Here is a 227,096-nt window from a genome sequence, read left to right on the forward strand (position 1 = left end):
GCCGTCATCAACATCATCGGCCTGTACCTCCTCGCCCCCGTCGTCAAGCGCGAGCTGAACTCCTTCCTGGAGTTCGTCCGCCGCCGCGACGCCGGTGAGACCACGGAGGAGCACCAGGACCAGGAGCGGGTGAAGACCACCGTCTGACCGTCACCCCCGCGGCCCGGTTCCCGAGCGGGCCCGTCCACACCTCGCGTCTTGGTGCGGACGGGCCCGCTCGTCCGCCTCATCGTGGTGTTCCCCGGGTGAAGCGCGGCCCGGCGATACACCGCAGCGCCGACTGGGGCCGGCGGGTCCCGGCGGGCACCGGCCCCTCCTCTGAGCCGGCGGGTACCGGCTCGGCCGCCTCCCCTGCCCGCCGGCCGTCCGCACGGTGCCGCCCACCGAACCGACGGGGCGGCGCGGCCCGGCCGGACGTCACGACGGAACGGCCTCAGCGGGGTGCGACTCCTCGCCCTCCGGTTCCTGCCGCGGCTCGCTGAGCTGCTCGCGCAGGTAGTTCCAGACCACCGCGATCAACGCGGCCGCCGGGACCGCGAGCAGGCTGCCCACGATGCCGGCCAGGCTGCCGCCCAGCGTGACCGCCAGGAGGACCACCGCGGCGTGGAGGCCGAGCCCGCGGCTCTGGATCATGGGCTGGAAGACGTTGCCTTCGAGCTGCTGCACCACGACGATGATCGCCAGCACGATCAGCGCGTCCGTCGGGCCGTTCGAGACGAGGGCGATGAGCACCGCGACCAGACCGGCGAAGAGCGCGCCCACGATCGGTACGAACGCGGACACGAAGGTCAGTACCGCGAGCGGGAGCACCAGCGGGACCTTGAGGACCCACAGGCCGATGCCGATGAGGACGGCGTCGAGCAGCCCGACGAACGCCTGGGAACGTACGAACGCCCCGAGGGTCTCCCAACCGCGCGCGGCCACGACCGGAACGTCCGTGGCCAGCCGCCCGGGGAGCTGACGGGTCAGCCAGGGCAGGAACCTCGGGCCGTCCTTGAGGAAGAAGAACATCAGGAAGACCGCCAGGACGGCGGTCACCACGCCGTTGACCACGGTGCTCACCCCAGTGACCACCGCGGTGACCATGCTGCCGAGGCTGTCCTGGACCCGGGCGACGGCCGCGTCGAAAGCACCGGTGATCTGGTCGTCGCCGATGTTCAGCGGCGGCCCGGCGGCCCACTCGCGCACCCTCTGGATGCCTTCCACCACACCGTCGGCCAACTCGCCGGACTGCGACGCCACCGGCACCGCGATCAGCGCCACGATGCCCGCGGCCACGAGCAGGAACACCACGGTGACCACCGACGCGGCCAAGGCGGGGGGCCACCCGTGCCGGCGCAGGAAGCGGGCCAGGGGCCAGGTCAGCGTCGTGAGGAACAAGCCCACTATGAGAGGCCAGACCACCGACCACATCCGCCCCAGAAGCCACAGGGCCGCCGAGACCGTCACGAGGACCAGCAGCAACTCGACGGAAACCCGCGCCGATGTACGCAGCGCGGCGGCGGTTTTCGTGGAACTCAACGAAGCAGGCATGGAAGCACCCTACGGGTCCTCCCCGCACGGCCTGCCACCACCACCGACCAGGAGAATTCCGGCTGTTGGGGGCTGCCCGCGGTAGTGGGGCGCCGTACGGACGTACGGTCCCGTGCAGCCGTACGGTCCCGTGCCGCCCCCGGCCGTGGGAGGACACGGAACCGGCAGGGTCCTTCGGCCGCGCGTCGAGCGAGGGCACCACGCCCCCGACGAGGGGGCACCGCCACGGCACGGCCTGCGCGGGCCGGCCCGCGCGCCGGCCCGCACCGGCCGGTCCGCTCCCCTCCGCCGCCCAGGACGGGAGGGGCCCGTGAGAGCGGCACCCGCTGCACGGCTCCCGGGCCGATGCCGGCTTCGGCACGGGACGGCGCGGCAGGCCGCCCGGCACGCGCCGCCGAGCGGCGGCACCGGTGGGCGGGGTCAGCGGGCCGGGCGGGGACGGCCCTGCGGTCGGCCCGGCCGTCTTTGTGTACGTTCACAGAACAAGGCGCCCCATGGGTGCACAACCACGGGCCGAACCACCTCGGCCGACCTTCCGGGCCCCGAACGGTCGGGGCCGTACCCGCGTGGGCGCCGGGGCGCTTTCCGCAGTTTCCCGGCCGACCTTCCGGCTGTCAATCACCACGCGGCGACAAGACCACGGACCCGAACATGGCCGAACACCAAACTCCGACAGAATCCTTGACGCCCTATCGGCGCCTCCCTACGCTCACGGCCCGTGGGAACGTTCCCACCCCCGTCTGAGTGAGCCCTCACCCCCCACTCCCGCCCCCAGGAACACCGCGTTCACTCACACCCCCACACATCGGAGGTCATCGTGACCGACGCACACCGGCTCACCCGCACCCCGCCACGCTCCCGAAAAGCAGGGAACCGGCTGGTCAGTTGCATCACGGCCGCGGCCGCACTGGCCGTCACCGCGCTCGCCGGGCTGCCGCAGACCGCGCACGCCGCGACCGCGCGGCAGGTGGAGCGCCTCGATCGGGGGCTGACCAGCGTCCACACCAGCAGCGGCAATCTGGTGTCGTGGCGGTGGCTGGCCACCGACCCGGACAACGTGGCGTTCAACGTCTACCGCGGCAGTACCAAGCTCAACTCCTCGCCTCTCACCGCCTCGACCAACTACTTCGACGCCGGTGCCCCGGACTCGGCCGACTACACGGTGCGCGCGGTGGTGAACGGCAGCGAGCAGCCCTCCTCCGAGCACGCGCTCCAGTTCCGCCCCGGATACCTGGACGTGCCGATCTCACCACCGGCCGGCGGCACGACCCCGGACGGGGTGGCGTACACGTACGAGGCCAACGACGCCAGTGCCGGCGACCTCGACGGCGACGGCAGGCTCGACCTGGTCCTGAAGTGGCAGCCGACCAACGCCAAGGACAACTCCCAGTCCGGCTACACCGGCAACACGATCGTCGACGGCATACGGCTGGACGGCACCCGGCTGTGGCGCGTCGACCTCGGGCGCAACATCCGCTCCGGCGCCCACTACACGCAGTTCCAGGTGTACGACTACGACGGTGACGGCAGGGCCGAGGTCGCCATGAAGACCGCCGACGGCACCCGGGACGGCACCGGCGCCGTCATTGGCAGCTCCACGGCCGACCACCGCAACTCCTCCGGCTACGTCCTGTCCGGCCCCGAGTACCTGACCATGTTCAACGGGCAGACGGGCAAGGCGATGCAGAGTGTCGACTACGTCCCCGCGCGCGGCACGGTCTCCTCCTGGGGCGACTCCTACGGCAACCGCGTCGACCGCTTCCTGGCGGGCACGGCCTACCTGGACGGTTCCCGCCCGTCCCTGATCATGGCCCGCGGCTACTACACCCGCACGGTCGTCGCCGCCTGGGACTGGCGGAACGGCCAGTTCACCCGCCGCTGGACCTTCGACACCAACTCCTCCACCAACAGCGGCAAGGGCTACGACGGCCAGGGCAACCACAGCCTGTCGATCGCCGACGTCGACAACGACGGCAAGGACGAGATCGTCTACGGCGCGATGACCGTCGACGACAACGGCGCGGGGCTCTGGACGACCAGGCTGGGCCACGGCGACGCCGGCCACGTCGGCGACCTCAACCCGTCGCGGGCGGGCCTGGAGTACTTCAAGGTGTCCGAGGACTCCTCGAAGCCCGGTTCCTGGATGGCCGACGCGCGCACCGGCCAGATCCTGTGGCAGACGGCGTCGGGCGCCGACAACGGCCGCGGCGTCGCCGCCGACGTCTACGCCGGCAGCCCGGGTGCCGAGGCGTGGTCGGCCTCCGACACCACCCTGCGTTCCGCGACCGGCGCTTCCCTGGGCCGGGAACCGTCCAGCGTCAACTTCCTGTCGTGGTGGGACGGCGACACGGTCCGTGAGCTCCTCGACGGCACCCGCATCGACAAGTACGGCACGTCCGGTGACACCCGCCTGCTGACCGGCTCCGGCGTCCGCTCCAACAACGGCACCAAGTCGACGCCCGCACTGTCCGGGGACATCCTGGGCGACTGGCGCGAGGAAGTCATCTGGCCCACCACCGACAACCGTGCCCTGCGCATCTACAGCACGCCCCACCAGACGAGCACGCGCATCACCACACTGCTCCACGACACCCAGTACCGCACCGCCCTCGCCTGGCAGAACACCGCCTACAACCAGCCGCCGCACCCCGGCTTCTTCATCGGCGGCAACATGCCCACCCCGCCCCGTCCCGCCGTCTACACACCCTGACCCCCGGCGTACGCCCCGGCGCCGGCGGCATCGGGGACGGTGAATCGTTCGGCGCGGCTCCCGTTGGCGGGAGCCGCGCCGACGAGCGGTGAGAGCGCGGCCGGGCACGGGGCCGGCGGGCCGACGGCGGCCGTGCCGGTGGAGCCCGCCCCTCTCCCTCGCCTGGTCCAGCGGAACCGGCCGAGGGGTCAGCCGGACGGGGAGCGGCTCATCGATCCGCCAGCCACGCCAACAGGCGGCCCCGCGACCAGCAGCGGCCCACGGCTTCGGCGGACCGGGCCGACCGGGCCGACCGGTCGAACACCGCACCCGCCGGAGGCGGCGCCGTCCGTGGTGGGCTCATCGGGTCGGCGGACGGCCCGGCGTCACACCGGGCCGGTCCCGGGCGGGTCGGGCGGGCCGGCCCGGGGCGTGGGGGTCTTCGGGGCGTGCGGGCCTCCGGGGCTCGACCGGTCCACCCGCTGCGGCGGGGTGACACGTTTCGGCCATCAGTGGGCCGCGGCCGGAGGCGGGCGTCCAGGGCCGGGACGCGGCCGGTGCCCCCGTAGGCGCCGTCCGCCCAGGGGAACGGCGCTCTGCGACTGGCCGAATCTCGCCCCTGACCCCCCACGGCGGGCGCGCCGGTCTCGACACGAGGGGTTGACATGTCTCGTACAGAATTCCACAGTTCGAACGTTCAGTGGGCGTGGGAGCGCTCCCGTGCCTTTCCGTAATCGAGTGAGGACCGAGGCGTGAGCCGTTTCCCCCACCCATCGCTTTCCACTCCCCATCGCGGGCACCGTCGCAGAAGTCGCCTCCTGGGCAGTGCGGTCATGGGCGCCCTGATCGCCGGACTCGTCGCGGCCCCCACCGCCGGAGCGGCCGAGGGCCCGGAGCAGATCACCAACGGCGACTTCTCCGCCGGCACCGCCCCCTGGTGGTGGACGGCGAACAGCTCGGCCGCCGTGGTCGACGGCGAGCTGTGCGCCGACGTTCCCGCCGGCACCACCAACCCGTGGGACGCCATCATCGGGCAGGACGGCATCGACCTGCTGGCCGGCGAGGGGTACGAGCTGAGCTTCACCGCGCACGCCACCGCTCCCGTCACGATCCGCACCACCGTGCAGATGGCCGTGGAGCCCTGGACGGCCGAGCACCTCTCGACCGACCGGATCACCACCGAGCCGCAGACCTTCAGCCACACCTTCACCGCGAAGGCCGACAACGACGCCGCCCAACTCGGCTTCCAGACGGGCGGCCACGCCGAGGCGTACACCCTCTGCCTGGACGACGTCTCGCTCACCGGCGGCGCCGAGCCCCCGGTCTACCAGCCGGACACCGGCTCACCGGTCCGGATCAACCAGGTCGGCTACCTGACCGAAGGTCCCAAGAGCGGCACCTTCGTCACCGAGGCGACACAGCCGCTGGCCTGGACCCTGAAAGCCCCCGACGGCAGCACGGCGGCCACCGGCACCACCAAGGTGTTCGGCGAGGACCCGACCTCGCGCCAGCACGTGCACACCTTCGACTTCAGCAGGATCACCAAGGCCGGCGAGGGCTACACCGTGACCATCGCCGGTGAGACCAGCGAGCCGTTCTCCATCGGCGACGACCTGTACGCCCGGCTGCGCAGCGACGCGCTGGCGTACTTCTACCACAACCGCAGCGGCATCGAGATCGACGCCGACCTGGTCGGCGAGGAGTACGCCCGTCCCGCCGGTCACCTCAACGCGGCACCCAACCAGGGCGACGGCGACGTGCCCTGCCAGCCCGGCGTCTGCGACTACACCCTGGACGTGCGCGGGGGTTGGTACGACGCCGGCGACCACGGCAAGTACGTGGTCAACGGCGGCATCTCGGTCGCCCAGGTGATGGCCACCTACGAGCGCACCCTGACCGCCGAGAACGCCGACGGCGAGCCGTTGGGCGACGGCCGGCTGCGGGTGCCCGAGCGGGGCAACGGCACCCCGGACATCCTGGACGAGGCCGCCTGGCAGCTCGACTTCCTGATGAAGATGCAGGTCCCCGCCGGTGAGGAACTGGCCGGCATGGCACACCACAAGGTCCACGACGAGAAGTGGACCGGACTGCCGATGCTGCCGCACCAGGATCCGCAGAAGCGGCTGCTCCACCCGCCGTCCACCGCGGCCACCCTCAACCTGGCCGCGGCCGGCGCCCAGTGCGCCCGCCTGTTCAGGCAGTACGACGCGGCCTTCGCCGACCGCTGCCTGACCGCGGCCACCACGGCCTGGCAGGCCGCCCTGGCCCACCCGGAGGTCTACGCCAACCCCAACGACAACGTCGGCGGCGGCGCGTACGAGGACAACGACGTGACCGACGAGTTCTACTGGGCCGCGGCCGAGCTCTTCGTCACCACCGGCCAGGACGACTACCGCCGGCACGTGCTGGACTCCCCGCTGCACGGGGACGCGGACAAGGTCTTCCCGCGCGGCGGCATGTGGTGGGGCGGCACCGCGGGGCTGGGCGCGCTGTCCCTGGCGACCGTGGAGAACGACCTGACGGCGGCCGAACTGGCCACCGTGCGGTCCATGGTGACCAGCGCCGCCGACCGCTACGCCGCGGACGCGCAGGCCGCCGCCTACGGCGTGCCCTACGCCCCGGAGGACAACCGCTACGTGTGGGGGTCCAACAGCGGGGTGCTCAACAACATGGTGGTGCTCGGCGTCGCCCACGACCTGACCGGGGAGGCGAAGTACCGGGACGCGCTGCTGGGCGGCCTGGACTACCTGCTGGGCCGCAACCCGCTCAACCAGTCGTACGTCACCGGCTACGGTGAGCGGGACTCGCACAACCAGCACCACCGGCACTGGGCCCACCAGCTCAACCCGAGCCTGCCCAACCCGGCGCCCGGCTCGGTCGCGGGCGGCCCCAACGTCGACATCCAGGACCCGGTCGCCCAGATCAAGCTCCGCGGCTGCGCCCCGGCGATGTGCTACATCGACGACATCGAGTCCTGGGCCACCAACGAGATCACCATCAACTGGAACGCCCCGCTCGCCTGGGTCGCCTCCTACGTGGACGACCTCGGCGCCTCCGGTGCCCCGGACCCCGACCCGGCCGCGTGCAAGGTCAGCTACACCTCCGACCGCTGGAACGGGGGCTTCACCAGCCGCGTCACGGTCGTCAACACCGGCACCGAGGCGATCAGCCCGTGGGAGCTGACCTGGTCGTTCGCCGACGACCAGCGGATCACCCACCACTGGAGCAGCCGGATCACCCAGACCGGGCAGGAGGTCACCGCACGCCCGGCCTCCTGGAACGGCACCATCCCGCCGGGCGGCTCGGTGGCCTTCGGCTTCAACGGCACCTCCGGTGGCCGGGCCGCCGACCCCACCGCCTTCAAGCTCAACGGCGGTACCTGCGCCCTCGGCTGACGCCGGGCGGCGCGACGCCCCCGCGCCCCGGACCGCCACCGCGCGGCCTTCACCACCCCGGGGCGCCGGGTGCGTCACCCTCCGGCGCCGCGGCCGTTCACGACGGCTCCCGGCACGGCACTGCCGTGCCGGGGCCGTGCCGTGCCGGGGCCGTGCCCGGCGCCCGGCCCGGTGGTGCCGACCAGATCCGGCACCGCCGTCCGCTCGACCCGGGTCACCGGCGCGTCACCGTGGTCAACGGGACGACGCGCCTCCTGCCGTGCCCGGCGCTCCCGATACGTCCCCGCCCCGGTCGAGGCCGGCCTGCCGATGGAGCCCGGCCCGTGGTGAAGACCCGGCTCGGCCGCGAGCACGGGCACGCCACGGCGCGCGAGCCGCTCTGCCGCCCCCACCGCCCGACCGCCGTGTTCACCGCGCACGACGTGCGGGCGCCCGGGCTCACCCGGCCGCGCGTGAGCCGGGCCCACGCGTCCCGGACGACCCCGGCGTCGTCGGTCTCGCCGACGTACCGGCCGTGGCCCGGGGGTCCGCCCTCGACCACGGTCCGTCAACCGCCGGCCGAGAGGGCGACCGCCGCCACCGAACCGGCCCTCGCGCGGCCGGGGCGGGACGCGCCCCGGCGCGGCCCCGGGACCGCGACCACCCGCGCGGTCCGGGAGGCACGGCTGCGCCCGAGGCCGGGTGACGGGGGCGTCCGGCCACGGGCGGGAGGCTTCCCGTGGCCGGGCGCGGGTGGTGGCGGAGCTCAGCGGTTGAAGGTCAGCCGCGGTGCCGCGTTGCGGGCCAGGGTGTGGGCCTGGTCGGGCCACCAGGTGCCGGCGGGCGGGTCGACGATGCCGTACTCGGGGTCGATCGTGCCGCCGGTGTTGCGGGTGCAGCTGCCGTCGGACTCGCCGGGGATCTTGATCCACAGGTAGGCGTCGACGAGGGGGACGCCGGTGTCGGCGGTCGGGCGCGGGCCGAGGCCGCGGCCGGGCGCGTTGCACCATGCCTCCGGGTCACCGGTGTACTTGCCGGGCTCCGGGGTCCAGGCGCCCAGGCCGTTGCGGCTGGTGTCGATGACGAAGTGGTGCAGCGCGTCGTTCGGCGGGGTGCCCACGCTCTGGTCGAACCAGGCGTCGGTCCAACGCCAGGTGGCGGGGTCGGCGGAGTCGACCGCGTTGCCGGGGGCGCCGTCGTTGGGCGCGGCGGGCGAGTAGTACTGGGTGGCGCACCAGTCGGTGTGGCCGCGTGCCTCCTCGGGCCCTTCGGTGGCGAACCACATGCACTTGGCTATCCAGGTGCCGTAGCGCGCGTTGTGGTCGGTGGGGTGGGTGTTGGACACGTTGAGGGCGAAGCCGTCGCTGTGCTGGACACCGGCGTCGAGCAGGCGCCGCGCCATGTCGCCGACGGAACGCCACAGGACGTTGCCCGCGTCCAGGTAGACCGCGGTGCGGGCCTTGGACTTGATGGTCTTGACCGCGTACGCGAGATCGGCGATGCGGGTCGCCGTGAGTTCGCCGGTCGGGTCCACGCCCGGCCCGCAGTCGCTGGGGAGGAGGGCCAGGCCGTCGGGCTCGACCACGACGACGGCCTTGCTGTCGCCGATGCCGGCGGCGAAGGCGTCGATCCACTGCCGGTAGGCGGCGGAGGACGCGGCACCGCCGCTGGAGTACTGGGTGCAGTCCCGGCCCGGCACGTTGTAGGCGACCAGGACGGGGGTCCGGTTCACCACCCGGGCTTCGCGGACGAGGCTTCTCACCTTGGCCCGGACTTCCTGGGGCGTGCCCTCGGTGAACCACTCGGCCTGCGGCCAGCTCGCGAGCTTGGCCATGTTCAGGGCGTTCGCGAAGTCACCGTTCCCGAGGTCGGTGAGCGCCTGCTTGGCGGCCTTGCTGTGCGGGTCCACGTAGAACTTCGTGGCCGGGGTGAGCGTGTCCCCGGCGGGTGCGGCCTGCGCCTGCCCCTGCGTCGCGGTGAGGGCGGCGCAGGCCGCGAGCGCCGCGAGGGCGGCGGTCGCACGGCGCCGTAGGCTGCGTGGCTTCATGGAGGCTCCTGGTCGAAGGGGTGGGGGTGGGGCGGTTCGGTGGTGCCTGTGGCCCGGTCGCGGGGCGGCGGGCACCGGGCCACAGGAGTCCGAGGTCAGTAGCCGTAGATCATCTTGTAGGCGACCTCGGGCAGGAACTGGCCGGCCGTGGAGCCGGTTCCGACGCCGCAGTTGCCGTCGGACTCGCCCGGGGCCTTGATCCACAGGAGCATCTCGGCGCCGCCGCCCATCCGGGTGGGGGTGCCGATGCGCCGGCCGGCCGCGTTGCACCACTCTCCGTTGGAGCCGTTGCCGTTGCGGCTGGTGTCGACGACGAACGGCTTGGTGTAGCCGTAGCGGGCGGCCAGTTCGCTGTTGACGGCGTTGCCGTAGGCGGTGTTCTGGGCGGTGGTGTAGTAGTTCGAGATGTTGAGGGAGAAGCCGTGGGCCTGGCGGAGGCCGGCTTCGTGGAGGCGCTGGGCCATCGTCGCCGCGCTCGCCCAGCCCGGGTTGCCGGCGTCCATGTAGACCCAGGTGTTGGGGGCCTGGCGGTTGAACTCGGCGAGGGCGCCGCTGAGCATGCCCTGGCGTTCGCGGATCTGGGTCTGGTTCATGCAGCCGTAGTCCGCGAGGGAGTCCGGTTCGAGGATGACGACGGCCGGGCGGTTGGCGATCCCGCCGGCGAACTGGGCGATCCAGCTCGCGTACGCGGACGGGGAGGTGGCTCCGCCGGCGGAGTGCCCGCCGCAGTAGTCGCGGTGGTAGATGTTGTAGGCGACCAGGACGGGCAGCTTGTCCTGGTGGTCCGCCGCTCCGACGTACGCGCCCGTGGCGGTGCCGATGGTGCCGCTCCAGGAGCCGAACCAGCGGGCCGTCGGGGTGTTGGCGATCGAGGCGTTGATGGCGGCGGCCCGGCCGTCGCCGGGGTTGGCGGCGACCCACTTCTTGGCGCTGGTGTTCGGGTCCACGTAGAACCCGCTGGTCATGGTGGTGGGGTCGGCCGCGTGGGCGGACGGCGCGACGGCGAGCGCCAGCGGCAGCGCGGAGAGGGCTGCGACGAGGGCGCGGATTCTGCGGCGCATGACTGTACCTCGGTTTCCTGACGGCGGATGCGTCGCGCGGTCTCGTCCCGAGCGGGCGGCGCATTGAGGAAGTGCGGTGGTACGAGGTCCCCCGTGCTGCGGTGGCGCACCGGTGGGACACCAGCACACCTCGGACGTACAAGAACCCTTGGAAGCGCTCCCATTGGAAGCGGTTCCAGTACGCAGTCTGCAGGTCCGGAGTGTGGCCGTATCGTGTGATGCGCTGATCGGCACTGTCAAGTGTCCTCACGCAACCAGAACTTCACATGACGGCAAGAAGGCTTTACAGTCCTGGAACTGGAAGCGCTCCCAGCCTTCCGGGCGTTCAGGCGTTCAGACCGCGACAGGAGGGCAGATCATGGCCGTAGGTGTGCCGCGCCGGCAGTCGACACTCGACGAGGTGGCCGAACTGGCGGGAGTCTCGCGGTCGGTGGCCTCGCGTGTGCTCAACAACGCCCCGCACGTCAGCCGCGCCAAACGCGAGGCGGTCGAACGGGCCGTCCACCAACTCGGTTACGTACCGAATCCGACCGCCCGGGCGTTGGCGACCCGCCAGACCGGCGCGGCCGCCCTGGTCGTCTCGGGGGAGGATCCGTCGATCTTCGCGGATCCGTTCTTCGCCCAGGTGATCGTGGGTGCCTCGGCCGCGCTGGAGGACGCCGACCTGCACCTGATGCTGTGCCTGGCCGCCTCCGACCGGGGGCGCAGTCGCGTGGAGCAGCTCCTCCGGTCCAAGGCGGCCGACGGCGTGATGCTGATGGCGTTGCGCGAGGACGATCCGCTGGCCCGCATGGCGGAGGAGGCGGAGATGCCCGTCGTGTTCGGCGGGCGCCCCGTCGGTTTAGACCCCCGGTGGTACGTGGACGTCGACAACGTGGGCGGAGCGCGCGCGGCGACCGAGCACCTGATCTCGCGCGGCCGGGGCCGGGTGGCCACGATCTGCGGGCGCCTGGACACCGAGGTGGGGCGCGCGCGTTACCGCGGTTACCTGGACGCCGTGCTGGCGGCGGGCCTGGAACCGTATTCGCCGGAAGCCGGTGACTTCACCGAGTCGAGCGGGGCGGCCGCCATGGCCGCGCTGTTGGCGCGGCACCCGGACCTGGACGGGGTGTTCGCCGCCAGCGACAACATGGGGGTGGGAGCGTTGCGCACGCTGCGCGAGGCCGGCCGCCGCGTCCCCACCGACGTCGCCGTGGTCGGCTTCGACGACCTGGCCGTGGCCCGGATCTCCGATCCGCCGCTGACCACGGTGCACCAACCCATAGAGGGTCTCGGTCGTGAGATGGCGCGCATGCTCGTCGCGCTCATCAACGGGCAGGCCCCCACCCCGCTGATCCTTCCCACACGTCTGGTCACCCGCGCCAGCGCCTGACGGGCCGTCCTGCGGCCGACTTCCCGGCCGCCCCGGGCTCCGGCCCGCGTTCCGCCCTGCGCTCGCCCGCGCGCAGTGCCCGTCCCCACCCTGCTCAGCCGCCTTGACAGACCGTCGAGGGGGCGGCAGGGTTTCCACGCCGCCTTTTGGGAGCGCTCCCAACCCGGGAAGAAGCCCCGAGGGCGTGGTCTCGTTCCGGCCTCCGAAGGCCACCTTCCCGCGCCGACCGCCGACGAGGCGAGAGATCCGCCGGCGTACCCCTCACCCCTCTCTTGACGCATCGAGGAGATGCCATGCCCCGCTCGTACGTGCCGCGCGCCCGTATCCGCTCCGTCGTACTCGCCTCCGCGGCGGCGACGCTCGCCCTCGCCCTGGCCGGCTGCTCGTCCTCCGACACCGGATCCGCCTCCGCCGACGGGAAGATCACCCTCACCGTCGGCACCTTCGGGACCTTCGGGTACAAGGAGGCCGGTCTGTACGACGCGTACATGAAGCAGCACCCGGGGATCACCATCAAGGAGAACCCGACGACCGTCGAGGGCAACTACTGGACCGCCCTGCAGACCCGGCTCTCCGGTGGTGGCCTCGACGACGTCCAGGCCCTCGAAGTCGGGCGCATATCCCTGGCCACCTCCGGGGACCTCTCCGACGCCTTCGCCGACCTGTCCGACGCCCCCGGCGTCGACAAGAAGGCCTACCTGCCCTGGAAGTGGGACCAGGCCACCACCGCCGACGGCAGGACGATCGGGCTGGGCACCGACGTCGGCCCGATGGCCATCTGCTACCGCCAGGACCTGTTCAAGGCCGCGGGCCTGCCCTCCGACCCCGAGTCGGTCGGCAAGCTGTGGGCGGGCGACTGGGCGAAGTTCGTCGAGGTGGGCAAGGAGTACCAGGCCAAGGCACCCAAGGGCACCTACTTCATGGACAGCGCCAGCGGACTGTTCAACGCCGTCGTCGCCAGCAGCCCCGTCCAGTACTACAAGGACGGCAAGCTCGCCTACAAGGAATCGCCCGGCGTCAGGACCGCCTGGGACCTGGCCGTCAGGGCCGTCCAGGGCAAGACCAGCCAGGGGCTGAAGATGTTCGACACCCCCTGGCAGACCGCGTTCTCCAAGTCCACCTTCGCCACCACTGTCTGCCCCTCCTGGCAGCAGGCCAACATCCAGCAGTTCTCCGGCCCCTCCAACAAGGGCAAGTGGAACATCGCCCAGCCCCCGGCCGCCGGCAACTGGGGCGGCTCCTTCCTGGCCGTGCCGGCCTCCGGCAAGCACGTCGACGAGGCCAAGAAGCTCGTCGCCTGGCTCACCGCGCCCGAGCAGCAGGCGAAGGTCTTCCAGAAGGTCGGCAACATCCCCGCCAATCAGGCCGCCTACGACCTGCCCGGCGTCGTCGACTACAAGAACCCCTACATCGGGCCCGACGCCGCCACCGGCCGGATCTTCTCCACCGCCGCCAAGGCCATCCGGCCCGCCGAGACGGGTCCGCGCGCGGGTGACCTGACCGGGGCGTTCGGCACCGGCGTCCTGCTCATGGAGCAGAACGGCAAGAGCGCGGAAGAGGCATGGAATGCCACCGTGCGCCAGATCGACAGCACCATCCAGTAACGCTCCCCTCCCCGCCTCCCCCCGCTCCTCCCCGGCCGCCGTCGCGGGGAGGGGGCGGCCGGCCACCGGGGAGCCGGCCGCCCCCTCCCGTGCCGACGCGACCGGCCGTGACCACCGAAGGAACCGCCCGTGGCCTCCACGACCGCACCCAGCCGCAACGGCCCCGCAGGCCGGCAGGCTCCCCAGCCGCCCCCGGCCCGCCCCGCCGGACCCTCGGCCTGGCGCAGCCGCCTGCACCGCTGGGACACCAAGGGCACGCCGTACGCCCTCGTCGCGCCCTTCTTCCTCGTCTTCGCCGCCTTCGGGCTCTTCCCGCTGCTCTACACGGGGTGGCTCTCCTTCCACCGGGTGAGCCTGTACAACGTCGACCGCGCCGAATGGGTCGGCCTGCGCAACTACACGGACCTGTTCACCGGCCAGGTCAGCCACTACTTCTGGAACGCGCTCCTCAACACCTTCACCCTCGGCGTCCTGTCCACCGTCCCGCAACTGCTGATGGCGCTGGGCCTCGCCCACCTGCTCAACTACCGGCTCCGCGCCCGCGGATTCCTGCGCACGGCGCTCCTCGCCCCGTACGCGACCTCCGTCGCCGCCGCCACCCTCGTCTTCGCCCTGATCTTCAGTCCCGAGGGCGGCATGGCCAACTGGCTCCTCGGCCTCTTCGGCGCCGGGCCCGTGCACTGGGAGGCCGGCCGCTGGAGCTCGCAGTTCGCGATCTCCGTGATCGTCACCTGGCGCTGGACCGGCTACAACGCCCTGATCTACCTCGCGGCCATGCAGGCCGTGCCGCGCGAGCTGTACGAGGCCGCCGCGCTGGACGGCGCCAACCGCTGGCAGCAGTTCCTGCACGTCACGATCCCCGCCCTGCGCCCCACGATCCTCTTCACGGTGATCGTCTCGACCATCGGCGCCACCCAGCTCTTCGGCGAGCCCTACCTGTTCGGCGGCCAGAGCGGTCACCAGGGCGGCACCGACCACCAGTACGAGACCCTCGGAATCCTCATGTACGACCAGGGCTTCCACTCCAGCATGCTCGGGCGCGCCAGCGCGGTCGCCTGGATCATGTTCGGCCTGCTGCTGCTCATCGGGCTCGTCAACGCGCTGATCACCCGCCGCCTGCGCGCCTCCCAGTGACGTGGAGTACCACATGACCACCACCCCCGTAGCCGACCGCCCCCACCAGGCGGCGAAGCGACCGTCCCCCCGCGCCGGCAGGGCCGGAGGGCAGCACCGGGCCGGACCGCTCGCCCACATCGTCCTCGGACTCGCGGCCCTGGCCTCGCTGTTCCCGCTGTACTGGACACTGGTCGCGGCGTCCACCGACAGCCACGCGGTCGTCTCCAGCCCACCGCCGATGCTGCCCGGCGGCAACCTCTTCGAGAACCTCACCTACGTCTGGCACAACGCCGGCGGGCGCGGCATGGGCGTCGCCCTGCTCAACTCCACGCTCGTCGCGGGGACCGTCACCGTCAGCACGGTGACCTTCTCCGTCCTCGCGGGCTTCGCCTTCGCCAAACTCCGCTTCCGGGGCAAGAAGGTCATGCTCGGCCTGGTCCTGTCCACCCTCGCCGTGCCCGCGCAGCTCAGCGTCGTACCCCTGTTCATCCTCACCAAGAACCTGGGACTGGGCAATCACCTCGGGGCGCTGATCCTGCCCGTCCTGGTCACCGCCTTCGGCGTCTTCTTCATGCGCCAGTTCCTCTCGCAGGCCCTGCCCACCGAACTCCTGGAGGCCGCCCGCGTCGACGGCGCCAACTCGCTGCGCGTCATCTGGCACGTCGTCTTCCCCGTCGCCCGTCCGGCGATGGCGGTCCTGGGCATGCTCACCTTCGTCCAGTCCTGGAACGACTTCCTGTGGCCGATCATCGTCATGAACGGCTCCACCAACCCCACCGTCCAGGTCGCCCTCGCCGGTCTGGGCACCGGCTGGTCGACCGACTGGTCCGTCATCACGGCCGGAGCTCTCCTGGGCACCCTGCCCCTCCTCCTGGTCTTCGCCCTCTTCGGCCGCCACATCGTCGGCGGCATCACCCAGGGCGCCGTCAAGGGCTGACCTCCGCCCTCGCCTTCCCCCTCGTCCCACACCCTCCGCCAAAAGGGAGACCCCACCATGCCCGCGACCCCCGTCACCTCCCCCGCCTCCACGGCCGTCGACCGGCTGCACTTCCCGCCCGGTTTCCTGTGGGGCGCGGCCACCGCCGCCTACCAGATCGAGGGCGCCGTCGCCGAGGACGGCCGCACCCCCTCGATCTGGGACACCTTCTCCCACACCCCCGGCAAGGTCGCAGGCGGCGACACCGGCGACACCGCCTGCGACCACTACCACCGCTACCGCACCGACGTCACCCTGATGTCGCACCTCGGCCTCCAGGCCTACCGCTTCTCCCTGTCCTGGCCCCGCATCCAGCCCGGAGGCCGGGGCCCCGCCAACCCCGCGGGCCTCGACTTCTACAGCCGGCTCGTCGACGAACTCCTCGACGCCGGCATCCGGCCCGTCGTCACCCTCTACCACTGGGACCTCCCCCAGGCGCTGGAGGAGACGGGCGGCTGGACGGTGCGCGAGACCGCCGAACGGTTCGGCGAGTACGCCGCCCTGGCCGCCGACGCCCTCGGCGACCGGGTCGCGCTGTGGACCACCCTCAACGAACCCTGGTGCTCGGCCTTCCTCGGCTACGGCTCCGGCGTCCACGCCCCCGGCCGCACCGACCCCGCCCTCGCCCTCCGCGCCGCCCACCACCTGAACCTCGCCCACGGCCGTGCCACCGCCGCGCTGCGTGCGACGCTGCCCGCCCACGCCCAGGTCGCCGTCACCCTCAACCTCCACCAGGTCCGGGCGCTCACCTCCGACCCCGCCGACCTCGACGCGGCCCGCCGCATCGACGCCGTCGGCAACAGGATCTTCACGGGGCCGATGCTCTCCGGCGGCTACCCGGCCGACCTCCTGGCCGACACCGCCCACCTCGTCGACTGGGACACCCTCGTCCGGCCGGGAGACGAAGCCGTCATCGCCGCCCCCATCGACCTCCTGGGCATCAACTACTACACCCCCACCGTCGTCTCCGCCCCCGCCCACGGAGCCGCCGACGCCCACCACGCCCACGGCGAGAGCAGCCACTCCCCGTGGCCCGGCTCCGAGGACGTCACCTTCCACCTCCCGCCCGGCGACACCACCGAGATGGGCTGGGCCATCGACCCCACGGGCCTCTACGACCTCCTCATGGCCACCTCCCGCGCCCATCCCGGGCTCCCCCTGGCGATCACCGAGAACGGCGGTGCCTTCCCCGACGTCCCCACGGCGGACGGCCAGATCCACGACCACGACCGGATCGACTACCTCCACCGGCACCTCGCCGCAGTCCACCGGGCCATCGCCGACGGTGCCGACGTGCGCGGCTACTTCCTCTGGTCCCTGCTCGACAACTTCGAGTGGGCGTACGGATACGAGAAGCGCTTCGGCGCCGTCCACGTCGACTACGCCACCCAGCTGCGCACCCCGAAGCGCAGCGCCCGCTGGTACGCCAGGGCCATCGCCGCGAACGCGATCCCGGGGCTCTGAGGCACCCCCGGGCACCGGCCCGGCCGTACGGGCGTGACGCCGGCCGGGGGGGCCGGCCCCGGCCCCTGCCGGTGGAGGACGCCAGGCCCGGCGGCCCGGCCGTCTCGTGGGCGCGGTCGGCACGGACCTGCGGGCCGGCGCCGGGCGGTGAACGGGTGACGGGCCCGTCCGGCCCTGCCCGGTACGCGGCCGGACGGCGCCTCAGCGGGCCAGCGCCGGGGACATCAGGTGCAACCGCAGGGCCAGCCGGACCTCCAGCGACCGGTCCGGGGACTGCCAGTCGCCGCCCAGCAGCCGGGCTATGCGCTCCAGGCGCTGGGCGACGGTGTTGACGTGGACGTGCAGGATGTCCTTGGTGCGGGCCGGGCTCATCCCGGCGGCGAAGTACGCGTCGAGGGTGCGCACCAGGTCCGTGCCGCGGCGCCGGTCGTAGGCGATGACCGGACCGATCGTGCGTTCCACGAAACCGTCGATGTCGCGGGTGTCCGCGAGGAGGAGCCCCAGGAAGCCGAGGTCGTCGGCGGCCGCCCCCTCGCCCGTGCGGCCCAGCAGCGCCAGGGCGTCCAGGCAGCGGCGGGCCTCCGCGTACGCGCGGCCGATGGCGCCGGGGTCGGCGGCGGGCGCCTCCACGGGGGAGGACGCGCCGACGGTGACCGGCTCGCGCAGCGTGCGGCCGAGGTCCAGCGCGGTGCGGCGGGCCACGTCGGCGGCCGTCTCGTCCGGGCCCAGCGGCAGCAGCAGGACCGTGCCCCCGTCGCGCGTCGACGCCAGGCCGCGGCGGGTGGCCGCCAGGTGCGAGGCCGCGGACCAGAGCCGCTGCCGGTCCGCGTGCGCCCGCGCCGCGCCGGGGGCCGGCCCGGTGCGGGGGGCCGCGGCGCCGGCACGGGCCGGTTCCCGGTCGGCCGCCGCCGCGCGGCCCCGCCTCCCGGGGCCCCGGCCGGTGCCCGCCTCGCGGCCGGGGGGAGCCGGGGCGGGACGGCCGGGCTCGCCCCCGGAGCCGTCCTGGGCGGCCGGCGCGCCGCCGCCGGGCGGTGCCGTGCCGTCCGGGCGGTCCAGCCGCGCGGCCAGCACCACGTGCCGTGCGTCGAAGTCCGCGTGGAGGCGGGCCGCGCGGTCCTTCAGGAGGCGGGGGTCGCGGTCCGGGGTGTCGATCAGGTCGTCCAGCAGCTCGCCCCGGACGCGCTGTTCGGCCTCGCCCGCCGAGCGGTGGGCGAGGAGCAGCAGGGAGGTGACCATCGCGGCCCGCTCCAGGGTCCGCCGGTCGACGGGGTCGAGGTGGCCGCTGCCGCGCAGGACCAGCGCGCCGAGCACCTCGCCGCCCGCCGACACGGCCGCCACCCACGCGTCGCCGTGCCGGACCGCACGCCCGTCGGCGGACGCCCTCGGCTGCCGGGCCTCGGTGAACTCGACCGCGCCGCCCAGGACTTCCGACACCGCGTCCGCCACGTCCTGGACGCCGCCTCCGCGCAGGACCAGTTCCGTGAGCCGGTCGTGGACCTCCGAGGCCCGTTCGATGACGCCGCTGCGGTCGCGGATGATGCCGTTGGCCCGCTCCAGCTCGGCCAGTGCCGTACGGGTCTCCGACAGGAGGTTCGCCGTGTCGATGGCGACCGCCGCGTGCGCCGCGAACGAGCCGAGGAGGGCGATCTGTTCGCGTTCGAAGACCCGGGCGCGGCGGTCCGCGGCGAACAGGACGCCGATGACCTGGCTGCCCAGGGTGAGCGGCACGCCGAGGATCGCCACCAGGCCCTCGTCGCGCACGCCCGCGTCGATGGCGTGCGTGTGCTGGAACCGGTCGTCGTGGAAGTAGTCGTCCGTGACGTACGGGCGGGCCGTCTGGGCGACGAGACCGCCGAGGCCCTCGCCCATGCCGAGGCGGAGCTGCTGGAAGCGGGCCGAGACGGAGCCGTCCGTGACCCGCATGTACGTGTCGCCCGCGACCGGGTCGTTCAGGCTCAGGTACGCGACCTCGGTGCCGAGCAGCGAGCGGGCGCGCTGCACGATGGCGCGGAGCACCGCGTCGAGGTCGCGCAGGCCCGCCAGGTCGTGGGCCGTCTCGAAGAGGGCGGACAGCTCGGCCTCGCGGCGGCGGCGCCCCTCCAGCTCGGCGCGCACGCGCAGCGCGAGCCGCTTGGCGCGCTCCAGCTCGGCGAGCGTCGCGGCGTCCGCGCCGTCCGCCCGGGCCAGGAACACGGGTCTGTCGTACGCCTCGGCGGCCGCGCCCCGGGCGAGGAGCTCCAGGTAGGAGCCCTGCCCGTGGTGGTGCCGCGCCTGCTGTTCTCGGGACATGGTCACAGGGATACCGGCCCTCCGCCGGGCGCACCAGCCCTGTGGACAACCGTCCGGCCGCTTCGGGCGGCACTCGGCGGGCGGTCCGGCCGCCGTCCACGACCGGTGACGTGCCGGTGCTGAAGGCGGCCTGCGGCCTGCGGGGTGCGGAGACGGGCGACGGCCTCGGCGACCTGCGCGGCGACCGGGTCGGTGGGCATGCGAGGACGGGCGGCAGGACCGCGCCCGGCGGGCCGTGCGCCCGTCCGGCCGGGGCGTCGAGGCCGTCCGCGTCCCGGTCGACCGCCCTCTCCCGGCGCCGGCCGCGGCGAGCCGCGGGGCGCGGGCGCGGCCCGGGCCGCCGGCGGCCCCGGCGACGAACGCGGTGCGGCCCGCGAGGTCCGGTGCCGCGGGGCGCGGTACGGGCGCGGGGCCGGGTCCCGGTCCGGTGGCGGGGCCGGGGCGGGCGTGGTCATGCCCGTACCCCAAGCAGCCCCGTACCCCCCAGCCATGTGGCCGGGGCCCGTGCTTCAGCGGCTGGGTGTGGTGGAGAACCACGTGGGTTCGTCGGTACGGGCCTGCTTGATGCGGAACAGCTGGCTCTCGTGCAGCCCGGGCAGGGAGTCGACCGGGAACCATCCCACTTCCAGCGCCTCGTCGTCGTTGACGCGGGCCTCCCCGCCGGTGGCACGGCAGCGGAAGACGATCTCCACGTACTGGCACTGGTCGCCGTTCGGGTACGTGACGGGCTCCGGCTGCGCCTCGACCATGACGACGCGTTCCGCGACGCACTCGACGCCGGTCTCCTCGTACACCTCGCGCACGGCGGTGACGGCCGGCTGCTCCCCCGGTTCGGCGATGCCCCCGACGAGCGCCCACGCGCCGTCGTCGGCGCGCCGCATCAGCAGCACGCGGTCCTCGGCGTCCAGGACCACGGCGGTGACACCGGGCAGCAGCAGGAGGCGGTGGCCCGCGGCGGCGCGGATGGCCTTGATGAAGTCCGGTGTCGCCATGCGTCGACCCTACTGGCCTACTGGTGCGCCACCGCCCCGGGGCCCCCGGCCCCGCCCCGGGCCCGGTTCGCGCCGCGGCGTGCGCGCACGCCGCGCGCCGCCGCCCAGCCGAGGCCGCCGAGCGCGGCGGCGGCGAGCGCGGCCTCGGGCAGGGCGCCCATGCGGGTCGCCGGGGTCAGCGAGGAGCGCAGCGGCACCTCCGCGACCAGGGCGTCCGGCGTGAACATCTCCGACCGCTGGATGATCTTCCCGTCCGGGAGGATGATCGCGCTGACGCCGCTGGTGACGGGGACGACGACGGTGCGGCTGTGCTCGACGGCGCGGACGCGGTCCATGGCGAGCTGCTGGTAGGTCATCTCGCTGCGCCCGAAGGTGGCGTTGTTGCTGGGGACGGAGATGAGCCGGGCGCCGTGCGTGACGGTGTCGCGGACCACCCGGTCGAAGGCCGCCTCGTAGCAGGTGGCGAGGCCGACGCGGGTGCCGGCCAGGTCGAAGACGCCGACCTCCTCGCCGGGGCCGAAGTCGCGGCTGACCCGGTCGACGTCCTTGTTGAAGACCCGTACGACGGACCGCATCGGGATGTACTCGCCGAACGGCTGGACGTGGCGCTTGTCGTACGTGGCCACGGGGCCCCGTGCCGGGTCCCACTGCACGAGCGTGTTGCGCAGGTGCCCCGTCTCCGGGGTGAGGACGGCGCCCACGACCGTCGGGACGCCGATGGCGCGGACGGCGCGGTCGATGACGGCGCGGGCGTCGGGGTTGCGGTACGGGTCGAGGTCGGAGGAGTTCTCCGGCCACAGGACGAAGTCCGGCCTGGCGACCCTGCCCGCCGCGACGTCGGCGGCGAGCTGCTCGGTGCGGCGCACGTGGTTGTCGAGGACGGCGCGGCGCTGGGCGTTGAAGTCCAGGCCGAGGCGCGGCACGTTGCCCTGGACGGCGGCGACCGTGGCCGTGCCGTCCTCGGCGCCGGTGGAGACCAGCGGCAGGGCGGCGGCCGCGCCGGTGACGGGTACCAGGACGGAGAGCGCGGCGGCGGCGAGCGGCCCGTGGGGCCGGGCACCGGGCGTCCGGCGCGGCAGGGCGAGGCGCACCGCCTCGTACAGGCCGAAGCCGCACAGGACGACGGCGAAGCCGAGGACGGGCGTGCCGCCCACGGCGGCGAGGGGCAGGAACAGCCCGTCCGCCTGCCCGAACGCGATCTTGCCCCAGGGGAAGCCGCCGAACGGTACGCGCGCGCGTACCGCCTCGCCGAGGACCCACACGGCGGCGGCGAACAGCGGCCAGGCGGGCAGCCGCGACACGGCGGCGACACCGAGGCAGGTGGCGGCGACGAAGAGCGACTCGACGGCGGCGAGCGCCAGCCACGGCACCGGCCCCACCTCCTCGCCGGTCCACACCAGCAGCGGCAGCAGGAACCCGAGGCCGGTGAGGACGCCGAGGCCGAAGCCGGCCCGCGGGCGGCGCCCGCGCAGCGTCCAGCCGAGGAGGGCGAACGCCGGGAGCGCGAGCCACCACAGGGGGCGGGGCGGGAAGCTCAGGTAGAGGGAGGCCCCGGACACCACGGCCGCGGCGGGCCGCGCCAGCCGGTGGAACGGCCGCCGTCCGCGCGCCCTCTCCGGTTCGGCGGGTCCGGGTGGGGCGACGGGAGTCATGGTGGCGCTCACCTGGCGGAGTCTACGGCGTGTCGCTGTGGGGAGGGAGTCCGGCCGGTTCCGCCCACGGCGCCCGCGCGGAGGACCCGACGTCCCGACCACGTGGAAGCGGCCCGCGGCACCCACGCGGAGGATTCGGCGTCCCGGCCACGTGGAAGCGGCGCACGGCGTCCGCTCATGGCACCCGCGGAGGACTCAAGGGCCGGTGGGGGGCGTTCCGCGGCGGAGGCGGAGGTGGTGGCGGATCACGCGGACCGCCGTCTCCGCGTCGTCGACGGTGACGGTGAAGGCACGGCCGTCGCCGAGGGTGAGGACGAGGCCCTCGCCGCGCCGGACGACGACGGCGGTGCCCTTCTCGGGCCGCCACCGGTAGCCCCAGCCGCCCCAGGCGCGGGGCGTGACACCCGGGTCGAACTCGGCGCCGGCGACGTGGTCGAGCGGGATGCGGCGGCGGGGCACGCCCAGGTGCCCGCACCTCACCTCCAGGGCGTGCCGGTCCACGGTCAACTCGACGTGGACGAAGGCGAGGGTCCCGAACAGGACGAGGAGCCCGACGGTGACGCAGCCCACCACGGCCATCAGGGCGGCGGTCACGCCCGCCGTCCACGCCGCGCCGGCGGCCAGTGCGACGCCCAGGGCGACGCAGCCGGCTCCGGCCGCGGCGAACAGCCACTGGACGCGGTTGACGGCACGCCCCGTCCAGGTCTCGGGAACCGCCGGAACGGACTCCGGGGCGGGCTGCTCGCCTCCCGGAGGGGCGTCGGGGTCCCTGGGCTCCCTCATGTTCCGGAGCGTACCCACGCCTCCTCCGCCCGGCGCCCGGGCCACCGCGACCGGGTGAGGGGCGGAGCCTCCCCGGCCGGGCCGCGGCCCTCGGTTCTCACTGCCCGGCTCCGCCCCCGCGTCCGGTTCCGCCTGCCCGCCCGCAGCCCGGCCGGACGGCGGGCGCCCGGCCCGCGCGCCGGGTCAGCCGGCCGCGACGCGACCGCGCAGCAGCCTGCCCTCCGGGTAGGCGAGGGCGGTGGCGGGAAGGGCCGACGGGCGACCGCTGAGGAGCACCGTCAGGCCGGCGTCCGTCGCCGGGTGGGCGTCCGGCAGCGGGGCCGCACCGATGCGGCGCAGCACCTGGGCGGCGACGGCGTCCGCGGAGCCGTACAGCGAAACGTCCCGGCCGGTGACGGGCCTCAGGGCCTTCCGGATGCGCTCCTCGACCAGCTCGTAGTGGGTGCAGCCGAGGACGACGGTGGTCACGGCGGGCGGGGTGAGCGCGGCGGCCTCGGCGATCGCGGCGTCGATCCGTTCCTCGTCGGCTTCCTGGACGGCGTCCGCGAGCCCCGGGCAGGGCACCTCCGTGACGTCCACCCCGGACGCGAACTCGGCGATCAGCCGTCGCTGGTAGGCGCTGCCGGTGGTGGCGGGCGTCGCCCAGATGGCGAGGGGGCCGCCCCCGGTGGCGGCCGGCTTGATCGCCGGTACGGTGCCGACGACGGGGATGTCCGGCTCCAGCTCGGCGCGCAGCGCGGGCAGGGCGTGGACCGAGGCGGTGTTGCAGGCGACGACGAGCGCGTCGGGCGCGTGCGCGGCGGCGGCGCGGGCCACGGCCAGCGCGCGCGTGGTCAGGTCGTCCGGCGTACGGGGTCCCCAGGGCACGCCGTCGGGGTCGGAGGAGAGCACGAGCTGGGCGTCCGGCCGCAGCCGGCGCACCGCGGCGGCCGCCGCCAGCAGGCCGATCCCGGAGTCCATGAGCGCGATCTTCACCCGGTCACCCTAGCCGACCGCCCTCGTCCGGGCCCCGTTGTGGGGCAGACTGCGGCGAATGAGCGTGCTTGCGTGGATCGCCCTGTTCTCCTGTGCCGCGTGGGCGTGGCTGCTGTTCGGGCAGGGCATGTTCTGGCGCACCGGCCAGCGGCTGCCGCGCGGCTGCGCGGAACCGGAGCGGTGGCCGTCCGTCGCGGTCGTCGTCCCGGCGCGGGACGAGGCGGAGGTCCTCCCGGTGAGCCTGCCGTCGCTGCTGGACCAGGACTATCCGGGCCGGGCGGAGGTCGTCCTCGTCGACGACGGCAGTACGGACGGCACCGGGGACCTGGCACGCGCGCTGGCCGAGGCGCGGGCCGGGAGGGGGGCGGGCGGCGGAGGCCGGGGCGGGCTGCCCCTGACGGTCGTGTCGCCGGGGCCGCCGGAGCCCGGCTGGACGGGCAAGCTGTGGGCGGTGCGGCACGGGATCGAGGTGGCACGCGCGCGTGGGGAGGCCGCCGGATCTCGTCAGGAGCCCTCGTGTCCGACATCGGTGGCACGCGCGCGCGGGGAGGGCGCCCCGGACTTCCTGCTCCTCACGGACGCCGACATCGCGCACGCCCCGGACAGCCTGCGCCGGCTGGTGGCCGCGGCCGTCTCGCACCGCCTGGACCTCGTGTCCCAGATGGCGCGGCTGCGGGTGTCCGGCGTGTGGGAACGGCTCGTCGTGCCGGCCTTCGTCTACTTCTTCTGCCAGCTGTACCCGTTCCGCCGGATCAACCGGGACGGCGCGCGGACGGCGGCCGCGGCGGGCGGGTGCGTGCTGTTGCGGACGGAGGCGGCCGAGCGGGCCGGGGTGCCGGACGCGATCCGGGACGCGGTGATCGACGACGTGGCCCTGGCGCGGGCGGTGCGCCGTGCGGGCGGGCGGCTGTGGCTGGGGCTCGCGGAGCACGTCGACAGCGTGCGGCCGTATCCGCGCCTCGCGGACCTGTGGCGGATGGTGGCGCGCAGCGCGTACGCCCAGTTGCGGCACAGCGGTGCGCTGCTGGCCGTGACGGTGGCCGGACTGGCGCTGGTGTACCTGGCGCCGCCGCTGTGCCTGGCGGCCGGGGCGGGCGGCGGCGACGCGGTGGCGGCCTGGGCGGGCGGCGCGGCGTGGGCGGTGATGGCGGGCACGTACGCGCCGATGCTCCGCTACTACCGACAGCCGCTGTGGCTCGCCGCGCTCCTGCCGCTGACGGCCGCCCTCTACCTGCTGATGACGGTCGACTCGGCGGTGCGGCACCACCGGGGGCGGGGCGCGGCCTGGAAGGGCCGCACGTACCCCGCCCCGAGTGCGGCGGCGGACCGGTGACGGGCGCGGGGCGCGGTCACTTGCGGCCGGGGGTCCAGTTCATGCCCCAGCCGTACGCGCGGTCCACGGTCCGCTGGGGGCTGACTCCGCGCGCGGGGACCAGGTAGCGGGCCTCGCGCTGGACGACGAGGTCGTCGCCCTGGCGGGTGATCAGGGCGAGGGCGCAGACCGTGGACGGAACGGTGCACTCGTCGAGGGAGAACTCGATGGGCGCGCCGTGCCGCGGGGTGAGCGTGACGGTGGCGTGCAGGTCGGCGAAGCTGCGGGCGCCCTCATAGATGGTGACGAAGACGAGGATGCGGCGGAAGGCGTCCTTGTGGTCGAGGTTGACGGTGAGGTTCTCGCCGGTGTCCACGGCGCCCGTGCGGTCGTCGCCGTCGAGGTGGATGTACGGGGGGTGGTGCAGCGCGCCGAAGGTGTCGCCGAGCGCCTGGACGACGCCCTTGCTGCCGTCCGTCAACTCGAAGAGGGCGCACAGGTCGAGGTCGAGGGCCGCGTGGGGGGCGACGGTGCCGCCGCGCCTGGCGGCCCGGCCCCGGAACCGCTCGCTCACGCCCCAGTTGAGGTTCACGCGCAGGGCGCCGGAGGTGCCGCCCTGCTTGGTGAGCGACACGGACGGGGCGTCCTTCGTCAGGGTCACCTTCGACAGCCGCACCGGAGCGGGGGCCGGTACGGGGACGGGGACAGGGACGGGCGGCGCTTGTACGGGGGCCGGTACGGGCACGGGGACGGGTGCAGGCGGCACCTGCGCGGAAGGCGGCACGGGCATGGGGGCGGGCTCAGGCGGCACCTGCGCGGGAGGCGACACGCGGACGGGGGCGGGCTCAGACGGCACCTGCGCGGGAGGCGGCACCGGTGGCCGTGCGGGCGTCCCGGGCGCCGCGGCACCGGCGGCGGGCGCCGTACGCGCCGGGGACTCGGGCTGTTGCGGCTCATCGACCGCGATGCCGAAGTCCGTCGCCAGCCCCTCCAGCCCCGTGTCGTAGCCCTGCCCCACCGCGCGGAACTTCCAGGCGCCCTGCCGTCGGTACAGCTCGCCCATGATGAGGGCGCTCTCCACCGTCGCGTCCCGGCTGTCGAACCGGGCGACCTCCGCGCCGTCCGCCGCGTCCAGCACCCTGACGCACAGGTCCGGCACCTGGCGGAACGTGCCGCCGTCCGTCGACGCGGCCAGGACGACGCGCTCCACCGCGGCCTCCACATGCGGGAGGTCGACGGTGAGCGCGTCCGTCACGAACGCGCCGGAGGCCCGCTTCCCGTCGTGGCGCACCGCGCCCGAGGGGTGCGTCGTCTGGTTGTAGAAGACGAAGTCCGCGTCGGAACGCACTTTCCCCGAGACGAGGAGGAGGGCCGACACGTCGACGTCGGGCACCCCCGGAGCCGAACGCCAACCCAATTCGACGCGAAGGCTCCGCGTCGGTACCGGAACATTGGCTCCTTTAAGCATGGACATGCCGCCCCCATCGCGTTCCGCGCCCCAGGTGACTTATGTGGCGGCCACGCTAATCCCACCGGTTCCACCATGCTCGGCAGACCCGTCGGTAACCCCCCGCCATCTCGGCTTTTACACGATCATCACCTACTGCGGCGACCGATTTTCCCGTGTTCGGTCACATTGGGGTTCCGTGACCGCACAAGATACGTCAAACAACCCGCTTATCAGCCTTCCACCCGGCACAGCGTGGGCTTAACTTAGGCCCATGACCTCCCCCCGTGCCTCGTACGGCGGTGCGTACTACCACGCGCCGTCGTTCCCGGACACCCCGATCTACGACTCCTTGGTCGCAGAGCGGGGCACGCCTCAGATCGCCCCGATCCGAGTGCCCGCCGCGTACGACACCGGCAGCTCGTACCTGCCGGCGCTGCCCGCGGCTCTCCCCGCCCTCCCGGCGGCCCCCTCCCCGCAGCCCGCCGCCCCCTCCTACGGCGGCGGCTACGGCTACCCGCAGCAGGCCCCCGCGCCGCAGCACGCCCCGGTGCAGCACGCCCCCGTGCAGCCCGCGCCGATGCAGCACGCGCCGGCCCCGTACGCCCCGTACGTCCCGCAGCAGGCCGTGGCCCCGCGCGGCTACCCGGGTCCGCAGGGCCCGCAGCCGACGCGCCCCGTCGCCCCGGTCGCGGCCGGGTACGAGGCGATGCGCCCCGCCGCCCCGCGCCCCGCGCCGGCGCCCGCGCCCGCGGCGCCGTACGACGATCCGTACCGGCGGCCGTACCAGGGCGGCGGCTACTGACGGAGGCCGCGGGCACCGGGACGACGGGGACCCGGCATCGGCCGGACACCGGCCGGGAGCCGCTGGCAGGATGGGGCCATGCCGAGTGATGAGGTCACGCCCCAGCCCGCCCTGAGCTCCCTGCACGTCCACCCCGTGAAGGCCCTGGGGGGCTCCGCGCCCGCGCACGCGGTCGTGGAGCCGTGGGGCCTGGCCGGGGACCGCCGCTGGATGATCGCCGACCGGGACGGCAAGGCGGTGACGCAACGTCAGTACGCCGTGCTGGCGCCCGCCTCCGCCGAACTGCTGCCCGGCGGAGGGGTGCGGGTGTCCGCGCCCGGCCGCGCACCGCTGGCCGTCCCCGTGCCCGACCCCGCGGACGGCACGGTCGTCGTGGACGTGTTCGGCACGAAGGTCGACGCCGTGCCCGCCGGGCCGGAACCCGACGCGTGGTTCAGCGACTACCTGGGCGCCGACGTGCGGCTGGTCCACATGGACGACCCGGCGCGCCGCCGCCCCGTCGACCCCGACTACGCGCGCGCGGGCGAGACGGTCAACTTCGCCGACGGCTTCCCGCTGCTGCTCACCACGACCGCCTCCCTCGACGCCCTCAACGCGCTCGTCGCGGCGGGCGACCACGCCGACGAGGGACCGGTGCCCATGGAGCGGTTCCGGCCGACCGCCGTCGTCGACGGCACCGCCGCCTGGGAGGAGGACCGGTGGGCGCGGATCGCCATCGGCGAGGTCACCTTCCGCGTCGTCAAGCCGTGCAGCCGCTGCGTCGTGACCACCACCGACCAGCGCACCGGCGTCCGGGGGAAGGAGCCGCTGCGCACGTTGACGCGGCACCGCAGGTTCGGCGGCAAGGCGCTCTTCGGGCAGAACCTCGTCCCCGAGTCGACGGGCACCCTGCGCGTGGGCGACCCGGTGCGCGTCCTCGCCACCCGCGACGACGCGTGACACCCGCCGCCGGACGGGGTCACCCTCACGGAACGGACGTCACCGGCACGGGGGTCGGGCGGACGGTCGCGGCGCCCCGTGCGCGCTACGGTGGGGCGACGGGTCGATGAGCGGGCGGCCGCGAGCGCACGAGGCGGGGGCAGAGCAGCACCATGGCACAGGGCACGGTCCAGGTCACGCACAGCGGTACGTCGCGGTGGCGGCGCCGCACGGGTGAGTACGCCTCCCTCGCGGCGGCCCTGGAGGCCGCGGCGGACGGTGACGTCCTCACCGTCGCTCCCGGCACGTACCGGGAGAACCTGGTGCTGCGGCGCGCCGTGACGCTGCGCGGCGCGGACGGCGCCGCGGGCTCCGTGCGAATCGCCCCGGCCGACGGGGTGCCGCTGACCGTGCGCGCCTCCGCGACCGTGCGGGACCTGCACGTGGAGGGACAGGACACGGCGGCGCCCGCGCTGCTCGTCGAGGACGGCACGCCGGAACTGCTGGACCTGCGGATCGTGACCCGCTCGGCGGTCGGCATCGAGGTGCGGGGGGCGGCCCGGCCCACGGTGCGGCGGTGCACGGTCGACAACCCGGCGGGCGTCGGCATCGGCGTCCTGGACGGCGCGGGCGGCGTGTTCGAGGAGTGCGAGGTCGTCGCGGCGGGCCAGGCCGGGGTGTCGGTGACCGGCGGGGCGCACCCGCGGATCGAGCGGTGCCGGATCCACCACGCGTCGGGAGCGGGCCTCTCCGTCACCGGGGAGGACAGCGGCCTGGAGGCGATCGGCTGCGAGGTGTACGAGATCCGCGGCAGCGGCGTGCGCATCGGCGGACGGGCCGTGGCGCACCTGACCGACTCGGTGGTGCACCGCACGTCGGCGGACGGGGTGACGCTGGACACGGACGCCGTCCTGACGCTGTCCGACTGCGACATCCACGACGTGCTGGAGAACGCGGTCGACCTGCGGTCCCGGTCGGTGCTGACGCTGACGCGGTCGAAGGTGCGGCGGTTCGGGCGCAACGGGCTGTCCGTGTGGGACCCGGGGACCCGCGTCGATGCCAACCAGTGCGAGATCCACGACAGTACGGGCGACTACCCGGCGGTGTGGGTGAGCGACGGGGCGACGGCGGTGCTGGAGGCGTGCCGCGTCCACGGCGTGCCGGACGCGCTGTTCGTCCTCGACCGGGGGTCGCGGGTCGACGTGGTCGACAGCGACCTGTCCCAGGTGCGGAACACGGCCGTCTCCGTGAGCGACGGGGCGACCGCCCAGTTGGACGACTGCCGGATCCGGGACGCGGCCACGGGCGCCTGGTTCCGCGACCACGGCAGCGGCGGCACGCTCGCCGACTGTGCGTTCGACGGGGTGCAGACCGGGGTCATCGTCAGCAAGGGCGCCGATCCGGCCGTGGAGCGGTGCACGGTCACCTCGCCCGCGGAGGCCGGTTTCTACGTGTCGGCGGAGGGCCGCGGCACGTTCACCGGCTGCCGGGTCACGGGCAGCGGCGGTTACGGCTTCCACGTGATGGACGGGTGCCGGACGACGCTGCGGCGGTGCCGGACGGAGCGCTGCGCGCGCGGGGGCTACGAGTTCGGCGAGGACGGACCGGTCACCGAGGGGTGCACCAGCGACGAGAGCGGCATCGCCGGCCGTGCCGGTTCCGGTGCCCCGGCCGTGCCGGCCGCGTCGCCGCCCGGGGCCGCCGCGTCCGCCGTGGCCACGGCGACGGCGTCCGCTCCCGGCGGGCTGCTCGGCGCGGTCCCGGCGCAGGCGTCGATCGCGGCGCCCGCCCCGGAGCCGGTGCGCGACCCGCAGGACGTGCTGGGCGAACTGGACGCGCTGGTCGGGCTGGAGAGCGTCAAGCGGGAGGTCCGCACGCTCACCAACATGATCGAGGTGGGGCGCAGGCGGCAGGAGGCCGGGTTGAAGGCGGCGTCGGTCCGCCGCCACCTGGCGTTCACCGGCAACCCCGGCACGGGCAAGACGACGGTGGCGCGGCTGTACGGCGAGATCCTCGCGTCCCTCGGCGTCCTGGAGCGCGGCCACCTCGTCGAGGTGTCGCGGGTGGACCTGGTCGGGGAGCACATCGGGTCCACGGCGATCCGCACGCAGGAGGCGTTCGACCGGGCGCGCGGCGGGGTGCTGTTCATCGACGAGGCGTACGCGCTGTCCCCGGAGGACTCGGGCCGGGACTTCGGGCGTGAGGCGATCGACACGCTGGTGAAGCTGATGGAGGACCACCGGGACGCGGTGGTGGTGATCGTCGCCGGGTACACGGCGGAGATGGAGCGGTTCCTCTCCGCCAACCCCGGTGTGGCGTCGCGGTTCTCACGCACCATCAGCTTCCCCGACTACACGCCCGGAGAGCTGCTGCGGATCGTGGGGCGGCAGGCCGACGACCACGAGTACCGGCTCGCCGACGGCACGGCGGAGGCGCTGCTGAAGTACTTCGAGGCGCTGCCCAAGGGACCCGCCTTCGGCAACGGCCGCACCGCGCGGCAGACGTTCGAGTCGATGGTGGAGCGGCACGCGGGCCGGGTCGCCGCGCTCGCCCGCGCGAGTACGGACGACCTGACCCTGCTCTACCCGGAGGACCTGCCGGAACTGCCGTGAGGGGCGCTGCCGCCGGCCTCCTCCGGGCTGGTGCCGCGCTGTTGGGGCACCGGCAGGGGCAGGGCGGGGGGTAGCCGGTCGAGGAGCGCGGCCCGTTCGCGGGCGAACGCCGGGTCGGCCTGGTAGTCGGCGTGGCCGAGGATCGGCTCGGGCAGCGGGTGGTCGTGCGTGCGGCCGTAGACGACGGGGTCGCGCAGGGGCGGGTGGTCGACCTCCGGCTTGCCGCCCTCGGCGGGCAGCCGGACGGGGCCGCCGATCGGGTCGGTGCGCCGCCACAGGTTGCGCCAGCAGTGCACCTCGCGGTGGAGGCCGGCGAGCGGCTCGCGGCCGAAGTAGGCGGGGAACCACCGCCCGTACAGCCGCTCCAGCGGTGAGCCGTACGTGAGGAGCGCGATGCGGCGGCGGGTGGTGTGCGGCAGTTGCCAGAGCGCGGCGGCGGCGAGGACGCTGCCCTGCGAGTGGCCGGAGATGACGAGGCGCCCGCCCGTGCGGCCCGTCCAGGACGCCATGCGCCAGGCGAGGTCCGGTACGGCGCGTTCGGCGTAGCAGGGCGGGGCGAACGGGTGCGCGGCGCGCGGCCAGAACGTGCCGACGTCCCACAGGATGCCGATGGTGCGGCGGGCGGAGGCGTCCCGGTAGGCGCGGCGGCCCCAGGTGACGAACAGGAGGAAGCCCAGGCCCACCAGCCAGGAGCCGAGCGCCTGGCAGCCCTCGGCGGCGGCGTCGAGGAACGCGGGCGCCCCGTCGAACGCCTCCCCCGGCACCGTGCCGGTCCCCCAGGTGCCGGCGACGCCGCCCGCGCCGAGCAGCAGGGTCGCGGCGGCGAGCAGCCCGACGAGGACGGGCGCGGCGTCGGTGAGGCCGGCGGCGGCGCGGATGCCGGCGATCCGGCGGGTGCGGATCCGGTCGGGCGCCTCCCCCGCGTACTCGGCCTCGACGACGGGGGCGAGGCGCCGCGCGGTGAGCGCGGTCCGGACGGCGAGCAGCGCCGTCGGGACGAGCAGCAGGAGCAGCAGGACGGGGATGGCGGCGGCCTGCCAGCTGAGCAGCAGGGGCGGCCCGGCGATCGGGCCGTTTCCCGTGCCGGGTGTGCCGGGGCCGTCGAGCAGGTCGGCGACGCGCTGGGCGACCCCGCCCGCCATGACCCCGCCGAGGGCGCAGGCCAGCACGGCGACGGCGGGCCCGGCGAGGCCGTGCAGCGCGGTGCCCGGGTCGGGCGCGCGGCGGTGCAGACGCACCGCCACGGCGGCGAGGAGCACGATGAGGACGCCCTGGCCGAGGGTGAGGACGCCGAACGCGGCGTCGCCGGGCAGGGCGCCCGAGGACCGCCAGCCGGGCCGGGACCAGGAGGCGTACAGGGCGGCGAGGAGGAGCAGGGCGGCGGAGGAGGCGGGCAGCCAGGAGGTCAGGGTCCGGTCGAGGCGGCCGTCGAGGCGGCGCTCGCTGCGGCCCCGCCGGCAGACGACGACCACCACGACGACGGCCCCGGCGGCGAGGGCGCCCTCGATGCACCGGCCGAGGGCCGCGGGGAGCGTGCCGTCGGCGCCCCGGTCGTGGCGGGCGGCGGCGCCGGCGACGGCGGCGGCGACGGTGAGGAGCCCGGCGGCGGTGTGCGCGGCGCGGAGCCGCGCGACGAGGCGGCGGCCGTACCAGAAGCCGGGGCGGCCGAGGGCGGGGCGGCCGTCGTGCTCGTCCTCGCCGCGCGGCGGGCGCTGGGCCTCGTACGCGGTCCAGGTGCGGCGGGACAGGTACCACAGGAGGGCGACGAGCGCGGTGGGTATCGCGGCGGCGACGGTGAGGCGGCGGCCGGGCTGGGACCACCAGCCGCCCTCCGAGGCGGCGAGGAAGCCCAGCCAGGAGCGGTCTTCGGTGCAGGCGGCGGCGCCCGCGCACTGCCACGCCGCCAGGTCGAGGGCGACCTCGCAGGCGGCGGCGGTGAGGAGCACGGTGAGGCTGAGCGCGACCAGCCGGACGAGGACGCCGTACAGGCGGGCGGAGCGGCCGTGTCCGGCGGCGGGCGGGCGCATCCAGTGGGCCAGGTTGACCACCATGAACGGCAGGAGGAGCAGCCACAGGGCCCGGGTGCCGTTGCCGGAGGTGAGGTTGGACCAGCAGTACGCCTCCGGGACGGGCCCGTCCCGGAACCGTTCGGGTTCGCCCTCGGCGCGCAGGTCGGTGGCCCGCCGGTACACGGCGGCGGTGCCGTCACCGGTGACGCGGACGGCGCGGGGGTCGTCGAGCATCTCGGCGGGGGTGGTGCCGCCGACGCCGTGCACGAGGAGTTCGAGCGCGGCGCCGGTGTTGCGCGGTTCCGGTACGGCGACCGGAGCGGGTTCCGGGGTGGCTGGGGACACGTCGGTGCTCGCTCTCTGCGGCAGGGGTGTGCGGCGGGGCGACGCGACCAGCCTGGCCGGTCGGGACGGTGCGCCGCACGGCTCTCACGTAATCTCCCCGCCGTCCCCCGATATGAAGCGCGTGGCAGGATGTGCCTGCCCGGCCGGCAGCGCGAACGGCGGACCCATGACGTACGACCCACGACCACGGAAGGACCGGCCCCTGCGGTGAGCGACAACCAGAACCTCCTCGCGGAGCAGCGGCGTGCCTTGATCCTCGACGAGGTGAGGCGGCGCGGCGGGGTGCGGGTCAACGAACTCACCCGCCGGCTCAACGTCTCGGACATGACGGTCCGCCGCGACCTGGACGCGCTGGCGCGGCAGGGGATGGTCGAGAAGGTCCACGGCGGGGCGGTGCCGGTCGCCGAGGTGCGGACGCACGAGCCGGGCTTCGAGGCGAAGTCGGCGCTGGAGCCGGGCGCGAAGGAGGACATCGCGCGGGCGGCGGTGGCGATGGTGGCGCCGGGCAGCGCGATCGCCCTGTCGGGCGGCACGACGACGTACGCGGTGGCTCGGCGGCTGCTGGACGTGCCGGACCTGACGGTGGTGACGAACTCGATGCGGGTCGCGGACGTGTTCCACTCCGCGCCGGCCCCGGAGCCGGGCGGCGGGGCGCGGCCGGGGGCGGCGACGGTGGTGCTGACGGGCGGGGTGCGGACGCCGTCGGACGCGCTGGTCGGCCCGGTGGCGGACCAGGCGATCGGGTCGCTCCACTTCGACGTGCTGTTCCTCGGGGTGCACGGGGTGTCGGTGGAGGCGGGGCTGTCCACGCCGAACCTGGCGGAGGCGGAGACGAACCGGCGGCTGATCCGGTCGGCGCGGCGGGTGGTGGTCGTCGCGGACCACACGAAGTGGGGGAAGGTGGCGCTGAGTTCGTTCGCCCGGCTGGAGGACGTCGACACGCTGGTGACGGACGCCGGGGTGTCCGACGAGGTGCGGGCCGCGATGGCGGAGCACCTGCCGGGGCTGGTCGTCGCGGACCGGGAGAGCGGCGCGGCGGCCGCGTCCGGGCCGGCGGGCGAGGGGTGGGACGGGGCGTGAGCGTCTTCCGGCTGGAACGGCGTACGGGGCTGCCGGTGACGGAGGCGTGGCGGCGGGTCACCGATTGGCCGGCGCACGCCGCGGGGGTTCCGCTGACCCGGGTGAGGGTGCTGACGCCGGGCCCGCCGGGTGCGGGGACGCGGTTCACGGCGCGTACGGGGATCGGGCCGCTGGGCTTCGACGACCCGATGGCGGTGGTCCGCTGGGAGCCGCCGGGTGCCGGGGCGGGAGGACCGGAGCCGGGGGTGTGCCGGCTGGAGAAGTACGGGCGGGTGGTGCGCGGCTGGGCCGAGATCGCGGTGCGCGCGGAGGGTGCGGGGGCGCGGGTGACGTGGGTGGAGGAACTGCGGGTGCGCGGGCTGCCCCGGTGGTGCGACCCGCTGCTGGCCCGGGCGGGGCGGTGGGTCTTCGGCCGGGAGCTGGAGCGGCTGCTGCGCGGGCCCGGGCCAGGGGGCGGTGCCCCCGGGGCCGTAGGAGGGTGACGGCCCGTCAGGCGGGCTGACGGGCCGCCGGGCGGTCAGCCGGGCCAGGCGCCGGTGGCGAGGAACTCGTCGAGGGTCGCCGCGTACGGGCCGATGTCGAGCCCCTGCTCCGCCAGCCACGCGTCGGAGTAGTACTTGTCCAGATACCGCTCCCCCGGGTCGCAGATCAGCGTGACGACGCTGCCGGTGCGGCCCTGCGCCACCATCTCCGCGACGATCTTCAGGGCGCTCCACAGGCCGGTGCCGGTGGAGCCGCCCGCCTTGCGGCCGATGGCCTTCTCCAGGGCGCGGACGGCGGCGACGCTCGCGGCGTCGGGGACCTTCATCATGCGGTCGATGGCGCCCGGGAGGAAGCTGGGCTCCATGCGGGGCCGGCCGATGCCCTCGATGCGGGAGCCGCAGTCGCTGGCGGCGCGCGGGTCGTCGCGCGTCCAGCCCTCGAAGAAGCAGGAGTTCTCGGGGTCGGGGACGCAGACGCGGGTGTCGTACTGCATGTAGCGGACGTAGCGGGCGATGGTGGCGGACGTGCCGCCGGTGCCGGCCGTGGCGACGATCCACGCGGGCTCCGGGTACCGCTCCAGGCGCAGTTGCTGGTAGACGGACTCGGCGATGTTGTTGTTGCCGCGCCAGTCGGTGGCGCGCTCGGCGTACGTGAACTGGTCCATGTAGTGCCCGCCGGTGTCGACGGCGAGGGCGGCGGCCTCCTCGTACATGCGGCGCGGGTCGTCGACGAAGTGGCAGCGGCCGCCGTGGAATTCGATGAGGCGGATCTTCTCGGCGCTGGTGGTGCGCGGCATGACGGCGATGAAGGGGACGCCGATCAGGCTCGCGAAGTACGCCTCGGAGACCGCGGTCGAACCGCTGGACGCCTCGATGACGGGCTTGTCGGGGCGGATCCAGCCGTTGCACAGGCCGTACAGGAAGAGGGAGCGGGCGAGGCGGTGCTTGAGGCTGCCGGTGGGGTGGGTCGACTCGTCCTTGAGGTAGAGGTCGATGCCCCAGTGCTCGGGCAGCGGGAAGCGCAGGAGGTGCGTGTCCGCCGACCTGTTCGCGTCCGCCTGCACCTTTCGTACGGCATCTTTCAGCCAGGTCCGGTAGGCCGGATCGCTGCGGTCGACGTCGATGGTCGCGGTGGGCGCGGGGCCCTTCGCGGTCCTGCCGGCGACCGGTCCGGTCGGCTCGGGCTGCTCAACGGTCGTCATGCGCCACTCCTCGTCGTCGGCGTCCTGCGCACCACGGTCTCCCCATGGGTCCCGCGACCGAACATACCTCCCTCACCTGGGCAAACGATGACTTTGGCCCTCCATAGGAACGGCTTGCAGGGCGGCCGGGGAGGTGCACTGGCGCGGACGCGGGCGGTCCGTGCAGACTGGGCCCCCGGAACGGGTGCGAAGGGGGCGGCGGAACCGTGTCTGAACCCGAATTCAGCGCCACAGGGGTACGCATCGAGCGGTGGCCGCGCTCTTTGACGACGGCCGGCGAGGTCCGCATCGAGGGCGGCCGGCTGGCCCTGCTGACCAGCTACGGCCGGGAGATCGACAGTGCCCCGGTGCGCACCGTGCGGGCGGGCCGGCCGTGGTTCGCGGCGCGCGACGCGGCCGTCGCGACGCTCAACGGCGCCCGCTACCGGTTGACCATGGAACAGCGCAACCACCGGCCGGGGGTCGGCGCGACCCTGTCCGGTCGCTTCCTGGAGGCCGTGCGCAGGGCGGGCGGCCGACGGGACTGACGGGGCGTCCGCTGCCGCGAGTTGCGAAGCGGCCACGCCTGGTCCACGCTGGATTGACATCACTCAGGGTGAACCGGCGGTGACGCTGCGATCCAGCCCGTCGGACCACGAGCCAGCCATCCACTGGATCCGATCCTCGTCTTCTTCCGGACCTACTTCGGGGAGTCGCAGCCGTGATCAGCCAGGCAAGCAGCAGGCAGTGCGCGGTAGAGCTCCAGGCCCTGCCGTCGCGGATCGGTCAGATCCGCAGAATCGTCTCGGCGCAACTGCGCTACTGGAATCTCGATCCCCTCATCGAGAAGGCGGCGCTCGGCGTCACCGAGCTCCTCACCAACGTGCACCAGCACGCCAAGCCGGACAAGATCTGCACGGTCGAGATCGAGTTCCTCCTCGACCGGCTCACGGTCTCCGTCCACGACCACGACCCGCGCCTCCCCACCGTCGTGCACCTGCAGGACGGGCCGGACCCGCTCGCCACGTCGGGGCGCGGTCTCGCGCTGATAGAGGCGGTGAGCGAGAGCTGGGGCGCCCGCCCGCAGGGCGACTCGGGGAAGGTCGTGTGGTTCACGCTCCCCGCGCCCGCGCCCGCGTCCGCACCCGTCGGCATCCCTGTGGTCCCGGCGTACGGGGCCGTGGGCGGCGTCGTGTTCAAGGAGCCCGTGCCGTTCGGGGACGCCGCGGAGGCGGCGAAGGCGGTGCGCGGGCACGCCGCCGTCCGGTCGGCCGTGGCGGGCTGACCGGACGGCGGGAACGGCGGGGCCCGCGGGCGCCCCGCCGCCGCGCGGACAGCGGCGGCGGCCGTGCGGGAGCGGCGGGACGGCCGTGCGGGAGCGGCGGGAGGGCCGTGCGGGAGCGGCGGGACGGCCGTGCGGGAGCGGATCTGGATTCTGTACCTACTGGTATGTACAGTCCCTCCATGACCACTTCCGAACGACTCGTCGACGCCACGCGCGACCTGCTGTGGGAACGCGGCTACGTCGGGACCAGCCCGAAGGCGATCCAGCAGCGGGCGGGCGCCGGCCAGGGCAGCATGTACCACCACTTCGCCGGCAAGTCCGACCTGGCGCTGGCCGCCATCCGCCGCACCGCCGAGGAGATGCGCGCCGCGGCCGAGCGGGTCCTGGGCGGCGGAGGCACGGCCTACGCGCGCGTGGAGGCGTACCTGCGGCGCGAGCGCGACGTGTTGCGGGGCTGCCCGGTGGGGCGGCTGACGATGGACCCCGAGATCGTCGCGGACGACACGCTGCGCGCACCGGTCGACGAGACCCTGGACTGGCTGCGCGGGCGCCTCGCGGGCGTCCTCCGGGAGGGCGTGGCGGGCGGCGAGTTCGACCGGGCGCTGGACCCGGAGCGCACGGCCTCGGCGGTCGTGGCGACGGTGCAGGGCGGCTACGTCCTCGCCCGCGCCTCCGGGTCGGCGGCGGCGTTCGGCACGGCGGTCGACGGGCTGCTGGCCCTGCTCGCGGGGCGGAGGACGGCCTGATGCACGCGATGCAGTACGAGATCACCCTCCCCGCCGACTACGACATGGGCCTCATCCGCCACCGGGTGGCCACCCGCGGCCACCTGCTGGACGACTTCGCGGGGCTCGGCCTCAAGGCGTACCTGGTGCGGGAGCGGTCGGCGGGCGCACCGGTGAACCAGTACGCGCCCTTCTACCTGTGGGCGGCGCCCGAGGGCATGAACGCGTTCCTGTGGGGGCCGGGGTTCCAGGGGATCGTCGACGACTTCGGGCGCCCCGAGGTGCGCCACTGGGCGGGCGCGGCGTACGGCGAGGGGCCGTCGGCCGACGCGGCGCCCCGGTATGCGGTGCGGCGGCGGGAGCGGATCGGCGAGGGCGGGCGGCCCGCCGACGCGGTGGCGCGGGCGGTGGAGGCGCACGGGCGGCTCGTGCGGGAGGAGGGGCTCGTGGCGGCCGCGGTGGCGGTCGACCCGCGCCACTGGGAGCTGCTGGCGTTCAGCCTGTGGGCCGGGCCGGCCCCGGAGGGGGCGGGGGACGTGTTCCGGGTGCTGCACCTGTCCCAGCCCGGCCGCGCGGCGCTGCGGCACGGCCGGCACTGGGACTGAGCGCGCGTCAGCCGACCGGGACGAGGGTCAGGTACGCGATGCCGAGGACGTCGCGGTAGCCGTTGAGCCAGGAGGCGCGCTGCCGGTCGACGCGGACGCGGGTCTCGGCGGCGGCCGGGTGGTCGGGGTGGTTCGCGAGCCACAGCTCCACGTCGTGGCGGTAGCCCGACTCGAACCGCTCCCACTCGTCCCGGTCCGCCGTCTCGATCCAGGCGGGGCGGAAGCCCGCCTCGACGGCCTCGTCGACGAGCGCGCCGAGCAGCGGGTGGTCGCCCTCGTGGGCGCCCGGCCACATCCGGGCCAGCTCCTCCGGGGTGGGAACGCGTTCCCAGAAGCCCTCGCCGAGGAGGACCCGGCCGCCCGGCGCCACCAGGCGCCGCAGTTCGCGCAGGACGGCCGCCACCTCGTACGGGCCCTCCGGGTCGCAGAGCGCCTGTCCGGCGCCCAGGCACAGGACGAGGTCGGCGGGGCCGCGCGCCGTCCCCAGGGCGGACTCCTCCACGAACTCGACGCGCCCGGCGAGGCCGCGCTGCGCGGCGAGGTCCCGTCCGCGGGCCAGGTCCTCGGCGTTGATGTCGAGGCCGACGCCGGTCGCGCCGGGCACGGCGTCGAGGACGCGCAGCAGGAACTCGCCCCAGCCGCAGCCGATGTCCAGGACCGTGGCGGGCCGGGCGGCGGCCAGGGAGGCGACGAGCCGCCGGGCGCGGTCCTCGGACAGCGGCCCGTGGAAGGCGAGGCGGGTGAGGCGGGGCGGGAGATCGGTTCCGGTCATGATCCGGGACCCTACGTTCGGAGGCGATCCGACGGGCGGGATTTTTCTCCGGCCGTCGGGCCGGCGCACCGCGCCCCGGCGGGGCATTGGCCCGGCGGGCGCCGCCTCAACCGTGGGCGACCGGTCTGCCGAGCGCGGCGAGCGGGTCGTCGAGGACGGGCTGCCACGCCAGTTCGGCGGCGCCCGCGAGGCTGTTGTGGTCCAGGGCGCAGCCGAGGAGGGGGACGCCCCCGCTGCGGCCCCACAGGCTGCGGTCGGCGACGACGGCCCGGAGCCGTTCGGGATCGGCGGCGAGCAGTTCGCGGTGGAGGCCGCCCAGGATGATCCGGTCCGGGTTGAGGATGTTGACCAGGCCGGCGAGGCCCAGCCCGAGCCGGTCGACGAGTTCCTCGACGGCGACCCGCACCCCGGGGTCGCCGGGCTCGTCGCGGAGCAGGTCCCGGCACTGCTGGAGCAGGGACACCTCGGGGCCCGGCACGCGGCCGGCGGCGGTGAGGAAGGCCAGCGGGTCGGTCTCGACGTCCAGGCAGCCGCGGCTCCCGCAGTGGCAGGGGCGGCCCGCCGGGTTGACGGTGAGGTGGCCGACCTCCAGGGCGAGGCCGGAGCTGCCGGTGTGCAGCCGCCCGTCGAGGACGAGGGCGCCGCCGACCCCGCGGTGGCCGGTGGCGACGCACAGCAGGTGCTGGGCGCCGCGGCCGGCGCCGTGCCGGTGCTCGGCGAGCGCGGCGAGGTTGACGTCGTTGCCGGTGAAGGCGGGGCCGTCGATGCCGGCGGCGCGGACGAGGTCGGCGAAGACGTCCCGTACGGGCGCCCCCGCGGGCCAGGCGAGGTGCAGCGGGTTGAGGGCGGTGCCCTCCGGCTCGGCGACCGCGGAGGGCACGGCGAGACCGGCGCCCACGCAGCGGCGGCCGCTCTCGCGCAGCAGCCCGGCGCCCACGTCGACGACGGCCGCCAGGACCTGCGCGGGGTCGGCGGTGACCTCCAAGCAGCCGGGCGCGGTCGCCACGATCCGGCCGCCGAGGCCGACGAGGGCGGCGCGGAACCCGTCGGCGTGGACCTGCGCGGCGAGGGCGACGGGCCCGTTCTCGTCGATGGTCAGCCGGTGCGACGGCCGGCCCTGGGAGCCGGCGGCGGCGGGGCGCGAGTCGACGCGGATCAGCCCGAGGGCCTCCAGTTCGGCGGCGACGGCGCCCGCGGTGGCGCGGGTGACGCCCAGTTCGGCGGTGAGGACGGCGCGGGTCGGCGCCCGGCCCGTGTGCACCAGTTCCAGCGCCGGGCCGAGCGCGCTGCGGCCCCTGTCGAGCCGTGTCCGGGTCGTCGTCGCCTTGCCGTTCATGGGGGCGAGTCTCCCATGGTCGGCTGCGCCGACCGCGCCGGTGGGCCGTTTCGGCCATCCCCCGGCGGGTACCGCCGGCAGCGGTGACGGGCCCCCGCGCTCCGCGCGCGCGGGGCGGGCGGGACGGGGTGAGGAGGCGCCCGGCGGTGCCCTCCGGCACCGCGCGGACGACCGCGGGACCCGCTCGCCGAACCGGTCGGACGTACGCCGAGACGGTCGGACGTGCGCCGGGGATGCGGGCGTCCGGCCGGGGAGCGCGCCGCAGCGACCGTACGGGCCGCCGGTGCCCACCCGCCTGCCGAACGCCCGCATCCGCGCGGCGACCGCGGGGGCGGCCCGCGCGCCGTCCGACGCCGGGAGGCGCGGCGCGCGGCGCACGCGGGACGCCACCCGGGGAGGGTCCGGGCGACCGGCGAGCCGGACCGCCCGCCCCGGTACGGGCGCGGACGCGCCGACCGCGCGCCAGCCGCCGGACTGCTCGCGCCCCACGGGCGCGGGCGGGCGCGGCGGGCGCTTGACCGGGGTCGCTGAAGGACCGTCGAGGGCGCACGGGCGCGGGCGGGCACGGGGCGGGGCCGGCCGGAGGCGGCCCGACCGTCTTCCCCCGGAGCGGACGGCAGGCGGCAGGCGGCAGGCGGCAGGCGGCAGGCGGCAGGCGGCGGACCGTAGGCGGCAGGCAGCGCGCGACGGGCGCGGTGCGCGGGGTCGTCGGCCGGTCGCCCGAGCCCTCGGGGAGCGCGCGGCACACGGTTTGTGATGAGCCGCCGCGGGGCCCTATCCTGAGTTTGTGCCGCTACTAAACAAACTCGCGCCCGCCCTTCGGGAAGCCACTGGCGGAGACCCCGCCGTCCGCTCCCTGTCGCGCCTCCGCACCGCCGTCACCCTCTTCTTCGCCCTCGACGGCTTCCTCTTCGCCGGCTGGGTCGTCCGCATCCCCGCGATCAAGCAGCAGACCGGCTCCTCGGCTAGCGACCTCGGACTCGCCCTGCTCGGCGTCTCCGCCGGGGCCGTCGTCACCATGACCCTCACCGGGCGGCTGTGCCACCGGTTCGGCAGCCACGCCGTCACCGTCGGCGCCGCCGTCCTGCTGTCGCTGAGCATCGCGCTGCCGGCGCTCACCCACTCGGCGCTCGCGCTCGGTCTCGTCCTGCTGGTCTTCGGCACCGCCTACGGCGCGATCAACGTCGCCATGAACAGCGCCGCCGTCAACCTGGTCGCCGCGCTGCGACGGCCCGTGATGCCCGGCTTCCACGCCGCGTTCAGCCTGGGCGGCATGGTCGGCGCCGGGCTCGGCGGCCTCGTCGCGAGCGGCCTCCCGCCCGCCGCGCACCTGCTCGGGCTCACCGTCGTCGGCCTGCTCCTGACGGCCGTCGCCGGTCCCGTACTGCTGCGCCACCCCTCCCCCGCGCCGCCCGAGTCCCTGCCCGCCGCGCCCGCCTCCGGGCGGCGGATGGACCGCCGGACGCGCCGCCTGGTCACCCTGTTCGGCGTGATCGCCCTGTGCACCGCGTACGGCGAGGGCGCCCTGGCCGACTGGGGTGCCCTGCACCTGACGCAGGACCTGCACGCCCACCCCGGTGCCGCGGCCGCCGGGTACTCCCTGTTCGCGCTGACCATGACCGCCGGGCGGCTCTCCGGTACGGCGATGCTGGAGCGCCTCGGCCAGACCAGGACGCTCGTCGCGGGCGGCGCGACGGCCGCCGCGGGCATGCTGCTGGGCGCGTTGGCGCCCAGCGTGTGGGCGGCGCTCCTCGGGTTCGCCGTCACCGGGTTGGGCCTGGCGAACATCTTCCCGGTGGCGGTGGACAGGGCGGGCGCCCTGGCCGGACCCGCCGGCGTGGCGGCCGCGTCGACGCTGGGCTACGGCGGCATGCTGCTGGGCCCGCCCGTGATCGGCTTCCTCGCGGACTGGTTCTCGCTGCCCGCCGCGCTGACGACGGTCGCGCTGCTCTCCGCCGCCGCGGCGGCCGTCGGCTACCGCGCCCGCAACGCCACGGCGGCCGGGGGCCTCTGAGTAGCCGTACTCAGGCGCCCGTCGCCGCCCGCGGCACAGGATGGGGCTCCCTGCGACCACGGGAGCACCACATGAAGATCATCGACCTGGGCGACGCCCCTCTGCGCGGCCTCGCCCGGCTGGCGTTCGGCAACGTCGCCTCCGGCGTGTACCTGGCGTTCGTCGCCGCGGTGACCGCCCTGGTCGTCCGCGACCTGTGGTTCACCGACCACGAGGACGCGTCGTTCGCCGCCCTCGGGCTCATCGCGGTCGCCGCGCCGACCATCCTGGTGGTCATGGCCGGCGGGGCGCTCGGCGGTGACGCCCTGCTCGGGTCGATGTGGTTCTTCTGGGCGGCGTTCGTCGTGTCGGTGCTCGCACAGTCGCTCGGGATCGGCGCGCTCGCCCGGCTGGTGACCGGCGCGCGGCGCCGTGAGCCGCGCCCGCACGGCGGTTGAGGCGCGGAGGGCGATGGCAGAATTCCGCCATGGAGACTGCCGAGCACATCAAGCACCTCGCCTGCGAGGGCCAGTTGCTGGCCGACGCCGCCGAACGGGCCGGTCTCGACGCGGAGGTCCGCACCTGCCCCGGCTGGGAGGTGCGGCACCTGCTGCGGCACACCGGCATGGTGCACCGCTGGGCGACCGCGTTCGTCGCCGAGGGACACACGTCGTACCGCCCCGCGGACGGTGAGTCCGACCTCGACGGCACCCCGTTGCTGGACTGGTACCGGGAGGGCCACGACCGGCTCGTCACGGCGCTGACCGGGGCGCCGGACACCCTGGAGTGCTGGGCGTTCATGCCCGCGCCGTCCCCGCTGGCGTTCTGGGCCCGCCGCCAGGCGCACGAGACGACCGTGCACCGCGTGGACGCCGAGTCGGCGCTCGGCCTGGTGGCCGGCCGGTCGCCGGTCGGGCCGGACCTGGCCGCCGACGGGATCGACGAACTGCTGTGCGGCTTCCACGCCCGGGACAAGAGCCGCGTCCGCACGGACCGGCCCGGCACGCTGCGGGTCCGCACGGCGGACACCGGCGACGTGTGGACGGTCCTGCTCTCCGCCGACGCGCCCCGCACCGCCCGCACGGCCGACGGTCCGGTCGACTGCGAACTGACGGGCCCCGCCGAGGCCCTGTACCTCTCCCTGTGGAACCGGCTGCCCGCCGGCTCCCCCGCCGTCGCGGTCACGGGCGACGACCGCCTGACCCGCCTGTGGCGGGAGACCTCGGCCGTGACGTGGTGACCCGGCGCCGCGCCGGGTGCGGGAACGCACCGGGGCGGCAGGGCCGGGGGCGGACCGGGCCCGGCCCGTAGGCGGGGCGACGATCCGGACGCGGTCCCGGGCGCGCCGCCGCCCGGCCCGGTTTCCTCCACGAGGGGCCGGAGGCGCCGGACCGGGCCGCCCCGACGACGTACGCGTCGTGTGCGGGCGCCACCGGGTCACCCGCCGGGCCCCACCGGGCGCCCCGCCGCGCGGGCCGCGGCGGGCTCCTCGCGGCCACCGGATCCCGCGCCGGAAACCGGTGGCGCGCCCGGCGGCACGACCGCGCCCCGCGCGGCGGGGCGCCGTCCGAGGAGCGCCGTGGCCACCAGCCGGAGCCCTGCCGACCGGGGCGCCCCGACGATTCCGCCGCCCCGCCCCGGGGCGCCGCGGGGCGGGGGGGGCGGATGGGGAGGCCCGGCTGCGGATCGCGGAGACGATGGGCGCCGACCCGGGTCCGGCACTGCGCGAGCTGCACCGGCGGATGCCGTGCCAGGACCCGGAGCTGCTGCGGCTACCGGAGGCGGCCGGTGTCCGACGGACCGCCCCGGCTGCCGGTCCCGGCTGCCGGAACCGGGGCGGAGGCCGGCCCGGTCCCGGTCGACCGCACCCGGCGGGGACGGACCGGGGCGGAGGTCGGCCCGGTCGGCCGGTCCCGGGGCAGAGGTCGGTCCCGGGGCAGAAGCCGGTCCCAGGGCAGAGGTCGGTCCCGGGACAGGAGCCGGTCCCAGGGCAGAGGCCGGACCCGGGACAGGGGCCGGGCCCGGGACAGAGGCCGGACCCGGCGGATGGAACCGGGGCGGAGGCCGGTGTCGCGGGCGGGGCCGGGCGGTGACGGCGTCCGCCTCCGCTACCGCTGCTCCCGCGCGGCCGGTTCCGGCTCCGACTCCTGCGGGTCGTCCTGCCGGCGGCGGTCCAACGCCTCCAGGGCGCGGCGCGCGACGGTGTTCCCCCTGACGATGCCGGCCAGCGTCGTCGCGCCCCGCGTGATGTCCGCGAACGCCCGCCACGCCGGGCGCAGTCCGGTGATCGCGGCGTGCAGCAGCGCCGGGCGGCGCGCGAACACGGCGAGCAGCCGCCGCCCCACCGCCATCTCCACGCCCAGCCCGGCCTTGATCGCGAAGGCGTAGTTCAGCGCCTGGCGGCGCGCCTCGACCGCGTCGTGCGCCTCGGCGATCCGCACCGCCCACTCCCCCGCGAGCCGGCCGGACCGCAGCGCGAAGGAGATCCCCTCACGCGTCCACGGCTCCAGCAGCCCGGCCGCGTCCCCGCAGACGACGACCCGGCCGCGGGAGAGCGGCGAGTCCTCGCTGCGGCAGCGCGTCAGGTGCCCGGAGGAGATGGCCGGTTCGAACCCTGCGAGGCCCAGCCGGGCCACGAAGTCGTCCAGGTACCGCTTGGTCGCGGCGCCCTCCCCGCGCGCGGAGATGACACCGACCGTCAGCGTGTCCCCCTTGGGGAACACCCAGCCGTAACTGCCCGGCATCGGCCCCCAGTCGATGAGGACCCGCCCCGCCCAGTCCTCCGCCACGGCCTGCGGCACCGGGATCTCCACCTCCAGGCCGAGGTCCACCTGGTCGGTCTTGACCCCGACGTGCGCCCCTATCCGGCTGGCGCTGCCGTCCGCGCCGACCACCGCCCGCGCCAGCACCGTCTCGCCGTCGGCGAGGACGACCGCGACGGTACGCCGGTCCGGCACCGCGGCGCCGTGCTGCTCGACCCGCGCGACGGCCGCGCCCGTCCGCACCTCGGCGCCCGCCCTCCGGGCGTGCTCCACCAGCCCCGCGTCGAACTCGGGCCGGTTGACCAGCCCGAACAGCATCCGCTTCGAGCGGCGCGTACGGGCGAAGCGGCCGTTCAACGAGAACGTCACGGCGTGCACCCGGTCGCGCAGCGGCAGGTCGAAGCCGGGCGGCAGCGCGTCCCGCGACGGGCCGATGATGCCGCCGCCGCACGTCTTGTAGCGGGGCAGCTCCGCCTTCTCCAGGAGCAGCACGCGGCGGCCCGCGACTGCCGCGGCGTAGGCCGCGGACGCTCCGGCCGGCCCCGCGCCGACCACGACGACATCCCACACGTTCTCGCTGCTCACGATGTGCTTACGCTCCCGGTCCCGACCCGTGGTCCACGCTCTCGTCCGCATCCTACGGGGCTTCGCCCCGAGCGCCCTGTGCGAGGATCGGACGCGCGTTCGCCGCACATCCCGCGGCGGCGTCCCGACGTACCGCTTGCCGCACCCACCAGGAGCGTGACCATGACCGCCCAGCCGATCGCCGAGCCGATCGCCGCCACCGTCGCCTCGCTGATGCCCCGCGCCAAGGCGGAGCTCACGGAGCTCGTGGCGTTCCGGTCCGTGGCGGACCCGGCCCAGTTCCCCAGGAGCGAGTGCGAGGCCGCCGCCGCGTGGGTGGCGGACGCCCTGCGCTCCGAGGGCTTCACCGACGTGTCGGTCTTCGACACCCCCGACGGGAGCCAGTCCGTCTACGGTCACCTGCCCGGCCCCGCCGGCGCCCCGACCGTGCTGCTGTACGCCCACTACGACGTGCAGCCGCCGCTCGACCCGGCCGGCTGGGACACCCCGCCGTTCGAGCTGACCGAGCGGGACGGCCGCTGGTACGGGCGCGGCGCCGCCGACTGCAAGGGCGGGTTCATCATGCACCTGCTGGCGCTGCGCGCCCTGAAGGCGAACGGCGGCGTCCCGGTCGGCGTCAAGGTCATCGTGGAGGGCTCCGAGGAGCAGGGCACCGGCGGCCTGGAGCGGTACGCCGAGGCCCACCCCGACCTGCTGGCCGCCGACGCGATCGTCATCGGCGACACCGGGAACTTCCGCGTCGGGCTGCCGACCGTCACCGCGTCGCTGCGCGGGATGACGATGCTGCGCGTCCAGGTCGACACGCTCGCCGGGAACCTGCACTCGGGGCAGTTCGGCGGTGCCGCGCCGGACGCGCTGGCCGCACTCATCCGCGTACTGGACTCGCTGCGCGCCGAGGACGGTTCGACGACGGTCGACGGGCTGGCGTCGGACGCCGAGTGGCAGGGCCTGCAGTACGCGGAGGAGGACTTCCGGCGGGACGCCAAGGTGCTGGACGGCGTGGACCTGATCGGCTCCGGCACCGTCGCCGACCGGCTGTGGGCGCGTCCGGCCGTCACGGTGATCGGCATCGACTGCCCGCCGGTCGTCGGGGCCACGCCGTCCGTGCAGGCCACCGCCCGCGCCCAGATCAGCCTGCGCGTGCCGCCCGGCCAGGACGCCACCGAGGCGACCAAGCTCCTCACCGCGCACCTCCAGGCGCACACCCCCTGGGGCGCGCGCGTGACGGTGGAACAGATCGGGCAGGGCCAGCCGTTCCGGGCGGACGTGGCCAGCCCGGCGTACACGTCGATGGCCCAGGCGCTGGCCGCGGCGTATCCGGGCGAGGAGATGCAGGCCGCCGGCATGGGCGGGTCGATCCCGCTGTGCAACACGCTGGGCGCGCTGTACCCGCGGGCGGAGATCCTGCTGATCGGGCTGAGCGAGCCGGAGGCGCAGATCCACGCGGTGAACGAGAGCGTGTCGCCCGAGGAGTTGGAGCGGATGTCGGTCGCGGAGGCGCTGTTCCTGCGGAACTACGCGCTGTCGAAGCGGGGTTGAGCTCTCGGCGGAATCGCGCAGAGCGCAAGGGGGGCGGTCCGGCCGGGCCGCTCCCGTAGCGTCGGGGCATGACTCCGGAACCCCACCCGCACCCGCACGCCCCCGACGAGCCCGCCGTCGACCTGGTCCCGGTCGTGCCCGGGCTGCACATGCTGCGCTTCCCGATCGGCCAGGGCTACGTCTGGCGTGACGACGACGGCGCGCTGACGCTGGTCGACGCCGGCTGGGCGGGCGCCGAGGACGCCGTCGGCCGGGCACTGCGCGAGGTCGGCGGCCCGGGGGCGCGGCTGCGGCGGATCGTCCTCACCCACGGCCACCGCGACCACGTGGGCGCGGCGGAGGCGCTGGCGCGCCGGTACGGCGCTGAGGTCCTCGCGCACCGGCTGGACGCGCCGGTCGTCCGCGGGGAGGCGCCGGTGCCCGAACCGGACCTGCTGGACTGGGAGGTCCCGCTGTACGAGCACGGGCTCACCACGCCCGAGGCGCCGCCCACGCGCGTGGACCGGGAGTTGGAGGACGGCGACGTGCTGGACTTCGGCGGCGGCGCCCGCGTGGTGCACACCCCGGGCCACACGCCCGGGTCGATCGCGCTCCACCTGCCGCGCCCCGGCGTGCTGCTGACGGGCGACACCCTGGCGTCGGTGGGCGGGGTGGGCCTGGGCGTCTTCCACGCTGACCGCGCCGCCGCGGTGGCGTCGGTGCGCCGCCTGGCCTCCCTCCACCCGCTCCGGGCGGTGTGCTTCGGGCACGGCGACCCGTTGACGCGGGAGGTGCCCTCCACCCTGCGGGCGGCGGCGGAGGCGGCCCGGCCGTAGCCCGCGCGGGCGTCCGGAGCCGCCCCGTCCCCCGCGCCGCCGCGCGGTCAGCCCACCGGGACGCCGGCCTCCAGGTTCAGGACCGTGCCGCGCTCGCGGGCGCGCAGGGCCCAGCGGAGGCGTTCGTACCGGACCGGGGGCAGCATGTCCGCCGCCTCCGCCTCCGTCGCGAAGCGCCAGCCGCGCAGCTCGGAGCCCGGCAGCAGGACCCGGTCCGCCTGCGCGCCCGTGAGCCGCCCGCCGTCGAAGAGGAGGCGCAGCCCGCCGTACCCGGGCGGCTTCGGCGGCTCCCAGTCGACGACCAGCAGCCGCGGTACGGACGCCAGCTCCAGCCCCGTCTCCTCGGCGACCTCCCGCATCGCGGCCCGCGCCGGCGCCTCGCCCCGCTCGACGACCCCACCGGGGAACTCCCACCCCGGCTTGTACGTCGGGTCGACCAGCAGCACCCGGTCCTGGTCGTCGAAGAGCAGCACCCCCGCCGCGAGCGTCTCGCCGGTCGGCTCCGGGGTCTGCACGATCCCGCAGGCGCCCGCCGCGCCGGTCCGCACCGCGTCCGCGATCACCTTCGCCGTCGCCTCCGGCGTGAGGGGGCCGTTGTCGACGGCGTACGCGTCGGCGGCGAGCCACCCGTCGAGCGCGGCCCGGTACGACGCGATGTGGTCCAGGGCCCACGCCCTGGCCCGCTCGTTTCCGGCCGGGTCGCCGTCGTGCGCGCCGCGCCGCGCGATCCGTGCGCGCAGGATCGTTTCATCAGGGGTCAGGACGACATGCCGCACGGTGATCCGGCGGGACGCCAGCCCGCCGAAGATCTCGTCGCGGTACTCCTGACGCAGGAGGGTCATCGGCACCACCAGCACCCCGCCCACCTCGGCGAGGAGCGCCGCCGCCGCGTCGACGACCAGGCGCCGCCAGATCCGCAGGTCCTGGAAGTCGGTGGTGCCGGAGAGCCGGTCGGGCGGCAGGAGGAGCGGCAGCGCGCCGCCGATCGACTCCGGGTCGTACAAGGTGCTGTTCGGGATCAGATCGACCAGTTCGCGCGCGGCGCTCGTCTTGCCGGCGCCGAACGCACCGTTGATCCAGACGATCACGGTTCCCCCTCTTCCGTTGGCCCCCAGTGGCTTGCCCGCAACACCCTGCCACGGAAACCCGCGTTCCGGACGGGTGGCCGTAACGGTCCGGGGCCCCTGGGGTTTCCCGCCGGAGGCGGACGCCGGCACGGCCGGTGAACCGGGGGCGGGTTGGCCGGATCCGGTGGTACGGTGCGCGGCCCCGCGCGGTTCAGCGGGCGTGGCCGCCCCGGGCGCACCCTCGAACGCCCTGCGGCGGCGACCCGCCCGGCACCCGCTAGGGTCGGGCCCGTGACTCCCTCCCCCTCCGGCACGACGGCCGCCCCGTGGCCGTCCGATGGCCCCGGTGTGGTCCGGTTCCCGTCCGGGCGCATGGTGCGGGGCCGCGGCCTGCGCCGCCCGCTGCCCGACGGGCCGACCCCGGCGTACGCGGTCCATCTGCTGGGCGGGCGGCCGCCGGACGTCCCGTGGGAGGCGCGCCTGCTGCGCTGGCCGGACTTCCGGCTGCCCGCGGACGAGGCGGAGGCCCGCGCCGTCCTGGCCGGGGCGTGGGAGCGCGCCGCGGTGGAGCGCGTCGAAGTCGCCTGCGGGGGCGGCCGGGGCAGGACGGGCACGGCACTGGCCTGCCTGGCGGTCCTCGACGGCGTCCCGCCGGACCGCGCGGTGGAGTGGGTGCGCCGGCACTACCACCCCCGTGCGGTGGAGACGCCCTGGCAGAAGCGGTACGTACGGCGCTTCGCCGGGTAGCCGGCCGGCCGGAAGCCGCCGGAGCCGGCCGCGGGGCCGGGCCGTCAGGCGCGCGGCGCCCGGTCCGCGCGCGGGTCCAGCGCCGCCGCGGCCGCGCCCAGGAGGCCCGCGTCCGTGCCGGTCGTCGCCGGGACGACCTCCAGCGGGCGGGTGAAGGGGAGGGTCGCGTACCGCCGCAGCTCCCGGCGCAGCGGGGCGAAGAGGACCTCCCCCGCGCTCGCCACTCCCCCGCCGACCACCGCGATCCGCACCTCCAGCAGCGTCGCCGTCGCCGCGATGCCCGCCGCCAGGGCCCGGGCGGCGCGGTCGTACGCGTCCCGGGCCGCCGGGTCGCCCGCGCGGGCCGCCGCCGCCACGCCCGCCGCCGTCGCGTCGCCGTCGGGTCCCGGGCGCCAGCCGGCGGCCAGGGCGCGGCGCGCGATGTTCGGCCCGCTGGCGATGCGCTCGACGCAGCCGCGCCCGCCGCAGGGGCAGGGGTCGCCGTCCAGGTCGACGCTGATGTGGCCGATGTGGCCCGCGTTGCCGGTCGGCCCCGGGTGCGGGCGTCCGCCCAGCACGAGCCCGCCGCCCACCCCGGTCGACACGACCAGGCAGAGCGCGTCGTCGTACCCGCGGGCGGCGCCCCGCCAGTGCTCGGCGGCGGTCATGGCGACGCCGTCGCCGACGAGGCAGACCGGCCGGCCGGCGACCCGCGCGCGGACCCGGTCGACGAGCGGGAAGCCGCGCCACGCGGGCACGTTGACGGGGCTGACCGTGCCGGCCGCCGCGTCCACCGGGCCCGCGCTGCCGATGCCGACCGCCTCGACCCGCCCCCACAGCGGCGATCCGGCCAGTTCGTCGAGGACCGAGGCGACGGCGCCCATCACCGTCTCGGCGTCCTCCCGCGCGGGGGTGGGCCGCCGGGCCCGGACGAGGATCCGGCCGGCGCCGTCGACGAGGGCGCCCGCGATCTTCGTACCGCCGATGTCGAGGGCGGCGGCGAGTCCGGCCGCCGCCGGGTCGCGCTCCGGCTCCGTGTGCATCCCGTCGACTCCCCATGGACGTCCGCGGACCGGTGGGACCCTGCGGTTTCGGTTGGTGCCCGGACAGTCTCCCGGCTGTTGACAACGTTGTCCAGGCTCTATGCTCGACGCCACGCCCCCGTACGTACCTCCGGACGACGACAGGACAGGAACCGCGCACCGTGGCCGAGACCGCCCGCCGACCCGACCACCGCTACGGCAACCGGCCCACCATGAAGGACGTCGCCGCCCGCGCGGGCGTCGGCCTCAAGACCGTCTCGCGGGTGGTGAACGGCGAGCCGGGCGTCACGCCCGACACCGAGCGCCGCGTCCAGGAGGCGATCCAGGCGCTCGGCTTCCGCCGCAACGACAGCGCGCGCGTGCTGCGCAAGGGCCGCACCGCCTCCGTGGGGCTGGTCCTGGAGGACCTGGCCGACCCCTTCTACGGGCCGCTGAGCCGCGCCGTGGAGGAGGTGGCCCGCGCCCACGGGGCCCTGCTGATCAACGGGTCCAGCGCCGAGGACCCGGAACGGGAGCAGGAGCTCGCCCTGGCGCTGTGCGCGCGCCGCGTCGACGGGTTGATCGTGATCCCCTCGGGCGACGACCACCGCTACCTGGAACCGGAGATGAGGGCGGGCGTCGCGACCGTCTTCGTGGACCGCCCGGCCGGCCGGATCGAGGCCGACACGGTCCTGTCCGACAGCTTCGGCGGCGCCCGCACGGGTGTGGCGCACCTCGTCGCGCACGGCCACCGCCGGATCGGCTTCATCGGTGACCGGCCGCGCATCCACACCGCCGCGGAGCGGCTGCGCGGCTACCGGGCCGCGATGGAGGACGCGGGGCTGCCCGTCGACGACGCGTGGGTGTCGCTGGGCCCCACCGAGCCGGCGCGGGTGCGGGCCGCGGTCGCCGCGATGCTGGCCGGCCCGGAACCGGTGACCGCGCTGTTCGCGGGCAACAACCGGGTGACGGTGACCGCCGTGCGGGAGCTGGCCGGGCGCACGCGCCCGGTCGCCCTGGTCGGCTTCGACGACATCGAACTGGCCGACCTGCTCGGCATCACGGTCATCGCGCAGGACGCCGCCGCGCTGGGCCGCACGGCGGCGGAACGGCTGTTCCGCCGCCTCGACGGCCTCCACGAGGCGCCCTGGCGCGTCGAGTTGCCGACGGTGCTGGTCCCGCGCGGCTCGGGCGAGGTCCCGCCCGCGTAGCCGCGCGGCCCGGTGCGGGGCGGGGCCGGCACCGGGGCCCCGCCCCCGCCCCGGGCGCGCACGCCGCCGGCCCGCACGCCGGCGTCGCCGCTGTCGTCATCGGCCTTCGTCCACCGGACGTCGGGCCGCCCACCGGACGTCGGCCCGCCCGCCGTGCGTCTCGCGGCGGCCGGGGCCAAACCGGCGGGAGCAGTGGCCGGTGCCCGCGCCGAGGACGCCGGCCCGGCCTCCGTCCCCCGGGTACGGGGCGGTGGTCCGTCCCCCGGGCACGGGGCGGTGGTCCGCCGGACCGCGCGGTGGCACGTGCCGCCGCCGGCGGAGGGGCGGACCGGCCCCGGGGCCACCGCCGCCGGTGGCGGGCGGGCCCCCGTCGGACCGGCCGGCGGTCGGTTCGCGTTCCCCCGCGGGCACCGCCGCCCCGCTCCCCGCGCGTCGTGGACGCGTACGGGTTACGGGGCGGCGGTGGCGGTGGCGGGTCCGGCGGGGGTCCGCCACCGGCCGGTCACTGGTGGGTGCCGGTCAGGTCGCCGCGCCGCGGGGCGGCGAAACGGTCGAGGTCGGCGCGGGTGAGGCCGGTGAGGCGGGCCACCTCGGCGGTGTCGAGGGCGCCGCAGTCGATGCCGCGGAGCAGGTACCCGCTGAGCGCCTTGGCGGTGGCCGGCTCGTCCATCACGTCGCCGCCGGCGCGGTTGGCGTACGCGGCGAGGCGGGCGGCGGCCGGCTCCAGGCCCTCGCGGTAGAACGCGAACACGGCGGCGTACCGGGTGGGCAGGTGGGCCGGGTGCATGTCCCAGCCCTGGTAGTAGGCGCGGGCCAGGGCGCGGCGGGTGAGGCCGTAGTGCAGGCGCCAGGCGTCGTGGACCTTCTCGGTGGGGCCCACGGGCAGCACGTTGGTGGAGCCGTCCGAGACGCGGACGCCGGTGCCGGCGGCGGCGACCTGCATGACGGCCTTGGCGTGGTCGGCGGCCGGGTGGTCGCTGGCCTGGTACGCGGCGGAGACGCCGAGGCAGGCGCTGTAGTCGAAGGTGCCGTAGTGGAGACCGGTGGCGCGGCCCCCGGCGGCGTCGATCATGCGGGCGACGGTGGCGGTGCCGTCGGGGCCGAGGATGGCCTGGCTGGTCTCGATCTGGATCTCGAAGCCGATCCGGCCGGGTTCCAGGCCGCGGACCTTCTCGAACTCCTCCAGGAGCCGCGCCATCGCGGTGACCTGCTCCGGGTAGGTGACCTTCGGGAGGGTGAGGACGAGACCGTCGGGCAGGCCGCCCGCCTCCATGAGGCCGGTGAGGAAGATGTCGAGGGTGCGGATGCCCCGGTCGCGCACGGCGACCTCCATGCACTTCATGCGGATGCCCGTGTACGGGGCTGCGGTCCCCTCCCGGTGGGCCCGGGCCACCAGACGGGCGGCGCGGGCGGCGTCGCGGTCCTCGTCGGCGTCGGTGCGGCCGCCGTAGCCGTCCTCGAAGTCGATGCGCAGGTCCTCGATCGGCTCCCGCTCCAACTTGGCCCGTACGCGCGCGTGGACGGGCTCGGCGAGGTCGTCGGGGAGACCGAGGACGGCGGCGAGGGAGGCGGCGTCCGGGGCGTGCTCGTCGAGCGCGGCGAGGGCGCGGTCGCCCCAGGAGCGGATCGTGTCGGCGGTGAGGGCGTCGCCGGGCACGTAGACGGTGTGGACGGGCTGGCGGGTGCCGGGGTCACCGGGGTAGCGGCGGGCGAGCTCCGCGTCCACCGTGGCGAGGGAGGCGCTGATGCCCTCGCTGACCGCACCGGCGAGGCTTGTCGCCACCTGCTCCTGCTGACCCATTCCCGCACCCTCCACCGCTCGACTTTTCCGCTTCACGGAATCAACAATCCGTATGGCGAAGTTATCCGGGGCGGCTGGCGCTCGTCAATGGTGGCCGAGACGGCGCAGGTAGCCGTGGAGGGCGGCGGAGGCGCCGAGCCGGAGCAGACTGCGCCGGTGGAGGTCGCCGGCGCGGGCGTCCAGCGCGGCGAGGACGCGGTCGGGGCTGCCGTTCGCCCGCAGCTCGCGCAGGACGGCCTCGACGGCGGCGAGCGGGTGGTGCCCCTTCCGAAGGAGCGCCACGACCTGCGCGACGCGCAGCTCGGTGCGGTCGTAGAGCCGGTACCCGGTGGACGGCTCGCGACCGGGCCGCAGCAGGCCGCGGGCCTCCCAGAGCCGGAGGACGGGCGGCTTCACGCCCACGGCGCGGGCGGCCTCGCCGATGCGCAGGGCCCGCCGGGCGGCGGGCGGCGGGACGCGGCCGGCCAGGACGGTGCCCATGGCCTCCCGGACGGCGGCGAGTTCGCCGCGCTCCCGGTCCAACCGGGCGTGTCCGGCGTCCAGGGCGGCCAGCGCGGCCTCCAGGTCGCCCGCGTGGACGGCGGCCATCACGGTACGGGCGGTGGCCCAGCCGTGCCCGGCGGCGAGCTCGCGGGCCACGGCGAGCGCGTCGGCGTGGGCGGCGGTGAAGAGGCGGTGGCCGCCGGGGGTGCGGTCGACGGGCGGGAGCAGCCCCGTGTCGACGTAGGTGCGGAGCTGCTGTACGGAGATCCCGGCCGACCTCGCGAGGTCGGCCGCCTTCAGCCGGTCACCCACGACCCCTCCTCCACGGCTTCACGCCGAGTTGAGACTTTTCCGGCATTCCACCGCCCCCACCTGCGGTAGGGCCGTGAAAATGCCTGGTAGCAGTTGAATGAAAGACTTGATACCAGGTCCGGCGCCGGGGCCGAGCAGAGCCGTTTTCCCGAAGGGAGAAGCAGTGAAGTTCACGCTTGAGGTGACCGTCGACGACGGGCAGCCGGCGGAGGCCGCGGCGCGCGAGCTGGGCCGCGTCCTGCGCTACTGGGGCGGCAACCTCCACCACTACGCCCTGCGGCCCGGCGACGGGTCGGCCGTGTACGACTCGGCCCACCGCGAGGTGGGCCGGTGGCGGATCACCGCCGACGGCGAGGGCTGAGGCCGGCGGGTCCGGGAGGCGCGGAAAAACGGTCGGGGGCCGCGCGGTGGTGTTCCACCGCGCGGCCCCCGGCCGTGTGCGGGTCGCGGATCAGCCCTTGCGGGACTTGATCTCCTCGGTGAGCTGCGGGACGACCTCGAAGAGGTCGCCGACCACGCCGTAGTCGACCAGGTCGAAGATCGGGGCCTCGGGGTCCTTGTTGATGGCCACGATGGTCTTCGAGGTCTGCATGCCGGCGCGGTGCTGGATCGCGCCGGAGATGCCGGTGGCGATGTACAGCTGCGGCGAGACCGACTTGCCGGTCTGGCCGACCTGGCTGGTGTGCGGGTACCAGCCGGCGTCGACGGCGGCGCGGGAGGCGCCGACGGCGGCGCCGAGCGAGTCGGCCAGGCCCTCGATGAGCGCGAAGTTCTCGGCGCCGTTGACGCCGCGACCGCCGGAGACCACGATCGCGGCCTCGGTCAGCTCGGGGCGGCCGGTCGACTCGCGCGGCGTGCGGGAGACGACCTTGGTGCCGGTGGCCTTCTCGGAGAAGGAGACCGCGAGGGCCTCGACGGCGCCCGCGGCGGGAGCGGCCTCGACGGGGGCCGAGTTCGGCTTGACCGTGATGACCGGGGTGCCCTTGGAGACGCGGGACTTGGTGGTGAACGCGGCGGCGAACACGGACTGCGTCGCGACCGGGCCCTCGTCGCCGGCCTCCAGGTCGATGGCGTCCGTGATGATGCCGGAGCCGATGCGGACCGCCAGGCGGGCCGCGATCTCCTTGCCCTCGGCGGAGGACGGGACGAGCACGGCGGCCGGGGAGACGGCCTCGTACGCGGCCTGGAGGGCGTCGACCTTCGGGACGACGAGGTAGTCGGCGAACTCGGCGGCGTCGGCCGTGAGGACGCGGGTCGCGCCGTGCTCGGCGAGCGTGGCGGCGGTGGCCTCGGCGCCGGGGCCGAGGGCGACGGCGACGGGCTCGCCGACGCGGCGGGCCAGCGTCAGCAGCTCCAGGGTGGGCTTGCGGACGGCGCCGTCCACGTGGTCGACGTAGACGAGAACTTCAGCCATGGGAATGCTCTCCTGCGAATGCGAAGTCTGAGGGGGCTGTCGGTGGCTCTGCGCTGCGCGAGCCCTAGATGAACTTCTGGCTCGCGAGGAACTCGGCCAGCTGCCTGCCGCCCTCGCCCTCGTCCTTGACGATCGTGCCGGCCGTGCGGGCCGGGCGCTCCGTGGCGGAGTCGACCTTCGTCCAGGCGCCTTCGAGGCCGACCTCGTCGGCGTCGATGTCCAGGTCGTCGAGGTCCAGGGACTGCACCGGCTTCTTCTTGGCGGCCATGATGCCCTTGAAGGACGGGTAGCGGGCCTCGCCGGACTGGTCCGTCACGGACACGACGGCCGGGAGGGACGCCTCCAGCTGCTCGGTGGCGGCGTCGCCGTCGCGGCGGCCCTTGACCACGCCGTCCTCGACGGAGACCTCGGAGAGCAGGGTGACCTGCGGGACGCCGAGGCGCTCGGCGAGGATCGCCGGCAGGACGCCCATGGTGCCGTCGGTGGACGCCATGCCGCAGATGACCAGGTCGTAGCCGGTCTTCTCGATCGCCTTGGCGAGCACCAGGGAGGTGCCCATGACGTCGGTGCCGTGGAGGTCGTCGTCCTCGACGTGGACGGCCTTGTCGGCGCCCATCGACAGCGCCTTGCGCAGGGCGTCCTTGGCGTCCTCGGGACCGACGGTGAGCACGGTGATCTCCGCGTCGTCCGCGTCCTCGGCGATCTGCAGCGCCTGCTCGACCGCGTACTCGTCCAGCTCCGACAGCAGGCCGTCGACGTCGTCGCGGTCGACGGTCAGGTCATCGGCGAAGTGCCGGTCGCCGGTGGCGTCGGGCACGTACTTCACACAGACAACGATCCTCAAGCTCACGCCGGCTCTCCTACTGCATCGTCATTACTGGCTGCCTTGTTGCACGCAGCATAGGCGCCTGATGGGGCGGTTTCCGCGCGGGGCGACGGCCGCCCCACGACGAAATATTACTCGTCAGTACACCGGGAGCATTCCCACTAAGCAAGCGCTTTGCACTGTGACCTTGCCAACGCTGAGTAACCGGAGCCTCTCAGTCCCTCAGCGCGTTGAAACGGCCGTGGTGGTACAGCAGCGGCCGGCCCTCCCGGGCCGCGGCGTCCCCGGCGACGACCTCGGCGACGACGATGCGGTGGTCCCCGGCCGGGACGCGGCCGACGACGCGGCACACCAGCCAGGCGAGGACGCCGTCGAGCAGCGGGACGCCCTCGGGGCCCGCGGTCCAGCGGGTCGGCGGGGCGAAGCGGTCGGCGCCGCTGCGGGCGAAGGTGGCGGCCAGCTCCTGTTGGTGCTCCCCGAGGAGGTGGACGCCGACGTGGGTGGCGGCGGACACGACGGGCCAGCTCGACGAGCCCGTGCCTATGCCGAAGGAGATCAGCGGCGGCTCGGCGGAGACCGAGGCGAGGGAGCTGGCGGTGAACCCGGCGGGCCGGCCGCCGTGCGCGGGGCCGCCGGGAGCGGTGATCACGGCGACGCCGGCGGCGTGCCGCCGGAAGGCGGAGCGCAGCAGCTCGGGTCCGGCTTCGGCCGTGCGCGCGTCGGTGCCGGGATCGTGGGTGACCGTCATGGAGTTGTCCTTCTGCGGGAGGTGCGTGCGCGGGGCCGTGGTCCTGGGGTGGTCAGACACCGGGACAGAGCGCGCTCGCGTGGCGGGCGAGGTCGATGTGGACCCGTCCGTGGAGAAGGAGTTCGTACGGCACGGGCGTCAGCCTGACGACGCGCGGTCGGCCGCGTCAAGGCCGCACGGACAGATGCGATCAGCGTCACGGCCGGTCAGCGGGGGTTTCGAGGGCCTGGCCGAGTGCGGCGATCACATCGGCCCTGCGGGGCTGCCCGGCGGCGCGGCGAACGACGCGGCCGGCCGCGTCGAGGACGAGCACCGTGGGCGTCGCGGTGACGCCGAGGGCCCGGACGAGGGACAGCTCGCGCTCGGCGTCGATCTCGACGTGGGCGACGCCGCCGACCATGCCCGCCACGTCGGCGAGGACCCGCCGAGTGGCGCGGCAGGGCTGGCAGAAGGCGGTGGAGAACTGCACGAGCGTGGCCCGCTCCCCCAGTTCGGCGCCCAGGTCACCCGGGCCGAGCACCCGCCCGTACCGCTCCTCCGCGCCGTCGCGCACCACCGCAGCCCCGCTTCCCGTCGTCCGGTCTTCCCGCCCGTACAGCGCCGCGCGGGGCCGCGGCGATTCCCCCGGTGAGGCGACGTGACGAGTATCTCGCCGCATTCCGCCCTCCGAAGCGGGGTTCGGGCTGGCCTGGGCGAGGTACATGGTGCAGCATCGGGCGCAAGCCGGTTACCTACGGCTGCGTAACTTCCGCCGGGAGGACCCTCCCCAGGCAGACAGAAGAAGGGTGTTCTCTCAGATGGCAGAACTCGTCTATCGGCCGGTCGTCGGCGCCGCGCTCACGATGTTCAAGGCGCTCGACCTCAAGATCGACATTCAGGGTTCGGAGAACATCCCGCGCACCGGCGGCGCGGTGCTCGTCAGCAACCACATCAGCTACCTCGACTTCATCTTCACGGGGCTCGCAGCCCGGCCGCAGAAGCGCCTGGTGCGGTTCATGGCGAAGGACTCGGTCTTCCGCCACCGGATCTCCGGGCCGCTGATGCGGGGGATGAAGCACATCCCGGTGGACCGCGGGCAGGGCGAGGCGGCGTACCGGCACGCGCTGGAGTCGCTGCGCTCCGGCGAGGTCATCGGCGTCTTCCCGGAGGCGACGATCTCCCAGTCGTTCACCCTCAAGAGCTTCAAGTCGGGCGCGGCGCGGCTGGCCCAGGAGGCCGGCGTGCCGCTGGTCCCGATGGCTCTGTGGGGGACGCAGCGGCTGTGGACGAAGGGCCGCCCCCGGAACTTCAGGCGCAGCCACATCCCCGTGACCATCCGGGTGGGCGAGCCCGTGGAGGCGCCGACGGACCAGTACGCCGGCGCGATCACGCGGCGGCTGCGCGAGCGGGTCCAGGACCTGCTGGAGGCCGCGCAGCGGGCGTACCCGGTACGGCCCAGGGACGCGGAGGACACCTGGTGGATCCCGGCACACCTGGGCGGCACCGCGCCGACCCCGGCGGAGCTGCGCTGAAGCCGGCGCGGCCGCGCTGAGGGCCCGGTGGGACCGGACGAGCCCGGCGCAGCCGCGCCGAGCGCGTGTCGCGGGTGGGCCGCCCTTCGGGGCGCGCCCGCCCGACCGGGGGTCGGGCGGGGCCCGGACCGTGACCCGCGCGCCGGGGCCGGGCCCCTCCAGCACCTCGGCGGCCCCGGGGCCGAAGGCGCGCCTGGCCGTGGCCGGTGGGGCGGACGGTGGGCGCGGGGCCACGGCCCGCCGCCGGGTCCCCGGGGACGGGCCCTCCCCGGACCTTCCCCGGGTACGGCCGGTGCCCGGGGCCGCGCGGGACACCGCGCGGGGAAGGGCGAAGCGGCCGGCCCTTCGCGGGCATCCGGCCGGCCGCCCCCCGTGCGCGCGCCCCGCGCCTAGCGGGCCATCTCCTCCTTGAGCGCCAGGAGGAACGCGTCCACGTCGTCCTCCGTCGTGTCGAAGGAGCACATCCAGCGCACGTCGCCGGCCGCCTCGTCCCAGAAGTAGAACCGGAACCGCTTCTGCAGCCGCAGGCTCACCTCGTGCGGGAGCCGCGCGAAGACCGCGTTGGCCTGCACGGGGTAGAGGACCTCCACCCCGTCGACGGACCGGACGCCCTCGGCGAGGCGCTGTGCCATCGCGTTGGCGTGCCGGGCGTTGCGCAGCCACAGGTCCTTCGCGAGCAGCGCCTCGAACTGCACGGAGACGAACCGCATCTTGGAGGCGAGCTGCATGGACATCTTGCGCAGGTGCTTCATGTGGCGGCCGGCCTCCGGGTCGAGGACGACGACCGCCTCGCCGAAGAGCAGGCCGTTCTTGGTGCCGCCCAGCGACAGGACGTCCACGCCCGCAGCGTTGGTGAACGCGCGCATCGGGACGTCCAGCGAGGCGGCCGCGTTGGCCAGCCGGGCGCCGTCGAGGTGGACCTTCATGCCCAGGCCGTGGGCGTGGTCGGTGATCGCCCGGATCTCGTCCGGCGTGTAGACCGTGCCGAGCTCGGTGTTCTGGGCGAGGGAGACGACCTGCGGCATGGCGCGGTGCTCGTCGTCCCAGCCGAACGCCTGCCGGTCGATCAGCTCGGGGGTGAGCTTGCCGTCCGGGGTGGGCACGGTGAGCAGTTTGAGCCCGGCCATGCGCTCGGGCGCGCCGCCCTCGTCGACGTTGATGTGCGCGGACTCGGCGCAGATCACCGCACCCCACCGGTCGGCGAGCGCCTGCAGGGCGGTGACGTTGGCGCCGGTGCCGTTGAACACCGGGAACGCCTCGGCGGTCGGACCGAAGTGGCTGCGCAGCACCCGCTGGAGGTGGTCGGTGTAGTCGTCCTCGCCGTAGGAGACCTGGTGGCCGCCGTTGGCGACGGCCAGCGCGGCGAGGACCTCCGGATGGGCTCCCGCGTAGTTGTCGCTGGCGAAGCCCCGTACCGACGGGTCGTGGTGACGGCGCGCGTCGGTACGGGTGGGGAACGCCGGGGTCACGGCTTCGGGGTCAGCCACAGGCGCTGTCCATTCACTTCCTGGGCGGGCCGGTCCCAGACGCCGGCGATGGCGTCGGCCAGGTCCTTGACGTCGGTGAAGCCCGCGAACTTCGCATTCGGGCGCTCGGCGCGCATGGCGTCGTGCACCAGTGCCTTGATCACCAGGATCGCAGCAGCGGCCTTCGGCCCGTCCTCGCCCCCCGCCCTGCGGAAGGAGTCGCCGAGCGCGAGGGTCCACGCCTCGGCGGCGGACTTGGCGGCGGCGTAGGCGGCGTTGCCCTCGGTGGGGTTGCTCGCGCCGGACTGGCTGACGAGGACGTACCGGCCCCGGTCGCTGCGCTTGAGCGCCTCGTGGAAGGCGAGGGAGGTGTGCTGGACGGTGCGGACGAGCAGCTTCTCCAGCAGCTCCCAGTCGGCCGGGTCGGTCTCGCCGAACGTGGCGCTGCCGCGCCAGCCGCCGACGAGGTGGACGAGGCCGTCGACCCGCCCGAACTCCTTCTCGGTCCTGTCGGCCCACGCGCGGGTCGCGACCGGGTCGAGCAGGTCGACCGTGTCGCCGGTGACGGTGGCGCCGCCGTGGGCGTAGCGGGCGGCGTCGACGGCCTCGGCGAGGCGCCCGGGGTCGGCGTCCGCGCCGACGACGGTCGCGCCCGCCTCGGCGAGCCGCAGCAGGGCGGCGCGGCCCGCGGGGCCCGCCGCTCCGGCGACCGCGATGACGGCGCCGTCCAGCGGCCCGCCGTTCCCGTTGCTGGTCATCGTGCTCGTCTCCTCCGTCTGCGTACCGGACGTCCCGGCCGTACCCGGCGCGTGCCCGCTCACGCGGCGGCCTTCTCGACGCCGGCGGTCTTCTCGACGTCCGCGGCGGTGATGCCCCGGGTGGAGGCGATCACGGACTTCAGCTTCTTGGAGAGGGCCTCGTAGAACATGCTCAGCGGGAACTCGTCGGGCAGCACGTCGTCGACGAGCTTGCGCGGCGGCTGGGAGACGTCCAGGGCGTCGGGGCCCTTGGCCCAGCGGGAGCCGGGGTGCGGGGCGAGGTAGGTGGAGACGAAGTCGTACGCGGCGAACCAGTGGACCAGCTTCGGGCGGTCGATGCCGTCGCGGTACAGCTTCTCGATCTCGGCGCACAGCCGGTTGGTGACCTCGGGGGCACGCTGCCAGTCGATGCGCAGGGTGTTGTCGGTCCAGCGCACCACGTCGTGCCGGTGGAGGTACGCGAAGAGGAGCTGGCCGCCGAGGCCGTCGTAGTTGCGGACGCGGTCGCCGGTGACCGGGAAGCGGAACATCCGGTCGAACAGCACGGCGTACTGGACGTCGCGGCCGTGCGGGTTGCCCTCGGCCTCGAGGCGGACGGCCTCCTTGAAGGCGGTGAGGTCGCACCGCAGCTCCTCCAGGCCGTACATCCAGAACGGCTGGCGCTGCTTGATCATGAACGGGTCGAAGGGCAGGTCGCCGTGGCTGTGGGCGCGGTCGTGGACCATGTCCCACAGGACGAACGCCTCCTGGCAGCGCTGCTGGTCGTCGAGCATCCGCTGGATGTCGGCGGGCAGCTCCACGCCGAGGACCTCCACGGCGGCCTCGGTGACGCGGCGGAAGCGGGCGGCCTCGCGGTCGCAGAAGATGCCGCCCCAGGTGAACCGCTCGGGGGCCTCGCGGACGGCGACGGTCTCGGGGAAGAGGACGGCCGAGTTGGTGTCGTAGCCCGAGGTGAAGCCCTCGAAGGTGATGCCGCAGAAGAGCGGGTTGTCGTAGCGGGTGGCCTCCAGCTCCGCGAGCCACTCGGGCCACACCATGCGCAGGACGACGGCCTCCAGGTTGCGGTCCGGGTTGCCGTTCTGCGTGTACATCGGGAACACGACGAGGTGCTGCCGGCCGTCGACGCGCTCGGCGGCGGGCTGGAACGCCAGCAGGGAGTCGAGGAAGTCCGGCACGCCGTAACCACCGGCCGCCCACCGGCGCAGGTCGGCGACGAGGGCGCGGTGGTACGCGGCGCCGTGCGGAAGCAGCGGGGAGAGCCGCTCGACGGCGGCGACGATCCGGTCCAGCACGGCGTCGACGTCCGCGCGGGCCGGGGCGCCCTCGGCGTCGAAGTCGATGGAGCCGTCGGCGGACTGCCAGACGCGGATCTCCTCCACGGCATTCTTGAGCTGCGGCCACGCGGGGTGGTCGACCACCCGGACGTCGGTGGACAGCTCGTCACCGACAACAGCATCCTGCACAAGAATTTCCGTCATCTCACTTCCTCCACAGGAGAACCTCGCGTGAAGGCACCGTATCCATCTGCGGTTCTTCGCCACAAGAGGCTTCAGCGGAAATTATCCTGCACACCCCCCGTGGTCACCGACGTTTTTCCCGTCTCGTGGGGTTGGGACGGTCACATCGGCCATATCGTCCGGGTTGCCACATGACCCACGGGTGTAACGGATCCCCCCGGGGGAACCCGCGTGGCTGGATTTCGCCACGTCTGACATGAAAACCGAACGGACAGTGACGTACTGGGACAACTGGGACGGTCATTTATGAGCAATGGATTCCTCGGCCCCGAGGGCTTCGGCCCCGACCCGTTCAGTGAGTTCCTGGGCCGGCTGTTCGGGGGCACCCCGGCCTCCCCGGCCGCCCGGCGCGGACCCCGGTACATCGACATCGCGCGGATGATGAGCGAGCCCGCCCGCCGCATGGTGGACGACGCCGCCACGTACGCCGCCGAGCACGGCAGCGCGGACCTGGAGACCGAGCACCTGCTGCGCGCCGCGCTCGACACCGAGCCGACGCGCGACCTGGTCGTCCGGGCCGGAGCCGACCCCGACGAGCTGGCCGCGGAGATCGACCGCACGGCCGGCGAGGGCCCGCCGCAGGCCCGGATCGCCGTCACGCCCGCCGTCAAGCGCGCCCTCCTCGACGCCCACGACCTGGCGAGGAACATCGGCGCCTCCTACATCGGGCCCGAGCACGTCCTCGCCGCGCTGGCCGCCAACCCGGACTCGGCGGCCGGCCGCATCCTGCGCGCCGCCCGGTTCGACCCCGGCTCCGTCCCCGGCCCGCCGTCCCGCACGCCCACCCCGCGCGGCGGGCCGTCCGGCGGGTGGGAGAACAACGCGGCCGACCAGCGCCCGGCGCCCCAGCACGGCACGCCGACCCTGGACAAGTACGGGCGCGACCTCACCGACATAGCCCGCGCCGGCCGCATCGACCCGGTCATCGGCCGGGAGTCGGAGATCGAGCAGACCGTCGAGGTCCTGTCGCGGCGCGGGAAGAACAACCCCGTCCTCATCGGCGACGCCGGCGTCGGCAAGACCGCCGTCGTCGAGGGCCTCGCCCAGCGCATCGCCGACGGCGACGTGCCCGACACGCTCCTCGGCCGGCGCGTCGTCGCCCTCGACATGACGGGCATCGTCGCCGGCACCCGCTACCGCGGCGACTTCGAGGAGCGGATGAACGCCGTCATCGAGGAGGTCCGGGCCCACTCCGGCGAACTCGTCCTCTTCATCGACGAGCTCCACACGGTCGTCGGTGCGGGCGGCGGAGGCGGCTCGGAGGGCGGCTCCATGGACGCCGGCAACATCCTGAAGCCCGCGCTCGCCCGCGGCGAGCTGCACGTCATCGGCGCGACCACGCTGGAGGAGTACCGCCGCCACGTAGAGAAGGACGCCGCCCTCGCCCGCCGCTTCCAGCCGATCCTCGTCCCCGAGCCGAGCCCCGAGGACGCCCTGGAGATCCTGCGCGGGCTGCGCGACCGGTACGAGGCGCACCACCAGGTCCGCTACACCGACGACGCGCTGCGCGCCGCCGTCGAGCTGTCGGACCGCTACCTCACCGAGCGGTTCCTGCCCGACAAGGCCATCGACCTGATCGACCAGGCGGGAGCGCGCGTCCGGCTGCGCTCCCGATCGCAGGACACCGACGTGCGGGCCCTGGAACGGGAGGCCGAGCAACTGGTCCGCGACAAGGACCAGGCCGTCGCCGCCGAGCAGTACGAGCGGGCGACCGAACTGCGCGACCGCATCCAGGAGCTGCAGGACCGCATCAAGGCGGGCCGGGGCGAGCCGCTGATGCGGGACGACCGCGTGCTGGAGGTGACCGCCGAGGACATCGCGGAGGTCATCAGCCGGCAGACCGGCATCCCCGTCAGCCGGCTCACCCAGGAGGAGAAGGAGCGGCTGCTCGGCCTGGAGCAGCACCTGCGGGAGCGGGTCGTCGGCCAGGACGAGGCGGTCTCCGTCGTCTCCGAGGCGGTGCTGCGCTCCCGGGCGGGTCTCGCCGACCCGCGCCGCCCGATCGGCAGCTTCCTCTTCCTCGGCCCGACCGGCGTCGGCAAGACCGAGCTGGCCCGCGCCCTCGCCGACGCGCTGTTCGGCAGCGAGGAGCGCATGGTGCGGCTCGACATGAGCGAGTTCCAGGAGCGGCACACCGTCAGTCGGCTGGTGGGCGCCCCGCCCGGGTACGTCGGCCACGAGGAGGCCGGGCAGCTGACGGAGGCGGTGCGCCGGCACCCGTACTCGCTGCTCCTCCTCGACGAGGTGGAGAAGGCGCACCCGGACGTCTTCAACATCCTCCTCCAGGTGCTCGACGACGGGCGGCTGACCGACGCGCAGGGCCGCACCGTCGACTTCAAGAACACGGTCGTCGTGATGACCAGCAACCTCGGCTCCGAGGCCATCGGCACCGGACGCGGCGTGCTCGGCTTCGGCGCGGACGCGGTGGACGACGAAGAGGCGGCCCGCGACCGGGTGCTGCGGCCGCTGCGCGAGCACTTCCGACCCGAGTTCCTCAACCGCATCGACGAGATCGTCATCTTCCGCCGGCTCACGGAGCCGCAGCTCCGGCAGATCACCGACCTGCTGCTGGAGGACACCCGCCGCCGGATGCGGGCGCAGCACGTGTCCGTGGACTTCGCCCCGCAGGCCGTCGACTGGCTGGCCCGGCGGGGCTACGAGCCCGAGTACGGCGCCCGGCCGCTGCGCCGCACGATCCAGCGCGAGGTGGACAACCAACTGTCGCGGCTGCTGCTCGACGGCCGGCTCTCCGGGGGCGGCCGGGTCCACGTGGGCGTGGCGGACGGGCGGCTGGACTTCCGCGCGGAGCAGGGGCCCGGCAGGGCTCCCGAACCGGCCGGCGGGGTCAGCCCAGCTCCTTGACGAGCAGCTCGAACTCCAGGTCGTCGCGGCGCGGCACGCCGAAGCGCTCGTCGCCGTACGGAAACGGCGTCATCCGTCCCGTACGGCGGTAGCCGCGCCGCTCGTACCAGGCGATCAACTCGTCGCGCACGGAGATCACCGTCATGTGCATCTCCCGCACGCCCCACTCCTCGCGGGCCAGGCGCTCCGCCTCCGCGAGGACGCGCCGGCCGAGCCCGCCGCCCTGCAGCCCGGGGCGGACGGCGAACATCCCGAAGTACGCGGCGTCGCCGCGGTGCTCCAGTTGGCAGCAGGCGACGGGGTCGCCGTCCCGCTCGACGACGACGAGCCGGGAGCCGGGCGTGGTGATGACCGCGCGGACGCCGTCGTGATCGGTGCGCCGGCCGTCGAGGATGTCGGCCTCCGTGGTCCAGCCCGCGCGGCTGGCGTCACCGCGGTAGGCGGACTCGACGAGGGCGACGAGCGCGGGAACGTCCGCCTCCACGGCGTCGCGGTAGGTCTCCCGGGCCTCCCGGGGCGGTGCGGTGTCCATCGTGGGCGTTCTCCCTCGGCGTGTCGTTCGGCCACGAGCCTAACGCGCCCCTCTTCCCGGGCCCGTTGCTCCCCCGGGGCGGACACGGGGCGCCACGGAGGGCGGAAGGGCCGTGGCGTGCGTCACTTCCGTGTCCGCGCGGGCCGATGGGCGGCGCCACGCTCATAGGCTGACGCCATGTGGGTCTCCCTCGCGCTGCTCGCGCTCGGCGTGCTGGTCGCCGTCGTGGCCCCGCGCCTGCTCGCGCGGGCCGACTGGCCGGAACGCGAGCCGATCGTCGCGCTGTGGGTCTGGCAGTGCGTGGTGGCGGCGGTGCTGCTGAGCTTCGCGCTGTCCATGACGTTCAGCGCGGCGGCCTCCTGGCAGGTGGTGCGCGGCCAGGTGTTCGCCACGGCGCCGGCCGCGGTCGTGGAGGCGTACGCCCTGGGGGCGCTGGGCCCCTGGTCGGCGGCGCTCGCGGTGCTGCTGGCGTGCGGCGGGCTGTGGACCGGGGCCATGCTCACCCGCGAGGTCCGCGACGCCCGGGCGTGGCGCAGGCGACGGCGCGCCGAACTGCTGGTGCGGGCGCCGCTGCTGCCGGGTGAGGAGCCGGGTTCGGAGCCCCTGGTGCTGCTGGAGGGCGACCGGCCCGACGCCTGGTGGCTGCCGGGTGCGCGGCCCCGGCTGATCATCACCACGGCGGCGTTGCGGCGGCTGAAGGGGCGCCAACTGGACGCGGTGCTCGCCCACGAGGAGGGGCACGCGCGGGCGCGGCACGACTGGCTGCTGCACTGCGCGGCGGCGCTGGCGTCGGGGTTCCCGCGCGTCCCGGTGTTCGCGGCGTTCCGCGCGGAGATGCACCGGCTGGTGGAACTGGCCGCGGACGACTCGGCGTCGAAGCGGTTCGGGCGGCTGACGATCGCGCTGGCGCTGGTCGGGCTGAACGAGGACCGGGGCGCGTTCGGGCCGTGCCCGGCGCCCCACGCCGAGGTGCCGCAGCGGGTGACGCGGCTGCTGGCGGCGGAGCCGCGGCTCACGCCGGGGCGGCGGCTGCGGCTGACGGCGGCGGCCGCGCTCGTACCGGCGGTGCCGCTGCTCGTGGCGCTGGCGCCCGGGTTGAGCGCGCTGTCCTGACCGGGGCCGAACGGGCGGCACCGAAGCCACCGACGCCGACGCGACCGGCGCCGGTACGGCCGGCGTCGATACGAGTGGCACCGGCGCGGACGGCGTCGACGCGGCCGGCCCTGTCGGCGGTCTGCCCGCGCGATCCCCGGGCAGGATCCCGATATGACTCCCCCCGTACACGCCCCGTCCCCCGCCCGTTTCCCGCTCCTCCGTGCCGTGGCCGTGGGCTGCGGCGCGGCGACCGTGGCGCTGCTGCTGCTCGTGGCCGTCGCCTGGGCGCCGCTGATCGCCTTCGACCGGGCGGTGGTGGAGGAACTGCACCTGACGGCGGTGCGCCGTCCGGTGCTGACGGAGGGCATGCGGGTGCTGTCCGACTGGGTGTGGGACCCGTTGACGCTGCGCGTCCTGCTGGTGGTGGTGGCGGTGGCCCTGTGGCGGGCCGGTGAGCCGGGGCCCGCGGGGCTGCTGGTGGTCGTGTGCGGGGTGGCGGCCGCGGTGCAGCATGGTGTCAAGGCGCTGGTGGGCCGGGAGCGGCCGCGGTGGTCGGACCCGGTGGACTCGGCGGAGTTCGCGGCGTTCCCGTCCGGGCACGCCATGACCGCGGCCGTCGTGTGCGGGCTGCTGTGGTGGGCGGCGGCGCGGACGGCGCGGCGCGCCCTGGTGCGGCCGGTGGTGGTGGCGGGGGTCGTGTCGACGGCCGGAGTGGGCCTGACCCGGGTGTACCTGGGGGTCCACTGGCCCTCGGACGTGCTGGCCGGCTGGCTGCTGGGCGCCTGCCTGGTGGCGGCGGCGGCCGGGGCGTACGAGCGGTGGACGGCGGCGCGGGGGCGTACGGCGGCGCTGGGGGCCCCGGCGGGGCGCGGGGCGCACTGAAGGCGCGCCACGGCTGCGCGGCGCACCGGTCCCGCGGGCGAGGACGGGGGTCCCGGCCCCGCCGGTGCGAGGCGCCGCACGAGCGGCACATGCGGCCGGGGCGTGCGCCGGGCCGATCCGTCCGTCCGGTGCCATCACGGACCGGACGATCCCCCGCGTCGCCCGGTCCGCGTGACACACCCTCCCGGCCGACGAGGCGCTGTGTGTCGGCAAGGACGCTCTGAGTATATTGGCTGAGAGCCAATCAACGCAGGAGTCAAGCATGTCCCCGCGGAGCGCATCGGTCAATGCAGAACTCCGCCGGAGGTCCCGCGAGCGGCTCCTCCAGGCGACGGTCGACCTCGTGTCCGAGCGCGGGTACGAGGCGACGACGCTCGCGGACATCGCCGACCGGGCCGGTTCGGCGCGCGGTCTCGTCTCGTACTACTTCCCCGGCAAGCGCCAGTTGCTCCAGTCCGCCGTCCACCGCCTGATGCACATGACGCTGGCGTCGTCCCTGGAGCGCGAGCCGCGCACCGAGGACGGGCGCGAACGGCTGGCCCGGGCGATCGACGCGGTCCTCGGCCTGGCGGTGGAACAGCCGCTGCTGATGCGGACGCACATGGCCGGGATCCTCCAGGCGGAGGGGTTCGTGCGCTGCCCGGAGCAGCAGCGGCTCGCCGCGCTCCTGCGGGACACGCTCGCGCGGTACGGGGCGCGCGACCTGGACGCGGACTACCCGCTGCTGCGGGCGCTGCTGATGGGCGCCGTCTTCGCCGTGCTGCTGCCGGGCGCCCCGATGTCGCCCGCCCGGCTGAGGGCGGAGCTGTTCCAGCGGTACGGCCTCGACTGGGAGCTGGGCTCGCCCCCGGAGGGCGGGCGGCCGTAGGGCGCCGGCTCCCCGGCCGCACGGGCGCCGGACGTGCCTCGCGCCGGGCCGGGCGGCCGGGTGCACGGCGCCGACCTGCGGGAACGGCGCTCCGGCGGCCGTTGTCGGTGGGCGGGTGCAGACTGGCCCGTATCCGCGACGAAGGCGTCAAGGACGTCCTGGAGGTGTGGGCCATGACCGACGTACTGCTGACCGTGGGCACGCGCAAGGGCCTCTTCACCGCTCGCCGACGCGGCGGCCGGTGGGAGTTCGACGGACCCCACTTCCCCGCGCAGGCCGTGTACGCGGTCGGTGTCGACCTGCGCCGGGCCGTGCCCCGGCTGCTGGTGGGCGCGGACAGCGCGCACTGGGGGCCGTCCGTGTTCCACTCCGACGACCTGGGGGCCACGTGGTCGGAGCCGGCGGAGGCGCCCGTGAGGTTCCCCCGGGACACGGGCGCGTCGCTGGAGCGGGTCTGGCAGCTGCACCCGGCGGGCCCGGCGGCGCCCGGCGTGGTGTACGCGGGCACGGAACCGGCGGCGCTCTTCCGGTCGGACGACGAGGGCGAGACGTTCGAGCTGGTCAGACCGTTGTGGGAGCACCCGACGCGGTCGCGGTGGCAGCCGGGCGGCGGCGGTGAGGCGCTGCACACGGTGGTGACGGACCCGCGCGACCCCGACGCGGTGACGGTCGCGGTGTCGGCGGCCGGGGTGTTCCGCACGCGCGACGGCGGCGGTACCTGGTCGCCGTCGAACGACGGGGTCTCGGCGGTGTTCCTGCCCGATCCGCGGCCGAGGTTCGGCCAGTGCGTGCACAAGGTCGCGCAGGACGCCGGCGACCCCGACCGGCTCTACCTCCAGAACCACTGGGGCGTGTACCGCAGCGACGACTCCGGCGCCACGTGGACCGGCATCGGGGCCGGGCTGCCGTCCGACTTCGGCTTCGCGGTCGTCGCGCACCCGAGGCACGCGGACACGGCGTACGTCTTCCCGATCACCGCCGATTCGGACCGCGTACCGGCGGGCCGCCGCTGCAGGGTGTACCGGACGGGCGACGCGGGCGGCGGCTGGGAGGCGCTGACGCGGGGCCTTCCGGAGGACGACCACTACGGCACGGTGCTGCGCGACGCGATGTGCACGGACGGCGCCGACCCGGCGGGCCTCTACTTCGGCAACCGCAACGGCGAGGTGTTCGCGAGCGCCGACGACGGCGACAGCTGGCGGCAACTGGCCGCGCACCTCCCGGACGTGCTGTGCGTGCGGGCGGCGGTCGTCGGGTGACGGTGGGGGCGGGCTGCGCCAGTAGAGTGACGGCCGTGGCAGCAAGACCGTTGAGAGAAATCGTCGAGCCCGGCTGGGCCGAAGCCCTCGCCCCCGTGGCCGAACGCGTCGCGGCGATGGGGGACTTCCTCCGCGCGGAGATCGCCGCGGGGCGTACGTACCTACCGGCCGGGCCGAACGTCCTGCGCGCGTTCCAGCAGCCGTTCGACGAGGTGAGAGTCCTGATCGTCGGCCAGGACCCGTATCCGACCCCGGGGCACGCGGTGGGGCTGAGCTTCTCGGTCGCGCCGGACGTGCGGCCCCTGCCGGGCAGCCTGGAGAACATCTTCCGCGAACTCCACGCCGACCTGGGCCTGCCCCGGCCGTCCAACGGCGACCTGACGCCCTGGACGCGGCAGGGGGTGCTGCTGCTCAACAGGGCCCTGACGACGGCCCCGCGCAAGCCGGGCGCGCACCGCGGCAAGGGCTGGGAGGAGGTCACCGAGCAGGCCATCAAGGTGCTCGCGGCGCGCGGCAAGCCGCTCGTGTCGGTGCTGTGGGGGCGCGACGCCCGCAACCTCCGCCCGCTCCTGGGCGACCTGCCGGCCATCGAGTCGGCGCACCCCTCCCCCATGTCGGCGGACCGCGGCTTCTTCGGTTCGCGCCCGTTCAGCCGGGTGAACGACCTGCTGTTGCGTCAGGGGGCGGAGCCGGTCGACTGGCGCCTCCCGTGACCCCGGGCGGCGTGTGGGTCCTGGGCGTCGACTCGGGCGGCTCGGGCTTCCGCGTCGCCCTCGCGACGGTGGACGCCCCCGCCCGGCCGGCCGGTGGCGCCACGACGGGCCCCTCGGCCCGACCGGTGGCCGCGCGGGCCTTCGGCACCCCCGTGCCCACCGGGCCCGGCGGGATCGACGCCGGGTGGCTGGTGGAGCGGCTGGTGCCCGCCGCCCGGGAGTTGCTGGACCGGGCCGGGGCGGGCGGACGGCCCGGCGCCGTCGCCGTGGGGGCCGCCGGGATGGCGGGGCTCGGGGACCGGCTGCGGGCCGTGCTGCCCGGTGCGCTGCGCGACGCGCTGGGCGTGCGGCGGCTCGCGCTGGCCTCCGACGCCGTGACCGCCTACGCGGGCGCCCTGGGCCGCGCGCCCGGCACCGTGGTCGCCGCGGGCACCGGGCTCGTCGCGCTCGGCACCGACCTGGTGCGCTGGCGCCGCGCCGACGGGTGGGGGCACCTGCTGGGCGACTGCGGCGGCGGCGCGTGGATCGGCCGGGCCGGCCTGGAGGCGGCGCTGCGCGCCCACGACGGGCGGCGCGGCGGCTCCCCCGCCCTCCTGGCCCGCGCCGAGGCCCTGTTCGGGCCCGTGGCCGGGCTGCCCGGGCGGCTGTACCCGCGCCCGGACCGGGCCGCCGTCCTCGCGTCGTTCGCCCCGGAGGTGGCCCGCCACGCGGCGGACGACCCGGTCGCGGCGGGCGTCCTCGCGCGCGCGGCACGGCACATCGCGGAGGCCGCGGCCGCGGTGCACCCGGCGGGGGGCACCGGCGACGTGGCCCTGACGGGCGGTCTGTTCCGGCTCGGCGACCCCCTGCTCGTACCCCTGCGCGAGGAGCTGGCGCGTCAACTCCCCGGCGCGCGGACGGTGTCGGCTGCCGGCGACCCGCTGTCCGGCGCGCTGGCGATCGCCGCCGCGCTCGCCGCGGACGCGCCGGCCCTGCCCCGCGAGCCCGGCCTGCTGGACACATACGGCAACTGAGCGACTCTTCCGACAAACTGCCCATTGGGGGCGGCAATGCCCCCTCCCCGAACAGCGGGGCGGTCAAAACCAGTAGCATGCGGCGCCATGAGCTCCCCCACTGGGCCCGCTGGCCTGCCTGTACGAATGCCACGCCCCCGCCAGCCCGGGCGGCACCGTCGCCCCGAACCCCTGGCGGCCCCCGAGGGCGCGCCCGCACTCGTCCTCGCCGTCCCCGGTGAGCCTTCCGCCGCCGCGCGCGGCCTGGCGGAAGAACTCGTGAGCATCGCGCGCTCCGAGCTGCCCGGTCTGGAGGCCGCGATCGGCTTCCTCGACGGGGACGACGCCGAGTACGTGTCGCTGGCCGGGGTGCTGCGGCGGGCCGCGGCGCTCCGCGTGGAGCGGTACGAGCTGGCCAGGGCGGCCGGCCGCGAGGTCGCCGAGCCCGAGGGCCCGGCCGCGGTCGTCGTGCCGCTGCTGGTCGGCCCGGACGCCGTGCTGATGGGCCGGATACGGCAGGCCGTCGCCGACAGCGGCGCGCCGGCCGAGCTGGCCAACGTGCTGGGGCCGCATCCGCTGCTGGCCGAGGCGCTGCACGTGCGCCTCTCCGAGGCGGGCCTGGCGCGCGCCGACCGGGCGCGGCTGTTCACGGTCGCGACGGCGGCGGACGGCATCGTGCTGGCGACGACGGGCGGCGCCGAGGCCGTCCAGGCGGCCGGGATCACGGGCATGCTGCTGGCGGCGCGGCTGGCCGTGCCGGTGATGGCGGCGGCCCTGGACCAGGAGGGGTCGGTGGCGGTGGTCGCCGCGCAGCTGCGCGACTCCGGTTCGGCGCAGCTCGCGGTCGCCCCGTACCTGGTCGGCCCGGAGCTGGCCGGGGAGCTGCTGGACGCGGCGGCCGGGGCCGCGAACTGCCCGGTCGCCGAGCCGCTGGGCGCGTACCCGGCGGTCGGCAGGCTGGTGCTGTCGGGTTACATGACGGTGCTGGGCATCTCCCCGCAACAGCAGCAGGGGGTTCCGGTCCGCTGACCGGCCCGGCCGGGGAGGGACCCGTACGGGAGGGCCCGCGCCGCGCGTGACCGCGCCGCGCGGGCCCTCCCGCGTTCAGGCGAGGACCACGCAGGAGGCGGCCGGGGCGGTCACCGCGCCCGCGCGGGACGGGACGCCGGTCACCGGGTCGACGTCGAACCACGTCACGTCGCCGGACCGCTCGTTGGCCACGTACAGCCGCCGCCCCCGCGGGTCGGCGACGAGGTCGCGCGGCCAACGGCCGCCGGAGGGCACCGCGGCGACCAGGCGGGGCCGCTCGCCGCCCCCGTCGAGCTGGAGGACGGCGACGGTGTCGTCGCCCCGCACGGCAGCCCACACGAACCGCCCGTCGGGGCTCACGGCGAGCCCGGACGGGTAGCCCGGCCCCGCCGCGCCCGCCGGCCGCACGGGCACCTCCGCCACGGGTTCGAGGGCGCCCGTACGGCCGTCCCAGCGGCACACGGTGAGGGTCGGCGTCAGCTCCGCCAGGACGTACACGTGGCCGCCGGCCGGGTGGAAGGCGAGGTGGCGCGGCCCGCTGCCGGGGCGCAGGGGCGTCTCGCCGTGGACGGTGAGCGCCCCGGTGGTCCCGTCGAGGGCGCAGACGCGTACGGAGTCGGTGCCGAGGTCCACGGTGAGCAGCCAGCGGCCGTCCGGCGAGGGCCGCACCTGGTGGGCGTGCGGGGCGGCCTGCCGGTCCGGGTCGGGCCCGCTGCCCCGGTGCCGGAGGAGCCCGGTGACCGGGCCCGGCGCGCCGTCCGGGCGGACCGGCTGGGCGCTCACGCCGCCGGAGCCGTAGTGCGCGGCCACCACGTGGCCGGCGGTGTACGCGAGGTGGGTCGGCCCGGCCCCGCGCACGGGTTCGGGGGCGCCGATCAGACGGGGCGCCGGACCGGTGACGTCGAACGCGGCGACGGCGCCCTCGTCGGTCTCGGAGACCGCGTACAGCACGGCGGCGCCGGGCCCGAGGGCGAGGAAGGACGGGTCGGCGACTGCGTCCGTGGCGCCGGTGGGAGTCAGGGCGCCGGTCGCCCCGTCGACCGCGGCGGCGGTGACGCCGTGGCCCCCCGCGGAGGTGAAAGAACCGATGAAGGCCCGTCGCGGCGCGGGCGGACCCCCCGGCGCCGTACCGCCGTCCACCGCACGGCCGGGCACCGCGCCACCGGGCGCCACACCGCCGGACGCCTCACGGCCAGGCACCGCGCCACCGGACGCCGCGCTCCCCGGCGCCGTACCGCCGTCCACCGCACGGCCGGACGCCACGCCACCGGATGTCTCACGGCCGGGCACCGCGCCACCGGGCGCCGTGCCGCTGGGCGCCGCACGGCCGGACGCCACACCACCGGACGCCGTACCGCCGTCCACCACACCACCGGGCGCCACACCGCCGGACGCCTCACGGCCAGGCACCGCGCCACCGGACGCCGCGCTCCCCGGCGCCGTACCGCCGTCCACCGCACGGCCGGGCGTCGCGCCCCCCGGCGCCGTGCCGTCGTCCGTCCTGTCGGCGGTCGCCCGCCGCGTGCCCCGGTCCCCGTACCGCTCCACCGCTGCCCCTCCCCAGTGGCCGTTCCTGGCGTTGCGGGGACGACGCTAGCAGCCATGGTCCAGACCAGGCCCGTCAGGCGGGGGCGCGGCGTGTCAGGAGCGCACCAGCGACGAACGGGGCGCCGTGCGCAGCGGCCCGTCGAGTTCGGCGAGCAGCCGCTCCAGGCCGTGCAGGTGCGCCAGCGCCGGCGCGGCCGGGGGTGTCACGGGCACCGAGGGGGCGAAGGCGGCGGGGGCCGCCGCGGCGGTCTCGCGGTCGGCGGCGTCGCGTGCCCGCTCGCGCGTGAGCAGGGCCTCCACGGCGGCCTCGACCCGCCAGCACGCCGCGGCGAGCCGGGCGTCGTGGCCCGCGTCCGGGTCGGCGGCCACCGCGGCCAGCCCCCGCACCTCGCGCGCGCAGTCGTCGAGCAGGGCGAGCACCTGGCGTGCGCGGGCCTTGCGGTCGCGGAACGGGCTCAGCGGGTGCACGAGCGGTGCCAGGGCCAGCCGTACGCGCCCCAGCAGCACCTCCAGCTCGGCGGCGTGCGGGGCCGGGTCGGCGGTGGGCGAGCCGGCGAGCCGTTCGGCGGCCTCGGCGGTGCAGCGGCGCACGGCGAGCAGCGCGCGCTGGATCCAGGCGTCGTTGGTGGCGTGCGTGGTGACCGGCAGGACGAAGGTCACGGCGAGCGCCGCGAACAGCGCGCCGACCCCGGTCTCGGCGGCCCGCAGGACCAGCAGGCCCGGGGTGAGCACGCCGAGCAGCCCGTACAGGAGTCCGGCCATCACCGTCACGGCGAGCATCATCCAGCTGTACGAGACGGGGGCCGTGTAGAAGATGCCGAAGACGCACACGGCGACGAGGACCGCCGTCGGGGCGGGCGCCCCGTGCAGCGGCAGGGCGACCACCAGGCCGGCGAGGATGCCGAGGACGGTGCCCACGACGCGCCGGAAGCCCCGTACCAGGGTCTCGCCGCGCGACGCGGTGTTGACGAAGATCCACCAGGTGGTTCCGACCGCCCAGTACCAGCGCTCCTCCGAGAGGACCTGGCCCACGGCCAGGGCGAAGGCGCACGCGACGGTGGTCTGGAACGCCTGCCGGGTGGTCGGCCGGGCCAGTCCGCGTCCGGGCAGCGGCGCGGGCACGGCGGCCGGCGGGGTCCGGCGTTCGATCGGCCACAGGGCGAACCGCACGGCGCCGGCCACGACGAGGGCGATGCCCACGGCGGCGTACAGCTCGGGGAGCTGCGCCGGGGTGGCGTGGAGGAACTGCACCACGAAGAACTGCATGAACGCGAAGATGCCGAGCGCGTGGCCGCGCGGCCCCCAGCGCCGGGCGTAGACGCCACAGAAGACGACGGCGAGGAACGCGGCGTCCCGGCCGAGGGGCAGGTCGTGCAGGACGGTGGCGAGGGCGAGGGCGGGGAACCCGGCGGCGGGCAGCAGCGCGGTGGTGGCCCGCTGGGCGCGGACGGTGCCGTCGATGACGGTGAAGAGGGCGAGCAGCGCGGCGAGTCCGCCGGTGATGGACGCGGTCAGCGACAGACCGGCCAGTTCGGCGGCCGCGACGGCGAGCCCGATGCCGAGGACGGCACGGGTCGCGTTCCTCAGCCTGAGGTGCCCCGGGTCCGGGGCCACGAAGATCCTCTTCATGACGGTGGTGCCGCCCCCCTGTGTTGCTCTCGCCGGCCGCGGGGGCGCCCGGGGGTGGTGGGCGTCCGCAGGCACGACGAAGGCGCCGCGGTCCGGATCCGGCCTCGTTGCCGTCCGGCGCTGCGCGGCGCCGCTGATACGTGGATACGACAAGAGAAGCACCCGGGGCGGCACTGGCTCAACCCAGACGTCGGTCACTGGGCCATCGGACCAGCGAAACCCCGCCCTGGTCGGCCATCGGGAGGCCAACGGACCAGGCCGCGGCACGGCCGGTCCGCTGGGGCCACGGGCGGCCGGTCCGCGGCGGTCACGGGCGGCCGGGCAGCTCCGACAACCGGTGGCCGAGGCCGGGGGCGTCGGGCAGGGCGACCCGTCCGGTGTCCGCCGCTCCGGCGAAGGCCGCCGGCGCGAGCGGTTCGTCCTCGACGAGCAGGGGTCCGACGAGGTCGGCGGGGACGGTGGCGTGGGGCAGCGCGGCCGCGAGGTGGACGGCCGCGAGGGTGGCGACGCCCAGCTCCGGCATGGAGCCGATCTTCACGGCGAGGCCGGCGGCCTCCGCGAGCGCGGCGACCTGGCGGGCCCGGTGCAGCCCGCCCACCTTGAGGACCTTGATGTTGAGGACGTCGGCGGCGCCGCGCCGGACGATCTCCATGGCGTCGTGCAGCGACTGCAGCGACTCGTCCGCCATCACCCGGGGGCCGCCGCGGCCGCGCAGCGCCGCCATCCCGGCGAGGTCCCAGCGGGGCAGCGGCTGCTCGACCAGGTCGAGGCCCTCCTCGCCGAGCCGCGCCACGGTGCGGGCGGCGGTGGACGGGTCGTAGCCCTCGTTGGCGTCGAGGGACAGCTCGACGCCGTCCGGGACGGCGGCGCGGACGGCGCGGACCAGCTCCACGTCGCGGTCCGGGTCCTCGCCGCCCTTGACCTTGATGTGGGTGAAGCCTCGCGCGGCGTACTCGGCGGCCTCCTCGGTCATCTCCTCGGGCGTGCCGAGGCCGACCACCCAGGCGGTGGGCACCTCGGTGCGCAGCCGTCCGCCGAGGAGCAGGTGGACCGGCCAGCCGGCGGCGCGGCCCGCGAGGTCGTGCAGGGCGAGGTCGAGGGCGGCCTTGGCCAGGTGCTGGCCGCGGATGGCCGCGTCCATGGCGGCGTGGGCGCCGGCGAGGTCGCGCGGGTCGCGGCCGACGAGGGCGGGGGCGACGTGGCCGGTGAGCGCGGCGCGCAGCCCGTCGAGGGTCTCCCCCGTGTACGCGGTCATGGGCGACGCCTCGCCGTACCCGGTGGCGCCGTCGTCGGCGCGCACCTCGACGACGAGGCTGACGAGGTGGGGGCTGGTCCCGCTGCTGATGGCGAAGGGGCGTCGGTAGGGGGCCTCGACGACATGGCTGCGAATCGAGTCGATCTTCACGCGGCTCCTCCGGGTCACGGCCCCCGCCACCGGGGCGTCGGGCCTAGAGACGTACTCGGTAGACGATGGGCGGGCGGCCGGTGCGTCCTTCCTGCCGGCTGCCGACGGGGACGGCGACCCCGGCGCGCTCCAGGCGCTTGAGGATGCGCCGGGCGGTGCGCTGCTGGACGTCCAGGTGCTCGGCGACGCGGTGTGCGGTGATGCCGGGCCCCTCCTCGGCGGCGACCAGCTCCCGCAGCCGCTCCAGCGTCCGCGGGTCGAGGCCGGCGCGCCGGGCGAGCAGCCCGGTGCTCTCCGCCGCGGCGGGCCGGGCGCCACCCGCCGTGCCGTGGGCCGCGTCGTGGGCGATGACGATGTCGATGTCGTCCTTCATGCAGACGACGCCGGCGACCGGTCCGACGGAGCGGGCCCGGTTCACGGCCCGCCGGGCCAGCGCCTCCGCCTCGGCGGCGGTACGGCCGAGGCCGAAGCCGACGTGGGCGGTGCCGTGCCGGGCGGCGAGCCCGTCGAGGAAGGGCAGGCGGGTGAACTGGTCGGTGGCCTTCTCCAGCGCCCCGCGCGTGGTCACCACGAGACGGCCGCCGTCCGGCAGTCCGGCGAGGCTGCCGCCGAGGACGGCGAGGTCCGCGGCGAGTTCCTCGTCGGCGGCCGGCAGGTCGACGATGCCGAGGGCGACCTGGGCGTCGCCGCTGTGCGCGCCGGTGGTGGCGAGGACGAGCGCCCGCAGGGTCGCGCGTATGGAGTGGCGGGACGGGGCGAGCCGTACGGCGGGGAGGCGGTGCTCCAGCCGGTGGTAGGCGGAGCCCAGGCAGGTGAGGGCGACCGTGGTGCCGTGCCGGTCGTGCGCGGCGAGGTGGAAGTCGACGAGGTCCTGGGAGGTGAGGCCGGGCCGGTACGGCAGGACGCGGACGTGCTCGGTGGGCAGCTTGGCCTCGATGAGCGTCTCCGTCACGTCGGCGCGGCCGAGCGTGTCGATGGAGACGCGGGACACGTCGTGGCCCAGCCGGAGCAGTTCGACCAGGGCCCGCAGCAGCGTCGCGCCGCTGTACGGGACGTACATGGCGGGCCGGTCGATCAGGCCCGCGCCGGCGGCGAGGGCGTGCGGGACGACGCCGGTGAACAGCAGGGCGTCGACGCGGGGGCCCGCGGCGCGGACCACGTCGGGCGTCTCGTCCTCGTGCCGGTACGGGAGGGCGTGCAGCCGGGCGGCCCCGGTCTCGCCGCCGACCGCGACGACCTTGCCCACCAGGTCCTCGGGGCCTATCACGCCGACCGTGAGCGCCATCGGCCGGTCTCCGTTCGTCTTCCGAAGTGCCGCGGAGTGCTTCCGTGGGGCTGGTTGACGCCCGTCCACGGGGGTCTTAGTTTCGGCCCAGGCCATAACCGCGTGTCTGGCGGAAGGATAGTAACCCGATGCCCGAACGGGAAATCCCCTTGCCCACGATGCTCGACCCGCGCGGCAGGACGATCGGCGAGGAGGAGCGCGCGGCGGTGCTGCGGGTCCTCGACTCCGCGGTGCTGTGCAGCGCGTTCGGCACCGAGGCGCGGTCGCTGGAGGCGGAGATGGCCGCGCTGTACGGCCGGCCGCACGCCGTGGCGTGCAGCTCCGGCACGGCGGCCCTGCACCTGGCGGTCGCGGCGTGCGGGGTCGGGCCGGGCGACGAGGTGGTGACGACGCCGATCTCCGACTTCGGCACGGTCGCGCCGGTCCTGGCGCAGGGCGCGCGGCCGGTCTTCGCGGACGTGCGCGCCGGGGACGGCAACCTGGACCCGGACGCCGTGGAGGCCGCGGTCACGCCCCGCACGAAGGCCGTGATCGCCGTGCACCTGTTCGGCGGAGCGGCGGACGTGGCGCGGCTGCGGGAGGTGTGCGACCGGCACGGGCTGCCGCTGGTCGAGGACTGCGCGCAGGCGTGGCTGGGCGAGGACGCGTCGGGGCGGCTGCTCGGCACGGCCGGCGACGTGGCGTGCTTCAGCCTCCAGCAGTTCAAGCACATCACGACGGGCGACGGCGGCCTCACCGTGACGGGGGACCCGGAGCGGGCCCGGCGGATGCGGCTGTTCATGGACAAGGGCTGGGACCGCTCCGAGGGGCGCGTCCACCGCGAGATGGGCCTCAACTACCGGATGCCGGAGCTGGTCGCGGCCGTGGCGCGGGCCCAGCTCGGCAAGGTCGAGGGGGTCGTGCGGGCCCGGCGCGAGGCGGCCGGGCGGCTGCTCGCCGCGCTGGAGGGGCTGGAGGGGGTGGCGCTCGCCGGGGAGCCGGCGGGGCACGCGTGGTGGATGTTCCCGCTGCTGGTGGGTGACAACGCCCGCTGGGCGAAGGAGCTCGCGGCGCAGGGCGTGCCGGCGCTCCCCGGTTACCTGGAGCGTCCGCTGTACGCCAATCCGGCGGTGCCGGGCGGCCGTACGGGGCTGTGCCCGCGCGCCGAGGAGTTGATCGGCCGCACGCTGCTGGCGCTGCCCTGGAGCGAGGCGTACGGGGAGGAGCACGTGGACCGGATCGCCCGCGCCCTGCGCCGCGCCCACCAGCGGGTGGCGGCCGGGTGAGTTCCCGCGCCGGGGTCAGGCGGCGGTGTCGTCCTCCTTCGCCAGCCGTTCCAGGCAGGTGACGACGGCGCGCCGCTCGGCGTCCGACGGCGGCGGCCCGTACGGGTCGAAGGCGGCCTCCTCCGGGATGGCGCCCTCCCACACGGCGGCCCACAGCATCCGCTGCACGTAGCCCTCGATGGGCGCGTGGAACGTGGCCTCGGCGAACCGGTCCAGCCGCCCCGAGGCCCGGAGGAACCCGGCGGCGTCCCCGGTCGTCCACGCGTCCAGCACGGCGGTGGTCAGGCCCGCCCGGGCGGCGGCGATGCCGACCAGCGCCGTGTCGGCCCCCCACATCAGCGACGGGCCGAACATGCGGTCCTCGCCGGTCACGACCAGCGCGCGGCCCCGTTCCGCCGCCCGGATGGCGTCCTGGCAGTCCACCGCCCGGTCCAGCGTGGCGATCTTGATCCCGGCCGCCGACGGCAGGTCCAGCAGCCGCCGGACCAGCTCGGGGGAGTACGGGTAGCCGCCCGCCTCCGCGTGGAGGAAGAAGCCGAGCACGGGCAGCCCGCTCGCCTCCGCCACCCGCTCGTGGAGCCGTACGGCGCGCTCCACCGCGTCGGTCAGCCCGTGGTGGCGGGCCATCGGGTACACCATCACGGCGTCGGCGCCCAGTTCGGCCGCCTCCGCCGCCATCGAGACCGCGGCGTCCTCGGCGTCCTCCAGGGAGGCGCCCCGCAGCGCGCGCGGCACGCCCGCCCCGGCGACGACCGGCACGTCCACGGTCTCCCGCCACAGCGCCAGCACCCGCCGCCGGTCGGCCGCCGTCAGGTACAGCCCCCGACCCGTGTGCGCCCACACGGCGACGCCGCCGATCCGTTCGGCGGCGATCCGTTCGGCGTAACGGCGCAGGGCCGGCAGGGCGACGGCCCCGGACGCGTCCATGGGAGTGAGCACGGCGGGCAGGACGGTGCCGCGCAGCCGTCCGGCGAGTTCCTCGGGAGTGGACATGGGCGGCCCCCTGTCTGACGGTCTGTCGCCACGGTGCCCGTTCACGCTAGCCTTTGCGGCCCGGACCGTAAAGGAAGGAAGCGGTGCCATGCGCCTCGGCCTCTACGTCAACCTGTACGCCGACAAGGCCGACCGGCCGCGGCTCGCCGACGCGGTGGAACAGGCGCGGCTGGCGGAACAGGCGGGCTTCGCGTGGGTGGTGCTCGGCGAGCGGCACCTGCACCGCCCCGGCTACCACGAGGCCGTCACGTCGCTGGCGTACCTCGCGGCGCACACCGAGCGGATCGGCCTCGCCACGGCCGGGCTGATCGCCCCCGTGTACCACCCGGTGTGGCTCGCGGAGACCCTCGCCCACATCGACGTGCTGTCCGGCGGCCGGCTGACGGCCGGCTTCGTCCTCGGCTACCGGCCGGAGGAGTTCGCGCTGTACGGCGCGGAGCCGCGCGAGCGGGTGCCGCGGTTCGAGGAGTGTCTGGAGCTGGTGACGCGGCTGTGGACCGAGGACGAGGTCACCCACCGGGGCCGGTTCACCTCCCTGGACGGGGCGTTCCTGTCGCCCCGCCCGGTGCAGAGCCCGCGCCCCCGGATCTGGAACGGCGGGCGGGTGTCCGCCGCGCTGGAGCGGACGGCGCGGATGTGCGACGGTTGGACGACGTCGTTCAACGAGCTGGACGCGGACCTCCCCGGCAAGATCGCCGAGTATCTGGCGTACCCGCGGGGCGCCGCCAGCCTGGGCGCGGAGGTCATCGTCTGCCGCGAGGGCTACTGCGCGCCCACCACGCAGGCGGCGCGGGCCGCCCTGGAGGAGCCGCTGCGCGGGCTGTACGACGCGTACGGCGACTGGAAGCGCACCTCGGCGGACGCGGCGCGGTACGCGCAGGAGTGGGACGACATCGCCGCCCGGTCGGTGATCGGCTCGCCCGGGGAGTGCGCCGACCGGCTCGGCCGTTACGCGGCGATGGGCGCGGACGGGGTCGTCCTGCGCGTCCAGCCGCCCGGGATGCCGCAGGCGGACGCGCTGCGCGCCATCGAGGCGTTCGGCACGGACGTCCTGCCGGGGCTGCGGGCCGCGTGACGGTCAGGCCTTGAGGCCGGTCGTCGCGATGGAGTCCGTCAGGTAGCGCTGGAGGAGGCCGAAGACCAGCAGGCAGGGCAGGACCGTGATGGTCGCCCCGGCCATGATCTGGTTGACGGGCACGTTCTCCCCCTCCAGCGTGGCCAGGCCGACGGTGAGGGTGCGCATCTCGGAGGACTGGCCGATGACCAGCGGCCACAGGAAGTCGTTCCAGTGCCACAGGAAGACGAAGACGCCGAGGGTCGCCAGGACCGGGGTGATGAGCGGGACGACGACGGTGGTGTAGATCCGCCACTCGGACGCCCCGTCGATCTTCGCGGCCTCGAACAGCTCGTCGGGAAGCTGTGCGATGAACTGCCGCATCAGGAAGACGGCCTGCGAGTTGGCGAGCGTGGGCACGATCAGGCCCCAGTACGTGTCCACGCCGCCGAGCCGCGAGACGAGGACGAAGTACGGGATGAGCGTCGCCTGGAACGGCACCATCAGCGTCGCCAGGAACGACCAGAACAGCACCTCGCGCCCCGGGAACCGCTTCTTGGCGAAGGCGTACCCGGCCATGGACGAGAACAGCAGGATCAGCACGACCGACACGAGCGAGTACACCAGGGAGTTGGTGGCCCAGCGGGTGATGTCGGCGCCGGACAGGACGGCGGAGAAGTTCTCCCACGTGGCCCGCGTCAGGTCGAAGGCGCCCGGCAGGGTCTTCCCGCCCGGCGGCGCGAACGCGACCAGCACCATCACCACGAAGGGCGCCAGGGTCACCAGCGCCACCAGGAACAGCAGAACCGGCAGCCGCAGTCTCGCCATCACTCGTCCCGTCCGATCAGCCGGCGCTGGATCAGGGAGAACACCAGGACCACCAGGAAGAGGACCAGCCCCAGCGCGCTCGCGTAGCCGAAGTCGAAGAACTTGAAGCCGGTGTCGTACAGGAGGTACACGAGCGAGTAGCTGGCGCGCACGGGTCCGCCGGCCGTCATCACGTACATCGCGTCGAACACCTGGAACGCCCCGATCGCCTCGATGACGAGGACGAAGAACAGCACGGGGCGCAGCAGCGGCAGCGTGACCCAGCGCAGCCGCCGCCAGCCGGTGGCGCCGTCGATGACGGCGGCCTCGGTGACCTCGCGCGGGATGGACTGGAGTCCGGCGAGGAGGATCAGCATCGAGTAGCCGAAGCCCTTCCAGGCGGACGTGGCCGCGATGGAGGGCAGGACGAGGCGCTCGTCGCCGAGGAAGTCGACGGGGCCGAGGGAGAGCACGCCGAGCGCCGCGTTGAGCAGGCCGTCCTCGACGTCGTAGATCCACTTCCAGATGACGGCGGCGAGCACGATGCTGGTGACGTACGGCAGGAAGAACACGCCGCGGAAGAAGCCGCGGAGCCAGACCGCGCGGTGCAGCAGCAGGGCCGTGCCGAGGGAGAGGCCGACCGTCAGCGGCACGAAGAACAGGGTGTACAGGGCGGTGACGCCGAGGCTGGACCAGAAGAGGTCGTCCTGGAGGAGCCGCGCGTAGTTCTCGGCGCCGATGAACCGCCAGTCGCCGCTGAGCCGGTAGTCAGTGAGCGACAGGAACGCGGCGCCGATCGTGGGGCCGAACCGGAAGACCGCGAACAGCAGCAGCATCGGCGCGACGAACAGCAGCCCGGCGCGCGCTTCACGGCGGCGGGCGGGCCGGGTCGGGCGGTCCGCCGGGAGGGGTGGGCCGGGCACGGGGACGGGTTCGGGGGTCGGGGCGGTCCGCTCGCCGGCCGTGCCCGCCGTCAACGCTGCCGTGCCAGCAGGTCGTCGGCCCGGGCGGCAGCCGCGTCCAGGGCCTCCTTGGGGCTCTTGCGCCCGGTGAGCGCGGCCTGGATCTCGGGGGCGATCAGGGACATGAGCTGGCGGGCGACGGGGCTGGGTTCACCGGGGTAGGCGAACGGCAGCGCTTCCTGGAACCGCTTGGCGTACGGGGCGTCGCTGGGCACCGTCACGTCGGTGCGCGGGGAGAGGAAGCCGCTCGCCTTGCCGAGGCTCTGGATGCGGGCCGGCTCCGCCATGAAGGCGAGGAACTTCTCGGCGCCCGCGGTGTTGCGGGAGTCGGCGTTGAGGCCCAGGCCGCCGGGGACTCCGAAGGCGACCTGCTTGACGTCGCCGAGCGGCTTGCCGACGACGACGTTCTCGGCGCCCCACGCCTTGCGGGCCAGGTCGGCGTCGGCGAGCGTGCTGGAGAAGCCCATGGCGACCTGCTGCTTGCCCATGGGGTGGTCGGCGAAGATGTTGGTGTTGGTGAGGGCCGTCCGGGGGACGGCGCCCGCCTTGTAGAGGTCGGTGAGGAAGGTGAGGGCGGCGACGCCCTCGGGCCCGTTGAAGGCGGCCTTCTTGCCGTCCTCGGAGAACACCTTGCCGCCGGCCTGCCACAGGAGCGGGTAGAAGTTCAGGTTGAGGGTCGCCTCGTTGCTCGCCGAGTAGTCGAGGGTGGCGACGCCGGCCTTCTTCAGCTTGGGGGCGGCGGCCTTGACCTCGTCCCAGGTGGCGGGCGGCTCGGTGATGCCGGCCCGGTCGAGGAGCTTCTTGTTGTACAGCGTCGTGGTGACGGTGTGGTAGATCGGCACCGCGTACAGCTTGCCGTCGTGGGTGAGGGCCGTCAGGGCGTTGGGGAGGAACTTGTCCTTGACCCCCTCGACCGCCTTGTCGACGGGGCCGATGGCGCCGCTGGCGAGGTACTGCGGCACCTGGTCCGGGTTGAGCAGCACCACGTCGGGGCCCTTGCCGCTGCCGAAGGCGGTGGCGAGCTTCTCGTCGCGGTTCTCCCAGGGCTGCTGCTCGACGGTGACCGTGGTGCCGGGGTGGGCCTTCTCGAAGTCCTTCTCGATCTGCGCCCAGTAGGCGGAGTTGGCCTCGGGGTCCGCGATGACGGGGTACATCCAGACGGTGACGTCGTTCGTTCCGGCCCCGCCGTCGCCGCCGCAGCCGGCCAGCAGGGAGGCCGCGGCGAGGAGGGCGAGGGGGGTGATGGCGCGCTTGGAGCCTGTCGTCATGGAGGGCCTCCGCAAGGCCTGAGAAGGATACGCGTGCCCGGTCACTTTCGGTCGGGGCCGAAAGTAACCGGGCAGAAAACGGCTGTCAATGGGCGCGGCTTCAGCGTCGCACGTCGACCTTGTAGAGCTCCGGGCCGCGGCTGAAGTACAGCCACCCCTCGTGGGCGGCGAGCCGCCGGTGCGGGAAGTTGACCAGGAGGCGCGGGTCGCGGTCGGGGAAGAGCGGGTCGATCCGGAAGATCAGCGCGCCGTCGACGGAGACGTACAGCTTCTGGCGGCTGACCGCGATCGCGCCGTCGTTGCTCCGGGTGCCGAGCTTCAGGCGCCGGAGGACCTGTGCGCTCTCCGGGTCGATGGCGAAGAGCGTGTGCCCGGAGAGGGCCCACACCACCCCGCCGAAGACCTCGATCGCGCTGACGGCTCCTATCCCCTCGACGAGCTCCAGCTCCCACAGCTTCTCGCCGCGCTCGACGTCCCAGGCGAAGGCGGCGCCGGTCTTCCGGGTGGTCGGGGTGGTGCTGAGGCCGCCGAAGATCGACGCGCCGCCGTAGACCACGCCGTCGTCGGCGGCGAGGGCGACGACGGACATGTCCTGCACGACGTGGCGGACGAACGTCCACTCGCCGGTGTCCTTGTCGTACAGGGCCAGGCCGCCGCCCAGGCGGTTGCCCTCCGGGACCGTGCCGACCGCGATCTTCCCGTCGACCTCGGCCAGGGCGCGGGCCCGCGCCTGGAGCTGGGGCTTCAGGGTGAGGACGACCTCGGGGTTGGCCGGGGTGCCGGGCGGGCCCCCCGGGGAGTACTCGGGGCTGTTCCACTCCTGGTCCGGCCGGTAGCGGAACAGCCGGGCGTCGGGGTACTGGCCGATCCAGACCGTGCCCTCGGAGTCGCGCAGGATCGCCTCGATCTGGCCGAAGCGGTGGAAGGACACCGCGCCCGTCGAGGTGTTGAGGGACGACAGGCCGCCGTTGAGGAAGCCCCCCACGTACAGGGTGCGCCGGCCGCCGGCCGCGATGGCCTGGATGTCGATCGGCTCCCTGCGGATCTTCGTCCCCAGGACGGCGTGCGCGCCCGTGGTCGGGTTGTACCGGAACATGTCGCCGCGCCACAGGGTGCCGACGACGCTCCGGCCCGGGTAGTCGGGCAGGCCCAGTTCGGCCCAGCCGAGCGCGCGCACGTTCTGCACCTTGCCGTCGAGGATCAGGCCGGTGCCGGTGATCTGCCCCGTGGCCGGGTCGTAGCGGCGCAGCTCGCCCCGTTGCACGAAGTACACCCCGCCGTTCTCGTCCGGCGGGGAGACGCTCAGGCCGTGGGCGTCGGGGATGGGGTCCGACCACGTGCGGGTGGCGAGGTCGAAGACGAACAGCGGGCTGGGGGCGTCGGAGCCGATCCGGGCGTACAGCCGGTTGTCGTACGCGTTGAGGTCGTAGACCTGCTTGCCCGTGATGCTACCGAGCCCGGGCGGGGTGGGCAGCTCGGTGAAGACGCCGGTGGCCGGGTCGAGTTCGGCGATGTGGGCGGCCGCGTAGGAGCCGGTGTAGACCTTGCCGCCGGAGCAGGCGATGCTGCGCACGTACGTCTGGCCGGGGACGGCCTGGCCGAAGTCGGTGAAGGAGCGGGTGGCCGGGTCGAAGCGGAAGACCCTGCCGCCGGGGAACGTACCGCCCCACACCCTGCCCTCGGAGTCGGCGGCGAGGCTCCAGATGAACGTCTGGCCGGCCACCGGGAGGCCCAGGTCCTCGGCGACGTCGCCGGAACCCGGCGTCCAGCGGTACAGGTGCGCGTTTCCGTAGGTGCCCGCGTACACGCCGCTGGGGGCCGCGGTGACGGACCAGGCTCCGTCACCCCCCGTCAGCGGCGCGCTGACCAGCAGGTCACCGGTGGTGGGATCCACGGCGTTGAGACGGGCGGGCTTGCCCGTCGACGCGTTCCACAGGGCCTGCTTCCCGGACGGGCCCGGGGCGACGGTGCCCCCGAGCAGCAGGACGTCGGCGAGGGGGACTCCGATGAACTCGGGTTCACGCATGAGCTGGCTCCCGGATTCGGCGTGTGCTTCGGGAGAGGGGGGCAGGAGGGTCGCGGAGAAGACCGCGGTCGAGCCGGCGAGGAACGCGCGTCGCGTCGCCACAGACGGAACACCTCCCTGGAGGAAGAGAGTTACGGCACTAGCCGAAAGTGATACGCCGCAGCTCATGGGCCGTCAACGGTACTCGTCGCCGCCGCGGCGCTCCGGTCCGACACACGGGCCCCTCCGGCGCGTCAGCCGGAGGGGCGACACCGTGGTCACGGGGTGTGCGGCCGCTTTCGGGCCGGGGTTCCGGCGATTTTGGGCCAACTCCTCGGCCAGTCGGGCAGAAACGGCCCTCCCCCATATGGAGCCCATCGGACCGCCGGCCGGACCCGGACGGCGGACACGGTGCCATTGGTACAGTCGCGATACGGACCGCCCGGCCACGAAGGGGGCGAAGGACCATGCCGATAGACGAACTGGACACCCGGATCCTCCGGCTGCTGATCGAGCAGCCCCGCACGAGCGTGCGGGAGTACGCGCGGATCCTCAAGATCGCCCGCGGCACGCTCCAGGCGCGGCTGGACCGGCTGGAGCGGGACGGCGTGATCACCGGGACGGGCCCGTTCCTCTCCCCCGCCGCGCTGGGCCACCCGGTGCTCGCCTTCGTCCACGTCGAGGTGACCCAGGGGCACCTCGACGAGGTGGGCGACGCGCTGGCCGCCGTACCGGAGATCGTCGAGGCGTTCTCGATCACGGGCGGCGGGGACCTCCTGACCCGGGTGGTGGCCCGGGACAACGCCCACTTGGAGGACGTCATCCAACAGCTCATCCAACTGCCCGGGGTCGTGCGGACGCGGACCGAGGTGGCGCTGCGCGAACGGGTGCCGTTCCGGCTGCTGCCGCTGGTGGAGGCCGTGGGAAGGCAGTCTCGGGCCGCGTCGCGGACGCCCCGGGCGGGCGGGGGCGAGGAGCGGTGACCGCCGTCGTCTTCGACCTCGACGGCACGCTCGTCGACAGCGAGCCGAACTACTACGAGGCCGGCCGCAGGCTCCTCGCGGGCTACGGCGTCACCGGCTTCGACTGGGAGCGGCACACCGACTTCATCGGCATCGGGACGCGCGAGACGCTGGAGGCCCTCAAGGCCGAGTACGGCATCGACGCGCCGCTGGAGGAGCTGCTCGCCGGCAAGAACCGGCACTACCTGGAGCTGGCCCGGGCGGGGACCGCGGTCTTCCCCGAGATGCGGCTGTTCGTGGAGCGGCTGCACGCCGACGGGGTGCCGACGGCGGTGGCGTCGGGCTCCTCCCGGGCGGCGATCGAGGCGGTCCTCGCCGGTACGGGCCTGGCCGGGTACTTCCGGGCGGTGGTCTCGGCCGAGGAGGTCCCGCACGGCAAGCCGGAGCCGGACGTGTTCCTGGAGGCGGCCCGCCGGCTGGGCGCCGACCCGGCCGACTGCGTCGTCGTGGAGGACGCCCCGCCGGGCGCGGAGGCGGCCCACGCGGCGGGCATGCGCTGCGTCGCCGTGCCGTACGTCCCGGCGACGGCCGACGCCCCGGCGTTCCAGCGGGCGGGCCTGCTGTTCCGGGGCGGCCAGAGCGCGTTCCGCGCGTCGGAGGCGTACGACTTCGTCCGGCGGCGCCCGGGCGCGTGGGGCGCGCGGCAGGGGGGATAGGGGCCCGCACCCCTGGCCCGGGGTCCGTACCCCTGGTCCGGGGCCTGCTCCCCCCGGCCCGGGATCCGCGCCACCATCCCGGGGTCCGCTCCTCCCGGCCCCGTCCCGTCCGCGCCGCCGCCCCGGCCCCGTCCGCGCCGCCGCCCGGTCCCCCGTCACCCCGGGCCCGTCCGCGCCGTCGCTCGGGAGGCCGTGCCCCGCCCCGGGCCGCGGCGGGCCGTGTCCACGGCGCCGGGGCGCCGCGTCCGGGAGCGGCGGCGGTGGCCGTCGGGTCCTCGTACACGGCGTCCTCGTGCCGGACCGGGTCCAGGCGGAGGGGTGGCTCGGCGGTCTGCCCGGTCACGCGGGTTTCGTGCGCGCGCAGGGGGGCGATCCGCTCCGGCCCGGGGTCCGCACCCGCTCGGGTCGGAGCGGTGCGGCGGCGGGTGTCCGGCACGGGCACGCCGAAGGCGCGCCGTCACCAGCGAGACGGGGCCGCGAAGCGCGGGCTACCCCAGGAAGCTGAGGCGGACCGTGCGGTCCGGGTTGTCCTTGTTCGTGTCGACCAGGCACACCGACTGCCAGGTGCCCAGGGCCAGACGGCCGGCGACGACCGGGAGCGTCGCGTGGGGCGGGACCAGGGCCGGGAGGACGTGGTCGCGGCCGTGGCCGGGGGTGCCGTGGCGGTGCTGCCAGCGGTCGTCGGCGGGGAGGAGGGCGTGCAGGGCGGCCAGCAGGTCGTCGTCGCTGCCGGAGCCCGTCTCCATGAGGGCGACGCCGGTCGTGGCGTGGGGGGTGAAGACGTTCAGCAGGCCGTCGCGGCCGGCCGCGACCTCGTCGAGGAAGGCGGCGCACGCCTCCGTCAGGTCGTGGACGGTCTCGCGGTGTCCGGTGGTGATGCTCAGCGTGCGGGTGGTGAATGCGTCGCTCATGTCTCCATGGTGCCGGCTCGGCGGGCCGGGAAGATCCGCCGCGCCCGGGTGGTTGGTGGAATCGTGAACGATTTCGAGGTGCGGGACGTGGCCGTGGTCGTCGTGGGCGCCGGGCAGGCCGGGCTGTCCGCGGCGTACCACCTGCGGCGCGCCGGGTACGTGCCGGACCGGGACTTCGTCGTGCTGGACCACGCTCCGGGGCCGGGCGGGGCCTGGCAGTTCCGGTGGCCGTCACTGACGTACGGCAAGGTGCACGGGATGCACGCGCTGCCCGGGATGGAGCTGACCGGGGCGGACGCGAGCCGTCCGTCCGCCGAGGTGATCGGCGGGTACTTCGCCCGGTACGAGGAGGCGTTCGACCTGCGGGTGCACCGGCCCGTCGACGTGACGGCGGTGCGGGAGGGGGACGGCGGCCGGCTGCGCGTCGAGACGTCCGAGGGGGTGTACGCGGCGCGGGCGCTGATCAACGCGACGGGCACCTGGGACCGGCCGTTCTGGCCGCGCTACCCGGGACAGGAGACGTTCCGGGGGCGGCAGCTCCACACGGCCGACTACCCGGGGCCCGGGCCGTTCGCCGGGCGGCGGGTGGTCGTGGTCGGCGGCGGGGCCTCCGGTACGCAGCACCTGATGGAGATCGCCGACGTGGCGGCGGGGACGACGTGGGTGACGCGGCGCGAGCCGGTGTTCCGTGAGGGGCCTTTCGGCGAGGCCGAGGGGCGGGCGGCGGTCGCCCTCGTGGAGGAGCGGGTGCGCCGGGGCCTGCCGCCGCGCAGCGTGGTGAGCGTGACGGGGCTGCCGTTGAACGACGCGGTCCGGGAGGCGCGGGCGCGCGGCGTCCTGGACCGGCTGCCGGTGTTCGACCGGATCACCCCGACCGGCGTCGTGTGGGACCCGGGCGCGGCGGGCGACGGGGGGCGGTTCGTGGAGGCGGACGTGATCCTCTGGGCGACCGGTTTCCGGGCGGCGATCGACCACCTGGCGCCGCTGCGGCTGCGCGAGCCGGGCGGCGGCATACGGGTGGACGGCACCCGCGCCGTGCGCGACGGGCGGATCCACCTCGTCGGGTACGGGCCGTCCGCGTCGACCGTCGGCGCCAACCGGGCCGGGCGGGCCGCCGTACGCGACGTGCGGCGGCTCCTGGAGCGCGAGCCGGTGCCGGCCTGAGCCCCGTCTTCGGTCAGGGGGTGGCGTTGCGGCGGTTCTCGTTGAACTCCTCGACGTTCGCCAGCTGTTCGTCGTAGTCGGCGGTGAAGCGCGTGTCGCCGGGTTTGACGGTGACGAAGTACAGCCAGTCGCCGGGCGGCGGGTCGATCGCGGCGCGCACGGCCTGCTCACCGGGGTTGCCGATCGGCGTCGGCGGCAGCCCGGCGGTGGCGTAGGTGTTGTACGGGCTCTCGATGCGGGTGTCGGCGTGGGAGGTGTCGAGGGTGGAGCGGTCGAGGGCGTAGTTGAGCGTCGAGTCCATCTGGAGGGGCATGCCGCGGGCGAGCCGGTTGTGGATGACGCGGGCCACCTTGCCCATGTCGTCCTCCGTGTCCGCCTCGGCCTGGACGATGCTGGCGATGGTGACCGTCTCGTAGAGGCTGATGCCGTTGCGCCGGGCGCCCTGGGTGACCTTCGCCTTCCCGAACCGCTCCCCCGCCGTGGTGATCATGTACCGGAGCAGGCTCCGCGGCGTGGTCGTGCCGTCGAACGGGTACGTCGCCGGGAACAGGAAGCCCTCGGGGTTGCCGCGCGCGGCGGCCGGCAGGCCGAGCCCGGCGGTGGCGGCCTCGGCGCGGGTGGTGCCGGGCGGCACGCGCAGGGCCTCGTCCACGGCTTCGTAGACCTGGCCGGCGCGCCAGCCCTCCGGGATGAGCAGCGTCCGGGTCTTCTGCGGCGGCTTCCGCGGCGCGGGGGGTTCCCGGAAGAGGAGGAGCGGCACCAGGGTGGCCGTCGCGACGAGGGCGAGCACGCCGGTGATCAGGACCACGCGGCCGCGGCGGGTCAGTCGGGGCCTGGGGCGCCTGCGGTGGGACGTCCTCTGTGACTCGTGCCTCATACGGGCACGCTAACCCTCAGACTTTAAGAAATTCCGCATATAAGACATAACGACACGTATGACAGAACAAACGAACGCGGGATCGGGTGTTCGTCAGAACGTGTGGTCGTACCGGTTTTCGTCGCCCCGCTCCTCCGTGGCGCAGGATGCTTACGGTGCGCAAGGGACGGGCTGCAGACCGCGATTGCGTAGTCCCACATCTGTACGACGCACAAGGAGACTCACCTCATGGACCTCATCACCCACCTGCTCGCCGGTGTCATCCACTTCGTGGGCTGGCTGGTCTGACGCTCGCTCCGTCCGGCGCCGCCGCTCCCCCATCCCACGGGAGCGGCGGCGCTTCCGCGTCCATCCGCGCGTCACCCTGGACCAGGGCCGCGTACCGGCCGCCCCTGGCGAGCAGTTCGGCGTGGGTGCCGCGCTCGACGATGCGGCCGGCGTCCAGGACGACGATCTGGTCGGCGTCGCGGACGGTGGAGAGCCGGTGGGCGATGGTGATGGTCGTCCGGCCGGCGGACAGGTCGTCGATCGCCTGCTGGACGGCCTGCTCGGTCCGGGTGTCGAGGGCGCTGGTCGCCTCGTCGAGGATGAGCACGGGCGGGTCGCGCAGGATGGTCCGGGCGATGGCGAGGCGCTGCTTCTCGCCGCCGGAGAAGCGGTAGCCGCGCTCGCCGACCAGCGTGTCGTACCCGTCGGGCAGCGAGGCGATGTGGTCGTGGATCTGGGCGGCCTTGGCGGCGGCCTCGATCTCGGCGTCGGTGGCGTCGGGCCGGGCGAAACGGAGGTTGTCGGCGACCGACGCGTGGAACAGGTACGTCTCCTGGGAGACGACCCCCACCGCGCGGGCGAGGCTGTCGAAGTCGAGGTCGCGGACGTCGACGCCGTCGAGCGTGACCCGGCCTCCGGTCACGTCGTAGAGGCGGGGCACCAGGTAGCTGAGCGTGGACTTGCCGGAGCCGGTGGCGCCGACGACGGCGAGGCGGCTGCCCGCCGGTACGACGATGTCGATGCCGTCGAGCGTGGGGCCGCTCTTCTCGTCCTCCTCGTCGTAGCGGAAGTCGACGTCCTCGAACCGGACTTCGCCGCGGATCCTCTCCAGGCGCACGGGCCGCTCGGGCTCGGTGATGTCCACCGGCAGGTCGAGGTACTCGAAGATCCGCTGGAAGAGGGCGAGCGAGGTCTGGATCTGCACGCCCGTGGAGAGCAGGCTGACGGCGGGGCGGAACAGGCCCTGCTGGAGGGAGACGAAGGCGACGAGCGTGCCGATGGAGATCGCCGGTCCGCCCGCCTGGAGCGCGAGCCCGGCCGCCCAGTAGAGCAGCGCCGGCATGGCGGCCATGACGATGCTGACGGACGCCATCCGCCACCGCCCGGCCATGGAGGCGCGGACCTCCAGGTCGACCAGGCGCTCGGACTCGGCGGCGAAGGACCGGGTCAGCGAGTCGGCGCGGCCCATGGTGCGCCCCAGCAGGACGCCGCTGACGGACAGGGACTCGGTGACCGTCGCCGCCATGGCGGCCATCTGCTTCTGCCGCTGCGTGGTGATCGCCTTGCGCTCCCTGCCGACCCGGCGGCTGATCCACACGAAGACGGGCAGGAGGAGGAGCGAGACGACCGTGAGCCGCCAGTCGAGCGCGAGCATCGCCACGACCGTCGCGACGACGGCCGTCAGGTTGGAGACGAGCGAGGTGGCCGTCGACGTCACCGTGGCCTGCATGCCGCCGATGTCGTTGGCGATGCGCGACTGGACCTCGCCCGTGCGCGTCCTGGTGAAGAAGGCGAGCGGCATGCGCTGGAGCTGCGCGTAGACCGCCGTGCGCAGGTCGTGCATGACGCGCTGTCCGACCGTGGTCGAGATCAGCGTCTGCAGGACGCCGAAGACGCTGGTCACCACCGCGGTGAGGATCATGCCGAGCGCGAGCAGGCTGAGCAGCCCCGTGCGCCCCTGCGGGATGGCCGTGTCGAGGATCTCGCGCAGGAGGAACGGCGAGGCGACCCCGACCAGGGAGGAGGCGCCGACGAGCAGGCCGACGAAGGCGAGTCGTCCGCGGTAGGGGCGGAAGAGGCGCAGGATGCGCCCGATCTGCGCCGGGGGCTGGTCCGGATCGGGGGGTGGCGGAGTCCAGGTGGACTCGGCGTGGATACGCATGGGCTCCTTCCGGCCGGTCGGTCGCGCGCCCCGCGGGGGCGGGGCACGGTCCTGCGACGCAGAGCGTACCTCATTGTTACCTATCCTCACAATGAGCATGGTCCTGATACCCTTCGACCATGAACGCATCCGACGCCGACGGCCTGCTCGCCGAGCAGTTGCTGCGGCTGACCCGCCGCCTCCACCGCAGCCAGCAGCGGGAGTTGGCGGCCGCGGACCTCAGCATCACGCCCGCGCAGTCGCGCCTCCTGCGCACGGTCGCGCACTACGAGCGGCCGCCCCGCATGGCCGACCTCGCCGAGCGGCTGGAGGTCGTCCCCCGGGCGGTGACCAGCCTCGTCGACGGGCTGGAGGCGAGCGGCCGGGTGCGCCGCGTCCCCGACCCGGCCAACCGCCGCGTCATCCGGATCGAGCTCACCGACGAGGGTCGCGCCACGCTGAGGCTGCTGAGGAGCGCGCGTCGGGCCGCCGCGGAGGACGTCCTGGCCCCGTTGACCGCCGAGCAGCGCGAGGTGCTCGGGGGTCTGCTGTCCGCTCTGGTCGACGGAGTGCCGGAGCAGCGCCGCTGAGCCGCCGCGCGCCCCGCGCGCGCCGGCGAGGGGCCGTGCGCCACGGGGAGGATCGGGCCGACCGCTGATCCCAGATCAAGAGGGCGCACCCTCCGGCCGGGGGGACGGAGTGCGGCGGTCACCAGGTCGCGTATAACCGGGTCGCGGGTCACCGGGTCGCGCCGACCGCTTTCAGGCTCCGCCGGGCCCCCGGCCCGTCCGGCCGCCGCGGCGGCCGGTGACCCGCCGGACGGCACACCGGCGGCGGGCGCCGAACCGGTGATCACGCCCGTGCCCCGCGCCGCCCCACGAGCAGGGGGTGGAGCACGGGAACGGGCCCGGCGTCGAAGGCCGGGACGAGGACGGGCCATCGGCCTGTTCCGTGCGCGCCCGCGGGAAAACCGATTGCCCCGGGCGGGGCCCCGGGGTCAACCTGACACGTCTTCGCATCGCCGTCGCCGTGTTGGCCCCGGCCCCTCTCCCGCTCCGCAATCCGACCGCCGAACCGCCTGGGACGTCATGCAGCTCCGTCACCTTCCGTACAGCGACCCCGGGGAACCCGACGTCCGTTCGGGTTCCCGCTTCCTGCTCTGGCTGCTCACGCGCCGGCTCGGCGGCCAACTGGCCTCGCTCGGCTGGGGCCTCCTGATGAACCTGGGCATCGTCGGACTGCCGCTGGGCGTCGGTTTCGCCGTCCAGGCCGTCGTCGACGGCTCGGGCGGCCGGCTCGCCCTCGCCGGCGGGCTGATCGCCCTGTTCGGCGGGGCCCTCACCCTCGGCGACCTGATGCTGCACCGGACGGCCGTCGCCAACTGGATCGGCGCGGCGACGCGGGTGCAGCAACTGCTCGCCCGCAAGGCCGCCGAACTCGGTTCGGCGCTCACCCGGCGGGTCGCCGCGGGCGAGGTCGTCGCCGTCTCCACCGGGGACGTGGAGAAGATCAGCTGGTTCGTGGAGGCGCTGTCCCGGTTCGCCGCCGCGGCGGCGACGCTGGCCGCCGTCTGCGTGGGCCTCGTCCTGTACGAGCCGGAGCTGGGCGTCGTCGTCGCGTTGGCCGTGCCGGTGCTGGCGCTCGCGCCGCTGCCGCTGCTGCCCCGCGCGACCCGGCGGGCGGACGAGCAGCGGGAGAGGGCCGGCCGGGCGACGGAGCTGGCCACGGACACCGTGGCGGGGCTGCGGGTGCTGCGCGGCATCGGCGGCGAGGAGCTGTTCCTCGGCCGCTACCGCGCCGTGTCGCAGGAGGTGCGGCGGGCCGCCGTCCGCAGCGCCCGCTCGTGGGCGCTGATCGCGGCCGTCCAGGTGGTGCTGCCGGGGCTGCTGCTGACCGGGGTCGTCGTGTACGGGGCGCGACTGGCGCTGGAGGGCCGGATCGCGGTCGGCGACCTGGTCACCGTGTACGGCGCGGTACTGCTGACCCAGTACCCGCTGCGCCAGTTCGAGGAGATCGCGATGGCCTACTCGTTCTCGCGGCCCTCGGCCCGGCGCGCCGCGCGGGTGCTGGCGCTGTCCCGTACCGCGCCGGGGGCGGGCGCCGCGCGGTCCGTGCCGGAGGGCGGGGACCTGTACGACCCGGCGAGCGGGGTGCTGGCCCCGGCCGGGCGGTTCACCGCCGTCGTGTGCGGCGACCCGGACGCGGCGGGGCGGCTCGCCGAGCGGTTGGGCGGGCATCCGGCGGAGCCCGGCGGGGAGCACGTGCCGGTCCTGCTGGGCGGCGTCCCGCTGGACGGGCTGCCCCTGGAGGCGGCCCGTACGGCGGTGCTGGTCCAGGACAAGGAGCCGGTGCTGCTCTCCGGGACGCTGCGGGAGCTGCTGGACGTGCCGTCGTCCGGCGCGGTCGACGCCGGCGAGGCGCTGGAGGCGGCGCGGTGCGGGGACGTGCTGGACGCGCTGGCGCAGGCGTCGCCCGAGCCGGGCGGCGACCCCATGGACACGAGGATCACCGAGCGGGGCCGGTCCCTGTCGGGCGGCCAGCGCCAGCGGCTCGCCCTGGCCCGGTCGCTGGTGGCCGACCCGGAAGTGCTGGTCCTGGACGAGCCGACGTCGGCGGTGGACTCGCACACCGAGGCGCGGATCGCCGAGGGCGTGCGGCGGCTGCGCGAGGGGCGCACGACGGTCGTGCTGGCCTCGTCGCCGCTGCTGCTGGACCTGGCCGACCGGGTGGTGCTGGTGCACGGCGGCCGGGCGGTCGCCGCGGGCACCCACCGGGAGCTGCTGCGCGCCGAGCCGCGGTACCGGGCGGTCGTCTCCCGCGGCGCGGAACCCGCCGGGGCCGCGGACCTCCGCACCCCGGACCTCGTCGACATCGAGGAGACCGCATGATCGGCCTGGCACCGCCGCCGTACGACCCGGCGGCCCCGCAGTCCGCGACGACGCTGCCCGTGGCGGGCCCCGACACGGTCCGCGGGTACGTACGGGAGCTGCTGCGCCGGCACCGTACGGCGTTCGCGGTCCTGGTGGCCGTCAACGCCGTCGCGGTCGTCGCGTCGATGGTCGGCCCGTATCTGCTCGGGTCGCTGGTGGAGCGGATCTCGGCCGGGGCGGGCGGGATCCGCCTGGAGGGGACGCTGCTGCTGTTCGCCGCCGCGCTCGCCGCGCAGACGCTGTTCGTGTGGCTGATGCGGCTGCGCGGGGCGATGCTCGGCGAGGAGATGCTGGCCGATCTGCGCGAGGACTTCCTCGTCCGGTCGGTGCGGCTGCCGCCCGGTGTGCTGGAGCGGGCCGGGACCGGTGACCTGCTGTCCCGGATCACCACCGACGTCGACCGGCTGGCCGAGGCGATGCGGCAGGCCGTGCCGCAGTTGGCCATCGGCGTGGTCTGGGCGGCCCTGCTGCTGGGCGGGCTCGCGGTGACCGCGCCTCCCCTGGCGCTCGCGGCGCTGGTGGCGGCGCCGCTGCTGGTCGCCGGCTGCCGCTGGTACTTCCGGCGGGCGCCCGCCGCGTACCGCTCCGAGGCCGCCGGGTACGCGGCGGTGGCCGCCGCGCTGGCCGAGACGGTCGACGCGGGCCGCACGGTGGAGGCGCACCGGCTGGGGGCGCGGCGGGTCGCGCTCTCGGACCGGCGGATCGGGCAGTGGATCGGCTGGGAGCGGTACACGCTCTCCCTGCGGTCGGTGCTCTTCCCGGTGGTCAGCCTCACCCACATCACGGTTCTCGCGTCGGTGCTGCTGATCGGCGGGGTGTTCGTGCTGCGGGGCTGGCTGGACGTGGGCCAGTTGACCACGGGCGCGCTGCTCGCGCAGATGCTGGTGGACCCGGTCGGGATCATCCTGCGCTGGTACGACGAGCTGCAGGTCGCGCAGGTGTCGCTGGCCCGGCTCGTCGGCGTCCGGGAGATCGAACCGGACGCCGGGGACGGTTCGGTGCGGCCGGACGGGCGGGACCTGCGCGCGGACGAGGTGCGCTTCGGGTACCGCGAGGGCGTCGACGTGCTGCACCGGGTGTCGCTGGAGGTGCCGCCGGGGACGCGGCTGGCGCTGGTCGGCCCGTCCGGCGCGGGCAAGTCGACGCTGGGCCGGCTGCTGGCCGGGATCTACGCGCCGGGCTCCGGCCGGGTGACGCTGGGTTCGGCGGAACTGGCGCGGATGCCGGCCGAACGGGTCCGCGAGCACGTGGCGCTGGTCAACCAGGAGCACCACGTGTTCGTCGGGACGCTGCGGGACAACCTGCTGCTGGCGCGGTCCGGCGCGGACGACGGGGAGCTGTGGGAGGCGCTGCGCGCGGTGGGCGCCGACGGCTGGGCGCGGGCGCTGGCCGACGGCCTGGACACGGAGGTCGGCTCCGGCGGCCGGGGGCTCACCCCGGCGCGGGCCCAGCAGGTGGCGCTGGCCCGGCTGGTGCTCGCGGACCCGCACACGCTCGTGCTGGACGAGGCGACGTCGCTGCTCGACCCCCGGGCGGCCCGCCGTCTGGAGCGGTCCCTGGCCCGGGTGCTGGAGGGCCGTACGGTGGTGGCGATCGCGCACCGGCTGCACACGGCGCACGACGCGGACCTGATCGCGGTGGTCGAGGACGGCCGGATCGGCGAGCTGGGCAGCCACGACGCGCTGGTCGCGGCGGACGGGGCGTACGCGGCGCTGTGGAGGTCCTGGCACGGGCGGCCGTGACGGCGCGCGGGGCCCGGCCGCCCGCCGGGCCCCGGCGGCAGGCGGTTCAGATCACGCCGAGCGCGGACGCGCCGCCCAGTCCGCCGAGCACCGTGAACACCGGCATCAGCACCCTGACCTCCACCCAGCTGCCCGCCTTGAAGCGCAGCGCCTTCGGCGGCCCGACCGGGTACCAGCGCTTCCGCCGGATCGGCAGGGGCCACAGGACGGGACAGCCCGACACGGTCAGCGCGTCGCCGACGTCGTGCACCAGCGCGCCGAGCACGATGGGGAGCCCCAGCCACAGGTACTCCTGGCCGGGCGCGTCGAACAGCCAGCCCGCGCCGCCGCCGGGCTGGTCCAGGATGCCGGCGAGGATCCAGGCGCCGGCCGCGCCGAGCAGCCACACCAGCACGTCGCTGGAGACCCGGGCGGCCCGCCACAGCAGGCCCTCGACGGCGAGGACGAGGTGGACGAAGAGGAGGCCGAGGACGGCCCAGCGGTCACCGGTGACGGCGAGCGCGGAGCTGCCGGCGCCGATGGCGACCGCCCAGACCGCGGTGTGGGTCAGGGTGCGGTGGCCGCCGTTCCGGCGCGGGTCGGTGCGCGTGCGGGTCGCCTTGTACACGGCGTACGACAGCTTGTCGACCACCTCGCACAGCCAGCGGGACAGCGGCCCGAAGGCGCGGGAGATCGTCGCCGACCTGTGGTCGAGGTCGGGGGCGAGCGCCGCGCCCGCGCAGATCAGCGCTCCGGCGACGAGGACCGGCCACGGCATGGGCCGGTCGGCGGCCGTGGCCGCGGCCCCCACCCCCAGCCAGGCTGCGGCCCCGGAGAGTGAGTGCGCCGGTCCCATCATGTGCGTGCCCCGCCCCGGTGTTCGTGTGGTGTAGCCGAGTTGACGGCACAGGGTACCGCTCGTGATCTTCGAGGTGGTGGCCGGTTCCCGCTTCCCGGAGGAAGCCAGGCAAGATGGAGGCGTGACCCTTATCGATCAGCTACCGCAGACCGCCGATCCCGATGCCCTCTTCGAGGCCTTCTCGACGTGGGCGGAGGGCCGGGGCATCTCGCTCTACCCGGCCCAGGAGGAGGCGCTGATCGAGGTGGTGTCCGGCGCCAACGTGATCCTCTCCACCCCCACCGGCTCCGGGAAGAGCCTGGTCGCGGCGGGCGCGCACTTCACGGCACTCGCCCATGACCAGGTGACGTTCTACACGGCGCCGATCAAGGCGCTCGTGTCGGAGAAGTTCTTCGACCTGTGCAAGCTGTTCGGCACGGAGAACGTCGGCATGCTGACCGGCGACGCGTCCGTGAACGCCGACGCCCCGGTGATCTGCTGCACGGCCGAGGTGCTGGCGTCGATCGCGCTGCGCGACGGCAAGGACGCCGACATCGGCCAGGTCGTGATGGACGAGTTCCACTTCTACGCGGAGCCGGACCGGGGCTGGGCCTGGCAGATCCCGCTGCTGGAGCTGCCGCAGGCGCAGTTCGTCCTCATGTCGGCGACGCTCGGCGACGTGTCGATGTTCGAGAAGGACCTGACGCGCCGTACGGGTCGCCCCACGGCCGTGGTCCGCTCGGCGACGCGCCCGGTGCCGCTGTCGTACGAGTACCGGACGACGCCGATCACGGAGACGCTGACCGAGCTGCTGGAGACCAAGCAGGCGCCGGTCTACATCGTGCACTTCACGCAGGCGGCCGCCGTCGAGCGGGCGCAGTCGCTGATGAGCATCAACATGTGCACGCGCGAGGAGAAGGACCGGATCGCCGAACTGATCGGCAACTTCCGGTTCACCACCGCGTTCGGCCGGAACCTGTCGCGGTACGTCCGCCACGGCATCGGCGTGCACCACGCGGGCATGCTGCCGAAGTACCGGCGGCTGGTGGAGAAGCTCGCCCAGGCCGGCCTGCTGAAGGTGATCTGCGGTACGGACACGCTCGGTGTCGGCGTCAACGTCCCGATCCGCACGGTGCTGTTCACCGCCCTGACGAAGTACGACGGGAGCCGGGTGCGCACGCTGCGCGCCCGCGAGTTCCACCAGATCGCCGGCCGCGCCGGGCGGGCCGGGTTCGACACGGCCGGGTTCGTGGTCGCGCAGGCGCCCGAGCACGTCATCGAGAACGAGAAGGCCCTGGCGAAGGCGGGCGACGACCCGAAGAAGCGCCGCAAGGTCGTCCGCAAGAAGGCCCCCGAGGGCTTCGTCAACTGGTCGGAGAACACGTACGAGAAGCTGATCGCGTCCGAGCCGGAGCCCCTGACCTCCCGGTTCCGGGTGACCCACACGATGCTCCTGTCCGTGATCGCCCGGCCCGGCAACGCGTTCGAGGCGATGCGCCGCCTCCTGGAGGACAACCACGAGCCGCGCAGGAACCAGCTGCGCCACATCCGCCGCGCCATCGCGATCTACCGGTCGCTGCTGGACGGCGGCGTGGTCGAGCAGTTGGACCGGCCGGACGCGGAGGGCCGCACGATCCGGCTCACCGTCGACCTCCAGCAGGACTTCGCGCTGAACCAGCCGCTGTCGACGTTCGCCCTGGCCGCGTTCGAGCTGCTCGACCCGGAGTCGCCGTCGTACGCGCTCGACATGGTCTCGGTCGTCGAGTCGACGCTGGACGACCCGCGGCAGATCCTCGCCGCCCAGCAGAACAAGGCGCGCGGCGAGGCCGTCCAGGCGATGAAGGCGGACGGCGTCGAGTACGAGGAGCGGATGGAGCGGCTCCAGGAGGTGTCGTACCCGAAGCCGCTGGAGGAGCTGCTGTGGCACGCGTACAACCTGTACCGGAAGTCGCACCCGTGGGTCGGTGACCACCCGGTGTCGCCGAAGTCGGTGATCCGCGACATGTACGAGCGGGCGCTGTCCTTCACCGAGTTCACGTCGTTCTACGAGCTGGCCCGCACCGAGGGCATCGTGCTGCGGTACCTGGCGGGCGCGTACAAGGCGCTGGACCACACCATCCCGGACGACCTGAAGACCGAGGACCTGGAGGACCTGATCGCCTGGCTGGGCGAGATGGTCCGCCAGGTCGACTCCAGCCTGCTCGACGAGTGGGAGCAGCTGGCCAACCCGGAGGTGGAGACCGCCGAGGAGGCGCAGGAGAAGGCCGACCAGGTCAAGCCGGTCACGGCCAATGCCCGCGCCTTCCGGGTCCTCGTGCGCAACGCGATGTTCCGCCGGGTGGAGCTGGCCGCGCTGGACCAGGTCGAGGAGCTGGGCGAGATGGACGGGGAGTCCGGCTGGGACGCCGACGCGTGGGGCGAGGCGATGGACAAGTACTGGGACGAGTACGACGACCTGGGCACGGGCCCGGACGCGCGCGGCCCGAAGCTGCTGTCCATCGAGGAGGACCCGGAGCACGGCCTGTGGCGCGTCCGGCAGACCTTCGCCGACCCGAACGGCGACCACGACTGGGGCATCAGCGCGGAGGTCGACCTGGCCGCCTCGGACGAGGAGGGCCGCGCGGTGGTCCGGGTCACCGACGTGGGCCCGTTCTGACCCCTCCCCCGCCCCGGCCGGCCGTTTCGCGCCCCCGTTCCGACAGCCCCCCTTTCGTGAGAGGAAGAACCGGAGATCCCATGACGACGAACCCCGCCGAAAGCTTGGTCGCCCTGCTCGACCTGGAGCAGATCGAAGTCAACATCTTCCGCGGCCGCAGCCCCGAGGAGTCGTTGCAGCGGGTCTTCGGCGGGCAGGTCGCCGGGCAGGCGCTGGTCGCCGCGGGCCGCACGACGGAGGGCGAGCGCCCGGTGCACTCGCTGCACGCGTACTTCCTGCGGCCGGGCATCCCCGGCGTGCCGATCGTGTACCAGGTGGAGCGGGTGCGGGACGGCCGGTCGTTCACCACGCGGCGGGTCACGGCGGTGCAGCGCGGCAAGACGATCTTCAACCTGACGGCGTCGTTCCACCAGCCGGAGGAGGCCGGGTTCGAGCACCAGCTCCCGCCGCGCCTGGACTTCCCGGCCCCGGAGGAACTGCCGCCGGTCGTGGACGAGATCCGCGAGCACCTGGGGGCGCTGCCGGAGTCGCTGGAGCGGATGGCGCGGCGCCAGCCGTTCGACATCCGGTACGTGGACCGGCTGCGCTGGACGGCCGAGGAGATCCGGGACGCGGACCCGCGCAGCGCCGTGTGGATGCGCGCGGTGGGCCCGCTGGGCGACGACCCGCTGGTCCACACGTGCGCGCTGACGTACGCGTCGGACATGACACTGCTGGACGCGGTCCGCATCCCGGTCGAGCCGCTGTGGGGGCCGCGCGGGTTCGACATGGCGTCGCTGGACCACGCGATGTGGTTCCACCGGCCGTTCCGCGCGGACGAGTGGTTCCTGTACGACCAGGAGTCCCCGATCGCGACGGGCGGCCGCGGCCTGGCGCGGGGTCGGATCTACGACCGCGGGGGCCGGCTGCTCGTGTCGGTCGTCCAGGAGGGGCTGTTCCGGCGGCTGCGCTAGAAGAGGGGCTCCTGTTCCACGTCGTGGCGGCGGGGGCGGACGTCGGGCCGGTCCGGGTGCAGCTTCGCGTCGCACGCCGGGCCGAGGCCGGTGCGGCGCGAGGCGCGGCCGGTCAGCGGGCGTCCGCACAGCCGGCACCGCACGGGCGGCCGGACGGTCGACTCGGGGGCCGGTTCCTCGGGGGCGCGGTCCGGAAGTGGCTGGTCGTTCACGTGTACCTGTCTACCCTGTCGTCTGATCCGACGACGACGAGGAGTGGCCGATGAGCCTGTACGACATCCCGCTGCGCACCCTGTCCGGCGAGCCGCTGAGCCTGGCGGAGTACCGGGACCGGGCGGTGCTGGTGGTGAACGTGGCGTCGCGGTGCGGCCTGACGCCGCAGTACGCCGGGCTGGAGAAGCTCCAGCAGCAGTACGGCGAGCGCGGCCTGACCGTGCTGGGCGTGCCGTGCAACCAGTTCGGCGGGCAGGAGCCGGGCAGCGCGGAGGAGATCCGGACGTTCTGCTCGACGACGTACGGGGTGACGTTCCCGCTGCTGGAGAAGACGGACGTGAACGGGCCCGGCCGGCACCCGCTGTACGCGGAGCTGACGCGGGTCGCGGACGCGGACGGCGAGGCGGGCGACGTGCAGTGGAACTTCGAGAAGTTCCTGGTCGCGCCGGGGGGCGAGGTCACCCGCTTCCGGCCGCGCACGGAGCCGGACGCCCCCGAGCTGGTCGCCGCGATCGAGGCGCGGCTCCCCGCCTGACGCGGCCCGGCGCCACCGCCCGGCCCGGTTCCGCGCCACCGTCCGGCGCGGTGCTCGGGCCGGGCGTGCGCGCCCGCCCGGGCGCCGGGGCCCGGGCCGGCGGTCAGCGGTCAGCGGTCAGCGGTCAGCGGTCAGCGGTCAGCGGTCAGCGGATCGGGACGCCCGACAGGGTGCGGGCGATGACGAGGCGCTGGATCTCGCTCGTGCCCTCGAAGATGGTGTAGATCGCGGCGTCGCGGTGCATGCGCTCGACCGGGTACTCGCGGGTGTAGCCGTTGCCGCCGAGGATCTGGACGGCCTGGGCCGTGACCTCCTTGGCGACCTCGCTGGCGTACAGCTTCGACATGGAGCCCTCCGCGGAGGTGAAGGGCTTGCCCGTCGTGGCCATCCAGGAGGCGCGCCACACGAGGAGGCGGGCCGCGTCGATCCGGGTGCGCATGTCGGCGAGTTGGAAGGCGACGCCCTGGTTGTCGATGATCGGGCGGCCGAACTGGTGGCGCGTCGTGGCGTAGTCGAGGGCGACCTCGTAGGCGGCGCGGGCCGTGCCGACGGCCATCGCGCCGACCGCCGGGCGGGACGCCTCGAAGGTGGCCATCGCCGCGTTCTTGACGCGTTCACCGCCCTTGCGGGCCTTCTCGCGCGCGCGGGCCAGGCGCTCGTCCAGCTTGTCCTTGCCGCCGAGCAGGCACGAGCCGGGGACGCGGACGCCCTTCAGGACCACCTCCGCCGTGTGGGAGGCCCGGATGCCGTGCTTCTTGAACTTCTGGCCCTGCGACAGTCCGGGGGTGCCGGGCGGGACGATGAAGGAGGCGTGGCCCTTGGAGCCGAGCTCCGGGTCGACGACGGCCACGACGACGTGGACGCCCGCGATGCCGCCGTTGGTGGCCCAGGTCTTGGTGCCGTCGAGGACCCACTCGTCCTTCGCCTCGTCGTACACCGCGCGCGTCCGCATGGCGGCGACGTCCGAGCCGGCGTCGGGCTCGGAGGAGCAGAACGCGGCGACCTTCACGTCCTCGGGGGTGCCGTACATCTGGGGGATCCAGGTGCCGATCTGTTCCTCGGTGCCGTTGGCGAGGACGCCCACCGCGGCGAGGCCGGTGCCGACGATGGACAGGGCGATGCCCGCGTCGCCCCAGAACAGCTCCTCCATCGCCACGGGGATGCCGAGGCCCGTGGGGTCGAAGAACTGCTGGGCGTAGAAGTCGAGGGAGTAGATGCCGACCTTGGCGGCCTCCTGGATGACCGGCCAGGGGGTCTCCTCGCGCTCGTCCCACTCCGCGGCGGCCGGGCGGATCACGTCCTTGGCGAATCCGTGCAGCCAGTCACGGACCTGCCTCTGGTCGTCGTTCAGCTCGAGTGTGAACTCGGCCATGGTTCCCTCCCGGCGGACATGCGCATGTTACTAACGGTAACGGAAGTCTGTTACCGGTAAGTAGCGGCTGTCAACCGGCAGCCCGCGCCGGGTCGGTGTTACGTTGCGCTGGCCTCAAGGAACATCGACGGGCGGGGAGAGACGCTATGGACACCACACACCGGACCGAGCAGCAGCGCGCAGCCGAACAGCGGCGGCGCGAACTGCTCGAGGCGGCGGACCGCGTGGTCCTGCGCGACGGGCCGCGGGCGTCCATGAACACCATCGCCGCCGAGGCCGGCATCACCAAGCCGATCCTCTACCGCCACTTCGGCGACAAGGGCGGGCTGTACCGGGCCCTCGCCAAGCGGCACACCGACGCCCTGCTCGGCGCGCTGCGCGCCGCGCTCGACGCCCCGGCCGACCGCCGGCGGCGCGTCGAGGCGACCCTCGACACGTACCTCGCCGCGATCGAGGCGCGCCCGCAGGTGTACCGGTTCCTGATGCACCCCGCCGAGGACGCCGGCCAGCAGCCGGAGCACGGGTTCGACGTGGGTCGGCACTCGGCGCCGCTGCTGCGCCGCATGGGCGAGGAGCTCGCCGAGGTCATCGCCGAGCGCGTCGACCTGGGCGAGGGCGGGGAGGCCCTGGCGCGGGTGTGGGGGCACGGCATCGTCGGCATGATGCACGCGGCGGGCGACTGGTGGCTGGGCGAACGGCCCTGCGGCCGGGCCGCGCTCGTGTCGGCGCTGGCCGACCTCCTGTGGGGCCGCCTCGCCGAGGCGGACGACCGCGCGGACGGCCCCCGGTTCTGAGCGGTACGGCCGCCCCGTACGCCGACGCCCCGTCAGCTCCGGCGCCCCCACGGGGCGCGGCGCGCCCTGCGCAGGACCCTCGCGCGGCGCCAGCCGCCCAGGCGGTCCGGGTACACCAGGCCGTCCAGGTGGTCGCACTCGTGCTGGAGGCAGCGGGCGAAGAACCCGGTGCCCTCCACCCGCACCGGCTCGCCCCGCACGTCGACGCCCTCGACCACGGCCCGGTCGTACCGTTCCGTCCCGGCCTCCAGGCCGGGCAGCGACAGGCAGCCCTCCGGGCCGCGCACGGCCACCCCGTCGGCCTCCACCAGGCGCGGGTTGACGACGTGCCCGAGGTGCCGGACGTCCTCGTCGTCCGGGCAGTCGTAGACGAAGACGCGCAGGCCCACCCCGATCTGGTTCGCCGCGAGGCCGACGCCGTTCGCCGCGTACATCGTGGCGAACATGTCCTCCACCAGGCGGGCCAGGGACGGCCCGAAGTCGGTGACGGTCTCGCAGGGGGCGTGCAGCACGGGCGAGCCGAGCAGGCTCATCGCCCGCACGGCGCCGGAACTGCCGGGGATCGGCCGGTTTCGCATGGCGTTCAGCGTACGTTCAGGCCCACGACCTGCCCTCGGGCAGGTGGCGGGGTTCGGGGCGGCGACCGGATCTCGATAGGCTGAGGCGACCCACGCTAGGAGGAACAAGGACGATGGCAGGCAACTCGGAGCCGCTGTCGCCGCGCGCCAAGCTGGCCGTGACGGCGGGCAAGGCCGCGGCGGCGGTGTCTCGCGCGGCGGGACGCGGCAGCGGATCGGTGATCGGCGGCCGGGTGGCGCTCAAGCTCGACCCCGACCTTCTGGGCCGGCTCGCGCAGCACCTGGACGTCGTCCTCGTGTCGGCGACCAACGGCAAGACCACCACGACCCGTCTCATCGCCGAGGCGCTGCGCGCCAGCGGCCCGGTCGTCTCGAACGCGCTCGGCGCGAACATGCCCGCGGGCATCACCTCCGCGCTGGCCGGCGGGACGGACTCGAAGTACGGCGTCATCGAGGTGGACGAGAAGTACCTCGCGGGCGTGGCCCGGGACACCGAACCCAAGGCGATCGCGCTGCTCAACCTCTCCCGGGACCAGTTGGACCGCGCCGCGGAGACCCGGATGCTCGCCGAGAAGTGGCGCGAGGGCCTCGCCGGCACGAAGGCCGTGGTCGTCGCCAACGCCGACGACCCGCTCGTCGTGTGGGCCGCCTCCTCCTCCCCCCACGTGGTGTGGGTGGCGGCCGGCCAGGAGTGGAAGGACGACGCCTGGTCGTGCCCGGCGTGCGGCGGCGTGATGCAGCGCCCCGGCGACGACTGGTTCTGCGGCGAGTGCGGCTTCCGCCGCCCCGCCCCCACGTGGGCGCTCAGCGGCGACCACGTCCTCGACCCGAACGGTTCCGCCTGGCCGATCCACCTCCAGTTGCCGGGCCGCGCCAACAGGGCGAACGCCGCGACCTCCGCCGCCGTCGCCGCCGTGTTCGGCGTCCCGCCGCAGGTCGCGCTGGAGCGGATGTACCAGGTGCAGGCCGTCGCGGGCCGGTACGACGTGGTCTCCTTCCTGGGCCGTGACGTGCGGCTGCTGCTGGCGAAGAACCCGGCCGGCTGGCTGGAGACGTTCTCGCTCATCGACCGGCCGCCGACGCCGGTCATCCTCTCCGTCAACGCGCGCGGCGCGGACGGCACGGACACGTCGTGGCTGTGGGACGTCGACTACCCGCGCCTGGCCGGTCATCCGATCTTCGTGATCGGCGACCGCCGGCTGGACCTCGCCGTCCGGCTGGAGGTCGCCGGCCTGGACTTCAGGGTGTGCGACACGCTCGACGAGGCCGTGCGGACGGCCCCGCCCGGACGGATCGAGCTGATCGCCAACTACACCGCGTTCCAGGACGTCCGCCGCCGCGTCGGCAACTGACCCATGAGCCCCCAAGGACGGAAGAGCATGAGCGACAGCAGTCTGCGTCTGGTGTGGGTCTACCCCGACCTGCTCAGCACCTACGGAGACCAGGGCAACGTCCTCGTCGTCGAGCGCCGCGCCCGCCAGCGCGGCCTGGACGTGCAGCGCGTGGACGTGCGCAGCGACCAGCCGATCCCGACCTCCGGTGACATCTACCTCATCGGTGGCGGCGAGGACCGGCCGCAGCGGCTGGCCGCCGAGCGGCTGCGCCGGGACGGCGGCCTGAACCGGGCCGCGGAGAACGGCGCGATCATCTTCTCGGTGTGCGCCGGCTACCAGATCCTCGGCCACGAGTTCATCAACGACCTGGGCGAGCGGGAGCCCGGCCTCGGCCTGATCGACGTGATCTCCACGCGCGGCGAGGGCGAGCGGTGCGTCGGCGACGTCCTCGCCGACATCGACCCGCGCCTCGGCCTGCCGCAGCTGACGGGCTTCGAGAACCACCAGGGCATCACGCACCTGGGCCCGACGGCCCGCCCGTTCGCCCGGACGGTCTTCGGCAAGGGCAACGGCACCGGGGACGGCACGGAGGGCGCGTACAACGACACGGTCTTCGGCACGTACATGCACGGTCCGGTCATGGCGCGCAACCCGCAGATCGCGGACCTGCTGCTGAAGCTGGCCCTCGACGTGAACGCGCTGCCGCCGACGGACGACCGGTGGTACGAGGCGCTGCGCGCCGAGCGGATCGCGGCGGCCAGCCAGCCCGCCTGAGCCCGACGCCCCGCGCGCCCCCGCCGCTCCGGCCCGGCCACGGACCGGAGCGGCCCCGGGACGCCCCCGTGGCCCACTCGCAAAGCCGGAGGGATGCCCGGCGGGAGGAGGGGCACGCCCGTGGCCCCCTCGTGAAGCCGAAGGGGCACACAGCTCGTGGGGCTGGAGGCCCCTGCGGGCCGGGAGGGGAAGGGCACCCCCCTGGGCCGCTCGTGAACCCGAAGGGGCGCACCACGCATGGAACCGCAAGCCCCTGCCGGCCGGGAGGGGGAGGGTGCCCCCATGGACCGCTCGTGGAGCCGAAGGGGCGCGCGGGTGTCGAGGCGGCGATCGCGCGGAGGCGCGAAGCGCTGAGCACGTTCGCCGCCTCGACACCCGCTCACAGCGCCCCGGAGGCGGAACGAGCCTGAAAAAGGGAAGCGCCCCGGAGGCGGAACGAGCTTGAAAAAGAGGCCCCTTCGTCTGTTCCTCCGAAGTCCGTCCAAAGGTCGGACGTCCGGTTCGGCGGTTCCCCCTTGCGCCGGTAGGGTGGCGGGTGATCCAGACCGGACGACGTGGTCCGGGAGTCGGCCCACGTTGCAAAGGTATTTCGGGCTATGCGCATTGGTGTGCTCACCTCCGGTGGCGACTGCCCCGGTCTGAACGCCGTCATCCGTTCCGTCGTGCACCGCGCCGTCGTCGACCACGAGGACGAGGTCATCGGCTTCCACGACGGGTGGAGGGGCCTGCTGGAGTGCGATTACCGCAAGCTCGACCTCGACGCGGTGAGCGGCATCCTCGCCCAGGGCGGCACGATCCTCGGCTCGTCGCGGGTCCAGCCGGCGCACCTGGTGGACGGTGTGGAGCGGGCCCGCGGGCACGTCGCGGAGCTGGGTCTCGACGCGATCATCCCGATCGGCGGCGAGGGCACGCTGAAGGCGGCGAACCTCCTGTCGGAGGCGGGCCTGCCGATAGTCGGCGTGCCCAAGACGATCGACAACGACATCGCGTCGACGGACGTGACGTTCGGCTTCGACACGGCCGTCGGGGTGGCCACGGAGGCGCTGGACCGGCTGAAGACGACCGCCGAGTCGCACCAGCGCGTCCTCATCGTGGAGGTCATGGGCCGGCACACGGGTTGGATCGCCCTGCACTCCGGCATGGCGGCCGGCGCGCACGCGATCGTGGTGCCGGAGCGGCCCTTCGACATCGACGAGCTGACGGCGCGCGTCGGTGCCCGCTTCGAGGCGGGCAAGCGGTTCGCGATCGTCGTCGCCGCCGAGGGCGCCAAGCCGCGCGCGGGTTCCATGGAGTTCGACGAGGGCGGCAAGGACGTCTACGGCCACGAGCGGTTCGCGGGCATCGCCCGGCAGTTGTCGACCGAGTTGGAGAAGCGGCTCGGCAAGGAGGCCCGCCCGGTCATCCTCGGTCACGTCCAGCGCGGCGGCACCCCGACCGCGTACGACCGCGTCCTCGCCACCCGGTTCGGCTGGCACGCGGTGGAGGCCGCCCACCGCGGCGAGTTCGGCATGTTGACCGCGCTGCGCGGTACCGAGATCGTCATGGTGCCGCTCGCCGAGGCCGTGCAGACCCTCAAGACCGTCCCCGCCGACCGGTACGCCGAGGCGGAGACCGTCCTGTAGTCCCCGGTGGCGCCGCGCGGGCGCGCCGAAACCGCCCCCGGCCGCCGACGCGGCCGGGGGCGGTTCTACTCTGGTGCGGCAACCGGACAACCCAGCACGAATCAGGAGCCGCCGGATGGATCACAGCGGGCACGGCATGACGACGGACCTGCCGCCGTTCACGCTGGGGCGGGGGTTGGCGTACTCGCCGGACACGTTCTTCCTGGTGGGCTGTCTGCTCGGGCTGGCGCTGTACGGCTGGGGGGTCGTACGGCTGCGCCGGCGCGGTGACGCCTGGCCGGTCGGCCGCACGGTGTTCTTCACGATCGGTGTGCTGTCCGTGGCGCTGGTGATGTGCACGGGGCTGAACGACTACGGCATGGTCATGTTTAGCGTGCACATGGTGCAGCACATGGTGATCAGCATGCTGTCGCCGATCCTGCTGCTGCTGGGCGCGCCGGTGACGCTGGCGCTGCGGGCGCTGCCCGTCGCGGGCCGCGGCAGCAAGGGGCCGCGCGAGCTGCTGCTGATGTTGCTGCACAGCCGGTACGTGCGGGTGATCACGCATCCGGCGTTCACGATCCCCCTCTTCATCGCGAGCCTGTACGCGCTGTACTTCACCCCGCTCTTCGACTTCCTCATGGGGTCCACGGCGGGCCACATCTCGATGATGGTCCACTTCCTCGCGGTCGGCCTGGTCTTCTTCTGGCCGATCATGGGGGTCGATCCGGGCCCGCACCGGCCGGGCTACGTGATGCGGATGCTGGAGCTGTTCGCGGGCATGCCGTTCCACGCGTTCTTCGGGATCGCGCTGATGATGGCGTCGGAGCCGATGGTCGGGACGTACGCGAACCCGCCGGCGTCGCTCGGCGTCGACGCGCTGTCCGACCAGAACGCGGCCGGCGGCATCGCCTGGGCGTTCAGCGAGATCCCGTCCGTGGTGGTGCTGGTCGCGCTGCTGTACCAGTGGTACCGCTCCGAGCAGCGGGCGGCGAAGCGTTCGGACCGGGCCGCGGACCGGGACGGCGACAAGGAGCTGGAGGCGTACAACGCGTACCTCGCCTCGCTCCAGGGTGCGGGGGGCGGAGCGCGCCGCTAGCGCCGCCCCCCGGTGGGGGGCGACCATGGCAGGGCGAGGCTCGAGGCCGTGAGGAGGGCGCGATGTCCGGAGCCACGAAGACCATGGGGGCGGTCACCGTCGGTGCGCTGGTCCTGACGACGGCGTACACGGTGGCGTTGGGGAGCAGCGGCTGGCTGTGGTTCGCCTGGATCGTGCTGGGTCTGGCGACGCTGGGGCTGATGGCCGCGGGCGACGGGTGAGCCCCGGCGGGGAATCCTCCCCGGGGGGGGCAACCTTTTCCGGTGGTGGCGGCGACCACCGGACGCACGTGGTTCCCCATGCAAGGACGCACATGAGTTCAGAGACACAGCCGCGGGCGCGGCACCGCCGCCGCCCCACCCGTCGCCGCGCCGTCGTGGGCGGGTTCGCCGCCCTCGGCCTCACCGGTGCCGCGCTGGTCGGCAGCGGGATGCTCGCTCCCGCCGGCGCCGCCTCCGCGTGGCCGGAGGCGAAGGGCGGCAAGCCGGTCACCAAGACCATCGAGGTGTCGGGTACGTACGACGGCAAGCTCCAGCGCTTCTACGGCAGCGGCGCCCTGGGCGACGGCGGCCAGGGCGAGGGCCAGTCGCCGATGTTCACGCTGAAGGACGGCGCGGTCCTGAAGAACGTCGTCATCGGCTCCCCGGCCGCCGACGGCGTCCACTGTCTGGGCAGTTGCACGCTGCAGAACGTCTGGTGGGAGGATGTCGGCGAGGACGCCGCCTCCTTCAAGGGCAAGTCCGCCTCGGCGGTCTACACGGTGTACGGCGGCGGCGCGCGGAAGGCGTCCGACAAGGTCTTCCAGTTCAACGGCGCGGGCAAGCTGGTGATCACCAAGTTCCAGCTGTCGGACTTCGGCAAGCTGGTGCGCAGCTGCGGCAACTGCTCCACGCAGTACAAGCGGACGATCATCGTCAACGACGTCGACGTGACCGTCCCGGGCAAGCAGTTGGTCGGCGTCAACGCCAACTACGGCGACACGGCCTCGCTGCGCAACGTCCGGATCCACGGCGACGGCAAGCGGAAGGTCCAGCCGTGCGTCCGGTACGAGGGCAACAACAAGGGCAAGGAGCCGCGCACGCTGGGCAGCGGCCCTGACGGCACCCACTGCCGCTACGCCGCGTCGGACATCACCTACCGCTGATCCGGCGCGCGGTCCGGGCCGCCCGGCGGCCCGGACCGTACGCGCAACCGCCCCGGGGCCACGGCGATCACGCCGTGGCCCCGGTCGCGTGCCGGGGCTCCGGCGCACGGGAGTGGACGTACGCACAACGCGGGTACGCCCGCGTACATCCGCCGATCGTATGACTAATTCCCTTCATGCTTTCGAATGATTGCCTCGTGGACACAACGTTGACGGACCGCTCACACCGACGGAGCCGTTCGCCGGACCGTCCCACGAGGAGGCCGCATGCTGCAGGTCGAGCGTCTGCTCGCGGACTGCCTTCGCGACGCGCGCACCGACCCACCGGACGCCCTGCCCCTGCTGCCCGACGGCGACGCCTACGCGGCGGCCCGCCGCACCTTCCTCGCCGCCGGGCTGCGTGCCCTGTGCGACGAGCGGCGGCCGGACAGCGGCTGGACGCAGGTCAACGTCGCCGTCGAGGGGCCGCACGCCTGGCCCGCCCTGTACCGGCGGCTCGCCGACACGGCCCGTGAGCTGACCGGGTCGGGGGCGGCCGACGACTTCTTCTTCCTCCACAAGCCGCCGGGGCTGCGCGTCCGCTTCCACGCGCCCGAGCCGGCCGGCGCCGCCGCGCTGCGCGAGGAGCTCGTACAACTGCTCGGCCGGGAGCGGGACGGCTGGCCGGCACCGGTGCCGGTCGTGTACGAGCCGGAGACGTACCTGTTCGGCGGGGCCCGGTCGATGGAGTCCGTGCACCGGCTCCACACCGCGGACACCTGGGCGTGGCTCGACCACCACACCGGAACGCGCCCGCCGGCGGACTGGCGGGTGTCGCTGATCCTGCTGCGCGCGGTCCTGGACGGGCTGGGGATCGTCGGCTGGGAACACCGCGGGGTGTGGCAGGAGGTGCGGGAGGGGACCGGCCGCCGGCTGGCGGGCGGGGTGCGCGGAGCGGACCGGGAGCGCGCCGCGGCCGGTATCCGGGCATACTGGGAGGAGTCGGACAAAGTCCGCCTGGAGGCACTGCCGACGGCGTGGCGCGAGCGGGTGACCGCGCACCGGGACGCGTTGCGCGCCACGGCCGAGCAGTGGCGGACCGACTACTTCGAGTCCGGTGAGGCCCGGATCGGGCCGCGCAGGGCCGCCGCGTTCTGGGCGGTCTTCCACTGGAACCGGGGGCGTTTCTCGGTGGCCCGGCAGGGGCTCCTCACCGAGGCGCTCGCCGACGACGGGAGGGCCTGACATGACGGCCGACACGATCGGCGCCCTCGCGCTGCTGCGCGTCGCGGGCATGCCGTGCGCCGCGTGGGCGGAGGCGGGTGACCCCGCGCTGTTCGACCGGGTGGCCCGGCACGCCGGCGTCGTCGAGCGACAGGCCGCCCGGGCGCGGGCGCTGGCCGAACGGGTGGGCGCCGACGTGGTGCCGGACGCGCGGCTGTCCGCCGCCGAGCGGGGCGCCGTACTGGCGCTGCGGCGGCGCCTGCACTCCGGGGAGGCGCCCGGCCCGGACGACTGCCGGCTGCTGGAGGCCGTACCGGCCATCGCCGCGGAGGCGCGGGCGCTGCTCGCGGACGCACGGCGTGCGCGGGAGGAGGCGCGGCGGCTGGAGGAGGCGGTCGCGGCCGAGCAGGCACGGGTGGCGGCCCGCGCCTGGGAGACGGCCCGCGACAACCCCGTGCTGCGGACGTTCCTGGCCGAGACGGCGCCCGGCGTCGTCGAGGACGTGGGGCGCCGGCTGGCCGAGGGCGCGTCCTGGCAGGGCAAGCAGCTGCGCAAGCGGACCGCGTACCTGTGGCGCGTGGTGGGCCGGATGGCCGCGAAGACCACGCCCCGGGGCTGGGCGGGCCACGTCGCCGTGATCCCGGTCGGCGGGGCGAGCGGTGCCCGGACGCTGGTCGCGGGAGGCGGCGCCCTCGGCGGCGTGGCCCTCGGGGAAGGGGAGAACGTCCACGTCGTACGAGCCGGGAACGGGCCCGCCGACCTGCTGGGTGCCCCGCCGTCGACGCTGCTCGCGCCCGCGCCGCTGCACTTCACGGAGGGCGATCCGGCCGACGGTTCGGCGGTGCTGCGCTGCTGGGTGGTGGAACCGCACGCGCCGGGGCGGCTGCGCCACGTCGTCCTGCGGCGCACCGGGGCCCTGGGCCGCGTCCTGGCCCTGCTCGCGGACGGACCGGTGGCGCTCGGGGACCTGGAGGAGGCGCTGCTCGCCTCCGTGTCGGGCGCGCGGCCCGCCGACCCGGCGGTGCTGCGCGGGTTCCTCCAGCACCTGGCCGGTTCGGGGGTGCTCCAGGTGTGCGCGGCCCCCCGACAGCGGTACGGGGCGTGGTCGCCGCCGGGCGGGGCGCTGCCGCTCCCGTCCGCGGCGGACGCCGGATCGTGGTTCGTGGACGTGTACCGGCGGGCGGACGCGGTCGTGAACGCGCGGGCCGCCGACCGGGTACGGGACGGGGTGCGGGTCGCCGCGCGGGTCGCCGCGCTGCGCGAGGCCGGGATGGAGTGGTACGCGCCCGTGTCCTGGCCGATCGGGACGGAACCCCGGCCCGTCAGCGAGGTCCTCGCCGACCGGCTCGTCCCCGACGAGGGCGCCGCCCCCGTCCTGCGCCGCAGGTACACGGGCTGGCCCGCGGCCGGTGCGCCGGGCGAGGACCCCGGGTACGCCGCGCTCCTCGACCACCTGGCGGCCCGCGCCGGCGAGGAGCAGGTCGACCTGGACGACGCGCTGCTGGACGCGCTCGGCGCGCCGCCCGCCGACGAGGCCCTGCCGCCCTGGCCGTTCGACTGCCTGCTGCGGCCCCTGGCCGGCGGGCCCGGGACCCCGGTCGCCGTCCTGGAGACGGCGTCCCCGGCGGGGGTGCTGGACGCCCGGTTCGCGGACGGGATGCGGGCGCTGGACGGCGGGTACGGGGCCGCCGACACGTACCGGGCGTTCCTCGCGGACCTGGAGCGGCGCACGGGCGTGCGGTTCGTGGAGCTGCTGGTGCCGCCGCTCGCGGAGCGGGCCGCCAACGCCGTACGGCGCCCGGTCGTCACCTCGTGGTGGACGGGCGACCCGGACCCGACCCCGTACTACGGCCCGGTCGGCGGCGAGGCGCGCTACCTGCCGCTGGACCGGATCACGGTGCGGCAGCGGGACGGGCAGCTCGTCGCCGAGGCGGACGGGCGACGGATCGTGCCGGTCCACCACGCCACGCGCAGCCCCGCGCCGCCGTACGACCAGCTGCTGCGGCTGCTGCTCATGGCGGGCCTCCCGGCCACCCGGCGGATGGTGCGGCTGGACGGCCTGGAGGAGGTGCTGCCCGGGCACGCCCGGCTGCCGCGGCTGACGGTGGCGGGAGGCGCGCTCGTGGTGGCCCCGGCGACCTGGCGGCTGGACCGCGCCCGGCTGTGGGACCCGCGCGACACGGCCCTGGCGAAGGTGCGCGCGCTGGCGCTGCTGCGGGGCTCCGCGGGCCTCCCCCGCCACGTCTTCCTGCGCACCGTCCCCGGGGCGAAGCCCGTCCCCGCCGACCTGGACTCCGTGACCGCCGTCCCGCTGGTCGAGCGGCTCTGCGCCCAGCAGGCGGGCGGCGAGCTGCTCGTCGACGAAATGCTGCCCGGCCCGGACGGACTGACCTTGCGCGACCCGCTGCACGGCGGGGCGCCGGTCGCCGCCCAGGTCCTGCTGCGCCTCCCCCACCGCGCCCGTCCGGAGCAGCTCGCCGCGCAGGCCGCGGCCGCGCTGCTGCCCGACGAGGCGCCCTCAGGCGTCCCCGGCCCGACCGTCCCTCCGGGGCGGCGGACTGCTGGGGCGGTCAACACCTCATGAGGAGACAGAGAAGAAGCAACGACACGAAAGGTGGATATCGTGCCAGAAACCCTGGAACTGTCCGACCTGGACAGCCTCATCGACGACCTCGATGAGCGCATCACCGAGACAGACCTGCCCGAGGCGCAGGCCACGTCAGAGGGCTGCAGCGTCCTCTGCACGATCATCATCTGTGGATCGGCCGCCTGCCTCTAGCAGTCGTCCGTACAACAGGAGCCGCCCGGTCCGCCGGGCGGTTCCGCCGCACCCGAGGACACGCGATCCGAGGAGCAGCGTGCAGCACCGGCCCGACCCCCTCCCCCCCTCCGGCGCCCCGGCCCCCCGCGTCCGCCTCGACCCGGGCGATCCGCTCGGCCTGGTCGACCTCGCCGTCGGCTACCTGGCCTCCCGGGCCGCCGAGCCGGACGGCCCCGGCGCCGCACGGCTCCCCTCCGACCCCGGTGTCCCCGTCCTCGCCCACACCGTGGCGAGCCTCGGCGGCCCCCCGGAGGCGGGGCGCGCGGCCGCCGACGCCGTCGCCGCCTGGACGCGGAGCGCCGGCCGGGGCCCCGGCCACCCCGGGCTGTACGACGGCGGGCTGGCCGGCACGCTCGTCGGCCTGCGCCTCGGCGCCACCCTCCACCCGCGCCTCCACCCCGTCGCCGACCGGCTCCGCGACCGCCTGGTCGCCGCCGCCGTGACGGGCGGCGGCCGCCGCCAGGGGGTACGGCTGACCGACTACGACCTGGTGCTCGGCCCCGCCGGGGTCCTCCTCGCGCACTGCGCCGGCACGAGCCCGGAACCGGACCACCTCCTCCCGTACCGGGCCCGGCTCGCCGGCCTGTGCGACAGCGAGGACCTGTGGCGGCTGCGCACCGACGGGTACGAGGGGCATCCGCACCTGGCATGGCTCCAGGGCCGCGTCAACACCGGCATGGCCCACGGCGCGGCCGGGGTCGCCGCCGCGCTCACCGCCGCCGTACGGCACACGGGTCCCGCGGCCGGCGACGCGCTGCGCCGGGCCGCGGCGTGGCTGGAGGCGCAGGCGTACGAGGACGAACGGGGGCTGCCGGCCTGGCCGGGCGCCGGGCTCGACGGGGAAGCGCCGCCGCGCGGCGCGGTGGCCCGGCAGGCGTGGTGCTACGGCGCGCCCGGTGTGGCGTGGGCGCTGTGGGACGCGGCGGACGCGCTGGGCGACGCCGGTGCGGCGAGCCGGGCGGCGGACGTGTTCACACGGCTGGCCGACCGGTACGACGAGGGGTTCCACCTGGGCGGCGACGGCCCCGCCGACGTGCTGGGGCTGTGTCACGGCGCGGCGGGCGTGCTGGCGGTGGCCGACGCGTTCGCCCGGCACGCCGGGCACGCGGGCGCGGCCCGGCTGCGGGAACGGCTCGCCGCGCTGCTCCAGGAGCGGCTGCCGAAGGCACTGGCGGCGCCGTCCGGCTGGTCGGCGGAGCTGCTGACGGGCGCGCCGGGGGCGCTGGCCGCCCTGCTCACGGCCGCGCACGGCGCGTCCCGGGCGTGGCTTCCCTGCCTGGGGCTCCGCTAGCCGCCGCGCGCGTTTCGCCGGGTGGGCCGCGTGCTCACCCGTCTGCCCCGGGAGCGGCACGGGCGGGCCGCGCGGCCGGGCCCGCTGGTGCAGACTGAGGTCATGGGCGACCTCAATGCCCCGGAGCCACCGGCACAGCGGTCCTTCCCCCCGGAGCCGAGGAGCGCGGCGCGGGCCCGGCGGTTCGTGCGGGCCGTCCTGGGCGACACCGCGCCGGACCTCGTGGACACCGCCGAACTCCTGGTCAGCGAGCTGGTCACCAACGCGGTGCTGCACGCCCGCACCGAGATCGAGGTGTCGGTCGGGGCCGTCGACGGCGCCGTCCGCGTACGGGTCGGGGACCGTCTGCCGTCGCGGGTGCCGGTGCCGCGGGACTGCCCCCCGTACGCCGCCACGGGACAGGGGCTGGCACTCGTCGACCTGCTGGCCTCCCGGCGCGGGGTCGAGACGGGCGGGGACACCAAGACGGTGTGGTTCGAACTGCGGCCCGGCGGGGCGCCGCGGCCCTCCCCGTGGGAGCCGCCCGCGCCGCCCCCGGGGTCCGCGGCGACGGTGACGCTCGTCGACGTACCCGGCGCGCTGTACGCGGCGGCGCAGCAGCACCGGCACGTCCTGCTGCGGGAGCTGGCGCTCGCCGCCGCCGCCGGGGAGGACCTCGGGGTGCCGCCGGAGGACCTCGCCGCCGCCCACGACGTCAGCGACGTGATCAGCGCGTGCGTCACGCTCGCGCTGCGCGGGGAACCCGCCGAAGCCGAGATGCGCTCCCTGTCGCTGGGCCTGCCGCCCGACGCCGGGCCGGCGGTGGAGACCCTGCGCCACGTGCTCGACGTGGCGGAGGAGGCGGCGCGGGGCGAGCGGCTGCTCACCCTGCCGGCGCTGCCGCGCAGCCGGGCCTTCCACACGTGGCTGTTCGACCAGATCACCGGTCAGCTCGCCGGCGCGCACCCCACCGCGTGGACGGTGGTGCCGCGCGAACCGGGTTCCGGCCCGGCGGAGCTGGTGCCGTGGGACGCCGACCACGTCCAGGCCGGCAGGGTCCCGACGATCGCCGCCGACGAGCAGAACCGGATCATCGCGGTGAACGGCCCGGTGGCGGACCTCGTGGGCTGGCACGCCGACGACCTCATCGGCCTGCCGCTGACCACGCTCATCCCGGAGCACCTGCGCAAACGCCACATCGCGGCCTTCACGTCGCTGCTGCTCAGCGGCGAGCCGCGCATCCTGGGCCGGTCGGTGCCGCTCCCCGCGCTGCACCGCGACGGACGGCTCGTACCGGTGCGCCTGTTCCTCCAGAGCCAGGAGACGGCGGACGGCCGTACGGTGTTCGTCGCCCAGCTCTCCCCCCGCGCCGCCGCGCCGGACCCCTCCGCGCGCCGCCCCGGCAGGCGGCCCGCGGTGGCGCAGGAGCAGGTCGCGCCGCCCCCCGCGGCCCTCCCCGAACGCACCGCCGGGCCGCGCGCCGAAGCGGTCATGCCGGCGCTGGAGCGGCTGACGCTGCTGGCGGATACCGGGGCCGCGCTGAGCAACGCCACGGACCTGGACGAGGGCCTGCTGCGGGCCGGCCGGATCCTGACCGAGCGGCTGGCCGACTGGTGCGCGGTGGACCTGTTCACCGAGGACGCGCGGGTGGAGCGGGTCCGCGTGGTCCACCGCGACCCCGACGGGCTGCCCCTGGAGGAGTTGGAGGGCACGCTGCCGCCGCTGTCCGAAACCTCGCGGGGGCCGCTGGCCCGGGCGCTGAGCGGCGCGGGCCCGCTGCTGCTCACCGACCCCCCGCGGCCCGCCCAGCCCCCGAGCCCGCTGGACGCCCACTACCGGGAGCTGTTCGGCCGGCTCCGGGCCAACAGCGCCGTCGTCGCCCCGCTGCGGGCCCGGCAGGAGATCATCGGCGCGCTCACCGTGGCCCGTACGGACCGGGCGAGGCCGTTCACGGAGGAGGACCTGCCGCTCGTCGACGACCTGGTGCGCGCGCTCGCCCTGGGCGTGGACAACGCGCGCCTGTACCAGGAGACCCGGAACATCGCCGAGCGCCTGCAGCGCTCGCTGCTGCCCGTCCTGCCGGAGGTGGGGTACCTGGGGCTGGCGGCGCGCTACGCCGCCTCGTCCACCACCGCGCAGGTCGGCGGCGACTGGTACGACAGCTTCGTCCTGCCGAGCGGCGACACCGCGCTCGTCATCGGCGACGTGACGGGGCACAACCTGGACGCGGCGATCGCCATGAGCCAGCTGCGGAGCATGCTGCGCGGCATCGCCGTCGACCGCCAGGAGCCGCCCGAGACGGTCCTGCGCCGCCTCGACATGGCGAACCACAGCCTGTACCGGGAGGCCACCGCCACCTGCATCTACGGCCTGCTCAAGGGGGCGGAGGAAGGGCCGTGGGATCTGGTGCACTCCTCCGCCGGGCACCTGCCGCCGCTGCTCACGACGGCGGACGGCCACACCCGGTTCCTGGAGGACGGTTCGGGCGTGCTGCTCGGCCTGGACCCCGACCTGCCCCGCCCGCGCGCGACGGACGCGGTCCCGGCGGGCGCGACGGTGCTGCTGTACACGGACGGGCTCATCGAGCGCCGCGACGAGTCGCTGGACCGCGCCATGGAGCGGCTGGGCCGGCACGCCGCCGCGCTGGCGCGCGAGCCGCTCGACGTGTTCTGCGACGAACTGCTGATCGGTCTGGGCGCCGACAGCGACGACGACATCGCGATCCTCGCGGTGCGCCCGGGGCCGCCGTCCTGACCCCTCCGCCGCTCCGGCGCCCCGTCGGCGCCCCGTCGGCGGGACGCTCCCGGCGGGGGCGTCCCCGCCGGGAGCCGGTGCCGGGCGGTCACTTCGCGGGGGGCCGCCGCGCGACGCGCCGCACCGCCCGCCGCGCGGCCCGGCCGAGCAGCCACCGCTCCTCGTACAGCACCCGCCCGACGAGCGCGCCGCCGAAGACGACGACCCCCACGCCGACCAGCCAGGACTGGATGACGAGGACCGTGCCGACCGGCCCGTATGCCACCGCGTTGGACGCGATCAGCGGCGAGAACACCAGGTGCGAGAAGACCCACAGCCCGGCCAGGCCGATCACCGTGGACACCGCGCCCGGCAGGAGGGCGCCCCACGGCACCCGTCCGCCGAGGAGCAGCCGCTGCGACCACCAGAAGAACACCCAGGCGCTGGCCGCAGCCGCGGCGACCCGCCACGCCAGGTCGCCCGCGTCGTCGGGGCGGGCGGCGACGTACGACGACAGCAGGAGGTACCCGATGAGGCCGGCGAGCCAGACGAGGTGCCGCCACATCGTGTGCCAGCGGGCCGGGGGCAGCTCCCAGACCTTCTCGTACCCGGTCTGCACGACCCCGCCGAAGGTGAGCCCGAACCCGGCGAGCGCGGCGAGACCGAACCCGGTGGTGGACTCCAGGGCCGAACTGGGCGGCGCGAACAGGCGCTCCACCTCGTCCCGCGACGCCTCGGACACGCCGAGGCCCTCCGCGAGCCACTGGGCGAAGCCCTGGCCGTCGGCGGGGTCGGCGGCCGCGACCACGATGAGCAGGGGGACGAGGGTCAGCAGCCCGAGCGCGGCGAAGCCCGTCGCCCGGTGCATCAGCTCCAGGTTCTTGCCGCGCCGCCAGCCGCGCCCGGCGGCCGAGCCGCGGAACGAGCCGTGCATCCGGTGGAACCACCCCATACGTCCCGCATACCCCGGCGGGGGTGCTCCGGCCCGCCGGCCCGCCGGTCAGCACCCGATCGGCACCTCCCGCGCCCGGGTCGCCGCCGCCCCGGACGGCCCGCCCCGGCCCCGCCGGACCTTCCGGAAGGGTGAATTCAGGACCGGGCGCGGCGTACGGGGAGGAAGGTGGTGTCACCCCCCTCACCCGTCACGTCCGTACGCCCACCTGGAGACCGGATGAGAGATCCTTCGACCGGGGTGCCGCCGACGCCCCCGACACCGCGCGAGGAGTTCGCCGCCGAGCTGACACGGCTGCGGGAGAAAGCAGGGCTGACGGTCCGCAGGGTCGCCGCGCTCGTGGAGATGCCGGGCGCGCACACGACCGTCGGCGGCTGGTTCGCCGGGCAGAGCCTGCCCTCCATCAGTTCGCTCCCGCTGTTCACCGCCGTCCTGCGGGTCTGCGGGGTGGACGACCCCCGGGACGTCGACGACTGGCACGAGCGGCTGCGCCGGGTGCGGCGCGCCCGCTCGCCCCGCACCGCGCGCGGCGTCGTCCCCTACCGGGGCCTCGCCGGCTTCGACGAGGCGCACACCGAGTGGTTCTTCGGCCGGGACCGGCTGCGCGACCCGGTCGTGGACCGGCTCGCCGGGGGCCCGGCGACCGGTCCGCACCTGCTCGTCGGGGCGTCCGGCTCGGGCAAGTCGTCCCTCCTGCGGGCCGGTGTCCTCCCGGCGCTGCGCACGGGCCACGCCTTCACCCCCGTGGTCCTCTCCCCCGGGAGCGCCCCGCCCGCGGCGCTGGCCGCCGCCGTCCGCGCCGCCACCGGCGTGCCCGCCCCGCCGGGGGGCGACCGCGAACCGCTCGCGCTCGCCGCGCGGCTGCACGCCTGGGCCGAGGCGAACGACGCGCGCGTGGTCGTCGCCGTCGACCAGTTCGAGGAGGTGTTCACCGTCTGCGGCGACCCGGGCGAACGCGAACGGTTCCTCACCGCCCTCGACGCCCTGGCCGGACCGCGGGTCCGCGTCGTCGGCTGCCTGCGGGCCGACTTCTACGGCCACGCCCTCGCCCACCCGCTGCTCGCGGCGGCCCTCCAGAACGACCAGACGGTCGTCGGGCCGCTGTCCGAGGAGGAGCTGCGCGCGGTCGTCACCGGGCCCGCGGCCAAGGCCGGGCTCGCCGTCGACGACGGCTTCGTCGACGTCCTGCTGGCCGACCTGCGCGCCTCCGGCGACGGCACCGCGGCACACGAGGCGGGGGCCCTGCCCCTGTTGTCGCACGCCCTGCTCACGACCTGGGAGCGCGGCCAGGGCACGGCGCTGACCGTGGCCGACTACCGCGCGGGCGGCGGGCTGTCGGCCGCGATCTCCGACAGCGCCGAGGAGGCCTTCGCCGGGCTCACCGACGCCCAGCAGTCGATGGCCCGCACCCTGTTCCTGCGGATGGTCAGGGTCGGCGAGGACACCGCGGACACCCGGCGCCTGCTCGCGCTGCCCCGTCCGCAGGAGGGCGTCACCGCCGATCCCCGGGCGGCGCAGGCGTACGACGTGCTGGAGCGCTTCGTCGACCGGCGGCTGGTCACCGTCGACGACGACGGCGCGCAGATCGCCCACGAGGCCCTGCTGACGGCCTGGCCCCGCCTGCGGCGCTGGATCGACGCCGACCGGGCCGGCCACCTGGTGTGGCAGGAGCTGACCCGGGACGCCGAGCGCTGGCACGCCCTGGACCGCGAGCCGTCCCTGCTCTACCGCGGCGCGCGGCTCGCCATCGCCCTGTCCTGGGCCGAGCGCAGCGGCCGGGCGCCCGAACTGACCCCCCGTGAGGCCGCCTTCCTCGCCGAGAGCGGGCGGGCGGAGGAGGGGCGGCGGGAGAAGGAGCGCCGCCGCACCCGCCACCGGCGGCAGCTCCTCGCGGTGCTGTCGGCGCTGGTGGTGCTGGCGGCCCTGCTGAGCGGGGTGGCCGTGCAGCAGCGCCGGGACGCGGAGGACCAGCAGGCCGTCGCGGTGTCCCGGCTGGTCGCCGCGAACGCCGAGCGATTACGCGGCACCGACAGCGCGCTCGCCGCCCAGCTGAGCGTGGTGGCGTACCGGACGGCACCGACCGCCGAGGCGCGGGCCGCGCTGATGGACGCCTCGGCGCAGACCCCCTCGGCCCGCCTCCTGGGGTTCCGCGGCGTCGTCCAGTCCGTGGCCCTGAGCCCCGACGGGCGCCTCCTGGCCGCCGGGGGGCTGGACCGGCGGGTCGCCCTGTGGGACGTGCGGGACCCCCGCAGGCCGAGGGCGCTCGCCTCCGGCGCGCCCCGCTTCGCGGACACCGTGTACGCGCTCGCCTTCAGCCCCGACGGGCGGCGGATCGCCGCGGGGTCGGGGGACGGCACCGTACAGGTGTGGGAGCCGGTCCCGGCCGCCGGGGCGGGGAAGGCGGCGCCGGTCGTCCTGCGCGGGCCGAAGTCCGCCGTGTACGGGCTGGCCTTCAGCCCCGACGGGCGCCGGATCGCGGCCGGTTCCGCCGACGGAGGCGTCCACCTGTGGCCCGCCGGGGGATCCCGCGGCCCCGCCGGGGGCGGGGCCGCGCCGGTGCGCCTCGACGGCCCGGCCCCCGTGCACACGGTCGCCTTCCGCCGGGACGGCAGGGCCCTCGCCGCGGGCGGCGCCGACGGGACCGTACGGCTGTGGGACACGTCGGGCTCCGGCACGCCCCTGCCGTACGCGCACCCGCTGACCGGCGCGACGGGCACGGTGCTGAGCGTCGCCTTCACCCCCGACGGCCGGTCGCTGGCCGCCGGCAGCCTCGACCGCTCCACCCGCGTGTGGCCGGCCCCGCACCCCCGGCGGGCACCGGCCCGGCCGGCCGTCCTGGGCGGCGCGCCCGCCGTGCCGGAGGGGCCGGCCAGCTACGTGAACGCCGTCGGGTACAGCCCGGACGGACAGTGGCTGGCCACCGGCAGCGCGGACAACCAGGTCCGGGTCTACGACACCCCCTCCCGGCTCCCCGCCGCCGTCCTGCCGCACCCCACCCCGGTCACCACCCTCGCCTTCCTGCCCGGTGGCCGGGGCCTGGTCACGGGGGCGGCCGACGGGACCGTACGGCTGTGGCAGATGCCGCCGCGGAAGCTGCGCGGCTTCCAGGGGACGGCCAACGCCGTGGCGTTCGGCCCCGACTCGCGGCTCCTCGTGACCGCCGGCCGCGACGCCCACCTGTGGGACGTCTCCGATCCGCGCGCGCCCCGCGCGGTCGGCCCCGCCCTGCCCAGCGCCACCGGCTACTCCGGCGCGCTCGCCTTCACCCCGGACGGGCGGACCCTCGCCGTGGGGGAGCGCGAGGGCCGGGTGCGCCTGTGGGACGTCTCCCGGCCCGCCCGCCCCGTCCCGTACGGCGGCGCGGCCCTGCCCGGCGGCACCGGAACCGTCCAGTCCGTCGCCTTCGACCGCACGGGCGGGCGGCTCGCGGTCGGCAGCGAGGGCCGCACGGTGCGGATCTTCGACACGTCCCGCCCCGCCCGCGCCGCCCTGTGGGCCGAACTCACCGAGCCGACCAACTACGTCTCCTCCGTCGCCTTCAGCCGCGACGGCCGGTGGCTGGCCGCGGGAACGGTGGACAAGGCGGTGCACGTCTGGCGCGTCGACGGGCGCCGCCCGGTGCTGCGGGCGACCCTGCGCGGGCCCGGCAGCTACGTCATGTCCGTCGCGTTCAGCCCGGACGGCCGCACCCTGGCCGCCGGGACGGCGGACCGCGACGTGTGGATGTGGGACGTCGGCGACGACGGTGCCCCGTCCCGTACGGGGCCGGCGCTGACCGGGCCGGGCAGCTACGTCTACGCGCTGTCGTTCGCGCCCGACGGCCAGCGCCTCGCGGCGGCCAGCACGGACGGCACGGTGTGGCTGTGGGACACCGCGGACGTCCGGCGCCCGCGCCTGCACGCCGTCCTGACCGCGCTCGGCGGCAAGGCCTACGCCCTCGCCCACAGCCCGGACGGCCGCACGCTCGCCGCCGGCGGCTCGGGCGCGGACGTGGTGCTGTGGAGCACGCGGGAGTCCTCCGCCGAGGAGGGGATCTGCTCCCGCGCCGGTTCCGCGATCACCCCCGCCGAGTGGTCGAGGCTGGTGCCCGGCACGGCCTACGCCCCGCCCTGTCGGTGAGGCGGGGCCCGTACGGAGTTGTACGGCCGTCCGTACGGGCCTGTCCGACCTGCGGCTGAGCGCTTCCCGGCAGCGGGCGCCGGCTGGCTTCCTGGTGGAGCGCCACCGGGGCGCGATCTCCAGAAGGGACGACGTCATGCGCGTATCCACCCTCCGGACCCGGGCCGGTCTGGCCACCGCGGCGGCCGTGGCCCTCACGGGCCTCTTCGCGGGTGCCGGGACGGCCGAGGCGGCCGGCAGCTACATCTCCTCCAACAGCGGCGGCGCCAACCTCCGCTCCTGCGCGAGCACCGACTGCGGGTCGCTCGGCTACCTGTCCAACGGCACCGGCGTGTCCATGCTGTGCTGGGTGGACAGCCAGTGGGTCTACCCCCCGAACTCCAACTACGCCTCCAACCGCTGGTTCAAGGTGAACAGCTACCGGGGTCAGGGCTACGTCCACTCCTCGCTCGTCGCCAACCAGACCAGTGTCGGCCGCTGCTGACGCCTCCGCTCCACGACGCCGGGCCGCCGTCCCTCCGGACGGCGGCCCGGCCGCGTGCGGCCGGGGGCGGCGCCACCGCGGAGCGGGGCCGGGCCCCTCCGGGTGGGTGCCGGCCCGCTGGGACGAAAGCCCGGCACGGGGTATGCGTCCCCATGACCCGATCCTTCTTCGGACATGGCCGGCATCGGATCGGCCCGCGTACGATCAGAGGTGATCACAGGTGGTGGCGACCGCACATGCCCCGGGCCTCCTCCGTGTGCCGCCCGGTCCGGCGGGGCGCGTCCCAGAGGCCGGTCCGGCAGCGTGAGGAGCCAGCCCGTGTTCTATTACCTGCTCAAGTACGTGCTCCTCGGCCCGCTGCTGCGGCTGTTGTTCCGCCCGAGGATCGAGGGGCTGGAGCACGTCCCGGAGACGGGTGCGGCCATCGTGGCGGGCAACCACCTGTCGTTCTCCGACCACTTCCTGATGCCGGCCGTGCTGAAGCGGCGCATCACGTTCCTGGCCAAGCAGGAGTACTTCACGGGGCCGGGCCTCAAGGGGCGGCTGACCGCCGCGTTCTTCCGCAGCGCGGGGCAGATCCCGGTGGACCGCTCCGGCAGGGAGGCCGGGCAGGCGGCCGTCCGGGAGGGGGTGCGGGTGCTGTCGCGGGGCGAGTTGCTCGGCATCTACCCGGAGGGCACGCGCTCGCACGACGGGCGGCTGTACAAGGGCAAGGTGGGCGTCGCGGTGATGGCGCTGAAGGCCGGCGTGCCGGTGGTGCCGTGCGCGATGGTCGGCACGTTCGAGATCCAGCCGCCCGGGAAGGTCGTGCCGAGGATCAGGCGGGTCACGATCCGGTTCGGCGAACCGCTGGACTTCTCCCGCTTCGCCGGCATGGAGAACGAGAAGGCCGTGGTCCGCGCCGTGACGGACGAGATCATGTACCGCATCCTCGCCCTGTCGGGGCAGGAGTACGTGGACGAGTACGCGGCCTCGGTGAAGGCGGCGGCCCCGGCCGGGAGCGCGGCGCCCGGCCCGCGGCGCGTCCCGTCCCGGCGACGCGGCGGCTGAGCGCCACCGCGGACGAGCGGCACGGCGGACGAGCGACACGGCGGCTGAGCGCCACCGCGGACGAGCGGCACCGTGCCCTACGGCCCGGTGAGGTCGTCCACCGCCTCGTCCAGGACGCGGCGCAGCCGCAGCGCGTCCGGCGCGACGGCCGTCACCAGGGCGGCGGGGCCCGCCAGCGGGGTGAGGACGGCGGTCTCGCCCAGCAGCCGGGCCTCCGGCGGCTTCTGCGCGAACTCGGGCCGGACGACGAGGAGCTGGCCGACGGCCCGGTGCCCGGCCAGGACCGCGGGGCCGTCCCAGCCGTCGGGGGCGCCCGGGCCGCAGGCGAGCTCCTGGTCCAGGAGGGGGCGGCCGGCGCGGTGGACGGTGAGGCGGGCGGCGAGGGTGCCGGACGGTTCGCCGGTGCGGCCCAGGACCTGCTCCTCGCGCAGGACCAGGCGGGCGGTCGCGGCGAGGTCCACGGTCGTGCGCATGCGCAGGTCCGACCGGTGGGCGGCGATCAGCTGCTCCGGCAGCCAGACCAGTTCGGCGTCCTCGCCCACGGTGAGCCGTACGTCGTAGTGCGCGGCCTCACCGGTGCGCCCCGGCAGGGACACCGTCGCGGCGGCCGCGTCGACGGTGAGCCGCGCCCCGTCCCGCACCACCGCCTCCAGGGCGAGCCGGTCGCCGCCGAGCGGGGCGCTCATGGCGCCGACGACGGTGACCCGGGCGGTGTGCGGCCACCGGGCGCGGGTGCGGCGCACCGCGAGCGGGCCACTGCTCTCCAGGACGGGCAGGGCGCCGCCCGGCGCGGCCACGATCCGGGCGGTGGCGCGGACGCTCACGCGGCTTGGGCCGACGTCCACGCGGCGAGCCGCTCCCGTACCCAGTCGGCGACGGGCGCGACGCCGTCCTCGCCGGTCAGGGAGGTGAAGACGACGGGCAGGTCGCCGCGCTGCGCCCGGGCGTCGCGGGCCATCCGGTCCAGGTCGGAGCCGACGTACGGGGCGAGGTCGGTCTTGTTGACGACGAGCAGGTCGGCGGTGGTGACGCCGGGGCCGCCCTTGCGGGGGATGTCGTCGCCGCCCGCCACGTCGATGACGAAGACCTGGGCGTCGACGAGGCCCTTGGAGAAGGTCGCGGTGAGGTTGTCGCCGCCGGACTCGACGAGGATCAGGTCGAGCGGCCCGACCGCGTCCTCCAGGTCCTCGACGGCCTCCAGGTTGGCGGAGATGTCGTCGCGGATCGCGGTGTGCGGGCAGGCGCCCGTCTCCACGGCGGCGATCCGTTCGGGCGGCAGGACGGCGTTGCGCAGCAGGAACTCGGCGTCCTCGCGCGTGTAGATGTCGTTGGTGACGACCGCGAGGGACAGCCGGTCGCGCAGGGCCCGGCAGAGGGCCGCGACGGTGGCGGTCTTGCCGGAGCCGACGGGCCCGCCGAGGCCGATGCGCAGGGCGCGGCGGCTGCCGTCGGGGCGGGTGGCGTCGGCGCTGACGGCCGGGGCGGCGGCGTGGTCGTGGGGGTGGCCCAGGTGCATGGCGCGGCTCCAGGAAGGGAGGAGGAGGGAAGGGGGAGGGGCGGGGGTGCCGGGTCAGGAGGCGAAGAGGCGCACCGGCCAGGCCGCGTGCTGCTCCGCCGTGATGTCCAGCAGCGGCGCGGACGCGGCCGGCAGCGCGTCGATGCCGCCGGCCGCGGCGGCCGTGGCGCGGGTGGCCACGTCGTCCATGTCGGGGGCGAGCCGGGCCAGGACGGCGGTGGCCCGGAACGGGTCGAGGCTCAGCAGCCGTACGGCCGCGGTGGCGGGCCCGCTGACCGCCTCGTACGCGGCGCAGTGCGCGGCGTCCTCGGGGCCGAGCCCGGCGGCGCGGGCGGCGGTGCCGAGGACGACGGGCTGGTGGGCGCCGCGCGGGAACGCCCGGGCCAGCGCGTCCAGTTCGGGCGCGGGCCAGGTCGCGCGGGCGGCGCGCATCAGCTGCCGGCCGAGGCGGCGCGCGGCGGCCCGCAGGGCGGGCGAGGGGGTGCGGGCGTCGGCGGCGGCGTCCAGGGCGGCGGGGTCGTGCCCGAGGGCGGCCGCGGCGGCGAGGGCGGCGGCGGTGAGGCCGGCGGTGTGCAGCCGGCCCCGGCAGAACCGCTCCAGTCCGGCGGCGTCCTCGATCCGGCCGGCCCTGACGGCGGCTTCGGCGCCCCCGGAGTGGGCGTGCCCGCCGGCGGGGAAGCGCCCGTCGGCGAGGACGAGGAGTGCGGATCGGCTCATCGTGGTGCGTCCGTGTCCCTGTTCGTGTGCGGGCGGGTGCGGGAGGGGTCAGAAGAGGAAGTAGCGCTGTGCCATCGGCAGTTCGGGCGCGGGCGCCGGTTCGACCGGGTCGCCGTCGATGGTGACGGTGAAGGTGTCGGGGTCGACCTCGACCCTGGGCAGGGCGTCGTTCTCCCGCATGTCGGCCTTGGTGACGCCACGGGTGCCGCGGATGGCGGCGAACCGCTTGCCGAGGCCGAGGCGGTCCGGCAGGCCGTCCTCGATCGCCGCGCCGGCGACGAAGTTGACGGAGTTCGCGGCGGGCGCCCGGCCGTGCGCGCCGAACATGGGGCGGGGCAGGACCGGCTGCGGGGTGGGGATGGAGGCGTTGGCGTCGCCCATCTGCGCGTACGCGATCTGGCCGCCCTTGAGCACGAGCTGCGGTTTGACGCCGAAGAACACCGGGTCCCACAGGACGAGGTCGGCGAGCTTGCCGGTCTCGACGGAGCCGGTCTCGTGGTCGATGCCCTGGGCGACGGCCGGGTTGATCGTGTACTTGGCGACGTAGCGGCGCGCCCGGCGGTTGTCGGCCCTGCCGTCGCCGGGGAGGGCGCCGCGGCGCCGCTTCATGACGTGCGCGGTCTGCCAGGTGCGCGTGATCACCTCGCCGATGCGGCCCATGGCCTGGGAGTCGGAGGAGATGATCGAGATGGCGCCGAGGTCGTGGAGGACGTCCTCGGCGGCGATGGTGCCGGGCCGGATGCGCGACTCGGCGAAGGCGAGGTCCTCGGGGACGGCCGGGTTGAGGTGGTGGCAGACCATCAGCATGTCGAGGTGCTCCTCGACGGTGTTGACGGTGTGCGGGCGGGTCGGGTTGGTGGAGCTGGGCAGGACGTACGGCTCCGAGACGACGGTGATGATGTCGGGCGCGTGCCCGCCGCCCGCGCCTTCGGTGTGGTACGCGTGGATGGTGCGCCCGGCGATGGCGGCGAGGGTGTCGCCGACGAACCCGGCCTCGTTGAGGGTGTCGGTGTGGATGGCGAGCTGGGCGCCGGTCTCCTCGCAGACGCCGAGGCAGGCGTCGATGGCGGCCGGTGTGGCGCCCCAGTCCTCGTGGATCTTGAAGCCGAGGGCGCCGCCGCGCAGCTGGGAGTGGAGGGCCTCGCGGGAGAGGGTGCTGCCCTTGCCGAGGAGGCCGATGTTGACGGGGAAGGCGTCCAGCGCCTCCAGCATCCGAGCGAGGTGCCAGGGGCCGGGGGTGACGGTGGTGGCCTTGGTGCCCTCGGCGGGCCCGGTGCCGCCGCCGACGAGGGTGGTGACGCCGGAGGCGAGGGCCTGGCCGATGAGGGTCGGCGAGATGAAGTGGACGTGGGTGTCGACGGCGCCCGCGGTGAGGATCTTGCCGTTGCCGGCGATGATCTCCGTCTCGGGGCCGATGACGAGGTCGGGGTGGACGCCGTCCATCGTGTCGGGGTTGCCGGCCTTGCCGATGCCGGTGATGCGGCCGTCGCGGATGCCGACGTCGGCCTTGACGACGCCCCAGTGGTCGAGGACGACGGCGCCGGTGACGACCGTGTCGGGGGCGCCCTCGGCGCGGGTGGCGCGGGACTGGCCCATGGACTCGCGGAGGACCTTGCCGCCGCCGAACACGGCCTCGTCGCCGGCGCGCCCGGGGCCGCCGCAGCGGTCCTCCTCGATCTCGATGAGCAGGTCGGTGTCGGCGAGCCGGACGCGGTCGCCGGTGGTGGGGCCGAACAGGTCCGCGTAGACGGCCCGGTCGACGAGGAGGGGGCGGGGTTCACGCATCGAGGGGGCCTCCGGTCTCGCCGCGGAGTCCGGGTACGACCCTGGCTCCCGCGAGCGGTACGAGCTCCACCTCGACCGGGACGCCCGGTTCGAAGCGGACGGCGGTGCCGGCGGCGATGTGCAGCCGCAGTCCGCGCGCGGCGGTCCGGTCGAAGCGCAGTCCGGGGTTGGCCTCGGCGAAGTGGTAGTGGGAGCCGACCTGGACGGGCCGGTCGGCGGTGTTGAGCACGGTGAGGCGGGTGACGGGGCGGCCCTCGTTGACGGCGACCGGCTCGTCCGCGTACAGGATCTCTCCGGGGATCACGGCGGCCCCTCAGACGATCGGGTCGTGGACGGTGACGAGCTTGGTGCCGTCCGGGAAGGTGGCCTCGACCTGCACGTCGTGGATCATCTCGGGGACCCCGTCCATGACGTCGGCGCGGCTGAGCACCTCGCGTCCGGAGGCCATGAGCTCGGCGACGGTGCGGCCGTCGCGGGCGCCCTCCAGGATGTGCGAGGTGATCAGGGCGACGGCTTCCGGGTGGTTGAGCCGCACTCCGCGGGCCCGGCGCCGCTCGGCCACGTCTGCGGCCACGTGGATGAGCAGGCGTTCCTGCTCATGCGGGGTCAGTTGCACGGTTCCACCTCACAGTTCCCGCCCGGCGCGGTCCCGGACGCAGCGGGACACTATCCGGCTTCAACACTCTGTTGACCTGCGGGGACGACTGTGACGGAGAGATATTTCCTTCTCTCGCAGAAGTTTTTCCGATGCGTTAACTCGCCTTTTGCCGCCCCATGGACATCAGGGCGCGCAGCCCGTCCCGGAGCACGGACACGGGGACGATGCCGAAGAGGGCCTGCTGGGCGGCGAACCCCTGGGCGACGGCGATCATCGTCCGGGCGACGTGCGCGGCGGGCACGTCGTCGCGCATGAGCCCGGCGGCCTGGTACGCCTCGACGACGCCGACCCAGGCGGCGTGCACGCGCGCGTAGCCCTGGCGCATGGCGGCGGAGAGCGTCTCGTTGCGCAGGGTCTCGGTCCACACCTGGATCATCAGGCGCGGCAGGCTCGCCTCGCCGTCGTAGGGCAGCCCGGACCGCTCGGTGAGGACCTCCTCCATCACGCGCTCCATGAGGACGTCGGGCGCGGGCGGCGGGGTCTGCGCGGCGGCCGACTCGAACGTGTCGCGGATCGCGTCGAGCACCTCGGTGACGATCGCCTCGATCAACTGCTCCTTGCTGCGGAAGTAGCGGTACACGGCACCGGCCGAGAGGTCGGCCTCACGCAGGACGTCCTGCATCGACGTGGCGTGGAAGCCGTTGCGCGCGAAGCAGCGCGCGGCGCCGTTGAGGATCTGGCGGCGGCGTGCGTCGAGGTGTTCCTGGGATACGCGAGCCATGATCAAAAGGATAAAACGAACGTTCGTTCTTGACAAGGAAGCCGTGCGGGAGGAGATTGAGAGACGTAAAACGAACGATCCTTCTCTTTACTCGCCCCCGGAGGCGCCCCATGTCCGCCACGCCCCAGCGCCGCATGATCGCGGCGATGGTGCTCGTTCCGGTCTTCGCCGCCCTCGCCCTGTGGGCCTTCGTCTGGCCCGCGGCGCGCGTCGCCCCCCGCGACGTGCCCATCGGGCTCGCCGGCCCCGAGAGCGCCGTCACACAACTGGAGAAGGGCTTCCAGCAGCGCGGGGAGGAGTTCGAGCTCCACCGCTACGCCGACGCGGGTGCCGCCCGCGCGGCGATCGAGGACCGGACCGTATACGGCGCGCTGGTCGCCGGCGCCCAGGGCCCGGAGGTGCTGGTCGCGTCGGCCGCGAGCCCGGCCGTCGCCCAGCTGCTCCAGCAGGCCGCCGCCGCACAGAGCCCGAACGGGCAGGTGAAGGTCACGGACGTGGTGGCCGCCCCGTCCGGCGACCCGCGCGGCAGCGGGCTGGTCGCGAGCCTCCTGCCGCTGGGCCTGGCGGGCCTCGCCGCGGGCGCCGTGGTGACGTTGACGGGCCTGCGGGGCTGGCGCGCGGCGGCGGCCCTGGTGGGCGGCGCGCTCCTGGTGGGCGTCGTGGGCGCCACGATCGCCGACACGTGGCTCGGGACGGTCGACGGCAACTGGGCGGCCGAGGCCGGGGTCCTGGGGCTGACGGTCCTGGCCACCGGCTCCGCGATCGCCGGCTTCGCGGCACTCATCGGGCCGCCCGGCATCGGTGTCGGCGCGGTGCTGATGGTACTGCTGGGCAACCCGTTCTCGGGCGTGACCAGCGCGCCGGAGATGCTGCCGGAGCCGGCCGGGACGCTGGGGCAGTTGCTGCCGCCCGGCGCGGGCGCGTCCCTGCTGCGCTCGGTGGCGTTCTTCGACGGCGCCGCGGCCGGCGGCCCGCTCCTCACCCTCCTGGTGTGGGTGGCCCTGGGCATGGCGCTGGTCTTCCTGGGCGCCCGCCGCGGCCCCGCCGGGACGGCCGGCCGCCCGTCCCCGTCCGCCGCCGCGTCGCGGCCCACCCCCGTCGGCTGACCCAACGTCGGACGCCGCGCGCCCCCGCCCGCACCGGGCGGGGGCGCGCGGCTTTCGCGCGTGCGCGGTGCCGCGCCGGTCAGCCGCCGTGGGGGCGGTGCTCGGCCGCGATGCCGAACCGGCGCTGTTCGCGTGGAGCGGACGGCACGGCGCCCGGCTCCGCGACGGAGCCGATGGCGCGCTCCCCGGCCGCCTCCGCCGCCGATTCGAGTCGTTCCAGGTCAGCGGCGGAGACCAGCACCACCAGCGGCTTGCCGTGCCGGGTCACGACGACCCGCTCCCCGCCGTAGACGACGCGGTTGATCAGATCGGCGAGCTCCGCCCGGGCTTGCGTCACCGGAATCTCATAGGCCATGCTCCCATTCTAAGGCTCTGTACATTCTGTACATTCATTACGGATGGAGGTCTCCTTCATGACCGTGAACGCCCGCCACGTCCTCCCCGAGTTCACCGAGCGCGCCCGTGGAGGCACCCGCGCCCTCGACCCGTACGACAAGCTCCTCGAAGAGCGGATCGTCCTCCTGGGCACCCCGGTCGACGCCACCGCCGCCAACGACGTGGTGGCCCAGCTCGTCCACCTCGAGCACGCGGCGCCGGACCAGGACGTCTCCCTCTACATCAACTCGCCCGGCGGCCCGGTCGAGGCGATGACCGCGGTCTACGACGCCATGCAGGCCCTCACCTGCGACGTGGCGACCACCTGCGTCGGCCGGGCCGAGTCCACCGCCGCGGTGCTGCTCGCCGCCGGCGCGCCCGGCAAGCGCGCCGCCCTGCCCGGCGCCCGGGTGCTGCTCCGGCAGCCCGGGCCGACCGACCCGTTGCGCGGGCACCCCTCCGACCTGGACGTCCACGCCCGCGAGCTGGTGCGCCAACGCGACCTGCTCGTCGACCTGCTGGCCCGGCACACCGGACGGGAACGCGACCGGGTGGCGGCCGACTTCGACCGGGACCTGTTCCTCGACGCGGCCGGCGCACGGGAGCACGGCCTCGTGGACCACGTGGTCCACGGCCGGAAGGGATGACCGTGCGCCCCCCGGAGCCCCCGCCCCTGCCGGCCCTCACGCGCGCGGAGGGCGCCTACGTCGACGCGTACCTGGACACGGTCGACCTGCTGGGACGCCTCAATCCGGCCCGCGCCGCGCACGCGTACGGCGCGCTGCGGGCGGCGCAGGCGCTCGTCGGCCGGGCGGTCGCGCTGCGCGACGCGCTGACGCTGATGCACCAGCGGGGCGAGGACGAGGTCCATGCGGAGACCCTGGCGCGTGCGCTGCGCGCGCTGGACGGCGAGCGGCGCACCCGACGCGTGACGGTGCCTCACGACCCGCTGGCCTGACCGGTTTGGCAGACCCGGCCGGGGGATCCCCGCTCGACCGTTCGGCTGAGACGAAGGGACGAACTTCGTGCGGGCCGAGTTGCGGACCGCGCGTAGGCACCGGGCGGCTTCCGGCCGCGACGCCGCAGGTACGGGGCTCGGCAGCACGCGGCCGACCCGCCGGAAAACGCCGCTGTCCACCCGATCGGACCAGCCGTGACGAGACTCACACCGCCCCGTCGCAACCCCGAATTCCCGGGTCCTGCGGGAAAGATCCGTCTCGACGACAAGCCCCCGCCACCCCGGCGGGGCGGTCCGGGCGGACGCCGAGTCCTGCCGCCGTCCGGACGACTGGTCGACACGAGTGGATCGGCAGGAGTGGAGGACCCGAGCAGTACGGGGCGGCCACCGCGCACGGCGCGGACCGGCTCCCCTCGGGGTGAAGCCGCGTCAGCGGCCGGGCATCTTCGTCCTGTCCGAACCCGACAGGCAATCCTTCACAGGCGGGTTGACGAAGGGTACTGCATGTCCGCGACGCAGGATCAGGTCCCGGTACCGCACTCCCGCACCGCCCCGCACGTCCCGCCCGGGGACGCCTCCCCGGACGCCTCCCCCGCCCACCCGATGTCGGCCCGGATCACCCGGGCCCTGACCGCCCTCACCCTGGCCGCCGTCGGCGGCACGCTCGTCGCCCCCGGCGCGGCCCCCGAGGCGCACGCCGCGCCGGCCGCCGCCAGCAAGGCGTTGAAGGTCGCCGCGTCGAAGAAGGGCTCCCCCTACCAGTGGGGGGCCGCCGGCCCGTACCGCTTCGACTGCTCGGGGCTGACGCTCTACTCGTACAAGCGGGCCGGGAAGAAGCTGCCGCGCACCGCGCAGGCCCAGTACAACAAGACGCGCCGGGTGGCCGCGTCGAGCCGGCGCAAGGGCGACCTGGTCTTCTTCCACGGCGGCGGCGGCGTGTACCACGTCGGGATCTACGCCGGGAACAACAGGATCTGGCACTCCCCCAAGACCGGCTCGTGGGTGAAGCTCGACCGCATCTGGACCCGGTCCGTCTCGTACGGCCGCGTGCGCTGACACCGGGGCGCGGCGCCGGGCTGCGGGCGCCGGCGGGTCAGGTCTGGACCGGCGAGGCCCAGGGCAGGGCGATCCACACGGTCTTGCCGCCCTCGCCGGTCGGCGTGACGGACAGCCGGCCGCCGCGCTCGGCGGCCAGCCAGCGGACGATGGCCATGCCGCGACCACTGTCCTGCTGGGCGGTCGCGGGGAGCCGCCGCGGCCGGCGCGGGTGGCTGTCGGTGACGCCGATGCGCAGCCGCTCGTCCCGTTCGAGCCGCAGGTCGACGGTGAAGGTGGGCGACAGGCCCAGGGTGTGCTGGACCGCGTTGGTGGCGAGTTCGGAGACGATCAGCCGGACCGCGTCCGCGGTGTCGGTGCCGGAGCGGAGCCCCCACTCGGCGAGCACGTCGGAGACGTATCTCCGGGCGGCGGGAACCGAGGCGGGATCGCTCGGCAGAGTGACGGACGCTTCCTGATGGTCTGCCATGGCGGCGCTGTCCCTTTCCCACCGGGGCCGGACTCCGACGTGACGTGGATTCCTGGTCGGGACGGCCCCGGACTGTGCTCCGCGCCAGCCTGCCACTCATGTCGCCCCAACAGGGAGGCATCTACCGAGATATGTGTTTATCCGCCGCTCGATACGGTGAGCCCTGCGACAGGCGAGCGGATTCAGCGGGACGGCGCGGTGCGCAGGATCACCGCCACGGCCCGGTCGACCTCCTCCTCGCCGAGGTCCGCGCGGGCGGTGAGCCGCAGCCGTGACACCCCGTCCGGCACGGACGGCGGCCGGAAGCAGCCGACCGCGACGCCCTCGGCGCGGCAGTCCGCCGCCCAGCGCAGGGCCTGCTCCGGCGAGGGCGCCCGCACCGACACCACCGCCGCGTCGGGCCGTACGGCGGTGAGGCCCGCGCCGGTCAGCCTCGCGTGCAGGGCCGCCGCCACCGCACGGGCGCGGTCGGCCAGACCCAGCTCGCGGCGCAGCAGGCGCAGGGCCGCCAGGGCCCCGCCCACCGCGGCCGGGGCGAGGCCCGTGTCGAAGACGAAGGTCCGGGCGGCGTTCACCAGGTGTTCGACGACCCGGGCGGGCCCGAGGACGGCGCCGCCCTGGCTGCCCAGGGACTTGGAGAGCGTCACCGTGGCGACCACGTCGGGCGCGCCGGCGAGGCCCGCCGCGTGGAGGGCGCCGCGGCCGCCGTCGCCCAGCACGCCCAGTCCGTGCGCGTCGTCGACGACGAGGGCGGCGCCGTGCTCCCGGCAGGCGTCGGCGAGGGCGCCGAGCGGGGCGGCGTCACCGTCGACGGAGAACACCGAGTCGCTGACGACGAGGGCGCGCCGCCCGGGGTGGGCGCCCAGGGTCTTGCGCACGGCTTCCGGGTCGGCGTGCGGGACGACGGCGGTCTCGGCGCGGGAGAGCCGGCAGCCGTCCACGATCGACGCGTGGTTGCCGGCGTCGGACACGATGAGGGAGCCGCGGGCGGTGAGCGCGGTGAGCGCGGCGAGGTTGGCGGCGTACCCGGACGAGAAGACCAGCGCCGCCTCGAAGCCGCAGAACGCGGCGAGTTCCCGCTCCAGTTCGGCGTGGAGGTCGGTCGAGCCGGTGACGAGCCGCGAGCCGGTGGAGCCGGCGCCCCAGCGCCGGGCGGCGCCGGCGGCGGCCGCGGTGACCTCCGGGTGGCGGGTGAGGCCGAGGTAGTCGTTGCTCGCCAGGTCCAGCAGGTCCGTGTCGGCGGGGCGGGGGCGCAGCGCGCGGACGAGTCCGGCGGCGGCGCGGCGGCGCGCCTCGGCGTCGGTCCAGGCGAACGGGGCCTCGGGCACGGCGGCGCCGGGCGCGTCCTTGGGCATGTCTGGGTCCCCTTTGTAGGCAGCGCACAGACCCTAACGAAGATGGGGCGTGGTCAGAGTGTGGTCATCCACACACCCGCGACGGGCCGCGTTGTCGAGTTCCTCCTTGGCCGCGGGGTGTGCCGTACGCCAGGATCAGCGCCATGGACCTGTTGAACACGCTGGTGGACAAGGGGCTGCGGCGTGAGCTGCCGACCCGTGAAGAGGCGCTCGCCGTCCTGGCGACCTCCGACGACGAGCTGCTGGACGTGGTGGCCGCGGCAGGGAAGGTGCGGCGCCACTGGTTCGGACGGCGGGTGAAGCTCAACTACCTGGTGAACCTGAAGTCGGGGCTGTGCCCCGAGGACTGCTCGTACTGCTCGCAGCGGCTGGGCTCGAAGGCCGACATCCTCAAGTACACCTGGCTGAAGCCGGAGGAGGCGTCGAAGGCGGCCGCCGCGGGGATCGCGGGCGGCGCGAAGCGGGTCTGCCTCGTCGCCAGCGGCCGGGGGCCGACGGACCGGGACGTGGACCGGGTCTCGAAGACGATCGAGGCCATCAAGGAGGAGAACGACGGCGTCGAGGTGTGCGCGTGCCTCGGGCTGCTCTCCGACGGGCAGGCCGAGCGGCTGCGCTCGGCGGGCGCCGACGCGTACAACCACAACCTCAACACCTCCGAGGCGACGTACGGGGACATCACGACCACCCACACGTACGCGGACCGGGTCGACACGGTGCGAAGGGCGCACGCCGCGGGCCTGTCGGCGTGCTCGGGCCTGATCGCCGGCATGGGCGAGACCGACGAGGACCTGGTCGACGTGGTGTTCGCGCTGCGCGCGCTGGACCCGGACTCGGTGCCGGTGAACTTCCTCATCCCGTTCGAGGGGACCCCGCTCGCCGAGGAGTGGAACCTCACTCCGCAGCGGGCGCTGCGCATCCTGGCCATGGTGCGGTTCGTCTGCCCGGACGTGGAGGTCCGGCTGGCGGGCGGGCGCGAGGTGCACCTGCGGACGCTCCAGCCGCTCGCGCTGCACCTGGCCAACTCCCTCTTCCTGGGCGACTACCTGACCAGCGAGGGCCAGGCCGGCAAGGCGGACCTGGAGATGATCGCGGACGCCGGTTTCGAGGTGGAGGGCGCCGGTACGACGACGCTGCCGGAGCACCGCGTGGACGCGGCCGCCGGGGGCGGCTGCGGGACGGGCGGCGGCTGCGGCTCCGACGGCGCGTGCGGCCCGGCGGCAGGGGCCGGTGCGCCCGCGGAGGCGGACGCGGCCGTTCCGGGGGCCCGGCCGGACCTGGTGGCGGTGCGCCGCCGGGGCGCCGGGACGGACCTGGCGCCCAATGCCTGAGCCGCTGTACGGGCCGGGCGAGCTGCTCGCGCTGGACCGGGAGCACGTGTGGCACCCGTACGGTCCGATGCCCGGCCGGATCGACCCGCTCGTGGTGGAGTCGGCCTCCGGGGTGCGGCTGCGCCTGGCCGAACCGGCCGAGGGGCGAACGGAGCTGGTCGACGGCATGTCGTCCTGGTGGTCGGCCGTGCACGGCTACAACCACCCGGTGCTCAACGAGGCCGTGCGCGGCCAGCTCGACCGGATGAGCCACGTCATGTTCGGCGGGCTCACCCACGAGCCGGCCGTCCGTCTGGCGGCCCGTCTGGTGGAGATCACACCGGCCCCGCTGCGGCACGTGTTCCTCAGCGACTCGGGGTCGGTGGCCGTCGAGGTCGCCGTGAAGATGTGCCTCCAGTACTGGCGGTCCGCCGGCCGCCCGGCCAAGCGGCGGCTGCTGACGTGGCGGGGCGGCTACCACGGGGACACCTGGCAGCCCATGTCGGTGTGCGACCCCGAGGGCGGGATGCACGGGCTGTGGGCGGGCGTGCTGCCGCGGCAGGTCTTCGCCCCGGAGCCCCCGGCCGCGTACGAGGAGGAGTACGCGCGCGGGCTGCGCGAGCTGGTCGCCCGGCACGCCGACGAGCTGGCCGCCGTGATCGTCGAGCCGGTGGTGCAGGGCGCGGGCGGGATGCGCTTCCACTCCCCCGCGTACCTGCGGGTGCTGCGGGAGGCGTGCGACGCGAACGACGTGCTGCTGGTGTTCGACGAGATCGCGACGGGGTTCGGCCGGACGGGTGAGTTGTTCGCGGCGGACCACGCGGGGGTGGCGCCCGATGTGATGTGCCTCGGCAAGGCGCTGACCGGCGGCTACCTGTCGATGGCGGCGACGCTGTGCACGGCGGGGGTCGCGGAGGGCATCTCGCGCGGCGAGGTGCCGGTGCTGGCCCACGGGCCGACGTTCATGGGCAACCCGCTGGCCTCCGCGGTGGCGTGCGCCTCGATCGACCTGCTGCTGTCGCAGGACTGGGCGCGGGAGGTCAAGCGGATCGAGGCCGGGCTGCGCGAGGGGTTGGAGCCGGCGCGCGCGCTGCCGGGGGTCCGGGACGTGCGGGTGCTCGGGGCGATCGGCGTGGTCCAGTTGGACCACCCGGTCGACGTGGTGGCGGCCACGGCGGCGGCGGTGCGCGAGGGCGTGTGGCTGCGGCCGTTCCGGGACCTGGTGTACGTGATGCCGCCGTACGTCACGGGCGACGGGGACGTGGCACGGATCTGCCGCGCGGTGTGCGCGGCGGCGAGGGAGGGTTGACATGCCGGTCGTGGTGGTGAGCGGTACCGGTACGGAGATCGGCAAGACGGTGGTCACGGCCGCCGTCGCGGCGGCGGCGTGCGCCGCGGGCCGTTCGGTGGCCGTGCTGAAGCCCGCGCAGACGGGTGTCGGGCCGGGCGAGCGGGGCGACGCGGACGAGGTCGTACGGCTCGCCGGGTCCGGCGTGACCGGGTGCGAGCTGGCCCGGTTCCCCGAGCCGCTGGCGCCGGAGACGGCCGCCCGGCGGGCCGGGATGGCGCCGGTGCGGCCGGACGCCGTGGCGGAGGCGGCCGAGAAGCTGGCCGCCGAGCACGACCTGGTGCTCGTGGAGGGCGCGGGCGGACTGCTGGTGCGGTACGACCCGCAGGGCGGCACGCTCGCGGACGCGGCGCGGCTGCTGGGCGCGCCGGTGCTGGTGGTCGCCGCGGCGGGGCTCGGCACGCTCAACCTGGCGGCGCTGACCGGTGAGGCGCTGCGCGCGCGGGGCCTGACCGCGCTGGGCGTGGTCGTGGGGAGCTGGCCGAAGGCGCCGGGGCTGGCCGAGCGGTGCAACCTCGCGGACCTGCCGGCCTCCGCGGGCGCCCCGCTGCTGGGCGCGGTCCCCGAGGGGGCCGGTGCCCTGGCCCCCGCGGCCTTCCGGGCGGCGGCGCCTGGCTGGCTGGCTCCGCCGTTGGGCGGGACGTGGGAAGCCGGGGCGTTCGCGCGGGCGGCGGGCGCCTGAGCACGGGGCCCGGGCGCGGGCTCCGGGGTCTCGCCGCGCGGGGGGGGCGGGCGCTTTCGGTCCTTGGGGGCCGGGCGCCCGCCGCCTACGCTGACGGGTATGCGAGCGACTGTCAGCGAGATCGTGTTCGACTGCGCGGACCCCGCCGCCCTGGCGCGGTTCTGGGCCGGGCTGCTGGGCGGCGAGCCGGTGGACCGGGAGCCGGGCTGGTCGTACGTGGACCCGCCGGGGTTCGCACGGGTGGCGTTCCAGCGGGTCCCGGAGGGCAAGTCCGTGAAGAACCGGCTGCACCTGGACCTGGACGGCGGCGACGTGGCGGCCGCCGCCGACGAGGCGGTCGCCCTGGGCGCCGTGCGGGTCGGCGGGATCGTGCGGGACGCCTACGGACGCTTCCAGGTGCTGCGCGACCCGGAGGGCAACGAGTTCTGTCTTGTGGGTGACTGACGGGCTCTCGGCGGCGCGGAGCGGGGCACAATGCCCCTGTCCGCCCTGATCCGCCGGATGTCGCCGAGGAGGTCCCCGATGTCAAAACAGCGTACGAAGGCCGGCCCGGACGCCGTGCACCACCCCCTCTTCGCCCGCTTCTACGCGCGCGTGAGCGCGGTGGCCGACGCGAAGGGCGGGGTCGGGGAGGTGCGGCGGGAGCTGCTGGACGGGCTGTCCGGGCGGGTCGTCGAGGTGGGCGCGGGCAACGGCCTGAACTTCCCGCACTACCCGGCGGCCGTGTCCGAGGTCGTCGCGATCGAGCCGGAACGGGTGCTGCGGCGGCTGGCCGTGGAGGAGGGGCTGCGGGCGGGGGTGCCGGTGGACGTGGTGCCGGGGACCGCGGAGGCGCTGCCGGTCAAGAGCGAGGCGTTCGACGGCGCCGTCGCGTCGCTGGTGCTGTGCAGCGTGCGGGACGTGCCCAGGTCCCTGGCGGAGCTGTGGCGGGTCCTCAAGCCGGGGGGCGAGCTGCGGTTCCTGGAACACGGCCTGGCGCGGGGGCGGGTGGCGGCGGCGGTGCAGCGGGGCGTGGACGCCACGGTGTGGCCCCGGCTGTTCGGGGGCTGCCGCACGGCGCGGGACCCGCTGGCCGGGATCGAGGCGGCCGGGTTCGAGATCGTCACGTACCGGAGGCTGCGGCTTCCGGAGCGGGGGGTTCCGCTGCCGTCGTCGCCGGCCGTCCTGGGCGTCGCGCGGCGGCCCGCGTCCGGTACCGCCTGAGACCGCCGCGCCCGCAGGCGCGCAGGTGGGCCGGGGAGACCCGGGCGCGGACGCCGCCGGTGACGAGGGCGTTGACCGGGGCCATCGGGTCGGCGGCCATCGCCTTGGCGAACAGGACGCCGAGGGCGAGGGGCAGCAGGGCGCCGGCGAGGGCCGTGCCGAGCGGGGCGATCCGCTTCGGTTCGACGCGGCGGCGGGCGGGTACGCGGGTCATGGGCCCAGGCAACCGCGGCGGCGGGGCGCGGGGCATCCGCCGGGGTACTCGGGTGCCGGCCCGCGGCGTACTCAGGCGGGCGCCGGGTCAGAGCGTCCAGCGCTCCAGTTCGCCGGCGATGTCGCGGATGTCCGCCGTGCCGCCCTTCACCAGGCGCGCCAGGTCCCTGACCCGCTCCGGGGAGGTCGTGACGCGCAGCCCGCACGCGACGAGGTAGCCGTACGCGACGGCCGACGCGAACAGCGCGTTGGAGTGCTCCAGTGCCGGGACGTGCAGCAGCAGTTGCAGCAGGGCCGCGGCGCGGATGTGCGGGTCGTCGTAGACGGCGATGCCGAATATCTCGGCGTCGTGTCGGCTGACCGCGGCGACGAGCGCGCCCCAGTCGACGACCTGCGGGTCGCCCGGGGCCTTCTGCTCGGCGACCATCAGCAGCCAGGCGAGGTCGACGGAGAGGTTCATGCGCGCGCGAACGCCCTCACCGGCCGCCCTCCGGGCGGGGCCGGGGCCCGAGCGCCGGGTCGCCGCGGAACTCGTCGGCGAAGACGGACTCGTACTGCTTCATGAAGTCGGCCGCCGCGTCCACGAACGTGCGGCCCGCCTCACCCACGTCGCGCTGGACGAGCTCCTCGATGTACCGGTTCACACTGACCCCCCGCTGTCGCGCCCTGCGTCGGGCGGCCTCGGCGGTCACCTCGTCCACCCGTACGTTCAGCTGAGTCTTCGCCACCCCACCAAGCTAGCGTCCTGGCGCTAGCATCCGCAAGGGGCGGGGCGGCCGAATCCGTTCGACGCCGCCTCGCGCGCGGTGATGGGATGACCCGTATGGACGATCTTCGTATACGCGCCGCCGACCCCGCCGACCTGGACGCCGTCCTGGCCTTCTGGAAGGTGGCGGCCGAGGGCGCGAGCATCAGCGACGACCGCGACGGCGTCGGGCGGCTGGTCGCCCGGGACCCCGGCGCCCTGCTCCTGGCGGAGTGCGGCGGGGAGCTGGCGGGCACCGTGATCGCCGGGTTCGACGGCTGGCGCTGCCACCTGTACCGGCTCGCCGTCCACCCCGAGCGGCGCCGGCGGGGCGTGGGGACGGCGCTGCTCGCCGCCGCCGAGGAGCGGTTCGCGCGGCTGGGCGGGCGGCGGGCCGACGCGATGGTGCTGGACCGCAACGGACTGGCGCACCACGCCTGGCGGGCGGCCGGCTACGCCCCCGAACCCCAGTGGAGCCGCTGGGTCAAGCCGCTCGCGGACTGACCGGGGACCGGCCCTGACGCCCCTTTTGCCGCTCCTTTAGCATGGGCGGACGATTCCGACCGCATGCGAAAGGTGCGTGAGCGTCCGCCCATGGGCGAGCCTCCCGGTAGTACGACCCGCTCTCGACATCGCGCGTTCCTCCCGCCTCTGACCGATCATGGGATGGAGGTGAACCGATGACGGAAGTGCTGCTGCTCCTCGTGGCGCTGCTGCTCGCTCTGGCGTGCGGCGCGTTCGTCGCCGCCGAGTTCTCGCTGACCACGATCGAGCGCGGGACGCTGGAACGGGCGGTCGAGCGCGGCGAGCGCGGCGCCGCCGGCGCCCTGAAGGCCGTACGGTCGCTCACGTTCCAGCTCTCCGGCGCCCAGCTCGGCATCACCGTGACCAACCTGGTCGTGGGCATGCTCGCCGAGCCTTCCGTCGCCCGGCTCATCAGCGGCCCGCTCCGGGACCTCGGCGCGTCCCCGGGGGTCGCCTCGTCGCTGGCGCTGGTGATCGGCACGGCGCTGTCGACGGTGGTCCTGATGGTCGTCGGCGAGCTGGTGCCCAAGAACTGGGCCATCTCGTCGCCGCTCGCGGTGGCGAAGGTCGTGGCGACCCCGCAGCGGGTCTTCAGCGCCGCCTTCAAGCCGCTGATCAGCCACCTCAACAACACCGCCAACCACCTGGTGCGCCGCCTGGGCATGGAGCCCGCCGAGGAGCTGGCGTCCGCGCGCGGCCCGCAGGAGCTGGTCGCGCTGGCGCGCCACTCCGCGAAGGAGGGCGCGCTGGAGCCGGACACCGCCGAGCTGTTCGTCCGCACGCTCAACCTGGCCGAGCTCACCGCGGAGAACGTGATGACGCCGCGCGTCCAGGTCACCGCCCTGGAGGTGCAGGCCACCGCCGAGGACGTCGCCAACGCCACCCGCGCGACCGGCCTGTCCCGCTTCCCCGTCTACCGGGGCAGCCTGGACACGGTCGTCGGCACCGCCCACATCAAGGACGTCCTGGCCGTCCCCGCGGAGCTGCGCCACCGGACCCCGGTGGTCGAGCTGCTGCGCGAGCCGGTGCTGGTGCCGGAGAGCCTCACCGTGGACCGGCTGCTCGACCGGATGTACGGCAAGGCCACCATGGCCGTCGTCATCGACGAGTACGGCGGCACGGCCGGGGTCGTGACGATGGAGGACATCGTCGAGGAGGTCGTCGGCGAGGTGCGCGACGAGCACGACCCGCACGAGACGCCGGACCTGGCGCGGGCCGGCGAGGACCCCGACGGGCGCACGCTGTGGTCCGCCGACGGGGCCGCCCGCACCGACCAGCTGCGGTCGATCGGGCTGCACGTCCCGGAGGGCCCGTACGAGACGCTCGCCGGGCTCGTCGCGACGGCGCTGGGCCGCATCCCGGAGGCCGGGGACACCGTCGAGGTGGCCGGCTGGCTGCTGAACGTGGTCGACGCCTCGGGCCGCCGGGCGGCGCGCGTCATGCTGCACGCCCCGGCCGCGGCGGAGGAGGAGTCCGGGGAGGCCGGGGAGGCGGGAGGCGCCGGTGGCCCGCGGGACCCGGCTTCCTCCGGGGCTTCGCGCACCTCGGGCGCCTCCGGGGCTTCAAGGGTCTCCGGGGCCTCGGGCGCCTCCGGGGCTTCAAGGACTTCCGGCGCCGCCGGTCCTTCGGACGAGGAGGCCGGCCGATGATCGTCGTCCAGTTGCTGATCGGCTTCCTGACGCTGGTCCTCAACGCGTTCTTCGTCGGCGCGGAGTTCGCCCTGATCTCCGTACGCCGCAGCCAGGTCGAGCCGCGGGCCGAGGCCGGTGACCGCAGGGCGCGCAGCGTCCTGTGGGGCCTGGAGCACGTCTCGGCGCTCCTCGCCGCCGCCCAGCTCGGCATCACGCTGGCGACGCTGGTGCTCGGCGTCGTCGCGGAACCGGCCATCGCGCACCTGCTGGAGCCGCTGTTCGCCGCGGTCGGCGTGCCGCACGGCCTGGTCCACCCGATCTCGTTCGTGATCGCCCTGGCGGTGGCCACGTACCTGCACATGCTGCTGGGCGAGATGGTGCCGAAGAACGTCGCCCTCGCGGAGCCGGTCCGCACCGCGCTGCTGCTCGGCCCGCCCCTGGTGGCTCTGGCGCGGGCGCTGCGCCCGGTGATCTTCACGGTCAACGCGTTCGCCAACGCGCTGCTGAAGCTGCTGCGGGTGGAGACGAAGGACGAGGTCGCGGCGACGTTCTCGGACGACGAGCTGGCCCGGATGGTCACCGACGCCGGTGACGCGGGGCTGCTCGACGACCGCGCCGCCGAGCGGCTGCACGACGCGCTGGAGCTGGGCCGCCGCCCGGTGCGCGACGTGGTCATGCCGCTGGAGCGGGTCGTGTACGTGCAGGTCGGCACCACGCCGGACGAGGTGGAGCGGCTCGCCGCGAGGTCCGGGTTCTCCCGCTTCCCCGTGGTGGACCGGTCCCGCCGCATCCTGGGCTACCTGCACGTCAAGGACGCGCTGGACGTCATACCGCGCGACCGGCCGCTCCCGGTGACGGCGATGCGCCCGATCGCCCGGGTGCGGGCCGCGACCCCGCTGGACGACGTGCTGACGGCGATGCGCCGCAGCCGTACGCACCTGGCGGCCGTCCTCGACGACGACGGCCGGCTGGCCGGGCTGGTCACGATGGAGGACGTGCTGCGCGAACTGGTGGGCGGCCCGGCCTCCTGACGCCCGCGCGGCCGGACCCGAGGCCGCGGCGCGCGGGCGGGCTCCGGCTCAGAAGCGGGTCGCGGCCAGCCAGGCGTCGAGGAGCGCGCGGTCGCCGGTGACGGTGAACCGGCGCTCCCCGGCGCCGTACCGGCCGTACAGCAGGAGCAGCAGCTCGCCGCACCCCGCCTCGACCGTGACGGTGGCGCCGGTGCCGGTGGGGTCGTCGCCGTCCGCGCGCCAGGCGAAGCCGCCCCCGCCGAGCGTGAGCGTCCACACCCCGCCGGTGTCGGCCGCGCGCAGCCGCAGGGTCGCCCCGTCGCGGCCGAGCCGGGACGTCGGCTCGGCCACCCAGCCGTAGTACGGCAGGTTCTCCAGGAACTCCTCGATGCCGTCGGCGGCCGTCCCCGGCGCGATCAGCGGCTCGGCGCCCAGCGCCAGTTCGACGTCGGCGAGGTGGACGGCCGTCTCGAAGAACAGCCGCCGCGGGTAGAACCGGACGTGCGGGTCGGCGCCGTACGACCACATCGGCGTGTCGGGGTGCGCGGCGCGCAGGGCCCGCAGCACCGCGTCGGTCCCCCGCGCCAGCCAGGCGGGGTACGCGGCCGGGTCGCCGGGCAGGTCGAGCGGGACGTCCTCGACCTCGACGCGCGCGGGGGCGCGCGTGCGGACGAGGTGCTCCATCCAGCGGTGCACCTCCCCGACGTGCCGTGCGAGGTCGGCGAGGGTCCAGCCGGGGCAGGTGGGCACCGGCGTCGCCGGGTCGGCGCCCCGCACCGCCGCGACGAACCGCGCCATGTGGTCCTGGACGCCGTCGCAGTACGCGGCGTGGGCGCCGCCGGTCAGGCCCAGGCTCTCGGGCAGCCGCAGCAGCGCGACGCGCCGGGCGCCCTCGGGTTCGCGGCGGGCCGTGTCGTGGAACAGCCCGGAGAGGCGGCGCCGGTCGGCGGGCTCGAGCCGCTGGAGGACGCGCGCCGTGTGCTCCGTCCACCGCACGGCCCCGTCCGGGTCGGACGCCCCGTCGCCGCGCGTGCCGGCGGCGGCCAGCAGGTGGGCCAGCGCATCGGCCAACGCCCGCTCCAGTGCCTCCGTCATGGGCCCTCCCGCCTCTCCCCCGCCGTCTCCTCCGGCCGCTTCCCGCCCCGGCCCCCAGCGACCCTACGCGAACGTCCGGGCACGGCCCACACCGCGATACGATCGCTCCGCCATGGAGATGAATGCTACGTACACGAGTTTTGTCGCGGTGGGCGACAGCTTCACCGAGGGCATGTCGGACCTGCTGCCCGACGGCTCGTACCGGGGCTGGGCCGACCTGCTCGCGGGTCGTCTCGCCGCCCTGACACCCGGCTTCCGCTACGCCAACCTGGCGGTGCGCGGCAAGCTCATCGCCCAGATCGTCGACGAGCAGGTGGACCGGGCGGCCGAGATGGGCGCCGACGTGGTCACGCTGGTCGGCGGGCTCAACGACACGCTGCGCCCCGGGTGTGACATGGGCCGGGTGCGCGCGCGGCTGGAGGAGGCCGTCGAGCGGCTGGCACCGTCGTGCAAGCGCCTCGTGCTGATGCGCAGCCCCGGTCGCCGCGGCCCGGTGCTGGAACGCTTCCGCCCGCGCATGGAGGATCTGTTCGCGCACGTCGACGACCTGGCGGCGCGCCACGGCGCACTGGTCGTCGACCTGTACGGGGCGCACGTGCTCGGCGACCCGCGCCTGTGGGACGTGGACCGGCTCCACCTGACGGCCGAGGGGCACCGACGGGTGGCCGAGGCGGTCTGGCAGGCGCTCGGACTGGAGCCCCAGGAGGACTGGCGGGCACCCCTGCCGCCGGAGGTGCGGGGCCCCTGGGCGGAGCGGCGGCTGAACGACCTGCGGTTCGCCCGGCAGCACCTGGGTCCGTGGATCGGGCGGCGGCTGACCGGCCGCTCGTCCGGCGACGGCCGCCCCCCGAAGCGCCCGGAGCTCCTGCCGTACAACGGCCCCTCGGCATAGCCGTCCCCGCCCGGCCGGGGCGCGGACGACAGGCGCCTCGTAGCAACGCACGAACCGGGGCGGGGCGTCGACCTGCAGGAACCGCCAGTAGAATCCGTACACGTGACTGCAAAGCCTCGCATCCCCAATGTCCTCGCCGGCCGCTACGCCTCCGCCGAGCTCGCCGTCCTCTGGTCCCCCGAGCAGAAGGTGAAGCTGGAGCGGCGCCTGTGGCTCGCCGTGCTGCGCGCCCAGAAGGACCTCGGGATCGAGGTCCCGGACGCCGCCCTCGCCGACTACGAGCGGGTCCTCGACCAGGTCGACCTGGCGTCGATCGCCGAGCGCGAGAAGGTCACGCGGCACGACGTGAAGGCCCGGATCGAGGAGTTCAACGCCCTCGCCGGGCACGAGCAGGTCCACAAGGGCATGACCTCGCGCGACCTGACGGAGAACGTCGAGCAGCTGCAGATCCGGCTGTCCCTGGAGCTGGTGCGGGACCGCACCGTCGCGGTGCTGGCGCGGCTCGGGAAGCTGTCCGCCGAGTACGGCGAGCTGGTCATGGCCGGCCGGTCGCACAACGTGGCCGCGCAGGCCACGACGCTCGGCAAGCGCTTCGCGACCGCCGCGGACGAGCTGCTCGTCGCGTACGCGCGCCTGGAGGAGCTGCTGGGCCGCTACCCGCTGCGCGGCGTCAAGGGCCCGGTCGGCACGGCGCAGGACATGCTGGACCTGCTGGGCGGCGACGCGTCGAAGCTGGCCGAGCTGGAGCAGCGGATCGCCGCGCACCTCGGCTTCGCGCACGCGTTCACGTCCGTCGGCCAGGTCTACCCGCGGTCCCTCGACTACGAGGTCGTGACGACGCTGGTGCAGCTGGCCGGCGCCCCGTCGTCGCTGGCGAAGACGATCCGCCTGATGGCGGGCCACGAGCTGGTCACCGAGGGCTTCAAGCCGGGCCAGGTCGGCTCGTCCGCGATGCCGCACAAGATGAACACCCGCTCCTGCGAGCGCGTCAACGGCCTGATGGTGATCCTGCGCGGGTACGCGTCGATGGCCGGCGAGCTGGCCGGCGACCAGTGGAACGAGGGCGACGTGTCCTGCTCGGTGGTGCGCCGGGTCGCGCTGCCGGACGCGTTCTTCGCCTTCGACGGGCTGCTGGAGACGTTCCTCACCGTGCTGGACGAGTTCGGTGCGTTCCCCGCGGTCGTCGCGCGGGAGCTGGACCGGTACCTGCCGTTCCTCGCGACCACCAAGGTGCTGATGGCCTCCGTGCGGGCCGGGGTGGGCCGCGAGGTGGCCCACGAGGCGATCAAGGAGAACGCCGTCGCGTCCGCGCTGGCCATGCGCGAGCAGGGCGTCGAGCGCAACGAGCTGCTGGACAAGCTCGCGGCGGACGAGCGGATCCCGCTGGACCGCGCGGAGCTGGACGCGCTGATGGCCGACAAGCTGTCCTTCACGGGTGCGGCCGCCGACCAGGTGGGCGCCGTGGTCGCGCGGATCGGGGAGATCGCCGAGCGGCACCCGGAGGCCGCCGCCTACGCCCCGGGCGCCATCCTCTGACATGGCCGCACGCCGGTTCACCGCCGAGGAGCTCCAGGCCGCCCGCGACCGCGTCGTCCCCGACGTGGTCGCGGACGGCCTGACCGTGCTCTTCTGCGGCATCAACCCGGGCCTCATGTCGGCCGCGACGGGCCACCACTTCGCCCGGCCCGGCAACCGCTTCTGGCCCGTGCTGCACCTGTCCGGCTTCACCCCGCGCCGGCTGGCGCCGTCCGAGCAGCACGAGCTGCTGTCGTACGGGCTGGGCATCACCAACGTCGTGGCGCGGGCGACGGCGCGCGCGGACGAGCTGACCGACGACGAGTTCCGGGAGGGCGGCCGGCTGCTCACCGCCAAGGTGGAGCGGCTGCGGCCGCGCTGGCTCGCGGTCGTCGGCGTGACCGCGTACCGCGTGGCCTTCGGCGACAGGAAGGCCGTGACGGGGCCGCAGGAACGGACGATCGGCGACACGCGGATCTGGGTCCTGCCCAACCCGAGCGGGCTGAACGCGCATTGGACGGCGCAGACGATGGCGGAGGAGTACGCCCGGCTGCGCGTCGCGGCGTCGGACGGTCCGTCTTCGTGACGGCGACGGCCCGCAGGTCCCCCGCCCGCCGCGGGTGGACGCGCGGTCGACGTCCACCGCTTCGTCCTCGATCCGCGTCCTCCGCCCGCCGCGGGTGGAGGCGCGGGGCGTGACCGCCGGGGCGCGCCCCGGGGCTCCGCGGGCCCCCGGCGCGGTCGCCGGCGCGGTCGCCGGGCGGCTCGGGACGCCGCGGCGCACTCCGCCGTGCCGGCTCTCCCGGTCGGCCCGCGCTCGCCGCCCGCCCCGGCATTGAGTACCATCCGGCAGACACGCGGCTCGAGCTGGGAGGACACACGGTGGGGCGGCTGACCGGCGGGGACCCGTCGCTACTGCGGCGGATCAACTCCGCGGTGGTACTCCATGCGCTGCGCGGCGGTGACGCCCGTACGCTCACCGACCTCACGCGGCTCACCGGCCTCTCCCGCCCCACGGTTGAGGGGGTGACGGAGGGGCTCATCGAGGCGGGGCTCGTCGTCGAGGCCGGCCCCGAGGAACGCGAGGTGCGGCGCCAAGGGCGGCCCGCGCGGCGGTTCCGGTTCCGGGCCGAGGCCGGGCACCTGTTGGGCATCGAGATCGGCCCGCACCGGGTGGCGGCGCTCCTGTCGGGGCTCGACGGGCGCATCATCGGCGCGGGCACGCGCGCCGTCTCCGAGAGCGCGTCGGCCGACGAGCGGCTGGAGCGGGTGCGGGCGGCGGTCGCGGACGTGCTGCGCCGCACCGGCGTGGCGCGCGGCACGCTGCGGGCGGTCGGCGTGGGCACGCCGGGGATCGTCGAGGCGGACGGGACGGTGCGGCTGGGCACGGCGCTGCCGGGGTGGACCGGGCTGGCGCTGGGCGAGCGGCTGCGGCGGTCGTTCCACTGTCCGGTGCTGGTGGAGAACGACGCCAACGCGGCGGCGGTCGCCGAGCACTGGAAGGGCGCCGCGATCGACTCGGACGACATCGTGTTCGTCCTGGCCGGGTTGAGCCCGGGCGCCGGGGCGCTGATCGGGGGGCGGCTGCACCGGGGGTTCGGCGGGGCCGCCGGGGAGATCGGCGCGCTGCACCTGCTGGGGCGCGGGGAGGCCCCGGAGGCGCTGCTGTCGACGACGGACGAGCCGCTGCACCCGCTGGACGAGCAGGCGGTGGCGGAGGTGTTCGCGCGGGCACGGCGCGGCGACGAGCGGGCGCTGGCGGCCGTGGACCGGTTCACCCAGCGGCTGGTGCACGACGTGGGGGCGCTGGTACTGGCGCTGGACCCGGAGATGGTGGTCGTCGGCGGGTGGGCGGCCGGCCTGGACGGCGTCCTGCCGCCCCTGCGGAAGGAGTTGGCGCGGTTCTGCCTGCGGCCGCCGCGCGTGGAGCTGTCGCTGCTGGGCGAGGCGGCCGTGGCGACGGGTGCGCTCCGGCTGGCCCTGGACCACGTCGAGGAGCAGCTGTTCGCCGTGGAGGGCACGGTCACCGCGCGGCGCTGAGCGGGGCGCCGCCCGCGGCTCAGGAGGCGATCTGGAGGTCGCCCGCGTCGCCGAAGGTCAGACGGCACGTGTCGGCGCGGTAGGTGGCGAGGGACACCGCCGCCGTACGGCCGCCGGACAGGTAGCGCGTCGTGACGACGAGCACCGGGGCACCGGGCAGGCGGTCGAGTTCCCGGGCGTCGTCCGCGCGGGCCGAGCCGAGCTCGACGGCGCGGTCCTGCCCCTCCAGGGGGAGCCGCTCCAGTTCGCGCAGGACTCCGCGCGCGAGGGCGGGGCCGGTCAGGGACTGGGACGTGACGAGGCCGGGGACGGAGGCGGCGGGGACGTACAACTGCTCGGCGGCGAGGGCCTGGCCGTGCGTGGCCCGCAGCCGGCGCACCGCGTACACGGGGCGGCCGGCGCCGCCGTCGGGGGCGTCGTCGGCCTCCAGGAGGCGGAGCACGGCGGCGGGCGGCGGCGCGGTGACGCAGTCGACGGCCTGCCAGCTCTCCTCGCCGGCGCCGGGCCAGCGGTGCCGGGCGGTGGAGACGTCCACGCCGACGCGGGGCGGGGCGACGGTCGTGCCGACGCCGCGGCGGCGCTGGAGGCGGCCCTCCAGCTCCAACTGTTCGAGGGCCTGGCGGAGCGTGGCGCGGGCGACGCCGAAGCGCGCGGCGAGCTCCCGCTCGTTGGGCAGGATCTCCCCGACTTGGAACTCGGAGTCGAGCGCCTCACCGATCACGGTCTTCAGGTGCCAGTACTTCGGCTCCGGCACCGATTCCAGCTGCGTGGTCCCCACCCTGATCCTCCGCGATCGCCGTGCCCCGGACGACTTTCCGTGCCTTTGTTTATTAAAGGTCCCTGCACTATCCCTGCGACCATAGGGCGGGCCACCTCCTTGGTCAAGACCAATCGTCGCCAGAGTGGGCGACATGACGGCGCCGCGTGGCCGATACGCTCTTGAACTCCCGGTCACCGAAGGGTATTTGCGGCCAATCCGCCGCCTCGACGGGGTCTGACGGGTGACAGGGGCGCCGGCACGGCCGTGGAGGTCCCGTTCACGGCGGAGTCCCCCGAGGGGGGCCGTGCGCCGTCCGCGCGGTACGGGCGGAGGAACCCGGGCGGGCCACCCCTGCCGCCGCACGGCATCCCCCACCGGCAGACGCGGGAGCCGGTGACGGGCGTGCCGGGCGGCCCGGTGGCGGGAAGGAGGGGCGCCACCCGGACGTCGGCCACGAGCCGGGCGCGCCCCGCGCGAGGGGTGGGGTGCCCCGCACCGAAAACTGTAAAAATCAACCTTTAAGGGTTCAGATGCATGCTTAACCCGTCAGTCACACATCGTTCGTGACCGCGCAACACCGCTGCGTCAGAGTGCTGTCATGACCCAGATGCCCCAGACGACCACGGCGACCGTCACCACCGCGAAGCCTACCCGCCGACAGCACCACTGGCGGCGGGACCTCGTCGAGCTCGCGGCCCTGTTCACCGCCGTGGCGGTCGCGGACGCGATCGCGAACGCCATCGCGCACGGCCCGGACGGCCCGTACCTGCTCGTCGTCTCGGCGGTGGTCCTGGTGGCCACCGCCGCCTTCCACACCTGGTGGGCGCGTCGCCACAGCCATGCGCCGCCGGCCTCGGCTCCCCCGGAGACACCGGTCGCGCCGGACCGCGCGCCGGTCGCCGGGCGGGGCCACGGCGCGGAGCCCGTCCGGACCGGGACCGTGCTGTGGCGGATGCGGACCACCGTGCGCGACGAGCCGGGCAGCCTGGCCGCCCTGTGCGGGGCGCTCGCGGAGCTGCGGGTGGACATCCTGACCCTGCAGACCCATCCGCTGGCCGACGGGACCGTCGACGAGTTCCTGCTGCGCGCCCCCGCGCCGCTCCAGCCGGCCGCGCTGACCCGGCAGATCGCCGCGGCGGGCGGCGCGCACACGTGGATCGAGCGGGCCGACGCCCACGACCTGGTCGACACGCCCACGCGGGTCCTGGGCATGGCCACCCGCACCGCGCTCGACGCCGCCGAACTGCCCCTGGCCCTGCGGCAGCTGCTGGGCCGCTGCACCATCCGCTCCGTCCCCGCCGCCTCCCCCACCGGCCGCGGCAGCGGTCGCACGGCCCCGGTGGAGGGCACCCTGGAGCAGGGCGACACGGTGATGCTGCTGCGCGACCCGTACGGCGGGGTGCTCACGGTCGAGCGCCCGTACCTGCCGTTCACGCCCAGCGAGTTCGCCCGGGCCCGCGCCCTGGCCGAGCTGGACGCGCGCCTCGGGCCGCGGGTGCCGCGCAGCCAGGACGTCCTCACCCTGCCCGAGGGCGACGAGATCACCGTCCGCCGCGCCGACCAGGACGACGTGGAGGCCGCGCGGGCCATGCACGACCGCTGCTCCGACCACACCCTCGGGCTGCGCTACCACGGCCCCGTCGCCGACGCCGACCGCTACCTGAACCACCTGCTCAGCCCCCGCTTCGGCCGGACCCTCGCCGTCGAGACCGCCTCCGGCCGGATGGTCGCCCTCGGGCACCTGCTGTGGGACGGCGACGAGACCGAGGTCGCCCTGCTCGTCGAGGACGCCTGGCAGCGCCGCGGCATCGGCTCCGAGCTGCTGCGCCGTCTCGTCGGCCTCGCCGTCGAGGCGGGCTGCGACAGCGTCTACGCCGTGACGCAGGCGTCCAACACGGGCATGGTCGCCGCCATGCGCGCCCTGCGGCTGCCCCTCGACTACCAGATCGAGGAGGGCACCCTGGTGATCACCGCCCGGCTCGACGCCCTGCGCGCCGAACGGCGCAAGTCGGCCGAAAGGCACGGGCGGCCCGCTTCGGACACCGACCGGACCACGGAGTCCGGCCGCGCCGGTCAGGGCGCCCCTCACCATCCGTAGCCGCTTTCGGGAGGGCCCGGCGGCAGCGAGATCCGGCCAAAAACCGGCAGCGACCGGGCCGCGGCGCACCTGGGCGCGCCGCGGCCCACCGCGCGCCCGCGCGAGGTGCTCCCCGAGCCGGGCGCGGCCCGTCCCCCCGCGCCCCGTCCCCGGCGCGTCCGACCGGTCGGACGCTTCGCCACAGGTCGCGACAACCACCCGGCGCACATGGCGGTGGCACCCCGCGCCGGCCCGGGACCGGCACCGCGCGGGCCCCCGCGCCACCGCCGCGGACCGCGGGCCGGCGACGGTGTCCGCAAGGCGCTCATTTGTCAGCCGACTGTGATCGAACGAGATGACGCCGGCATCGGCCGCGTACGAGGATGGGGCCATGCCAGACATCCCCCCCAGCAGCGCTCTTCCCCGCCAGGTGGCGGACGCCTTCGTGGACGCCCTCGTCGAACTCGACCCGGTCACCGGCACGTACCTGGGCGTACGGGAGAGCTACGCGCTCCTGCCCGACTTCTCCCCCGCCGGCCAGGAGGAACTCGCCTCCCTGGCCCGTGACACGCTCGCCCGGCTCGACAAGGCCGAACTGGTGCCGGGCGCCGACAGCGACGTGGAGCGCCGCTGCGGGCGGCTCCTGCGGGAGCGGCTCACCGCCGAACTGGCCGTCCACGAGGCGCAGGAGGGCCTGCGCACCGTCAGCAACCTCCGGTCCCCGGCGCACAGCGTGCGCATGGCGTTCACCGTGACGCCCACGGAGACGGAGGAGGACTGGGCGGCCGTCGCCGAGCGGCTGCGGGCCGTGCCGGCCGCGCTCGACGGGTACCGCGAGTCGCTGGCGCTCGGCCTGGAGCGGGGGCTGCCGGGCGGCCCGCGCGCGACGGCGACGTTCGTCGACCAGCTCACCGCGTGGTCCGGCGGCGGCACGGGGGGCCGGAGCGGCTGGTTCGAGGAGTTCGCCGCGGCCGGGCCCTCCGCGCTGCGCGTGGAGCTGGACACGGCGGCGCGCGGCGCGACCGCGGCCGTCGCGGAGCTGCGCGACTGGATGCGCGACGTGTACGCGCCGGCCGTGGCGGGCGCCCCGGACACGGTGGGCCGCGAGCGGTACGCCCGCTGGTCGCGCTACCACAACGGCACCGACTTCGACCTGGACGAGGCGTACGCGTACGGCTGGGACGAGTACCACCGCATCCTCGGCGAGATGCGGAAGGAGGCCGCCCGGATCCTCCCCGGCGCCGGCCCCTGGGAGGCGCTGGCCCACCTCGACGAGCACGGGACCCACATCGAGGGCGTCGAGGAGACCCGCGTCTGGCTGCAGGGGCTGATGGACGAGGCGATCGACGCCCTCGACGGGACGCACTTCGAACTCGCCGACCGGGTACGGCGCGTCGAGTCGCGCATCGCGCCCCCCGGCAGCGCCGCCGCCCCGTACTACACGGGTCCGTCCGAGGACTTCTCCCGCCCCGGCCGGACCTGGCTGCCCGTCAACGGCGAGACCCGCTTCCCGGTGTACGACCTGGTGTCGACGTGGTACCACGAGGGCGTGCCCGGCCACCACCTCCAGTTGGCGCAGTGGGCGCACGTCGCGGACCGGCTCTCCCGCTACCAGGCGACCGTCGGGATGGTGAGCGCCAACGCGGAGGGCTGGGCGCTGTACGCGGAGCGGCTCATGGACGAGCTGGGCTTCCTGCCCGACCCGGAGCGGCGCCTGGGCTACCTGGACGCGCAGATGATGCGGGCGTGCCGGGTGATCGTGGACATCGGCATGCACCTCGGCCTGGGGATCCCGGCGCACTCGCCGTTCCGGCCGGGCGAGCGGTGGACGCCGGAGCTGGCGCAGGACTTCTTCCAGCGGCACAGCAGCCGCCCGCCGGCGTACGTGGAGAGCGAGATGGTCCGCTACCTGTCGATGCCGGCGCAGGCCATCGGGTACAAGCTGGGCGAGCGGGCCTGGCTGCTGGGCCGGGAGAACGCCCGCAAGGCGCACGGTGCCGCGTTCGACGCGAAGAAGTGGCACATGGCGGCGCTCTCCCAGGGCCCGCTCGGCCTGGACGACCTCGTCGACGAGCTGTCCCGGCTCTGAGGCCCGCCCGCGTGGTCAGCAGCCGCAGTCGCCGGCGGCGACGGGCGCGGTGAGGGGGTCGGCGTCCCGGCTGCGCCGGCCCTCCCACGTCTCGTACGGGAACCCCTCGCGGGCCCAGTACTCGAAGCCGCCGAGCATCTCCTTGACCCGGTAGCCGAGTTCGGCGAGGGCGAGGGCGGCGCGGGCCCCGCCGTTGCAGCCGGGGCCCCAGCAGTAGGTGACGACCGGGACGGCCTTGTCGAGCAGTCGCTCGGCCTGCTCGGGGATGAGCGCGGTCGGCAGGTGGACGGCGCCGGGGACGTGCCCCTGGTCCCACGCCTCGGTGGAGCGGGAGTCGAGGACGACGAACCCGGGGTCGCCGTCCTCGGCGAGGGCGGCGGCGACGTCGGAGGGGTCGGTGTGGAACGCCAGGCTCGCGGCGAAGTAGGCGGCGGCCGCCGCGGGCGCGGCGGGCGGCACGCGCAGCACGGGGTGGGCGGCGCGGGTGGCCGCGGCGGGGGTCGTCGGGGCCGTGGCGTTCTCGGTGTTCGTGTTCATGCGGAGAATCTACGGCTGATGATCATTTCGGTGAAGTGGTGATCCCCGGCCGTTCCCCCGTCCTGCCGGGAAACCCCCTCTGTTCCCCGTCCGTGTGACGGGACTCTCGCCGGACACCCCCGGCCGGCGCGTCCTCCGGGCCCCGCGGCAGCCCCCGTGACAGGCCCTGCGACCGGCCCGCTTCGAAGGCCGCGCCTGGAGGGACCGGCATCGCTCCGTCGCCCGGGGTCCGCCCGCCGCCCGCGCCTTCCGCGCCCCGCGACGACCGGTACGGGATCCGGAAGGCACGGCACAGGAACGAGCCCCCGCCGGACCGTCCGCGGCTCGCGGGCGCCCCTCACCACCCGGACCGGCGCCTGCCCCACCTGCCACCACGACGTCCCCGCGCCCGTACGAATCCGACCGAGCCCCACCGGCACCGACCCGGCGGCCGTGGATCCCTCCGACGGAACCGGCGCGGGCACGCGGACGGCCCGAGCCGCTCGCCGCCGAAAGGGCGGCGAGCGGCTCGGGGCGCGAGGAGGGGCCGGGCGCATCGCCGGGCCTTCTTCCCCCGGCGGCGGGGAGAGGCAGCCGCGGCTCTCGTACGCCGCCCGCCCCGCGCCCTTCACCCGTCGTGCGCAGCGGGGACTCCGGACCCGCCCGGCCGTTCCCCGAGTGGGGTCAGGGCTTGACGACCACCTTCCCGGCGGCGTCACCGGCCGCCATGCGCATCAGCCCGGCCGGCACGACGTCCTCCAGGCCGATGACCGCGTCGAGCGACGTGGAGGCGATCTGCGGATGGTCGTCGAGCAAGGCGAGCGCCTCCGGCAGGTCCTGGTCACAGATGTGCACCTTCGACGTCGACATCCGGATCTCGTCGAGGACGAGCCTGGTCAGGTCCAGGGGCGACGGGTCGCGGTGCAGGCCGACCAGCCGGATGTGGCCGCCGCGGCTCACCGCTCTCATCGCGGTTCCGAGGCCCTGGGGGACGCCGGAGGTCTCGATGACGACGTCCGCGCCGTCGCCGCGGGTGGCCCGCCGGATCGCGGTGGCGGCGTCCTGCCGGGACGCGTCGATGAGGAGGGAACAGCCGCTCCGCCCGGCGATCTCCAGGCGTGCCGTCGAGACGTCGACGCCGATGGTCTCGATGCCCCACGCGGTGCAGGCGGCCACGACCAGCGAGCCGATGCCGCCCAGCCCGATCACCGCGACCCTCGTACCCGGTTCGGCCCCGGTGCCCCGTACCGCGTGCAGGGCGACGGCGAGCGGCTGGGCCATGATGGCGACGTCCGCCGGGCAGTTCCCGACGGAACGGCTGATGCGCGCGGGCACGTTCACCCGCTGGGCGAGACCGCCGTCCACGTGCAACCCCACCGTGTAGTACCCGGCGCAGAGGTTGGTCCGTCCCGCGCGGCACCACCGGCACGTCCCGCAGGAGACGCCGGAACCCGGCACGACCACGTCGCCGACGGCCAACCCGGTGACCTCCGCGCCGACTTCCACCACCCGCCCGACCATCTCGTGGCCGATGACCAGCGGGCCGACGTGGCCGCTGGCGGGGTGCGGGGCGGTGAGGGGGATCAAGTGCGGCCCCGTGGCGAACTCGTCCGCGTCGGTCCCGCAGATGCTGGCCCGCAGGACCTCCAGTTGGATCTCGTGTGCCGCCGGCGGCGGTGGATCGGGCCATTCCTGCACGCGGACGTCGCGTTGCCCGTGGTACACGGCAGCTAGCATCGGTCTGCTCTCTCTCGGGTTCGGGGAAGCTACGGTGGGCCCGACCGCGCCCGGCCGGTGGGGGAAGGCAGGCGCCGGAGGTCACTCCAACCCGAGGGCCTGGCGCATCGGGCGCAGCTTCGCGAGCGTCTCCTCGTACTCTTCCTGCGGGTCGGAATCGGCGACGATGCCGCAGCCCGCGTAAAGGGAGGCGGTGTTGTCGCGGACCAGCGCGCAGCGTATGGCGACGGCGAACTCGCCCTGCCCTGAGGTGTCGGTCCAGCCGATGGTGCCTCCGTACCACCCGCGTTCGAGGCCCTCGTTCTGCTTGAGCCAGCCGAGGGACTCCTCGCGCGGGTGTCCGCCGAGTGCGGGCGTGGGATGGAGGCGTTCGACGAAGTGCAGGATCCCCAGGCCGGGCCGGATGCCGCGCCCCTCCACCACCGTGGCCAGGTGCTGGACGTTCGCCAGTTTGAGCACGGTCGGCCCGCTTCCCGCTTCGACGTGCGCGCACGTGGGGTGCAGGGCGTCGACGAGCATGCGCACCACGACGTCGTGTTCGTGCTGGATCTTGACGCTGTCCGTCAACTGCTTCTCGAGTTCGGCGTCGAGTCCGGCTGTCGCACCGCGGGGGGCGGTGCCCGCGAGACCGAGGGCGTGCACGTTCCCGCCGCTCAGGCGCACCAGGTATTCGGGGGTGGCACCGATGAAGGTGCGCGCGCCGTGTCCGACGGCGAACAGCGTGGCATCGGGGTAGGTGCGGCGCAGCCTCTCCAGCGCCGCCGGAAGGTCGAAGGGCACGTCAGTGGTCACCGTGACCTCGCGGGCGAGGACCACCTTCTCGAAAGCGCCGCTTCGGATGCGGTCGACGGCTTGCCCGACCAGGTCCTTCCACTGCTCGGCCGGCGGCAGGTCACGGAAGGCCGGAGACGTGCGGGACGGTGGCGGTGTGCCGTCGGCGCGGGTGGCGGCTTCCTCGGGCACGCATTGCTCGGCCAAGTGGACCAGGGACTTGGCGGTCTGCTCGGGGTCGTCGTCCGGGTGGACGACGGCGTTGAGGCGCAGTTCCGCCATCGGGTACAGGGCGGTGGAGCCGCGCACCTGCAGGGCCGGCACCCACATCAGTGCTTCGGGCAACGGAGTGGCCGGCGACTCCGCCGCGGCGGCGGCGTCCGCGGCGGCGGCGTCCGCGGCGGCGGCGTCCGCGGCGGCGAAGGAGAAGCCGCCGACCAGGAGGGGGCCCTGGCCGGTGGGCAGGTCGTCACCGGGGTGTCCGCCGGTCACCGAGTCGTGGAGCAGTCGCTCCCAGGACTTCCGGGTCGCCGGGATGCGGCTGTCGCCGTGGGCCGTCAGATCGTGCGCCGTGCCGAGCGCGACGAGCGAGCCGCGGTCCCATGCCGACTGCCACAGCAGGGACCTGTCGGTATGGACGCGGCCGTGGCTCCACAGGGCGATGGGGTCGACGTGGCGCAACCGCGTGGCCCAACTGGCGAGAACGGGGCGCCGCTGTCGCCGTGCGGCCCGTGCGGCGCGCCGGCACACGTCGAGGAGGTCGTCCTGGGAGGCGTGCCCGAGCAGGGGCAGGGCGGTGGCCCCGGACAGAGCGGGCACGGTCAGTACACCCCTTCCACGACGGAGGAGGTGGCTTCCGTGGCCAGCGGCCGGACATCGGCCACGCCGTCCTGCGGGTAGGCGGCCGTGGGCTCGATGCGCAGCGCCGAGTCGCGCTCCAGCGTCCACGGCAGCAGCAGGTCCCGGGAGAGCAGGCTGATCCTCGCCTGCCCCCGCTCGCCGTAGGCCACCTCCCGGGTGGTGTCCTGCGGGTCCACCAGCCGTACGCGGCTGAAGGGGTGGTACGGGACGAAGACGCACCGTTCCCCGCCGTCGTCCGGGGTTCTGGGCCGCTGGGGGGCTATGCCCATCATGGTGTTGCCGTAGAGGCCGACCACCGCCGCGTCGGGGAAGACCTCGGTCTCCAGGAGGTGGAGCGTCTCGGCGCCGATGCTCGTGCCGGCCCAGATGATGCCGCGGACGCGGCTGCGGACCAGGTCGAGTACCTCGTCGCGGGCGGCGATGGCCTCCAGGACCGGTGGCGTGGCGAAGAGGACGGCGACGGGCTGGGTGCGCAGGATGTCGAGGGCCTGGTCGAGGATGTGCTGGACGTAGCGGGCCACGTCGTCGGTCTGCCGCTGCTTCGCCCGCTGCTTGACCCAGCGCGGGTCGAAGTCGATGTAGTGGCAGAAGGTCCGGCGCATGTGGGCGAGCAGACCTATCGAACGGCCCACGATGTGCGGTCCGGTGGGCCCGATGTGCAGCCAGTGGCCGGCGCCCTCACCGGGTACGCCGTGCTCTTCGAGGACCGTGCTCACCCAGTGGACGCCGGCGCGCCGGGAGTGCGACTCCACGATGCGCTTGGGCCGGCCGGTGGTGCCCCCGCTGTCGAAGACCTGGAAGTCCCACGCGGACCGGTCGATGCCCGCGGGCACCAGGGCATCGACGGGAACGTCCCGCCACTCCTCGCTGACGTCGGGGAAGCGGTCGAGGTCGGCCCAGGTCCGGATGTCGCGCAGCGGGTCGAAGGGGAGCTCCGCGGCCCGTTTGACCCAGAACGGTGATCCGGTGGAGGGGGAGAAGTGCCACTCCATCGCGGCCTGGACGAAGTCGTCCGGGGAGAGATCGGCGGTGAACGGCTCGAACGTGTCCTTGGACATCCTCTGCCTCCGGGGGTCAGACCTGGGTCAGGTAGGGGGAACACGGCTGTGCGAGAGTGCGCCCGACGGCTTCCACGACCGGCTTGAGCTGCTCCATGAGGTCGGCGAACTGGGCACCGTCGAGTGCCTGGGCCCCGTCGCACAGGGCGGCTCGCGCATCGGTGTGGACATCGATCAGCAGGCCGTCCGCGCCGCAGGCGGCGGCGGCCAGGGACATGGGCCGGACGAGGTGCGGACGGCCCGTGCTGTGGCTGGGGTCGACGACCACCGGCAGGTGGGTGAGGCGTTTCGCCTCGGCGACCGCGCTCAGGTCCAGCGTGAAACGCGTGCTGCGCTCGTAGGAGCGGATGCCCCGCTCGCACAGCACCACGTCCCCGTTGCCCATGTGCATGAGGTACTCGGCGGCGAGCAGCCACTCCTCGACGGTGGCCGCCATGCCGCGCTTCAGCAGGACCGCCCGGCCGGACTTGCCGGCCTCGCGCAGCAGGGTGAAGTTCTGCATGTTGCGCGCGCCGATCTGGAGCATGTCGCTCTCTTCGGCGACCCGTTCCACGTCCTCGGGCGTGACGACCTCGGTGACCACGGGCAGACCGGTGCGGCTGCGCTGCTCGGCCAGCAGTGCCAGGCCCGCGACTCCCAGTCCCTGGAAGCTGTAGGGCGAGGTGCGCGGCTTGAACGCGCCACCCCGCAGCATCGCGGCACCGCCGGCCACCACGGCATCCACGACGGTTGTCATCTGTTGTTGGTTTTCCACCGCACATGGACCGGCGATCACCACGAATCCCCTGCCGCCGATGACCGGCCCGTCCGCCCCGGCCACGGCCACTCGGGTGTCCTGCGGCAAGAAGTGGCGGCTGGTCAGTCTCTGCGGACCGGGGGGCAGCACCACGCGGTCGACACCGCCCGCGGCTTGCACGGCGGACGCCAGTTCACGGGTTCCGGGCTCCTCCGCGACCAGTACCGTGGCGCTCCCTGCCGCCCCGAACACGGGGTGCAAGCCGTTTTCCCTGAGTAGCGTGCCCACCTTTTCGGCTTGGTCCTGCGTTGCCTCTCGGCTCATCACCACAATCATGGATGCCTTCCATGGGGCTGTCTGCGCGGGCTGTCCGGCGCTGCTCACAGGGGGAGCGGAGAGCGGGGGACGATCCCGCGCCGCGCCTCGACAGGGCTCTTGCGAACGGGCCGATCCTCCATCGCCGAACCAGGCGTGTCAATGGGGGTTGTCAACTCACGTTAATGGTGCTCAAATCGCTGTGCCCCTCCGGCCGGGGAACGGCCGGCACGCACCGCCTATGGGAGGCGCAAGTGAAGATGATCGACATCAGCCAGGGTTGGTACGACGGGATGCCCTCGTACGATGCGCCCTGGTACCCGAAGTTCGGCGTGCGGCGGGCCATGAGCCCCGAGACCGACCCGTCGAAGACCGGGCGCACCTTCTCCGACCTGCAGCTCTTCCCGCACAACGGCTCCCACGTGGAGTCCGGTTTCCACTTCTACGAGGACCGCGAGAAGATCGACGAGGTTCCGCTGGAGACGTTCGTCGGCCGGGTCTGCATCGCCGATCTCTCGCACAAGCGCGATCTCGAACCGGTCACCGGCGAGGACCTGGACAAGGCGCTGCACGAGGTGTGGCAGCCGGGGGACCGCCTGCTGATCCGCACCGACCACCCCAACCGCTACCTGGGGCGCGAGGACTACTGGGACAACCCGCCCTACCTCACCGTGTCCGCCGCCGACTGGGCGGCGGACAACAACGCGGTGCTCGTCGGCATGGACTGCATCACCGAACGCCCCGACGACCGCAGCGGCCAGGTGCACCGGCGGCTGCTCGCGGCCGGCATCCCGATTCTGGAGAACATCCAGAACCTCGACCAGATCAGCGTGCCCGTCGCCCACCTCATGGCGCTCCCCATCAAGATCGCCGGTGTCGAGGCGGCTCCGGTGCGAGCGGTCGTCTTCGAGGGCTGGCCCGTCTGACGGGTGTCCGTGTGCTGAGCCCCGGTCGGTGACGGCCCGCATCGGAGGAAATGACTGACGTGTTGTCCATACCCCTAGTTCGCCAAGGCGTTGAGAGCACTTCGCGCGACACGCACGTGCTGCACTCCGTCACCGGAGCGGCCCTGGCGACCGTCCACGAGGCCCCTCCCCTGTTGACCCGGCTGACCGCCAAGGCCATGCACGCGGTTCCGGAGCCCGACGCCGAGGAACTGGCCTCGGTGCTGGCCGAGGCGGGCCGGATCTTCGCCACGGAGACGATCGCGGGGCAGACCCCCGACGACTACTGCCGACAGCAGTCCCTGGCCTCCGGGGTACCCATCGGCGTCCCGGTCCGCACGCTGGCCCGGCTGGAGCACGAGTGCGGGCTGCTGCCCGATGTGGTCGGCGAGCAACGGCCCGTCGGCGCCGCCCCGGGCCGACCGGCCCGCTGGGTCCGGCGGGGTTCCCTGCTCGGCGTGATCGCGCCGAGCAACCACCCGACCACCCACCTCGGTTGGCTGAAGGCCGTCGCCCTGGGCTACGGCGTCGCGGTGCGTCCGGGCGCACGCGATCCGATCACGCCCCTGCGGCTGGTCAGGGCGCTGCTCCAGGCCGGGCTCCCCGCCCGTCTGCTGAGCCTGCTGCCCGGCTCGCACTCCGCTGCCGACACGCTCATCACCGCCGCGGACCTGGCGCTGGTGTACGGCGGCGAGGCCACGGTGGCCCGGCTGCGCGGCGACAGCCGCGTCCTGGTCCACGGGCCCGGCCGCAGCAAGATCCTCGTGGACGCCCCCGTCGACGACGGCCTCCTCGACCACCTCGTGGGGGAGATCGCCGAGGACGGCGGGGTCCGCTGCACCAACACCAGCGTCGTCCTCACCTCGGGCGACCACCGCGCGCTCGCCGCCGCGCTGGCCGAGCGGCTGGCGGCACTGCCCGTACTGCCGGTGACCGATCCGGACGCCGCCCTGCCGGCCCGGCGGCTCAAGGAGGCCCTGGCCCTGCGGCAGGCGCTCGCCGCTGCCGCCGACGGCGCACCGGACCTGACGGAGGCGTACTACGACGGTGACCCGACACCGCTCGTCGACGGCGACGCGGCCGCGCTGCGGCCCGCCGTGGTGTGCGTGGACCGGTCCGACCACCCCGGTCTGCGCACCGAACTCCCCTTCCCCTGCGTCTGGGTGGCGCCGTGGCGCGCGGCCGAGGGGGTCGCGCCGCTGCGCGACTCGCTGGCCGTGACGCTGATCGGCACGGATCCGGCCCTGGCGGAGGAGGCACTGCGGACGCCGTCGATCCACACGGTCGTCCACGGGCGCGTCCCCGGCTGGTGGCGCGATCCGTACCTGCCCCACGAGGGCTACATCGGCCAGTTCCTGAAGGTGGTACGCGGCTACGCGGTACCGGGCGAGGAGAGCGCATGACACTCCAGGGCAAACGCATCGTGGTCACCGGGGCCTCCGGGGACCTCGGCAGGGCCATGGCCCGCAGGTTCCTCCAGCTCGGCGCCGACCTCGCCCTCCAGTACCGCAGCGGCTCCGCCGCCCTCGACCCGGTCCTCGAAACGGCACGGGAGGCGGGCCGTGAAGCGTTCGCGGTCGCGGCGGACCTCTCGGAGCCGGACGGCCCCGAACGGCTGGCGGCCGAGGTCCTGCGGCGGTGGCCGTCGGTGGACGGGCTGGTGAACAACGCCGGCGGGTCGCGGCCGGAGCCGTTCGAAACGATCAGCCTGGAGGCTTGGGAGCAGGCCCTGCGGCTCAATCTGACCGCCCCGTTCCGGCTGATCCAGCTACTGCTGCCGGCGCTGCGCGAGGACGGCGGCTCGGTCGTGAACGTATCCAGCGTCGCCGCCCTGACCGGCGGCGCGTTCGGACCGCAGTACGCCGCGAGCAAGGCCGGCCTGATCGGGCTGACCCGTAGCGCCGCCCGGGACCTCGGGGTCCACGGCGTCCGGGTGAACGCCCTCGCGCCCGGGCCGGTGGATTCGCTGATGACCTCCTCGCTGGACGGCCCGGTCCTCGACGGCATCATCCGCACCACCGCCATGCGCCGGCTGGTCGACCCCCTGGAGGTCGCGGACGCCGCCGCCTTCTTGCTGGGCCCCGGGACGGCGGTGACCGGACAGACCCTCGTCGTGGACGCCGGACGCCACTTCATCTGACGGTCCATCAGAAACTCTCGGCATCGCCAACGATATGGAGACTGTGACATGTACGTACTCGGCATCAACCTGAGCCACGACCGTGCCGCATGCCTGCTGCGGGACGGACGGATCGTGGCGGCGGTCGAAGAGGAGCGACTGGACCGGCTCAAGCACTCCGAGGGCTTCATCATCCACGGGCACTTCGAGAAGCTGTCGAAGGTCCTGCCGATGAAGGCGATCACCTACTGCCTGGACGCGGCCGGCATCGGCATCGACGACGTGGACGTGGTCGTCGGCAACCGGCCGCTGGGCGACGAGGCCCGCGAGCGGATCCTGCGGGAGCTGCCGATCCGCGACAAGAGCAAGGTCCACAGCCTGCCGATGCCGTCGCACCACCTCACCCACGCCTACGCCGGCTACCTCGCCTCCCCCTTCGACGAGGCGGCGGTCCTGGTCGTGGACGGCGTGGGCAGCAAGGTGCCGGGAACCGGGCGCATCGAGAAGCACACCATCTTCGACGGCGACGGCACCTCGTTGCGGCGGGTTCACGCCGAGACCTTCCCGGAGGACTGGAGCGAGGTGGGGCTCGGGCTCTTCTACAGCTTCTTCTCCGCGAAGCTCGGATTCGTCACCCGCTGGGGCCACCCCACCTTCGGCGACTTCGGCTGCGGCGGCTACACCGAGGCCGGCAAGACCATGGGACTGGCTCCCTACGGCCGGCCCCGGCCCGAATGGCAGCGGCTGCTCACCGTCAAGGAGGGCAACGTGGTGATTCGTACGGAGGACATGGAGAAGGCGTGGGACTCCTGGTACGCCTCCGACGGTGACGGCTACGACGCCAAGCAGAAGGGCTCCTGGCAGCACCAGTTCGCCAAGGACGTCGCCTACAAGATCCAGGCCGAGACCGAGGAGGCGATGCTGGAGCTCGCCCGGTACGCCCACGAGGTGACCGGCCGGAGCAAGCTCTGCCTCACCGGCGGCGTCGCCCTCAACTCCGTCGCCAACCAGCGGATCGTCGCCGAGGGCCCCTTCGACGAGGTCTACATCCTGCCGCCGGCCGGTGACGCGGGTACCGCGATCGGTGCCGCCTACTACGGGTACTACTCGATCGCGGGTGGTACCGAGCGGCACCCCGTGCGCTCGGGATCGACCGGTCGCCACTACTCGGACCAGGAGATCGAGCAGGCCGTGCGGGCGGCCGGCGAGAAGGTCGAGTCGCGCCGGGCCACGGTCGCCGAGGTCGCCGCACTCCTCGCCGAGCACCGTCTGGTCGGCTGGTTCCAGGGCGGTTCGGAGATCGGTCCGCGGGCCCTCGGCCACCGCAGCATGCTCGCCGATCCGCGCCACCCCGAGGTGCGCGACTACCTGAACGAGGTCGTCAAGCACCGCGAGGTCTTCCGGCCGTTCGCGCCCTCGGTCCTGGGCGAGGAAGCGGACACGTGGTTCGAGATGCACGGGGACAGCCCGTTCATGCTGCTCGTGCCCGAGGTCCGGGAGGGCCGCCGGACGCAGGTTCCGGCCATCACCCACGTGGACGGCACGGCACGGGTGCAGACCGTCGAGCCGGACGTCAACCCGCGCTACCACGAGCTGATCTCGCACTTCGCCGAGCTCACCGGGGTGCCGCTGGTGCTGAACACCTCGTACAACGACGCCGGTGAGCCCATCGTGGAGACGCCCGCGGACGCCGTCAGGACGTTCCTGAACACCGAGCTCGACCACCTCTACATCGGCGATCTGCTGCTGACCAAGCCGGGCCGTGAGCTCCCGGAGCGGCACCCGAGTCGGCGGCCCCTGGCATGAGGGCGCCGCAGGGCCGGTCCGCCGCGACCAAGCGCCTGCTCGACCAGGTGCTCGACGAGCTGCTCGACGCGGTCGACCGGCGCGATCCCCTGGACTCGGCCATCGTCTCGGCGGTCGAAGGAGCCGCACTGATCGCGCAGGCGGCCGAGGAGGCCGGACTGGACGCGGACGACGGCGGGGACGGGGCCGTGGAGCTGGCGAGGGAGGCCCTCGGCGCGATGCGGGCCTCCGTGATCGCCACCACCGTATCGGTACGGGCCCTGGCGGACCGGCGGCGGGAGCGGGCGGTCGCCGGGTCCGCCGGCCGCAGAGGGTGAAGCACGAGGCGGCACACCGGCCGACGGTCCCGTTGGTACGACGCGAAGGAGGGTCCTCCCCCATGGCCTCGAAGGCCCTCGCACCGAACGTGTGCCACGACGCTCCGCCCCGGCAGGACGTCCCCGTGGCGGACGGCCGCCCGACCCTCCTCCTGGTGGGTGACGAGAGCGACGACCACGGCGGCTGGACCCGGCACCGCATCGAACGCCGCTACCGTCTGCTGTCCGTGCCCGCGGGGGGCGGCGGGCAGGCCGTCGTCCCGTCCGGCGCGAGGGGCGTCGTCACCTTTCAGGAGGCCGCCGCGGACCGGGCGCTCTCCCTCGCGGAGGGTGCCGGTCTGCCCACGGCGGCCCTGTGGACGGTCGTGCGCCGCCGGGCCGCGGCCACCCGCGGGGACACGCCGTCCACACCGTCCGGGGGGTCCGCTCCCGGCACCGCGCTGACGGCCGTGGTCGTCAGCGCGGTCGTGGACGGCGTGCCCTCCCCCCTGTTCGTGGCGCGTCCGGAGGGGGAAGCCGGGGACAGCGGTTACGTGGTGGAGGCCGCCGATCCGCTGCTGCGCCACGGGGGCGTCGCCGAGGCGGTCCGCGCCGCGCACCGGGAACCCGGCGTCCGCGGCGGCCTCACCGCCACCGAGGTCCACGTGGCCGGGCGGGGCGCCGGCCGGCAGGCCGCGTACTCGCGCGTCTTCGGTCTGCTCGGCACGGACCCCCTGCTGCGCGCCGGCTCACTCGCCACGGGGATCGACTGCCCGATGGTCTGGGCCGACCTCGCCGCGGGAGCCGAACCCGATCCCACCCCGCGCCGGAACGGCGCTGCCGCAGTGCGCTTCACCGGTTCGGAACCTGAACACCCCTTCACTGCGGCAGACTTGGACGTCCATGAGCTGCCGGGCGGCATCTGGGAGATCCACCCCATCGCGGCGGGGAACACCGCCGACGAACGGGGCCCCGCCTCCCGGGTGCTTTTCGCCGTCGCGGTCGGCGAGGACGCGACGGCCTGCCGGCGTGCTCTCGACCTCGCCTCCGGCACTCTGCGGCTGCGGCACCGCCCCCGGCCCACGGACACCGACGAACGGAACCAACGGAGAACTCATGCCTGAATCCCGCGTACTGCTGATGATCGCGGCCTCCCAGAACCCGGACCTGCTGCGCACCCCGCACGAGATGGGCCTGGAAGTGGTGCTCGCCGCCGCGACGCCCCCGGCGGACGACAGCCTCTACGACGTCCACCTGGCCGTGGACGAGTTCGACGAAGAGGCGGTGCTCGCCGCGGTCCGCGGCCACCTCGCGCGCGGCGGCCACGTCGACGCCGTGGCCACCTTCCACGAGGGCTCCCTGCACGTGGCGGCCCGGATCGCGGCCGAACTGGGCCTGCCGGGCAACTCGCCGGAGGCGGTGCGCGCCATGCGCGACAAGTTCCTGACCGGGCAGCGGCTCACGGAGGCCAAGGTGCCCACCCCCGGAACCCGGGTGGCCACCACCTTCGCCGAAGCCCAGGAGGCCGCGGCCGAACTGGGCTTCCCCCTGGTCCTCAAGCCGCAGGCCAGCGCGTCCAGTCAGGGCGTGACCAAGGTGTCGGACGAGACGGAGCTGAAGGCGGCGTTCGACAACATCACCGGGCTCTTCGAACCCGACGCCTTCCACGACGGCGCGTACTCCGTTCCCAACGTCGCCCACATCTACGCCTATCCGCAGGCGGACGGCGTGCTGATACAGGAGTACGTATCGGGCGAGGAGTTCGCCGTGGACCTCGTGTACGGAGGCGGTGAGTACCGCCTGCTGGCCATTCACGACAAGCCGTACCCCTTCGCGGAACCGCACTTCATCGAGGGCGCGTACGCCACTCCGTCGGCCCTGTCACGAGACGAGCAGGCCCTGCTGCTCGACACCGCCGTCGCCGCGCTGAAGGCACTGGGCGCGACGGTCGGCGGAGCCCATGTGGAACTGCGGCTCACCGACGGGGGCCCGAAGATCATCGAGGTGAACGGGCGTCTGGGCGGCACCACCGCCTTCGTCCAGGAGTCGATCCGGGAATCGACCGGCGTGTGGGGCCCCCGTGAGTACCTGCGGGCGGTGCTCGGGGAGCCGCTGGACTTCACCGCCAAGGAGCAGCCGACCCCCGCCGGGTTCTCGCCGCTGCTGGCCGACCGCAGCGGGGAGATCGCCGGTTTCACGGGCGTCGAGGAGGTCATGGAGATCCCGGGTGTGATCGGGGTGCGCTGGATGGCCAAGCCGGGTGACCACGTGGTCATCAAGTACCCGGAGAACCCGGTCTCCTGCTTCGCGTTGATCCTCGCTCGGGGCGAGAGCCGCGAGCAGGTCCTCTCGGCGCTGGAGGGCGCCGAGAAGGTGCTCAAACCCGTCTACACCGACTGACCCCGGGAGCCCACAGCGATGACGAGTCAGACAGATGGACCGTGTACGGACACGGACGTCCTCGGCGACGAGCCGGTCGACGCGACGGCCCGGGCCGCGCGCACGCCGGACGCGGAGCTCTCCGCCCCGCTGCGGCAGCGGCACCTGACCATGATCGGCCTCGGAGGGGCGATCGGCTCCGGGCTCTTCGTGGGCTCCGGAGCCGGTATCGCCGTGGCCGGGCCCGGCATCCTCATCAGCTTCGTGCTGGCCGGTCTGCTGTCCGTGCTCGTCATGCGGATGATGGGCGAGCTGTCGGTGGCCCTGCCGTCCGCGGGCTCGTTCTCCTCCCACGCCGAACGGGCCTGGGGCGGCTGGGCGGGGTTCACCGTCGGGTGGCTCTACTGGTGCATGATCGTCGTGGTCGTGGCCATCGAGGCCACGGGCGCGGCCGTGATCGTGCACGGGTGGGTGCCGGCCGTGGACACCTGGGCGTGGGTCCTCCTCTTCATGGCCGTCTTCACGGTGGCCAATGTGGTGGCGGTCGGCACCTTCGGCGAGTTCGAGTTCTGGTTCGCGGCCCTCAAGGTCGCCGCGATCGTCGCGTTCCTCGTGCTGGGCGCCGCGGCGGTCATGGGGTGGCTGCCCGGCGGGAAGGCCATCGGGCTGTCCCACCTGACGGGCCACGGCGGGTTCCTCCCGCACGGCTGGCACGGGGTGCTGTCGGGCCTGCTCGTCGTGGTCTTCTCGTTCGGCGGCATGGAGGTCGTCACCTTCGCGGCGGCGGAGACCAAGGATCCCGCCCGCGGGCTGAGCAGGGCCATGCGCAGCGTCGTGTGGCGGCTGATGCTGTTCTACGTCGGCTCCGTGACCGTCATCGTGACCGTGCTCCCGTGGAACGACAGCCGGGTGGGCCAGAGCCCGTTCGTCGCGGTGCTGGACCGGGTGGGCGTGCCCGGCGCCGCTCAGCTCATGAACGTCGTGCTGCTGGTCGCGCTGCTCTCGGCCCTCAACGCCAACCTCTACGCCGCGTCGCGCATGGTCTACTCCCTCGCCGAGCGGCGGGCGGCCCCGGGCGCGCTGGGCAGGCTCTCCCGCAACGGCGTGCCGCGCCTGGCCGTACTCGCCTCCGTGGCCTTCGGGTTCGTCTCGGTGCTGCTGAACTTCCAGTGGCCCGACAGCGTGTTCCTCTGGATGCTCAACTCCGTGGGAGCGATCGCGCTGGTGGTCTGGATGGCCGTGGCGGCGACGCAACTGCGCCTGCGCGCCGTACTGGAGCGCACGGCGCCGGAACGGCTCACGGTACGGGTCTGGGGCTACCCCGCCCTGACGGTGCTGGCGCTGCTCGCGATGGGGATCGTCCTCGTGCTGCTCGCCGCCGACCGGGGCACCCGCCCCCAGGTGGTGGGCACGGGGATCCTGACCGCCGTGGTCCTCGCCGTCGGGGTGCTGCGGCAGCGGCGCCGGTCGGCGTCCCGAACGGACTGAGCCCAGCGCGACGGGGGTGCGGACGGCCGACCGCGTGCGCACCCCCGCCCCTTCACGAGCGCGGCTCGACGGCCGCGTCCGCTCCGCGCAGTTCTTCGAGCATCTCGCTCAACCAGGCACGCTCCGCCCGCTGCGCCGCCCTCGCCATGATCAGCATTCCCCGGCGGTAACGGTCCTCTTCCTCCTTGATGCGCACCGGCGCGCCGGATCGGGTGAAGAAGCTGCCCGGCCTGGCCAGGAAGTCCAGTCGCCGTTGCAGGACGGCCGCCTGCCGCTCGGGGTCCGGCACCTGGCTGAGGAAGGCCAGCAGGGTGAAGAAGGATCCGCCGTCGGTGATCTCGGTCTCCTTCGGCTCGCTCAGCCGGCGCAGCAGCTCCGCCCGGCCCGCGGGCGTGATCTGCAGGACCTGCCGCAGCGGGGCGCTGTCGCCCGGTTCGGCCCGGCGTTCCACGTGCCCGGCCTTGCGCAGCCTGGCGATGGCCGGATACAGCGCCCCGTCGCTCAGCGGCCGGTTGTGGCCGATCAGATCCGAAATGCGGCGACGCAACTCGTAGGCGTGCAGGGGGCGTTCTGCCAGAAAGCCGAGGATCGAGAGGGTCAGCACGGTCTTCCTTCCCTGTCTGGGCGCCCTGTCTGGGCGACGGACGGCGTGTCGTTCGGTGGACGTTGAGCGAAAGTCTCGACTACCTCTATTAGAGTGACACGAATCGAGTTAGTCTGCCTTCACCGCCAGGCCGGGAACGACGGAGCCGCCCCGCCCGCGGCTGGGAAGAGAAGGCGCGGGAAGAGAGAGGGGCGTGTGTGTCCGGCTGCACGACGATGCGAGCGATGGTGGTGGAGCACCCCGGTGGCCCCGACGTGCTCCACGAACGCGAACTCCCCCGTCCGGAGCCGCGGGACGGCTGGACGCTCGTCCGCGTGATGGCGTTCGGGCTGAACCGTTCGGAGCTGTTCACACGCCGCGGGCTCTCGCCCACCGTGCGGTTTCCCCGCGTTCTGGGCATCGAGTGCGTCGGGGTCGTGGAGTCCTCCTCCGACCCGGACCTGCCCGCGGGCACCACGGTCGCGGCCGCCATGGGCGGCATGGGACGGCAGTTCGACGGCAGCTACGCCCAGTACGCCCTGCTGCCCACGGCCCAGCTCATGCCCGTGACCTCGCGCCTGCCGTGGCACGTCCTCGCGGCCGTCCCGGAGTCCTTCCTCACCGCCTACGGATCCCTGGAGGCCCTGGAGCCGCGACCCGGTCACCGGCTCCTGATCCGCGCCGCCACCTCCTCCGTCGGCATGGCGGCCCTCGCCCTCGCAGCGGAGCGGGGCGTGGAGGTGACGGCCACGACGCGCGATCCCGGCAAGGCACCGAAACTGCTCCGGCACGGCGCCGACCACGTCCTGATCGACCGGGGCGGCGGCCTCGGCGAGGGCGTCCGCGCCATCTGGCCCGACGGCGCCGACCGGGTACTGGACCTGGTCGGCGGTGTCACGGTCCTCGACTCCCTGCGCCTGCTGGCGCCCGGCGGCCGGGTGTGCAACTCGGGTATCGTCTCCGACGACTGGATCATCCCCCGGTTCGAGCCGCTGGAGGACATCCCCTCCGGAGCCACACTGACGACCTTCTCCAGCAGTTCCGTCAACAGCGGCGACTGGGCGCGGCAGGCCCTTCAGGAGCATCTCCACGCAATCGACGAGGGTGGCCGCCGGGTCCTGATCGACCGCGTCTTCCCGCTCGCCGAAGTCGCAGCCGCCCACCACCACATGGAAGCCAACCGAGCCGTCGGAAAGGTCGTGGCCGTTGTCCAGCACTCCTGACAACCGGGAGACACCCGCGGAAGGCGGACCGCTCAGCCCGGTCGCCACCCGTCGAGCGTTATTGGGGCTGGGCGTGCCGGTCTACCTGGAACTGCTCTCCGGGGTGGTCGCCGGCATCATCGACACCGTCTGGGTGGCCCGTCTCGGAGAGGCGGCGGTGGGTGCCGTGGCCATCGCCAGCACGTTGGAGAACGTGCTGCTCGGTGTCATCCTCATGGCCAACGTCGGGACGACGGTGCTGATCGCGGACGCCATCGGAGGCGGCAGGCGGTCGGAACTGCCGGTGGCGATCCGGGCGGCCGGGGTCCTCTGGCTGGTCATCACGCCCGTCGTCGCCGTGGGCGGATTCCTGCTCCGCGACCAGGTGGCACAGTTGCTGGTGGGCAGCGGCGGTGGGGAGGTGCACCGGCTGGCGGTCGACTTCTTCGCCATCGCCTTCCCCGGCATGGCGGTCTTCTTCGCCCAGAACGTCGTCGACGGCATCTTCAAGGGCACCGGGGACACCCGGACGCCGATGCGGATGGCGATCCTCGCCAACGCCTGCATCCTCGTCCTGGACCCGCTGCTGATCTACGGCGTCGGCGGCCTGCCGGAGATGGGCGTCCAAGGTGCCGCGCTCGGCATGATGCTGGGCCGGGCGGTCGCCCTCGGCGTGAGCCTCGTACTGCTGCGGCGCAAGCGCCTCGGCGACACCGGTGGCGAGACCACCGCCCTGCGCTGGACCGCCGCGCTGCGTCGCATCCTGGGCGTCGGGCTGCCGGTGTCCGGGGACTTCGTACTCCGCATGGGCATCAGCGCCACGCTCGTGGGCATCGTCGCCAGGTTCGGCGAGGACCCGCTCGCCGCCTACGGCATCGGCATCAAGCTGATCCTCTTCGTCACCATGGCCTTCTACGCCTTTCGCCAGGCCGGCAGCATCCTCGCCGCCCGCGCCCGGGGAGCCGGGCAGAACGCGGACCGGGTCATCGGGCGGCAGAGCCTGTTGCTCGCCACGGCGGTGGGTGCCGGCGCCGGACTGGTCCTCGCACTCGGCGGACGAGTGGTCATGGGCTTCTTCAGCAAGGAGTCGTCAGTCGTCGACTCGGGTGAAATCCTGCTCTGGTACCTCCTGCCGTACCTGATCCTGCTCGCCGGGGTGGTCGGACTGGGTGGCGTGTTCATGGGCAGCGGGCAGGCCCGATCGCTGTTCTGGGTCACCGTGCTCGGGGCGTGTGTGCAGCTTCCGCTAGCCTATGCGCTGAGTTCTCTGTCGGCCCTCGACGTACAAGGCGTGTGGCTGTCCATGATCATAGGTACGGCGACCCAGTACGTCATGACGGTCCTGCTCTTTCGGCGCCTGGTGGGAGCGGACGAGTCCGTCATGGACAGGCGTGGCCGAGCCGAGCCGCGGGTAGCTAAAGTTGACAACTGACAGGGACGCGAAAGGGGAAGGGGGGCCATGACTGAGGCGAGCGATCACAGGGACGAAGTGACTTCAAAGCCGAGAAGCCTCGCGGAGAAGCTCGAACACTTGCTCACCGTCACAGCGCCCTCCGGACAGCGTCCCCCTTCCAATGAGGAAGTCGCGACGGCGATCAATATCGCCGCGGGCGAGAAGACGATCAGCGCGACCTACGTCTGGCAATTGCGCACGGGCCGCAAGACGAATCCCACGATGCGCCACTTGGAGGCGCTCGCGCAGTACTGCGGGGTCAGCGCGGCCTACTTCCTCGACGAGGACGAATCGCGGAAGATCGATGACCAGTTGAGCCTGCTGGAAGCCCTGAAGCAATCCGACGCGCGTGACATCGCCCTGCGGTCGACGGGACTGTCCGAGTCCAGCCGGCAGGCGCTGCACAGCATGATCGACCAGTTGCGGAAGTTGGAGGGCCTGTCGGACGACGAGCCCGGCACCGGCCTGTAAGGGCGGCGCCCGCCGGAGAGGACGCAACCGCGAGGAAGTCATCCCTGCCGGAATCCCGTCGTAGGAGCCCCGACGCGCTCGTCCAGCGCCTGGAAGGCCCGCGACACCCGGATCAGGGTGGCGATCTCCTGGCGGAGACCGAGGTCGGGCGTCCGCTGACGGACCGACCGCCCCTGCTGTGACGCGTCGGCCCGCTGCAGCGCGCCGAGGTCGGCCCGCAGCGCCGAGCGCAGCACCACCGCCTCGCACAGGGCTTCATGGGGTAACCCCTGCGCCTGGTCCAGACGGTGCAGGGCGATCGGGTCCGCCGCCTGGCGGAGCATCAGCTCGGCGTCCCTGATCTCGATGACGCGACGGTACAAGTGGTAGTCGAGCGGCCTGGGCGGAATCCACGCGAAACGACGGGCGGACGGGTTCTCCAGGGCGATGGCGGGTGCCGCCCTGTACACCGCCTGCCACAGCGGAGCGAGCTGCAGATAGCTGCGATAGCCGTCGAGCCAGCGACCGATCATCTCCAGCCTCGGACCCCACAAGGGGATCGTCCAGCCGACGATCTGCATCAGTGTCCCCGTGTCTGCAATGAGCCAGAAGAGGGATTTCCAGGGGCCTACGATCCCTGTGGTGTGGAGGGCGGCAATCTGCCAGTAACGGACACCGCAATAGACCAGAATGAGCGCTGAACCGCCGGCGACGAGCCACATTCCGAGGCGCAGCCAGAATTCGGGTATGGTCCGCGCGTACCGGAAGGCGAAGACGACCGTCTGGAACCTTCCTGCGGCACAGACGGCCAAATAGTAAGTGAAGTAGAGGGCGTACCCCGGGTCCTGCAGGTTGAGGTAAATCGCCTCCTGGGCGTTGGCCTCCTTGTGCGGATGAACGGCGACGAAGAACAGAACGAGTACGGCTATTGCCACACCGAATCCGGCCGCGAGCCACCGCGTGGCACGCTTCGCCTCCAGCGGCGGGAGCGTCAGATTGACCACGGTGATTTGCTGTGCGGCGGTGAGGATGACCACCGAGACCTGGACGACGATGGTGGTGGCGTTCGGGAAACCAAGTAAGGCGGTGAAATGCCCCCGAAAGACGTCCAGGTCGACAAAATAGGCGATCGAGTTGAACAGGAAGTAGGCGCACAGGGCCGACAGCGCCAGATTCCTCGGGTTCGAAAGAAGCGCCGGGAGCCGGTACAGCAACGCCGCCAGGGTCGCGATCGCACAGGCCCACGAGAAAAGGGTGTAGAGCATTCACCGCACCGCGTTGGCCTGAGCCGACTGGTCCATCGCGATGGCCGCCCTGAGCCGCGAGATGACCTCGCCGTCCGTGGAGTGCAGGGGCGGAGTGGCCTCGCTGGACTGCCGGCCCCGGGCGAGGAGCAGGGAGGCCATCATCTCCGCTTCCTGCTCATTGCTGTCGGAGTACCTGGTGCGCAGCAGCACGCGCCGTACGACCTCGGGCGCGATGTCGGGGAAGAGCTGCCGGAGCACGCCGTTCTCCGCGTTGTCCACCGCCTGGTGCCCGCAGAGGATGTGGGCGAGCTCATGGGCGATGATGTGCTCCTGGTGGGCGCGCGTGGTGCGAGCCTCATAAATAACGAAGTCGCCCATGTTGGTGGATATCCACATGCCGTTCACCGAATAGCCCGGTATCGCCATGGGGATGAGGTGTATGGATTTGCCGCGCAGTGCACTGAGCCTGACCCGAAGAGAGAGGACGTCTCTTTCTTCTTCTCCGTGCATGGTGGAGAGTTTCGCTTCGCACGCTCGTCGCAGACGCTTGAAGTAGCGGGAATTCTTCGGCGTGTACGTCGTCACTTGCTGGTCACCGACTTCTGCTGATGCTTGCACTCTATTTCCGAAGTGATAACTGCGAGTTCACACCTCGTGCGGAAATTCGCGCACATGAGTATCGAGTCACGCATGACGAGCAAGTGTCCCCCTTTATGTGCCCAGCCAGTTGCGGTGTGCCATCGAGCGACCCTACCCGCTGCGGGGGTACTGAACCAGACAGGGTGGAGGTTTGGGAACCTCTTTAAGTATCTCGTCCGCCCCTTCGAGCATCTAGTCTTGATATCTACTTGACTCAGCTCGTGACCGTGTCGGCCTTCCGGGGTCGTGCGGGCGCGGAAGTAACCGAGAAGTCGCCGTTCTGCGGCATTGAGGGCTTTTCGGGCGCGCCTTCGGGCCTACGGGCCGCTCCACGGCCGGTGGCGGCGGGTGCCGTGTGCTCGTCGCCGCCGCCCCGCCCGGTGGGCCGCCGGCCCCCTCGGTCAGGCGCCTGCGCCCTCGCCCGTCCTGAGCCGCACGCGGGAGCCGTCGCGCCCCTTGACGACCTCCAGTTGCGTGGGGATGCGGCGGCGCAGGTCGGGGACGTGGCTGACGATGCCGACGCTGCGGTCCCGTTCGCGCAGCGAGTCGAGGACGTCCAGGACCTCGTCGAGCGTCTGGTCGTCGAGGCTGCCGAACCCCTCGTCGATGAAGAGCGTGTCGAGCCGGACGCCGCCCGCCTCGTCGGTGACGACGTCCGCGAGGCCCAGCGCCAGGGCGAGGGACGCGAAGAACGTCTCACCGCCCGAGAGCGTCGCCGTGTCGCGCTCGGCACCGGTCCACGCGTCGACGACGTGCAGGCCGAGACCGGCGCGCTTGCCGCCGCTGCGGGCGTCGGAGTGGACGAGGGTGTAGCGGCCGGACGACATGCGCTGCAGCCGTGCGGTGGCCGCGGCGGCGACCTGTTCGAGACGCGCGGCCAGGACGTACGACTCCAGGCGCATCCGCCGCTCGTTTTCGGCGGAGGTCCCCGCGGTGAGCGCGGCGAGCCGGGCCACCCGGTCGTACTCGACGCGCAGCGGGCCCAGCGCACGGACCTCGTCCGCCACGCGCGCGGAGAGCCGGTCGAGTTCGGCGCACCGGTCGCGGTGGGCGGCGAGCGCCGTGGCGGCGGCGCGGGCGGCGCGCTCGGCGGCTTCGTGGGCGGCGGACGCGGCCGCGACGTCGGCGGGCGGCCCCTCGGCGGCGGCGCGCGCGGCGGGCTCGGCGAGCCGGTCGGCGACCACGGCGGCCTCCGCCTGCCAGGCGTCGGCACGGCGTTGCAGGTCGCGCCGCGCGGCGTCGTCGAGGAGGGCGGCCGCGGCGGCGTCCGGCGTGGCGAACCCGGCCCGGTAGGCGGCGTCCGCGAGCCGGGCGTCGGCCTCCTTGAGCCGCTGCGCGGCGGCCTCGGCGGCCCGTACGGCGTCGGCGGCGGCGTCGAGGACGGCCACCTCGCGTTCCAGGACGGCCGCCCGGCGGGCGACGGTGCCGCCGCCGTCGCCGAGGACCCGGGCCAGGTCGGCCTCGCGGGCCGCCTGCTCCTGGTCGAGCGTCTCGCGCCGGGAGGCCCGGGCGGCGGCGCGCACCTCCGCCTGCCGGCGTTCCTCGACGCGCCGGGTGTGCTCCTCCTCGGCCCGCTCCAGCGCTTCGCGCGCGGGGTGGCTGTCGGCGGCCAGTCCGCGCGCCTCGGCGTGCTCGCGCTCCAGTTGTGCGACGAGGTCCTCCAGCGCGGCGGCGGCCGGGGCGGGCCGGTCCCCGTCCGGGCCCGCCCCGGCGCCGGGAACGCCGGGTGGCGGCTCCTCGACGGCCTCCGCCGCCGCGGCGGCGAGGGCTTCCCGTACGGCGGCCAGGTCCCGTTCGGCGGCGGTGCGCGCCTCGGCGGCGCGCACGTGCGCCTCGTACGCGCCGGCCTCCGCGGCGCGGTCGACGTGGTCGGCGGTGGGCCGTGCGGGCGACGGGTGCTCGGCGGAGCCGCAGACCGCGCAGGGAGCGCCCTCCTCCAGGTGGGCGGCGAGTTCGGCGGCGATGCCGCGCAGTCGGCGTTCGCGCAGGTCGAGCCAGGTCTCGTGGGCGGTGCCGGCTTGTTCGCGGGCGGTCGCCAGGCGGGCTTCGGCGGCGGCCACGTCCTTCGCGAGGGCGTCGCGGCGCAGGGCGGCGGCCAGGCGGCGCCGGGCCGGGGCGAGCTGTCCGAGGAGGTGCTCGGCGCGGGCGGCGGCCTCGCGGGCGGCGTCGACCCGGTCGAGGAGGGCGCTCCGGGCGGCGTCCCAGCCCGCCAGCCAGTCGGCGGCGTCCTGGAGGGCCTGGTCGTCGGCGCGGGCCTGCCGGTCGAGGTCGGCGCGCTCGCGGGCGATCTCCACGAGGCGCTGTTCGGCGCGGCGGGCGGAGTCGAGGCCGCCGAGCTCCTGGCGCCGCGTCCGCGCGAGGCGGGCGAGCAGGTCCGGCCCGGCGTCGGCGAGGTCGCCGGGGAGGGCGGCCCGGGCGCGGTCGCGGGCGGCGCCCGCGGCGCGGTGCTCGCGCTCCGCCTCGTCGCGCAGGGCGAGCGGCCCGGCCACCCGTTCGGCCTCGCGGGCCTGGTCGAGGCGGGCCCGCCAGGCGTCGTGCTCGGCCCTGCGCTCCTCCAGAGCGGCGGCGCGGCGGCGGGCGTCCTCGTACCGTTCGCGGAGGGCGGCGAGGTCGCGCCGCTCGTCGAGGGTGCGGCGGGCGGCCTCCCGCCGGGCCTCGGCGGCGGCCAGGGCGAGGTCGGCGGTGTCGAGGGCCTCGCGGGCGCCAGAGCGGGCGACGGCGGCCCAGCCGAGGACGGCGTCGGCGAGGCCGGGGTCGCCGGGCCCGCCGTCGGGTGCGGGCCAGCCGGCGGCGGCGTCACCGGCGGCCTGCGCCATGCGGTGCGCGAGGGCGAGGAGCCGCTGGTCGCCCTCGCGGACCCGCTGTTCGGCGGCGCGGCGCAGTTCGGCGAGGCGCTCCTCGACGGCGGCGAAGCGGCGGGTGCCGAACAGCCGGCCGAGGAGCTTGCCGCGCGCTTCGGCGTCGGCGCGCAGGAAGCGGGAGAAGTCCCCCTGGGGCAGCAGGACCACCTGGCAGAACTGGTCGCGGCTCATGCCGACGAGTTGGACGACCTCCTCGCCTATCTCCTGGTGGGAGCGGCTCAGGCCGTTCCAGGCGCCGGTGTCGGGGTCGTACTCGCGCAGCCAGGACTGGGCCTTCTCGGTGGTGAAGCCGCTGCCGCGCTTCTTGGGGCGGGGCTGGGCGGGCCGCCGGGTGATCTCCAGGCGGCGGCCGGCGACGGTCAGGTCGAGGACGACCTCGGTGGCGGTGCCGGCGGGCGCGTGGTCGCTGCGCAGCGAGGCGCCGGGCGCCTGCCGGGCGCCGGGGACGGAACCGTACAGGGCGAAGCAGACCGCGTCGAGCACGGAGGTCTTGCCGGCGCCGGTCGGGCCGTGGAGGAGGAACAGGCCGGCGGCGGAGAGCGCGTCGAAGTCGACCTCCTGGGTGGTGCCGAAGGGGCCGAAGCCGGTGACGCGGAGCCGGTGGAGCCTCACCCGCCCACCTCCCGCTCGCGCACGGCGAGGTCGGCGCGGACGTCGGCGAAGGCGCTGCGCAGGGCGGCCCGCTCGTGGGCGTCGGGCCCGGCCCCGCCGCGGACGTGGGTCACGAAGTCCTCCGCGATCTGCTGGTCGGTGCGCCCGCGCAGGCGGCGGGCGTAGGAGAGGAGGTCGTCGGCGGTGTCGGCGCGCTCGGGGTCGAAGACGAGGCTGAGCGTGTGGGGGAAGCGCCGGGCGAGCCGGGTCATGGGCTCGGCGGGGCGCACGGGGTCGGTGAGGGTGGCCTCGACCCAGGCGTCCTCGTGGCGGTCGAGGGCCGGGTCGGCGAGGAGGTCGTCGAGGCGGCCGCGGATGCGGGCGAGGGGGCGCGGGACGGGGCAGTCGACCCGTTCGGCGGTGACGCCGCCGTCGGGGGCGAGGTCGACGAGCCACATGGTCTTGCGGTGCCGCCACTCGGAGAACGAGTAGGCGAGGGGCGAGCCGGAGTAGCGGACGCGGTCGGTGAGGGCCTGGGCGCCGTGCAGGTGACCGAGGGCGACGTAGTCGACGCCGTCGAAGACGCCGGCCGGTACGGAGGCGACGCCGCCGACGGTGATGTCCCGCTCGCTGTCGCTGGGTTCGCCTCCGGCGACGAAGGCGTGGGCGAGGACGACCGAGCGGGTGCCGGCCGGGCGGGCCGCGAGGTCGGCGCGGACGCGGTCCATGGCGGCGGCGAGCACGGCCTGGTGGCCGGCCTTCGGCGCGCCGAGGCGTTCCCGTACGAGGGCGGGTTCGAGGTAGGGAAGTCCGTAGAAGGCGACGTCGCCGTGGGGCGGGTCGGGGAGGACGACGGGGGTGCCGATGCCGCCGGGGTCGGTGCGCAGGTGGACGCCGGCGCGCTCGATGAGGCGGGCGCCGACGCCGAGGCGGCGGGCCGAGTCGTGGTTGCCGGAGATCATCACCGTGGTCACGCCGGCGTCGGCGAGCCGGTGCAGGGCGGTGTCGAACAGCTCCACGGCGGTGAGCGGCGGTACGGCGCGGTCGTACACGTCACCGGCGACGAGGACCGCGTCCACCTCGTGGTCGCGGACGGTGGCGACGAGGTGGTCGAGGAAGGCGGCCTGGGCGCCGAGGAGGCTGACGCGGTGGAAGGACCGGCCCAGGTGCCAGTCCGATGTGTGCAGAAGTCTCACGGTTCCGCTCCGCCCCCCTGTGCCGTTGTACCGCCGTGCCGCTCGTCCGCCTCCCGGGCCGGTAGGCAAGTCTGCCATCCGCGCGGAGGTGCGCCGCGCGCCGGTGCGGGGCGGCGGGCGGCGGGCGCACCGCGGCGGCGGACGGGGCGGCGGGCGGGGCGCCGCGGCGGGGAGCGGGCGGGCGGTCAGCCGTCGCCGTACGCCTCGCCGCCGAGCTCCAGCGCGGCCGTGCCGGCGGTGGCGTCGGCGAGCCAGCCGCGGAAGGCGTCCACGTCGGCGTCGGGCAGGCCGACCTCGATGCGGACGGCGTCGGCGTACCGGACGTCGCGGACGGACCGGCCGGCGGCGCGCAGGTCGTTCTGGAGCTTGCCGGCCCGCTGGTGGTCGACGGTGACGGTGACGATCCGGAACCGGCGGCGGGTGACGGTGCCGAGGGCGTCGAGGGCCTCGCCGACGACGCCGCCGTAGGCGCGGATGAGGCCGCCGGCGCCGAGCTTCACGCCGCCGTAGTAGCGGGTGACGACGGCGGCGACGTACCGCACGTCGCGCCGCAGCAGCATCTGGAGCATCGGCACGCCGGCGGTGCCGCCCGGTTCGCCGTCGTCGCTGGCCCTCTGGACGGCGGCGTCGGCGCCGATCACGTACGCGAAGCAGTTGTGGGTGGCGGTGGGGTGTTCGCGGCGGACGCGGGCGACGAAGTCCTGGGCCTCCTGCTCGGTCGCGGCGGGGGCGAGCGCGCAGAGGAAGCGCGATCGGTTGATCTCGGTCTCGTGCACGCCCTCGCGGGTCACCGTCAGGTACTGCTCCTGCATCCCGCCACCCTAGCCGTGCCCCGGCGCGGCCCCCTCCGCGGCGTCCCGGGCGGCCCGCCCGGCGAGGCGGCGCCGTGCGCCGACCCGGGCGGGCGGCGGGTCGCGCTTGCTCACGCCGGTGAGGATCGTGCGGAGCGCCGCCGTCCCGGGCGGGCGGCGAGTCGCGTGGCCGCCTCCCGGAGGGCGTACGGACCGGGGCCCCTCGCGGTCCGGTCCGGGGCGGGGCGGGCACGGCGGGGGCCTCCCGGCGGGCCGCGGCCGGGAGGCACGGCGCGGATCGGGCAGTGGGGCCGCCCGTGAACGGATGGCCACGCCCTCCGTGTCACGCGTGTGGCGGATCCTCCGGAATGCCGGGCGCCGCACGCTGGTTGACTGCACGGAGAGAGCCCCCAGGCAGGCAGGAGACGGCACGTGTACGGCGATACGGAGACCATCCGCAGGATCCTCACCGAGTCCGGCGACACCTGGGCCGTGGTCGGCCTGTCCACGAACCGGTCGCGGGCGGCGTACGGCGTGGCGGCCGTGCTGCGGCGTTTCGGCAAGCGGGTCGTGCCGGTGCACCCGAAGGCGGAGACCGTGGACGGCGAGCGGGGGTACGCCACGCTGGCGGACGTCCCGTTCCCGGTGGACGTCGTCGACGTCTTCGTCCACAGCGGGCTGGCCGGGGACATCGCGGACCAGGCGGTGGCGAAGGGCGCCAAGGCGGTCTGGTTCCAGCTCGGCGTCGTCGACGAGGAGGCGTACGCGCGGACCCGGGCGGCGGGGCTGGACATGGTCATGGACCGGTGCCCCGCGATCGAGATCCCCGCCCTCGGGCTCGGCTGAGGCGCCGGGCCCTACGCCCGGCCGTGCTCCTTGCGGGTGCGCCCCGCCACCGTGTCGATGACGACGGCCGCCAGCAGCACCCCACCGGTGATCATGAACTGGACGGCCGACTGGATGCCCAGCAGGGACATCCCGGAGGCGATCGACTGGATGACGAGCATGCCCAGCAGGGCGGACCAGGTGGTGCCGCGGCCGCCGAAGAGGCTGGTGCCGCCGATCACGGCCGCGGCGATCGCGTTCATCAGCAGCAGGCTCGACCCGGACGTCTGGCCCACCGACGTGATCCGCGAGGCGAGGAACAGCCCGCCGATCGCGGCCATGGTCCCCGACAGCATGAAGACGGACACCCGCACGCGGACGACGTCGATCCCGGCGCGCCGGGCCGGCTCGCCGCCACCGCCGCCGAGGGCGTACACCTTCCGCCCGTACCGGGTGCGGCGCAGCACCAGGTCGAGGCCGCCGACGACGACGAGGAAGGCGAGCAGGGCGAGCGGCAGCCCCTGGAACCGGTTGAGCACGTGCGCGGCGGAGAAGGCGACCAGCGCCACCGCACCGGTCCGCACCGCGATCTCCGTCAGCGGCCGGTGCGGCAGGCCGGCCGCCCTGCGCCGCCGCCGGTCCCGGTGGTACACGAGGAAGCACAGGACGGAGCCGACCGCCGCCAGGCCGTACGCGGCGGCGACCTCGTGGAAGTAGTGGCCGGTCAGGTTGCCGACCAGGCCGTCCTCGTCGAGGTTGAGCGTGCCGCTGGTGCCCAGGACGTACAGCATCAGGCCGTTCCAGCCGAGGAGCCCGGCGAGGGTGACGACGAAGGACGGCGCGCCCACGCGGGCGACGAGGAAGCCGTGCAGGGAGCCGATCGCCGCGCCGCAGAGCACGGCGATCACGACGGCCGGCCACTCCGCCACGCCGTGCCGCACGTGGAGCACGGCGAACAGGGCCGCGGCGAGGCCGCTGACGGACCCGACCGACAGGTCGATCTCGCCGATCAGCAGGACGAAGACGATGCCGACGGCGATCATCCCGGTGCCGACGATGTCCACGCTGAGGTTGGACAGGTTCCGCGGCGCGAGGAAGTTGCCGTTGAGGAGCTGGAAGACCGTCCAGATCACGAGGACCCCGATGACGACGGGCAGGACGCCCACCTCGCCGGTGCCCAGCCGCCGCCCGGCCGCCCCGGCGGCGCTCCTGAGGGCCCGCCGGAGGCCGGTCACCGCTCTCCCCCGCGCGCGTGCGGGGCGCGGCGGACGGTGCCGGGGAAGCTCGTGACGCCGGTGACGGAGGAGACGATCTGTTCCTGCGAGGCGGTGCTGACGTCGAAGAAGCCGTTGTTGCGGCCGAGGTGGAGGACGGCGACGCGGTCCGCGACGGCCTTGACGTCACCCATGTTCTGGCTGATCAGGAGGACGCCGGTGCCCCGGTCGCGGAGCGTCTCGACGAGGTCGAGGAAGCGGCTCGTCTGTTGGACGCCGAGGGCGGCGGTGGGTTCGTCGAGGAGGAGCAGGCGCGGCTCCCCGACGAGCGAGCGGGAGATCGCGACGGTCTGCCGCTGCCCGCCCGACAGGGTCGCCACCCGGGCCCGCGGGTCGGGTACGTGGACGGCGAGCGAACCCAGCAGGTCGCGGGTCCGGCGTTCCATCTCGACCTCGTCGAGGAGGCCCGACCGGCGCAGCTCGCGGCCGAGGAACAGGTTGCCGACGACGTCGAGGTTGTCGCAGAGCGCCAGGTCCTGGAAGACCGCGGCGATGCCCAGGGCATGGGCGTCGTGGGGGCGTCTCATCCTCACGGCGCGGCCCTCCCACCGGATGGTCCCCTCGTCGGCGGGGGCGACCCCGGCGATCACCTTGACGAGGGTGGACTTCCCGGCGCCGTTGTCGCCCATCAGGGCGACGACCTCCCCGGCCCCGACCTCCAGCTCCACGTCGGCCAGCGCCTCGACGGCGCCGAAGCGCTTGCAGATGCCGCGCAGGGCCAGCAGGGGTGGGACCGGCACCGACGACCACCTCCTTCTCCGCCCGATTACACGGTGAGTCCGGCCTTCGCGCACGCCGACGCGTACTTCGGGGTGCAGATCTGCGCGATCGTGTACATCCCGCCCCTGACGACCGTGTCGCGCACGGTGTCCGCGGTGACGGGCACCGGGTCGAACAGGACGGCCGGCACGCCCCGTACGGTGGCCTCGTCGCCGCCCTCCGGGTCGATGGCGTCCGGCGGGTCGCCGCGGCCGAGCGCGACGGCCATCTCGGCGGCGGCGTCGGCCATGGGCTCGAACGGCTTGTACACCGTCATGTACTGCTCGCCGGCGACGATCCGCCGGATGGCGGCGAGGTCGGCGTCCTGCCCGGTGACCGGCGGCAGCGGCTCGACGAAGTTGGCCTTCAGCGCGGAGACGACGCCGCCGGCGAGCCCGTCGTTGGCGGCGTACACGCCGTCGATGCTCCCGGCGCCGAGCGCGGCGACGGCGCCGGACATGCGGGCGTGGGCGATCTCGGGGCGCCAGCGGTCCGTGTCGTACGCCTTGGCGATCCGCACCCTGCCGTCCAGGACCTCGCGCGCACCCCGCTCCAGGGCGATGGCGTTCGGGTCGGCCGGGTCGCCGTTCACCATGACGATCCGCCCGCCGTCCGCCTCGGCGCCCATGGCCCGCAACAGCGCCTCGGCCTGGAGGCGACCGGTCTTCCGGCCGTCGTAGGAGACGAAACCGGAGACCGGCCCGTCGGCGAGGCGGTCGTACGAGACGACGGGGATGCCCGCGTCGGCGGCCTTGGCCACCGAGGGGCTGAGGGCCCGGGAGTCCACGGGGTTGAGGACCAGGACGTCGACCCCCGCGGTGATCATGGAGTCGAGCTGCTGCTTCTGGGTGGCGACGCCGCCCTGCGCGTTGGCGTGGTCCACGGTGCACCCCGGGCAGACCTGGCGGATCCTCGCCTCGATCAACGGCCGGTCGAAGCTCTCCCAGCGGGCGGTGTGGGTATCGGGCAGCAGCAGTCCGATGCGGGGCGTGAACTCGGTGCGCGTGGAGCTCGGACCGCCTTCCAGGTGCGCCTGCTCGGCGGTGCCGCAGCCGACCAGCGCGACGGCGAGCGCCGCCGCGGCCGCGGCGGGGGCGGTGCGCGGGCGGTCGCGCCCGCGCTGCTTCGTACGGAACACTCCTCCTCACCCTCCTTCGCGTCCGGAGCCGTACGGGAGGGGGCCGGTGGCCGGGGCGGCGCCAACAGCCGCGGTGGCGGTGTCCGGGCGGGGGCCGCGGGCGACGGCGAGCTCGCTCCACACCTGCTTGCCGCCGCTGACCGGTACCGATCCCCACGACTCCGACACGGCCTCCACCAGGAACAGCCCGCGGCCCCCGGTGGACTCCCAGTCGGCCGCCACGGGCTTGGCGGGGGCCCGGGGCGAGGCGTCGGTGACGGCGGTCCGCAGCCTGTCCCCGGCGAGCGTCAGATCGAGGCGTACGGCCCCCTGCGTGTGCACCAGGGCGTTGGTGACGAGCTCGGAGACGACGAGCAGCGCCGTGTCCGCCTCCTCGGCGACGCCCCAGCCGCGCAGGGTGCGGGCGGTGAAGCGGCGGGCGTGCATGACGGCGTCGGGCAGCCGCCACACGGTCCAGCCGGCGCGGATGGGCGGGGTGCCCATCCCGTCGTAGCGCATGAGCAGCAGGGCGACGTCGTCGTCGCGGCGGGTGCCGTCGCCGAGGATCCGGTCGGCCACGCGCCCGGGGTCGGCCGGGTCGGCGCCGGAGAGCAGGGCGCGCATCCGGAGCATGCCGTCCTCCAGGTGGAGGCTGGACGACTCGACCAGTCCGTCCGTGAGCAGCGCGAGGACCGTGCCGGGGGTGAGGCCGACGGCGGTGATGGGGTAGTCCGCGTCCGCGAGGACGCCGAGGGGGAGGCCGCCTTCGGTGGCGACCTCCTCCGCCGTGCCGTCCGGGTGGCGCAGCAGCGGGGCGAGGTGTCCGGCGCGGACGAACCAGGTGTCGCCCTCCTCCATGTCGAGTTCGACGTAGCAGCAGGTGGCGAAGAGGTCGGTCTCCATGCCGACCAGGAGCCGGTTGGCGTGCGAGACGACGACGTCGGGCGGGTGTCCCTCGACCGCGTAGGCCCTGATGGCGGTGCGGATCTGGCCCATGATGGTGGCCGCTCCGGCGCTGTGCCCCTGGACGTCCCCGATGACGAGGGCGACCCGGCTCTCGGAGAGCGGGATCACGTCGTACCAGTCGCCGCCGACCTCCAGGCCGGCCGTCGCGGGCAGGTAGCGGGCGACGGCCACTCCCCCGGCCAGCTCGGGGAGCCTGCGCGGCAGCAGGCTGCGCTGGAGGGTGGTGGCCAGTTCGTGCCGGGCGTCGAAGGCGTGGGCGCGGCGCAGGGCCTGCCCGGCCAGGCCGGCGGTGGCGGTCAGCAGGGACCGCTCCTCGGCGCCGAACTCGTGCGGCTCGTCCCAGCCGGCCAGGCAGGCGCCGATGACGCGGCCCTCGGCGGGGAGCGGCAGGAGGGCGAGGCCGCCGGGTCCGACCCCGGCGAGCGCCGGTTCGAGTTCGGCGCCGGCCGGGACCAGGCCGACGCGGACCTCCCGGAGCGCGGCCGCGAGCGTGGGCAGGGAGCGCAGTGGGGTGTCGGGCCACTCCGAGCGCCATTCGGAGCGCCAGATCCCGGGCCAGGCGCCGGGCTCGGGCGGGTCCAGGGCGGTGACGACGAGCCGGTCGGCCTCCAGGCCGGCGACGGCGACGCGGTCGGCGCCGACGAGGGGGTCGCGCAGGGTCTCGACGACGACGCGGGCGACGTCGCGGGCGGTCATCGTGGCGGCCAGGGACGCGGACAGCCGCTGGACGAGGGAGACCTCGTCGGTGCCGGGGCGCAGCGACGACGCGTCGACGACGATGCCGAGGACCCGTTCGGGGCGGCCGGCGGGGTCGTCGAGGACGCGGGAGCGCAGCCGCAGCCAGCGCAGGTCGCCGGCGGGCCGGCGGACGCGGAACTCCAGCTCCCGGCCCACCGAGGTGTTCTTGCCCGGTTCGACCAGGGACATGAGCGCGGGCAGGTCGTCGGGGACGGCGTGGGCGAGGAGCGTCTCGACCCGGCCGTCGAAGCCGCCGGGGGCGATGTCGACGAGTTCGAGCATCCGCGCGTCGGCGCTGATCCGCCCGGTGCGGAGTTCGAGGGTGAACGCCCCGACCCGCTCCGCGTCCAGCGCCTGGCCGGGCATGAGCTGGTACGCGACCTGCGAGCCCTCCCGACGCGGTACCGACCCCGGCGGCACGGTCCCGCCGGCGCCGCTCGCGACCGTGTAGGCCGTCCCCGGCCCGCCGCCCGCCTCCAGGCGGGCGGCGACCTGCTCGGCGTACAGCTCCATGAAGCCGCGCCGGTCGGTGTCGAAGCCCCGGCCGGTGTCGTCGACGACGATCAGGCAGCCGAGCCGCCGGTCGTCCGTGCCGACGGGCAGCACGCCCAGCGCCGCGTCGGGCGCGAGGGCCGCGGGTACGTCCTCCCGGCGGGCGGTGAGCTCGGCGGCGGTGGGCCACAGGGGTCGGCCGCCGCGGAAGGCGTCGGCGACGGCGGAGCGCCCCGACACGGCGTACCCGCCCGGCCAGCCGGGCAGCGCCCCGGAGTCCTCGACCGGTCCGGCGAGGCGCAGCTCGTGGCCGCCCTCGCTGAGGACGTACACGGCGGCCAGGGTGGCTCCGGCGAACATCGGCGCGCGGCCGGCCGCGGGGCGGCCGGTGTCGGTCGGCCGCACGGTGCCGGGGGCTCCGCCCGCGAGGTCGGCCCGCGGTCCCGGAGCCCCAGCCGCGGCGCCGCCTTCGCTGGACACTTCGCCATCACACCTCACCCTCCATACTGGGCGTCCGTGCAGGAGAGGGGCCAGTCAGGCGGTCCGGCGGGGTGGCGCCGGGCTGGTCGGCGGGGTGGCGCCTGGCTGGTCGGCGGGCGGGGCGACGGGCGCGGGTCCCGCGGCCGACCGGGGCGGCGGGGGCCGGTGCCGCTCCGCTCAGCGCCCTTCCCCGTGCGCCAGCGCGGCCAGTTGCGCGGCGGTGACGTGCTCCGGGATCGGTACGGGCGGGGGCGTGCGCAGCGGGGGCTGCCAGCCGCCCTCCGGGTCCCAGCGGCGTACGACGCGGGCCGGCGCCCCGGCGACGACCGCGTGGTCGGGCACCTCGCCGCGGACGACCGCCCCGGCGGCGACCACGACGTTCCGGCCGATCCTGGCCCCGGGGAGGACCACCGCGCCGGTGCCGAGCCAGCAGCCGGGGCCGATCTCGACGGGCGCCGAGCGCGGCCACTGGCGGCCGATCGGCTCGTGCGGGTCGTCGTAGCTGTGGTTGGTCGAGGTGATGTAGACGTACGGTCCGCAGAACGTGTTCGCGCCGATGGCCACCGGCGCGTCCGCCACGACGTGGCTGCCGCGCCCGAGGACGACGCCGTCGCCGAGGGTCACCACCGGGTCGGGGCCGAGGTCGAGGCCGGGCAGCATGCCGGCGCTGAGCGTCACCTGCTCGCCGATGATGCAGCACTCCCCCAGCTCGATCCACGCCTCGCCGAAGACCGTGCCCTGCGGGAACGCGAGCCGGGTGCCGGCGCCGATCCGGCGGAACCTCAGGGGCCCGGGGCGGTCGGCGGTGACGGAACCGGTCTCCTGCACCCAGCGCCAGCCGCGGTGCACCGCGGCGGAGAGCACGCGGCGGCGCCACGCGGCGAGCGGCGAAAAGGAGAACATGTTTCTGTTCCTGGGCACCCGGCCACGGTAGTGGCCGGGTCGACCGCCGGTCAGTGCGCGACGCTGTGATGTTCGCCCCACCGACGAAGCGGCGCGCGCGGTGGCCTACGGTTCCCCCGGGCGCGACGACGAACCCCAGCGCACGAGGGAGCAACGGAATGACGGAACGGCCATTGATCACCGCCGTGGGCGGCAAGGAACCGGAGGTGGCCAGGACCGCCTTCGCCGCGCCCACCTCCGTCGTGGTCGGCGAGGTCGTGATGGGGCCGGGGTCCAGCGTCTGGTACCACGCCGTGCTGCGCGCGGACTGCGGTCCGATCGTCCTCGGCGCGGACAGCAACGTCCAGGACAACTGCACGGTGCACGTCGACCCCGGCTTCCCGGTGACGGTCGGCGAGCGCGTGTCGGTCGGCCACAACGCCGTCCTGCACGGCTGCACGGTGGAGGACGACGTCCTGATCGGCATGGGCGCCACGGTCCTCAACGGCGCGCACATCGGCGCGGGCTCCCTCGTCGCCGCGCAGGCACTCGTCCCGCAGGGCATGCGGGTCCCGCCCGGCTCGCTCGTCGCGGGCGTCCCCGCGAAGGTCAGGCGGCAGCTGACGGACGAGGAGCGCCAGGGCATCAAGGTGAACGCCGCGATGTACGGGGACCTGGCCCGGGCACACCGCGAGGCGCACGCCGCGGGGACCTGACCGGTACCCCCGCGGCGCACGCCCCGGCGCCGTCCCCGTCAGTCGGCCGCGGCCGCGGCGGGGACGGGGTCGTGGTGCGGCCCGGCGGCCGCGGCGGCGCGCTCGGCCTCGGCCTTCTCGGTCGCCTTCCTGGCGCGGTGCTTCAGGACGAGCATCGAGGTGACGCCCACCGCCACGGCGAGGACGAGGCCCAGCCAGGAGAACCGCTTCAGCCACGCCTCGGCGACGACGCCCACGGAGTAGACCACCGCCGTGGTGCCGCCCGCCCAGAGGATGCCGCCGAAGACGTTGGCGACGAGGAACTTCCAGTACGGCATGCGCAGCACGCCCGCCAGCGGCCCGGCGAAGATCCGCAGCAGGGCGACGAACCGGCCGAAGAAGACGGCCCACATGCCCCACTTCTCGAACGACCGCTCGGCCATCGCGATGTTGGCCTCGCTGAAGTGCTTGGGGAACTTCCCGCCGAGCCAGGCCAGCAGGGGGCGTCCGCCCTTGCGGCCGATGGCGTAGCCGATCGAGTCGCCGATGATCGCGCCCGCCGTGGCGCAGGCCCCCAGGACGTACGGGTTGATGTCCCCGTGCTGGGAGGCGAGGAGAGCGGAGCTGACGAGGACGATCTCGCCCGGCAGCGGGATGCCGAGGCTTTCCAGCCCGATCACCACACCCACCAGGATGTAGATGCTGACCGCGGGGACGGTCTCGAGCCACTCCTGGACGTGCAACGCCGGTTCCTCCGTATCGACGAGTGACCTCTGGGGCCAGGCAGCCTACCGGGTCACGGGGAGGCCCGGCCCGTGCGCGGGCCGGGGCCACGGGAGGAGACGCCGGCCCGCCCGGCGGGGTTGCCCGCGCCGGGCGGGCCGTACGACGGGGCGGCGGACCTACGACGGGCCGGGCCGGTCAGGCGCGGGGGCGCAGCGTCCAGGTGATGGTCATCTCACCGGTGACGGCGCCGTCCTCGCGCGTGATCTCGACGCGGACGGGGAACTCGGGGCGCCGCCCGGCGTCCAGCTCGGCCACGACCTCTTCGCGGGGGCGGCCCAGGGTGGCGGTCGCGGTGACGGCGCCCATGGCGAGCTTCTTGTAGCCGATCTCCGCCCTGACGGCGAGCGGGACGGCGCGGCCCGTCTGGTCCCCGAAGGCACCGATGACGACGGCGCCGCTGGCCGACTCGCCGAGCGTGAACATCGCGCCGGCGTGCGGGCCGCCGACGTGGTTGTGGAAGTCCTCCTGGTCGGGCAGGCGCAGCACGGCGCGCTCGGCGGTCGCCTCGACGACCTCCAGGTTCAGGGTCCTGGCCATGGGGACGGTGGCCAGCAGCTTCTCGCCGATGTTCGGCATCGTGTCGGACATGCGCCCGAAGTTACCAGGCAGTAGTTTCGGCGTGAACCCTCCGTACGGGACCGGACGTGGCACCCGTCACCCCTCCCCTCTATGGTTACAGCCCATGTGGCCAGGACAGCAGCCGCCCGGGGGCGAGCAGAACCCGCAGGACCAGAACGCGCCGAACCCCTATCAGCAGCCGGGGTACCAGCAGCCGAACCCCTACCAACAGCCGGGGTACCAGCAGCCCGGTTACCCGCAGGCGGGGTATCCGCAGCAGAACCCGTACCAGCAGCCGACCGTGCCGCAGTACGCGGTGCCCGGGCAGCCGCCCGGCTCGCCGGTGCCGCCGGACGGCGGCGGGAAGGGGACCGCGGTCGTCGCGGCCGTCGCGGCCCTCGTCGTCCTGGCCGCCGCCGGCGTGACCGGCTACCTGGTCCTCGGCGGGGACGAGGAGCAGCCGGCCGCCCGGGGCGGCTCGTCGCCGTCCGCGAGCGCGTCCGCGCCGTCGGCGCCGGTCGAGCAGCCGGCGCAGTCGCCCTCCGGCAACCCGCGGGACGGCTCGGCGGCGCCCAAGCCGTCCGTCCCGGGCTGGAAGGTCGTCCACAACCCGAAGCGCGACACCCTCTTCGACATCCCGCCGGACTGGGAGGCGCTCGGCTCGGGCATGGCCACCGGCTTCGAGGACGAGAAGGCCGGCGACGGTTCGCCCGTCGTCACCATGTCGGCACCCGGCCGCTACAAGAGCGAGTGGTGCACGTACGACGACGACAAGGACGGCACCGCCGAGAAGTGGAGCCTCGCCACGGCCGGCACGAAGGGCGGCCAGGGCGCGAAGGACACCGCCGAGGCCGCGTACAACGAGGCCGGCAGCTGGGTGTGGGCGGGGTACGCGCAGACCGAGCCCAAGGGCACCGTCAAGATCACCAAGGCCGTGCCGTACACCACGAAGTCCGGTCTGAGCGGCCACATCGCCACGGCGACCGCCCTCAACACGAAGCACGAGAACAAGTGCGACACGGACGGCAAGTCCCTCGCGTTCTCCTTCAAGAACGCCAAGGGCGACTTCGTCTCCTGGGTCATGTACGCGAACACGGGCATCAAGGACGAGGTGCCGGACGAGACGATCCGGAAGATCCTCAGCACCGTCCGGCTGGCCGAGACCACTTCGTAGGGCGTCGGCCGGACCTGACGGGCAATCCGTTTGTCCACGGGGGTCTCCACCGGAGATAGTCCGGGGGTGAAGACCCCCGCCTCCTCCTCCCGCCTCCGCCCCGGCCGCCGCCCGGAGTGGGCGGGGCACAACTACGTCCTGCTGACCGCCGCGGCCGTCGTCACCAACCTGGGCTCCCACGGCGCCCTGGTGGCGGCGGCGTTCGCGGTGCTGGAGTCCGGCGGCGACGGCGGCGACGTGGGCCTGGTCGCCGCGGCCCGCACGCTGCCGCTCGTCCTCTTCCTCCTCGTCGGCGGAGCCCTCGCGGACCGGCTGCCCCGGCACCGCGTCATGGTCGCCGCCAACGCCCTCAACTGCGTCTCGCAGGCGGTCTTCGCGGCCCTCGTGCTCACCGGCCGGGCACAGCTGTGGCAGATGATGCTGCTGACCGCGCTGTGCGGCACGGGGCAGGCGTTCTTCAACCCGGCCGCCGAGGGCATGCTGATGTCCAGCGTCGGCGGCGAGCAGGCGAGCCGCGCCTTCGCGCTGTTCCGCATGGCCATGAGCGGCGCGGCCATCGGCGGGGCGGCGCTCGGCGGTGCCCTGGTCGCCGCGTTCGGGCCGGGCTGGGTGCTCGCCGTCGACGCGGTGGCGTTCGCCGTGGCGGGCGCGCTGCGGGCGTTCCTGGACGTGAGCCACGTCCCCGAGCGGGTCCCCGGGGGCGGTCTGCTCGCCGACCTGCGCGAGGGATGGGACGAGTTCGTCGGCCGCCCCTGGCTGTGGGCGGTCGTCGCGCAGTTCTCCGTCGTCGTCGCCGTCGTCGGCGCCGCCGAGTCCGTGTACGGGCCGCTGGTCGCGCAGGAGTCGCTGGGCGGCGCGCGGCCGTGGGGCCTGGCCCTGGCCGCGTTCGGCGTGGGCACGCTCGGCGGCGCGCTGCTGATGATGCGCTGGAAGCCGCGCCGGCTGCTGCTGGTGGGCACGTTGTGCGTGTTCCCGCTGGCCCTGCCGTCGGCGGCGCTGGCCGTGCCGCTGCCGGCGGGCGGCCTGGCGGCGGTGATGTTCGTGTCCGGGGTGGCGATCGAGGTGTTCGGCGTGGCATGGATGACCTCGCTGCACCAGGAGATCCCGGAGGAGAAGCTGTCGCGGGTCGCCGCGTACGACTGGTTCGGCTCGACCGCGATGCTGCCCCTGTCGACGGCGGTCGCGGGCCCGGTGGCGGACCTGTTCGGACGGTCGCGGGCGCTGTGGGGGTGTGCCGCGCTGATCGTGCTGGTGACGGCGCTGGTGCTGCTCGTCCCGGACGTGCGGAACCTGACGCGCCGTACGGGGCCGGCCCCGGCCCCGGCGGACCGGCCGCGGGAGCCGACCGGGGCGGCCTCCGGGACGGCCTCCGGAACGACGACCGCCTAGTGCCTCGCGGCGCCGGCCGTCAGCCGATGCCGAACGCGCCGCCGGGCGGCTCGGGCGACGGCACGGCGTCCGCGTCCCGCACCACCGCCGCGCCGCCGGTGAGCCGCGCCAGGGCCGGCCCGTGCTCCACGCGCGCGGGGAACGCGTCGGCGGCCGCCCACCGGGCCAGCCGGGCCGTGTCGACCGGCGCGTGCGAGGCGACCAGCACCACGTTGCCGAACCGTCGCCCCCGCAGCACCGCCGGTTCGGCGATCAGCGCCAGCTCCCCGAACACGGCGGCGAAAGTGGCCAGTTGGGAGCGGAGGAACGCGAACGGCGCCCCGTCCGCCAGGTTCGCCGCGTAACACCCCTCCGGCCGCAGGACGCGCTCCACCTCGCGCGCGTACTCGACGGACGTGAGGTGCGCGGGCACCCGCGAGCCGCCGAACACGTCCCCCACCACCAGGTCCGCCGAGCGCGCGGGCGCCGCCTCCAGCCACGCCCGCGCGTCCGCGCCGTGCACGGCGATCCCCGACCCGTCCGGCACGGGCAGCCGCTCCGCGACCAGCGCGAGCAGCGCCCGGTCCGCCTCCACGACGTCCTGCCGGGAGCCGGGCCGGGTCGCCGCGACGTACCGGGGCAGGGTCAGCGCGCCGCCCCCGAGGTGGACGACGTCGAGCGGGGCGCCCTCGCCGGCGGCGGCGTCCACGACGTGGGCGAGGCGCCGCGCGTACTCGAACTCCAGGTGCGTCGGGTCGTCGAGGTCGACGTACGACTGCGGCGCGCCGTCGACGGTCAGCAGCCAGGCCCGCTCCCGGTCGATGTCCGGCATGAGCTTGGCGGTGCCGCCGTCGACGGCGCGGAGTACGGGTACGGGCTCGTTCACCGCCCCATTCTCCCAGCCGGACCGCGGCGCTAGAGCAGCTCGCTCACGGTGCCCGCGCCGACCGTGCGGCCGCCCTCGCGGATCGCGAAGCCGAGGCCCGGCTCCAGCGGCATGGCGCGCCCCAGCTCGACGGTCATGGTGACCGTCTCCCCGGGCCGGGCGACGGCCGCCTCGCCCAGGTCGACGTCGCCGACCACGTCCGCGGTGCGGAGGTGGAACTGCGGCCGGTAGCCGGTCGACACGGGGGTCGCCCGGCCGCCCTCGCGGGCCGACAGGACGTACACCCGCGCCGTGAAGCGCCGCCTCGGCACGACGCTGCCCGGCTCGGCCACCACGTGGCCGCGGCGGACCGCGCCGCGCGGCACCCCGCGCAGGAGCAGCGCCACGTTGTCGCCGGCCTGCGCGGCGTCCATCGGCTTGCCGAACGTCTCCACGCCGGTGACGACGGTCTCCGCCGCGCCGGCGCCGAGCACCTCCACGCGGTCGCCGACGCGTACGGTGCCGCGCTCGACGGCCCCGGTGACGACGGTGCCCCGCCCGGTGATGGTGAGGACGTTCTCGACGGGCATCAGGAACGGCGCGTCCACGTACCGCACCGGCGTCGGCACGTACGTGTCGACCGCGTCGAGCAGCGCCTCGATCGACGCCGTCCAGCGGGGGTCGCCCTCCAGGGCCCTCAGCCCGGAGACGCGGACGACCGGGACGGAGTCGCCGCCGTAGCCGTGGGCGGTGAGCAACTCGCGCACCTCCAGCTCGACCAGGTCGGTGAGCTCGTCGTCGCCCGCGTCCGCCTTGTTGAGGGCGACGACGATGTGGTCGACGCCGACCTGGCGGGCGAGCAGGACGTGCTCGGCGGTCTGCGGCATGATCCCGTCGAGCGCGGAGACGACGAGGACGGCCCCGTCGAGCTGGGCCGCGCCGGTCACCATGTTCTTGACGTAGTCGGCGTGGCCGGGCATGTCGACGTGGGCGTAGTGGCGGGTGTCGGTCTCGTACTCGACGTGCGCGAGGTTGATGGTGATGCCGCGCCGCGCCTCCTCGGGCGCCCGGTCGATCCGGTCGAGCGCGACGTACGGGGTGGCGCCGTCGGAGCGCTCGCTGAGGACCTTGGTGATGGCCGCGGTGAGGGTGGTCTTGCCGTGGTCGACGTGACCCATGGTGCCGATGTTGAGGTGCGGCTTGGTGCGCACGTAGGCCGTCTTGGACATGACGGGACGGTTCCTCTCCGGAACTCGAAGCGACGATGGGGACCCCTCGGCCTTGCCGACCCTCCCCCTGCGGGGTCCGCCGGACGATCCGGGAAGGGTCAGCTTCGGGCGCCGTCCAGGACGATGGCGGCAGCCTTCGGCGCGTCCGCGACCGCGGACGACGCTGCGAGGAAGGCATACCGGAACATGCGCACGATCCTGCCGTGGCGGACCGTGCGCGTCGAGTGGTTTTCCGCGTCCCGGCCGCGCTCGCCCGCCCGGGACGCGGCCCGGGGTGCGGCGCCGGTCACGGTGGGCCCGCGGCGCCGTCGGTTACGCTCCCGGGATGTTCGAGCCCGCCGTCCGGCCCCGGGCCGGTTTCGCCCCGCGCCGCTCCCGCGTCCTCCTCTCCCCCTGGTCGCGGCTGACGCTGCTCGTCTGCCTGCTCGCGGGCGCCGGGGCGGTGGTCGTGGCGTACGAGCCGCACCGGCTCCTCGCGGACGGGGGCTGGCCGCAGCAGGTCGGCGGCGCGGGCGCCGTCGTGCTGTTCGGGGTCGCGTACGGGCTGTGCGCCGCCGCGTTCGTGCCGCGCCCCGTGCTGAACCTGGCGTCGGGCGCCCTCTTCGGCGCGCAGGCGGGACTCGCCGCGGCCGTCGCCGGCACCGTCCTGGGGGCGGGCGTCGCGTTCGCGCTCGGCCGCGCCCTGGGCCGGGACGCGCTGCGCCCGCTGCTGCGGGGGCGCTGGGCGGAGGCGGCGGACGGGCAGCTCAGCCGGCACGGGTTCCGGTCGACGCTGGCGATCCGGCTGTTCCCCGGGGTGCCGTTCGCCGCGGCCAACTACGGCGCGGCGATCTCGCGCATGGGGTACGCGCCGTTCCTCCTGGGGACGGGGCTGGGCTGCGTACCGAACACGGCGGCGTACGTGGTCGCCGGGAGCCAGGCCGCGGCGCCGACCTCTCCGGCCTTCCTCCTGTCGGCCGGGTTCATCGTGGTCAGCGTGGCCGCCGGGGCGGTCGTGGCCTGGCGCAAGCGGCACCGGCTGCGGTCGGCGCCCGCGTCCTGACACCGCTCCGCGACACCGGATGATCACCGTCCGTTCACCGTGAAGCGGTACGCTGCACCGACCCCAACGACCGCATACGCACATTTCGGGACGGCCCTGGCCCCATGAGTTGGTTCGAATCGTTCATCCTCGGACTCGTCCAAGGGCTGACGGAGTTCCTCCCGATCTCCTCCAGCGCCCACCTGCGCCTCACGGCCGCCTTCGCGGGCTGGCAGGACCCGGGTGCCGCTTTCACGGCGATCACTCAGATCGGCACCGAGGCGGCCGTTCTGATCTACTTCCGCAAGGACATCGGCCGCATCCTGTCGGCGTGGTCCCGGTCGCTGACGGACAAGTCGATGCGCTCCGACCACGACGCCCGGATGGGCTGGCTGGTGATCGTCGGGTCGATCCCGATCGGCGTGCTGGGCGTCACCCTGAAGGACCACATCGAGGGTCCGTTCCGCGACCTGCGGCTGATCGCCACGACCCTGATCGTGCTCGGCGTCGTCCTGGGCGTGGCCGACCGGATGGCGGCCCGCGCGCAGGAGGGCGGCCGGCACCGGGCGGCGCGGGAGCGCAAGACGCTGCGGGACCTGGGCGTCAAGGACGGCCTGATCTTCGGCCTGTGCCAGGCGATGGCGCTGGTCCCGGGCGTCTCCCGGTCGGGCGCGACCATCAGCGGAGGTCTGCTGATGAACTACACGCGCGAGGCGGCCGCCCGCTACTCGTTCCTGCTGGCCATCCCCGCCGTCCTGGCCTCGGGCGTGTTCGAGCTGAAGGCCGTGGGCGAGGGCCACGTGTCGTGGGGGCCCACCGTCTTCGCGACGGTCATCGCGTTCGGTGTGGGCTACGCGGTCATCGCGTGGTTCATGAAATTCATCACTACCAAGAGCTTCATGCCGTTCGTGATCTACCGGATAGCGCTCGGTCTGGTGCTGTTCGCCCTGATCTGGCTGGGGGTCCTCAGCCCCGACGCGGGTCAGCCGACGCACTGACGCCGCCGTGGGAATCGTCACGGTGCGTGGCGGGTCACAGCGGATCGTCCGATGTGCGCACTAGTCTGGTCGCATGTCCAAGCCCGCGTTCGACCCCTTCGATCCCACCGTGCCCGTCCCCGACGCCGACGCCCTGAACCGGGCGATCCGCGAGCTGTGGGCGCGCTCGGGCGGACGCCTGTCGGCGGACGAGCAGCGGATCTACCAGGCCCTCATCCTGAAGTGGGCCGCCGCGCAGCAGGGCGACGTCGGCACCGCCGCGTAGCGCCCGCCGCCCGGCCCCGCCGTCCCGTACGGACGGCCGCCCCGCACGAGAAGATCGAGAGAAGGCCGAGGGGGGCCGCCGGCAAAAGGGGGGGCGACCGGCGGCCCCTGGTCCCGGGCGCCTTCCGGCCCGGTCCGTACCCACGACAGTGCCGTACCCGCGCGCCCCGCGGGAGGGCGCGCGACCGGTGTCCGCGCGTGTCCCCTTCACACCCCGTGTGAAGCGTGTGGCCGAAGCCCCGGACCGGCCCTGAGCAGGCTCTCGTCCTTCGCCGTCGCGCCGGGAAGTGCGGGGCGCGCGCCGGGCGCACTGTCCGTGGAGTGATCTCCTCCGCCACACTGGAGTTCCAGACCCCCGGGCGAGGAGGCGCGGATGCGGTTGCGAGCCGGACACGGTGAGGTGGCCGCGCGGCCGCGGTCGTCGCGGTGGGGGCGGGGCGCGGCCGTCGTCCTCGCGGGCGCGCTGCCCGCCCTGGCGTTCCCGGAGCCGTCCCTGTGGTGGCTGGCGTACGTGGCGCTGGTGCCGTGGCTGCTGCTGGTCCGCGCCGCGCCCACCGGGCGGCGGGCGGCGCTCGACGGGTGGCTGGGCGGGACGGGGTTCGTGCTGGCCGTGCACCACTGGCTGATGCCGAGCCTGCACGTCTTCATCCTGGTGCTGGCGGCACTCCTGGGACTGCTGTGGGCGCCGTGGGGGTGGCTGGTGCGGTGGGCGTTCGCGGGGGCGTCGGGGTCGCGGGGGCGGGCGGTCGCCGCGTGCGCGGTGGTGCCGTCGGGGTGGCTGATGGTCGAGGCGGTCCGGTCCTGGGAGGGGCTGGGCGGTCCGTGGGGGCTGCTGGGCGCCAGTCAGTGGCAGGTCGCGCCCGCGCTGCGGGTGGCGGCGCTGGGCGGGGTGTGGCTGGTGACGCTGCTGGTGGTGGCGGTCAACACGGCGGTGGCGCTGCTCGTGGCGGTGCCTCCCGTACGTACGGCCGCGGTCGCGGCGCTGGCGGTGTGCGCGGTCGCCACGGGTACGGCGTGGATGTGGCCGTCGCCGCCGGAGCCGGTGGGCACGGCGCGGATCGGGGTCGTCCAGCCGGGGGTGGTCGGCGGGCCGGACGGCCCCGGGCCGCGGTTCTCCCGCGGTGAGGAGCTGACCCGTTCGCTGGCGGGGCGGGACGCGGACCTCGTCGTGTGGGGCGAGAGCAGCGTCGGCGCCGACCTGGCGGCCCGGCCGGACCTCGCCGACCGGCTGGCGGAGCTGTCGCGGCACGTCGGCGCCGAGGTCCTGGTGAACGTCGACGCGCGCCGCTCGGACCTGCCGGGCATCTACAAGAGCAGTGTCCTCGTGGGCCCCGGCGGCCCGACCGGGGACCGGTACGACAAGATGCGGCTGGTGCCGTTCGGCGAGTACGTCCCGGCGCGGGCCGTACTGGGGTGGGCGACGTCGGTGGGCCGGGCCGCCGACGAGGACCGGCGGCGCGGCACCGCGCAGGTCGTGATGGCGGCCGGGGGCGGCGGGGAGCGGACGCTGCTCGTGGGTCCGCTCGTGTGCTTCGAGTCGGCGTTCCCCGACATGAGCCGCCGCCTGGCGCGTGACGGCGCGCAGGTGCTGGTCGCCCAGTCGGCGACGTCGACGTTCCAGGAGAGCTGGGCGCCCGGGCAGCACGCGTCGCTGGCGGCGCTGCGCGCGGCCGAGACCGGCCGGCCGGTGGTGCACGCGACGCTGACCGGGGTGAGCGCCGTGTACGGGCCGGACGGCGCCCGGATCGGGGACCCGCTCGGCACGGACCGCGGCGCGGCCGCCGTCTACGACGTTCCGCTCTCCGACACGACGACGCCGTACGTACGGTTCGGCGACTGGCCCCTGTGGGCGGCGCTCGCCGTCCTCGCGGGCGCGGCGGGCGCCGCCGGGGCGCGGGCGGTCAGGCGGACGCCTGCTCCAGACAGTCCCGTACGACCCGCTCGCACAGCTCGTGGGTCCGCAGGGCGTCGCGGGCGCTGAGCACCTCGCCCGCCCGTACGGCGTCGAGGAAGGCGAGCGCGACCTGCTCGATGCCGCGCTGCCGGGCGACGGGCACCCAGTCGCCGCGCCGCCGCACGGTCGGCAGGCCCGTGTGGTCGATCACCTCCGCCAGGTTGACGACCTGGCGCTTGGCGTCCTGCCCCGATACCTCCAGGACCTCCTCGGTGGAGCCGCTCACGCGGTTCATCGTCCCGATGGCCGTGAAGCCGTCCCCGGAGAGCTGGAGCACCACGTGGTGCATGAGCCCGTCGCGGACGCGCGCGCGGACGTCGGTGTGCTCCACCGGCCCCGGGAGCAGGAAGCGCAGGGTGTCGACGACGTGGATGAAGTCGTCGAGGACGAGGGTGCGGGGCTCCTCGGGGAGGCCGACGCGGTTCTTCTGCATGAGGATCAGCTCGCGCGGGTGCTCCCGGCACTGCGCGTACGCGGGCGCGTGGCGGCGGTTGAAGCCGACGGCGAGGGACACCCCGCGCCGTTCGGCGAGCTCCACGAGGCGGCGGGACTCGTCGAGTTCGTACGCGAGGGGCTTGTCGACGTACGTGGGGACGCCGGCCTCCAGCAGCCGCGTGACGATCTCGGGATGGACGTTCGTCGGGGCGTGCACGAACGCCGCGTCGAGCCCGGCGGCGAGCAGTGCGTCGAGGTCCGTGTGGCGGCGCTCCCGCGGGATGTGGTGGGCGTCCGCGACCCGCTCCAGGGTGGCGGGGGTGCGGGTCTGGAGGTGCAGCTCGACGTCGGGCCGGGTCGTGAGTACCGGGAGGTACGCCTTCTGCGCGATGTCTCCGAGCCCGATGCAGCCCACCTTCACGGGGGTCTCCTCTCACGTGGTGCCGTCCGCCCCGCAGCATACGTGTGGAGTACTTCACCCGTGCGTGCGGTAACCGCCGGTACGAACGGTGCCGCGGGCGCCCCGGGCGGCACAGTGTGCCGGTGCGAGAAAGAGCGAGAGGCAGGCTCGGCGGGAGCGGCGGGGCGCTGTGCGTCCTGATGGGTGTGGCGGCGGCGGCGCTGTCGGGCTGTGTGTCGGTGTCGCCCGACTCCGGCCCCGCCCCCTCTCCGGCGGCGGGGGACTCGTCGCGGAAGCCGGTGCCGCTGGTGGCCGAGGAGCGTCCGCGCGAGGCGCTGGAGAGCACCGCCCCCGTGACGGTGCCGTCCCCCCGGCCGGTGGCGGTGCGGCCCCGGGCGGACGAGGGAGGCGCGAAGGGCGCCGAGGCGCGGCCCCGGGCCCGCCTCACGGTGCGCCCGGCCGCGCCGGTGCCGGTACCGGTGCCGATGCGGTCGGCGGTCGGCGTACCGGACGTGTGCGGGCTGGTGGAGCGGCACGGTGCCTGGCGCCCGGGCGGTGCCGGGCCCTTCCCGTGCCGGGGGGCGGCGCGCCGCTGACGCCGGGCCGGGGTTCCGGAAGCGGCGCGGGTCAGGCGCCGCTCTCGCGCAGGCGGCGGTCGAGCCGGTCGATGGCGGCCCGGACGCCCGCGCCGTACCCGTCGCCGCCGAGGGCGGCGGAGGCCGCGCGGGCCCGGTCGAGGTGCACGCGCGCGTCGTGCGGACGGCGCAGCCCCAGGTAGTCGGCGGCGAGGTTCAGATGGAGCGACGGGTACAGGGCGCGCAGGGCGGCGGCCGTGTCGCGGCGGGCGGGCCGCGTCCCGTCGGGCGCTTCGCCGGGTACTTCGCCGAGCTCCTCGCCGAGGGCTTCGGCGGCGGTCAGCGCACGCAGGTCCCAGGCGAGTTCGGCGTCGGGGTCGTCCTGGGCGTCCGCCATGTAGTGGGCCAGGGTGCAGCGGTGCAGGGGGTCCCCGTCCGCCCCGAGCCGCTCCCACAGCGCGTGGAACCGGTTGCGGGCCTCCTCGCGGTCTCCCCCGTGCAGCAGCATCGCCGCCTGGCCGATGCTGGTCGTGAGCGCGCCGTCGTCCGCGGTGCTGGTCGTGACCGCGTCGTCGTCCGCCATGTGCCGGCCTCCCTCGTCGTCGTACCCCGACGCTAACCGCCGGGGCGGCCGATCCCGGGCAGACGCAGCCGACCCCGCCGCGCGGACCCCGGCGTGCGCGGCTCCGGCCCCGGGGCGGCGTGCCGTCGCCCGCGCCACCGCCTCCGCGACGGCCAAGGCACGTACGGCGGCACGCCCACGTACCGCGGGCACCACCCGTACGACGCCCTTCACCGGCAGGCCCCCGGCGGACGCGGCCCCGGGGCGGCGTGGCGTCGCCCGCAGCGCCACCCCCTCGACGGCCGGGACGGGTACGGCGGCACGACCGATGCCGCGGACACACCCGTACGGCGCTCCTCGCCGGGAGGCCCTCAGCGGGCGCGCGGCGCGCCCGGTCGTGGTGGGCGCGGGCGGTGGCGGGTCCTCGCCCGGCCTCCCCGGCCAGTGGTGGGGAGGCCCCGGCCAGCGGTGGAGGGGCCCCGCCCCGGCCGGTGGCCAGTGGTGGAGAGGCACCGCCCCGGCCGGCCACCGGCGGTCGCGGTGCACCGCTGCCCGGCGCCATCCTTCACGGACCGCCGGCGGCGCAAAGGCTCCTGCCACCGGGGGCCGGGGCCGGGGCGGCCCGGCGGTCCGCCGCTCAGCCGAGGTCGGGGATGCGCCAGTCGATCGGCTCGTGGCCCTGTGCGGCGACGGCCGCGTTGATCTGCGTGAAGGGGCGGGAGCCGAAGAACTTCTTCGCGGAGAGCGGCGACGGGTGGGCGCCCTTCACCACGGCGTGCCGCGTCTCGTCGATGAGCGGCAGCTTCTTCTGCGCGTAGTTGCCCCACAGGACGAACACGGCGGGGTCGGGGCGGGCGGCGACGGCGCTGATGACCGCGTCCGTGAACTTCTCCCAGCCCTTGCCCTTGTGGGAGTTGGCCTCGCCGGCCCGGACGGTCAGCACGGCGTTGAGCAGCAGGACGCCCTGCTCGGCCCACGGCATGAGGTAGCCGTTGTCCGGGATGGGGTGGCCGAGCTCCTCGTGCATCTCCTTGTAGATGTTCCGCAGGGACGGCGGGACCTTGACGCCCGGCCGGACGGAGAAGCACAGACCGTGCCCCTGGCCCTCCCCGTGGTACGGGTCCTGGCCCAGGATGAGGACCTTGACCTTGTCGTACGGGGTGGCGGCGAGCGCGGCGAACACCTCGTCCCGCGGGGGGTAGACCGGCCCCTTGGCCCGCTCCTCCTCGACGAACTCGGTGAGCTGCTCGAAGTACGGCTTCTGCAGTTCGTCGCCGAGGACGCCGCGCCAGGACTCGGGCAGCATGGCGGTGTCGGTCACGTCGAGAACCTCCGGTGTGGGATCGCTTGTCGATCACAGAACCTACCTGCGACCACTGACAACCGATCCCATCACCTCCGTCCGGCAACCGCAGCCGCAGCCGCTACCAGCTCGTCTTGCGGTGCAGCTCCCAGAGCTGCATGACGGTCTGCGGGTCGAGGGCGCGCTCGCCGCCGCCGATCTCCTCGCTGGCCGCGACGTACAGCTTGCCCTGCCACAGGGGCAGCAGGCGGACGTCCTCGACGAAGATCTGCTGGGCCCGCTCGAACTGCTCGGTGACCGCGGCGCGGTCGCTCTTGCGGCGCGACTCGGGCAGCAGCTGGTCGGTGATCTCCGGCTGCTCGTACGGAGCGGCGTGGACGTTGTTCTTGCCGACGAACGGCGCGATGAAGTTGTCCGGGTCCGGGAAGTCGGGGAACCAGCCGCGGCCGAAGACCGGGTACTCGCCCTTCTGGTAGGCCTCCTGGAAGTCCTTCCAGGGCTTGCCGACGAGGGTCACCTCGAACAGTCCGGAGGCGTCCAGCTGCCGCTTGATCTCGGCGAACTCGGCGGCCGTGGAGGAGCCGTACCGGTCGGTGGTGTAGCCGATGGTCAGCTTCACCGGCTGGTCGATGCCGGCCTTGCGCAGGATGTTCTTCGCCTTGGTGACGTCCGGGTCGCCGTAGTGGTCGAAGAACTTGGTCGTGTGCCCGGCGATGCCCTTCGGGACCATCGAGTACAGCGGCTCGGCGGTGCCCTGGTACGCCTTGGCGACGAGGGCGCCACGGTCGATGACCTGCGCGATCGCCCGGCGGACGGCGGGCTTGCCGACCTGCGGGTCGTCCGGGTTGAAGACCAGGTAGTGGATGGTCGCGCCGGTCGACTCGACGATCTGGAGGCCCTCGTTCTCGGGCTTCTTCTCGCTCAGGTCGACGACCTCCTCGGCGGTCAGGCCGCGGTAGGTGACGTCGATCTCCTTGTTCTTCAGCGCGGCGACCATCGCCTCGGAGTCACCGAAGTAGCGGATGGTGACGGCGGTGTTCTTGCGGTCGGCGAACCCCTTGTACGTGGGGTTCTTGACCAGCTCGGCCTCCTTGCCCTCGGTGTACTTGCCGAGCGTGTACGGGCCGGAGCCGACCAGCTTGCCGTCCTCGCGGAGCTTGTCCGCCGGGTACGAGGCGGGCTCGACGATCGACATGGCGGGCGTGGCGAGGACGAAGGGGAAGGTGGCGTCCGACTCCTTGAGCCGGAAGACCACCGTCTTGTCGCCGCTCGTCTCGACCTTGTCGAGGGCCCCGAGGAGTCCGTTGGGGCCGCCCTCCGCGTTGATGGTGCGGATCCGCTCGATCGAGTGCTTGACCGCCTCGGCGTCGACCTTGCTGCCGGAGGAGAACTGCAGCCCTTCGTGCAGGTCGCACTGGAACACCTTGCTGGCGGTGTCGGTGAACTTGCAGTCCGCCGCGTCCGGCTGGGGCGTCGTGCTCCCGGTGGGGAAACTCAGCAGCGTCTGGAAGACGTTCCGGTACAGCTCCCAGGAACTGTCCCACGCGGCCGCTGGGTCGAGGGTGGTCGGAGAACTCGTCGTGCCCACGACGATCTTGCTTTCCGCCTCGGCTTCATCACCCGCGAAGAGACTGCATCCCGCCAGCAGGGATATGGACGCAAGGGCTGCAGCCGCCTGCAGACTGGTCCGGTTGAACACGTGCACACGCTCCTCGTTCAGCCATGGTCGGCCGACCATACCGCAGCGCCCCGCCGGGTCAATCCAGGGGACCGGCGGGGCACTTGAGGCATTAGGCGGCCAATCAGGCGCAATCCACCTCAGCCGACTCCGGCATTGAGGAAAATCCCCCCGTCGACCACCAGGGTCTGCCCGGTGATCCAGTCCGATTGGTCGGACGTGAGGAAAGCGGCGGCGCCACCGATATCCGTGGGCGTGCCGAGCCTGCCGAGCGGATAGGAGGCGGTCACCTCCGCCTCGCGGCCCTCGTAGAGGGCCTCCGCGAATTTCGTCTTCACGACGGCCGGGGCGATCGCATTGACCCGGACGATCGGGGCGAACTCATGGGCGAGCTGCAGCGTGAGGTTGATCATCGCCGCCTTGCTCATCCCGTACGCCCCCACGAACGGGGAGGCGGCGACGCCGGCGACCGACGCGATGTTCACGATCGCCCCGCCGTTGTCCTTCTGCCAGGCCCTCCAGGTCTGCTGGGCGAAGCCGAGCGCCGAGATGACGTTGGTCTCGTAGACCTTGCGGGCCACGTTGAGGTCGAGGTCGGCCATCGGGCCGAAGACGGGGTTCGTCCCGGCGTTGTTGACCAGGTAGTCCACGCGGCCGAAGGCCTCCATGGTCCGCTCGACGGCGGTCGCCTGGTGGGCCTCGTCGTGGGCCTTGCCGGCGACGTGGACGGCGCGGTCGGGGCCGAGGCGCTCGACGGCCGCCTTGAGGGCCTCCTCGCCGCGTCCGGTGATGCAGACGCGGTCGCCGCGCGCGACGAGGGCCTCGGCGATGCCGTAGCCGATGCCCCGGCTGCCGCCGGTGACGAGGGCGACCCGGCCGGTCGGCTCGGGCAGTTCGCTGGCGTTCATGTCGTCCACCCGCCGTTTCAGTTGAGGGGCCCGCCGGCCACGTACAGGACCTGGCCGGAGACGAAACCGGCGTCGTCGCCCGTGAAGAAGGCGATCGCGTTCGCGATGTCCTCGGGGCGGCCCACGCGCTGGACGGGGATCTGGGTGGCGGCGGCGGCCTGGAACTCCTCGAAGCCCATGCCCACGCGCGCGGCGGTCTGCGCGGTCATCTCGGTGACGATGAAGCCGGGCGCGACGGCGTTGGCGGTGATGCCGAACTTGCCGAGTTCCTTGGCGAGGGTCTTGGTGAAGCCCTGGAGGCCGGCCTTGACGGCGGAGTAGTTGGCCTGGCCCCGGTTGCCGAGGGCGGAGGACGAGGAGAGGCTGACGATCCGGCCGAAGCCCGCGTCGACCATGTGCTTCTGGCACGCCTTGGCCATCAGGAACGCGCCCTTGAGGTGCACGTTCATCACCGTGTCCCAGTCGGACTCGGACATCTTGAACAGCAGGTTGTCGCGGAGCACACCCGCGTTGTTGACGAGGATCGTGGGGGCCCCGAGCTCGTCGGCGACGCGGGCGACCGCGGCCTCCACCTGGGCGCTGTCGGAGACGTCGCAGCCGACGGCGAGGGCGGTGCCGCCGGCCGCGGTGATGGTGTCGACGGTGTCCTTGCAGGCGGCCTCGTCGAGGTCGAGGACGGCGACGGCACGGCCCTCGGCCGCGAGCCGTACGGCGGTCGCCGCGCCGATGCCGCGCGCCCCTCCGGTCACGACGGCCACGCGCTGCTGGGTGGTGGACATGCTGGTTCTCCTCGCCCTTGAGTCCCTGGGGCCGCTCGTCCCGCTCCCGGCGGAGTGGTGAGCGACCGCTTAGTACCTTCAGCAGGACGAGACGCTAGAAGCCCTGGCACCCGGTGTCAACGGCTCACGGGCGGGGTGCCGGGGATCACGCGGGGCGTCAGCGGACGAGCAGGTCCAACAGCCGTTCGACCTCCGCCTCCGGGTCCGTGGTGAGCCCGGTGTGCACGGGGCCGGGCTGGACGACGGTGGAGCGGGGCGCGACGAGCCAGCGGAACCGCCGCCCCGCGTCCTCGCGGCGGGCCTGCCCGGCGTCGTCGCCGCCGCGGCAGACGCCCTCCACGGCGTGCAGGGCGGCCCGCACGCCGGCGACGTCGGCCCGCGGGTCGAGCGCCGCCAGCTTCCTCTCGTCCAGGTGCGTCCGCGCGGCCACGAAGGCCTCGGCGCGGCAGTAGACCACCACGCCCGCGTTGAAGCACTCGCCGCGGTCGACGCGCGGCACGACGCGCAGCAGGGCGTATTCAAAGACGTTCCGCTCGGTCACTCGCCGCTGTCCTTCTGCTCGCTTCGTACGGTCGTGCCGCCCTTGGCGGTGTGGGGCCAGGGGGTGAGGTGGTCGGTCAGCCAGCCGGGTGCCCGCGAGGGCTTGCGCTCGGTCCGCTCCCCCACGGTGACGCGCTCGTGGATGGTCGCGGCACGCGGCAGCAGCGCTTCGACGTAGGCGCGCCGCACGGCGTCGGGCGAGTCGAAGCCGGGCTCGCCGACCAGCCACTCGTCGGGCACGTCGGCGGTCACCTCGGTCAGCAGCTCCTCGGTGACCCGCGGCGCCAGCTCGGCCGCGGCGGCGGCCACGTCGGGGCCGTACGTGGCCAGGACGTGGTCCGAGGCGTCGTACGGCTTGGCGGCGGAGGCCCGGGCGCCGGGCCAGTTGTGGTGCCAGATCATGGTGGCGCCGTGGTCGATCAGCCACGGTTCGCCGTGCCAGACCAGCATGTTGGGGTTGCGCCAGGACCGGTCGACGTTGTTGATCAGCGCGTCGAACCACACGACCCGGCCCGCCTCGACCGGGTCCATCTCGTAGGCGAGGGGGTCGAAGCCGATGGAGCCCGGCAGGTAGTCCATGCCCAGGTTCAGCCCGCCGCTGGCCTTGAGGAGCTCCTGCACCTCCTGGTCGGGCTCGCCCAGGCCGATGACGGGATCGAGCTGGATGGCGACGAGCTCGGGCACGCGCAGGCCGAGCCGGCGGCCCAGCTGACCGCAGACCACCTCGGCGACGAGCGTCTTGCGGCCCTGGCCCGCGCCGGTGAACTTCATGACGTACGTACCGAGGTCGTCGGCCTCGACGATCCCGGGGAGCGAGCCGCCCTCACGCAGTGGCGTGACATAGCGAGTCGCTACGACCTCTTCCAGCACTTTCCCAGGCCACCCATCTCTTCAACCTTGCGATCCACGGCCGGCTTTCTGAGGGTGCGGGAGGAGGAGATGCCCGTCAACGCCCCTGGGGGTCCGGGGAGCCACGACCGGCACACCGGTCTCCCCGCTCCCCGAGCAGCCCGTCGACGGCGCTGCGCCCCTTGCTACCGGCCTCCGGCACGAAGTGAGCATAGTAACCGAGGGTGATCACGAGCGAGGAACACCCCGGCCACCGCGCCGAGGCCACGACGGACTCTCCGGCTCCGTCCCCACGGCTGCGGGGACGACCGCACCCCGTGCGATCACGGCGGACATCCCCCGCGGAGGAGGACCACCCCCACGGGTACGGGTACGGGGACGGGTACGACCCTGGAGTGGTGCCTGTGGCTCGCCGTGCTGCGGTCGTCCCCGCGTCCGCGGGGACGGTGCCAACCCTTCGGTTCATCCCGCCACGAGAACTGGGTGCCCCCGCCCCCGCGCATGATCCCTGCCCGACGACCACCAGGGCCCGCACCTCTTGTGTGCCTCGCTCGCGCGTCGGCCAGGGCTACGGCTTCGGCAGCCGTACCGGCGTCGACTCCGGGTGGGACGCGTACGGCTTCCCTGGTCGGCGCGGGCGGCAGCGCCCGCGGCGGTCGGGCGGTCTTGCTGGTCCGCTGGCCGGTGCCGGGCCGCTCGACCGCCCGCCGTCGCACCGGTGCCGTGCCGCTGCGGAACCGCCCGCCGCTTGCCGGGCCCCCTCCCCTCCCCGCCCCTTCACCGCCCGTCCGCCGCTGCGTCGCCTCCCCGCCGTGCCGCCGCGGCGCGCGCCGCTCCGGTCCCCTGCCCCCTGCCCCCTGCCCCCTGCCCGCTGCCCAGTTGTTGCGGCGCATGACGTGGATGACCCAGGCCGTTGCCGATGAAACCGGGGTGCCTCGGCGGGCGTCGGTCGGGTAGCGTGCGGGCCATGTCGAGTCCTGAGTCGGACGAGGTGGGGGCTTTCGGTCACGCCGTCAGCCCCCTGAACCACTGAACTCATAGCCCGTCGTCGCGCCGCTTCCCGCGGTGGGACGAGTGTGCGCTGGGGCTGGCTGCGGTGACGAGCTGACCTTCTCGTACCCCTCCTCACCTCGGAGCCACTCGATGCCTCTCCCGCTGTATCTGCTCGCCCTGGCGGTCTTCGCCATGGGCACCTCGGAGTTCATGCTCGCCGGCCTCTTGCCGGACATCGCTTCGGACCTCGACGTCACCGTCGGGACGGCGGGCACGCTCACCTCGGCCTTCGCGATCGGCATGATCGTCGGCGCCCCCCTGGTGGCCGCGCTCGCCCGCAACTGGCCCAGGCGCTCCAGCCTCCTGGGGTTCGTCCTCGCTTTTGCGGCAGCTCACGCCGTGGGCGCCATCACCACGAGCTTTCCGCTCCTGTTCGCCACCCGGATCGTCGCCGCGCTCGCGAACGCGGGGTTCCTCGCCGTTGCCCTGACGGCCGCCGCCACGCTGGTTCCGCCGGACAAGAAGGGACGTGCCCTGGCCGTGCTGCTGTCGGGCACGACGGTGGCCACGATCGCCGGTGTCCCCGGCGGGTCGGTACTCGGCGCGTTGCTCGGCTGGCGGGCCACCTTCTGGGCTGTCGCCGCGCTCTGCCTGCCCGCCGCCCTTGGCGTTCTCACCGGGCTCCCCGCGCGCCGTGAGCGGAGCGACGCGGCTGACGGGCCGGCCCTGCGGGCGGAGCTCGCCCAACTCGCCAGGCCGCGGTTGATCCTGGTGATGCTGCTCGGCGCGCTGGTGAACGCGGCGACGTTCGCGAGCTTCACCTTCCTCGCCCCCGTGGTGACCGGCACCGCCGGGCTGAGCGAGCTGTGGATCCCCGTGGTCCTGGTGCTCTTCGGTGCCGGTTCCTTCGTCGGCGTCACCGTCGCCGGGCGGCTGTCCGACCAGCGCCCCGGCCTGGTCATCACAGTCGGCGGTCCGGTGCTGCTCCTCGGCTGGCCGGCCCTGGCCGTGCTGGCCGACGAGCCGGTTGCCCTGTTCGCTCTCGTGTTCGTGCAGGGCGCGCTGTCGTTCGCGCTGGGCAGCACGCTGATCACCCGGGTCCTCTACGAGGCCGCGGGAGCCGCCACCATGGCCGGCTCGTACGCGACCGCGGCCCTCAACGTCGGCGCCGCCGTCGGCCCCCTCATCGCCGCGACCGCCCTCAGCACCGCGGCCGGGGACCTCGGGCCGCTGTGGGCAAGCGGGCTCCTGGTCACTGTTGCGCTGCTCATCGCGTTCCCCCTCCGCACCGTGGTCACGGCCGGCCGAGGCGCCGGAGCACTCCGGTGACGCATGCGAACGCCCCCTTGGACGTCGGGGGCGCCGACGGCTCGTGGAGCGCTGCCACAGCCGCCCGATGCAGTCGGGTGGGCTGAGGGGATTCCTGTGGCATGCGATGGTGGCCGGATGGCATCCGCCGAGGAGGATCGTTCCATGCGCATTCTGATCATCACCGCCGGTTCACGGGGAGACGTCGCGCCCTACACGGGCCTGGGGCGACGTCTGCTGGACGCGGGCCATCAGGTCGCCGTGGCTGCTCACCCTTCCTTCGAGACACTCGTCGGGGGGTGCGGTCTCGACCACCGGCCTGTGCCGGGAGACCCGCAGGGGCTGATCCGGGACTGGGCCCGGGCGACGTCGCGGGAAGAGACCCGGGCGCTGACGAAGGCGTACGCGAACGGGCTCGCCGATGGGGTGGCCCGGGCCGTGGCGGGCGGAGCCGACCTGCTGCTCACCGCCTTCGGCCCGGCACCGCTCAGCCGGACGGCCGGCGAAGCGTTCGGCGTCCCCGTCATCGGCACCTACCTCGCACCGTCCTTCGCCACCGAACGGTTCCCGCTGCCCAACGCACGGAGCACCGAGGACCTGGGGCCGAAGGACAACCTCGCCGCGGGCCGGGATGTGCTGAGGCGTGCGGAAGGGGTCTTCGCGGACGCCGTCACCCAACTGCGGGCCCGCTTCGGGCTGCCCGCCGGTGTGCCCTCGGCGCCGGTGGACATCCGGCCGGTCTTCCACGGCTTCAGCCCGCTGGTGGTGCCACGCCCCGAGGACTGGCCGTCCTGGGTGGAAGTGGCGGGCTACTGGTGGCCCGCGCGGCCGGACGGTTGGCACCCCCCGGCCGAACTGGTCGACTTCCTCCGAGCCGGTCCGCCTCCGGTGTTCATCGGGTTCGGCAGCATGGCGGCAGGGCAGGGGGAACAGCTCAGCAAACTGGTGGCCGCGGCGGTGAAACGGGCAGGCGTGCGCGCGGTGGTGCAGGCGGGATGGGCCGGTCTGAGCGGCTGCGGCGACGACGTCCTGACCGTCGGCGACGTCCCGCACGACTGGTTGTTCCCGCGCACCGCCGCCGTCGTCCACCACGCCGGAGCGGGCACCACCGCAGCCGGCCTGCGGGCCGGCGTACCCGCCGTCCCCGTCCCCGTCATGGCCGACCAGCCGTTCTGGGCATCCCGGCTGTACGAGCTGGGAGTCGCCCCGCGACCCCTGCCGTTCCAGGACCTCACCGCCGACACCCTCGGCGACGCGATCACCGCCTGCCTGTCCGAGCCGGCCCACCGCCACCGCGCCGCCGAACTCGCCCGTGGGCTCGCCGCAGAGGACGGCACCGCTCCACTGCTCGCCCACATCGGCACAGGAAACACCGCCTGAAGCCGGAGCTGTCAACGAGCCCCATAGGGCCCGATGCGGCAGCAGGCACACAGGGCGACCCGCCGGCCGTGTCGGCGGCGCATACGCGACACCTCGACGTGCGCGCCCACCGGTCCCGGTCCCGTGTACAACGACGTCTGTCGCGTGGCTCCGACCGGGCGGGTGAAGGCGGTGATCCTGCGTGTTGCGCCACGGGAGGCCCGCCGGCTCCACATCGAGCGCCACCTGATGCGCGACGAGTACGCGAGCCGGCCCTGACCGGCCGTGACCGCGCGGCTGATGCCGCAGGTGCTCGCCGCGGACCGGTCCCACCCGTCAGGGCATCCGGGTCGGTGCCCTGACGGGGACTCCGTGTTCGTGAAGTGCGGTCAGCGGGGCTGGAGCAGAGGGACAACGAGCCCGACCACCTGGCTCGGGGCCCGGTCGGCGCTCTCCGCACGCGCGCGGACGGCCCCGAGACCAGCGTGCCCGCGATCTCGGCTCGATCCGTTGCGATCTTCTCCCTTTTCGGCGATCTCCGTGTTCTTTCTCGGGTGGGAGAAACTTCCATTGTGACCATGCGGCAACGGGAGTACTTTGTGCCGTCAGCGACTTCCTGTACCGCGCCCCGGGACGACACGCCACGCGGGGGCGTCGCACCGGCTTGTCCATCGGAAAGGTGACGGCATGGAACCGAAATGGACTGCTGCCCGAACGACAGCGATGGGCTGGGGGCCGGCCTTACCTCCTCCTGCTCGTGACGCCTCCACCTCCTCAGGCATCCCGTTCGACTTGGACACTGGAAACGCGATAAAGGAGGTGGTGATCCCTGCCGAGAACCACCTTTTTCGCACCACGGTGGCCGCCAGCGACGCCTCCCTCGTCATCCGGTATACGGTGCTGCTCAACAACGCGTGGTTCGATGCGATCGCGCCGTACCACCCAACCGCGGTGGGCATGGCCTCACGACTGGGACGACGTCCGGTGACCGAGCGAAAGACCAACCGGGAACGCAACATCGCCATCCTGTACGCGAGCTACCGTGTCCTCAACAGTCAGTTACCCCAGTTCCACGCGCAATGGCGTGACATGCTCACCTCGACTGGGCTCGATCCAGACAATGAAAGCCGGGACCTCGTCACCCCTGCGGGCATCGGCAACAGGGCCGGAGACGCGGTGGTGGCCAGCAGGCTGCACGATGGCATGAACCAACTCGGCGACGAGGGCGGCCGGAAGTACAACCGGCAACCCTATGCCGACTACCTCGGGTACCGGCCGGTCAACACCGCCGACACCATTCGAGACCCCTCGCGTTGGCAGCCGAACGTGGTCACCGAAGGCAACGGCATCTTCCGGGTCCAGGAGTTCGTCACGCCGCAGTGGAGCGTCACCCGGCCGTATTCGTACAGCGACCCGGAAGAGTTTGACATACCCGCCCCGGTGAACAGCGACCCCGTACGCAACCCGGTGAAGTACAAGCGCCAGGCGGACGAAATCCTGAGCGCTTCGGCCGGTCTGACCGACTACCAGAAAGTCCTCGTCGAAACCTTCAACAACAAATTCAGGGCGTTGCCGCCGGCCTTTCGACACATCGCAGACGCCAACAAGTACGAACTCGACCAGTTCGTTTTCCTCGACGCCCTGTCCAACGTGGCCCCGTTCGATGCCGGTATCGCCACCTGGCATTTCAAGCGGAAGTTCGATGCGGTCCGTCCTTTCACCGCTATCCGCTACCTCTACGGTGGCCGGAACGTCACCGCTTGGGGTGGACCCGGCAAGGGCACCGTCACCGACATCAAGGGATACGAGTGGCGCAGCTATGTCGAGACGGCGGACCACCCCGAATATCCCTCGACCTCGACGGCCTTTTGTAGCGCGTTGGCCCAGGCGGTCAGACGGTTCACCGGTTCCGACGCCCTCGGGCTGTCCATCCGCGTCGCCAAGGGAGCGTCGGTGGTCGAACCCGGTATCACCCCGAGCGCCGACATCACCCTTGGTCCTTGGAAGACATGGACGTCATGGGAAAGGGACTGCGGCCTCAGCAGGCTCCTGGGAGGCGTTCACTTCCGCCCCGCCATCGCCGCAGGACACGAACTGGGAAAGCGCGTGGGAGACCGCGCCTATGAGTTCCTCAAGGCACACATCGACGGCACCGCACCGCCGCCCCCCGTTACCTTTTTCGTGGCTCCGCAATGGGGCCTCCGGCCTTCGGGTCCGGCATGACTTCCCCCCCTTGTTGTTCATGATCCGGGGGGGTGGTGTCACCGGTCCCGGAGGCATCGACGGACCGCTGATGAGGGGCTTGAGTACCGACTTCACCCAAGGCCGGAAGAGCTCTCCGTAACGTGGATGTGGCAGCTCGGTGCCGTGGCAAGGCCGGACGAGAACGTGATGGAGGGGCCTGCACGTGATCGACACCGGCGACATCGACGTCTTCCTCGGCCTGGACGTCGGCAAGGGCGAACACCACGCCACCGCCGTCACACCGGCCGGGAAGAAGGCGTTCGACAAGCGCCTGCCCAACACCGAGCCCAAGCTCCGCGAGCTGTTCGCCAAGCTGCAGGCCAAGCACGGGACGGTGCTGGTCGTGGTCGATCAGCCGGCCTCGATCGGCGCCCTGCCGCTGGCGGTGGCCAGGGACATGGGCTGCCCGATCGCCTACCTGCCCGGGCTGACGATGCGGCGGATCGCCGACCTCTACCCGGGCGAGGCCAAGACGGACGCGAGGGACGCGTTCATCATCGCCGACGCGGCCCGGGCGATGCCGCACACGCTGCGGGCGATCGACGGCGAGGACGAGACGATCGCCGAGCTGGAGATGATCGTCGGGTTCGACGACGATCTGGCCGGTGAAGCCACCAGGGTCGCCAACCGGCTGCACGGCCTGCTGACCCAGATCCACCCGTCCCTGGAACGGGTCCTGGGGCCGCGGTTGCAGCACCCGGCCGTCCTCACCCTGCTGGAACGGTTCGGGTCACCGGCCCAGATACGCAAGGCCGGACGGCGGCGGCTGGTCACGCTGCTGCGGCCGAAGGCGCCGAGGATGGCCGAGCGTCTGGTCGAGGACATCTTCGCCGCCCTGGACGAGCAGACCGTGACCGTCCCGGGCACCGAGGCGGCCGCGCTGATCGTCCCGAGCCTGGCCGGATCGCTGGCCGCCGTGCTTGACCAGCGCAAGCTGCTGGCCGGGCGGATCGAGGGACTCCTGGAGGCCCACCCTCTTTCGAAGGTCCTGACGTCGATGCCGGGAGTCGGCGTCAGGACTGGAGCCAGGATCCTGATCGAGGTCGGCGACGGCAGCACCTTCCCCACCGCCGGCCACCTCGCCGCCTACGCCGGTCTCGCCCCGGCCACTCGCAGCTCGGGCTCCTCGATCCGCGGCGAACAACCCGTCTAGGAGAGGGAACAAGCAGCTCAAACGGGCCTTCTTCCTCTCTGCCTTCACAGCCCTGGGCGACCCCGCGCCCCGGGCCTACTACGACAAGAAGATCGCCCAGGGCAAGCACCACACCCAGGCCCTGCTCTGCCTCGCCAGACGCCGGGCCGACGTGCTGTTCGCGATGCTCCGCGACGGCACCTTCTACGAACCGCAGCCGTCGGCCGCAGTCACCTGTCGGCGTACTCCTGAAAATGTGCATCTGGGTACGGATGAACGTGCTCAGGTCCTGGCGATTCAACGGAAGGCGTCGGCGTTCTCCGAAGCCCACTGCCGGAACGGGCGAGCCGGCGTTCCGGTGACCTGTGAAACCGTGTCGCGCACCATCAGCAGCTCGGGGTTCACGTCTCCGCCAGTGACGTCGAGCACCGCGTCCGCGGCCTCGACCCCGAAGACCGCGACCATCTGCGCGTGGGCCTGCCGACGGCTGATCTCGGCGAAGGGAATCTCCCGACCCAGTACTGCCGCGATGGCCTCGACCTGCTGTCGGGCGGTTATCGGCTCTGGCCCGGTCAAGGCATACGTGCGTCCGTGGTGGTCGGGCTCGGTCAGTGCCACCCGTGCCACCGATGCGATGTCCGCGGGGTGGATGGTCGGCAGCGCGGTTTCGGCGTACGGCACGCGTACGGTCTCGCGGCCACGGATGGACGCAGCCCACATCAGGGCGTTCGACGCGAACTGCGTCGGCCGCAGGATCGTCCAGTCCATGCCGGTTTCCTTGAGTAGTTGCTCCACCGCCAGGTTCTCGTCGGCGGGGCCGAGGTGCGGGTGGGTCTGCACGGTGATGGACGACACCAGCACGACGTGCTCCACTCCCGCCTGCCGGGCGGCTTCGAGCGCGTCGGCGTCCGAGCCCAGACGCGACACAAGAAACAGCGAGCGCACTCCCTCCAGCGCGGACTTTAACGACGCCGGCTCTGCGAAGTCGCCCTCCACAGCCTCGATCCCTTGAGGGAAGACGGCCCGTGCGGCATCACGGGTGAGCCCTCTCAAGGGTCCGACGCTGCGTGCGTGCAGCTCCTTCAGCAGGGCACTGCCTATATTTCCAGTGGCTCCGGTCACGAGGATCACGAGCGTATTTCCCATCGTCAGATGATCAAGTAGGCGACACGCTAGAACCTCAATCATGCTTCAGGTCAAGAAGACGCCTGACCATGCCCGCAGGTGGGCACGTTCATCCGTACTCGGCTGTGCACGTTCACGTGTACGCCAACATCACCTGACCTGCGGGTCTGCAAGGAGAACGACTCGATCGGCCTCGACATCGAAGCCGAGCACCGGATGGCCGTCGTCGCCTTCCGGGTCCATCAGCACCGGCTTGCCCAGCCTCCGTCCGATCTCCCGGAGGAAGCCGCAGAACACATCGAGTCGATCCTGGCCCTGCAACTCCCGCACGTCGACATCGAAGTCGACTTCGTCATCGGCATAGAAACGGAAGATCGCCAGCACATCGGCAGACGGCCAGACCCGCAGCTCAGGGCACTCGGCATCCGCCGGGCGGGACAGCACGGCCTCCGCCCGAGGCACCGGAAGCGCCATGTCTCCCTCGGAGTACTGGCACTCCCAGCCCTTCTCCGCGATCAAGTCGAGGACCGACTGCCAGTCCTCCACCGAGGCATCCGGGACACGCACGTCCGGCAGCGACCCCATCAGGTCCAGGTCGAAGAAGCACTTCACGTCATCCCACGGCAGATCGGCCACGGCGCCATGCTGCCCCGGCATGCCGACCCATCGCACCCCGGTTTCCCTTGACCAAAGACATAGGGGCACCCCCCGCCAGTTGACCAGAACGCGACCTCATGGCTGACAGGGCCGCCGTTGTGGAGCCGGTGAACGGTGCCTCGGCTTCCCGCCCGGTGCTACTTCTCCTGGGCCTCAAGACCCCGGTCTCCAGGTGTCCACGAGCAAGGGGAAGCCTCCCACAGAGGACGTGGCGGCCTGTCAGGTCGCGGACCTGACGCACCACCGCCCCGGAGCGGCCCCTCCGCCCCCACCGGGCGTCCGCGGCCGGGCCCGTCACGCCGTCTCCGTATAGTGACGGCCATGGCATGCCGAATCAGCGAACTGGTCATCGACGCCGCGGATCCCGACCGGCTGGCCGCGTTCTGGAGCGACGTCCTCGGCTACGTCGAGCTCGAACGGGAGAGCGACGGAAGCATCGCGATCGGTCCGCCCGACACCGGCTTCGGCGGCCCGCAGCCCGTCCTCGTGCTCAGCCCGACCAGCGACCCCCGGCCGGAGAAGCTCCGGCTGCACATCGACGTCAACGCCACCGACCGCGACCAGGACGCCGAGCTGGAACGCCTGCTCGCCCTGGGCGCCAGGCCCGCCGACGTCGGCCAGACCGGCACCGAGAGCTGGCACGTCCTGGCCGACCCCGAGGGCAACGAGTTCTGCCTCCTGCACACCCCGCTCAAGCCCCTGTGACGACGGCACCCGCCTCCCGCCCCGGTCGCGGGAGCGGCCAGGACCGCCCGGGCGTTCCTGTGTCCGTGGTGGTCACGCAGTGTGTCCGCAGTACTGCTTGGGAGCGTCACACCGCCTGCCGAGGGCTTCGTCGTGCCGAAGGGTCGGCCCACCCTCGGTGGCGGGGGCGGACGGATCGGCGGGGGCTCACCGGCGGGCGCCGGGGAACGCGCCCGGAGGAGCGAAGAAGCCGCTGCGGCGGAAGTACCCCACGTACGTATCGATCATGTGGGCGTCGACGGGCGGGCAGGTGATGCCGCTGGCCCTGAGAGCGTCCTCGGCGTTGGTCCGGCTGAACTTCGGGAAGGAACCGGCGCAGTACGTTTCCAGTACGGAGCGCCCGTCGGGGGCAGCGGGCTCCGCAAGAAGGGGCAGGTAGGGCGCCATGGGGTGGCCGCGGTCCGCGGCCACCCGTTCGACGAGGCGCTCCACCCACACGTGGTGAGGCTGGATCTCGACCGGGTACCCGGCGGCTCGCAGGCGGTCCACCAGCAGGGAAAGGCGTGCCTCCACCGGGTTGTCGAGGTGGTAGGCGCGGCCGTCGGGCCGTTCGTGCGTCAGGATGTGGGTGAGGGCGTCGGCGGTGTAGTCCACCGGTACGAAGTTCAAGGGAAGCTCCACGTCGGGAGCCGTCCCGGTCTCGGCGATGGTACGGAACAGGGCACACATCATCGTGTCGGTGTTCCATGTTCCATCGGAAAGGTTCCCCGTGATTTCGTAGGGCCGGTAGACGGCGGCCGGGAGGCCGCGCTGGGACGCCTGGACCACCAGGCGCTCGGCCACCCATTTGCTTTCCGTGTAGCCGAGCAGGAGACGTTCCGGGTGCGGGAGCGGACTTCCCTCGTGGACCGTGCCGTCGGGTGCCGGGTCGGCGCTTGAGAGGACGGCGATGGTGGACACGTAGTGCACGGGCTTGGGTCGCGGCCCTCCTGCCAGGTCCAGCACCGTGCGCGTGCCGGTGACATTCGCCGGTTTCAGCGTCTCGTACGGGTAGGAGAAATTGACCTGGGCCCCGTTGTGAACAATGATGTCCACGCTTTCGGAGAGCTGTTCCCAGACGTTTTCCTCAAGCCCGAATCGGGGCTTCGCCAGGTCACCCACGACGGGCACGACGAGGTTTCCGCAGGGTTCCGGGTCCAAGCCGTAGCGGCGCATCCGGGCTGCGATCCGGGCGCGCGCCTCCAGGGAATCGCGGGCGCGGACGAGGCAGAGGACCGGCTCGACCCCGGAACGGCTCAGGCGGTCGATGAGGTGGACGCCGAGAAATCCGGTGCCGCCGGTCAGCAGGACCGTGAAGGGAGGGGTCGGGGGACGTGCGGGCGCGGTGGCGAAGTGGAGGGAGGGGTCCAGAACGGCTTCGCTCACGAGGTCGGGCCTTTCGCGCCCCGGGTGCCCGGTGTCCAGGATTTCCTGTACTTGACGGGCGTAGGACTCGACAGTGGGGTCGTTCGCCAGGCTGTGGATCAGGGTGCCGCTACTGGCGCTTGACATGCCGAGCCGCTTCTGGGTGGCGGAGGCCACTTGGGCAGCCCGGAGGGAGCTTCCCCCCAATGTAGAAAAGTAGTCGTCGCGACAAGGGGTCTCGATACCGAGTACGTCAGCCCACACTTTGGCCACGACACGCTCCATGGAATTCATCGGAGAATTTCCAGAGGGGTTACCGGCCGGCTCCTGCTGCCGCTCGGCCGTCATCTCCATCAGCCGTCTGCGGTCGACTTTCCCGCTTGACGTGAGGGGAATCTCACGGACTGTGTCTATACGCCTCGGAACCATGTATCCGGGCAAGCGGTCACGTGCGTATGCGGCGATTTCCTGGGCGATTCCTTCGGCGTCGGAGGCCGGGGCGAGGACGACGGCGGCGGCAAGGTGTCGGCTATTCCCTTCACCGCGTACGTCCACTGCGGCTTCGAGGACCTGCGGGTGCGAAGTCAATGTGCTCTCGACCTCCCCGAGTTCGATGCGATAGCCTCGTACCTTGATTTGCCGGTCTCGGCGCCCACGGTATTCCAGATTGCCGTCCGGGCGCCAGTACGCCAGGTCGCCCGACCGGTACAGCCGCCCTTGCGGGTCGGGGCCGAAACGGTCGGGAACGAAACTCTGTGAGGTGATTTCCGGAGCGCCCAGGTATTCCAGGGCGACGCCATCACCGCCCAGCCACAACTCTCCGACCTCCCCGATCTCCGCCGGCTCGCCGTCCTCACGCACCACATAAGCCGTGGTATTGGGGAGCGGGCGTCCGATCGGGACGGAGGACGCGCCGGGAGGGAGGTCCTCGATGCGGTGGGCGACGCACAGCACCGAGTTCTCCGTCGGTCCGTATCCGTTGACGAAGAGCCGGGGCCGGCCGTGCTCGAGGACCGCCCGCGCCGAGGAGGGGCTGACGACGTCGCCCCCGGTGATCAGACAGCGCAGGTCGCGGAACATCCCGGGCCGCTGCTGCACGTGTTGGTCGAAGAGCCCGGAGCTCAACCACATGACGCTGGCGCGCTGGTCGCGAAGCACGCGGTGCAGGGCCTCCGTACTCAGTGGGATCTCGGGGGCGGGCACGATGAGGCAAGCGCCGTTGAGCAGGGGGCCGAACATCTCCAGGCACGAAAGGTCGAACGTCAGGCGGGTCGTGGCCAGCAACCGGTCATCAGGCAGTATCTGCAGGGGACCACCGGTTTTGACCAGATTGACCGGGCCGCGGTGGGGACACACGACGCCTTTGGGGGTGCCGGTGGATCCGGAGGTGTACATCACGTAGGCGGGGTCCGTCGCCCGGCGCCCCACGGCCCAGCGCCGGTGGCGGTCGGGCTCCGGGTGCACGGCCAGTTCATCGGTGGTGACGCTCCGGCAGAACCGCCGTACCGAGGCCGGCACACGGTCCGGCGCGGTGACGACGTGGTGCATGCCCGCGGCCCGGAGAACGGTTTCGAGGCGGGAGGCCGGTGCGGACGGGTCGAGCGGGACGAATGCGCCACCGGCCTCCAGGACGGCCAGGATCGCGACGACCGCCTCCGGGGAGCGCTCCAGCAGGACGCCGACCAGGTCGCCGTCGCCCACGCCGTGTGAGCGCAGGGAGGCGGCTCCGCGGCGTACCCGCGCATACAGCTCCCGGTAGTTCCAGCCGCCGCCGTCCCAAGCCATCGCGGGCGCGTCCGGGCATCGCCGCGCCTGCTCGGCGAAGAGGTGCGAAATGAGAGCGTCGCGGGGATAGTCGACCGCGGTGTCGTTCCAGTGAGGCGGTGTGGCCCGCGACTGTGCTGGGTCCATGAGAATTCCCCGTCCGTGCGATCGGAATGTTCGTGCACGTGGATGCCGGGCGGACGGCTGCGGGCAAGCGGGGCTCTCGGAGAGAAGCGACCAGCCCACCCGGCGGCGTCCGGCGACGCGTCGGCCTGGTGTGCCGCAGATGCGGGCAGCACCGCCGCAAGGGCGGACACCTGCCTTTACCACAGTAGAGGCAGGGCGGATGTGCCGTACATGTGCCGGGGCGGTCGGGCGGAAGTTGCGGACGAAACCAAAAGGACCAGCGGCGCAAGATTCGTTCGCGAGGCCGGGGCCGGAAAAGATGCCGTGGTGGAATTCTTCGCCTATGGTTTTCGGAGGGATGCCCTTGAGAAGACCTTCGGTCTCCGGCCCCAGCGGGTGAGAAGTGTCCGCTCGAACCCGGCCACCTCGCCTTCCCTCTCCTAGCCGCCGAAACGGCCGAGCACCCGCTGCGCATCCCGGTCACAGAACCCGAAACGGCCCGCGGTGTCGTCGGCCGCCGACGCAGCGGGAAGGAGCACACATGTCATCCGCACAGCAGTTGGTGGACGAACTCGCGCGGAAGAGGGAACAGAACCCCGTCCCGAACGCATTGCTGGACGTGGCGAAGAGCGGCGGTCTCACCCAGGACCACATGCGGGGCCTGGTGCGTACCGAGTCGCAGTGCCACCACACCGAAGTGCCTTCCTACGGGAAGATGCTCAGCCGGTTTCCGCACCGCCCGGCCGCCGACTTCTACGTCGAACTGATCGACCTCCTGCACGCCTGCGGGCCCAAGCTCGACGCGGTCGCGGAGTCGCTGGGGATGCCGCGCGAGGAGAAGGACCAGTGGATGTGGCCCACCGACCGGAGGGCCTACAGCTACAACGGCACCATGTCCTGGATCACCGCTCAGGGGAGCCAGGCCGCCACCGCTCTGGCGGTGCACACGGACATGGTCCTGTACTTCCCCGGCTGCACGGAAGTCGTGGCGTTGATCCGTGAGCAGGGCGTGGACGCGCCGGAGGAGTTCGTCTCGTACTACGAAGGCGACCCGTGCGAGGGAACGCGCCGACGGGCCATCGAGGTGGTGCAGGACGGGCTGGACCGGGGTGACGATCCCCGGGAAGCCGTTTTGATGGCGCGGCTCCTGGAGGAGTCCATTGAGGACTTCTGGGCCAGCGCCGCCGCGATTTAGCCGGCCACCGGACATCCCGGTCGCTTTCCGCTTCCGCGGATGTGCCGGACTTGTGCGCCGGCCGGGCACAGCACGCGTCGACCGCTGTCGTTCCTCCGTGCGGGCGCGTGCCGTCGCACGGACGGGAAAAGGGCTCAACGGCCTCGGAAAGAAAGGGGCGACGGTGGGATTCGTGTCCACGGCGCCACGAAGGAAACACCACGTCCCCTCACCCCCCTGGGCCCACCGTGGCGAGCCGAGCATCACCGGCGCCGCACCACCGCGAAGGATGGACACCGCATGACGACCGCACAAGAACTGGCCGATGAACTCGCCCTCAAACGCCGGCAGCACCCCTTGCCGAACCCGTTCCTGGACATCGCACGGAACGGCGGCCTCACCAAGGAACACATGCGCCGGCTGGTGTACGTCGAGGCTCAGCTCCACCATGCGGAACTACCGGGTTACAGCCTGGCACTCAGCCGCTTTCCACACCGACCCGCCGCGGGGCTGTACCTGGGCCTTTCCCAGGTGGCGTACGAGGCCGGGCCCAGGCTCAACGCGGTCGCGGAAGCCCTGGGGTTGCCGCGCGAGGACAGCGCCAAGTGGATGTGGCCGTCCGATCGGAAGGCGTACTCCCTCAACGGCTTCCTGTCGTGGCTCGCCGTCCAGGGCAGCCAGGCGGTCACCGCCTTGGCCGCGTACACGGACATGTGCATCTACTTCCCCACGTGCCAGGAGATCGTTGCGCAGATCCGCAAGTACGGTGTGGACGCTCCCGAGGAGTTCACCTCCTACTTCGAGAGCGATCCGACCGAGGAGCTGCGCCCGCTCGCCCTGACCGTCGTACAGGACGGCCTGGACAACGGCGACGACCCCCGCGAAGCGGTGTTCATGTCCCGGCTCCTGGAGGAGTTCACCGCGGAGTTCTGGACCAGCGCGGCGGAAGGGCGGGCTCCGGACCCGGAGTCCACCGCCGGGGGCCGGGCATGAGGATCGGGATCGCCGGTGCCGGTACCGCGGGCCTCGCGACGGCCTGGCTGCTCGACCCCTGCCACGAGACCGTGGTGCTGGAAGGGCGCGGCGACCTCGGGGGCAACGCACGCACCGTCCAGGTCCGTGTCGGCGACCGCACCCTCTGCCTGGACCTGGGGGTCCACGAGGTCTCCGACCAGTTCCCTCTGTGGTCGCGCCTGGTGCGGTCGGTCGGTCTGGGGCCGGACCCCCTGCTGTCGGTCCCCGCCTCCCGGACCCTGCAACACCCGGGCGGTGGCCGCCCCTACCTGGTCGGTCCGCACACCCCGGACGCGGACCGGGACCGCGAGGTGGTCCTGGGCCCGGCGTGGGAGGCGCTGGGCCGCCTCGGCCGCGAGGCCTCGCGCTGGGAGGAGGAGGACCTGGACGGGGAGGTCACGGTGGCAGGGGCGGGCGACTGGACCGCGCTGGCCGACGACGTGAAGAACGACGTGGTCCACGCCCTGCCGGCCTCCGTGTTCGGCTGCGGCACCCGCGACGTGGCCGAGCTGGCCGCACGGGGCATCGGCGGGTTCTTCGCCGCCCCGCAGCCGTCCACCTCCGAAGCCGCTCCGATGCAGAGCCTGAGGGGCGGCGCCCAGGAACTGGCCCGCGCGCTGACCGGGCGGCTGGGCGCGGCCGAGGTGCACCTGCGCGCCCCGCTGCACCGGTTGGAGGCACACGGCGACCGGTTCGCCATGATCGAGAGGTCCGGGCGAAGACATCTGGTGGACGCGGTCGTCCTCGCCGTCCCGCCGTACGCCGCGGCGGCGGCGCTCCAGTCGCTGGCGGGTTGTTCCGGTCTGCGCGCGGTGCTGGACGCCTTCACCTACCAGGAGCTCGTCTACGCCGCGCACCTGGACCCCTTCGGCATGCCGGAGGACCGCAGGCACTGGTCCACCACCAACGTGACCGTCCACGACGGGTGGAGCGAGTCGACCACCTGGTACGGCCCCGGCCACCACGCCGAGGTCTTCGTCAGCCAGGTCACCCACCGCGGTACGCCCCGCCACGAGGTGGCCCGAGCCGCTTTCCGCACCCCCCTGCCCACCCCGGCGGCGCACCGGGCACGGCGCCGTCTGGCGGAGCGCCGCGAGGAGGGCCTCCACTTCGCGGGCGCCTACACCAGAGCCCTGGACTCGCAGGAGGACGCCGTGGCCTCGGCCGTCGACGTCGCTCGTGAACTCGCGCCCGCTAGCCCCCGCCTGGCCCAGCTCACGAACTCCTGACGAGGGACCCGACATGACCCACGTGACATCCCCTGTCTTCCACGACCGGAACTCCCACATCACCGACCTGATCATCCCTTGCGTGGACGTGACCGGAGGGCGCACCCAGTTGCCCTCGGGCATCCCGGGACTGCCCGACCGCTCGGACGCCGTGGCGGTGGCCGCCAGCTACGCCGGTGACGGCGCCAACAAGCTCTTCGTCGACGTCATCGATCCGTGGGAGCGCGTCGAGGACTACCTCCCCCCGCTGCTGCGCCGCCTCAAGGGCACCGGGCTGTCCCTCCTCGTCTCCGTCGGGCACGGGGTCGTCCCCTCGGCCGACCACGTCGGACACCTGCTGGAGGCGGGGGCCGACGTGGTCTCCGCCAGCACCAGCATGATCGAGAACCCGGAGGTGGTGAAGGAGGCCATCGGCCGTTACGGGGGCGACCGCTTCGTCATCGTCATCAACAGCCGGCCCCGCGAAACGGGCGGCTGGGCGGCGTACACCCACAACGGCACGAGGAAGACGTCCGTCGACTCCGTGGAGCTGGCCCGTGAACTCGGGCGCCTCCGGGTCGGCGCCCTCCTCCCCAACGCCGTCGACCGGGAAGGCGTGGGCCGAGGCTACGACCTGGCGCTGACCCACGCCGTCGCGGAGGCGTCCGGCCTGCCCGTCATCGCCTCCGGGGGATGCGGCGCCCTGGAGCACCTCACGGAGGCCCTGGGGAAGGGCGGAGCCACCTACGTCCTGGTCAACT

General features: G+C 74.4%; 197 protein-coding genes and 1 pseudogene (1 of these 198 running past the window's edge). 107 read left to right on the forward strand and 91 right to left on the reverse strand.

Going from position 1 to position 227,096, the window contains the following annotated elements:
- Window positions 1-417 precede the first annotated feature (417 nt).
- On the reverse strand, window positions 418-1,533 hold the full coding sequence (locus AC07D6_RS20240) for an AI-2E family transporter (RefSeq protein ID WP_479046222.1): 1,116 nt from the start codon (window positions 1,531-1,533) through the stop codon (window positions 418-420).
- A gap of 889 nt (window positions 1,534-2,422) precedes the next feature.
- On the opposite strand from AC07D6_RS20240, the gene AC07D6_RS20245 reads away from it, so the two are divergent.
- Both AC07D6_RS20245 and AC07D6_RS20250 read left to right on the forward strand, forming a co-directional pair.
- A complete protein-coding gene (locus AC07D6_RS20245; RefSeq protein WP_315879139.1) occupies window positions 2,423-4,243 on the forward strand; it encodes a rhamnogalacturonan lyase in 1,821 nt (606 codons plus the stop codon).
- A gap of 812 nt (window positions 4,244-5,055) precedes the next feature.
- A complete protein-coding gene (locus AC07D6_RS20250; protein WP_479046225.1) occupies window positions 5,056-7,617 on the forward strand; it encodes a glycoside hydrolase family 9 protein in 2,562 nt (853 codons plus the stop codon).
- A 745-nt stretch (window positions 7,618-8,362) separates the two neighbouring features.
- Here the strand turns inward: AC07D6_RS20250 and AC07D6_RS20255 are convergent.
- On the reverse strand, window positions 8,363-9,643 hold the full coding sequence (locus tag AC07D6_RS20255) for a glycoside hydrolase family 6 protein (RefSeq protein ID WP_315879098.1): 1,281 nt from the start codon (window positions 9,641-9,643) through the stop codon (window positions 8,363-8,365).
- A 95-nt stretch (window positions 9,644-9,738) separates the two neighbouring features.
- A complete protein-coding gene (locus tag AC07D6_RS20260) occupies window positions 9,739-10,704 on the reverse strand; it encodes a glycoside hydrolase family 6 protein (RefSeq protein WP_479046229.1) in 966 nt (321 codons plus the stop codon).
- A gap of 358 nt (window positions 10,705-11,062) precedes the next feature.
- On the opposite strand from AC07D6_RS20260, the gene AC07D6_RS20265 reads away from it, so the two are divergent.
- The 5 genes from AC07D6_RS20265 to AC07D6_RS20285 all read left to right on the forward strand — a co-directional run bounded on the left by AC07D6_RS20265 (window position 11,063) and on the right by AC07D6_RS20285 (window position 17,236).
- The gene (locus AC07D6_RS20265) at window positions 11,063-12,076 is read left to right on the forward strand and encodes a LacI family DNA-binding transcriptional regulator (RefSeq protein ID WP_315879100.1); all 1,014 of its coding nucleotides are present in this window, start codon (window positions 11,063-11,065) and stop codon (window positions 12,074-12,076) included.
- A gap of 293 nt (window positions 12,077-12,369) precedes the next feature.
- Complete coding sequence (locus AC07D6_RS20270; protein WP_479046232.1) at window positions 12,370-13,680, forward strand: ABC transporter substrate-binding protein; 1,311 nt, start codon at window positions 12,370-12,372, stop codon at window positions 13,678-13,680.
- Between the two features lie 129 nt (window positions 13,681-13,809).
- On the forward strand, window positions 13,810-14,814 hold the full coding sequence (locus AC07D6_RS20275) for a carbohydrate ABC transporter permease (RefSeq protein WP_315879102.1): 1,005 nt from the start codon (window positions 13,810-13,812) through the stop codon (window positions 14,812-14,814).
- Window positions 14,815-14,827: 13 nt separating this feature from the next.
- Window positions 14,828-15,733, forward strand: a complete 906-nt coding sequence (locus tag AC07D6_RS20280) for a carbohydrate ABC transporter permease (protein ID WP_315879103.1) — start codon at window positions 14,828-14,830, stop codon at window positions 15,731-15,733.
- A 57-nt stretch (window positions 15,734-15,790) separates the two neighbouring features.
- A complete protein-coding gene (locus AC07D6_RS20285) occupies window positions 15,791-17,236 on the forward strand; it encodes a GH1 family beta-glucosidase (RefSeq protein WP_315879104.1) in 1,446 nt (481 codons plus the stop codon).
- A 201-nt stretch (window positions 17,237-17,437) separates the two neighbouring features.
- On the opposite strand, the gene AC07D6_RS20290 is transcribed toward AC07D6_RS20285, so the two are convergent.
- The 5 genes from AC07D6_RS20290 to AC07D6_RS20310 form a co-directional block, all read right to left on the reverse strand.
- On the reverse strand, window positions 17,438-19,525 hold the full coding sequence (locus tag AC07D6_RS20290; RefSeq protein WP_479046235.1) for a helix-turn-helix domain-containing protein: 2,088 nt from the start codon (window positions 19,523-19,525) through the stop codon (window positions 17,438-17,440).
- A gap of 509 nt (window positions 19,526-20,034) precedes the next feature.
- A complete protein-coding gene (locus AC07D6_RS20295; protein ID WP_315879106.1) occupies window positions 20,035-20,517 on the reverse strand; it encodes an NUDIX hydrolase in 483 nt (160 codons plus the stop codon).
- Between the two features lie 17 nt (window positions 20,518-20,534).
- Entirely contained in the window at window positions 20,535-22,181 is a 1,647-nt protein-coding gene (gene lnt / locus AC07D6_RS20300) for an apolipoprotein N-acyltransferase (protein WP_479046238.1), read from the reverse strand.
- A gap of 183 nt (window positions 22,182-22,364) precedes the next feature.
- Window positions 22,365-22,952, reverse strand: a complete 588-nt coding sequence (locus AC07D6_RS20305; RefSeq protein ID WP_479046240.1) for a hypothetical protein — start codon at window positions 22,950-22,952, stop codon at window positions 22,365-22,367.
- A 183-nt stretch (window positions 22,953-23,135) separates the two neighbouring features.
- Window positions 23,136-23,927: a glutamate racemase gene (locus AC07D6_RS20310; RefSeq protein WP_479046242.1), complete on the reverse strand. Its 792-nt coding sequence runs from the start codon at window positions 23,925-23,927 to the stop codon at window positions 23,136-23,138.
- A 58-nt stretch (window positions 23,928-23,985) separates the two neighbouring features.
- Here AC07D6_RS20310 and AC07D6_RS20315 point away from each other — a divergent pair, with 58 nt between their 5' ends.
- Entirely contained in the window at window positions 23,986-25,260 is a 1,275-nt protein-coding gene (locus AC07D6_RS20315) for a glycosyltransferase (protein ID WP_479046244.1), read from the forward strand.
- A 16-nt stretch (window positions 25,261-25,276) separates the two neighbouring features.
- Here AC07D6_RS20315 and AC07D6_RS20320 read toward each other — a convergent pair whose 3' ends face one another.
- Window positions 25,277-26,707: a TerD family protein gene (locus tag AC07D6_RS20320; RefSeq protein WP_479046597.1), complete on the reverse strand. Its 1,431-nt coding sequence runs from the start codon at window positions 26,705-26,707 to the stop codon at window positions 25,277-25,279.
- Window positions 26,708-26,960: 253 nt separating this feature from the next.
- Here AC07D6_RS20320 and AC07D6_RS20325 point away from each other — a divergent pair, with 253 nt between their 5' ends.
- The 3 genes from AC07D6_RS20325 (at window position 26,961) to AC07D6_RS20335 (ending at window position 31,021) form a co-directional block, all read left to right on the forward strand.
- Window positions 26,961-27,491 (forward strand): DUF6643 family protein, encoded by a 531-nt coding sequence (locus AC07D6_RS20325; RefSeq protein ID WP_479046247.1) that lies wholly within the window; start codon window positions 26,961-26,963, stop codon window positions 27,489-27,491.
- Window positions 27,492-27,569: 78 nt separating this feature from the next.
- The gene (locus tag AC07D6_RS20330) at window positions 27,570-28,430 is read left to right on the forward strand and encodes an MOSC domain-containing protein (protein WP_479046249.1); all 861 of its coding nucleotides are present in this window, start codon (window positions 27,570-27,572) and stop codon (window positions 28,428-28,430) included.
- A gap of 152 nt (window positions 28,431-28,582) precedes the next feature.
- Window positions 28,583-31,021 (forward strand): right-handed parallel beta-helix repeat-containing protein, encoded by a 2,439-nt coding sequence (locus AC07D6_RS20335; protein WP_479046252.1) that lies wholly within the window; start codon window positions 28,583-28,585, stop codon window positions 31,019-31,021.
- On the opposite strand, the gene AC07D6_RS20340 is transcribed toward AC07D6_RS20335, so the two are convergent.
- Window positions 30,991-33,375, reverse strand: a complete 2,385-nt coding sequence (locus AC07D6_RS20340; protein WP_479046254.1) for a hypothetical protein — start codon at window positions 33,373-33,375, stop codon at window positions 30,991-30,993. The two genes, AC07D6_RS20335 and AC07D6_RS20340, sit on opposite strands and share 31 nt — an antisense overlap.
- Window positions 33,376-33,582: 207 nt before the next feature.
- On the opposite strand from AC07D6_RS20340, the gene AC07D6_RS20345 reads away from it, so the two are divergent.
- Together AC07D6_RS20345 and AC07D6_RS20350 are read left to right on the forward strand one after the other, a co-directional pair.
- Window positions 33,583-34,455 (forward strand): DeoR/GlpR family DNA-binding transcription regulator, encoded by an 873-nt coding sequence (locus tag AC07D6_RS20345; RefSeq protein WP_315879115.1) that lies wholly within the window; start codon window positions 33,583-33,585, stop codon window positions 34,453-34,455.
- On the forward strand, window positions 34,452-34,937 hold the full coding sequence (locus AC07D6_RS20350; RefSeq protein WP_479046256.1) for an SRPBCC family protein: 486 nt from the start codon (window positions 34,452-34,454) through the stop codon (window positions 34,935-34,937). The genes AC07D6_RS20345 and AC07D6_RS20350 overlap by 4 nt, the downstream gene beginning before the upstream one ends.
- Window positions 34,938-34,972: 35 nt before the next feature.
- Here AC07D6_RS20350 and cds1 read toward each other — a convergent pair whose 3' ends face one another.
- On the reverse strand, window positions 34,973-36,139 hold the full coding sequence (gene cds1, locus AC07D6_RS20355) for an L-cysteine desulfhydrase Cds1 (protein WP_479046259.1): 1,167 nt from the start codon (window positions 36,137-36,139) through the stop codon (window positions 34,973-34,975).
- Window positions 36,140-36,345: 206 nt separating this feature from the next.
- On the opposite strand from cds1, the gene AC07D6_RS20360 reads away from it, so the two are divergent.
- From AC07D6_RS20360 to AC07D6_RS20375, 4 genes are all read left to right on the forward strand, one after another.
- Window positions 36,346-36,666, forward strand: a complete 321-nt coding sequence (locus tag AC07D6_RS20360) for a hypothetical protein (RefSeq protein WP_315879118.1) — start codon at window positions 36,346-36,348, stop codon at window positions 36,664-36,666.
- A gap of 176 nt (window positions 36,667-36,842) precedes the next feature.
- Window positions 36,843-37,403, forward strand: coding sequence for an ATP-binding protein (locus AC07D6_RS20365; RefSeq protein WP_479046599.1), 561 nt, complete (start codon window positions 36,843-36,845; stop codon window positions 37,401-37,403).
- 179 nt (window positions 37,404-37,582) lie between these two features.
- Complete coding sequence (locus AC07D6_RS20370) at window positions 37,583-38,149, forward strand: TetR/AcrR family transcriptional regulator (RefSeq protein WP_479046262.1); 567 nt, start codon at window positions 37,583-37,585, stop codon at window positions 38,147-38,149.
- A complete protein-coding gene (locus AC07D6_RS20375; protein ID WP_479046264.1) occupies window positions 38,149-38,733 on the forward strand; it encodes a DUF4865 family protein in 585 nt (194 codons plus the stop codon). Before AC07D6_RS20370 ends, AC07D6_RS20375 begins: the two co-directional genes overlap by 1 nt.
- A 7-nt stretch (window positions 38,734-38,740) precedes the next feature.
- On the opposite strand, the gene AC07D6_RS20380 is transcribed toward AC07D6_RS20375, so the two are convergent.
- Window positions 38,741-39,505 carry a cyclopropane-fatty-acyl-phospholipid synthase family protein gene (locus tag AC07D6_RS20380; RefSeq protein ID WP_479046267.1) on the reverse strand — a complete coding sequence of 255 codons (765 nt, stop codon included), beginning with the start codon at window positions 39,503-39,505 and terminating at the stop codon, window positions 38,741-38,743.
- A 106-nt stretch (window positions 39,506-39,611) separates the two neighbouring features.
- Window positions 39,612-40,841, reverse strand: coding sequence for an ROK family protein (locus AC07D6_RS20385; protein ID WP_479046270.1), 1,230 nt, complete (start codon window positions 40,839-40,841; stop codon window positions 39,612-39,614).
- 787 nt (window positions 40,842-41,628) lie between these two features.
- Here AC07D6_RS20385 and AC07D6_RS20390 point away from each other — a divergent pair.
- The 3 genes from AC07D6_RS20390 (at window position 41,629) to AC07D6_RS20400 (ending at window position 44,074) form a co-directional block, all read left to right on the forward strand.
- Window positions 41,629-42,855: an MFS transporter gene (locus tag AC07D6_RS20390; protein ID WP_315879124.1), complete on the forward strand. Its 1,227-nt coding sequence runs from the start codon at window positions 41,629-41,631 to the stop codon at window positions 42,853-42,855.
- Between the two features lie 71 nt (window positions 42,856-42,926).
- Window positions 42,927-43,292: an SCO4225 family membrane protein gene (locus AC07D6_RS20395; RefSeq protein ID WP_315879125.1), complete on the forward strand. Its 366-nt coding sequence runs from the start codon at window positions 42,927-42,929 to the stop codon at window positions 43,290-43,292.
- A gap of 29 nt (window positions 43,293-43,321) precedes the next feature.
- Window positions 43,322-44,074, forward strand: a complete 753-nt coding sequence (locus AC07D6_RS20400) for a maleylpyruvate isomerase family mycothiol-dependent enzyme (RefSeq protein WP_479046274.1) — start codon at window positions 43,322-43,324, stop codon at window positions 44,072-44,074.
- An 868-nt stretch (window positions 44,075-44,942) separates the two neighbouring features.
- Here the strand turns inward: AC07D6_RS20400 and AC07D6_RS20405 are convergent.
- Entirely contained in the window at window positions 44,943-46,232 is a 1,290-nt protein-coding gene (locus tag AC07D6_RS20405; RefSeq protein WP_315879127.1) for a geranylgeranyl reductase family protein, read from the reverse strand.
- A gap of 111 nt (window positions 46,233-46,343) precedes the next feature.
- Between AC07D6_RS20405 and AC07D6_RS20410 the strand changes: the two genes are divergently transcribed.
- Together AC07D6_RS20410 and AC07D6_RS20415 are read left to right on the forward strand one after the other, a co-directional pair.
- Window positions 46,344-47,720, forward strand: a complete 1,377-nt coding sequence (locus AC07D6_RS20410) for a dipeptidase (protein ID WP_315879128.1) — start codon at window positions 46,344-46,346, stop codon at window positions 47,718-47,720.
- A 68-nt stretch (window positions 47,721-47,788) separates the two neighbouring features.
- Entirely contained in the window at window positions 47,789-48,535 is a 747-nt protein-coding gene (locus AC07D6_RS20415) for an MBL fold metallo-hydrolase (protein ID WP_479046277.1), read from the forward strand.
- Window positions 48,536-48,582: 47 nt separating this feature from the next.
- Here AC07D6_RS20415 and AC07D6_RS20420 read toward each other — a convergent pair whose 3' ends face one another.
- Entirely contained in the window at window positions 48,583-49,623 is a 1,041-nt protein-coding gene (locus AC07D6_RS20420) for an NUDIX domain-containing protein (protein ID WP_315879130.1), read from the reverse strand.
- Window positions 49,624-49,974: 351 nt separating this feature from the next.
- On the opposite strand from AC07D6_RS20420, the gene AC07D6_RS20425 reads away from it, so the two are divergent.
- Window positions 49,975-50,349 carry a phosphatase domain-containing protein gene (locus AC07D6_RS20425; protein ID WP_315879141.1) on the forward strand — a complete coding sequence of 125 codons (375 nt, stop codon included), beginning with the start codon at window positions 49,975-49,977 and terminating at the stop codon, window positions 50,347-50,349.
- Window positions 50,350-50,393: 44 nt separating this feature from the next.
- On the opposite strand, the gene AC07D6_RS20430 is transcribed toward AC07D6_RS20425, so the two are convergent.
- Window positions 50,394-51,371, reverse strand: a complete 978-nt coding sequence (locus AC07D6_RS20430) for an ROK family protein (protein WP_479046280.1) — start codon at window positions 51,369-51,371, stop codon at window positions 50,394-50,396.
- A gap of 161 nt (window positions 51,372-51,532) precedes the next feature.
- Between AC07D6_RS20430 and AC07D6_RS20435 the strand changes: the two genes are divergently transcribed.
- Complete coding sequence (locus tag AC07D6_RS20435; protein ID WP_479046283.1) at window positions 51,533-52,561, forward strand: LacI family DNA-binding transcriptional regulator; 1,029 nt, start codon at window positions 51,533-51,535, stop codon at window positions 52,559-52,561.
- Window positions 52,562-53,063: 502 nt separating this feature from the next.
- Here the strand turns inward: AC07D6_RS20435 and AC07D6_RS20440 are convergent.
- The gene (locus AC07D6_RS20440; RefSeq protein WP_479046285.1) at window positions 53,064-54,362 is read right to left on the reverse strand and encodes a DUF6986 family protein; all 1,299 of its coding nucleotides are present in this window, start codon (window positions 54,360-54,362) and stop codon (window positions 53,064-53,066) included.
- Window positions 54,363-54,446: 84 nt separating this feature from the next.
- Window positions 54,447-55,157 carry a MerR family transcriptional regulator gene (locus AC07D6_RS20445; protein ID WP_315879134.1) on the reverse strand — a complete coding sequence of 237 codons (711 nt, stop codon included), beginning with the start codon at window positions 55,155-55,157 and terminating at the stop codon, window positions 54,447-54,449.
- 163 nt (window positions 55,158-55,320) lie between these two features.
- On the opposite strand from AC07D6_RS20445, the gene AC07D6_RS20450 reads away from it, so the two are divergent.
- A complete protein-coding gene (locus tag AC07D6_RS20450) occupies window positions 55,321-55,518 on the forward strand; it encodes a hypothetical protein (protein ID WP_315879135.1) in 198 nt (65 codons plus the stop codon).
- Between the two features lie 90 nt (window positions 55,519-55,608).
- On the opposite strand, the gene AC07D6_RS20455 is transcribed toward AC07D6_RS20450, so the two are convergent.
- From AC07D6_RS20455 to AC07D6_RS20475, 5 genes are all read right to left on the reverse strand, one after another.
- Window positions 55,609-56,571: an electron transfer flavoprotein subunit alpha/FixB family protein gene (locus tag AC07D6_RS20455; protein ID WP_479046288.1), complete on the reverse strand. Its 963-nt coding sequence runs from the start codon at window positions 56,569-56,571 to the stop codon at window positions 55,609-55,611.
- Window positions 56,572-56,635: 64 nt separating this feature from the next.
- Window positions 56,636-57,421 carry an electron transfer flavoprotein subunit beta/FixA family protein gene (locus AC07D6_RS20460; RefSeq protein WP_315879495.1) on the reverse strand — a complete coding sequence of 262 codons (786 nt, stop codon included), beginning with the start codon at window positions 57,419-57,421 and terminating at the stop codon, window positions 56,636-56,638.
- A 190-nt stretch (window positions 57,422-57,611) separates the two neighbouring features.
- On the reverse strand, window positions 57,612-58,145 hold the full coding sequence (locus AC07D6_RS20465) for a flavin reductase family protein (protein WP_479046292.1): 534 nt from the start codon (window positions 58,143-58,145) through the stop codon (window positions 57,612-57,614).
- Between the two features lie 52 nt (window positions 58,146-58,197).
- Window positions 58,198-58,278 carry a putative leader peptide gene (locus tag AC07D6_RS20470; RefSeq protein ID WP_391653810.1) on the reverse strand — a complete coding sequence of 27 codons (81 nt, stop codon included), beginning with the start codon at window positions 58,276-58,278 and terminating at the stop codon, window positions 58,198-58,200.
- 63 nt (window positions 58,279-58,341) lie between these two features.
- Window positions 58,342-58,701, reverse strand: coding sequence for a TlpA family protein disulfide reductase (locus tag AC07D6_RS20475; RefSeq protein ID WP_315879493.1), 360 nt, complete (start codon window positions 58,699-58,701; stop codon window positions 58,342-58,344).
- Window positions 58,702-58,942: 241 nt separating this feature from the next.
- On the opposite strand from AC07D6_RS20475, the gene AC07D6_RS20480 reads away from it, so the two are divergent.
- Complete coding sequence (locus AC07D6_RS20480) at window positions 58,943-59,656, forward strand: lysophospholipid acyltransferase family protein (RefSeq protein ID WP_479046294.1); 714 nt, start codon at window positions 58,943-58,945, stop codon at window positions 59,654-59,656.
- 389 nt (window positions 59,657-60,045) lie between these two features.
- Here AC07D6_RS20480 and AC07D6_RS20485 read toward each other — a convergent pair whose 3' ends face one another.
- The 3 genes from AC07D6_RS20485 to AC07D6_RS20495 are packed head-to-tail and all read right to left on the reverse strand — an operon-like array spanning window position 60,046 to window position 63,358.
- A complete protein-coding gene (locus AC07D6_RS20485; RefSeq protein WP_315879501.1) occupies window positions 60,046-61,125 on the reverse strand; it encodes a threonine aldolase family protein in 1,080 nt (359 codons plus the stop codon).
- Entirely contained in the window at window positions 61,122-61,880 is a 759-nt protein-coding gene (locus AC07D6_RS20490; protein WP_479046297.1) for an SDR family NAD(P)-dependent oxidoreductase, read from the reverse strand. Before AC07D6_RS20490 ends, AC07D6_RS20485 begins: the two co-directional genes overlap by 4 nt.
- Window positions 61,881-61,939: 59 nt before the next feature.
- Entirely contained in the window at window positions 61,940-63,358 is a 1,419-nt protein-coding gene (locus AC07D6_RS20495) for a DUF6421 family protein (RefSeq protein WP_479046300.1), read from the reverse strand.
- Window positions 63,359-63,643: 285 nt separating this feature from the next.
- On the opposite strand from AC07D6_RS20495, the gene AC07D6_RS20500 reads away from it, so the two are divergent.
- On the forward strand, window positions 63,644-66,259 hold the full coding sequence (locus AC07D6_RS20500) for an ATP-dependent Clp protease ATP-binding subunit (RefSeq protein WP_479046302.1): 2,616 nt from the start codon (window positions 63,644-63,646) through the stop codon (window positions 66,257-66,259).
- Here AC07D6_RS20500 and AC07D6_RS20505 read toward each other — a convergent pair.
- Window positions 66,243-66,791, reverse strand: coding sequence for a GNAT family N-acetyltransferase (locus AC07D6_RS20505; protein WP_315879488.1), 549 nt, complete (start codon window positions 66,789-66,791; stop codon window positions 66,243-66,245). The genes AC07D6_RS20500 and AC07D6_RS20505 overlap by 17 nt on opposite strands.
- A gap of 177 nt (window positions 66,792-66,968) precedes the next feature.
- Between AC07D6_RS20505 and AC07D6_RS20510 the strand changes: the two genes are divergently transcribed.
- From AC07D6_RS20510 to AC07D6_RS20540, 7 genes are all read left to right on the forward strand, one after another.
- Window positions 66,969-67,904 carry a M56 family metallopeptidase gene (locus tag AC07D6_RS20510; RefSeq protein ID WP_479046305.1) on the forward strand — a complete coding sequence of 312 codons (936 nt, stop codon included), beginning with the start codon at window positions 66,969-66,971 and terminating at the stop codon, window positions 67,902-67,904.
- A gap of 153 nt (window positions 67,905-68,057) precedes the next feature.
- Window positions 68,058-68,768, forward strand: coding sequence for a phosphatase PAP2 family protein (locus AC07D6_RS20515; RefSeq protein WP_479046308.1), 711 nt, complete (start codon window positions 68,058-68,060; stop codon window positions 68,766-68,768).
- 262 nt (window positions 68,769-69,030) lie between these two features.
- Window positions 69,031-69,636, forward strand: coding sequence for a TetR/AcrR family transcriptional regulator (locus tag AC07D6_RS20520; protein ID WP_315879485.1), 606 nt, complete (start codon window positions 69,031-69,033; stop codon window positions 69,634-69,636).
- 173 nt (window positions 69,637-69,809) lie between these two features.
- Entirely contained in the window at window positions 69,810-70,895 is a 1,086-nt protein-coding gene (locus tag AC07D6_RS20525) for a WD40/YVTN/BNR-like repeat-containing protein (protein WP_315879484.1), read from the forward strand.
- A gap of 35 nt (window positions 70,896-70,930) precedes the next feature.
- Window positions 70,931-71,608: a uracil-DNA glycosylase gene (locus tag AC07D6_RS20530; RefSeq protein ID WP_479046312.1), complete on the forward strand. Its 678-nt coding sequence runs from the start codon at window positions 70,931-70,933 to the stop codon at window positions 71,606-71,608.
- Entirely contained in the window at window positions 71,605-72,621 is a 1,017-nt protein-coding gene (locus AC07D6_RS20535; RefSeq protein ID WP_479046314.1) for an N-acetylglucosamine kinase, read from the forward strand. Before AC07D6_RS20530 ends, AC07D6_RS20535 begins: the two co-directional genes overlap by 4 nt.
- 87 nt (window positions 72,622-72,708) lie before the next feature.
- Window positions 72,709-73,629, forward strand: a complete 921-nt coding sequence (locus tag AC07D6_RS20540) for a sirohydrochlorin chelatase (protein WP_479046316.1) — start codon at window positions 72,709-72,711, stop codon at window positions 73,627-73,629.
- A 75-nt stretch (window positions 73,630-73,704) separates the two neighbouring features.
- Here the strand turns inward: AC07D6_RS20540 and AC07D6_RS20545 are convergent, their stop codons facing one another.
- The 5 genes from AC07D6_RS20545 to AC07D6_RS20565 all read right to left on the reverse strand — a co-directional run bounded on the left by AC07D6_RS20545 (window position 73,705) and on the right by AC07D6_RS20565 (window position 79,496).
- On the reverse strand, window positions 73,705-74,718 hold the full coding sequence (locus AC07D6_RS20545) for a lactonase family protein (RefSeq protein ID WP_479046603.1): 1,014 nt from the start codon (window positions 74,716-74,718) through the stop codon (window positions 73,705-73,707).
- Window positions 74,646-75,233 (reverse strand): histone H1-like repetitive region-containing protein, encoded by a 588-nt coding sequence (locus tag AC07D6_RS20550; RefSeq protein WP_479046319.1) that lies wholly within the window; start codon window positions 75,231-75,233, stop codon window positions 74,646-74,648. The genes AC07D6_RS20545 and AC07D6_RS20550 overlap by 73 nt, the downstream gene beginning before the upstream one ends.
- 37 nt (window positions 75,234-75,270) lie before the next feature.
- On the reverse strand, window positions 75,271-76,806 hold the full coding sequence (locus AC07D6_RS20555; protein ID WP_479046321.1) for an FUSC family protein: 1,536 nt from the start codon (window positions 76,804-76,806) through the stop codon (window positions 75,271-75,273).
- 307 nt (window positions 76,807-77,113) lie between these two features.
- Complete coding sequence (locus AC07D6_RS20560) at window positions 77,114-78,211, reverse strand: mandelate racemase/muconate lactonizing enzyme family protein (protein ID WP_315879479.1); 1,098 nt, start codon at window positions 78,209-78,211, stop codon at window positions 77,114-77,116.
- Window positions 78,212-78,254: 43 nt separating this feature from the next.
- Window positions 78,255-79,496: a hypothetical protein gene (locus AC07D6_RS20565; protein WP_479046323.1), complete on the reverse strand. Its 1,242-nt coding sequence runs from the start codon at window positions 79,494-79,496 to the stop codon at window positions 78,255-78,257.
- A 128-nt stretch (window positions 79,497-79,624) separates the two neighbouring features.
- Here AC07D6_RS20565 and AC07D6_RS20570 point away from each other — a divergent pair, with 128 nt between their 5' ends.
- Entirely contained in the window at window positions 79,625-80,761 is a 1,137-nt protein-coding gene (locus AC07D6_RS20570) for a DegT/DnrJ/EryC1/StrS family aminotransferase (RefSeq protein WP_479046325.1), read from the forward strand.
- Between the two features lie 15 nt (window positions 80,762-80,776).
- On the opposite strand, the gene AC07D6_RS20575 is transcribed toward AC07D6_RS20570, so the two are convergent.
- On the reverse strand, window positions 80,777-81,754 hold the full coding sequence (locus tag AC07D6_RS20575; RefSeq protein WP_479046328.1) for a dihydrodipicolinate synthase family protein: 978 nt from the start codon (window positions 81,752-81,754) through the stop codon (window positions 80,777-80,779).
- Between the two features lie 88 nt (window positions 81,755-81,842).
- Here AC07D6_RS20575 and AC07D6_RS20580 point away from each other — a divergent pair, with 88 nt between their 5' ends.
- Complete coding sequence (locus AC07D6_RS20580; RefSeq protein WP_479046330.1) at window positions 81,843-82,829, forward strand: LLM class flavin-dependent oxidoreductase; 987 nt, start codon at window positions 81,843-81,845, stop codon at window positions 82,827-82,829.
- A gap of 3 nt (window positions 82,830-82,832) precedes the next feature.
- Here the strand turns inward: AC07D6_RS20580 and AC07D6_RS20585 are convergent, their stop codons facing one another.
- The 4 genes from AC07D6_RS20585 to AC07D6_RS20600 all read right to left on the reverse strand — a co-directional run bounded on the left by AC07D6_RS20585 (window position 82,833) and on the right by AC07D6_RS20600 (window position 87,973).
- Window positions 82,833-83,636 carry a carbohydrate ABC transporter permease gene (locus tag AC07D6_RS20585; RefSeq protein ID WP_479046332.1) on the reverse strand — a complete coding sequence of 268 codons (804 nt, stop codon included), beginning with the start codon at window positions 83,634-83,636 and terminating at the stop codon, window positions 82,833-82,835.
- A complete protein-coding gene (locus AC07D6_RS20590) occupies window positions 83,636-84,538 on the reverse strand; it encodes a carbohydrate ABC transporter permease (RefSeq protein WP_315879473.1) in 903 nt (300 codons plus the stop codon). The genes AC07D6_RS20585 and AC07D6_RS20590 overlap by 1 nt, the downstream gene beginning before the upstream one ends.
- Before the next feature lie 50 nt (window positions 84,539-84,588).
- On the reverse strand, window positions 84,589-85,845 hold the full coding sequence (locus AC07D6_RS20595; RefSeq protein WP_479046335.1) for an ABC transporter substrate-binding protein: 1,257 nt from the start codon (window positions 85,843-85,845) through the stop codon (window positions 84,589-84,591).
- Between the two features lie 100 nt (window positions 85,846-85,945).
- Window positions 85,946-87,973, reverse strand: coding sequence for a ligand-binding sensor domain-containing protein (locus AC07D6_RS20600; RefSeq protein WP_315879471.1), 2,028 nt, complete (start codon window positions 87,971-87,973; stop codon window positions 85,946-85,948).
- 344 nt (window positions 87,974-88,317) lie between these two features.
- Here AC07D6_RS20600 and AC07D6_RS20605 point away from each other — a divergent pair, with 344 nt between their 5' ends.
- Window positions 88,318-88,833, forward strand: a complete 516-nt coding sequence (locus AC07D6_RS20605) for an Lrp/AsnC family transcriptional regulator (protein ID WP_479046337.1) — start codon at window positions 88,318-88,320, stop codon at window positions 88,831-88,833.
- Complete coding sequence (locus AC07D6_RS20610) at window positions 88,830-89,528, forward strand: HAD family hydrolase (protein ID WP_479046339.1); 699 nt, start codon at window positions 88,830-88,832, stop codon at window positions 89,526-89,528. The genes AC07D6_RS20605 and AC07D6_RS20610 overlap by 4 nt, the downstream gene beginning before the upstream one ends.
- Window positions 89,529-90,016: 488 nt before the next feature.
- Here AC07D6_RS20610 and AC07D6_RS20615 read toward each other — a convergent pair whose 3' ends face one another.
- Entirely contained in the window at window positions 90,017-90,439 is a 423-nt protein-coding gene (locus AC07D6_RS20615; RefSeq protein ID WP_315879468.1) for a secondary thiamine-phosphate synthase enzyme YjbQ, read from the reverse strand.
- A gap of 63 nt (window positions 90,440-90,502) precedes the next feature.
- Between AC07D6_RS20615 and AC07D6_RS20620 the strand changes: the two genes are divergently transcribed.
- Window positions 90,503-91,603: an NAD(P)-binding domain-containing protein gene (locus AC07D6_RS20620; RefSeq protein ID WP_479046342.1), complete on the forward strand. Its 1,101-nt coding sequence runs from the start codon at window positions 90,503-90,505 to the stop codon at window positions 91,601-91,603.
- Window positions 91,604-91,616: 13 nt separating this feature from the next.
- Here the strand turns inward: AC07D6_RS20620 and mltG are convergent, their stop codons facing one another.
- Together mltG and AC07D6_RS20630 are read right to left on the reverse strand one after the other, a co-directional pair.
- Entirely contained in the window at window positions 91,617-92,480 is an 864-nt protein-coding gene (gene mltG, locus AC07D6_RS20625) for an endolytic transglycosylase MltG (RefSeq protein ID WP_315879466.1), read from the reverse strand.
- A 259-nt stretch (window positions 92,481-92,739) separates the two neighbouring features.
- Window positions 92,740-94,629, reverse strand: a complete 1,890-nt coding sequence (locus tag AC07D6_RS20630) for an ABC transporter ATP-binding protein (protein ID WP_315879465.1) — start codon at window positions 94,627-94,629, stop codon at window positions 92,740-92,742.
- Between the two features lie 119 nt (window positions 94,630-94,748).
- Here AC07D6_RS20630 and AC07D6_RS20635 point away from each other — a divergent pair, with 119 nt between their 5' ends.
- The 3 genes from AC07D6_RS20635 (at window position 94,749) to AC07D6_RS20645 (ending at window position 99,280) form a co-directional block, all read left to right on the forward strand.
- Entirely contained in the window at window positions 94,749-95,198 is a 450-nt protein-coding gene (locus tag AC07D6_RS20635) for a MarR family winged helix-turn-helix transcriptional regulator (RefSeq protein WP_315879464.1), read from the forward strand.
- A gap of 498 nt (window positions 95,199-95,696) precedes the next feature.
- Window positions 95,697-97,496 carry an ABC transporter transmembrane domain-containing protein gene (locus AC07D6_RS20640; RefSeq protein ID WP_479046346.1) on the forward strand — a complete coding sequence of 600 codons (1,800 nt, stop codon included), beginning with the start codon at window positions 95,697-95,699 and terminating at the stop codon, window positions 97,494-97,496.
- Window positions 97,493-99,280 (forward strand): ABC transporter ATP-binding protein, encoded by a 1,788-nt coding sequence (locus AC07D6_RS20645; protein ID WP_479046348.1) that lies wholly within the window; start codon window positions 97,493-97,495, stop codon window positions 99,278-99,280. The genes AC07D6_RS20640 and AC07D6_RS20645 overlap by 4 nt, the downstream gene beginning before the upstream one ends.
- Before the next feature lie 46 nt (window positions 99,281-99,326).
- Here the strand turns inward: AC07D6_RS20645 and AC07D6_RS20650 are convergent, their stop codons facing one another.
- Window positions 99,327-100,118 (reverse strand): metal-dependent hydrolase, encoded by a 792-nt coding sequence (locus AC07D6_RS20650; protein WP_315879461.1) that lies wholly within the window; start codon window positions 100,116-100,118, stop codon window positions 99,327-99,329.
- Between the two features lie 121 nt (window positions 100,119-100,239).
- On the opposite strand from AC07D6_RS20650, the gene AC07D6_RS20655 reads away from it, so the two are divergent.
- A complete protein-coding gene (locus tag AC07D6_RS20655) occupies window positions 100,240-102,753 on the forward strand; it encodes a DEAD/DEAH box helicase (protein WP_479046351.1) in 2,514 nt (837 codons plus the stop codon).
- An 80-nt stretch (window positions 102,754-102,833) separates the two neighbouring features.
- Window positions 102,834-103,706, forward strand: a complete 873-nt coding sequence (locus AC07D6_RS20660; protein WP_315879459.1) for an acyl-CoA thioesterase — start codon at window positions 102,834-102,836, stop codon at window positions 103,704-103,706.
- Here the strand turns inward: AC07D6_RS20660 and AC07D6_RS20665 are convergent.
- A complete protein-coding gene (locus tag AC07D6_RS20665) occupies window positions 103,703-103,918 on the reverse strand; it encodes a DUF6011 domain-containing protein (protein ID WP_479046353.1) in 216 nt (71 codons plus the stop codon). The two genes, AC07D6_RS20660 and AC07D6_RS20665, sit on opposite strands and share 4 nt — an antisense overlap.
- Window positions 103,919-103,968: 50 nt before the next feature.
- On the opposite strand from AC07D6_RS20665, the gene AC07D6_RS20670 reads away from it, so the two are divergent.
- Window positions 103,969-104,454 carry a glutathione peroxidase gene (locus AC07D6_RS20670; RefSeq protein ID WP_315879457.1) on the forward strand — a complete coding sequence of 162 codons (486 nt, stop codon included), beginning with the start codon at window positions 103,969-103,971 and terminating at the stop codon, window positions 104,452-104,454.
- Between the two features lie 145 nt (window positions 104,455-104,599).
- Here the strand turns inward: AC07D6_RS20670 and AC07D6_RS20675 are convergent, their stop codons facing one another.
- Window positions 104,600-105,826, reverse strand: coding sequence for an acyl-CoA dehydrogenase family protein (locus tag AC07D6_RS20675; RefSeq protein ID WP_479046355.1), 1,227 nt, complete (start codon window positions 105,824-105,826; stop codon window positions 104,600-104,602).
- Window positions 105,827-105,972: 146 nt separating this feature from the next.
- Here AC07D6_RS20675 and AC07D6_RS20680 point away from each other — a divergent pair, with 146 nt between their 5' ends.
- Complete coding sequence (locus AC07D6_RS20680; protein WP_315879455.1) at window positions 105,973-106,620, forward strand: TetR/AcrR family transcriptional regulator; 648 nt, start codon at window positions 105,973-105,975, stop codon at window positions 106,618-106,620.
- 32 nt (window positions 106,621-106,652) lie between these two features.
- Here the strand turns inward: AC07D6_RS20680 and def are convergent, their stop codons facing one another.
- The gene (gene def / locus AC07D6_RS20685) at window positions 106,653-107,198 is read right to left on the reverse strand and encodes a peptide deformylase (RefSeq protein ID WP_315879454.1); all 546 of its coding nucleotides are present in this window, start codon (window positions 107,196-107,198) and stop codon (window positions 106,653-106,655) included.
- Window positions 107,199-107,311: 113 nt separating this feature from the next.
- Between def and AC07D6_RS20690 the strand changes: the two genes are divergently transcribed.
- The 11 genes from AC07D6_RS20690 (at window position 107,312) to AC07D6_RS20740 (ending at window position 121,198) form a co-directional block, all read left to right on the forward strand.
- A complete protein-coding gene (locus tag AC07D6_RS20690) occupies window positions 107,312-108,550 on the forward strand; it encodes a MurT ligase domain-containing protein (RefSeq protein WP_315879453.1) in 1,239 nt (412 codons plus the stop codon).
- A gap of 27 nt (window positions 108,551-108,577) precedes the next feature.
- The gene (locus AC07D6_RS20695) at window positions 108,578-109,306 is read left to right on the forward strand and encodes a type 1 glutamine amidotransferase (protein WP_315879452.1); all 729 of its coding nucleotides are present in this window, start codon (window positions 108,578-108,580) and stop codon (window positions 109,304-109,306) included.
- Window positions 109,307-109,902: 596 nt separating this feature from the next.
- Entirely contained in the window at window positions 109,903-110,928 is a 1,026-nt protein-coding gene (locus AC07D6_RS20700; RefSeq protein ID WP_315879451.1) for a 6-phosphofructokinase, read from the forward strand.
- A gap of 115 nt (window positions 110,929-111,043) precedes the next feature.
- A complete protein-coding gene (locus AC07D6_RS20705) occupies window positions 111,044-112,006 on the forward strand; it encodes a cytochrome c oxidase assembly protein (protein ID WP_479046359.1) in 963 nt (320 codons plus the stop codon).
- Window positions 112,007-112,068: 62 nt separating this feature from the next.
- Window positions 112,069-112,227, forward strand: coding sequence for a hypothetical protein (locus tag AC07D6_RS20710; protein WP_315879449.1), 159 nt, complete (start codon window positions 112,069-112,071; stop codon window positions 112,225-112,227).
- A gap of 92 nt (window positions 112,228-112,319) precedes the next feature.
- Entirely contained in the window at window positions 112,320-113,150 is an 831-nt protein-coding gene (locus AC07D6_RS20715; RefSeq protein WP_315879448.1) for a pectate lyase, read from the forward strand.
- 267 nt (window positions 113,151-113,417) lie between these two features.
- A complete protein-coding gene (locus AC07D6_RS20720; RefSeq protein ID WP_479046361.1) occupies window positions 113,418-114,374 on the forward strand; it encodes a thiopeptide-type bacteriocin biosynthesis protein in 957 nt (318 codons plus the stop codon).
- A 1-nt stretch (window position 114,375) separates the two neighbouring features.
- A complete protein-coding gene (locus AC07D6_RS20725; RefSeq protein ID WP_479046364.1) occupies window positions 114,376-116,937 on the forward strand; it encodes a lantibiotic dehydratase in 2,562 nt (853 codons plus the stop codon).
- A 39-nt stretch (window positions 116,938-116,976) separates the two neighbouring features.
- Complete coding sequence (locus AC07D6_RS20730; protein WP_315879445.1) at window positions 116,977-117,132, forward strand: hypothetical protein; 156 nt, start codon at window positions 116,977-116,979, stop codon at window positions 117,130-117,132.
- Between the two features lie 79 nt (window positions 117,133-117,211).
- Entirely contained in the window at window positions 117,212-118,465 is a 1,254-nt protein-coding gene (locus AC07D6_RS20735; RefSeq protein ID WP_479046366.1) for a lanthionine synthetase LanC family protein, read from the forward strand.
- Between the two features lie 102 nt (window positions 118,466-118,567).
- On the forward strand, window positions 118,568-121,198 hold the full coding sequence (locus tag AC07D6_RS20740) for a SpoIIE family protein phosphatase (RefSeq protein ID WP_479046369.1): 2,631 nt from the start codon (window positions 118,568-118,570) through the stop codon (window positions 121,196-121,198).
- 88 nt (window positions 121,199-121,286) lie between these two features.
- On the opposite strand, the gene AC07D6_RS20745 is transcribed toward AC07D6_RS20740, so the two are convergent.
- Window positions 121,287-122,129, reverse strand: coding sequence for a ribonuclease BN (locus AC07D6_RS20745; protein WP_479046372.1), 843 nt, complete (start codon window positions 122,127-122,129; stop codon window positions 121,287-121,289).
- Window positions 122,130-122,348: 219 nt separating this feature from the next.
- Between AC07D6_RS20745 and AC07D6_RS20750 the strand changes: the two genes are divergently transcribed.
- The 3 genes from AC07D6_RS20750 (at window position 122,349) to AC07D6_RS20760 (ending at window position 127,782) form a co-directional block, all read left to right on the forward strand.
- Window positions 122,349-126,248, forward strand: a complete 3,900-nt coding sequence (locus tag AC07D6_RS20750) for an nSTAND1 domain-containing NTPase (protein WP_479046374.1) — start codon at window positions 122,349-122,351, stop codon at window positions 126,246-126,248.
- 136 nt (window positions 126,249-126,384) lie between these two features.
- Window positions 126,385-126,732, forward strand: a complete 348-nt coding sequence (locus tag AC07D6_RS20755) for an SH3 domain-containing protein (protein WP_479046377.1) — start codon at window positions 126,385-126,387, stop codon at window positions 126,730-126,732.
- 318 nt (window positions 126,733-127,050) lie between these two features.
- Window positions 127,051-127,782 carry a lysophospholipid acyltransferase family protein gene (locus AC07D6_RS20760; RefSeq protein ID WP_479046380.1) on the forward strand — a complete coding sequence of 244 codons (732 nt, stop codon included), beginning with the start codon at window positions 127,051-127,053 and terminating at the stop codon, window positions 127,780-127,782.
- Between the two features lie 77 nt (window positions 127,783-127,859).
- Here the strand turns inward: AC07D6_RS20760 and AC07D6_RS20765 are convergent, their stop codons facing one another.
- The 7 genes from AC07D6_RS20765 to AC07D6_RS20795 form a co-directional block, all read right to left on the reverse strand.
- Window positions 127,860-128,606, reverse strand: a complete 747-nt coding sequence (locus AC07D6_RS20765; protein ID WP_479046606.1) for an urease accessory protein UreD — start codon at window positions 128,604-128,606, stop codon at window positions 127,860-127,862.
- Window positions 128,603-129,298: an urease accessory protein UreG gene (gene ureG, locus AC07D6_RS20770; RefSeq protein ID WP_315879438.1), complete on the reverse strand. Its 696-nt coding sequence runs from the start codon at window positions 129,296-129,298 to the stop codon at window positions 128,603-128,605. Before ureG ends, AC07D6_RS20765 begins: the two co-directional genes overlap by 4 nt.
- Before the next feature lie 54 nt (window positions 129,299-129,352).
- Complete coding sequence (locus AC07D6_RS20775; RefSeq protein WP_479046383.1) at window positions 129,353-130,015, reverse strand: urease accessory protein UreF; 663 nt, start codon at window positions 130,013-130,015, stop codon at window positions 129,353-129,355.
- 48 nt (window positions 130,016-130,063) lie between these two features.
- The gene (locus tag AC07D6_RS20780) at window positions 130,064-131,800 is read right to left on the reverse strand and encodes an urease subunit alpha (RefSeq protein ID WP_479046385.1); all 1,737 of its coding nucleotides are present in this window, start codon (window positions 131,798-131,800) and stop codon (window positions 130,064-130,066) included.
- Window positions 131,793-132,104 (reverse strand): urease subunit beta, encoded by a 312-nt coding sequence (locus AC07D6_RS20785; protein ID WP_315879435.1) that lies wholly within the window; start codon window positions 132,102-132,104, stop codon window positions 131,793-131,795. Before AC07D6_RS20785 ends, AC07D6_RS20780 begins: the two co-directional genes overlap by 8 nt.
- 9 nt (window positions 132,105-132,113) lie before the next feature.
- On the reverse strand, window positions 132,114-132,416 hold the full coding sequence (locus AC07D6_RS20790; RefSeq protein ID WP_479046388.1) for an urease subunit gamma: 303 nt from the start codon (window positions 132,414-132,416) through the stop codon (window positions 132,114-132,116).
- A 136-nt stretch (window positions 132,417-132,552) separates the two neighbouring features.
- The gene (locus AC07D6_RS20795) at window positions 132,553-133,179 is read right to left on the reverse strand and encodes a TetR/AcrR family transcriptional regulator (protein ID WP_479046390.1); all 627 of its coding nucleotides are present in this window, start codon (window positions 133,177-133,179) and stop codon (window positions 132,553-132,555) included.
- Between the two features lie 110 nt (window positions 133,180-133,289).
- Here AC07D6_RS20795 and AC07D6_RS20800 point away from each other — a divergent pair, with 110 nt between their 5' ends.
- On the forward strand, window positions 133,290-134,285 hold the full coding sequence (locus tag AC07D6_RS20800) for an ABC transporter permease (RefSeq protein ID WP_479046393.1): 996 nt from the start codon (window positions 133,290-133,292) through the stop codon (window positions 134,283-134,285).
- A gap of 79 nt (window positions 134,286-134,364) precedes the next feature.
- On the opposite strand, the gene AC07D6_RS20805 is transcribed toward AC07D6_RS20800, so the two are convergent.
- Entirely contained in the window at window positions 134,365-134,640 is a 276-nt protein-coding gene (locus AC07D6_RS20805) for a type II toxin-antitoxin system Phd/YefM family antitoxin (RefSeq protein ID WP_479046395.1), read from the reverse strand.
- 43 nt (window positions 134,641-134,683) lie between these two features.
- On the opposite strand from AC07D6_RS20805, the gene AC07D6_RS20810 reads away from it, so the two are divergent.
- From AC07D6_RS20810 to AC07D6_RS20820, 3 genes are all read left to right on the forward strand, one after another.
- Window positions 134,684-135,307, forward strand: a complete 624-nt coding sequence (locus AC07D6_RS20810) for an ATP-dependent Clp protease proteolytic subunit (RefSeq protein WP_479046397.1) — start codon at window positions 134,684-134,686, stop codon at window positions 135,305-135,307.
- Window positions 135,304-135,618 carry a hypothetical protein gene (locus AC07D6_RS20815; protein WP_391653793.1) on the forward strand — a complete coding sequence of 105 codons (315 nt, stop codon included), beginning with the start codon at window positions 135,304-135,306 and terminating at the stop codon, window positions 135,616-135,618. Before AC07D6_RS20810 ends, AC07D6_RS20815 begins: the two co-directional genes overlap by 4 nt.
- A 603-nt stretch (window positions 135,619-136,221) precedes the next feature.
- On the forward strand, window positions 136,222-136,674 hold the full coding sequence (locus tag AC07D6_RS20820) for a C40 family peptidase (RefSeq protein ID WP_315879497.1): 453 nt from the start codon (window positions 136,222-136,224) through the stop codon (window positions 136,672-136,674).
- 37 nt (window positions 136,675-136,711) lie between these two features.
- Here AC07D6_RS20820 and AC07D6_RS20825 read toward each other — a convergent pair whose 3' ends face one another.
- Window positions 136,712-137,143, reverse strand: a complete 432-nt coding sequence (locus AC07D6_RS20825) for an ATP-binding protein (RefSeq protein WP_315879429.1) — start codon at window positions 137,141-137,143, stop codon at window positions 136,712-136,714.
- 182 nt (window positions 137,144-137,325) lie between these two features.
- Complete coding sequence (locus AC07D6_RS20830; protein WP_479046400.1) at window positions 137,326-138,498, reverse strand: 8-amino-7-oxononanoate synthase; 1,173 nt, start codon at window positions 138,496-138,498, stop codon at window positions 137,326-137,328.
- A gap of 143 nt (window positions 138,499-138,641) precedes the next feature.
- Here AC07D6_RS20830 and bioB point away from each other — a divergent pair, with 143 nt between their 5' ends.
- From bioB to AC07D6_RS20855, 5 genes are all read left to right on the forward strand, one after another.
- Complete coding sequence (gene bioB / locus AC07D6_RS20835) at window positions 138,642-139,826, forward strand: biotin synthase BioB (RefSeq protein ID WP_479046403.1); 1,185 nt, start codon at window positions 138,642-138,644, stop codon at window positions 139,824-139,826.
- The gene (locus AC07D6_RS20840; protein WP_315879426.1) at window positions 139,819-141,114 is read left to right on the forward strand and encodes an adenosylmethionine--8-amino-7-oxononanoate transaminase; all 1,296 of its coding nucleotides are present in this window, start codon (window positions 139,819-139,821) and stop codon (window positions 141,112-141,114) included. The genes bioB and AC07D6_RS20840 overlap by 8 nt, the downstream gene beginning before the upstream one ends.
- A gap of 1 nt (window position 141,115) precedes the next feature.
- Window positions 141,116-141,835: a dethiobiotin synthase gene (gene bioD / locus AC07D6_RS20845; RefSeq protein WP_479046406.1), complete on the forward strand. Its 720-nt coding sequence runs from the start codon at window positions 141,116-141,118 to the stop codon at window positions 141,833-141,835.
- A 99-nt stretch (window positions 141,836-141,934) separates the two neighbouring features.
- Entirely contained in the window at window positions 141,935-142,279 is a 345-nt protein-coding gene (locus AC07D6_RS20850) for a VOC family protein (protein ID WP_315879424.1), read from the forward strand.
- Window positions 142,280-142,357: 78 nt separating this feature from the next.
- On the forward strand, window positions 142,358-143,038 hold the full coding sequence (locus tag AC07D6_RS20855) for a class I SAM-dependent methyltransferase (protein ID WP_479046408.1): 681 nt from the start codon (window positions 142,358-142,360) through the stop codon (window positions 143,036-143,038).
- Here AC07D6_RS20855 and AC07D6_RS20860 read toward each other — a convergent pair.
- The 3 genes from AC07D6_RS20860 to AC07D6_RS20870 form a co-directional block, all read right to left on the reverse strand.
- Entirely contained in the window at window positions 142,938-143,252 is a 315-nt protein-coding gene (locus AC07D6_RS20860) for a hypothetical protein (RefSeq protein WP_479046410.1), read from the reverse strand. The two genes, AC07D6_RS20855 and AC07D6_RS20860, sit on opposite strands and share 101 nt — an antisense overlap.
- An 87-nt stretch (window positions 143,253-143,339) precedes the next feature.
- On the reverse strand, window positions 143,340-143,711 hold the full coding sequence (locus tag AC07D6_RS20865) for a fic family toxin-antitoxin system, toxin component (protein WP_479046412.1): 372 nt from the start codon (window positions 143,709-143,711) through the stop codon (window positions 143,340-143,342).
- Between the two features lie 16 nt (window positions 143,712-143,727).
- A complete protein-coding gene (locus AC07D6_RS20870; protein WP_315879421.1) occupies window positions 143,728-143,979 on the reverse strand; it encodes an antitoxin in 252 nt (83 codons plus the stop codon).
- A 17-nt stretch (window positions 143,980-143,996) separates the two neighbouring features.
- Between AC07D6_RS20870 and AC07D6_RS20875 the strand changes: the two genes are divergently transcribed.
- The 3 genes from AC07D6_RS20875 (at window position 143,997) to AC07D6_RS20885 (ending at window position 147,183) form a co-directional block, all read left to right on the forward strand.
- Window positions 143,997-144,500, forward strand: a complete 504-nt coding sequence (locus tag AC07D6_RS20875) for a GNAT family N-acetyltransferase (protein ID WP_479046608.1) — start codon at window positions 143,997-143,999, stop codon at window positions 144,498-144,500.
- A 176-nt stretch (window positions 144,501-144,676) separates the two neighbouring features.
- Window positions 144,677-146,170, forward strand: a complete 1,494-nt coding sequence (locus tag AC07D6_RS20880) for a hemolysin family protein (protein ID WP_479046414.1) — start codon at window positions 144,677-144,679, stop codon at window positions 146,168-146,170.
- Window positions 146,167-147,183 carry a hemolysin family protein gene (locus AC07D6_RS20885; protein WP_315879419.1) on the forward strand — a complete coding sequence of 339 codons (1,017 nt, stop codon included), beginning with the start codon at window positions 146,167-146,169 and terminating at the stop codon, window positions 147,181-147,183. The genes AC07D6_RS20880 and AC07D6_RS20885 overlap by 4 nt, the downstream gene beginning before the upstream one ends.
- A gap of 48 nt (window positions 147,184-147,231) precedes the next feature.
- Here AC07D6_RS20885 and AC07D6_RS20890 read toward each other — a convergent pair whose 3' ends face one another.
- On the reverse strand, window positions 147,232-148,257 hold the full coding sequence (locus AC07D6_RS20890; RefSeq protein ID WP_479046418.1) for a maleylpyruvate isomerase N-terminal domain-containing protein: 1,026 nt from the start codon (window positions 148,255-148,257) through the stop codon (window positions 147,232-147,234).
- A gap of 112 nt (window positions 148,258-148,369) precedes the next feature.
- Between AC07D6_RS20890 and AC07D6_RS20895 the strand changes: the two genes are divergently transcribed.
- The 4 genes from AC07D6_RS20895 (at window position 148,370) to AC07D6_RS20910 (ending at window position 152,704) form a co-directional block, all read left to right on the forward strand.
- Window positions 148,370-149,149, forward strand: coding sequence for an SGNH/GDSL hydrolase family protein (locus AC07D6_RS20895; RefSeq protein ID WP_479046420.1), 780 nt, complete (start codon window positions 148,370-148,372; stop codon window positions 149,147-149,149).
- A gap of 102 nt (window positions 149,150-149,251) precedes the next feature.
- Entirely contained in the window at window positions 149,252-150,685 is a 1,434-nt protein-coding gene (gene purB / locus AC07D6_RS20900; RefSeq protein WP_315879416.1) for an adenylosuccinate lyase, read from the forward strand.
- A gap of 1 nt (window position 150,686) precedes the next feature.
- The gene (mug, locus tag AC07D6_RS20905; protein WP_479046422.1) at window positions 150,687-151,250 is read left to right on the forward strand and encodes a G/U mismatch-specific DNA glycosylase; all 564 of its coding nucleotides are present in this window, start codon (window positions 150,687-150,689) and stop codon (window positions 151,248-151,250) included.
- A 296-nt stretch (window positions 151,251-151,546) separates the two neighbouring features.
- Window positions 151,547-152,704: an ROK family transcriptional regulator gene (locus tag AC07D6_RS20910; protein WP_315879414.1), complete on the forward strand. Its 1,158-nt coding sequence runs from the start codon at window positions 151,547-151,549 to the stop codon at window positions 152,702-152,704.
- Between the two features lie 19 nt (window positions 152,705-152,723).
- On the opposite strand, the gene AC07D6_RS20915 is transcribed toward AC07D6_RS20910, so the two are convergent.
- A complete protein-coding gene (locus AC07D6_RS20915) occupies window positions 152,724-153,482 on the reverse strand; it encodes a GntR family transcriptional regulator (protein ID WP_479046425.1) in 759 nt (252 codons plus the stop codon).
- Window positions 153,483-154,062: 580 nt separating this feature from the next.
- Here AC07D6_RS20915 and AC07D6_RS20920 point away from each other — a divergent pair.
- Together AC07D6_RS20920 and AC07D6_RS20925 are read left to right on the forward strand one after the other, a co-directional pair.
- Window positions 154,063-155,562, forward strand: coding sequence for an N-acetyltransferase family protein (locus tag AC07D6_RS20920; RefSeq protein ID WP_479046428.1), 1,500 nt, complete (start codon window positions 154,063-154,065; stop codon window positions 155,560-155,562).
- Window positions 155,563-155,932: 370 nt separating this feature from the next.
- Window positions 155,933-157,630: a DUF885 domain-containing protein gene (locus AC07D6_RS20925; protein ID WP_315878129.1), complete on the forward strand. Its 1,698-nt coding sequence runs from the start codon at window positions 155,933-155,935 to the stop codon at window positions 157,628-157,630.
- A gap of 15 nt (window positions 157,631-157,645) precedes the next feature.
- Here AC07D6_RS20925 and AC07D6_RS20930 read toward each other — a convergent pair whose 3' ends face one another.
- The 5 genes from AC07D6_RS20930 to aroF form a co-directional block, all read right to left on the reverse strand.
- Entirely contained in the window at window positions 157,646-158,167 is a 522-nt protein-coding gene (locus AC07D6_RS20930) for a rhodanese-like domain-containing protein (protein ID WP_479046430.1), read from the reverse strand.
- A gap of 663 nt (window positions 158,168-158,830) precedes the next feature.
- On the reverse strand, window positions 158,831-159,883 hold the full coding sequence (locus AC07D6_RS20935) for a zinc-dependent alcohol dehydrogenase (RefSeq protein ID WP_315878131.1): 1,053 nt from the start codon (window positions 159,881-159,883) through the stop codon (window positions 158,831-158,833).
- A gap of 81 nt (window positions 159,884-159,964) precedes the next feature.
- Window positions 159,965-161,473 (reverse strand): isochorismate synthase, encoded by a 1,509-nt coding sequence (locus AC07D6_RS20940; protein WP_479046432.1) that lies wholly within the window; start codon window positions 161,471-161,473, stop codon window positions 159,965-159,967.
- A 2-nt stretch (window positions 161,474-161,475) separates the two neighbouring features.
- Window positions 161,476-162,573, reverse strand: coding sequence for a class I adenylate-forming enzyme family protein (locus AC07D6_RS20945; protein ID WP_479046434.1), 1,098 nt, complete (start codon window positions 162,571-162,573; stop codon window positions 161,476-161,478).
- 16 nt (window positions 162,574-162,589) lie between these two features.
- Complete coding sequence (gene aroF, locus AC07D6_RS20950; protein ID WP_479046436.1) at window positions 162,590-163,645, reverse strand: 3-deoxy-7-phosphoheptulonate synthase; 1,056 nt, start codon at window positions 163,643-163,645, stop codon at window positions 162,590-162,592.
- Between the two features lie 239 nt (window positions 163,646-163,884).
- On the opposite strand from aroF, the gene AC07D6_RS20955 reads away from it, so the two are divergent.
- The 8 genes from AC07D6_RS20955 to AC07D6_RS20990 all read left to right on the forward strand — a co-directional run bounded on the left by AC07D6_RS20955 (window position 163,885) and on the right by AC07D6_RS20990 (window position 172,656).
- Window positions 163,885-164,550, forward strand: coding sequence for a cyclase family protein (locus tag AC07D6_RS20955; protein ID WP_315878244.1), 666 nt, complete (start codon window positions 163,885-163,887; stop codon window positions 164,548-164,550).
- 116 nt (window positions 164,551-164,666) lie between these two features.
- The gene (locus AC07D6_RS20960; protein WP_479046438.1) at window positions 164,667-165,971 is read left to right on the forward strand and encodes an aldehyde dehydrogenase family protein; all 1,305 of its coding nucleotides are present in this window, start codon (window positions 164,667-164,669) and stop codon (window positions 165,969-165,971) included.
- Entirely contained in the window at window positions 165,968-166,708 is a 741-nt protein-coding gene (locus AC07D6_RS20965; RefSeq protein ID WP_315878136.1) for an SDR family NAD(P)-dependent oxidoreductase, read from the forward strand. The genes AC07D6_RS20960 and AC07D6_RS20965 overlap by 4 nt, the downstream gene beginning before the upstream one ends.
- 48 nt (window positions 166,709-166,756) lie before the next feature.
- Window positions 166,757-168,493 (forward strand): carbamoyltransferase family protein, encoded by a 1,737-nt coding sequence (locus tag AC07D6_RS20970; protein WP_479046441.1) that lies wholly within the window; start codon window positions 166,757-166,759, stop codon window positions 168,491-168,493.
- Window positions 168,490-168,810, forward strand: a complete 321-nt coding sequence (locus AC07D6_RS20975; RefSeq protein WP_479046443.1) for a hypothetical protein — start codon at window positions 168,490-168,492, stop codon at window positions 168,808-168,810. The genes AC07D6_RS20970 and AC07D6_RS20975 overlap by 4 nt, the downstream gene beginning before the upstream one ends.
- A 62-nt stretch (window positions 168,811-168,872) precedes the next feature.
- Entirely contained in the window at window positions 168,873-169,913 is a 1,041-nt protein-coding gene (locus AC07D6_RS20980; RefSeq protein WP_479046445.1) for a hypothetical protein, read from the forward strand.
- The gene (locus AC07D6_RS20985) at window positions 169,906-171,189 is read left to right on the forward strand and encodes an ATP-grasp domain-containing protein (protein ID WP_479046447.1); all 1,284 of its coding nucleotides are present in this window, start codon (window positions 169,906-169,908) and stop codon (window positions 171,187-171,189) included. Before AC07D6_RS20980 ends, AC07D6_RS20985 begins: the two co-directional genes overlap by 8 nt.
- Window positions 171,190-171,207: 18 nt before the next feature.
- A complete protein-coding gene (locus AC07D6_RS20990; protein ID WP_479046450.1) occupies window positions 171,208-172,656 on the forward strand; it encodes an amino acid permease in 1,449 nt (482 codons plus the stop codon).
- 52 nt (window positions 172,657-172,708) lie between these two features.
- Here AC07D6_RS20990 and AC07D6_RS20995 read toward each other — a convergent pair whose 3' ends face one another.
- Window positions 172,709-173,260 carry a PadR family transcriptional regulator gene (locus AC07D6_RS20995; protein ID WP_479046452.1) on the reverse strand — a complete coding sequence of 184 codons (552 nt, stop codon included), beginning with the start codon at window positions 173,258-173,260 and terminating at the stop codon, window positions 172,709-172,711.
- A 224-nt stretch (window positions 173,261-173,484) separates the two neighbouring features.
- On the opposite strand from AC07D6_RS20995, the gene AC07D6_RS21000 reads away from it, so the two are divergent.
- From AC07D6_RS21000 to AC07D6_RS21010, 3 genes are all read left to right on the forward strand, one after another.
- Window positions 173,485-174,462, forward strand: coding sequence for a zinc-binding dehydrogenase (locus AC07D6_RS21000; protein WP_479046455.1), 978 nt, complete (start codon window positions 173,485-173,487; stop codon window positions 174,460-174,462).
- Window positions 174,463-174,535: 73 nt separating this feature from the next.
- Window positions 174,536-175,873, forward strand: coding sequence for an MATE family efflux transporter (locus AC07D6_RS21005; protein WP_479046457.1), 1,338 nt, complete (start codon window positions 174,536-174,538; stop codon window positions 175,871-175,873).
- A 27-nt stretch (window positions 175,874-175,900) separates the two neighbouring features.
- Complete coding sequence (locus AC07D6_RS21010) at window positions 175,901-176,365, forward strand: helix-turn-helix domain-containing protein (protein ID WP_315878145.1); 465 nt, start codon at window positions 175,901-175,903, stop codon at window positions 176,363-176,365.
- 38 nt (window positions 176,366-176,403) lie between these two features.
- Here AC07D6_RS21010 and AC07D6_RS21015 read toward each other — a convergent pair whose 3' ends face one another.
- From AC07D6_RS21015 to AC07D6_RS21035, 5 genes are all read right to left on the reverse strand, one after another.
- Window positions 176,404-177,609 carry an MAB_1171c family putative transporter gene (locus AC07D6_RS21015; protein ID WP_479046460.1) on the reverse strand — a complete coding sequence of 402 codons (1,206 nt, stop codon included), beginning with the start codon at window positions 177,607-177,609 and terminating at the stop codon, window positions 176,404-176,406.
- Window positions 177,610-178,017, reverse strand: coding sequence for a CUE domain-containing protein (locus AC07D6_RS21020; protein ID WP_391653397.1), 408 nt, complete (start codon window positions 178,015-178,017; stop codon window positions 177,610-177,612).
- 614 nt (window positions 178,018-178,631) lie between these two features.
- Complete coding sequence (locus tag AC07D6_RS21025) at window positions 178,632-181,703, reverse strand: AAA family ATPase (RefSeq protein WP_479046462.1); 3,072 nt, start codon at window positions 181,701-181,703, stop codon at window positions 178,632-178,634.
- Window positions 181,700-182,878, reverse strand: a complete 1,179-nt coding sequence (locus AC07D6_RS21030) for an exonuclease SbcCD subunit D (protein WP_479046464.1) — start codon at window positions 182,876-182,878, stop codon at window positions 181,700-181,702. The genes AC07D6_RS21025 and AC07D6_RS21030 overlap by 4 nt, the downstream gene beginning before the upstream one ends.
- A gap of 185 nt (window positions 182,879-183,063) precedes the next feature.
- The gene (locus tag AC07D6_RS21035; RefSeq protein WP_315878150.1) at window positions 183,064-183,690 is read right to left on the reverse strand and encodes a YigZ family protein; all 627 of its coding nucleotides are present in this window, start codon (window positions 183,688-183,690) and stop codon (window positions 183,064-183,066) included.
- Window positions 183,691-184,101: 411 nt separating this feature from the next.
- Between AC07D6_RS21035 and AC07D6_RS21040 the strand changes: the two genes are divergently transcribed.
- Window positions 184,102-184,515: a CoA-binding protein gene (locus AC07D6_RS21040; RefSeq protein ID WP_315878151.1), complete on the forward strand. Its 414-nt coding sequence runs from the start codon at window positions 184,102-184,104 to the stop codon at window positions 184,513-184,515.
- 11 nt (window positions 184,516-184,526) lie between these two features.
- Here the strand turns inward: AC07D6_RS21040 and AC07D6_RS21045 are convergent, their stop codons facing one another.
- From AC07D6_RS21045 to AC07D6_RS21065, 5 genes are all read right to left on the reverse strand, one after another.
- Window positions 184,527-185,729: a sugar ABC transporter permease gene (locus AC07D6_RS21045; RefSeq protein WP_315878152.1), complete on the reverse strand. Its 1,203-nt coding sequence runs from the start codon at window positions 185,727-185,729 to the stop codon at window positions 184,527-184,529.
- Window positions 185,726-186,508, reverse strand: coding sequence for an ATP-binding cassette domain-containing protein (locus tag AC07D6_RS21050; RefSeq protein ID WP_315878153.1), 783 nt, complete (start codon window positions 186,506-186,508; stop codon window positions 185,726-185,728). Before AC07D6_RS21050 ends, AC07D6_RS21045 begins: the two co-directional genes overlap by 4 nt.
- 26 nt (window positions 186,509-186,534) lie before the next feature.
- Window positions 186,535-187,665 (reverse strand): sugar ABC transporter substrate-binding protein, encoded by a 1,131-nt coding sequence (locus tag AC07D6_RS21055; protein WP_315878154.1) that lies wholly within the window; start codon window positions 187,663-187,665, stop codon window positions 186,535-186,537.
- Between the two features lie 6 nt (window positions 187,666-187,671).
- Window positions 187,672-190,200: a SpoIIE family protein phosphatase gene (locus AC07D6_RS21060; RefSeq protein ID WP_479046610.1), complete on the reverse strand. Its 2,529-nt coding sequence runs from the start codon at window positions 190,198-190,200 to the stop codon at window positions 187,672-187,674.
- Between the two features lie 297 nt (window positions 190,201-190,497).
- The gene (locus AC07D6_RS21065; RefSeq protein WP_315878155.1) at window positions 190,498-191,241 is read right to left on the reverse strand and encodes an acyltransferase; all 744 of its coding nucleotides are present in this window, start codon (window positions 191,239-191,241) and stop codon (window positions 190,498-190,500) included.
- A gap of 140 nt (window positions 191,242-191,381) precedes the next feature.
- On the opposite strand from AC07D6_RS21065, the gene AC07D6_RS21070 reads away from it, so the two are divergent.
- On the forward strand, window positions 191,382-191,918 hold the full coding sequence (locus AC07D6_RS21070; RefSeq protein ID WP_315878156.1) for a gamma carbonic anhydrase family protein: 537 nt from the start codon (window positions 191,382-191,384) through the stop codon (window positions 191,916-191,918).
- 38 nt (window positions 191,919-191,956) lie between these two features.
- Here the strand turns inward: AC07D6_RS21070 and AC07D6_RS21075 are convergent, their stop codons facing one another.
- Window positions 191,957-192,640, reverse strand: coding sequence for a DedA family protein (locus AC07D6_RS21075; protein WP_315878157.1), 684 nt, complete (start codon window positions 192,638-192,640; stop codon window positions 191,957-191,959).
- 178 nt (window positions 192,641-192,818) lie between these two features.
- Window positions 192,819-193,271, reverse strand: a complete 453-nt coding sequence (locus AC07D6_RS21080) for a DUF4442 domain-containing protein (RefSeq protein ID WP_479046470.1) — start codon at window positions 193,269-193,271, stop codon at window positions 192,819-192,821.
- 94 nt (window positions 193,272-193,365) lie between these two features.
- Here AC07D6_RS21080 and AC07D6_RS21085 point away from each other — a divergent pair, with 94 nt between their 5' ends.
- On the forward strand, window positions 193,366-194,415 hold the full coding sequence (locus AC07D6_RS21085; protein WP_479046472.1) for a DUF8017 domain-containing protein: 1,050 nt from the start codon (window positions 193,366-193,368) through the stop codon (window positions 194,413-194,415).
- Window positions 194,416-194,481: 66 nt separating this feature from the next.
- Window positions 194,482-195,804, forward strand: a complete 1,323-nt coding sequence (locus AC07D6_RS21090; protein WP_479046474.1) for an MFS transporter — start codon at window positions 194,482-194,484, stop codon at window positions 195,802-195,804.
- Window positions 195,805-195,823: 19 nt separating this feature from the next.
- On the opposite strand, the gene AC07D6_RS21095 is transcribed toward AC07D6_RS21090, so the two are convergent.
- Window positions 195,824-196,669 carry a spermidine synthase gene (locus AC07D6_RS21095; protein ID WP_479046476.1) on the reverse strand — a complete coding sequence of 282 codons (846 nt, stop codon included), beginning with the start codon at window positions 196,667-196,669 and terminating at the stop codon, window positions 195,824-195,826.
- 29 nt (window positions 196,670-196,698) lie between these two features.
- Window positions 196,699-197,877, reverse strand: a complete 1,179-nt coding sequence (tuf, locus tag AC07D6_RS21100; protein ID WP_479046479.1) for an elongation factor Tu — start codon at window positions 197,875-197,877, stop codon at window positions 196,699-196,701.
- A 325-nt stretch (window positions 197,878-198,202) separates the two neighbouring features.
- Here tuf and AC07D6_RS21105 point away from each other — a divergent pair, with 325 nt between their 5' ends.
- The 4 genes from AC07D6_RS21105 to lnt (AC07D6_RS21120) all read left to right on the forward strand — a co-directional run bounded on the left by AC07D6_RS21105 (window position 198,203) and on the right by lnt (AC07D6_RS21120) (window position 202,141).
- Window positions 198,203-198,919, forward strand: coding sequence for a TVP38/TMEM64 family protein (locus AC07D6_RS21105; protein WP_315878163.1), 717 nt, complete (start codon window positions 198,203-198,205; stop codon window positions 198,917-198,919).
- A 104-nt stretch (window positions 198,920-199,023) separates the two neighbouring features.
- On the forward strand, window positions 199,024-199,896 hold the full coding sequence (locus AC07D6_RS21110) for an undecaprenyl-diphosphate phosphatase (protein WP_479046483.1): 873 nt from the start codon (window positions 199,024-199,026) through the stop codon (window positions 199,894-199,896).
- Between the two features lie 73 nt (window positions 199,897-199,969).
- Window positions 199,970-200,161, forward strand: coding sequence for a hypothetical protein (locus AC07D6_RS21115; RefSeq protein WP_479046486.1), 192 nt, complete (start codon window positions 199,970-199,972; stop codon window positions 200,159-200,161).
- 372 nt (window positions 200,162-200,533) lie between these two features.
- Entirely contained in the window at window positions 200,534-202,141 is a 1,608-nt protein-coding gene (gene lnt / locus AC07D6_RS21120; RefSeq protein ID WP_479046489.1) for an apolipoprotein N-acyltransferase, read from the forward strand.
- Here the strand turns inward: lnt (AC07D6_RS21120) and AC07D6_RS21125 are convergent.
- Entirely contained in the window at window positions 202,062-202,970 is a 909-nt protein-coding gene (locus AC07D6_RS21125; RefSeq protein WP_479046492.1) for a Gfo/Idh/MocA family protein, read from the reverse strand. The genes lnt (AC07D6_RS21120) and AC07D6_RS21125 overlap by 80 nt on opposite strands.
- Before the next feature lie 122 nt (window positions 202,971-203,092).
- Here AC07D6_RS21125 and AC07D6_RS21130 point away from each other — a divergent pair, with 122 nt between their 5' ends.
- Entirely contained in the window at window positions 203,093-203,545 is a 453-nt protein-coding gene (locus AC07D6_RS21130; protein WP_479046494.1) for a hypothetical protein, read from the forward strand.
- A gap of 31 nt (window positions 203,546-203,576) precedes the next feature.
- Here the strand turns inward: AC07D6_RS21130 and AC07D6_RS21135 are convergent, their stop codons facing one another.
- From AC07D6_RS21135 to AC07D6_RS21165, 7 genes are all read right to left on the reverse strand, one after another.
- Window positions 203,577-204,107 (reverse strand): hypothetical protein, encoded by a 531-nt coding sequence (locus tag AC07D6_RS21135; protein WP_479046496.1) that lies wholly within the window; start codon window positions 204,105-204,107, stop codon window positions 203,577-203,579.
- Window positions 204,108-204,723: 616 nt separating this feature from the next.
- Entirely contained in the window at window positions 204,724-205,407 is a 684-nt protein-coding gene (ung, locus tag AC07D6_RS21140) for a uracil-DNA glycosylase (protein WP_315878170.1), read from the reverse strand.
- A gap of 103 nt (window positions 205,408-205,510) precedes the next feature.
- Window positions 205,511-207,088 carry an ABC transporter substrate-binding protein gene (locus AC07D6_RS21145; protein ID WP_479046612.1) on the reverse strand — a complete coding sequence of 526 codons (1,578 nt, stop codon included), beginning with the start codon at window positions 207,086-207,088 and terminating at the stop codon, window positions 205,511-205,513.
- A gap of 119 nt (window positions 207,089-207,207) precedes the next feature.
- Window positions 207,208-207,975, reverse strand: coding sequence for an SDR family oxidoreductase (locus AC07D6_RS21150; RefSeq protein ID WP_315878172.1), 768 nt, complete (start codon window positions 207,973-207,975; stop codon window positions 207,208-207,210).
- Window positions 207,976-207,992: 17 nt separating this feature from the next.
- On the reverse strand, window positions 207,993-208,754 hold the full coding sequence (fabG, locus tag AC07D6_RS21155; protein ID WP_479046500.1) for a 3-oxoacyl-ACP reductase FabG: 762 nt from the start codon (window positions 208,752-208,754) through the stop codon (window positions 207,993-207,995).
- 157 nt (window positions 208,755-208,911) lie between these two features.
- The gene (locus AC07D6_RS21160) at window positions 208,912-209,295 is read right to left on the reverse strand and encodes a DUF3037 domain-containing protein (protein WP_315878174.1); all 384 of its coding nucleotides are present in this window, start codon (window positions 209,293-209,295) and stop codon (window positions 208,912-208,914) included.
- On the reverse strand, window positions 209,292-210,164 hold the full coding sequence (locus tag AC07D6_RS21165; protein ID WP_479046502.1) for a HipA family kinase: 873 nt from the start codon (window positions 210,162-210,164) through the stop codon (window positions 209,292-209,294). The genes AC07D6_RS21160 and AC07D6_RS21165 overlap by 4 nt, the downstream gene beginning before the upstream one ends.
- Window positions 210,165-211,286: 1,122 nt before the next feature.
- Here AC07D6_RS21165 and AC07D6_RS21170 point away from each other — a divergent pair.
- The 4 genes and pseudogenes from AC07D6_RS21170 to AC07D6_RS21185 form a co-directional block, all read left to right on the forward strand.
- On the forward strand, window positions 211,287-212,465 hold the full coding sequence (locus AC07D6_RS21170; protein WP_479046505.1) for a Cmx/CmrA family chloramphenicol efflux MFS transporter: 1,179 nt from the start codon (window positions 211,287-211,289) through the stop codon (window positions 212,463-212,465).
- Window positions 212,466-212,609: 144 nt separating this feature from the next.
- A complete protein-coding gene (locus AC07D6_RS21175; protein ID WP_479046507.1) occupies window positions 212,610-213,824 on the forward strand; it encodes a glycosyltransferase in 1,215 nt (404 codons plus the stop codon).
- Between the two features lie 801 nt (window positions 213,825-214,625).
- A complete protein-coding gene (locus tag AC07D6_RS21180) occupies window positions 214,626-216,026 on the forward strand; it encodes a vanadium-dependent haloperoxidase (RefSeq protein ID WP_479046509.1) in 1,401 nt (466 codons plus the stop codon).
- A gap of 184 nt (window positions 216,027-216,210) precedes the next feature.
- Window positions 216,211-217,402 (forward strand): annotated as a pseudogene (locus AC07D6_RS21185) (IS110 family RNA-guided transposase); the annotation flags it as partial.
- 74 nt (window positions 217,403-217,476) lie between these two features.
- Here AC07D6_RS21185 and AC07D6_RS21190 read toward each other — a convergent pair.
- Both AC07D6_RS21190 and AC07D6_RS21195 read right to left on the reverse strand, forming a co-directional pair.
- On the reverse strand, window positions 217,477-218,310 hold the full coding sequence (locus tag AC07D6_RS21190) for an NAD(P)H-binding protein (RefSeq protein WP_479046615.1): 834 nt from the start codon (window positions 218,308-218,310) through the stop codon (window positions 217,477-217,479).
- 144 nt (window positions 218,311-218,454) lie between these two features.
- Window positions 218,455-218,940, reverse strand: a complete 486-nt coding sequence (locus tag AC07D6_RS21195; protein ID WP_479046512.1) for a hypothetical protein — start codon at window positions 218,938-218,940, stop codon at window positions 218,455-218,457.
- A 342-nt stretch (window positions 218,941-219,282) separates the two neighbouring features.
- On the opposite strand from AC07D6_RS21195, the gene AC07D6_RS21200 reads away from it, so the two are divergent.
- Window positions 219,283-219,666, forward strand: a complete 384-nt coding sequence (locus AC07D6_RS21200) for a VOC family protein (protein WP_479046514.1) — start codon at window positions 219,283-219,285, stop codon at window positions 219,664-219,666.
- Window positions 219,667-219,852: 186 nt separating this feature from the next.
- Here AC07D6_RS21200 and AC07D6_RS21205 read toward each other — a convergent pair whose 3' ends face one another.
- Window positions 219,853-222,960 carry an amino acid adenylation domain-containing protein gene (locus tag AC07D6_RS21205; RefSeq protein ID WP_479046516.1) on the reverse strand — a complete coding sequence of 1,036 codons (3,108 nt, stop codon included), beginning with the start codon at window positions 222,958-222,960 and terminating at the stop codon, window positions 219,853-219,855.
- 520 nt (window positions 222,961-223,480) lie between these two features.
- Between AC07D6_RS21205 and AC07D6_RS21210 the strand changes: the two genes are divergently transcribed.
- From AC07D6_RS21210 to AC07D6_RS21225, 4 genes are all read left to right on the forward strand, one after another.
- Complete coding sequence (locus tag AC07D6_RS21210; RefSeq protein WP_479046519.1) at window positions 223,481-224,134, forward strand: hypothetical protein; 654 nt, start codon at window positions 223,481-223,483, stop codon at window positions 224,132-224,134.
- Window positions 224,135-224,413: 279 nt separating this feature from the next.
- Entirely contained in the window at window positions 224,414-225,106 is a 693-nt protein-coding gene (locus AC07D6_RS21215; RefSeq protein WP_479046521.1) for a hypothetical protein, read from the forward strand.
- The gene (locus AC07D6_RS21220; RefSeq protein WP_479046523.1) at window positions 225,103-226,356 is read left to right on the forward strand and encodes an FAD-dependent oxidoreductase; all 1,254 of its coding nucleotides are present in this window, start codon (window positions 225,103-225,105) and stop codon (window positions 226,354-226,356) included. Before AC07D6_RS21215 ends, AC07D6_RS21220 begins: the two co-directional genes overlap by 4 nt.
- A 13-nt stretch (window positions 226,357-226,369) precedes the next feature.
- Window positions 226,370-227,096 carry the 5' portion of a HisA/HisF-related TIM barrel protein gene (locus AC07D6_RS21225; protein WP_479046526.1) on the forward strand. The gene runs 74 nt beyond the window's last position, so only the first 727 of its 801 coding nucleotides appear in the window; the start codon lies at window positions 226,370-226,372; the stop codon falls past the right edge of the window.

This window comes from Streptomyces sp. NPDC045287 (assembly GCF_056432325.1).

What these genes read in the sequence shown, in the direction of transcription:
- AC07D6_RS20240 (WP_479046222.1), bottom strand. Translation starts at nt 1,533, where the DNA reads ATGCCTGCTTCGTTGAGTTCCACGAAAACCGCCGCCGCGCTGCGTACA.
- AC07D6_RS20250 (WP_479046225.1), top strand. Translation starts at nt 5,056, where the DNA reads ATGGGCGCCCTGATCGCCGGACTCGTCGCGGCCCCCACCGCCGGAGCG.
- AC07D6_RS20255 (WP_315879098.1), bottom strand. Translation starts at nt 9,643, where the DNA reads ATGAAGCCACGCAGCCTACGGCGCCGTGCGACCGCCGCCCTCGCGGCG.
- AC07D6_RS20260 (WP_479046229.1), bottom strand. Translation starts at nt 10,704, where the DNA reads ATGCGCCGCAGAATCCGCGCCCTCGTCGCAGCCCTCTCCGCGCTGCCG.
- AC07D6_RS20265 (WP_315879100.1), top strand. Translation starts at nt 11,063, where the DNA reads ATGGCCGTAGGTGTGCCGCGCCGGCAGTCGACACTCGACGAGGTGGCC.
- AC07D6_RS20270 (WP_479046232.1), top strand. Translation starts at nt 12,370, where the DNA reads ATGCCCCGCTCGTACGTGCCGCGCGCCCGTATCCGCTCCGTCGTACTC.
- AC07D6_RS20280 (WP_315879103.1), top strand. Translation starts at nt 14,828, where the DNA reads ATGACCACCACCCCCGTAGCCGACCGCCCCCACCAGGCGGCGAAGCGA.
- AC07D6_RS20285 (WP_315879104.1), top strand. Translation starts at nt 15,791, where the DNA reads ATGCCCGCGACCCCCGTCACCTCCCCCGCCTCCACGGCCGTCGACCGG.
- AC07D6_RS20290 (WP_479046235.1), bottom strand. Translation starts at nt 19,525, where the DNA reads ATGTCCCGAGAACAGCAGGCGCGGCACCACCACGGGCAGGGCTCCTAC.
- AC07D6_RS20295 (WP_315879106.1), bottom strand. Translation starts at nt 20,517, where the DNA reads ATGGCGACACCGGACTTCATCAAGGCCATCCGCGCCGCCGCGGGCCAC.
- AC07D6_RS20305 (WP_479046240.1), bottom strand. Translation starts at nt 22,952, where the DNA reads ATGAGGGAGCCCAGGGACCCCGACGCCCCTCCGGGAGGCGAGCAGCCC.
- AC07D6_RS20315 (WP_479046244.1), top strand. Translation starts at nt 23,986, where the DNA reads ATGAGCGTGCTTGCGTGGATCGCCCTGTTCTCCTGTGCCGCGTGGGCG.
- AC07D6_RS20320 (WP_479046597.1), bottom strand. Translation starts at nt 26,707, where the DNA reads ATGCTTAAAGGAGCCAATGTTCCGGTACCGACGCGGAGCCTTCGCGTC.
- AC07D6_RS20325 (WP_479046247.1), top strand. Translation starts at nt 26,961, where the DNA reads ATGACCTCCCCCCGTGCCTCGTACGGCGGTGCGTACTACCACGCGCCG.
- AC07D6_RS20330 (WP_479046249.1), top strand. Translation starts at nt 27,570, where the DNA reads ATGCCGAGTGATGAGGTCACGCCCCAGCCCGCCCTGAGCTCCCTGCAC.
- AC07D6_RS20335 (WP_479046252.1), top strand. Translation starts at nt 28,583, where the DNA reads ATGGCACAGGGCACGGTCCAGGTCACGCACAGCGGTACGTCGCGGTGG.
- cds1 (WP_479046259.1), bottom strand. Translation starts at nt 36,139, where the DNA reads ATGACGACCGTTGAGCAGCCCGAGCCGACCGGACCGGTCGCCGGCAGG.
- AC07D6_RS20370 (WP_479046262.1), top strand. Translation starts at nt 37,583, where the DNA reads ATGACCACTTCCGAACGACTCGTCGACGCCACGCGCGACCTGCTGTGG.
- AC07D6_RS20375 (WP_479046264.1), top strand. Translation starts at nt 38,149, where the DNA reads ATGCACGCGATGCAGTACGAGATCACCCTCCCCGCCGACTACGACATG.
- AC07D6_RS20380 (WP_479046267.1), bottom strand. Translation starts at nt 39,505, where the DNA reads ATGACCGGAACCGATCTCCCGCCCCGCCTCACCCGCCTCGCCTTCCAC.
- AC07D6_RS20385 (WP_479046270.1), bottom strand. Translation starts at nt 40,841, where the DNA reads ATGAACGGCAAGGCGACGACGACCCGGACACGGCTCGACAGGGGCCGC.
- AC07D6_RS20395 (WP_315879125.1), top strand. Translation starts at nt 42,927, where the DNA reads ATGAAGATCATCGACCTGGGCGACGCCCCTCTGCGCGGCCTCGCCCGG.
- AC07D6_RS20400 (WP_479046274.1), top strand. Translation starts at nt 43,322, where the DNA reads ATGGAGACTGCCGAGCACATCAAGCACCTCGCCTGCGAGGGCCAGTTG.
- AC07D6_RS20405 (WP_315879127.1), bottom strand. Translation starts at nt 46,232, where the DNA reads ATGCGGACGAGAGCGTGGACCACGGGTCGGGACCGGGAGCGTAAGCAC.
- AC07D6_RS20410 (WP_315879128.1), top strand. Translation starts at nt 46,344, where the DNA reads ATGACCGCCCAGCCGATCGCCGAGCCGATCGCCGCCACCGTCGCCTCG.
- AC07D6_RS20415 (WP_479046277.1), top strand. Translation starts at nt 47,789, where the DNA reads ATGACTCCGGAACCCCACCCGCACCCGCACGCCCCCGACGAGCCCGCC.
- AC07D6_RS20425 (WP_315879141.1), top strand. Translation starts at nt 49,975, where the DNA reads ATGGTGCGGGGCCGCGGCCTGCGCCGCCCGCTGCCCGACGGGCCGACC.
- AC07D6_RS20430 (WP_479046280.1), bottom strand. Translation starts at nt 51,371, where the DNA reads ATGCACACGGAGCCGGAGCGCGACCCGGCGGCGGCCGGACTCGCCGCC.
- AC07D6_RS20440 (WP_479046285.1), bottom strand. Translation starts at nt 54,362, where the DNA reads ATGGGTCAGCAGGAGCAGGTGGCGACAAGCCTCGCCGGTGCGGTCAGC.
- AC07D6_RS20455 (WP_479046288.1), bottom strand. Translation starts at nt 56,571, where the DNA reads ATGGCTGAAGTTCTCGTCTACGTCGACCACGTGGACGGCGCCGTCCGC.
- AC07D6_RS20465 (WP_479046292.1), bottom strand. Translation starts at nt 58,145, where the DNA reads ATGACGGTCACCCACGATCCCGGCACCGACGCGCGCACGGCCGAAGCC.
- AC07D6_RS20480 (WP_479046294.1), top strand. Translation starts at nt 58,943, where the DNA reads ATGGCAGAACTCGTCTATCGGCCGGTCGTCGGCGCCGCGCTCACGATG.
- AC07D6_RS20490 (WP_479046297.1), bottom strand. Translation starts at nt 61,880, where the DNA reads ATGACCAGCAACGGGAACGGCGGGCCGCTGGACGGCGCCGTCATCGCG.
- AC07D6_RS20495 (WP_479046300.1), bottom strand. Translation starts at nt 63,358, where the DNA reads ATGACGGAAATTCTTGTGCAGGATGCTGTTGTCGGTGACGAGCTGTCC.
- AC07D6_RS20500 (WP_479046302.1), top strand. Translation starts at nt 63,644, where the DNA reads ATGAGCAATGGATTCCTCGGCCCCGAGGGCTTCGGCCCCGACCCGTTC.
- AC07D6_RS20505 (WP_315879488.1), bottom strand. Translation starts at nt 66,791, where the DNA reads ATGGACACCGCACCGCCCCGGGAGGCCCGGGAGACCTACCGCGACGCC.
- AC07D6_RS20510 (WP_479046305.1), top strand. Translation starts at nt 66,969, where the DNA reads ATGTGGGTCTCCCTCGCGCTGCTCGCGCTCGGCGTGCTGGTCGCCGTC.
- AC07D6_RS20515 (WP_479046308.1), top strand. Translation starts at nt 68,058, where the DNA reads ATGACTCCCCCCGTACACGCCCCGTCCCCCGCCCGTTTCCCGCTCCTC.
- AC07D6_RS20520 (WP_315879485.1), top strand. Translation starts at nt 69,031, where the DNA reads ATGTCCCCGCGGAGCGCATCGGTCAATGCAGAACTCCGCCGGAGGTCC.
- AC07D6_RS20525 (WP_315879484.1), top strand. Translation starts at nt 69,810, where the DNA reads ATGACCGACGTACTGCTGACCGTGGGCACGCGCAAGGGCCTCTTCACC.
- AC07D6_RS20540 (WP_479046316.1), top strand. Translation starts at nt 72,709, where the DNA reads ATGAGCTCCCCCACTGGGCCCGCTGGCCTGCCTGTACGAATGCCACGC.
- AC07D6_RS20550 (WP_479046319.1), bottom strand. Translation starts at nt 75,233, where the DNA reads ATGGCTGCTAGCGTCGTCCCCGCAACGCCAGGAACGGCCACTGGGGAG.
- AC07D6_RS20555 (WP_479046321.1), bottom strand. Translation starts at nt 76,806, where the DNA reads ATGAAGAGGATCTTCGTGGCCCCGGACCCGGGGCACCTCAGGCTGAGG.
- AC07D6_RS20565 (WP_479046323.1), bottom strand. Translation starts at nt 79,496, where the DNA reads ATGGCGCTCACGGTCGGCGTGATAGGCCCCGAGGACCTGGTGGGCAAG.
- AC07D6_RS20570 (WP_479046325.1), top strand. Translation starts at nt 79,625, where the DNA reads ATGCCCGAACGGGAAATCCCCTTGCCCACGATGCTCGACCCGCGCGGC.
- AC07D6_RS20575 (WP_479046328.1), bottom strand. Translation starts at nt 81,754, where the DNA reads ATGTCCACTCCCGAGGAACTCGCCGGACGGCTGCGCGGCACCGTCCTG.
- AC07D6_RS20580 (WP_479046330.1), top strand. Translation starts at nt 81,843, where the DNA reads ATGCGCCTCGGCCTCTACGTCAACCTGTACGCCGACAAGGCCGACCGG.
- AC07D6_RS20585 (WP_479046332.1), bottom strand. Translation starts at nt 83,636, where the DNA reads ATGGCGAGACTGCGGCTGCCGGTTCTGCTGTTCCTGGTGGCGCTGGTG.
- AC07D6_RS20595 (WP_479046335.1), bottom strand. Translation starts at nt 85,845, where the DNA reads ATGACGACAGGCTCCAAGCGCGCCATCACCCCCCTCGCCCTCCTCGCC.
- AC07D6_RS20605 (WP_479046337.1), top strand. Translation starts at nt 88,318, where the DNA reads ATGCCGATAGACGAACTGGACACCCGGATCCTCCGGCTGCTGATCGAG.
- AC07D6_RS20615 (WP_315879468.1), bottom strand. Translation starts at nt 90,439, where the DNA reads ATGAGCGACGCATTCACCACCCGCACGCTGAGCATCACCACCGGACAC.
- mltG (WP_315879466.1), bottom strand. Translation starts at nt 92,480, where the DNA reads ATGAGGCACGAGTCACAGAGGACGTCCCACCGCAGGCGCCCCAGGCCC.
- AC07D6_RS20630 (WP_315879465.1), bottom strand. Translation starts at nt 94,629, where the DNA reads ATGCGTATCCACGCCGAGTCCACCTGGACTCCGCCACCCCCCGATCCG.
- AC07D6_RS20635 (WP_315879464.1), top strand. Translation starts at nt 94,749, where the DNA reads ATGAACGCATCCGACGCCGACGGCCTGCTCGCCGAGCAGTTGCTGCGG.
- AC07D6_RS20640 (WP_479046346.1), top strand. Translation starts at nt 95,697, where the DNA reads ATGCAGCTCCGTCACCTTCCGTACAGCGACCCCGGGGAACCCGACGTC.
- AC07D6_RS20645 (WP_479046348.1), top strand. Translation starts at nt 97,493, where the DNA reads ATGATCGGCCTGGCACCGCCGCCGTACGACCCGGCGGCCCCGCAGTCC.
- AC07D6_RS20650 (WP_315879461.1), bottom strand. Translation starts at nt 100,118, where the DNA reads ATGATGGGACCGGCGCACTCACTCTCCGGGGCCGCAGCCTGGCTGGGG.
- AC07D6_RS20660 (WP_315879459.1), top strand. Translation starts at nt 102,834, where the DNA reads ATGACGACGAACCCCGCCGAAAGCTTGGTCGCCCTGCTCGACCTGGAG.
- AC07D6_RS20670 (WP_315879457.1), top strand. Translation starts at nt 103,969, where the DNA reads ATGAGCCTGTACGACATCCCGCTGCGCACCCTGTCCGGCGAGCCGCTG.
- AC07D6_RS20675 (WP_479046355.1), bottom strand. Translation starts at nt 105,826, where the DNA reads ATGGCCGAGTTCACACTCGAGCTGAACGACGACCAGAGGCAGGTCCGT.
- AC07D6_RS20680 (WP_315879455.1), top strand. Translation starts at nt 105,973, where the DNA reads ATGGACACCACACACCGGACCGAGCAGCAGCGCGCAGCCGAACAGCGG.
- def (WP_315879454.1), bottom strand. Translation starts at nt 107,198, where the DNA reads ATGCGAAACCGGCCGATCCCCGGCAGTTCCGGCGCCGTGCGGGCGATG.
- AC07D6_RS20690 (WP_315879453.1), top strand. Translation starts at nt 107,312, where the DNA reads ATGGCAGGCAACTCGGAGCCGCTGTCGCCGCGCGCCAAGCTGGCCGTG.
- AC07D6_RS20695 (WP_315879452.1), top strand. Translation starts at nt 108,578, where the DNA reads ATGAGCGACAGCAGTCTGCGTCTGGTGTGGGTCTACCCCGACCTGCTC.
- AC07D6_RS20700 (WP_315879451.1), top strand. Translation starts at nt 109,903, where the DNA reads ATGCGCATTGGTGTGCTCACCTCCGGTGGCGACTGCCCCGGTCTGAAC.
- AC07D6_RS20705 (WP_479046359.1), top strand. Translation starts at nt 111,044, where the DNA reads ATGGATCACAGCGGGCACGGCATGACGACGGACCTGCCGCCGTTCACG.
- AC07D6_RS20710 (WP_315879449.1), top strand. Translation starts at nt 112,069, where the DNA reads ATGTCCGGAGCCACGAAGACCATGGGGGCGGTCACCGTCGGTGCGCTG.
- AC07D6_RS20715 (WP_315879448.1), top strand. Translation starts at nt 112,320, where the DNA reads ATGAGTTCAGAGACACAGCCGCGGGCGCGGCACCGCCGCCGCCCCACC.
- AC07D6_RS20720 (WP_479046361.1), top strand. Translation starts at nt 113,418, where the DNA reads ATGCTGCAGGTCGAGCGTCTGCTCGCGGACTGCCTTCGCGACGCGCGC.
- AC07D6_RS20725 (WP_479046364.1), top strand. Translation starts at nt 114,376, where the DNA reads ATGACGGCCGACACGATCGGCGCCCTCGCGCTGCTGCGCGTCGCGGGC.
- AC07D6_RS20740 (WP_479046369.1), top strand. Translation starts at nt 118,568, where the DNA reads ATGGGCGACCTCAATGCCCCGGAGCCACCGGCACAGCGGTCCTTCCCC.
- AC07D6_RS20745 (WP_479046372.1), bottom strand. Translation starts at nt 122,129, where the DNA reads ATGGGGTGGTTCCACCGGATGCACGGCTCGTTCCGCGGCTCGGCCGCC.
- AC07D6_RS20750 (WP_479046374.1), top strand. Translation starts at nt 122,349, where the DNA reads ATGAGAGATCCTTCGACCGGGGTGCCGCCGACGCCCCCGACACCGCGC.
- AC07D6_RS20755 (WP_479046377.1), top strand. Translation starts at nt 126,385, where the DNA reads ATGCGCGTATCCACCCTCCGGACCCGGGCCGGTCTGGCCACCGCGGCG.
- ureG (WP_315879438.1), bottom strand. Translation starts at nt 129,298, where the DNA reads ATGCACCTGGGCCACCCCCACGACCACGCCGCCGCCCCGGCCGTCAGC.
- AC07D6_RS20775 (WP_479046383.1), bottom strand. Translation starts at nt 130,015, where the DNA reads ATGAGCCGATCCGCACTCCTCGTCCTCGCCGACGGGCGCTTCCCCGCC.
- AC07D6_RS20780 (WP_479046385.1), bottom strand. Translation starts at nt 131,800, where the DNA reads ATGCGTGAACCCCGCCCCCTCCTCGTCGACCGGGCCGTCTACGCGGAC.
- AC07D6_RS20795 (WP_479046390.1), bottom strand. Translation starts at nt 133,179, where the DNA reads ATGGCTCGCGTATCCCAGGAACACCTCGACGCACGCCGCCGCCAGATC.
- AC07D6_RS20800 (WP_479046393.1), top strand. Translation starts at nt 133,290, where the DNA reads ATGTCCGCCACGCCCCAGCGCCGCATGATCGCGGCGATGGTGCTCGTT.
- AC07D6_RS20805 (WP_479046395.1), bottom strand. Translation starts at nt 134,640, where the DNA reads ATGGCCTATGAGATTCCGGTGACGCAAGCCCGGGCGGAGCTCGCCGAT.
- AC07D6_RS20810 (WP_479046397.1), top strand. Translation starts at nt 134,684, where the DNA reads ATGGAGGTCTCCTTCATGACCGTGAACGCCCGCCACGTCCTCCCCGAG.
- AC07D6_RS20815 (WP_391653793.1), top strand. Translation starts at nt 135,304, where the DNA reads ATGACCGTGCGCCCCCCGGAGCCCCCGCCCCTGCCGGCCCTCACGCGC.
- AC07D6_RS20820 (WP_315879497.1), top strand. Translation starts at nt 136,222, where the DNA reads ATGTCGGCCCGGATCACCCGGGCCCTGACCGCCCTCACCCTGGCCGCC.
- AC07D6_RS20825 (WP_315879429.1), bottom strand. Translation starts at nt 137,143, where the DNA reads ATGGCAGACCATCAGGAAGCGTCCGTCACTCTGCCGAGCGATCCCGCC.
- AC07D6_RS20830 (WP_479046400.1), bottom strand. Translation starts at nt 138,498, where the DNA reads ATGCCCAAGGACGCGCCCGGCGCCGCCGTGCCCGAGGCCCCGTTCGCC.
- bioB (WP_479046403.1), top strand. Translation starts at nt 138,642, where the DNA reads ATGGACCTGTTGAACACGCTGGTGGACAAGGGGCTGCGGCGTGAGCTG.
- AC07D6_RS20840 (WP_315879426.1), top strand. Translation starts at nt 139,819, where the DNA reads ATGCCTGAGCCGCTGTACGGGCCGGGCGAGCTGCTCGCGCTGGACCGG.
- bioD (WP_479046406.1), top strand. Translation starts at nt 141,116, where the DNA reads ATGCCGGTCGTGGTGGTGAGCGGTACCGGTACGGAGATCGGCAAGACG.
- AC07D6_RS20850 (WP_315879424.1), top strand. Translation starts at nt 141,935, where the DNA reads ATGCGAGCGACTGTCAGCGAGATCGTGTTCGACTGCGCGGACCCCGCC.
- AC07D6_RS20855 (WP_479046408.1), top strand. Translation starts at nt 142,358, where the DNA reads ATGTCAAAACAGCGTACGAAGGCCGGCCCGGACGCCGTGCACCACCCC.
- AC07D6_RS20860 (WP_479046410.1), bottom strand. Translation starts at nt 143,252, where the DNA reads ATGACCCGCGTACCCGCCCGCCGCCGCGTCGAACCGAAGCGGATCGCC.
- AC07D6_RS20865 (WP_479046412.1), bottom strand. Translation starts at nt 143,711, where the DNA reads ATGAACCTCTCCGTCGACCTCGCCTGGCTGCTGATGGTCGCCGAGCAG.
- AC07D6_RS20880 (WP_479046414.1), top strand. Translation starts at nt 144,677, where the DNA reads ATGACGGAAGTGCTGCTGCTCCTCGTGGCGCTGCTGCTCGCTCTGGCG.
- AC07D6_RS20885 (WP_315879419.1), top strand. Translation starts at nt 146,167, where the DNA reads ATGATCGTCGTCCAGTTGCTGATCGGCTTCCTGACGCTGGTCCTCAAC.
- AC07D6_RS20890 (WP_479046418.1), bottom strand. Translation starts at nt 148,257, where the DNA reads ATGACGGAGGCACTGGAGCGGGCGTTGGCCGATGCGCTGGCCCACCTG.
- AC07D6_RS20895 (WP_479046420.1), top strand. Translation starts at nt 148,370, where the DNA reads ATGGAGATGAATGCTACGTACACGAGTTTTGTCGCGGTGGGCGACAGC.
- mug (WP_479046422.1), top strand. Translation starts at nt 150,687, where the DNA reads ATGGCCGCACGCCGGTTCACCGCCGAGGAGCTCCAGGCCGCCCGCGAC.
- AC07D6_RS20920 (WP_479046428.1), top strand. Translation starts at nt 154,063, where the DNA reads ATGACCCAGATGCCCCAGACGACCACGGCGACCGTCACCACCGCGAAG.
- AC07D6_RS20925 (WP_315878129.1), top strand. Translation starts at nt 155,933, where the DNA reads ATGCCAGACATCCCCCCCAGCAGCGCTCTTCCCCGCCAGGTGGCGGAC.
- AC07D6_RS20930 (WP_479046430.1), bottom strand. Translation starts at nt 158,167, where the DNA reads ATGAACACGAACACCGAGAACGCCACGGCCCCGACGACCCCCGCCGCG.
- AC07D6_RS20935 (WP_315878131.1), bottom strand. Translation starts at nt 159,883, where the DNA reads ATGCTAGCTGCCGTGTACCACGGGCAACGCGACGTCCGCGTGCAGGAA.
- AC07D6_RS20945 (WP_479046434.1), bottom strand. Translation starts at nt 162,573, where the DNA reads ATGTCCAAGGACACGTTCGAGCCGTTCACCGCCGATCTCTCCCCGGAC.
- aroF (WP_479046436.1), bottom strand. Translation starts at nt 163,645, where the DNA reads ATGATTGTGGTGATGAGCCGAGAGGCAACGCAGGACCAAGCCGAAAAG.
- AC07D6_RS20955 (WP_315878244.1), top strand. Translation starts at nt 163,885, where the DNA reads ATGATCGACATCAGCCAGGGTTGGTACGACGGGATGCCCTCGTACGAT.
- AC07D6_RS20965 (WP_315878136.1), top strand. Translation starts at nt 165,968, where the DNA reads ATGACACTCCAGGGCAAACGCATCGTGGTCACCGGGGCCTCCGGGGAC.
- AC07D6_RS20970 (WP_479046441.1), top strand. Translation starts at nt 166,757, where the DNA reads ATGTACGTACTCGGCATCAACCTGAGCCACGACCGTGCCGCATGCCTG.
- AC07D6_RS20975 (WP_479046443.1), top strand. Translation starts at nt 168,490, where the DNA reads ATGAGGGCGCCGCAGGGCCGGTCCGCCGCGACCAAGCGCCTGCTCGAC.
- AC07D6_RS20980 (WP_479046445.1), top strand. Translation starts at nt 168,873, where the DNA reads ATGGCCTCGAAGGCCCTCGCACCGAACGTGTGCCACGACGCTCCGCCC.
- AC07D6_RS20985 (WP_479046447.1), top strand. Translation starts at nt 169,906, where the DNA reads ATGCCTGAATCCCGCGTACTGCTGATGATCGCGGCCTCCCAGAACCCG.
- AC07D6_RS20990 (WP_479046450.1), top strand. Translation starts at nt 171,208, where the DNA reads ATGACGAGTCAGACAGATGGACCGTGTACGGACACGGACGTCCTCGGC.
- AC07D6_RS21000 (WP_479046455.1), top strand. Translation starts at nt 173,485, where the DNA reads ATGGTGGTGGAGCACCCCGGTGGCCCCGACGTGCTCCACGAACGCGAA.
- AC07D6_RS21010 (WP_315878145.1), top strand. Translation starts at nt 175,901, where the DNA reads ATGACTGAGGCGAGCGATCACAGGGACGAAGTGACTTCAAAGCCGAGA.
- AC07D6_RS21015 (WP_479046460.1), bottom strand. Translation starts at nt 177,609, where the DNA reads ATGCTCTACACCCTTTTCTCGTGGGCCTGTGCGATCGCGACCCTGGCG.
- AC07D6_RS21020 (WP_391653397.1), bottom strand. Translation starts at nt 178,017, where the DNA reads ATGGCGATACCGGGCTATTCGGTGAACGGCATGTGGATATCCACCAAC.
- AC07D6_RS21035 (WP_315878150.1), bottom strand. Translation starts at nt 183,690, where the DNA reads ATGCAGGAGCAGTACCTGACGGTGACCCGCGAGGGCGTGCACGAGACC.
- AC07D6_RS21060 (WP_479046610.1), bottom strand. Translation starts at nt 190,200, where the DNA reads ATGTTCGCCGGAGCCACCCTGGCCGCCGTGTACGTCCTCAGCGAGGGC.
- AC07D6_RS21070 (WP_315878156.1), top strand. Translation starts at nt 191,382, where the DNA reads ATGACGGAACGGCCATTGATCACCGCCGTGGGCGGCAAGGAACCGGAG.
- AC07D6_RS21080 (WP_479046470.1), bottom strand. Translation starts at nt 193,271, where the DNA reads ATGTCCGACACGATGCCGAACATCGGCGAGAAGCTGCTGGCCACCGTC.
- AC07D6_RS21085 (WP_479046472.1), top strand. Translation starts at nt 193,366, where the DNA reads ATGTGGCCAGGACAGCAGCCGCCCGGGGGCGAGCAGAACCCGCAGGAC.
- tuf (WP_479046479.1), bottom strand. Translation starts at nt 197,877, where the DNA reads ATGTCCAAGACGGCCTACGTGCGCACCAAGCCGCACCTCAACATCGGC.
- AC07D6_RS21105 (WP_315878163.1), top strand. Translation starts at nt 198,203, where the DNA reads ATGTTCGAGCCCGCCGTCCGGCCCCGGGCCGGTTTCGCCCCGCGCCGC.
- AC07D6_RS21110 (WP_479046483.1), top strand. Translation starts at nt 199,024, where the DNA reads ATGAGTTGGTTCGAATCGTTCATCCTCGGACTCGTCCAAGGGCTGACG.
- AC07D6_RS21115 (WP_479046486.1), top strand. Translation starts at nt 199,970, where the DNA reads ATGTCCAAGCCCGCGTTCGACCCCTTCGATCCCACCGTGCCCGTCCCC.
- lnt (WP_479046489.1), top strand. Translation starts at nt 200,534, where the DNA reads ATGCGGTTGCGAGCCGGACACGGTGAGGTGGCCGCGCGGCCGCGGTCG.
- AC07D6_RS21135 (WP_479046496.1), bottom strand. Translation starts at nt 204,107, where the DNA reads ATGGCGGACGACGACGCGGTCACGACCAGCACCGCGGACGACGGCGCG.
- AC07D6_RS21150 (WP_315878172.1), bottom strand. Translation starts at nt 207,975, where the DNA reads ATGAACGCCAGCGAACTGCCCGAGCCGACCGGCCGGGTCGCCCTCGTC.
- fabG (WP_479046500.1), bottom strand. Translation starts at nt 208,754, where the DNA reads ATGTCCACCACCCAGCAGCGCGTGGCCGTCGTGACCGGAGGGGCGCGC.
- AC07D6_RS21170 (WP_479046505.1), top strand. Translation starts at nt 211,287, where the DNA reads ATGCCTCTCCCGCTGTATCTGCTCGCCCTGGCGGTCTTCGCCATGGGC.
- AC07D6_RS21175 (WP_479046507.1), top strand. Translation starts at nt 212,610, where the DNA reads ATGCGCATTCTGATCATCACCGCCGGTTCACGGGGAGACGTCGCGCCC.
- AC07D6_RS21200 (WP_479046514.1), top strand. Translation starts at nt 219,283, where the DNA reads ATGGCATGCCGAATCAGCGAACTGGTCATCGACGCCGCGGATCCCGAC.
- AC07D6_RS21205 (WP_479046516.1), bottom strand. Translation starts at nt 222,960, where the DNA reads ATGGACCCAGCACAGTCGCGGGCCACACCGCCTCACTGGAACGACACC.
- AC07D6_RS21210 (WP_479046519.1), top strand. Translation starts at nt 223,481, where the DNA reads ATGTCATCCGCACAGCAGTTGGTGGACGAACTCGCGCGGAAGAGGGAA.
- AC07D6_RS21215 (WP_479046521.1), top strand. Translation starts at nt 224,414, where the DNA reads ATGACGACCGCACAAGAACTGGCCGATGAACTCGCCCTCAAACGCCGG.
- AC07D6_RS21220 (WP_479046523.1), top strand. Translation starts at nt 225,103, where the DNA reads ATGAGGATCGGGATCGCCGGTGCCGGTACCGCGGGCCTCGCGACGGCC.